A 226882-nucleotide genomic window follows, 5' to 3' on the forward strand; every position below is an offset into this window, starting at 1 on the left:
GTGGTGTTTGCCTGGGCCCTGGATGACCTGGGGGCGCTGGGTTCGATGTGGGACAAGCTGGGCTGGGTCGGGGCGTTCATCTACACCGCCTGCGCCGGGCTGCGGCTGGCGCGCTTCAACACCCAGGTGGGCGTCGCCGACAAGCGCTACTTCCAGGGACTGCCCAGTCCTGCCGCCGCCGCCGCGCTGGCCGGCATGGTCTGGTCCGGCGATCGGCTCGAGTTCGGCGGCTGGCCGGCCGGGATCCCGGCGCTGGTGCTGACCGTGGTGGCGGGCGTGCTCATGGTCAGCAACGTGCGTTACGACAGCTTCAAGGAAATCGACTTCCGCTACCGCGTGCCCTTCGTCGCCATTGTGCTGGGCGTGATGGGCGTGGCGTTGATGTCGGTCCACCCGCCGCTGGTGCTGTTCGGGCTTGCATTGACGTATCTCAGCTCGGGGCCGATTCTGACAGTCATCCGGCGACGCCGGCGGCGCAGACGCCGGCACGCGGGTTAGACTGGCAGGACGATCACACGTGAGGAAAGAATGATGAGTGAAGCCGACCGGCTGATCATCTTTGATACGACGCTGCGCGACGGCGAGCAATCGCCGGGCGCTTCCATGACCCGCGAAGAGAAGGTGCGCATCGCCCGGGCGCTGCAGCGACTGCGTGTGGACGTGATCGAGGCGGGTTTCCCCGCCGCCAGCCAGGGCGATTTCGAGTCGGTGCGGGCAGTGGCCGAGACCATCACCGAGGCGCGCGTCTGTGGGCTGGCCCGGGCCAACGAGCAGGACATTGACCGCGCCGGTGCGGCGGTGGCGCCGGCGCCGGCGGGGCGTATTCACACGTTCATCGCCACCTCGCCGGTGCACATGGAAAAAAAGCTCCAGCTCCAGCCCGACGAGGTCATTGAGCGGGCGGTGACGGCGGTCGGCCGTGCCCGCAACCTGTGTGATGACGTCGAGTTTTCGCCCGAGGACGCCGGCCGCTCCGACCCGGAGTTCCTGTGCCGCATCATCGAGCGCGCCATTGCCGCCGGCGCCACGACCATCAATATCCCCGATACCGTGGGTTACAACCTGCCGACGCAGTTCGCCGGGCTGATCCGTGACCTCCGCGAGCGCGTCCCCAATTCCGACCGCGCGGTCTGGTCGGTGCACTGCCACAACGATCTGGGTGTGGCGGTGGCCAACTCGCTGGCGGCGGTCCGTGAGGGCGCCCGGCAGATCGAGTGCACCATCAACGGGCTGGGTGAGCGGGCCGGCAACGCCGCGCTCGAGGAGATCGTCATGGCGGTGCGCACACGCCAGGACGATCTGCCCTGCGATACCCGCATCGAGACTCGCGAGATCGTGCCCACCTCCAAGCTGGTGGCCAATATCACCGGCTTTCAGGTCCAGCCCAACAAGGCGATCGTGGGCATCAACGCCTTCGCCCACGAGTCGGGGATCCATCAGGACGGCGTGCTCAAGCACCGCGAGACCTATGAGATCATGCGGGCCGAGGACGTTGGCTGGGGCACCAACCGGATGGTGCTTGGCAAGCATTCGGGGCGTAACGCATTCCGCAGCCGCTGCGATGAGCTGGGCATCCGCTTTGAGACCGCGGCGCAGCTCAACGAGGCCTTCCAGCGCTTCAAGGACCTGGCGGACAAGAAACACGAGATCTTCGATGAAGACCTTCAGGCCGTGGCCACCGAGGCGGTGGCGGCCATGGAAGAAGACCAGAGCGTGACGCTGGTGGCGTTCCGCTGCTGCTCGGAGACCGGCGAGACACCGGTGGCGGATGTCACCCTCGAGATCGACGGCGAGGAGCGGCATAACCAGGCCGCCGGCGACGGGCCGGTGGATGCGGCGTTCAAGGCCATCGATGGGCTGCTCGACGTGCGGGCCGAGCTGCTGCTCTACTCGGTGAACAACATCACCTCGGGCACGGATGCCCAGGGCGAAGTGACGGTGCGCCTTGAGTGGGGCGGCCGGGTGGTCAATGGCCAGGGCTCGGACACCGACATTGTCATCGCCTCGGCGAATGCGTATCTGAACGCCCTCAATCGCCTGCGCACCACCGGCGGGCGGACCCACCCCCAGACCGACGGCGTCTGAGCGCGGCGGAGCGCGGGGCGGCATGATCGACCAGCGGCGCCGGCGGATGCTCGACGAGATGGGCCTGACGGTGTGGCGGTCACGCGCCCGGCCGGGTCAACCGGTCAGTGAGACGGCGCCGGCCGAGCCGGGCGGTGACTGGTCCAGCCTGATCGCCTCGATCGAGGCGTGCCAGCGCTGCCCGCTGCATGCCACCCGCCAGCGCGCGGTGCCGGGGGTGGGTGACCCCGCTGCGCGGCTGATGATCATCGGCGAGGCCCCGGGGGCCGAGGAGGACCGCCGTGGCGAGCCGTTCGTCGGCCGTGCCGGTCAGCTGCTCGACGCCATGCTGGCCGCCATGGGTCTCGATCGGCAGCAGGACGTGTTCATCACCAACGTGGTCAAGTCCCGGCCGCCGGAAAACCGCGATCCCACCGCCGAGGAAATCGCCGCCTGCCGCCCCTGGCTGGACGCCCAGCTGGCGCTGATCCAGCCCGGGGTGATTCTGGCCGTGGGCAAGATCGCGGCGCAGTCGCTCACCGGCAGTCGGCAGGCCATGGGCCGGCTGCGGGATCAGTGGCACCGGTTTGGTGACACCGGGATTCCGCTGCGGGCGACCTATCATCCGGCCTATCTGCTGCGCCGGCCCGATGCCAAGGCCCGGGCCTGGGCCGATCTGGTGGCGGTGCGCCGCGCGCTTCGCGGGGCGTCGGCATGACCGCCGCGCCGGTGGACTTCCTGCCGGTGATCCGGCCCATGCGGCGCCGCGATGTGCCCAGCGTGCACGGCGTCGAGGCCAATGCTTATGGCTTTCCCTGGGCGCAGAACATCTTCCGCGACTGCCTGCGCATGGGCTATGAATGCTGGGTGCAGTTAGCCACCGATCGCATCGTCGGCCATGTAGTGCTGGCGATGGGCCCCGGCGAGGCGCATGTCCTCAACCTGGCGGTGCATCCCGACTGGCACGGGCAGGGGTTTGGCCGGGCACTGCTCGAACAGGCCCTCGAGCGCGCCGAGCAGCTGGGGGCGGAGTCGGTGTTCCTGGAGGTGCGACCGAGCAATGCCCCGGCCGTGCGCCTTTACAAAAGCGCCGGCTTTCGCCGGGTCGGCCGGCGCCCGGGCTACTACCGGACTGACGACGGCCGGGAGGACGCCCTGGTCATGCGCTATGACCTGCGGGAGGTCGCACCGGTCGGGCGGCGATGAGGCCGGGCGGTGAACGCCGCCGGGTGGTGGTGGCCTGGGCGCTTTACGACTGGGCCAATTCGGCCTTCGCGACGGTGGTGATGGCGGGGATCTTCCCCATCCTGTTCCAGGACTACTGGAGTGCCGATGCGAGCCCCGCCCAGGCCAACCTGCGCCTGGGCTGGGCGAATGGCCTGGCGAGCGCGGTGATCGTGCTGATCGCGCCGCTCGCCGGGGCCATGGCCGACCGCGCGGGGCGCCGCAAACAGGCACTGCTGGGGTTCGCCCTGCCCGCCGCGGCACTGACTGCGGCGCTCGCCTGGGTGCCCGCCGGCGCCAGCCTGCCGGCGGCCACGCTGTTCACCCTGGCAGTGATCGGCTTCATGGCCGCCAACCTGTTCTACGATGCACTGCTGGTGGGCATCGCCCCGCCGGCACGCTGGCACGCCATCTCGGGACTCGGGTTCGGTGTCGGCTACCTGGGCGGCGGACTGGTCTATCTGCTGTGCATTGTCGCCATCATGCAGCCCGCCATGCTGGGGTTCGGCTCGGCGACGGACGCCGCGCTGGCGGCATTCATCGTCACCGGCGTCTGGTGGGCGCTGTTCTCGCTGCCACTGGCCTTTCTGGTGCCCGAGCCGGCCCGCGAACGCGCCGGGGCCGCCGGTCTGGCGGGCGGACTGCGTCAGCTGCGCGCCACCTTCGCCCACCTGCGGGCCTATCGTCCGGTGTGGCTGTTCCTGCTGGCCTACTTCCTCTACATCGACGGGGTGGGTACGACCATCCGCATGGCGGTGGCCTATGGCCGCTCGCTCGGCTTTGCCCAGACCGACCTGATGCTGGCGCTGCTCATTACCCAGTTCGTCGGCTTTCCCGCCGCCCTGCTGATGGGTGTCGTGGGGGCGCGGCTGGGGCCGCGCCGCGGCATCCTCATGGGCCTCACCCTGTATATCGGGATTGCCCTGTGGGGCGCATTCATCGAGGCGGCGTGGGAGTTCTATGCCATTGCCGCCCTGGTGGGTGTGGCCCAGGGCGGGGTGCAGTCGCTCAGCCGGTCGTTCTATGCCGGGCTGATTCCCGCGGCGCGTGCGGGCGAGTTCTTCGGCTTCTACAATGTGCTGGGTAAATCCGCTGCGCTCATCGGCCCACCGCTTTTTGGTGCGCTGGGCGTATGGCTGGGCGACGTCCGCTACTCGATGCTTGCGCTCATTGCGCTGTTTCTGGCGGGCGCGCTTATACTCACGCGCATCGACCCCAAGGAGGATCCGACCCGATGACTGACCCGCAACCCTCCGGCGACCGGCCCGCCCGCGTCTCGCTGTGGCAGGCCCTTAAGAGCACAGCCGCCGCGGCCTTCGGCGTGCAGACCGAAGCCGCCCGGCAGCGCGACTTCAGGCACGGCAACCCGGCGCACTTCATCATCGCCGGGCTGATCTTTACCGTGGTGTTCGTTGTTGTGCTGCTGGTGATCGTCAACCTGGTGCTGAGTCAGGCCGGTTAGCCCGCCCGCCGCGCAGCGCCAGCGCGGCGACCACCAGGCCCGAGGCGCTCAGGGCGCCCATGAACGGCCCCAGCGTGGGGATGCTGTCGGGAAAGCTCGCCACCTGCAGTCCGCCCATCAGACTGCCAGTGGCAAGGGCACCGGGCAGCACCGCGCCGACCAGCCCGGCCCCCGCGCCCAGGATCGCGGCACGCGGGGAGACCCGGTCCGACAGGCCGCTCAAAAGCGGAATCACGGCGGTGGCGCAGAGCAGATCGGCGATCAGGAACAATCGCAGGACCGAGATCTGCTGCCAGGCGATCAGCACCACCGGGATCATTAAAAGCGCCGACAGCCAGCGGGCGCCGCGGCGCTGCAGCCAACCGGTCTCCGTCACCCCCAGCGACACCAGGGCGTTCTGCAGGGTATCGACGGATGAGGCCACCAGGGTGATGCCCAGCACCAGCGCCGGCAGCGTCAGCCAGGCCGGGGCATCGGTGATGAGCGCGAACAGCGGGATCGGCGGTGTGCCGAGAGGCAGTCCGCGGCTGGCTGCCAGCAGTCCCGCCGCCCCCAGCATGGCCACCACGACAATGGTGGACAGCCCGCCGATCACCGCGCCGCGCCGCAGCGCGTGGTCATCCCGGGCCGCCCATACCCGCTGCCAGTAGCCTTGATGAAAGAGGTTCGCGGCGGTGACCGCCATGATCAGTGTCAGCGCCACCCCCAGCGCATCGCCGAGGGCGGGCGTGGGCAGGCTGCCGCCGGTGCCGGCCGGGCGCTCGGGCGCGAGGCCCAGCACTGCGGCCGCCACGATCATGATCAGCGCCGCCAGCAGCCCGGCCTGCCAGCGGTCGGTGACAAGGCTTGCGCGCAGGCCGCCGGCCGCGGTGTAGATCACCGTCGCGACGGCCACCGCGGTGATCGCATAGCGGCCGTCGGCATTCGAGAGCAGGGCGGTGATGGCCCCCACGGCGGTCAGCTCGGCGGCGAGAAAGCAGAGCATATAAAGCACCGAGAGGATCGCCACCCAGGCGCGGAAGCCGTTGCCGAAACGCCCGGCGCTGAACTCCGTCAGGCTGCGCCCGCTGGGCAGCCGCCGGCGGATGGCCGGGCCGATCAGCCCCAGGATGATGAACGGCAGCGCCGAGCCGATGGCATAACCGGCCACCGCCACCGGTCCGACGAACGCGCCGATTTCGGGGGGCGCGAACAGAATCCAGGCCCCCATGCCCGAGGCCAGAAACGACAGCCCCAGGGTCGTGCCGGTCTGGCTGCGTCGGGCGGTGAGGTAATCGTCGAGGTTGCGGCTGTGCCGGGCCCGAAGCCCGAGCAGGACGAATACGATCAGGGCGGCACTGACCGCTGCGAGCGGGATGATGGGCATGTCGCGCTTCCTCCGCCGGTGTGATCCGGTTCAGGTTCCAGGGTCTGCGCGATGGCGCACTCTCAGTCCGGAGACTCCCCTGGCGACGTGGGTTCAGATTGTTGGAAGGCCTGAGTATGCCGACCGGCCGGTGGCCGTGCAAATGCAAATGGGGCAGGCTGAACGACCATCAAGGCAGCAGCGGGATGATCCATGGGCAGGCATTGGCGATGGTGGGTCGGGATACCGGCCGTGGCGCTGGCCGCCGTGATGGCGGGCCTGCCGGTGTTCAATGGCTGGCAGGCCGAGCAGACCTGGCAGCACCGGGTCGAGCAGTGGCAGCGCGCGCTCAGCGAGACGGTCGGTGCCGGTGCGACGGCGCGGGTCGTCGACTACCAGCGCGGTCTCTACCGCGCGTCCGTGCGGACCGAGCTGGTGTTGCCGGCGTCGACGATGCCGCCGGCATGGCGCGCCGCCCTTGGGCTGAGTGCCCCGCAGCCGGTGCACTGGGTGCTGGAGCAGACCCTGCGGCACGGCTGGCGGGGTGTGGCCTTTGACGGTCATCTGCAGCCCACCGGCGCGCTGGCGCCGGCGTTTGAGCGGCTTGGCGGCGACGCGGAGAGCATTTCGGTACGCGGGCATCTGGGCTTTGATACCCAGTCAATCGCAGTCCGTGTCCAGCAGCTGGCGGGGGCGCCGGACCTGTTCGAACTGGGTGGGCTTCGGGCAAGCACCGATCTGCGCCCGGTGGCGGGTCGGCCCGGGGCGGCGGGCGTCTGGAGTGGTGACGCACGGCTCGTCATCGACGCGCTCGAGCTGCCCGACGTGGCGCCGCTGCAGGGCCGGGCCGTGGTGGAGTTCGAGCGGATCGACGCCGCGGCGCTGCTGACGCTCAGCGCGGATCAGTGGCGGCCGTCCCTGGCCGCACTGGCCAGCGCGTCACCCCGTCTGTCGCTCGCCGCGTTACGGCTCGAGACCCCGCAGGGGCAGGGACTGAGCGGCGAGGCCAGTCTGCGGATCCGCCCGGCGATGGCCGAACGATTGCACGCCGGTGCCAGCGGAATGGTCCTGTGGGAGGCGCTGCGCCTTGACACCGAGCTGGTCATCGACCAGGCGCTGGTCGCCGTGCTGCCCGGCGAGGTACGGGCGTGGCTGGACCTGGGCCGGGCTTTCGGCTTCCTGCGCCGCCGCGATGGCGACTGGCGCCTGGCACTGGCCGTGGATGAAGGCAGTCTGCGTATCCACGGCCAGACACCGGCCTGGGCCCCGGGCGACTAGGGCTCTGGCCGTCAGCCCGCCGCCGGCCCGCGGCTAGAGGCGCTCGACGCGACGGATCTGCTCGTCAATGCGGGCCAGTGCCGACTCGGTTTCGGCCTGCTTGTCGCGCTCGCGCTGCACAACCTCGGCCGGTGCCTTTTCCACAAACGCGGCATTGTCGAGCTTGCCGCGGGTGCGGGCCAGATCGTCGGCGAGACGGGCGCGGGCCTTTTCCAGTCGGGCCCGCTCGGCGTCGCGATCGATCAGACCGGCCATCGGCACGCGGATCTCCAGGGTGTCCACCAGCGCCAGGGCCGATTCCGGGGCCGCTTCATCAGGGCCCAGCCAATCGATCGAGGCCAGCCGACCGAGAAAGTCCAGTGCGGCGCGATGGTGCTCGACGCGTTGGCGATCGGCGTCGCTGCCGTTCTGCAGGATGACCGGCAGGCGCTTGCCGGGGGCGATGTCCATCTCCCCGCGGATGCGCCGTATCCCCAGGATGAAACGCTGCAGCCAGTCGATTTCGGCCTCGGCGGCGGTGTCGATGCGCTCCGGATCGGCGATCGGGAACGCCTGGGTCATGATGGTCTCGCCGCTCAGGCCCGCCACCGGGGCCACGCGCTGCCAGATCGCCTCGGTGATGAACGGCATGATCGGGTGGAGCAGGCGCAGCAGTCCCTCGAGCACCCGCACCAGGGTGTAGCGCGTGCCGCGGGCCTGTGGCGTGTCGGCATCGCCCTGCAGGGCCGGCTTGCTGAGCTCCAGGTACCAGTCGCAGTACTCGTCCCAGGTGAACTCGTAGATGGCCTGCGCGGCCAGATCCAGCCGATAGCTCTGGATGGCCTCGTTGACGGTTTGCTCGGTGCGCTGCAGCCGGGTGACGATCCAGCGCTCGGCGGTGCCGTAGCTCATCTCGCCCGCGTCGATGCCCTCGAGCCGGTCTTCGGTGTTCATCAGCACGTAGCGTGCGGCGTTCCAGAGCTTGTTGCAGAAGTTGCGATAGCCATCCACGCGGCCCATGTCGAAGACCACATCGCGACCGGTGGTGGCAAGGCTCGCGAAGGTGAAGCGCAGCGCATCCGTGCCATGCTCGGCAATGCCCTCGGGGAAGGCCTCCCGGGTCTGTGCCTCGATGGCCGGCGCGCGCTGGGGCTGCATGAGCCCGGTGGTGCGCTTTTTGACCAGCGACTCCAGGTCGATGCCGTCGATGATGTCGAGGGGGTCCAGCACATTGCCCTTGGACTTGGACATTTTCGCGCCACTGCTGTCGCGCACCAGTCCGTGGATGTATATCTCGCGGAACGGTACCTCGCCGCGGAACTTGAGGCCCATCATGATCATCCGGGCCACCCAGAAAAAGATGATGTCGAAGCCGGTGACCAGCACGCTGGTGGGGTAGAAGCGATTGAGCTCGACGGTCTCCTCGGGCCAGCCCAGTGTCGAGAAAGGCCACAGCGCCGAGGAAAACCAGGTGTCGAGCACATCCTCGTCCTGGCGCAGCGACACCTCGGGGCCCAGGTCGTGACGGGCGCGGATTTCCGCCTCGTCGCGGCCGACATAGACCGCGCCCTCGGCGTCGTACCAGGCCGGGATGCGATGGCCCCACCACAGCTGGCGGCTGATGCACCAGTCCTGGATGTCCTCAAGCCAGTTGTAGTAGGTCTTGGTCCAGTTCTCGGGCACGAAGCGGATGTCGCCGTTGCGCACGGCGTCGAGCGCCGGTCGGGTGATCTCGCGCCAGCCGCCCGGCCGCCCGTTCGACTGGGTCTCGCGGGTCAGATCGACAAACCACTGCCGGGTCAGGAATGGCTCGACCACCACGCCGGTGCGATCACAGCGCGGCACCATCAGGCGGTGCGGGTCGATGCCGTCGAGCAGCCCGGCGGCCTCGAAGTCGGCGACGATGCGCTCGCGGGCCGCGTAGCGGTCGAGCCCCTGGTAGGCCGCCGGCGCATTGGCGTTGATGCGGGCATCCTCGGTGAGGATGTTGATCGGCGTGCAGCCATGGCGCAGACCGACCTCGTAGTCGTTGAAGTCGTGCGCGGGGGTGATCTTGAGACAGCCGGTGCCAAACGCCGGGTCGACGTAGTCGTCCCCGACGATGGGGATCTCGCGGTCCACCAGCGGCAGGCGCACCCGGCGCCCGATCAGTGACTGATAGCGTTCGTCGTCCGGGTTCACCGCGACCGCGGTGTCGCCCAGCATGGTCTCGGGCCGGGTGGTGGCCACCACCAGCCACTCGTCGCTGTCGACGATCGGATAGCGCAGCCGCCAGATCGAGCTCTGCTCCTCGGCCGACTCGACTTCCAGATCGGAGACCGCGGTCTGCAGCACCGGGTCCCAGTTCACGAGCCGCTCGCCGCGATAGATCAGGCCTTCGCGGTAGAGCTGCACGAACACCGCTTCGACCGCCTCGGACAGGCCCTCGTCCATGGTGAAGCGCTCGCGGGACCAGTCCACCGAGGCACCCAGGCGCCGCATCTGGTTCTGGATGGTGCCGCCGGACTGCGCCTTCCACTCCCAGATCTTCTCGACGAATGCCGCGCGTCCCAGGGCGTGCCGATCATGGCCCTCGGCATTGAGCTGGCGCTCGACCACCATCTGCGTGGCAATGCCGGCGTGGTCGGTGCCGGGCTGCCAGAGCGTGTTGTAGCCCGCCATGCGGTGATAGCGCACCAGCACATCCATCAGCGTGTCCTGAAACGCGTGGCCCATGTGCAGCGTTCCGGTGACGTTGGGCGGCGGGATCATGATGCAGTAGGGATCCCCCGACTCGCCGGGCCGGAAATAGCCCGCCTGCTCCCATTGCGCATACCAGTGGGACTCGATGCGGGCGGGGGTGTAGGTCTTTTCCATGGGCGGTGAGCGCTCCTAGTGGTCGATGCGGTGGGTCTGCAGGGCGGCGCCGGCCTGCTGGTAGTCGCGGTATCGTGCGCGGCCGGCCTGGCGGGTCGCCTCGTCAGCGGTGATGATTTCGGCAATGCGGTCGCGCTGCTGCCAGTCGGCGGCCAGCGAGTCGCCCAGGTTGATCAGCAGGGCGCCGGGGCTGTCGGCCTCATTGATCACGATCGGGTTGTCGCCGTCGAGCGCCGTGGTGCCATGGGGGATGAAGCTTGCCTCATCAAAGGTCCACAATGCCGTGTCGAGTCGCTCGGTCATGGCCGCATCGGCGGTGCGGATCCAGACCCGCAGCCCCTCGCGCCAGGCGCGCGCGGCCAGCCGGCAGCAGAAGTGCGTGCGCTGGGCCGGGTCGGCCTGATCCAGGATGTAGAAATCGACGCGCGGCATCATTCGCTCCGGCGCTGTACCATGAGCCGGTCACGGCGATCTGGCATGGATACAACCACATTGCATAAACCGTTACAGATTACCGCAGGCACAGGGTCACTGTCGTGGTCGTGAGGCGCCTGACCCGCTATGTAGGCCGCGAAGTGCTGCTGGCCTGGCTGGGCGTCACCGTGGTGCTGGTGGTGGTGCTGCTGACCAACCGGCTGATCCAGTTCATGGCCGATGCGGCCAGTGGCGACATCCCGCCCGAGGTGATCTTCACCCTGCTGGGGCTCAAGGCCGTCGCCAACCTCGGGGTGGTGCTGCCGGGCAGCTTCTTTCTGGGCTGTGTCATGGCGCTGGGACGGCTCTACCGCGACTCTGAGATGACCGCCATGGCGGGCTGCGGCATCGGCCCCGGCCGGGTCTATACCGGGATTTTCGCCTTTGCGGTACCGCTCGCCGTGCTGGTGGGCGGACTGTCGCTGTCGCTGGGGCCGGCCGCCGAACGTCAAGCCGATCAGGTGCTGGCCAACGCCCAGCAGCAGGCCCGCTTTGGCGGGGTCCAGCCGGGCCGGTTTCTGAGCCCCGGCGACAACGTCACGGTCTATGTCGAGCGCATCGATGATGACGGCACCCTGCGCGGCGTGTTCGCCGAGCGCCGCGTCGAGGGTACCCGCCAGATCTGGGTGGCCGAGCGCGGGCAGCGTCAGATCAACGGCGTGGCACCGGGCGAGTTTCTGGTCCTGGAGGACGGCTGGCGTTACGACGGGCGGGCCGGTCAGGCCGCCTGGCGGGTCATGGAATACGCCGAGCATGGCGTGCGCATCGCCGAGCCGGATCCTGTGGACCCCGGCGTTGGCCGCGATGCCGAGCCCCTCGCCGCGCTCTGGGCAAGCGAGGCGCCGGGCGCGCGGGCCGAACTCCAGCGCCGCCTGTCATTCCCGGTCATGGTGCTGGTGCTGGCGCTGGGCAGTCTGCCCCTGGCGCGTAGCGACCCGCGCAGCGGCCGGTACGGCCGGGTCGTGACCGCCGTGCTGCTGTTCATGATCTATTTCAACCTGCTCTACACCGCCAGCGACTGGCTGGCGAGCGGAGTGATGCCGCGCTGGCTGGGCGTGGCCTGGGTGCATGGTTTGGCGCTGCTGATCGTACTGGCCGCACTGCGGGGGATGCTGGGATGGCAGTGGCGACGGCGGCGGGCGGCATGAACCGGCTCGACCGTTACATCGCCGCCACCGTGCTTGTGGGCGCGTTGATGGGCCTGGTGGTCATCGTCAGCCTCAGCTTTGTGTTCGAGTTCATCGACGAGGCCGATGACATCGGCCGCGGCGACTATGACCTGGCGGCCGCTATGGCGGTGGTGGCCCTCTCGATGGTGCAGCGCGCCTACGAGGCCTTTCCCATGGCCACACTCATTGGTGCGCTGGTCAGCCTGGGAGCGCTCGCCGCCCGCAGCGAACTGATCGTGATGCGGGCGGTGGGCCGCTCCGTGGGCCAGATCGCCCGCGCCGTGGTGGTGGCCGGCATCGGCCTCGCCGTGCTGGCCGGGCTGTTGGGGGAGTTTGTCGCGCCGCCGGCCAATCAGCTGGCCCAGACCATTCGCGCGGAGGCCGCGGGCGGTCGCATCGGCACCGTCGGCGGCGGTCTGTGGGCACGGGATGGCGACTATCGCCTGCGCGCCGACCGCGTGGTGCGCGCCGACCTGCTCGCCGGGGTGCGCGCCTATGAAATCGACGGCAATCAACTCATGCGCATCGTGACGGCGCCGCGGGCGCGGTTCGTCAACGGGCAGTGGCAGCTGCGCGACGCCCGGGTGACCGCGCTGGGCGACTTCCCGATCCGCGTCGAGACCCGCGAGCGCATCACCCTTGGCGGGCAGCTGCGCCCGGCCACCCTCGAGGTGGTGGTGCAGGATGCCCAGGCGCTGCCGGCCCGCGAGCTGTTTCGCTATATCAAGTATCTGCAGGCCAACGAACTGCGCAGTGATCAATATCAGCTCGCCCTGTGGGTCAAGCTTGCGACACCGCTGGCCACGGTGGTGATGCTGCTGCTGGCGGTGCCGCTGGTGTTTGGTTCACAGCGCAGCACCGGGGTGGGGCAGCAGGTGTTTCTGGGGGTGCTGATCGGTCTGGCGTTTTTCCTGCTCAATCGGTTTCTCGGCAACGCCGGGCTGGTCTACGGTCTGCCGCCGGCGGCAAGCGCCCTGGCGCCCACCGGACTGTTCCTGCTGATTGCGCTGGTGGCGCTGCGGCGCGTGCGGTGATCGCCGGCCGGGGCGGATTCAGCGCTTTTTGGGCTCGAGCATCAGATAGGTCTGCGAGAGCCGGTCGTGCCAGGTCAGGCCCTGTCGGTCGATCATCGCCCACAAAAAACCGAGCCCGGCCGGCAGCCACGAGAGCATTGCCGTAAAGAATCGGTGCGTGGCGGCGCGGGTCGTCACCCTCGCGCCGTCGGCATCCACCAGTCGCAGCCGCCAGGCCTTCATCCCCAGCGTGTTGCCGCCCCAGACCCAGAAGCCGATGAAAAACGCGTACGCCACCGCCAGCAGATACACGCGGAACAGCGCGTCGCCGGCGGGTGCCGCTTCACCCCCTTGAAACGCGATCCACAGGGCGCCTGCACCCATCCACAGCGCGATCAGCAGCATGCCGTCGTAGAGAACGGCGGCCAGGCGGCGCAGGAGGCTGGGACGGTTTTCCGGGGAGATCATGCTCGAGAGGATACGGGTTTTGCGGGGTGTGGGCGACACTGGTGGGGCTATGAAGGACCGTCGTCATTCCGCCACTTTCAGTCAATTTCCATGCAGCGCGTCCGTAAGCGATAACGCAGCGCCGTTCCCCCCGAAACATGGCGGTAGCGCACCACCGCACCAATGCGAAATTCCGATACGGCAAGGCCCTGCGGGCTCTTCTCATCCGGTAGCGTCAACGTGATGGTTGCGTGATCGGCGGGAAAACGGGTTTGCTCCTCCCGTGTTCTGATAATGAGCTCAACGAGCCGCAGATAATGCTTATCATGATCGGTCCGGGCGGCCACATCGATGGCGAGCGTCACCCGGCTGCCGGGGACGCCTGCAACACGGACAACCGCTACGCCACTGGGCCCCTGGTGCACCAGACCACTCCCGGTTGCCGCAACGCCATTGCGGGGATGCAGCTCCAGGAACCCATGCGCGCCGGGCCGTGTGCGCAGCGTGCCGAGGGATAGGTCGGTTTTCTTTTCTACCTCAACGCCCTCGCATCCCGTCGTGTGCCCGGGCGGGCTTGTGACTGATAGCAAAAGCCCAAGCGCGATGCCCCACAGGAGAGTCCATGGATGAAGACCGCCCCGGATGATCATCCGTCATGACTCCGGCGGCGTGGCTGTCACGGCGACATCAAAGCGTTGTTGCCCCGCGTCAAGCGCCAGATTGACCGGTGGATTCTGCCAGTCGTCAGGAAGTGCGTCCGCACTGATGCGCACCCGCCAGCGCCCCGGGCTGAGGACATCAAACGAAAAATAGCCATCCGAGAGCGAGCGGGTCGCGGTCTGGTCCTGCCCGTCGACCCGCTCGGCGATCACCTCGACGCCCTGGATCGCTGAGCCATCGGCACGTCGCGCATAGCCGGTGACGCTGGCCGCATCGGCGAACGGCATGGTGATCTGGTGGGTGTAGCCGCGGCGTGGCACCAGTTCCAGTCGTGGACTGGCCGTGGTGAGGAACGGGTCGACCATCGTGTCGCGATCAAGCGTGATACGCGCCTTGCGATGGGCCGGGAGACCGGTGATGACGGCACGGCCCGTATCGTCCGTGCGCACCGGGTGGGGTCGGCCATTGACGCGAAAGCCGATCCCCTTCATCGGCCGGTCGCCGGCGCGCGCGGATACCGCTACCGCCCCGGTATCGGCCGCTGACGGTGGCATGAGCACCGGCCCCGTCGCCGGCTCCATGCCGAGCCCAATGGTCATACGAAGGCCCACCGACCAGTCACCCGACTGATCGACGCCTCCTGAGGCTGTGAGGCGTGCCGGGCCAAGTTCATGGCTAAAGTTAAGCCCAGCAGAGGCGTCGCGATCGCCGGTGCCGTGGCTGATCTTTGCGGAAAGACGTGGGGCTTCCATGAACGCATAATCCAGCGATCCACTGACGTTGGTATTGGAGAGATCGCCTACCGATCCGCCATTAGCCGTCAATCGGGTTCTCGCCGAGAGCTTGCCATGCCGATAGGCGGCGAGAAGTCGATAGCGGGTACGACGCCGATCCGATGCCCTTGTTTGTGAGAGTGTATGGGAGAGCCGCAGGGCGGCGATCGAGTGGCGCCAGTCGAGCTCGTACTCTTTCAAATCGCCACCGGAGTCGAATCGGCTGAGGGTGAGTTCAAGGCGCAGCGACCCAAAATCGAGGTCGCCGATCCCACCCAGATTGCCGCCTAGTCGCAGCCGCAGCCGATCGTCAATGAGGCGGCTGCGCGACTCACGCCCGGTGGTCAGGAACCCATCGGTGTAGTGACGGTAGCCCGCGGACACGCCAAAGCCGGCTAACAGCGGAAACCTTAAGTCGAGTTGTTGGGCACTGGCACCGTCGCGCTGATGGAGACTCACCAGTTCCGTGCGCACCACCCCGAGGTCAGGTTGCAGGGCAAAACCGCCGGTAGCCCGCTCGACATCGCCGGTTGGTTCACCGTCCAGCGTCACGGGCGCATCGTCGTAGCGTGGGCTGAACCGCGACCATGGATCCTTGTCGAGGCTCATCAGTGCGCTTGCGGTCAGTCCATTGGTGATACCGAAGTCGCCGCGCAGGCGGACATGATCACCGGGTGCACTGTTCCCATCATTAAGTTCGATGGTCGAGCGTCCGGTCTGCGTGACGCTGCCTCGAAAATGACGCTCGCTGGCCCTGAGCTGACTGGCAGGGATCGTGCGCTCAACCTGGCGCTCCTCAACTTCACCGGAGGGTCCGTAGAGCACAACACGTAGACGGTTGGCGCCATACCCGAGCGGCACATCCTCGAATTCATAGCGCCCATCGGCGTCGATTGTCTGGAAGTCGATCAGCGCCGAGCCGCGATAGAGCTCGGCGTCCCAACCCGGCAGGGCATCCCCTTCAATGCGGATGACATCGAACAGTTCAGGCCGTGAGCGCGGTGCCGTACTAAAGCGCAGGCCGCGGCCCTGCGCTCCACCCCCCGCGAGCGGCATTCGCAGGCCACTGACATCGCCAAAGTGCAGACGATAAAGCCCGTGGATGCCGAATGCCCTGCCAGACGGCGATTCACGACCAGCCCGCCAGCGCAGTGTTTGCAGCCCCCCGCGGTCATTACCGCTGTAGAAGATTTGGTTGGAGACGTAGCCTGCCTCGACATTGAATGACCCGCTCGCACGCAGAGGCAGGCTCGAGGCCGATTCATCGGCCGTCGTGCTCATCTGCAGCGTGCCTCGGGGTGTGCCCCAGGCGCTATAGGGGGCATCAAAGCGGTGGTAGCGGCTCTCCGTCGCGACACCAGGACGATCGAAATCGCGCCAGCGTTGCTCACGTAGCACCCGCAGATCCACAGGCAGCGGGCGCTCGCTTTGCAGACGAACGGAGAGGCCGTTTTCACCAAGGCTTGCGGCAATACCAAACCATCGCTCGACACGCTGTGACTGAACGTACAGGCGGCCATCGCGCTGGAAGATTGCCTCGGCCGGCCAGGGCTTTTGTGCGTTCCCAACACTCAATCGGCGGGTGTTGATGTCGATCTCGACCGACGGCCGCTCCGCGCCGAGCGACAGTGCATAGCGCCCATCGCGAGCGGAACCGGCCTGCCCCTCACCCGCGCGAACAATGGCCTCAATGGGTAACCAAAGCTGTCCCGAGGAGGACTCGTAGACATCATGGAAGTCGGGGATCGAGCGACCGTTGAGCGTCATTTCGACCAACAGGGGCGTCAACTGCGGACTCGTGGACGCCGCCTCCTCGCTCGCCCTTGCCGCCATGGCAGTCACCATTCCCAGCAATAGGACTATTCCGGCGGCACCCCGGCCCATGGCGCGGAGAACCCCCCTCTTGAACCGACGTGATCAGGGCGACACACGCCGGGCAGGCATGCGCTCACTGACACACCGTCTGTTCCGGCTCGCCACGGGCCGGGAATTCGGGCCAGATCTGCAAACAGATCGACTCCTCGAGACCCGTGTCACCGTCACTTCTCGGCACCCGGACACGCTGTTCATCGACCGTGTTGCCCATGCGCAGCCGGCCGCTTGTGTAGCGCTCGCCGCTCGACGCGCCGACAAGGGCCACCGTCCCGATAAAGCTGATCGCTTCAGGCGGTTTGCTGACCGTGAAATACCCGTGAGTGTCCCCATCATCCGGCGATGGCGTGAATTCGCCGACGCTCAACGAGGGCGAATCGACGTTGTGACGGATGTAGACCGTGACCGGCAGCACAGGCTGCAGGGCAACACCGACCGACAGCCCCTGCTCGCCTTCCTCTGACTCGCTGTCACCAAAATCCGGTTCGTAGTCCACCTCGCGGGACTGGACGGCGAGCCGCACGATGTACTCACCGGCCGGCAGATCCGCCGGTGGACGAAAGACCATCCGCAACGGCCGTGAGCGGTTTGCGGGCACCACGGTGCGCTCGGGCGCCCACCGCAGGTAGTCCTGCCCGTCATTGACCTCGTCCGGGAGGTCATCCGGACGCACCTCGAACTCCACCGGCGACGGTGTCATGCTGAGCAAATCGATTTGCCCTGATCGAGACCTTTCATCGAGGACCAAAACGCTATCGGTGACAGAGACCGAGATGCCATAAGAGGCAACCGGCACCATCAAAGCTGCCCCTAAAAGACAACGCACGGTAATCGCGCCGATGCGAGGAACCAAATCCCTAACTGATTGATGATTACACAACTCTACTACAACTCCTTGCTACATCGACCCGCTCCTCTACGGCTTGGAACAGGGGACTCATCGGCAGGTGCGATTTAATGGGCCTGATTTGCCCACCACCACAATCCGGGCGGTACCGCCCCAAAAACCATAATTGACGCCAGTACTTTACCGTCTACACGGCTCATGGCGACCGTCCCAACGCTCTGTCTGCCGGTACCGACAAACTACTGGCACTATGCGACCTTTGAAGCATTAACATCACGTCTTTTGTTGGGGTGAGTTCTTCGCAGAAGAACAGGTGGCAGTTCCCGTCATCCACCGGCTCATCCACCACTCGCATAACCTCAACCTGGGTGGTGGGAGCTACGCGCTGAAGGAGAAAACTGCCGGCTCACCGCCGGGCTCCGGATCAAAGTTGATGTCCGTACAGGCGGTTGAAACTAATGGCCGTTGACAACAGGAACCAAACGCATAGAAGCGTAGCCAGACGCCGTGATAAAACCGCAGAATAGCGCCAGCGAGGGGTTGCATGGAATGTGGTATCAATCGATCCAATTTGCCGTCCATAGCCGTCCCCTGCATACACACAAGACACGTTGTCCATACATGCGGTACACGCCATCCACAAACCGATGTGAACCACCTACATCTCTTGCCCTCGCTCAGCGCCTACCATAACGATTCTTCAACAGACGTATATCGGTAGATTGCCCGTCAAGTATTGTCAGTGACTATCACCGTGATAGTGGCCGAATGCTCGCCGTAGTTCTGCTCAGCAAGACTGTCTGGAATAGAGATCTCCCCACCTATATTAAAAGATCCACCCCCGTTCGCATCTGTGGTGACAACCGTCGATGTTACCTTTGGCGCTATAGTCAGCGACCCTGGAGTCGTGACTGAAGCATCACCTTCGCTCCCAAGATTAACCGCTTCGGTGCCGTCAGTGGCCAAGTTCGATCCATCAGATTTCTGAAAGGTTATGTCGAGCCCAGTGCTGTCCGGGCCATCAGAGACGGTGCACGTTCCCGGCTGTGACCCCTCGCCAAAAGTCACCTCATCCTGTGTGCCGCCTGTATTGAGGCCACCATCTGCAGGGGCAAAACTAATTACAGTGCTGCCGCCGGTTCGGCTTCCGGTCGGCAGGAACAGTTCTCCGAACTTGAGCGGTGTGCACGTAATAGTCATTACTGGCGATAACGTCACTTCTAAGTTCGTCGTCGTATCAGCGTTATTCGCCAAAACATTTGATGAAACCAGCATGAGTGCGGCGACGCCTCCGGCTACGATGGTGCGCTGCGGGCTAATTGCGTTGCGTTTCATGATTGACTCCTCTCTATCACGACTTTTCAGTCATAACCGTCATCCGGTAATAACTGAACTCAGAAGTGACGTTAGAGCACCATCAACAGAGAACCTTACAACCCCTTACTGTGGCAGAGGATGTAGGCTGGGATGCCGTGTAGGTAGGGAATGGGCCCCTTCGGGCATGGCCGGGGCGACGGGAGGGCGGATAGCGTGAAACGGCATGACAGCCGAAAGCCGAAGCAACGACGTTAGCGCGGGGGTGATCGCGCCATTCCGTCGCCTCGATGACGGCGTTATCGGGGTCATGGTTGTGCTCGCGATCATGCTGATGCCGGTGGCGGCCCTGGCGGATGATCCAGCCATCGACCCGACCGAATACCTCATCACCAAAGCGCCAGCGATACCCGGCGAACGGGCGGATTGGCAGCCGTACCAGATTGGACAGACACTCGGATTTGTCGAGGGATCTGTCTGGATGAGGCTCGGGTTTGCAGCGCCCGGTGCAATGCCCGATAACCCCTGGCTGCTTATCCGGCCAGTCCATCTCGACCACATCACGATCTATCGCGATACAGCGACGCCGACGCCCCGGCTCATCGCCGGCGACCGGCAACCAACGGCCGGAGGGATCGTCCCGAGCACCTACGCATTGGCCCTGACGGACGCGGACATCGCCGAAGGCCTGCTGATCCGCTTCAACTCACACAATCTCATGCAGCCTCACCTGAAAGTGCGATCACAGACCGCGTTACAGGGCGAAGGGACAGCATTCTATCTGCTGATCAGCATCGCGATCGCAGCCACGCTGTTCTATCTGCTCTGGGCAGCGACGGCAATGATTGCCTCGCCCACACCGCTGGTGGCGGCGTTCATCGCCCGGCTGTCGCTCTATCTGCTGACCCTGCTCATTCACACCGGACTCACGCGGCCATTCTTCGGCGAAGGGGCTATCCTTACGCAGGACCTCGCACACAACGCCACCGCGCTTACATATATCACGGTGGCACAGGTCTTTGATTTGATGCTGCTGCGCGAGATTGGCGGGCGCTGGGCGACACGGCTTTTTGCTGGTGTGATCGCAGTGAGTGCGCTCTCGAAACTGTTAGCCTTTGGCCTTGGTGCTGTCCCGCTGGCGCTGCAGATCAATAACGCCTCAGCACTGGCGACGTTGGTGCTTGCGCTGGTGCTTACTCCCTTTTGTCGGCCGTCGGGCAGAGCGGTCTATGTCATTAACCGCGGCACGCTGGCGATCTATTTCCTGCTCCAGGCATTCCCCCTCGCGTTGCTGTTCGCCGGCACGCTCATCGAGAGTGCCTGGTTTGCCCGACTCCTGGAGTTCTCTTTCATCAACTACGCCGTTCTGCCCGGCGCCTACATCGCCTGGATCCTCTTTCGCCGCCAGCAGGTGATCATCCGGCAGCGGAATACGCTTGCGGAACGTTCCCGGCTGCTGCAGGCCCGCTCAAAAGAACAGAGCCTGCGGCGAAAGGAAATGGGGGAGCTCCTCGAGATGCTCTCCCACGAGGTGCGCACTCCCTTGGCAACGCTGCGTCTCGCCCACCACATGGACGCCCTCGATGGCGCAACCGTGGGACGCGCCACGCAGGCAATCGATCATGCGCTGCGTCAGGCCGACCGGGTCGAAGAACTCGAGCGGGGGCGGTTGCAGGTACGCCCGCAACCGCTTGAGTTGGGTGCGCTTGTCGATGCGCTCGGTGAGGAGCGCGGCGTACACCTGGAGCGCGAGGGTCAGCCCACGATCGTTCAGGCGGATCCTGAGCTGCTCCGCGTCGTGCTCTCAAACCTCATCAGCAATGCTGGTAAGTACGGACTACCGCCCCATCCCGTCATGGTGTCCATCGAGCAGAGTGCCGAGGTGGTGACCCTGCGGCTCTCCAATCGCGTTGAACGCGGAACGGAACCGGATTCGAGCAGGGCGTTTGAAAAGTACTACCGGGCGGAGCGTGCAAGCGGGCAATCCGGCACGGGGCTCGGCCTTTATATCGTCCGACAGCTCAGCGAGCGGATGGGTATTGATGTCGAGCTGGTCGCAGGGGACGGGTGCGTTTCCGTCATCCTTACCCTGCCGTCACCGGCAAGCGAGAATCGCAGGCAACCCGAGGAAGATCATGACCGTCATCGCACTGGTTGAAGATAATATCGAACTGCAGGAACTGACCGCCCGCTTCCTGCGCGGTCAGGGGTATCAGGTTGTGGGGGTGGCCGCAGCCGAGGAACTCGCCGAACTCACTGAGACCCCGGATTTCTACTTGATCGATCTCAACCTGCCGACCGTCAGTGGCTATGAGCTCATCGCGCGAATCCGCCAGACAGCGCCCAACGTCGGGATCATCGTGACCTCCGCGCGTGAGCGTACTGAGGACATCACTCGAGGCTATGAAATCGGCGCAGACGTCTATCTGACCAAACCAATCGACCCCGACCTTCTGCTGGCTGCCGTGAAACGACTCGAAAAACGGACACTGCACTCACCGGATCGTCCTGATACCGCTATTGTCCATCAATCCTGGCGAGCGCTCAGGCGGGGCAGTGAGGAGATTCGCCTGTCCGAAGCCGAATGCCGTCTCCTGTACCAGCTCAGCCTGGCCGGCACCGATGGACTCGAGCGCTGGGAGGTCATGGAACTGCTCGGCATGGATCTGGACCAGGATGCCCAGAATACCCTCGAAGTCCGCATTACCCGGCTTCGCGGCAAGCTCCGTGCGGTCGGCCTGCGCGGCGAGGTCCTCGGGGCTGTCCGCAATCGCGGTTATCGATTAACTGCGAATCTTGAGTTCTTGTAAACAGATTCTGGCGGCGGGGCTTTAAGTGGTTGATTGAATGGTGCTCCCACGGGGATTTGAACCCCGGTTTCCGCCTTGAGAGGGCGGCGTCCTTACCGCTAGACGATGGGAGCAATGTCGTTTCAAGCCCATGCTGTGGCCGTGATCGGCGTCCTCAGCACAGCCTGTTATTATACGGCCTCGTTGTTCACGCACAAGAGGCTGAGTTCAGACCGTGACCGTCACGCAAGCCCAGGGGGTCGACCCCACCATCATCACCCGCGATCAGCATGTGATCTCGCGGGCACAGATCAGTGACAAGGCGCTGAGCGTGCTCTATCGGCTTAAGAATGCCGGTTATGGCGCCTACCTGGTGGGCGGCGGCGTGCGCGATCTGTCGCTGGGCCGCGAGCCCAAGGACTTTGATGTGGCCACTGACGCCACGCCTGACGAGGTGAAGGCGCTGTTCCGCAACTGCCGACTGATCGGCCGACGGTTTCGTCTGGCCCACGTGCACTGGGGGCCCGAGATCATCGAGGTGGCGACCTTCCGGGCGATGACCCCGGACGCCGACTCGGGGGACAAGGACCATGTGGTCGAAGACGGCCTCGTCCTCCGCGACAACGTCTACGGGACCATTGAAGAGGACGCCCTGCGGCGCGACTTCACCATCAATGCCCTTTACTACAATATCGCTGACTTTTCGGTGGTGGACTACGCCGGCGGTATGGCCGATCTGCAGGCCGGCCGCCTGCGACTGATCGGCGATCCGGCGGTGCGTTATCGTGAAGATCCGGTACGCATGCTGCGCGCGGTGCGGTTCGCCGCCAAGCTGGGCTTTACCATCGATTCGGCCACCGCCGCGCCGATCCCGCGCATGGCCGATCTGCTCGACGACATTCCGCCGGCGCGGCTGTTCGACGAAGTGCTCAAGCTGTTCATGGCCGGCCAGGGGGTGGAAACCTTCGAGGCGCTGCGCCACCACGGCCTGTTCCGGTATCTGTTCCCGGCCAGCGATACCGCCCTGGATGATGACGATCACGGCCAGCTCATCACCTTTGTGGCCCGGGCGCTGGAGAGCACCGACGCGCGCGTCAACAATGACCGCCCGGTGACGCCCGCGTTCCTGTTTGCCGCGCTGCTGTGGCCGGCCATCCTCGGGCAGCTGCCGGCCGCTCGGCTCGAGCCGGGCATCGACCCGGAGCTGTTCGAGCAGTCGGTCACCGAGGCGCTGGAGCGACAGCTTCGGCAGGTGGCCATCCCCAAGCGGTTTGCCCTGCCGATGCGCGAAATCTGGGCCCTGCAGCCACGCTTTCACTCGGCATCCGATAAAAAGGCCCGTCGACTGTTCTCGCACCCGCGCTATCGGGCGGCCTACGACTTTCTGCTGCTGCGCCGTGATGCGGGGCTGGTGGACCCGGAGCTGGCGGATGCCTGGCAGCGTTATACCGAAAGCAGCGAAGACGCGCCGCCACCCACACCGGCCCGCCGGCGTCGGCGCGGTGGCCGCCGGCGGGGTCCTGCGCCGGACGCGGGGGACGGATGAGCCGGGCGTTTGTCGGTATCGGCAGCAACCTCGATGGTCCCGGGGCGCAGGTGCGGGCCGCCATTGAGGCCCTCGACGGCATTGCCGGGACGCGCTGTGTGGCGGCGTCACGGCGTCACCGCAACCCCCCCATGGGGCCCGCCGATCAACCCGATTACGTCAATGCGGTGGCAGCGCTGGAGACCGGGCTCGATCCGCAGGCGCTGCTGACCCGGCTGCAGGCGCTGGAGGCGGCCGCCGGGCGGGACCGCTCGGGGCGGCGCTGGGGGCCGCGGCCGCTCGACCTGGATCTGTTGGTCTATGATGACCGCCAGATCAGTGCCCCGGCGCTGACGGTGCCGCACCCGGGGATTGCGCAGCGCGCGTTCGTACTGGTGCCCTGGGCGGAGATCGCGCCGGACTGGCGGATTCCGGGGCTGGGCCGGGTGAGCGAGCTGGCCGCCGCGCTGGATGGCGCCGAACTGACGGTGGAGGAGGACTGACAGCATGAGCCGGACCGTCACGCTTGCAACCCTGCGTCGGATGAAAGCCGAGCAGGCGCCCATCGTCGCCCTCACGGCCTATGACTACAGCTTTGCCCGCCAGGTGGACGCCGCCGGCGTCGATGTGGTCCTGGTGGGCGATTCGCTGGGAATGGTCATGCAGGGCCACGCCAGCACCGTGCCGGTCACCCTGGCCGACATGGTGTATCACACGCGCTGCGTGGCCCGGGGGCTCGAGCGCGCCTATCTGATGGTGGACCTGCCGTTTCTCAGCGACACCGATGATCGCGCCGCCCTCGGAAGCGCCGCCCGGCTGATGAAAGAAGGGGGCGCGGACATGGTCAAGGTCGAGGCGCATGCCGCCCAGGCGCCGGTGGTCGAGGCGCTGTCCCGGGCGGGTGTGCCGGTCTGCGCCCATTTCGGCCTGCGACCGCAGCGGGTCGGTCAGCTCGGGGGTTACCGGGTGCAGGGCCGCGACGAGGCCGGCGCGCAGCAGGTGCTTGACGATGCGCGGGCGCTGGAAGCCGCCGGCGCGGATGTGCTGCTGGTTGAATGCCTGTCGGCGGCGGTGGCGGCCCGGGTGCGTGAGCAGACCCACCGACCGCTGATCGGCATTGGCGCCGGCGCCGATTGCGACGGCCAGATCCTGGTGCTCCAGGACATGCTGGGGATCACCCCCGGGCAGCCGCCGCGCTTCAGTCACGATTTTCTGGCCGATACCGGCCGCATCCAGACGGCGCTCGAGGCCTATGTCGAGGCGGTGCGGACGCGGCAGTTTCCCCAGCTCCAGCACACGTTCGAGTAGCCCATGCAGATCGGATCCGATGCGGCCGCTTTGCGCGCGCAGGTGGCGGAGTGGCGCCGCAACGGCGAGCGAATCGGTTTTGTGCCCACCATGGGCAATCTCCATGGCGGCCATCTGGCCCTGATCGATGAAGCGCGCCGGCGCAGCGATCGGGTGGTGGCGAGCATTTTCGTCAACCCGACGCAGTTCGCGCCCGGTGAGGATTACCAGAGCTATCCGCGGACCTGGACGGCGGACTGTGAGGCGCTGCGGGCGCACGAGACCGACTGGCTGTTCGCGCCCGACGTCGGGACGATCTACCCGGACGGGCCGGGCCTTCGCACGCGGGTGGAGGTCCCGGAGCTCAACGACATCCTCTGCGGGGCATCGCGGCCGGGGCACTTCACTGGCGTGGCCACGGTGGTGACGAAACTGCTCAACATCGTCCAGCCCGATCTGGCCGTGTTCGGCCTCAAGGATTATCAGCAGTATCGGGTCATCTGCCGGCTGGTGGATGACCTCAGCCTGCCGGTGGAGATCGTCGGCGGTGCGGTGGCGCGTGAGTCGGACGGCCTCGCGATGAGCAGCCGCAATGCCTATCTGCAACCCGCCGAGCGGCAGCGGGCGCCGGTGCTCTACCGCACCCTCTGCGCCCTGGCTGACCGGCTGCAGGCCGGCGAGACCGACTTCGAGCGACTCCTGGCCGACGGCCGCGCACGGATTCATGAGGCGGGCCTGACGGTGGATTATCTCGAGATCCGGCGGGCGGAAGACCTGGCGCCGGCCGGGCCGCACGATCGCGAGTGGGTGATTCCAGTGGCGGCTTACCTCGGTCGTGCGCGGTTGATCGACAATGTGCGGGTGACTCGCCCGTCTTCCGGATAAGGGGGCAAAGGATGCAGACACTGGAGGCGATCGATGCCTGGCAGGCCCTGTGGGCATCGCGCGACCGGCTTGCCGAGCAGTCCATCAATGGCCTTTTTGCCGCGGATGCCGGGCGATTCGAGCATTTTTCGCTGACCGCCGCCGGCATCCTGCTTGACTACAGCAAGCAGCCGATCGACCGGCAGACCCGTGAGCGTCTGCTCGAGGTTGCGCGGGCGCGGGATGTGGCCGGCCAGCGCGACGCCATGCTCGCCGGCGAGCCGATCAACGAGAGCGAGGGACGGGCGGTGTTGCATACCGCGCTGCGGGTCCCGGACGTCGGGACTGGCTGGGCGGCGCCGGCGATCACCCGCGAGGTGGCCACTACGCGCTCGCGCATGGCCGAACTGGCGGCGGCCATCCGTGACGGCCGCCGGACCGGGGCAACGGGCCAGCCCATCGAGCATGTCATCAATATCGGCATCGGCGGCTCGGATCTGGGGCCGCGGCTGGTGCTGGAGGCGCTGGCGCCGCTGGCGGATGGCCCGACGGTGCATTTCGTCGCCAACGTCGATGGCGTCGAGTGGCAGCAGGCCATGGGCCAGTGTGATCCCGAGCGCACCCTGGTGCTGGTGGTCTCGAAGAGTTTCGGCACCGTCGAGACCATGGCCAACGCCCACGAGGCGATGGCCTGGCTGCGGCGCAGCGTGCCGTCTGACACGGTCCTTGAGCGCCAGGTCCTGGCGATCACGGCCAACCTGGATCGGGTGCGCGAACTGGGTCTGGATCCCGAGCTGGCGCTGCCCATGTGGGACTGGGTCGGCGGGCGTTACTCGCTGTGGTCGGCGGTGGGCTTTGCGATCATGCTGGCGATTGGTCCCACGGCGTTTGACGAGCTGTTGGCCGGGGCGCATGCCATGGACCGGCATTTCGCTGAAGCGCCGCTTGAGTCGAACATGCCGGTGCTGCTCGGCCTGGTTTCGATATTCAATGGCACGCTGCTGGGTCGGCGCAGCCAGGCGGTGGTGCCCTATACCGAGCGCCTCGGTCGATTGTCCGCCTATCTCCAGCAGCTTGTCATGGAGAGCAACGGCAAGTCGGTGGACCGCGCGGGCCATCCGGTCAGTATCCCCACGGCGGGGGCCATCTGGGGGCAGACCGGGACCCCGGGGCAGCATGCTTTCTTCCAGGCGCTGCATCAGGGGACCGACGTCGTGCCGGTGGATTTTGTGGGTGTGGCCCGTCCGGTGGCCGGCGAGCGGGGTGATCCCCTTGCCCTCACCGCGAACCTGTTCGCGCAGAGCCAGGCGCTGATGCAGGGCCGCGGCGACGCCGACATGCCCCCGGCGCGGCGGTGCCCCGGCAACCGGCCGAGCAACACCATCCTGCTCAAGGCACTGACGCCGGCCACCCTCGGCGCGCTCATCGCGCTCTATGAGCATCGTACCTTCGTCGAGGCGGCCGTCTGGGGGATCAACGCGTTCGATCAGTTCGGTGTTGAGCTGGGGAAGGTGCTGGCCGACGAGCTCAAGCCCCTGATCGCCGGCGGTCAGGCCGCTGAGGGGGTGGATGGCTCCACCGCGGGGCTCATCGCCCGCTACCGCGACTGGCGGGGTTAGGTTAGGCGCTGGGCCTGGCGCGCCGTCGGCAGGGTCAGGCGTGCGCGCAGCCCCGGGTGGGCATTCTCCAGCCTGATACGGCCTCCCGCGCCTTCGACGATCTCGCGGCAGATGGCGAGGCCGAGGCCCGTGTCCCCGCTGCGCTCGTCAAGCCGCGCCCCTCGATCGAGTAGCTCGGTGAGGGCCGACTCGGGCAGGCCGGGACCATCATCCCGCACGCTGACCTCGATCGACCGGGTATCCCTGATCCGGGTGCGGACCACCACACGTCGGCTCGCATGGCGGGCGGCGTTCTCCAGCAGTGCGCCCAGCGCTTCGGCAAGATCCGCCGGATCCAGTGCCACCGGCATCGGCGTGGCGGTCGTCGCCGATGTGTCCCAGTCCAGGCGGGCACCCGCCGGCGTGCGCATAATGACATCGGCCACCGAGGCAATGACCGCGGGGACATCGCTGCTGGCGCGGCCGGCGCGGGCCGCGACCCGGGTGCGCGTGAGCTCGCGATCGACATGCTCATGCATCCGGCCGACGATCTGCTCGATGCTCCCGGCGGTGTGTTTCTGACCTGCCTGGCGTAGCCGCTGGCTTTCTCCGAGCAACGCCTGGAGCGGCGTTTTCAGTCCGTGGGCGAGATCACCGGCCCGCTGCCGGGCGGCCTGCATTTCCGCCTCACGGGCGGCGAGCAGTGCGTCGAAATCCGAGGCGAGCGGGCTCACCTCGTTCGGGAAATCCTCGCCCAGGCGCTCGGCATCGCCTGTGCGGATCGCCGAGAGGCGCCGGCCAAGCTCGCCGAGCGGGCGCAGGCCGATGCGAAGCTGCAGCCAGCCGGCGGCGATCAGTGCGAGTGCAAGCAGCGCGAGATAGGGCAGCAGATCCCCGGCAAAGTCGCGGGTCGCCGCGCTCAGCGCCTTCCGGTCCATCGCCAGCAGGAGGGTCACGATGTCACCACCCAGTGAGGGAGAGAGCACGACGCTGCGCTCCACGCCAAGGAGGCGTCGGCCGTCGGGTGCCCGCAGGTCGCGTAATACCGCGAGTCCGTCCGTGGGCGAGATGGCGGGGAGTGTGAGCTGCCAGTCCCAGAGTGACCGCGAGCGGAGCGTCCCCTCGGCGGAATCGAGCTGCCAGTAAAGCCCACCATAGGGCTGCCGAAAGCGTGGGTCGGCGGGTTGGCTGCTGAGGGTCAGCGCGCCGTTTGGGGTCTGCTCCAGTGCGCCAAGCACCTGGTTCAGGTGGGTTTCCAGCTCGCCGACAGCGCGCCGCTCGACATGGGCGGCGAACAGCAGGGTCAGACCCCATCCGGCGAGTGCAAGGCTGAGGCAGATGGCAACCGCACCCGCCAGCGCCAGGCGCAGGCGCAGCGAGCCGCGGGTCACCCGGCGCTCCCGCGCAGGTAGTAGCCAAAGCCGCGACGGTTGCCGATGACCCCCGCGCCCATCTTCCGACGGAGGCGGGTGATGACCGCCTCGATGGCATTGGCGTCGCGGGATTCATCATCGCCATAGAGATGTTCGAGCAACTCTGTCACAGGGACGGTTCGATTCCGGTGGTGGAAAAGGTAGGCCACCAGCCGGTATTCGAGGGCGGTCAGACTCACTGGCGTGCCCCGTTGTGTGACGCGCATCTGATTGGTGTCGAGGCGCAGGTCGCCGAGCGTCTGGATCGCGCTGCCATGGCCGGCGGCCCGACGCACCAGGGCGCGCGCCCGGGCCACAAGCTCCTCCATGTGGAAGGGTTTGGGCAGATAGTCATCGGCGCCGGCCTCGATACCCGCCACCCGCTCGCTCCAGGTGCCGCGCGCGGTCAGTACGAGCACGGGCATGCCACGGCCGTTGTCGCGCCACTGGCGCAGGATGCTGAGGCCATCCAGTGATGGCAGGCCGAGATCAAGCACGATCAGGTCATAGCCTTCCGTATCGCCGAGGAATAGCGCCTCGTTCCCATCGCCGCAGGATTCGGCGAGAAAGCCGGCGGCGGTCAGGGCGTCGCCGAGATCAGTGCGGATGAGCGGATCGTCTTCGACCACCAGTACGCGCATCAGTCGTCCTCGCGCTCGACTTCGAGGATCTCCCCGGTGGCGGCATCCAGCTCGATCTCCAGCAGATAGCCATCCTCGTCGAGTAGCTCCAGTTCGTAGCGATACCCGTCGTCCTCCATCTCAAACTCCGTCTCGAGGACATTGCCTGGGTACTGCTCGCGGACGCGCGCCAGGATGGCGGTCAGCGGCAGCACTTCGCCGCGCTCAAGCGCTTTGCGGGCGCGTGTGTGGTCGTCATCGGCATAGACCGCAGTGGCGGCGAGCAGCGCGACCACGAGCAGGGCCGGTATCGCATTTCTCATGCCGCCAGTGTAGCGCGCCGCCGCCTGACAGATCCCTGACAGCCCCCGTCAGGCTGCGGTCAGTCGCCGGGTGGCAGATTGGGTCCCGCAGCAAGGGGCTGCACTCGCAAAATTCGTAAGGAGTATCAATGATGAATCGCAATCGAATGATCCCGGGCCTCGCAGGTGGTCTCGCCGTTGCCGTGCTCGTCAGTGCCGGCATTGCCATGGCCGATGGCGATGATCGCCATGATCGGGACGACGACATGCCGCGTGATGGCTGGATGAGCCTCCTCGAGGTGGCCGAGCAGCTCGAATCCCAGGGTTATACCCCCTATGAGATCGAGATCGATGACGGGGCTTACGAGGTCATGATGATCGATGGCCAGGGCATGGTGATCGAGACCGATATCGACCCGACTACGGGTGAGCCGCTGCAGCGGCGCCGGGACGACTGAGCCGCTCCAGCGCCCAGGTGACGTGCTCGCGCACCATGGCCGAGGGATGTTCGAGGCGCTCGCGCAGCGCCTCGATGGCGTCGGCGTCTGCGGGCCCGTTGCCAAGCGCCACCGCGAGGTTGCGCAGCCAGCGCTCGTGACCCAGTCGGCGGATGGCCGAGCCCTCGGTGCGCTTCAGGAATGTCGCCTCGTCCCAGCGAAACAGCGCCACCAGCGAGGCATCCTCCAGCCCGTGGCGGGGATGGAAATCCGCCTCATCCGTTGGCTGGGCGTAACGATTCCAGGGGCAGACCGCCTGGCAGTCGTCGCAGCCGAACACGCGATTGCCGATGGCAGGGCGCAGGTCTTCGGGGATGCTGCCCTCATGCTCAATGGTCAGGTACGAAATACAGCGCCGGGCGTCGAGCTGCTGCGGGCCGGTGATGGCGCCGGTGGGGCAGACATCGATGCAGGCCCGGCAACTGCCGCACAGATCATCCACCGGTTCGCTCTCGGGCAGGGGCAGATCCGTGAATATCTCGCCGAGAAAAAAGTACGACCCGGCGTGGCGGTTGAGGACCAGCGTGTTCTTGCCGATCCAGCCCAGCCCGGCGTTGCGCGCCAGGGCCTTCTCCAGCACGGGGGCGCTGTCGACGAATACCCGATAGCCGAATCCCCCCACCGCGGTATCGATCCGGTTGGCCAGTGCCTGCAGGCGCTTGCGCATGAGCTTGTGGTAATCCCGGCCCAGCGCATAGCGGGCGATGAACGCCCGGCGATTGTCGGCAAGGAGCGCGTCGTCGGCCTCGAGATCCGGCGGTCGGTAATCCATGCGCACGCTCAGGATGCGCACCGTGCCCGGCACAAGCCGTTCGGGGCGGGCCCGCTTGACGCCGTGGCGGGCCATCCAGGTCATGGTGCCGTGGCGGCCATCCTGCAGCCAGCGCAGCAGATGGCGCTCGTCTTCAGCAAGCGCCGGTCGCGCCACGCCCACGTCGTCGAAGCCGAGTTCGCTCGCCCATTGGCGGATCGTCGGCAGGAGTCGGGAGCTGTCAAGCGGCTGCGCCATCCACGCAGTTTAACGCCTCGGACGAGGCGGGTGTGAGCACGTTATAATCCCTGTCATGCAAACACTGCCCTATGCCCTCTACACCCCGGCACAGGTCCGCGAGCTCGACCGTCGTGCCATCGAGCACGAAGGCATTCCCGGTCGCGTGCTGATGGCGCGCGCCGGCCGCTCGGCCTGGCAGGCGCTGCAACAGCGCTGGCCGCAACCGGGCCGTCTGCTGGTGCTGTGTGGCGGCGGCAACAACGGCGGCGACGGCTATGTGATCGCCCGGCGGGCGGCCGAGGCCGGCTGGTCGGTTGATCTGTGGGCGCTGACCGATCCATCCCGGCTGGAGGGCGATGCCCGGCGGGCCGCGGAGGCGGCGCTGGCGATTCTCACGCCGATTGACGACCCGCAGCAGGCGCTGGCGGCGGCGGATGGGGTGGTCGATGCCCTGCTGGGCACGGGTCTCGACCGGCCGGTGACCGGCCGCCTGGCGGCGTTGATCGATGCCGTCAATGCAGCGGAGTGTCCGGTGCTGAGTGTGGATGTGCCGTCGGGGCTGCATGCGGCGAGCGGCCGGGTGCTGGGAACGGCGGTGCGGGCGGCGGTCACGGCGACATTCATCGGGCTCAAGCAGGGCCTTTTCACCGGCGATGCCGCCGACCATGTCGGTGAGATCATGTTCGACGATCTGGGCGTCCCGGATGCGGTCCATGCGGGGATGACGCCGGCCGCCTGGCGTTTGCCGGCCGCGGCGCTGGCAGACGCCCTGGGACGGCGGCCGCGGACGGCCCACAAGGGGGCGTTCGGCCATGTGCGGGTGCTGGGTGGCGATCATGGCATGGGCGGTGCGGTACGCATGGCCGGCGAAGCCGCCGCGCGCAGCGGGGCAGGGCGCGTGTCGGTGCTGACGCGGTCGGCCCATGTCGGCGCCGTGCTCGCGGCACGGCCGGAGCTGATGGTCGCGGGCATGGCCGCCGCCGGGTTCGCCGAGGCCGTCATCGCCGGGTCTGACACCGTTGCCCTCGGCCCCGGCCTGGGCCAGGCGGAATGGGGGCGATGCGCCTTTGACCGCGGCATGCAACACGCCGGGGCGCTGGTGGTCGACGCCGATGCCCTCAATCTGCTGGCGGGACAGCCCCGTCACCGCGAGGACTGGATACTGACGCCGCATCCCGGCGAGGCGGCGCGGTTGCTGGGCGTCGACATCCAGGCGGTGCTCGACGATCGCTGGGCAGCGGCGGACGCACTGGTCGAGCGCTATGGCGGTGTGGTGGTGCTCAAGGGCGCCGGCACGCTGATTGCCGACCGGCACCGCCGGCGCGTGGCGGGCGAGGGCAATCCGGGGATGGCCAGCGGGGGCATGGGCGATGTGCTGACCGGCGTGATCGCGGGTCTGCGGGCCCAGGGCTGGCCGCCCTTCGAGGCCGCCTGCCTGGGCGTGCAGGCGCATGCCCGGGCCGCTGACCGGGCGGCCGATGGCGGCGAGCGGGGGCTGTTGGCCGGTGACGTGCTCGCGCAATTGCGTGGCGTCATCAACCCATGACCCGCGCCCGGGGGCACCTTGTCGACGAGGCGGCCACCGAGGCCCTGGGGGCGGCCCTGCACCGCCATCAGCCGGCCAGCGGTTGTGTGCACCTGATCGGCGACCTTGGCGCCGGCAAGACCACGCTGGTGCGGGGTTGGCTGCGGGCGGCGGGTCATGCCGGGGCGGTACGCAGTCCCACCTACACCCTGGTCGAGCCCTATGCCCTGATCGATCCACCGATCTTCCACCTCGATCTCTACCGGCTGGCGGATGCCGAGGAGCTCGAGTTCATCGGCCTGCGTGATTGGGTGGACGCGGGTCTGCTGCTGGTGGAGTGGCCGGCGCGGGGCGCCGGCGTGCTGCCCCCGCCCGGTCTGAGTGTGTCACTGGCCGCCGCGGGCCCGGGTCGGGACGTCACCGTCGAGAGTCACTCCCGCGACTGGCCGACGGCGATGCAGCTGATTCAGGCGATGCAATAGGACATGGCGCTATCCTGTTATGAATGCAGGCATTTCTTGAAATCGTCATCGGCCTGTGGCGTACTCTCAGGCATCATGCGCTTACCTGTCTGGATCATTTCGATCGCCATCGCCCTGGCGATGCTGCCGCTGGCCGGCGCCGCGCTGGGCGCGACGCTGGTCGAGGACGTCCGCACCTGGGACGGGCCCAGTCATACGCGGGTGGTCTTTGACCTGAGTCGGGCACCGGATCACCGCCTTTTTACGCTGACCGATCCGCACCGAGCCGTCATTGACCTGCACGGCGGGCGCATCAGCGCCGACCAGATCGAGGGCATCCGCGACGAGGGGCCGATCCGGCGGGTTCGCAGCGGCCGCCGCGATCAGGGCGTGCGCATCGTCCTTGATCTGAACCGGGCCGTCGCCGCGGAGTCGTTTGCGATGACGCCCAACGACACCGGCGGGCATCGGCTGGTGGTGGACCTCAGCGATCCGCAGCCCAACACGGCCGTCCGCCGGGCCCCGGACCAGGCCGCTGAGCCCTTCGTGGTCGCCATTGATGCCGGGCATGGCGGCAAGGACCCGGGCGCGATCGGGGCCGCCGGCACCTACGAGAAAGGCATTGTCCTTTCGGTGGCGCGCAAGCTTGCCGACCGGATCGACGCCATCCAGGGGCTCGAGTCGGTATTGATCCGCGACGGTGACTACTACATCGGCCTGCGCGAGCGGACCCGCAAGGCGCAGGCGGCGGGGGCGGATCTGTTTGTCTCGCTGCATGCCGATGCCTTCCACGACCGGCGGGTGCGCGGCTCGTCGGTGTTCGTGCTCTCGCGCAACGGCGCGACCAGTGAAATGGCGCGCATGCTCGCCCGGCGCGAAAACCGCGCTGATCGCATCGGCGGCGTGTCGCTGGCCGACAAGGACGAACAGGTGGCCTCGGTGCTGGTGGATCTGTCCCGCGCGCACACGGTTGAAGAAAGCCTGGATGTGGCCGATGTGCTGTTCAATAAGCTCGATACGCTGGGCGATGTTCACGGCACCGGTGTCGAGCAGGCGGGCTTCGCGGTGCTGAAGTCGCTCGATATGCCTTCCGTGCTGGTGGAGCTGGCGTTCATCTCCAATCCCGAGGAGGAGCGCCGGTTGAAGTCGTCGAGCTATCAGCATCAGCTGGCCGCCGGCCTGACCGAGGGGGTCCGCGCCTATGTTGAGCAGACGCGTCCGGCGCTGGCGCTGTCGGGCGGCGACGAGGAATATCGGGTGCGGCCGGGCGACACGCTATCCGACATCGCCCAGCGCCATGCGGTGAGTGTGAGCGAGCTGCGCCGCGCCAACGAGCTGGCGGGCAGCACCATCGTCGCCGGTCATACGCTGCGGATCCCCTGAGCGGCATGGCGATCCAGCGTCTCGCCGCCGAGCTTGTCAATCAGATCGCCGCCGGCGAGATCATCGAGCGACCGGCCTCGGTGCTCAAGGAACTGCTCGAGAATGCCCTCGATGCCGGGGCGCAGAGCATTCAGGTCGATCTCGAGGGCGGCGGGCTGACCCTGATCCGCGTCCGCGACGACGGCCGCGGCATGACCGCGGCCGATCTGCCCCTCGCGGTGGAGTCCCACGCCACCAGCAAGATCGGTGCGCTGGATGACCTCGAGCATATCGCCACCCTCGGCTTTCGCGGTGAGGCACTGCCCAGCATCGCCTCGGTGGCGGAGCTGGAGATCACCTCGCGGGCGGCCACCGAGGCGCATGGCTACTGCCTGACCCCGAATCATTCGGATACGCCCGCACCGGCGCCGCATCCGCCGGGCACCACGGTGACGGTGCGGGACCTTTTTCATGCCGTCCCGGCCCGGCGCAAGTTTCTGCGCACCGAGCGCACGGAGCTGCGCCACATCCAGGAGCTGGTCCGTCGGATCGCGCTGGGGCGCCCCGAGGTGGGGTTAGCGCTGACGCACAACGGCCGGCGGCTGCTGGATCTGCCGGCGCTGGGGCCTGAGGCGGCCGAGCGCCGTGTGGGCGAACTGATGGGCGGCAGCTTCGTCGATGCAGCGCTGCGCATCGATGCCGAGGCCGCGGGGCTGCGCCTACAGGGCTGGCTCGGCCTGCCAACGGCCTCACGGGGTCAGCCGGATCTGCAGTATGTCTACCTCAACGGGCGCATGATCCGCGACCGACTGGTCATGCAGGCCCTGCGGCGGGCCTACAGCGATGTCCTGTTCAAGGATCGCTATCCGGCGTATCTGCTGCACCTGCAGATGGATCCCGCCCGGGTCGATGTCAATGTCCATCCGACCAAGCATGAGGTGCGGTTCCGCGACAGCCGGCTGATCTTCGATTTCCTCCACCGCCAGGTGGAACGCGCCCTCGCCCAGGGCGGTGCGAGTGCCGCGACCGCGCCGTCCGAGTCCGGTGGAGCGTCGCCCGGTCCGCCACCCGCGGCCGCGGCGCCGCAGACCGGTGTCCTGGCACTGCCCGTGGCCGAGGCCCGAGCGGTCTACGGCGATACCCTCGACGCTGGCACGCCCGCGCCCGAAGCGCCGGCGTCCACCGACCCGGTGCCGCGGCTCGGGCATGCGGTGGCGCAGATTCATGGTGTCTATGTGCTTGCCGAATCGGCCAGCGGTCTGGTCCTTGTGGACATGCATGCGGCCCATGAGCGCATCGTCTACGAGCGCCTCAAGCGCCAGTACCGGGACGAGGGTGTGGCGCGCCAGCCGCTGCTGATGCCAGTGGCGGTCAATGTGACGCCGGCCGAGGCCGACCTGGTGGAGGACAGTCAGCCGCTGCTCGAGGCGGTGGGCCTGGATGTGGACCGGGTCGGTCCCGAGCAGCTCCGCCTCCGCGGTCTGCCAGCGCTGCTGGCGCGGGCGGATGGTGAGGCGCTGCTGCGCGATGTGCTGGCGGATCTGCGCGTTGATCGGGGAGCGGTCGCGATCGAGGCCCGCCAGCAGCATCTGCTGGCGACCATGGGCTGTCACGGATCGGTGCGCGCCAACCGGCGGTTGACGCCGGCCGAGCAGGAGAATCTGCTGCGCGAAATGGAGCGCACCCCCAACATCGATCAGTGCAATCATGGCCGTCCCACCTGGGTGTCCCTGGGCATGGCGGACCTTGATCGGCTTTTTCTGCGCGGCCGCTAGTCCCCATGGCAGCGGATACGCTCCCGGTGGTCTGTCTGATGGGGCCGACGGCGGCCGGCAAGACCGATCTGGCCCTCGCCCTGCATGCGCGTGGTGGCGTGGATCTGATCAGTGTCGATTCGGCGATGGTCTATCGAGGCATGGACATTGGCACCGCCAAGCCCTCACCGACGGTCCAGGCACGGGCCCCGCATGCCCTGATCGACATCCGCGACCCGGCCGAGGCGTATTCCGCGGCCGAGTTCGTCGCCGATGCCCGGGCGCATATCGCGGCGGCGCGGCAGGCCGGGCGTCTGCCGGTGCTCGTGGGGGGGACCATGCTCTATTTCCGTTCGCTGCTGCACGGGCTATCGCGCCTGCCGGCGGCGGACGCCGGGGTGCGGGCCCGTCTCGAGGCGGAGGCCCGGGTGCGGGGCTGGGCGGCCCTGCACGCACGGCTGGCGGGCGTCGATCCGAGCACCGCGCAGCGGCTGCATCGCAATGACGCACAGCGCATCCAGCGGGCGCTCGAGGTCTACGAGCTGACCGGTCAGTCATTGAGTCACCTGCAATCAACGGCGGCACCGGAACCGTTGCCCGGTCCTGTCGTCAAAGTGGGTGTAATGCCCGCATCACGTTCGATGCTGCATACGCGCATCGAGCAGCGCTTTCACGCGATGCTGGCCGAAGGGGTGATCGGCGAAGTGGCCGGGCTCTGGGCGCGTCCCGATATCCACGCCGATCTGCCTGCCATGCGGGCGGTGGGGTATCGCCAGATCGTCGAGTATCTCGACGGGCGCATCCCCCGTGATGACCTGGCGTTTCGGGGCACGGTGGCGACGCGTCAGTTCGCCCGGCGCCAGGTGACCTGGCTGCGGCGTGAGGATCGTCTGGAATGGCTCGATCCGCTGGCGCACAGGCCCTGTGACAGGCTTAGTGATCTCATCAATCGCGTGGTAGCGTAGGGATCGAAACGGACAATAATAATCGCCGCGGACAAGCAAGGAGTCACGGCACCATGTCGAAAGGACAATCACTGCAGGAACCCTTCCTCAACGCGCTTCGCAAGGAAAAGGTCCCGGTGTCGATCTATCTGGTCAATGGCATCAAGCTCCAGGGCCAGGTTGACTCGTTCGACCAGTTCGTGATCCTGCTTCGCAACTCGATCAGTCAGCTGGTCTACAAACACGCCATTTCCACGATCGTGCCATCGCGCAACGTCCGCGAGCTTCTGCAGGAGGAGCGAGATCCCGAAACCGACCCGGAGTGAAGCCTCGCCCACGCTGGAGACCGCCCCGGCGCAGCTGTTCGATCGCCCCGGCGGCGGTGAGAACGCCATCCTCGTGCAGGTGGACGACGGCGTGGTCGACGCCGACGAGGCGCTGCGCGAGTTCGAGGCCCTGGCCGGTTCCGCCGGTGCCGTTGTGGTGGCCCGACAGACCGGGCGGCGCCGCAGGCCCGACCCGCGCACCTACCTGGGCGGCGGCAAGGTTGATGAACTGCGCGAGGCCATGCAGGCGCATGGCGCCGATCTGGTATTGATCAATCACGACCTGTCACCGGTGCAGGAGCGCAACCTTGAGCATGCCCTGCAGTGCCGGGTGCTGGACCGGACGGGGTTGATCCTGGACATCTTCGCGCAGCGCGCCCGCTCGCATGAGGGCAAGCTGCAGGTCGAGCTCGCCCAGTTGCGGCACCTGGCCAGCCGACTGGTGCGCGGCTGGTCGCATCTCGAGCGCCAGAAGGGCGGCATCGGCCTGCGGGGCCCGGGTGAGACGCAGCTCGAGCTCGACCGGCGGATGCTGGGGACCCGCATCCGACAGCTTGAAAAGCGCCTGGCGCGGGTTCGTCAGCAGCGCGACCAGGGTCGCAAGGCGCGCCGCCAGCAGGATCTGCCCGCGGTTTCGCTGGTGGGCTATACCAACGCCGGCAAGTCGACGCTGTTCAACCGCGTCGCCGCGTCCGGCGTCTACGCCGCGGATCAGTTGTTCGCGACGCTGGATACCACCCTCCGGCGCATTGAGCTGCCTGGTGGCGAGGCGGCGGTCATCGCCGATACCGTGGGGTTCATCCGCGATCTGCCGCCGCAGCTCGTCGCGGCGTTCCGGTCCACGCTCGAGGAGGTGGTCGAGGCCGAGCTGCTGGTGCACATCATTGACGCCGCTGATCCCATCCGCGAGGAAAACGCCCGCGAAGTCGAAGCGGTGCTCGAGGCGCTGGGCGCCGATGAAGTGCCCCAGCTGCGGGTCTACAACAAGATCGATGCGCGGGGCGTGGCGCCACGTATTGATCGTGATGATGACGGTCGGCCGGTGGCGGTCTGGCTGTCGGCGGCCACCGGCGCCGGGCTGGACCTTTTCCACGCCGCCATCGCCGAGCGGGTCAGCGCCGAGCAGGCCCGCGGCCTGATCCGGCTCAGCCCCGCGGAAGGTCGCCTGCGGGCGCGCTTCTATGCGCTCGGTGACGTGCTCGATGAGCGCATCACCGAGCAGGGGGCCATCGAACTAGTGGTGGAACTGCCGGCGCGGGCGCTGGCACGGCTCCATCGACATGAGGGCCTGACGGCGGAACTCATCCCGCTCACCGATGCCAACTTGCCCGCGGGCGCAGTGGCTCATTAGAATCCCCGGTCTGGTGCGACGCACAGCGCCGGCCGATCATTACTGGAGAACATTCATGGCCTGGAACGAACCCGGCGGTAACAACCGCGATCCCTGGAGCAGTGGCGGGGGCAATCGCGGCGGCAATCAGGGACCGCCCGACCTCGACGAGGCAATCCGCAAAGCCAAGCAGCGCCTCGAGGGACTGTTCGGTAAAAAGACCGGCGGGGGCCGTGGTTCCGGCGGCAGTGATGGCGGCCGCGGTAGCGGTGGCCCCGGTCTGCCAAGTGCCAAGGGCATCGGCATCATCGTGGCCGTCCTCGTGGGTGTCTGGCTCCTGTCCGGAATCTACATCGTCGATCAGGGAACCCGCGGCGTCGTGACCCGTTTCGGGGCCTATCAGGAAACGGCGGGTCCGGGGCCGCACTGGCATTGGCCGTACCCGATCAGCGCGGTGCAGACCGTGGATGTCTCGCAGCGCCGGCGGGTGACCATCGGCTATCAGGCTGTGGCGGCGCAGCAGACGCGGCCCGTGCTCTCTGAAGCCCTGATGCTCACCGAAGACGAGAATATCGTGAACGTGCAGCTGGCGGTTCAGTACACCATCTCGGATGCGGCGGACTTCATCTTCAATTTCGTGCAGCCCGAGGCGACGCTCAAGAGCGTGACCGAGAGCGCCCTGCGCGAGATCGTCGGCAAGCGCAACATGGACTTCGTCATCACTGAAGGACGGACCGAGGTGGCCCAGCAGACCCGTGAGCTGGTGGTCGAGACCATGGAGGGCTATAACACCGGCATCAACGTGGTCGAGGTGGTGATTCAGGATGCGCAGCCGCCGGAGCAGGTCCAGCCCGCCTTCGAGGATGCCATCAAGGCGCGTGAGGACCGCGAGCGGCTGATCAATCAGGCCGAGGCCTACCGCAACGAGGTGATTCCCCGGGCGCAGGGGCAGGCCGCCCGCCTGACGGAGGAAGCCCAGGGTTACACGGCCCGGATCGTTCAGAACGCCCGCGGTGACGCGAGCCGCTTCAGCCAGCAGCAGCAGGCCTATGCCCAGGCACCGCGGGTCACCCGTGATCGCCTGTACATCGACACCATGGAGCGGGTGCTGGGTAACACCGGCAAGGTGCTGATCGACAATGAGTCGAGCCAGCAGCTGATGTATCTGCCGCTCGACCGGATGATGCGCTCGGGTGGAGCCTCATCGAGCAATTCAGGCGACACCGCCGGTTCGTCCATGAACAACACCGTCTCGAGCAATAGCAGCTCGAGCGGCTCACAGAGCAGCAGCGCATCGAGCGGTTCGCTGCGGATGCGGGAGACACGCTAATGAATCGCCTGAGTGCAATCGTGGCGGCGGTAGTCCTGCTGCTGGTCATTGGAATCACCTTCGGGACGTTCACCGTCAAGGAAACCGAGCGGGCACTGAAGTTTCGACTGGGTGAGGTCGTTCGGACCGACTTCGAGCCTGGCCTGTACTTCCAGATTCCGTTCGTGAACAACGTCCGCAAGGTGGATGCCCGCGTCCAGACGCTGGACGAAAGCCCGCAGCGCTTTCTGACCAGCGAGCAGAAGAACCTGATCGTGGATACGTTCGTGAAATGGCGGGTGGAAGACGTCGAGCAGTACTACATCACGGTGCGGGCCAGCCCGCGTGAGGCTAACCTGCGGCTGTCGGAAATCGTCCGTGACGGGCTGCGGGCCGAATTCGGCAAGCGCACGGTCCAGGAGGTCATCTCCGGGGACCGGGCCGAGATCATGAATCTGCTGACCGACGCGGCCAGTCAGGCCGGTAATTCACTGGGCGTGAGCGTTCTTGACGTCCGGCTGCAGCGTGTGGACCTGCCCGAGGGCGTGAGCGAGTCGGTGTTCAACCGCATGGTCGCCGCCCGTGAACAGGTCGCGCGCCAGTTCCGGGCCGAGGGCCAGGAAGAGGCCGAGCGGATCCGTTCGGCGGCCGACCGTCGCCGCGAGGAAATCCTCGCCGAGGCGCGGCGTGAGGCCGAGGAGGTGCGCGGTGCCGCGGACGCCGATGCGACGCGGATCTACGCTGACGCCTATGAGGCCGACGAGGAGTTCTACCGCTTCTACCGCAGCCTCCGCGCCTACGAGAACACCTTCAACGACGACACCGACATGCTGGTGCTGTCGCCTGATTCGGAGTTCTTCCGGTACTTTGATCAGCTCGACTCGTTAACGACCTCGCCCTGATCGACGCGCCCGACCATGCAGGATCTTCTCACCGCAGTGGCGCTGCTTCTGATTTTCGAGGGGATCCTGCCCTTTCTCAGCCCCCGCAATCTGCGGCGGGCGCTCTTCTCTATCGTCCAGCAAAATGATAAAAGCCTTCGGCTGACCGGCGTGGCATCAATGCTGGCCGGTATCCTGCTGCTTTATCTGGTTCGCTGAAGGACGATTTCATGACTGACAGATCGCCGGGCCCGCACAGCCCCTGGTTGCTGCCCGACTCGGTTGAAGAACTGCTCCCGCCGGCGGCGGCGGCGCTGGAGCACCTGCGCCAGTCGAGCCTGGAGCGCTGCGCGCGCTGGGGCTATGAACTGGTGATGCCGCCGGTCATCGAGTACCTCGAGGCGCTGCTCTCGGGTGTCGCCCACGATCTTGACCTGCAGACCTTCAAGCTCACCGATCAGATGAGCGGGCGGATGATGGGGGTGCGTGCCGATATTACGCCGCAGGCGGCGCGCATCGATGCCCACCAGCTGCGCCGCGAGGGGCCGGTGCGTCTTTGCTATAGCGGTACGGTGCTGCGCACCCGCGCCGAGGGGGCCGAAGGGTCACGCAACCCGTTGCAGATGGGCGCCGAGCTGTACGGCCACGGCGGTATCGAGAGTGATGTCGAGGTCATCGGTCTGATGGCCGAGATCCTCAGTGCCGCCGGCATTGAGCCATTGCATGTCGACCTCGGTCACGTGGGTATCTTTCGTGGACTCTGCAGTGCCGCCGGCCTCGAGGGCGACGCCGAAGCGCGTCTGTGGGATGCCCTGCAGCGCAAATCCACCGCTGATATCGAGGCACTGCTGGGGGAATTCGACGTCGCTCCGGCCGATCATCGCCGGCTCTCGGCACTGGCGGGCCTGAGTGGCGGCGCGGAGGTCCTCACGGCGGCGGCGGAGGCTCTGGCCGGGGCCGGCGAACCCGTGGACGCCGCGCTCGAGGCGTTGACCCGAACCGCCGAGGCCCTTGCCGCGGCACGACCGGATATGACGCTGCACTTCGATCTGGGCGAACTGCGCGGCTATCGCTACCACACCGGAATCGTCTTCGCGGCCTACACGCCCGGGGTGTCCGGCGAGCTGGCCCGTGGCGGGCGCTATGACGACATCGGGGCGGTCTTCGGGCGTGGGCGGCCGGCCACCGGATTCAGCGCCGATCTCAAGGCGTTGCGGCGGGCGGCCGCGACGACCACCGACAATCCACCGGGCGGCGGCGCCATTGCCGCGCCGTGGTCAGCGGACGAGGCGCTGCGCCGGCGCGTGGCGGCACTGCGCGAGGCCGGCGAAACGGTGATCTGGGCGCTGCCCGGGCATCCCGGGGCAGCGGCCGGTCAAGGCTGCAATCGCCAGCTCGTACAGGCCGCCGGCGGCGACTGGCAGATCGAGACCATCGAACCAGCGGAGAACGAATGACAAAAAGTGTGGTGGTGATCGGCTCCCAGTGGGGGGACGAGGGAAAGGGCAAGATCGTGGATCTGCTCACCGATCGGGTATCGGCGGTGGCGCGCTTCCAGGGCGGGCATAACGCGGGCCATACCCTGGTGATCGACGGCCACAAGACCGTCCTGCATCTGATCCCCTCCGGCATCCTGCGCGACGGCGTGGAGTGTCTGATCGGCAATGGCGTCGTGATCTCGCCGGCGGCGCTCATGGACGAGCTCACCGCCCTCGAGGCCTCGGGTGTCCCGGCGCGCGAGCGCCTGCGCATCAGCCCGGCCTGCCCGGTGATCCTCCCCTCGCACATCGCCCTCGATCAGGCCCGCGAGCGGGCCCGCGGCAAGGCCGCCATCGGCACCACGGGGCGGGGCATCGGTCCCGCCTACGAGGACAAGGTGGCGCGGCGCGGCATCCGCATCGGCGATCTGTTCCAGCGCGAGTGCCTGGCCGCCAAGCTGGGCGAGCTGCTGGATTATCATAATTTCGTGCTCAAGCACTATTACGGCGAGGCCGGGCAGGACTTCCAGGCGATTCAGGAGGAGTGCCTGGCGATGGCCGCGGAGCTCGAGCCGATGGTGGCCGATATCTCCCATCGTCTGCACCGCTACCGGGCGGCGGGTGACAGCCTGCTGTTTGAAGGCGCGCAGGGCACACTGCTGGACATCGATCAGGGGACTTATCCCTACGTCACCTCATCCAACACCACCGCCGGCGCGGCCTCGACCGGCACCGGCGTGGGACCGCTCGAGCTCGATTATGTGCTGGGGATCACCAAGGCCTATACCACCCGGGTGGGGGCAGGGCCATTTCCCACCGAGCTCTCGGATCAGCTGGGACGCCACCTGGCGGAGCGCGGTCACGAGTTCGGTTCCACCACCGGGCGCCCACGCCGCTGCGGCTGGTTTGATGCCGTGGCGATGCGCCGGGCGGCGCAGATCTCCAGCCTGTCGGGGCTGTGCATGACCAAGCTCGATGTGCTCGACGAGCTGGACACACTGCGTATCTGTACCGGCTACCGCTGTGGCGCCCAGCGCAGCGATGTCCTGCCCGCCGGTGCCGAGGCGCTGGCGGAATGCGAGCCCGAGTATGTGGAAATGCCGGGCTGGAAGACCTCCACGCTGGGGATCCAGCGCTACGCGGATCTGCCCGCGGCGGCGCGGGATTATCTCGAGACCATCGAGCGGCTGTGTGGCGTGCCCGTGGACATCATCTCCACCGGGGCCGACCGGCGCGATACGATCATCCGGCGCCACCCCTTCGATCACTGAGACTGCCCACGATCGTCAGTAACGCGGCGATCAGAAAACAGGCGCCACCCAGCCAGAGATGGATATTGGCCACGGCCGCGATCCAGGCCGGTGCCCGCTCGGGCGGTACGAAGGCGGTGACCGCGGCGGTCATGAAAAAAATGCAGCCGAGCAGGTTGACCGCCACGCTCCACCAGTCCCGCGACGCCGGCCGCCATGACCAGGCGCCGTGGCTTGTCGCCACAAAGGCGGTATAACCCGAGATCAGGAACAGCACCGATCCGATCATCCCCGGCACCCAGATCGTGACGTCCCGGTCGTACCAGCCGATGCCGGGGTAGATGGCATCAAACGTATTGACGTTGAAGGCGACGGTGCCCGCGAACTGGGTCACCGAGCTGAGCCAGGTCAGGCTACCGGGGCGCCAGCCGACGAGCCGCACCCGTCTGGCCGGGCGGTGCTCGCCGGCGGGCGAGGGATCCGTTGCATTCGCGGCCTGGAAATTCTGCAGAAAGCCGCCGATCGTGAAGGGGATCGAGCCGAGGAAAAACACGATGGCGATCTGCGTGCCGGTGAGCGGATTGGTGACCAGCGACAGGGCCGCCCCCAGCATGAACAGCAGCGAGCCGACGGCAAAAAAGCCGGCGGTCCCGGCGTCGTAGCCGGGCGATTGCCAGAACCGCAGCGCCAACGGGAACCCCCTAGTGGTGAAACCCCGAGGCCTCGGCCTCGCCGAGCGGCACCTGAGCCGGATGCGCCTCCAGATGGGCGAGGGCGGACTGCATGTCGGCAACCAGCAGCTCGCAGAGATCGCGACTCACGCCGTTACGCACCAGAATGCGCTGGATCGGCTGATCATCGCAGGCCGGCGGCAGCGTGTAGGCCGGCACCTGCCAGCCGCGTGCCCGCAGCCGGTCGGCCAGATCGAACAGCGTGAACCCCGGATCCGTCCCGTCCCTGAGTTTCCAGGAAACGGCCGGGATGCCGCGCGATCGATCGCCGTCGTAGATGATCTCGAAGGGGCCCATTGCCGCAATCTCGCCGGCGAGATAGGCCGCGGTGTCGTAACAGGCGCCATGCACCCGCGCGTAGCCCTCGCGGCCCAGGCGCACGAAGTTGTAGTACTGACACACGATCTGACCGCCGGGGCGGGAGAAGTTGAGTGCGATGTCCTTCATGTCGCCGCCCAGGTAGTTCACCCAGAAGATCATGTTCTCCGGCAGGTCGCTCTGCTCGCGCCACAGTACCCAGCCGACGCCGAGGGGGGCGAGACCGAATTTATGGCCCGAGGCATTGATCGAGCGCACCCGCGGGAGGGAAAAGTCCCAGACCAGATCCGGCGCGCAGAAGGGGGCGAGGAAGCCGCCACTGGCGCCATCGACATGAATCGGAATATCCAGCCCGGTGTCGCGCTCGAGCGCGTCGAGCGCATCGCTGATCGCCTTCACCGGTTCGAACTCGCCGGTGAAGGTGACCCCCAGCGTCGGGACCACGCCGATGGTGTTTTCGTCGCAGTGCCGGCGCACCTCCTCGGCGGTGAGGAGCCGGCGGCCGGGCGCCATGGGGACTTCGCGAAGCTCGATGTCCCAGTAGCGGGCGAACTTGTGCCAGCACACCTGCACCGGACCGGTGACGAGGTTGGGCCGCTCGGTACTCAGTCCCTCCGCCTTCCGCCCGGCTTCCCAGCGGCGTTTCATCGCCAGGCCACCGAGCATGGCGGCCTCACTCGAGCCGGTCGTTGAACAGCCGGTGGCCGGCCCGTCCGGGGCATGCCAGAGCTCGGCGAGCATCCGCACGCAGCGGGCCTCGATCTCCGCGGTCTGGGGATATTCGTCCTTGTCGACCATGTTCTTGTCGATGCACACGTCCATGAGGGCGTGGACCTCGGGTTCTTCCCAGGTCTGGCAGAAGGTGGCGAGGTTCTGTCTCGAGTTGCCGTCCAGCAGCAGCTCGTCGCGGATCGCGGAGCTGACGGCGCGGGGATCGGCGGTGGCCTCAGGGAATCGCGATTTCTCGAGCCCCATGGCGAGTGTGTGCGAGGCATAGAGCTCGTCATCGGAGCGGTCGGCACGGTCTGACATGGAATCAATTCCTTTCCATTGAATCGTCAAGCGTTCAATGGACAAGTATTGATCAGGCAGGGGAGGGATTCAAATGCGAATCGAAGTCAGATGTGGTGCCGAGGAGAGGACTTGAACCTCCACGGGGTCTCCCCCACTAGCACCTGAAGCTAGCGCGTCTACCAATTCCGCCACCTCGGCATTGATGAGGCCGTCCTCAACAACGCAGCGAAGAGTACCGACGGGCCCCGGATCTGTCAACGAAATCGAGCATTCGCGTAGGCACCGTGACGCGCATGCCGTATCCTGTCGGCCATGACAGAAAAAGACACCGAAAGCGCGGATCCCTCCCGCGATCCGTATCTCGATCGCGAGAAAGGCAAGTACGAATCCCCGGTTCCCAGCCGGGAATACATCACCCAGCAACTCGAGGCCCAGGCCCGCCCCCTGTCCCGCAAGGACCTGGCCGAACTGTTCGGGCTGACCGACGAGGATGCGCTCGAGGGCCTGCGGCGGCGCCTCAAGGCCATGGAGCGTGACGGCCAGTTGGTGCGTAACCGGCGCAACGGCTATGTGGTGGTCGATAACCAGGAGCTGGTGCGCGGGCGCATCCGCTCGTCGCCGGACGGCTCGGGGGTCGTCCATCCCGACCGTCCGGGGCCGAATGTCTATCTCGCCCCCCGCGAGATGCACCGGCTGCTCAACCGCGACCGGGTGGTGGTGCGACTGACCGGCGACGATGACGATGGCCGACCCACCGGCGAACTGGTCGAGATCATCGAGCATGCCAATCAGGAAATCGCCGGGCGTTACTACGAGGAAAGCGGGATCGGCTTTGTGGTCCCCAACAACAAGCGCCTGCATCAGGATCTGATCATCCCCGGCGCGGACGCCAATGGCGCTGCCAACGGCGAGCTGGTGACCGCCGAAGTGGTCAGTCAGCCCTCGCAGCGCCGTCAGCCCATCGGCCGCATCATCGAGGTGTTCGGCACCCGCATCGCCCCGGGCGACGAGGTGGCGGTTGCGGCGCGCACCCACGGCATACCAGTGGAATGGCCCGACGAGGTGCTGGCCGAAGCCGCCGGCTTTGGCGACGAGGTGCCCGAGTCGAGCAAGGCGGGGCGCAAGGATCTGCGCCAGCTCCCGCTGGTGACCATCGACGGTGCCGATGCGCGTGACTTTGACGACGCGGTCTACTGCGAGCCCACCGCCAGCGGCTGGAAACTGATCGTGGCGATCGCCGATGTGGGCGCCTACGTCACGCCCGGCTCAGCGCTGGACACGGAGGCGGCAGAACGCGGCAATTCCTGCTATTTCCCGCGCAATGTCGTGCCCATGCTGCCGGAGAATCTCTCCAACGGACTGTGTTCGCTCAATCCCGGCGTCGACCGGCTATGCATGGTCTGCGAAATGCAGATCGACCGTGAGGGTCAGCTCAAGCGCTCGCGGTTCTATGAGGGGCTGATGAAGTCGGCGGCGCGCCTGACTTACGAGGACGTGGACGCGATCCATAACGAGCGCGACCCTTCGCTGCTGCGTGAGCACGAGCCGCTGCTCAAGCACATCGGCGATCTCTACGCGGTGTTCGATGCGCTGCGGATCGATCGCCAGAAGCGCGGCGCCATCGATTTCAATACCAGCGAGTCGGTGATCGAGTTTGATCATCAGGGCCAGGTGGCCGACGTTCATCCCGCCGAGCGGACCAATGCCCATCGCCTGATCGAGGAGTGCATGGTCAAGGCGAATGTCGCCACCGCACGCTTCCTGCGCCGGCATCGCATCCCGTCGCTGTACCGGGTGCATGAGCCGCCGGCGGAGCAGCGCCTGAAGAATCTGCGCGAGTTCCTGGCCCAGACCGGTCTCACCCTGGGGGGTGGCGACGAGCCCACCGCCCAGGACTTCTCGGCGTTGATGGAAACCGTCAAGCAGCGCCCCGACCGCCACTTCATCGAGTCGATCATGCTGCGCTCGATGATGGCGGCGGAGTATCGCCCGGACAACGCCGGCCATTTCGGACTGGCGCTGGATGCCTACGCGCATTTCACTTCGCCGATCCGTCGCTATCCCGACCTGATCGTTCATCGCGGCATCAAGCATGTGCTGTCCAAGCAGCCGATCGAGGCGTTCGAGTACACCGAAGACCAGCTGGTGACCGTGGGCGAGCACTGCTCAATGACCGACCGCCGCGCCGAGGAAGCCACCCGCGAGGCGTTGATGACCCTCAAGTGCCGGTTCATGGCGAGCCGCATTGGCGAGGAGTTCACCGGTGTGATCAGCGGCGTGACCTCGTTCGGGCTGTTCGTCGAACTGGATGGCCTGTACGTCGACGGGCTCATTCATATCACCAACCTCGAGCAGGACTTCTTCCACTTCGACGCCATCGGCCATCGCCTTGTGGGCGAGCGCACCGGCAAGGAATACCGGCTCACCGACCGCATCCGGGTCCGGCTGGCCCAGGTGAACGTCGACGACGGCAAGATCGACTTCGACCCCATTGCCCATCCCCTGGGACCTGATGGCGAGCCGCTGGGTGACAGCGCCGGCAGCCGGTCGAAAGGCAACGGCAAGGGCAGGGACCAGGGCAAGCATCGGAATAAGTCGGGGGGCAAGTCCCGCAACGGCCGTCGCTCGGAGTCGCGCAACCGCCGCCGGCGCGGATGAGCCAGACAACGCTGATCGGTGGCCTCCACTCAGTGCAGGCGGCCCTGCGCTACGACCCGTCACGGGTGCGCGAGGTATGGCTGGACAGCCGCCGTCGTGACGGCCGCCACCAGAAGCTGCGCCGGCAGCTCGAGGCGCTGAAGTGCCCGGTGCATGTCAGCCACCCGCGCGCCCTTGATGAGAAGCTGCCGGATTTCAATCACCAGGGTGTCATCGTCGCCTGGCAGGGCCGGCCGCCGCTGGATGAGGGCGATCTGGCGCAGCATCTGGACGGGCTCGCGCACGAGCCGCTGATCCTGGTCCTCGATCAGGTGCAGGATCCCCATAATCTGGGCGCCTGTCTGCGCAGCGCCGATGCGGCGGGTGTGGATGCGGTGATTACGCCCCGCGACCGCGCCGCCGGCCTGACGCCGGTGGTCCACCGCGTGGCCGCCGGGGCCGCGGAGGCGGTGCCGCTGTATCAGGTCACCAACCTGGTGCGCTGCCTGCGGGATCTGCGTGATCGGGGGATCTGGCTGTTCGGTCTGGCCGATACGGGGGCCATCGGCCTGCATGACAGTGACCTGAGCGGGGCGGTCGCGGTGGTCATGGGCGCCGAGGGTACCGGGCTGCGGCGGCTCACCCGCGAGCATTGTGATGCCCTCGTGGCCATTCCGATGGCCGGCCGCGTGGAGAGCCTGAATGTCTCCGTCGCCACGGGCGTCGTGCTGTTCGAGGCGGTCCGGCAGCGCAGCGCTTTATCCTGACACCCCGCTCGACTATACTGATGGATTAATCAGCCGACGCTGATTTCTCCTTGCTGCCCGTTATGGCGGGCGGCTTTCCCGGCACAGGCCGGATCAACCGAAAGGAGCCACAATGCGGCACTATGAAATCGTCTTTCTGGTCCATCCCGACCAGAGTGACCAGGTCCCTGCCATGATCGAGCGCTATCGCGGGCTCATCGAGGGCAACGGCGGCAGTATCCACCGGCTTGAAGACTGGGGGCGGCGCCAGCTTGCCTACCCGATCAACAAGCTCATCAAGGCGCACTACGTCCTGATGAACATCGAGTGCGAGCCCTCGGATATCGAAGAGCTGGAATCGATGTTCCGCTTCAACGACGCCGTCATCCGGAACATGGTTCTGGCGCGCAGCGAGGCGGTGACCGACCCGTCGCCCCTTGCCAAGGGACAGGAGGAAGAGCGTGAGCGGCCCCCGCGGCGCGAGCGTGATGACGCCGACGCCGACACCGATGGCGGCGAGCGTGATACCGCCGACGAGGCGGACACCGACACCGGCGCGTGAGCAATCACGTCGAGCTGACCGGTTGGCTGGTCGAGGCCGCGGGACTTCGTCATTCGCCGGCCGGCGTCCCGATCGCCCGCGGGCTGATCGAGCATGAATCGCAGCAGACCGAGGCCGGCGCCTCGCGCCCCATCCGATTCCGGGTGGGGGTCAGCGCCGCCGGCACGCCGCTGGCGGAGCAGCTCAATGAGCTGCCCGCCGGCAGCCCGGTCCGCGTCAGTGGTTACATGCGCCGCTCCCGTCAGCGCACGCCCGATACCGACCCGATCATCATCAGCGTCAGCCGCCTCGAGCGGATGACCCCGACCGAATAGAGGATTCAGACATGGCCCGTTTTTTCCGTCGCCGTAAGTATTGCCGCTTCACCGCTGAAGGGGTGAAGGAAATTGACTACAAGGACCTGAACACGCTGCGCCAGTACATCACCGAGACTGGCAAGATCGTGCCCAGCCGGATCACCGGCACCCGCGCCAAGTATCAGCGCCAGCTGTCCACCGCGGTCAAGCGTGCCCGCTATCTGGCGCTGCTGCCGTACACGGACAGCCACTGAGCGCGTGACCGCGCCCGGCCCCCGCTGATGCGTGCCCTGCTCGAGTTCGCCATGCGCAGCCGCCTTGCCGCGGTGGGCGTGGTCGCGCTCGGCGCGCTGATGCCGCTGCTGTTCTGGCTGAGTGCCGGGCTGCTCGCATTGATTACGCTGCGCCGGGGGCTGGCCGAGGGCGGTCTCATCCTGGCGGGTGCCACCGCGGCGCTGGTGCCCATCTACGCGGTGATGCTGGGGACACCGCTGGCGGTGCTCCAGCCGCTGGCGCTGATCTGGCTGCCGGTCATGGGCATGGCCCAGGTCCTGCGGGTCCGGGTATCGCTGGCGACCGCCATCCAGGCCGGTGCGCTGGTGGCGGCGGGTGCCGTCGTGGCGTTTTACGGGCTCTACGGGGATCCGTCGGTGTTCTGGCGCCAGGTCCTCGAGGTGCTTTCGCAACAGCTGCTCGCCGCGCCGCCCGGCGAGGGCTGGGATCGGACGGTGGAGCAGCTCGCACCGCGACTGACCGGTCTGTGGGTGACGAACGTCCTCGGCGTGGCGCTGCTGTGTCTGCTGCTGGGTCGTTGGTGGCAGGCGATGCTGTACAATCCCGGAGGATTCCGCAGCGAGTTTCATGACCTGCACCTGAGTCGCTGGTTTGCCGCGCTGGCCGCGGCGGCGGTACTGGCCGGGGCGTTCAACGCGCCGGGGCTACTGGCGGACCTGGGCACCATTCTGGGCGCGGTGTTCATCCTGCAGGCGGTGGCGGTGGCGCATGCGATCGTCGCCCGCCGCGGTTGGCACACCGGTTGGCTGGTCGGGTTCTACCTGGTCCTGCCGCTGCTGCTGCGACCGGCGGTACTGATCGGCCTGGCCGATCCAATCATGAATTTTCGGGCGCGGCTTGCGCCCGAGAGCTGACAAACGAACAGACTTGAAGTCGGGGTACGAAAAATGGAAGTCATTCTGATGGAAAAAGTGGCCAACCTGGGGGGGCTGGGTGACACGGTCCGCGTCCGCGCCGGGTATGGTCGGAACTATCTCATCCCGCAGGGCAAGGCCCGGCCTGCGACGGCCGAGAACGTGGCCTATTTCGAGGCCCAGCGCGCCGAGCTTGAGCGCAAGGCCGCCGAAGAGCTGGCCGCGGCACGCCAGCGTGCCGAGCAGGTCAACGCCCAGCCCGTCACCATCGCCGCCAATGTCGGCGAAGAGGGCAAGCTGTTCGGCTCGATCGGCCCGCAGGACATCGCCGAGGCCCTGACCGCCGCCGGCGTCGAAGTCGGCCGCCACGAAGTGCGCATGCCCGATGGCCCGATCCGCGCCGTGGGTGAGTACAGCGTCGAGGTTCATCTGCATGCCGACGTCAATGCCACGGCCTATGTGAACGTCAGCGGCGACGCCTGAAGGGCCCGCACCCGGGATGGTTGAGTCCGGCAATGCCGTCAGCGCCGAGGCACTCAAGGTGCCACCGCACTCCATCGAGGCGGAGCAGGCGGTGCTTGGCGGACTCATGCTCGATAACAATGCCTGGGATCAGATCGCCGATCGCGTCAGCGAGGCGGACTTCTACCGTCGCGATCATCGCCTGATCTTCCGCGCCCTGGACGGTCTGGCGGAATCCGGCCAGCCCATGGACGCCGTCACGCTCTCGGAGTGGCTCAAGTCCAACGACCTCCTCGAGAGCGCGGGCGGGCTTGGTTATCTGGGCCTGCTGGCGCGGGACACGCCCAGTGCCGCCAACATCCGCGCCTATGCCGACATCGTGCGCGAGCAGTCGGTGCTGCGCCAGCTCATCGAAGCGGGCACCGAAGTGGCCAATGCCGGGTTCAACCCCGAGGGCCAGAACTCCGCTGATCTGCTCGACAACGCCGAGCGGCAGATCTTTCAGATCGCCGAACAGTCCGGGCGCAACCGGCGCGGTTTTGTCGGCGTCCGCGATGTGCTGCCGGATGTGGTCGACCGCATCGACACGCTCTATCACCAGGACAGTGACGTCACCGGCCTGCCGACCGGGTTCACCGACCTCGACCGCATGACCTCGGGCCTGCAGGACGGCGATCTGGTGATCGTCGCCGGGCGGCCCTCCATGGGCAAGACCACTTTTGCCATGAACATCGCCGAGGCGGCGGCGCTGCAGAGCGGCCCGCCCACGGCGGTGTTCAGCATGGAGATGCCCGCCGACGCGCTGGCCATGCGCATGCTCTCGTCCCTGGGGCGGGTCGAGCTGCAGAAGATCCGATCCGGCCGGCTCAATGACGATGACTGGCCGCGACTGACCAGCACCATGAACCTGCTCTCGCAGGCGAACCTGTTCATTGACGACACGCCGGGCCTGACCCCCACCGAAATGCGGGCCCGTTGTCGGCGCCTGAAGCGCGAACACGGCCTGGGCCTGGTGCTGGTGGACTATCTGCAGCTCATGCAGCTGCCGGGATTCAAGGAAAACCGCGCCGCCGAAATCTCCCAGATCTCCCGGGCCCTCAAGGGCATGGCCAAGGAGCTGGGCGTTCCGGTCATGGTGCTCTCGCAGCTCAACCGTAGTCTCGAGCAGCGTCCCAACAAGCGCCCGATCATGTCGGATCTACGCGAATCGGGAGCGATCGAGCAGGATGCCGACGTCATCGTGTTCATCTACCGCGATGAGGTCTACAACGAGGAAAGCCCCGACGCGGGGACGGCCGAGATCATCATCGGCAAGCAGCGCAACGGGCCCATCGGCAACGTCCGGCTGACGTTTCTGGGACAGTACACGCGCTTTGAGAACTTCATCGCCGATGCCGGCTACGGAGGCGGTGGCTGGCAGTGAGTCGCACGGCCCGGGCAACGATTCGGCTCGACGCCCTGCGACACAATCTGGGTGTGGCCCGTGCACAGATACCCACCGCCAATGTCATGGCGGTACTCAAGGCCGATGCCTACGGCCATGGTCTGCTGCCGGTGGCCCACGAGCTGGCGGCACTCACTGATGGCTACGCGGTAAGCTGCCTCGAGGAGGCGCTGCCGCTGCGCACGGCCGGGCTGATGCACCGCATCATCCTGCTGGAAGGATTTTTCGATGCCGGCGAGATCCCGGTGCTCTCAGCGCGCCGGCTGGACGCCGTCATCCATCAGCCCTGGCAGATCCAGGCGCTGGCCGAGGCGGATATTACGACGCCCATCGACTGCTGGCTCAAAGTGGACACCGGCATGGGGCGGCTTGGATTTCTGCCGGAAGACGCCGCGTCGGCGCTGGAGCAACTCCTGGCACTGGACACCGTGGGATCAGTGCGCTGGATGACGCATCTGGCCCACGCGGACACCCCCGACCATGCGGGCACGGCCACGCAGATGCAGCGTTTCGGCGAGGTGGTGAATGATGCCCGTCCGGTGACATTGCCCAATTCCGCGGCGACCCTGCGCGGGCTCGAGCCGTTCGCCGACTGGATCCGTCCCGGCATCATGCTCTATGGCGCATCGCCGCTGATCGACGCCGATGCGCATCCGCCACTGCAGCCGGTCATGCGCCTCGAGGCCGCGCTGATCTCGGTCAAATGGCTGCCGGCGGGGCATGGCGTGGGTTATGGGAGTCGTTTTGTCTGCCCCGAGTCGATGCCGGTGGGGGTGGTCTCCATCGGCTATGGTGACGGCTACCCGCGGCATGCGCCGGATGGTACCCCGGTACAGGTGGCCGGGCGCCCCTGCCCGCTGATCGGCAAGGTCTCCATGGACATGATCGCGGTGGATCTGCGCAATGCGCCGATGGCGGCGGTGGGCGACCGCGTGGTTCTGTGGGGGGAGGCGCCGCTGGCCACCACGGTGGCGACGGCCTGCGGGACCATCAGTTACGAGCTGTTCTGCCGGCTGACGCCGCGTGTTGAACGGGTGTACCGGCGTGGAGACGAGCATGGCCAAGGGTAGTACCAAGACCCGCTACATCTGCACCGCCTGCGCGGCGGTATCCCCCCAGTGGGCCGGCCAGTGCCCGGAGTGCGGTGAGTGGAACACCCTCGAAGAGCAGCGCGCGCCGACGCCGGCCGCCGGTACCCGCGGATCCATCCAGGGGCGGGCGCAGTATGCGGGCGACAGTGGCATCCGCACACTGGCCGAAGTCCCGCGCGATCGCGAGACACGGTTTTCGGCCGGGGTCGGGGAGTTTGATCGGGTGCTGGGCGGCGGTCTGGTGGCCGGCGGCGTCATCCTGCTGGGCGGTGATCCGGGCATTGGCAAGTCGACCCTTCTGCTCGAGGTGGTGGCCCGAGTTGCCAGCCGCCATGGGGCGCTGTATGTCACCGGCGAGGAGTCGCTCCAGCAGGTCGGCCTGCGCGCCGAGCGGCTGGGCGTGGGGGATGCCGGGCTCAAGCTGCTGGCCGAGACCCGGGTAGAAACTATAATCGAGCTGGCTGCCCGCGAGCGCCCCGAGGTGCTCGTCGTCGATTCCATTCAGACCATTCACAGCGATGCCCTGGGCTCGGCCCCGGGGGGCGTTGCGCAGGTGCGCGAGGCGGCCGCTCAGCTGGTGCAGTTTGCCAAGCAGACCGGGACGGTGCTGTTCCTGGTCGGCCATGTCACCAAGGAAGGCCAGCTCGCCGGGCCACGGGTGCTGGAGCACATGGTCGACACGGTGCTCTACTTCGAGAGCGACTCCGGCAGTCGCTATCGACTGCTGCGTGCGGTCAAGAACCGCTTCGGCGCGGCCAACGAGCTGGGGGTGTTCGCCATGCTCGAGACCGGCCTCAAGGAGGTGAAAAACCCCTCCGCGATCTTCCTGTCACGCCACGAACAGCCGGTGCCCGGCAGTGCCATTCTGGTCACCCGTGAGGGCACCCGGCCGCTGCTGCTTGAACTCCAGGCACTGGTGGCGGAAAGCCCGCTGTCCAATCCGCGGCGGCTGGCTGTGGGCATGGACGGCAATCGCATGGGCATGCTGCTGGCGGTGCTGCAGCGTCACGCCGGGGTGAGCACCGCCGGCGAGGACGTCTTCGTCAATGTCGTCGGCGGGGTGCGCATCGCCGAAACGGCCAGCGACCTGCCGGCGCTGCTGGCCGTGATCTCAAGCCTGCGTGATCGCCCGATCCCCCAGGACTGGGTGATATTTGGTGAGGTGGGTCTGGCCGGCGAGATCCGGCCGGTGCCGAACGGTCCGGACCGGCTCGCGGAAGCGGCCCGGCACGGTTTCCGGCGCGCCCTTGTGCCGGCCAAGAACGCGCCGGCGCGGGGCGAGGCCCCGGATGGGCTTGAGGTCATCGGCGTTGAGCGGCTCGATGCCGCCCTCGACTGGATCCGCGAGGCGGATTAGCCGTCGAGCTGGCGGGTGGCCGCCAGGGTATTCTCCAGCAGCGTCGCGCGGGTCAGTGGTCCCACGCCGCCCGGTACCGGTGTCATCCATGCCGCGCGGGCCATGGCCGTCTCCGGCGCCACATCCCCCAAAAGACGCCCGTCTGGCTGGCGGTTGATGCCCACGTCGATCACCGTGGCACCGGGCTTGATCCACTCGCCGGGGATAAAGCCCGTCCGCCCCACCGCGGCGACCAGGATGTCGGCCTGGGCCACCTGATCGCGTAGATCCCGTGTGCGGCTATGGCAGATCGTGACGGTGCAGCGGGCGTTCAGCAGCTCGAGCGCCATGGGCCGTCCGACGATATTCGACTGTCCGACCACCACCGCGTGGGCCCCGACCGGGTCGACGTCGGTGTGCTGCAGCAGGGTCATGACGCCGTGTGGCGTGCACGAGCGAAGCCCCGGGAGGCGCAGGACCAGCCGGCCGACGTTCTGCGGGTGAAAGCCATCCACATCCTTGGCGGGATCGATGCGCTCGATGACCGCCTGGGCATCAATGGATTCGGGCAGCGGCAGCTGTACGAGGATGCCATGGGTGGCGGGATTGGCATTGAGCTCATCGATCAGCGCCATGAGCTCGGCCTGGGTCGTGGTGGCGGGCAGATCGTAATCCTGCGAGACGAAGCCCACCTGCTCGCAGTCGCGGCGCTTCATGCGCACATAGACCGATGAGGCGGCATTGTCACCCACCAGCACAACGGCCAGGCCGGGTGTGGATTGACCGTGTTCGCGACGCTCGCTGACCGCGGTCTGGATCTGATCACGGATGTCGGCGGCAATCGCCTTGCCGTCGATGATTCGGGCGGCCATGGGCGGGCTCCTAACCGGTGTGGATTCGACGCTGCGCGGACTTTACCGCCCGAGCCCGGGCGGATCCAGCCATTGACATGATCTGGGGCGGGAATGGTTGTACAATCCCGCCCCATGCGCCCGTAGCTCAATCGGATAGAGCATCGGCCTTCTAAGCCGAGGGTTGCAGGTTCAAGCCCTGCCGGGCGCGCCAGTCTCTATCAGGCGGCGGCGTCGGCGCGCCGCAGGGAGCGCTTGAGCAGGCGCTCGATGCCTTTCAGCAGTTTGCCCTCATCCGGCGCCACCAGCGAAATCGCCTCACCGGAATTGCCGGCACGACCGGTGCGACCAATGCGATGGACGTAGTCCTCGGCCACATGCGGCAGGTCAAAATTGACCACATGGGGCAGCTGGTCGATGTCGAGCCCGCGGGCGGCGATGTCGGTGGCCACCAGAACCCGCACGTGACCCTTTTTAAAACCATCCAGCGCCTTGGTGCGCGCCGTCTGGCTCTTGTTGCCATGAATCGCGGCGGTGCTCAGTCCATCCTTGTCGAGCTGTTTGCTCAGGTTGTTGGCGCCGTGCTTGGTGCGGGTGAACACCAGCACCTGCTGCCAGTCGCCCTCGCGGATCAGGCGGCTGAGCAGCGGCCGCTTCTCAGCCTTGTCCAGGCGATAGACCGACTGCTCCACCGTGTCGGCGGCACTGTGCTTGGGGGCGACGTCGATTTCGACAGGGTTTTTCAGCATGCCCCCGGCAAGCTGGCGGATCTCGCGGGAGAAAGTGGCCGAGAACATCAGCGTCTGCCGCTCGGTGGGCAGCTTTTTCATGACCTTGCGGATGTCGTGGATGAAGCCCATGTCGAGCATGCGGTCGGCTTCATCCAGTACCACGCTCTCGACGCGGTCGAGGCGCAGGTTGTCGCGCTGGAGGTGATCGAGCAGGCGTCCCGGGGTGGCGATGACAATATCGACCCCCTTGCGCAGACGATCGATCTGGGGCTGCATGCCAACGCCGCCGAATATGACAGCCGAGCGCAGCGGCAGATTGCGGCCGTACTGCTTGACACTGTCATGGATCTGGGCCGCCAGCTCGCGGGTGGGGGCAATGATGAGCAGCCGCACGGGGCGGCGCTTGCCCTGGGGTTCGACCGCGGCAAGCCGCTGGAGCAGCGGCAGAGTGAAGGCGGCGGTCTTGCCGGTGCCGGTCTGGGCGGCGCCGAGGAGGTCTTTGCCGTCAAGGACCTGGGGGATGGCCTGCTCTTGAATGGACGTCGGGGTGGTGTAGCCCGATGCCTTCACGGCGTCGAGCAGTTCGGTCTGGAGACCGAAATCATCAAATGTCATCGAATGGTTACTCCTTGTGATCGAGACCACTATACGCGCATTGACCGCCAGTAGGGGGCTCAGTATTATTTCGGGATTCCTGACGAATGCGGCGGGAATCCTGCGGACGAAGCGGGGTGTAGCGCAGCCTGGTAGCGCGCCTGCTTTGGGAGCAGGATGTCGGGGGTTCAAATCCCTCCACCCCGACCAGCCATACCGCAGGAAAACAATCGGTGGTGGGCGTAGCTCAGTTAGGTAGAGCTCCGGATTGTGGCTCCGGTGGTCGTGGGTTCAAGTCCCATCGCTCACCCCACCTTTTTCGATGGGCCGTTAGCTCAATTGGTAGAGCAGCTGACTCTTAATCAGTTGGTTGAAGGTTCGAGTCCTTCACGGCCCACCATCCGATCCCGACCACCCGGCAACCTCATTCACGGAGCAATGCCTTGTCCGGCGATCCGCTGAGCCGCCTCAGCCGCTATCACCCGGTCGTGATTGAAGGCGCCGGCGGGCGCGACGATCGTGACCCGGCCGCCGTGGCCGAGCGGCTTGGCGAGCGCCTGCGGCTGCACTGGCAGTCCCGACCCGATTCCCGGACCCCCTTGTTGATCACCCAGGGCGATCCGCGCGAGGCGCGGGGCATCGCGGCGATCACGCCACGGGTCGCAGAGCGGCTGTCACTGGATCGTGGACTGGTCTGCCTGGATGAGGCGATTGCCCCCTACCACGCCCGCGATGCCGATCGGCAGGGGGTGATCACCGAGTTCCGCTATTCGCAGCTTGAAGCCTGTCTGGAAGCCGCCAGCCCCGGGGCCATCACCCGCCTGGAAGCGGCGGTGGACGAGGCCATTGCCACCAAGAACGCCCGGCGCAGGGCGCAGGGGCAGCCGCCCCTGAAGGCCTATTTCCGCGATTTCGCGCTGCTCCAGGAGGTCACCAAGGCCGCCTGTCGGCAGGTCTGCGGGGCGATCACCGTCGCCCATACCGACTCCACGGTCCATGAGTTTTCGGTGACCAGCTTCTACACCGTCGGCCTGTCGCTGGGGTGGATCGACCCCGGCGACATGCTGATGACCTACTGACGGATGCCCTCGACCTCGAGCTGGATGTACACGGTCTCGCTGGCCGGGCCCAGATTGTAGTCGATGCCATAGTCGGCGAGCTGGAACGAGGCCTCGCCGGTGAAGCCCGCGCGATAGCCGCCCCATGGATCCTCGCCTTCGCCGATCTTCTCCACATCAATACTGATCGGTCGGGTCACACCGCGCAGCGTGAACTCGCCCTCGAGCGTGGCCGTGCCGTCGCCGTGGGGGATGTAGTCGGTGCTGACGAAACCGGCCTCCGGATGGGACTCGACCGCCAGAAAGTCGTCGCTGCGCAGATGCTCATCGCGTTCGGCGTGATTGGAATCAACGCTGGCCGGATCAATATCCACCGAGATGCTCGCCGCCTCGGGGTTGTCGGCGTCGTAGCTGAACTGGCCACTGAAGTCGTTGAACCGTCCCGTCAGCCAGCTGTAGCCGAGGTGGCTGATGCGGAAGTTGATGGAGGCATGGGCGCCTTCGGTGTCAATGACATAGTCCGCCGCCATGGCCGGGGCGCTCAGCCATGCCCCGGCAAGGATCAGACTGCCCAGCACGGGGCGGGTGATGCGATGGTCGACCATCGGGGTGTCTCCTGATAAATGAATGAACAATGACCCACGGTACGCGAAGCCCCTGTCTGCATCGAGCCCTTCAGGATCCGCGTCACGCCCGCGGCGACTGGCACAATCTTCGGTCCCGTGTTGCAATGCACCAAACGCGATTTGGACGAGGAGGGCGCCATGACGGATCCCGCGGATATCAGCGCGCGCCGCGAGGCCTGGCGCTACAAAGGGGGTGATCGGCCGGATTTTGCGGTTGAGCCCGGGCCCGGGCAGGAGTCGGTCTGGGACTATCCCCGCCCGCCGGCCTACGAACCGGACCCGCGTGGGGTCAGCGTCAGCCTGGACGGTCACTTGGTGGCCCGCAGCGATCACGCCATCCGCGTCAAGGAGACCGGTAGTCCGCCGGCCTTCTACCTGCCGCCCGAGGCGATGGAGTCCCGCTGGCTGCGGCCGTCATCACAGCGCACCTTCTGCGAATGGAAGGGCGAGGCGGAGTACTTTGACGTGGTCACGCCCACGGCGGTGGCCGAGGCGGCCGTCTGGCGCTATCCGGCCCCCCTGCCGGGGGCGGAGTCCATCGCCGGCTGGTACTCGCTGTATCCGGAGCAACTCACCTGTTACGTCGGCGACGAGCCGGTCAAGGCCCAGTCGGGCCGCTACTACGGCGGCTGGGTGACCGATGAGCTGGTCGGCCCGTGGAAGGGTGAGGCCGGCACCGGTCACTGGTAGCGCCAATGGACTGGCACGCACGCAGCGTCGAGACCACCGTCGACCAGCTCGACACCAACCGCGGCGGGCTCGATGAATCCGAGGTGGCCCAGCGGCTCGAGCGCTACGGCGCCAACCGCCAACGTCCCCCGGCGCGCCGCAGCGCGTTCCAGCGCCTGATCAGCCAGTTCCGCAACCTGCTGATCTATCTGTTGCTGGTGGCCGCGGTCATCACCGCGGCGCTGGGGCATTGGATCGACTCCGGGGTCATCGTGGCGGTGGTACTGATCAACGCGGTGATCGGCTACATCCAGGAGGGCAAGGCCGAAAGCGCCATGGCCGCGATCCGCGGAATGCTCGCCCCGGAAGCCACGGTGCGGCGCGATGGTCGGCGCCAGACGGTGGATGCCGCCCGGGTGGTGCCGGGGGATGTGCTGATCCTTGAACCCGGCGCCAAGGTCAGCGCCGATGTGCGCCTGATCCGCACGAGCGGCCTCGCCGTCGACGAGTCGGCACTGACCGGCGAGTCGGTGCCCGTGGACAAGACCCACGAGCCGGTCGAAGCCGGGGCCAGTCTGGGTGACCGGCGCTCGATGGCGTTCGCCGGCACGCTGGTGACCGCCGGCGAGGGCGAAGGTCTCGTGGTGGAGACCGGGGACCGGACCGAGCTCGGTCAGGTCACCGAAATGCTCTCGCGGGTCGAGACACTGACCACGCCGCTGCTGCGTCATCTTGATCAGCTGGGACGCCAGCTGGCGGTGATCATCGTCGCGGCCGGGGCGGCGACCGCCGTGGCCGGGGTGCTGTTGCACGGGTTCTCGCCGGTGGCGATGTTCATGGCGGCGGTCGGCCTGGCGGTGGCCGCGATCCCGGAGGGCCTGCCCGCGATCGTCACCATCACCCTCGCTCTCGGGGTGCGCCGGCTGGCGAGCCGCAATGCCATTGTGCGACGTCTGCCGGCGGTGGAAACGCTGGGCGCGGTCACGGTGATCTGCTCGGATAAGACCGGCACGCTCACGCGCAACGAAATGACCGTCCAGGCGTTGCTGCTGGCCGATGGGCTGCAGACCGTCGATCCGCAGCACGACCCGCCACACGGGGACACCGCCCGGGTGCTGGCCGAGGCGGTCGCGCTCTGCAGCGATGCGACCATTACGCCGGACAGCACCGGCGAGACGCAGGTCAGTGGCGATCCCATGGAGGTTGCGCTGCTGCATCTGGCGGCGGCCAGTGATGTCGATGTCGAGGCCTGGCGGTCGCAGCACCCGCGGGTCGACAGCATTCCGTTTGATGCCGGGCATCGCTACATGGCCACGCAACATGGTGAGGGCGAGGCCCGGCGGCTGGTGGTCAAGGGCGCGCCGGAAGCCATCGTGCCGCGCTGCGACCGGGTGCTCACCGGCGCCGGTACCGCAGCACTGGATGAAGCGGCGTGGCATGGTCGCGCCGAGGAGCTGGCCGGCCGCGGGCTGCGCCTGCTGGCGGTGGCGGAGCAGCGCGGAGATGACGCGGCGGTGGACCTGCACCAGGAGGCGGGCCCCGGTTCGCTTGTACTGATCGGCCTGGTCGGCATCATCGACCCGCCCCGGCGCGAGGCGATCGATGCGGTGGCGGCGGCCCAGCGGGCGGGCATCCGCATTAAGATGATCACCGGCGACCACGCGGTGACCGCCGCGGCGATCGGCCGTCAGCTGGGGCTGGGAGACGAAACCCGCGGGGTGACCGGCGACGCCCTCGAGGCCATGGACGACGATGAGTTCCAGCGCACCGCCGCCGGGCGTTCGGTGTTCGCGCGGGTGTCACCGGCTCACAAACTGCGCCTGGTGGAGGCCCTGCAGGCCGATGGGCAGGTGGTGGCGATGACCGGCGACGGCGTCAATGATGCCCCGGCGCTGAAGCGCGCGGATGTCGGCGTGTCCATGGGGCGGGGGGGCACCGATGCCGCCCGCGAGTCCTCGGAGATCGTTCTCGCCGACGACAACTTCGCGACCATCGAGGCGGCCGTCCACGAAGGGCGCGTCGTCTACGACAATATCGTCAAGTCGATCCTGTTCATCCTGCCCACCAATGCCGCCCAGGCGCTGCTGCTGGTGGTGGCCGTGATGGCGGGCCTTGTCCTGCCGGTGACGCCGGTCCAGATCCTCTGGGTGAACATGATCACCGCGGTGACACTGGCGCTGGCGCTGGCCTTCGAGCCCGCTGAGGAGGCCGTCATGGAGCGACCGCCACGCCCCGTCGATGCGGCGCTGATCCCCCCGGGCATGGGCATGCGGCTGGGCCTGGTGGCCTTGGTGATGCTGGGCGGAACGCTGGCGGTGTTCCTCAGTGAGCAGGCCGCGGGGCGCGATCTGGCCGAGGTGCGCACGCTGACCATCAATACCCTGGTGCTGTTCGAGGTCTGGTACCTGTTCTCGGCCCGCCGCCTGCATGCCGGCACCCTCAATCGCGGCGGGCTGCTGGGAAACCGCTACGTGCTGGGCGCCATCGCCGTGATCGTGCTCGCCCAGCTGCTGTTCACCTATGCGCCGCCCCTGCAGCTGCTGTTCGACACCCGCGCGCTGGGTCTGCGGGACTGGCTGGTCGCGGTGCTTGTCAGTCTGCCGGTGGTGGCGGTGGTCGAGGGCCATAAGGCCTGGCAGCGGCGCCGCCCGGCGCAGGACGGGCGCGTCCATCGGGGTTAGCTTTTGCCGGATGCGGCATGCCGGTATACTGCGTGATGACGTTTTACTGCGCGAAAGTGGCGGAACTGGTAGACGCGCTGGGTTTAGGTCCCAGTGGGGCATCCCCCCGTGCGAGTTCGAGTCTCGCCTTTCGCACCAAAAATCCAGAGGTAGGTAATGCAAGTATCGGTGGAGTCGGGCGACGGCCTGCAGCGTACGTTGAAGGTCCAGGTGCCCTCCGAACAGGTGGACGGCAAGGTCGATGAAAAGCTGCGCGAGATGCGTGGCCAGGTCCGCCTGCAGGGGTTCCGGCCCGGCAAGGTGCCCATGAAAGTCGTGGAAAAGCGCTATGGGCCGCAGGTGCGCAGCGAGGTGCTCGATGAAGTGGTGCGGACCACTTATTCCGAAGCGCTCGAGCAGGAGTCGCTCCGGCCCGCCGGCACGCCCGATATTCAGCCGCTGACGGTGGAGCCCGGTAAGGATCTGGAGTACGAAGCGCGCTTCGAGGTGATCCCCGATATCGAGGTCGAGGGTATCGAGTCCATTGAGCTTGAGCGCCCGGCGGTGGATATCGAAGCCGCCGACGTGGATCGCATCCTCGACCGGCTGCGGCGTCAGCACGCCGAGTACACCGAGGTCGAGCGCGCGGCCGCGGAGGGTGATCGCGTGACCATCGATTTCGACGGCCGGGTCGATGGCGAGGAGTTCGAGGGCAATCAGGGCGAGGACGTTGAAGTCACCCTGGGCGACGGGCAGATGCCCGGCCCCTTCGAAGAGGCGCTGACCGGCATGCAGGCCGGTGAGCAGAAGACCATCCGCTATACCTTCCCCGATGGCTTTCCGGATACCACGATCGCCGGGCGTGAGGCCGAGTTCGCCGTGACCATGAAAAAGGTCGAAGCCCCGGAGCTGCCGGAAGCGGACGAGGCCTTTGCCGAGACCCTGGGCATTGAAGGCGGCGTCGAGGCATTGCGCACGCGCATCGCCGACAGCCTCGAGCGGGAACGCGACCAGGCGGTTCGTAGTCGGATCAAGAACCAGGTGATGAATGCGCTGGTCGAACGCCACGAGGTGACGCTGCCACGCACGCTGGTGGATCAGGAGATCGAGCAGGTCCGTGAGCAGACGCTCGAGCAGATGCGTCAGGCCGGCGCCGCGGGAGACGATCCCGATCTGCCGGCGGATCGTTTCGAGGAAGAGGCCCAGCGGCGGGTCAAGCTGGGGCTGCTGGTCAACGAGGTGGTCCGGGCGAACAGCATCGAGATCGATCCCGAGCGCATGCAGTCGGCGCTGCAGCGGATCGCCGCCGGCTACGAACAGCCGCAGCAGGTCATGCAGCACTACCTGCAGAACCAGGAGGCCATGCAGAGCCTGCAGCTCCAGGTGATGGAGGATCAGGTGGTCGACTGGGTGCTCGAGCGGGCCAGTGTCGTGGAAAAACCGATGAGTCTCGACGCGCTTACCAGTGGCGTCGAGGATGAAGACAGCACCGAGACCAAAAACGGTCAGGAGTCAGAGTGAACATGAGCGAAGAGCGCCCCGATAACGGCCCGATGGCCACCGGCCTCGTGCCGATGGTGGTCGAGCAGACGGCACGTGGCGAGCGTGCATTTGATATCTATTCGCGGCTGCTCAAGGAGCGGGTGATATTCCTGGTGGGGCCGGTGGAGGATCATCAGGCCAATCTGCTGATCGCCCAGCTGCTGTTCCTGGAGTCGGAAAACCCCGATAAGGATATCCACTTCTACATCAACAGCCCCGGTGGCATGGTCACCGCGGGGCTCGCGATCTACGACACCATGCAGTTCATCAAGCCCGACATCAGCACCGTGTGCATTGGCCAGGCGGCCAGCATGGGCTCGCTGCTGCTGGCGGCGGGTGCGGCGGGCAAGCGCTTCGCGCTGCCCAACTCGCGGGTCATGATCCATCAGCCGCTGGGCGGCTTCCAGGGTCAGGCGACGGATATCGACATCCATGCCCGTGAGATCCTCAACACCCGCGAGCGTCTCAACGGCATTCTGGCCCATCACACCGGTCAGCCCATCGAGACGATCGCCCAGGATACCGAGCGTGACAACTTCATGGATCCCGAGGCGGCGCGCGACTATGGCCTGGTGGACCAGGTCCTGACCGATCGCAGCAAGCTGCCGCTCGAGTAGCGGCGCCTTGCGTGCCCGTGGAAAAGCGGGCATCGTCGAAATTGACTGTTTCTGGCATGCACAAAGGTAGCCCATGACTGACAAAAATGATGGCGGTCGCGGCGACGACAACGGCAAGCCGCTCCACTGCTCATTCTGCGGCAAGAGCCAGCACGAGGTACGCAAGCTCATTGCGGGGCCCTCTGTGTTTGTCTGCGATGAGTGTGTCGAGCTCTGCAACGACATCATCCGCGAGGAAATGGAGGAGGCGAGCGCCGAGAAGAGCGCGAGCCTGCCCAAGCCCCATGAGATCAACGCCGAGCTTGACGGACACGTCATCGGGCAGGACCACGCCAAAAAGGTCCTGTCAGTGGCGGTCTACAATCACTACAAGCGCATGCAGGCCCCCCAGGGCCGCGATGACGTCGAGCTCAACAAGAGCAACATCCTGCTCATCGGCCCCACCGGTTCGGGCAAGACACTGCTCGCCGAGACGCTGGCCCGTCTGCTGGACGTGCCCTTCACCATTGCCGATGCCACCACGCTGACCGAGGCGGGGTACGTCGGCGAGGACGTCGAGAACATCATTCAGAAGCTCCTGCAGCGGTGTGATTACGACGTTGAGAAGGCGCAGCGCGGCATTGTCTACATCGACGAGATCGACAAGGTCTCGCGCAAGGCGGACAACCCCTCGATCACCCGTGATGTCTCGGGCGAAGGTGTCCAGCAGGCGCTGCTCAAGCTCATCGAGGGCACCACCGCGTCGGTGCCGCCCCAGGGCGGGCGCAAGCACCCGCAGCAGGAGTTCCTGCAGGTCGACACCAGCAATATCCTGTTCATCTGTGGTGGTGCGTTCGCCGGGCTGGAGAAGGTCATCGAGCAGCGCTCCGAGAAGGGCGGCATCGGCTTTTCCGCCGAAATCAAGGACGCCTCGCAGCAGAAGGCCGTGGGCGAGACGCTTCGGGATGTCGAGCCCGAGGATCTGATGCGCTACGGGCTGATCCCCGAGTTTGTGGGACGGCTGCCCGTGGTGGCCACGCTCAACGAGCTCGATGAGGATGCGCTGGTGCAGATCCTCCGTGAGCCCAAGAACGCGCTGGTCAAGCAGTTCCATCGCCTCTTCGAGATGGAAAACGTCGAACTCGAGTTCCGCGACGAGGCGCTCTACGAAGTCGCACGCAAGGCCATCGCCCGCAACACCGGGGCGCGGGGACTGCGGACCCTGGTCGAGCATGTCCTGCTGGATACCATGTACGAGCTCCCCTCGCTCGACAATGTCAGCAAGGTCGTGGTGGATGACGCGGTCATCCGCGGCGAGACGGCCCCCTATCTGATCTATGATGGCTCGGAGCAGCAGCCTGCCGCGGCGTCGGACTGACCCGCGGCCGGGCAGCCCGGCCCCAAGAGGATTCCTATGACTCAGGAACTGACGCCGGCGAGCGGCACCGCCATGGCGGTGCTGCCGCTGCGCGATGTCGTCGTCTACCCGCACATGGTCATTCCGCTGTTCGTCGGTCGGGAGAAGTCCATCGAGGCCCTCGAGCGGGCGATGACCGAGGACAAGCGGATACTGCTGGTCGCCCAGCACAGCGCCGAGGTGGACGACCCGGCGGCGGGTCATCTCTACACCGTGGGCACCATCGCCAATATCCTGCAGATGCTCAAGCTCCCCGATGGCACCGTCAAAGTGCTGGTGGAGGGGGTCGAGCGTGCCCAGGTCGCCGATCTTGACGACGCGCACGGCCATTTCGCCGCCAGCGCCGTATCGCTGCCGGATGAGTCGGTGGAGGGCAACGACGAAGTCGAGGTCATGATCCGCTCGCTGATGTCGCTGTTCGAGCAGTACGTCAAGCTCAACAAGAAGGTCCCGCCCGAGGTGCTGTCCTCGCTGCAGGGTATTGAAGCCCCGGGACGGCTTGCCGACACCATCGCCGCGCACATGAGCCTGAAGATCGACGAAAAGCAGGCCATCCTCGAAATGGAGAACCCGGCCCGACGGCTTGAGCACCTGATGGGGCTGATCGAGGGCGAGCTGGACGTGCTGCAGGTCGAAAAGCGCATCCGTGGCCGCGTCAAGCAGCAGATGGAGAAGTCGCAGCGCGAGTACTACCTGAATGAGCAGATGAAGGCCATTCAGAAAGAGCTCGGCGAGATGGACGACGCCCCCAACGAGGTGGAGGATCTCGAGCAGAAGATCGAGGCCGCGGGCATGTCCAGCGAGGCGCGCGAGAAAGCGGATCAGGAGCTCAACAAGCTCAGGATGATGTCGCCCATGTCCGCCGAGGCGACGGTGGTGCGCAGCTACCTCGAGTGGATGGTGGCGCTGCCCTGGAAAAAGCGCACCCGCGTGCGCCACGACCTGGGCCGGGCCGAAGCGATTCTCGATGCGGACCACTATGGGCTTGAGAAGGTCAAGGAACGGATTCTCGAGTATCTGGCCGTCCAGCAGCGGGTGCGCAAACTCAAAGGCCCCATCCTGTGCCTGGTGGGGCCACCGGGTGTCGGCAAGACCTCGCTGGGCGAGTCCATCGCGCGTTCGATCAACCGCCGCTTTGTGCGTATGTCGCTGGGCGGTGTCCGTGACGAGGCCGAAATCCGCGGTCATCGGCGGACCTACATCGGCTCGCTGCCGGGTAAGATCGTCCAGAAGCTCACCAAGGTGGGCAAGCGCAATCCGCTGTTCCTGCTCGACGAAGTCGACAAGATGGCGATGGATTTCCGGGGCGATCCGGCCTCGGCACTGCTCGAGGTGCTCGACCCCGAGCAGAACGCCACCTTCAACGATCACTATCTGGAAGTGGACTTCGACCTCTCCGACGTCATGTTCGTGTGCACGGCCAACACCCTGGATATTCCCGGGCCGTTGCTCGATCGCATGGAGGTCATCCGCCTGTCCGGTTATACCGAGGAGGAGAAGGTCAACATCGCCCGGCACTACCTGCTGCCCAAGCAGATCAAGGCCAACGGCCTCAAGCCCGGCGAGCTGGAAGTCAGCGACAACGCGCTGCGCGACATCGCCCGCTACTACACGCGCGAGGCCGGTGTGCGCAACTTCGAGCGCGAGGTGGCCAAGATCGCCCGGCGGGTGGTCAAGGAGGTGCTGATCAAGCCGCGCGACAAGGCGGTCCAGGTCAACACGCAGAACCTCGATAAGTATTTGGGCGTGCGGCGTCATCGCTATGGCGTCGCCGAGACCAGCGATCAGGTGGGTCGGGTCACCGGGCTGGCCTGGACCGAGGTCGGCGGCGAGCTGCTCACCATCGAGAGTGCCGTGGTGCCGGGCAAGGGCCGGTTACAGAATACCGGTCAGCTGGGCGATGTCATGAAGGAGTCGATTCACGCGGCGCAGACCGTGATGCGCAGCCGCTCGGCGTCACTCGGCATTCCCGCCGACTTCCACGCCGGTCACGACATCCATATCCACGTCCCCGAGGGCGCCATCCCCAAGGATGGACCCAGTGCGGGCATCGGCATGTGTACGGCGCTGATCTCCGCGGCCACCGGGATACCGGTGTCCGCGGCAGTGGCGATGACCGGCGAGATCACCCTGCGGGGCGAGGTGCTGCCCATCGGCGGGCTCAAGGAAAAGCTCCTGGCGGCGCTGCGCGGGGGGATCCGCACGGTGTTGATCCCGGCGGACAACCGCAAGGATCTGGCCGATATCCCACGCGACATCCAGTCGAAGCTGGATATCCGCACCGTGCGCTGGATGGATGAAGTGCTGGCCGCCGCGCTGGTCTCGCAACCGGTCGCGCTTGCCGGGGCGGGTGAGCCGGTGGCCGAGACCGGCAGTGGCCAGGAGGCCCCCACGACCAGCCAACGCCCGCACTGAAAGGCTTTGTCGTTTGACAGCGACCAACCTCACAATGCTTAATGATCTGGCGCTATGCGATTGTCGTTGGGAGGGCGTAGCGATAGCATGCGAGTCAGCCGACCAACGGGCGATCATTGATAGAATAATTTCGAAGGGGATTCATCCATGAACAAGTCTGAACTCATCGACGCCGTCGCCGAATCGGCCGACCTGTCCAAGGCCGACGCCACCAAGGCGGTTGATGCCTTTGCCTCCACCGTGACGGATGCGCTCAATCAGGGTGACCAGGTCACGCTGGTCGGCTTCGGGACCTTCACCGTGCGCGAGCGCGCGGCGCGGACCGGTCGCAACCCGCGGACCGGCGAGTCCATCAACATCGCGGCCTCGAAAGTGCCCGGCTTCAAGGCTGGCAAGGCACTCAAGGATGCGGTAAACTAAGCGCCGCTTTATCGGGGTGGTTAGCTCAGTTGGGAGAGCGTCGCCCTTACAAGGCGAATGTCGGGGGTTCGAACCCCTCACCACCCACCAAGGTGAAAAACGGAGCGGTAGTTCAGCAGGTTAGAATGCCGGCCTGTCACGCCGGAGGTCGCGGGTTCGAATCCCGTCCGCTCCGCCATACAATCCCACCCTCAGGAAGGCGCCCCAAGGCGCCTTTTTGTTATACGGAATCCAACCATGCTGCTCTCCATCAGAGATCGAACCAGCGGCTGGATCGCCTACGTCATCGTGGGCCTGCTGGTGATCCCCTTCGCCCTGTTCGGGCTGTATAACTATGTCGGCAATGGCGGCCCCCAGGTGGTGGCGACCGTCGGGGATGCCGAGATTACCCGCACCCAGCTTGATCAGGCCTATCAGCAGCGCCAGTCGGAACTGCGCCGCATGCTGGGCGATCAGTACGATCCCGCCGTGTTCAGCACGGACAATCTGCGCCGGCAGGTCCTCGAGCAGCTCATCGATCGCCAGGCGCTGATCAACTACGCCCGTGACAAGCGGTTGCGGGCCAGCGACGCCGATGTCTCGCAGGCGGTGCGCAGCCAGTCCATGTTCCAGGTGGATGGAAGCTTTTCCACCGAGCGCTATCAGAGCCTTCTGCAGCAGAACAACCTGACCGCGGAGGCCTACGAGTCCCAGATCCGCCGCGACCTGTCGATTTCACTGCTCCAGCGCGCGGTACAGTCCACGACCTTTACCCCGGAGCAGACGGTGGACCGCCTGATCGCCCTCCAGGCGCAGCAGCGCCGGCTCAGCTGGGCCACCCTCGAGACCGCGGACTACCGCGACACCATCGAGGTGACCGATGCCGATCTGCAGGAATGGTATGAGGCGAACCGTGAACGGTTCCGCGAACCCGAACAGGTCCAGCTGCGTTATCTGAGCCTGTCGGCGGAGGCCATTGCCCCGAGCATCGAGGTCTCGGCGTCGGCGGTGCGCGAGCGCTATGACGAGCGGGCCAGCGGCAGTGGCGAGGACGCGGCGCGTACGGTTCGGCATATCCTCGCGGCGGTCCCCGAGGACGCCGATGAGGCGGCGGTGAGTTCGGCGCGTCAGACCGTCGAGGCGGCCCGCGAGCGGATTCGCGGCGGCGAGTCCTTCGCCGCGGTGGCCGAGGCGGTCTCGGATGATTCAGGGTCGGCGGCGCAGGGCGGTTCGCTGGGCGTGATCGAGCAGGCGGATGTGGCCGATGCGTTTGCCGAGGCCGCCTGGTCGCTGCAGCCCGGTGAGCTGAGCGAGCCGGTCCGCACGCCGTTTGGCTGGCACCTGATCGAGGTGACCGATGTGCAGGTGGCGGAGTTGCCGCCTTTCGAGCAGATACGCGACTCAATCCGCGAGGACATCGCCATGGAGCGTGCCGAGCGGCGCGTGACCGAGCAGATCAACACCGTTGAGACGCTTGCCTTCGAGAACCCGACCACGCTGGAGCCGGCGGCCGACGCGGTGGGCATCCCCGTCGAATCCACGGAGTGGATCGATGCCGCCGCCGATGGCAGTGGCGTTGCCGGCGATCCGGCGGTGCTTGAGACCGCCTTCAGCGACGCCATGCTGGATAATCGTGAGAACAGCGATCTGATCGAACGCGAAGACGGCGGTTACGCTGTGGTCCGGGTGACCGATTACCGATCCGCACGGGTCCGGCCGCTGGACGAGGTCCGCGAGCAGGCCCGCACCGCCTATCTGGACGAGAAGGCCGCCGCCGCCGCGCGGGCGGACGCCCAGCGGATCGCCGACGCGGTCAACGCCGGTGACTCGTTACAGAGTGTGGCCGATGGCATCGAATCGGCGCAGTACACCGCCCCCACCCTTGGTGGGCGCAATGACCGGTCACTGCCGGCCGGCGTTCGCGAGCGGGGCTTTCGGCTGAGCGGCCCGGAGGGCGGCGGTGACCGGGCCGGCGTCGGTCGCCTGGCCAACGGCTGGGCCGCCGTGGCGGTGGAGGCGGTGGAGCCCGGCGACCCGTCCGAGGTCGGTGCGGAACGTCGCGGTCAGCTCAGGCAGACGCTGAGTGAGCTGGACGGCGAGGCGAGTGTGCAGGCCGTGGTCGCGGCACTCCGCGACCGGGCGGATGTGGAGATTCGCGAAAGCAATCTCTGATCGCCGCTGCGGGGCGAGGGCGGGTCAGCCCTCGCCATCCATCGCGGTGCCGGCCAGTGCCACCGAATGGAAGCCCCCATCGACGTGCACGATCTCGCCGGTGATGCCCGAGGCAAGGTCTGAGCACAGAAAGGCGCTGGTGTTGCCCACTTCCTCGATGCTGACGTTGCGCCGCATGGGCGCGGCGGCGGCATTGAAGTCGAGCATGCGGCGGAAGTCGCCGATGCCGGAGGCGGCCAGCGTCCGGATCGGACCGGCTGAGACGGCATTCACGCGGATACCCTCGGCGCCCAGATCACTCGCCATGTAGCGCACCGATGATTCCAGGCTCGCCTTGGCGGCGCCCATGACATTGTAATTGGGCAGCGCCCGCTCGCCCCCCAGGTAGGTGAGGGTCAGCAGGCTGCCGTTGCGTCCCTGCATCAGCGGCCGGGCACCTCGGGCCAGGGCGATGAAGCTGTAGGCGCTGATGTCGTGGGCCATGCCGAAACCGGCGCGGGTCGTGTTCTCGACAAACGAGCCCTCGAGCTCATCGCGCGGCGCGAAACCCACGGCATGGACGACAATGTCGAGATGGCCCCAGGTGTCAGCCAGCGACTCAAAGACGGCATCGATCTGGGCATCATCGGCCACGTCGAGGGGCAGCACGGGCCCGCCGCCACAGGCCTCGGAGCACTGCTCCACGCGGCGCTTGAGCTTTTCGTTCTGGTAGGTGAGCGCGACCTCGGCGCCCTCGCGGTGCATGGCCTCGGCGATGCCCCAGGCGATGGAGCGGTTGCTGGCGACACCCGTGATCAGTGCCTTGCGATTGTCAAGAAAACCCATGGGAACCCCTTTGCCCCTGTCATAATCCTCGGTACGTTACTCAAAAGCGCTGGCGCGGCCAAGCGGCGCCGGGGATGAATGCCATAAGGAGCCTTTCAATGCTGTCATTCGATGCCGTCCGACTGACCCTGCGGGCCATCGCGCTGGGATCGCTGATCGGGATGGGCCAGGCGCTGGCGGCCGAGGCCGAGCATGCCCTGGCGCTGCATGGCGAGCCCCGCTACGGGCCCGGGTTCGAGCATTTCGATTACGTCAACCCGCAGGCGCCCAAGGGCGGTACGCTCAAGCTCGCCAATGTGGCGGCATCGACCTTCGACAGCCTGCACCCGTTCATTCTGCGCGGCACCGCCGCCGAGGGCATGGGCCGGGTCTTCGATACACTCACCGTGCAGTCGCTGGACGAGCCGTTTACGCAGTACGGACTGATCGCCCGCTCCATCGAGGTGGCCGACGATCACTCCAGCGTCCGCTTCAACCTGCGCGATACGGCGCGCTTTCATGATGGCGAACCGATCACCGCCGACGACGTCGCCTGGACGTTCCGCCGGCTGCGTGAGGACGGCCACCCCCGTTACCGGGCCTACTATGCGGACGTCGATCGTGTCGAGGTGATCGACCCGCTGACCGTGGAGTTTCATTTTGCCACCACGGACAATGCCGAGCTGCCGCTGATACTCGGTCAGTTGCCGGTGCTGCCCGCCCACGACTGGGCGGAGCGCGACTTCACCGCCACCACACTGACGCCGCCGCTCGGTAGCGGGCCGTATCGCGTGGCCTCGGTGGAGCAGGGACGGCGCATCGTCTACGAGCGCGTCGATGACTACTGGGCGGCGGATCTGCCGGTCAATCGCGGGCGCTACAACTTCGATCGCATCAGCTACGACTACTACCGTGATGGCACCGTCGCGCTGCAGGCGCTGAAGGCCGGGGAGTATCACCTGCGCCGCGAGAACGTGGCGCGCAACTGGGCCACCGCCTACGACACGCCCGCCGTGGAAGCGGGCCTGCTCAAACGCGTCGAGATCCCCCACGATCGCCCGGCGGGGATGCAGGGATTTTTCTTCAACACGCGCCGGGCGGTGTTCGCCGACCCGGCCGTGCGCGAGGCCCTGGCGTACGCCTTCGACTTTGAGTGGACCAACGAGAATCTCTTCTACGGCGCCTATGACCGCACCCGCAGCTATTTCCAGAACTCCGAGCTGGCGGCCACGGGGCTGCCTTCCGAGGCGGAACTCGAGCTCCTCGAGCCCTACCGCGACCAGCTCCCCGAGCGGGTGTTCACCGAGGCCTACGCACCGCCGGATACCACCGACGGGTCACGCCGGGCCAACCTGCGCCGGGCGCTTGCGCTGCTGCGCGACGCCGGCTGGGCGGTCCGCGATGGCACGCTGACGCACACCGAGTCGGGTCAGCCGATGGCCTTCGAGATCCTGCTGGTCTCGCCGTCGTTCGAACGGGTGGTGCTGCCGTTCAAGCGCAATCTCGAGCGGCTCGGGGCCGAGGTGAGTGTGCGCACCGTGGATCCCACCCAGTATCAGAACCGCATGGAGGCGTTCGACTTTGACATGACCGTGCACGTGGCGCCGCAGTCGCTGTCGCCGGGCAACGAGCAGCGCGACTTCTGGAGCTGTGAGGCCGCGGAGATCAGTGGCAGCCGCAATGTGGCCGGCGTCTGCGATCCGGTGATCGACGAGCTGGTGACCGCGGTGATCGACGCGCCCGATCGTGAGGCACTGGTGACCCGCACCCGGGCCCTGGACCGCGTGCTGCAGTGGCATTTCTACGCCATCCCCAACTGGTATATCGATCGCTTTCGCCTGGCGTACTGGGATCGCTTCGGGCGGCCGGCGGACAACCCGCCCTATGGCCTGGCGCTGGACAGCTGGTGGGTGGACCCCGAACGGGCGGCCCGGGTGGATGACCGCTAGTCGCGGACCGCGGAGTCGCTGAGCGTGTACGCCTATATCGCGCGCCGGTTGCTGTTGATGATCCCGACGTTGATCGGCGTGCTGCTGATCAACTTCGTCATCGTCCAGTTTGCCCCGGGTGGGCCCATCGAGCAGGTGATGGCCCAGGTCCAGGGCACGGCGGACCTGTCCACCAGCCGTTTCTCGGGGGTCGCCGCGGATGAGGTCTCCGGCGAGAGTCGCGGCGGTCGCGGGCTGGATCCGGCCTATATCGCCGAGCTCGAGGCGCAGTTCGGCTTTGACCGGCCGGCCCACGAGCGGTTTGCGAAAATGCTGGTGGACTACGCGCAGTTCGATCTGGGCGAGAGTTTCTATCGTGACCAGACGGTGCTCTCGCTGATCGTCGATAAGTTGCCGGTGTCGGTGTCGCTGGGGGTGTGGACGCTGCTGCTCACCTATCTCATCTCGATCCCGCTGGGCATCCGCAAGGCGGTCCGCGACGGCTCGGGGTTTGACGTCTGGACCAGCGCCGTGGTCATCGTCGGCTATGCGATCCCGGGGTTCCTGTTCGCCATTCTGCTGATCGTGGTCTTTGCCGGTGGCAGCTATCTGGACTGGTTTCCGCTGCGCGGGCTGGTCTCCGATAACTGGGAGCAGCTCGCCTGGCCGGCCCGCATTCTCGATTACCTGTGGCATCTGGTGCTGCCGGTGCTGGCAATGGTGATCGGCGGTTTCGCCGGTCTGACCATGCTCACCAAGAACTCGTTTCTCGAGGAAATCAACAAGCAGTACGTCATGACCGCCCGGGCGAAGGGCGTCAGCGAGCGCCGCGTCCTCTACGGGCATGTCTTCCGCAACGCCATGCTCATCGTGATCGCCGGTTTCCCGGCCGCGTTCGTGGGGGTGCTGTTCACCGGCGCGCTGCTGATCGAGGTGATCTTTTCGCTGGATGGGCTCGGGCTGCTGGGCTTCGAGTCGGTGGTCAACCGGGATTATCCGGTGGTCTTCGGCAGTCTTTTCGTCTTCACGCTGATCGGCCTGGTGCTCAATCTGCTGGGCGATCTGATGTATGTGCTGGTGGACCCCCGCATCGATTTCGAGGCTCGGGACGGGTGATGGACCGACTGCGCCTGAACCCCATCAATCAGCGCCGCTGGGCCCAGTTCCGGGCCAATCGCCGGGGCTGGTGGTCGCTGTGGCTGTTCCTGGTGCTGTTCGGTCTGTCGCTGGGTGCGGAGTTCATCGCCAATGACCGTCCGCTGCTCGTGCACTACGACGGCGACTGGTATTTCCCGGTGCTGGTGAGCTATCCCGAGACCACCTTCGGTGGGGATTTTCCTACCGAGGCGGCCTATCGCGATCCCTACGTCGCCGAGCTGATCAACGCCCGGGGCTGGATGCTCTGGCCACCGATTCCCTATCACTACGACACCATCAACTACGCCAGCGAATCGGCGGCCCCGGCGCCGCCGTCCGCCGCCAACTGGCTGGGCACCGACGATCAGGCGCGCGACGTGCTGGCGCGGCTGATCTACGGCTTTCGCCTGTCGGTCCTGTTTGGGCTGGCCCTGACGCTGGCCAGCTCGGTGATCGGTGTGGCGGTGGGCGCGGTCCAGGGCTATTTCGGCGGTCGGGTGGACCTGCTGGGGCAGCGCTTCATCGAGATCTGGGCCGGCCTGCCGGTGCTCTATCTACTGATCATCATGGCCGGGTTCGTGCAGCCCAACTTCTGGTGGCTGCTGGGGATCATGCTGCTGTTCAGCTGGACACAGCTGGTGGGCGTGGTGCGCGCGGAGTTCCTGCGGGTGCGCAATTTCGACTACGTCAAGGCGGCCCGGGCGCTGGGCGTCGCCGATCGGGTGATCATCGTCCGCCATGCGCTGCCCAACGCCATGGTGGCCACGGTGACCTTCATGCCGTTCATTCTCACCGGCTCGATCACCACTCTGACCTCGCTGGATTTTCTGGGCTTCGGCCTGCCGCCGGGGTCGCCGTCGCTGGGCGAGCTGCTGGCGCAGGGCAAGAATAATCTCCAGGCCCCTTGGCTGGGGCTGACGGCGTTTTTCACGCTGGCCATCATGCTCTCGCTGCTGGTGTTCATCGGCGAGGCCGCACGGGATGCGTTCGACCCGCGCAAGACCTTTGGCGGCGGAGACCCGGGATGAGCGCCCTGCTGCAGATTGAGGATCTGTCCATCGCCTTCGGCCAGGGCGGGCGCCAGACCCCGGTCGTGCAGGGCGTCAATCTGACCCTGAATGCACGGGAAACGCTGGCGCTGGTGGGCGAGAGTGGCTCGGGCAAGTCCATTACGGCGCTGTCGGTGCCCCAGCTGCTGCCCTATCCGTTGGCCAGTCACCCCACCGGCCGCATCCTGGTGGAGGGCGAATCACTGATCGGTGCCAGCACGGCGACCCTGCGGCGGTTCCGGGGGGGTGCGTTGGGCATGGTCTTCCAGGAGCCCATGACCTCGCTCAACCCCGTCCATACGCTGGAAAAGCAGATCGGTGAGACCCTGCGCATCCACCAGGGCCTGAGCGCCGCCGCGGCCCGGGATCGCATCGTCGAACTGCTTGAGATGGTCCGGCTGCCCGAGGCCTCGGCCCGTCTGGGGGCATTCCCGCATCAGCTCTCCGGTGGGCAGCGCCAGCGTGTGATGATCGCGATGGCGATCGCCAACAGCCCCCGGCTGCTGATCGCCGATGAGCCCACCACGGCGCTGGATGTGACCATTCAGGCCGAGATCCTCGAGCTGCTGGCTGATCTCAAGCAACGACTCGACATGGCCATGCTGCTGATCAGCCATGACCTGAATGTGGTCCGCCGGGTGGCGGATCGCGTAGCGGTCATGCAGCAGGGACGCGTAGTTGAGCAGGGTGAGGCCGCCAGCGTGTTCGAACAGCCCCGCAGTGACTATACCCGGGCGCTGATCGCCGCCGAGCCCAGTGGCCGACCGCGGCCCGTCGCCAATCCGCAGACGGTGCTCGAGGCCCGGGATCTGCGGGTGTGGTTTCCGCGCCGCGGTGGTCTGCTGAAACGCGTGGTGGGCCACCTCAAGGCGGTGGACGGAATTGATCTGGCGGTGGGCGCCGGGGAAACCCTGGGGGTCGTGGGCGAGAGCGGATCCGGCAAGACCACGCTGGGCATGGCGCTGCTGCGGCTGCAGGCCGCCACCGGTCAGATCCGCTTCGAGGGCCGTGATATTAGTCGCCTGGGCAAGGGGGCGCTTCGCCCGCTGCGACGGCGACTGCAGGTGGTCTTCCAGGACCCCTATGGCAGTCTCAGCCCGCGGCTCTCCATCGAGCAGATCATCGGCGAGGGGCTGGCGGTGCACCGCATCGGTGCCGATGCGGCCGAGCGCGGCGTCCTGGCCCGCGAGGCGCTCGCCGAGGTCGGCCTCGACCCGGCGCTGGCTGAGCGGTTTCCCCACGAACTCTCGGGCGGCCAGCGTCAGCGCGTGGCGGTGGCGCGCGCCATCGTGCTCAAGCCCGCGGTGGTGGTGCTGGATGAACCCACCTCGGCCCTCGACCGAAGCGTTCAGACCCAGCTCGTCGAGTTGCTGCGATCACTCCAGGCGCGGCACGGGCTGGCGTACGTGTTCATCAGCCACGACCTGAAGATCGTGCGGGCCATGAGCCACCGCATGCTCGTCATGCAGTCCGGTCAGGTGGTGGAATCAGGGCCGGCGGAGCGGATTTTCACGGACCCGCAGGCGGCGTACACCCAACGGTTGCTGGCGGCGGCATTGTGAGCGCGGATTGCCACCCCGACCGGGGCTGCCGGCTGCTATCATGGTCGGATGGAACAACCGGTAATCGCCCTGGTGGGGCGGCCCAATGTAGGCAAGTCCACCCTGTTCAACCGACTCACGCGGACGCGGGATGCCCTGGTGGCGGACTTCCCGGGGCTGACCCGCGACCGTCAGTATGGCGTTGGCCGCCTGGGGCCGGCGCCCTATGTGGTGGTGGACACCGGCGGGCTCGGCGAGCCCGATGACGTCACTTATCATCACATGCAGCGTCAGGCCCTGCGTGCGCTGGACGAGGCCGATGTCATCCTGTTTCTGGTCGACGCGCGGGTCGGCGTCACTCCCGGCGACGAGGCCCTTACCCGCGATCTGCGCCGCCGCGGTAAACGCGTCTGGCTGGTCATGAACAAGATCGACGGGGTCGATGCGGACGTCGCCGCCGCCGAATTCCACTCGCTGGGCATGGATTCGCCCTGGCCGATCGCGGCGGTGCAGGGGCGCGGCGTCACTCAGCTCATCGGTGCGGTACTGGAGGATTGCTTGGGAGCCGCCTGGGCCGCCCCGGCATCCGCCGATCCAGCCGACGCCGATCCCGATGCCGATGCCGAAGCGCCCGACGAGCCGGATGCGCCCATTGATGTGGCCATCATCGGCCGGCCCAACGTGGGCAAGTCCACGCTGGTGAACCGGCTCATCGGCGAGGAGCGGGTGCTGGTGTATGACATGCCCGGGACCACGCGGGATTCCATCCGAGTGCCGTTCGAGCGGGACGGGCGGGCCTTCACGCTGATCGATACCGCGGGCGTGCGACGCCGGAGCCGGGTCAGCGATGGGGTCGAGAAATTCAGTGTCATCAAGACCCTGCAGGCGATCGAGGCGGCGCAGGTGGTGATCATGGTGCTCGATGCGCAGCAGGAGATCTCCGAACAGGATGCCCACCTCATCGGTCATGCCATCAACGCGGGGCGCGGGCTGGTCCTGGCGGTCAACAAATGGGACGGGTTGATCGCTGAAAACCGCGAGCGCATCCGTCGTGAACTCGACGTCAAGCTGGGATTCCTCGACTTTACCCGGCCACGATTCATCTCCGCGCTGCACGGTACCGGAGTCGGCCGGCTGCTCGAGGAGGTGGCGCATGTGCATGCAGCGGCGCGCCGCGAATTGCCCACACCGGCGCTCAACCGGGTGCTTGAAGACGCCATCAGCGCCCACCAGCCGCCGCTCGTCCGCGGCCGGCGCATCAAGTTGCGCTACGCGCATCAGGGCGGCCGCAACCCGCCCACCATCGTGGTCCATGGCAACCAGACCCGCGACCTGCCGGATGCCTACCGGCGGTTTCTGATCAACCGGTTCCGCAAGGCGTTCCAGCTCCATGGCACGCCCATTCGGCTGGAGCTGCGCACCGGCGAAAACCCTTATGCCGGCCGCCGCAACAAGCTCACGCCGCGACAGCAGAAAAAACGCGACCGGGTGGTGCGTCGGAACCGACGCTAGGGCGGCACAATGACGAATATATCGCTGCCGCGGGCCAACCGCATCCGAATCGTCTACTCGCCCCTGGAGGATCGTCTTGCGCTGAGGCTGACGATGGCCTCCGGGGAAGGGCGCATCGCCTGGCTGTCCCGCCGGGCCCTGCATCGGCTCATGCAGCCCATCAATGACACGCTCAAGCAATCGCATCCGGCCGCCGAGGGCGAAGCCGCCCACGATGCGGTGATGGCGCTGGAGCATATCGGTGCCCGCTCGCAGGTGGCCGCGCAGCGCCACCAGGATGAGGCCGGCGAGACCACGACACCACCCGGCCCCGAGGCATGGACCCACTGGCTGGTGACCGAGGCGCGGGTTGAAAGCCAGCATGAGGAGATCGTCATCGCCCTGATGGGCCAACCGCTGCCGGGAACCCCCGACGAGCGACTCGACCCGATGCCCATCGCCGGACTGTCGCTGATCCGCGCGCATGCCCACGAGGTGCTGCGACTGATGCATGCGCATGCCGAGAAGGCGGGCTGGTCGCTTGACGCATCGATCGGCTGGATAACGGCGGACCGGTAGGCGTTGGGGTGGCGCCCCGAGCAGGATTCGAACCTGCGACCTATCGCTTAGGAGGCGATTGCTCTATCCAGCTGAGCTATCGGGGCGTATAGATAGAGTCTACAGGCAGTCGAGGCGCCCTGCCGAGACGCATTAAAAGGCGATCATGCGAATGGATTCCGCAACCGCGCGTCCTCGTTTATGGCTGGTGGGTGAATCGGCCCGCCCGATCTGGCTCAGCGACGCCTACACCGTGGCCGACGGGCCGGAGCACGCGGACGTTGCCGTGCTCATGCCCGGCACGCCGGTCGAGGCCCTCGATGACCGCCGCGCCTCCGCGCACGCCGCGTTGATGCCCGTGATCAACGCCTCGGGTCAGTCGATGCCCGGGGCACTGTGTGATGTCGCCAGCCTGCAGCCGGCGCTACTGGATGAGGCGCTTGGCGTCGCGCGGCCGGTGGTTGAGCGACTCGCGCAGCTGCCCGAGATTGATGCGCTGGCCGATACAGACGCATTGATGGTGCTCGCCATGGCCCATTCGCGGCAGACACCGATTCAGGCCACCTGGGACTTTACCCGGCCGGCCGCCGTCCGCTACGCAGCTCTGCGGGGCATCGAAAATCCCAGGGAGCTGCTCGAAGAGCTGGCCGCGGCCGAATTGCTGGTCCGGGAGCGATTCGACTGCATCCACTACTGCCCGGCCTGCGACGGCTCGCGTTTGAACGTCCGCGAGGAGTGCACCGAATGCCGCAGCAGTGACCTGGGGTCCGAGCCTCTGGTCCACCACTATCGCTGTGCCTATCAGGCCCGGGAGTCCGAATTCCTGCGGGGGCGTTCGCTGGAGTGCCCCAAGTGTCGGCGGGCGCTTCGCCATTATGGGGTGGATTACGATAAACCCGGCGTGGTCTTCGTCTGTGGTCATTGTGGTGCCGAAAGCAGTGATCCGGCGGTAGGTTTTCTCTGCGCGGACTGCGGTCGGCACACCGACAGCGAGCGGATGGACACCCGTACCTGGTGGCATTACGCCATTACGTCGGGTGGGGTCACGGCGCTGCATCGCGGTGTTCTGCCGCATCTGAGCCTCGAGGCGAGCATGGCCCGTGGTCCGATGGGCTACTGGGTCAGGGACTTCATGACGCTGCTGCGGTTCGAGCAGGCTCAGGCCCGTCGTTACCAGCGCCCCCTGTCAGTCCTCATTCTGCGTGTTCACAACATCGAGGCGGTGAGCGACGCGTGGGGTGGCCGCGGTCTCTCGCAGGTCTTTGCGCATCTGGTGGATGTGCTCTCGGAGTGCCTGCGCGAGACCGATGCCGTGACCGCCCGCGACCACGTCGTCTACGTCCTCCTGCCCGAAACCCCAATGGCCGAAACCGAGGTCATTGCGCAGCGCCTGCGCGAGACCGTTGAGACAGTGGTTGCAGGGCCGATGCAGATCACGGTTGAGCGCAGTGGGGGAGTGGATGGCCTCTCCACAGTGCTCGAGGCGCTGACGGACTGATGGAAAGCTCCATCGCGCTGCTCGCCCAACTGGATCTGCAGGGCTTTGTCTACCTGTTCTGGCACTACGTCATCTTTGATCTGTCGCGCTACGGTCTGAGCGTTCTCGCCATTCTGCTGGCGGCGCCATGGGAGCGGTCATCACCGGATCCCTCCCATCACCCCGCGATAAGCGTGCTGCTCGTCGGTTTCAACGAGGGTAAGGCGCTACGGCGTACGGTGCGATCGCTCGGCGAGCAGACCCATCAGAATCTGGAACTGATTCTCGTGGATGACGGATCGATTGATCGCATGCGTGAGATCGGCTGGGCGCTGCGGCGTCGCGGCGAGCTTGATCGGGTGGTATCCACCGGCATCCGCGGTGGCAAGTCCAGTGCCATCAATATGGGCCTGGAATACGCCCGCCATGACCTGGTGAGCATCGTCGATATTGATACCACCTTCGATCGCGACGCCTTCGAGCAGCTGGTGGCGGGGATGGCCGATCCGCAGGTCGGGGCGGTGGCGGGTAATCTGGCGGTGCGCAATGCCGATACCACCCTGATGGCCCGCTTCCAGGCCATTGAATACATCACCAGTATCGCCCTGGGCCGCCGGTTCACCGCGGCGCTGGGGATTCTGTCGATCGTCTCAGGGGCGTTTGGGGTGTTCCGCAGACAGGCACTCAGGCAGATCGGCGGCTGGGACGTGGGGCCCGGCGAGGATGCTGACATTACCGACAAACTGCGCCGGGCCGGCTGGGCGATCGAGTTCGCGCCGCATGCCTGGTCGATGACCGATGTACCCGAGACCCTGAGCGGCTTCACTCACCAGCGGCTGCGCTGGAACCGCAGCGTCATCCGCTTTCGGCTGCGCAAGTACGGCGCCGCCTTTAACCCGTTCTGGCGGGGTTTTCGCGCGGAGAATGCCCTCGCGATGGCGAATATCCTCTTCTATCAGGTCGTCCTGTCGATCAGTTTCTATGTCTATATTGTGTGGCTTTTCTCGACGCTGGGCCCGCACGGCGCCCTGACCGTGCTGGGTGCGACGATGCTCATCTATATCCTCCAGGGCCTGCTGGTCTACTGCGTGGCGTGGATCATGAGCGGTCCCCGTGCGCCGCTCGCCTATGCACTGTACGTCCCCGGCCAGATCCTGTTCTCGACTTTCGTGCAGCGAGGGATTCGCATGATCGCCTATCTGGATGAGTGGATCTTCCGCCGCTCGTATGCGGATCCGTATGTGCCGTCAAAAGTCCGCGACGCGACGGAGCGTTTCTGATGCAGCGCCTGCGTCGACCGCCGCGCGTGGATCGTCTGCAGACCGAGCAGCGCCGCCATCGAGCGCGCATCGGGCGGTGGGTCTACCTGCTGCTTTTGTTGGGTCTGGTGGTGTGGCTACTGAATATCTTTTTCGGGGATCGGGTCTATCTATCCGCGCCCGGGATGGTGACCCGCGATCAGGTCGCGGTCAGCGTCAGTTACTCGGGGCGGGTGACAGCGCTGCATGTCCGCGAAGGTGATCGCGTGGAGGCCGGTCAGCGGCTCGCCACGCTTGAATCGCTGCCGGTGCAGCGCGATATCGCCAATCTCTCGGCACAATGGGCGGAATGGCGACGTCGACGCGCGGCGCTGGCTGCCGAGCGCTACACGATCCGCCGCATGCTGCCGGTCGCCCGCGAGCAGGCGAGCACCATCGCCGAGTTGCTCGGCCTGCGTGAAAAGGCCTACGAAGAAGGACTCAGTACGCATCTGACCCTGCACGAACTGGTGACGGCGGATTACCGGAGCACCCTGCAGGCGACCGAACTCGAGGCCCGGGAGCAGGGGATAGCGCGCGAGATCGACACCCTTGATGACATCGTCACCCGGTTCGAGCGCAGTCTTGACGGTGTACGCGCGCGCTTTGACGGCGGCGAGGTCTATGCCCGACACGACGGCATCATCACCGATGTACACGTCAAAGCGGGTGGCCATACGGGCCAGCCAGGCGACCTCATGACAATGGTCGTCGGCGAACCCTATGTGCTGGCCTATATCCCGCCCGGGGCGCTCTACTCAGTGAGCGAAGGGGACAGAGTCCGGGTCAGTTATGGTTTTGAGCGCCTCGACGGCATTGTCGAGTCCATTCGACCCGTTTCGGTGCGACTGCCCGAGGAGTTCCAGCGGGCTTTTCAACCCCGACAGCGCTCGCAGATCGTTCGGGTGAACCTGACCAACGGGGAGATTCCGCCGGCATTCACGGCCGTTCAGGTGAGTGCATCGGGAGGATGGTGGAGCCGAGGGGGATCGAACCCCTGACCTTCGCGTTGCGAACGCGACGCTCTCCCGGCTGAGCTACGGCCCCATTGATAGCCAAAAGCTTATCATTGCTGACGCAAAGGATGCCACAGGCGTCAGACGCCTTGTTATGATGACGCGAGGGTTGTTGCGACAACGAATACCCGCCATCAGCTTTCTGGTGCCGGGGGCGGGGCTCGAACCCGCACTCTCTTGCGAGAACCGGATTTTGAGTCCGGCGCGTCTACCAGTTCCGCCACCCCGGCATAACGACAAGTATAACAGCACTGCATGCAAGTCAGCGATTTCAATTACGAGCTACCGACGCATCTGATCGCCTCGGAACCGCTTCCCAACCGCACCGACAGCCGCCTGTTGGTCCTCGATCCCGCCACCGGTGGGGTCACCGATCGGCAGTTCCCGGCGATCCGTGACTATCTGCAGCCGGGGGATCTGCTGGTGGTCAATGACACCCGCGTGCTGCCGGCGCGGCTCTATGGGCATAAGGCCTCGGGCGGGCAGGTCGAGATCCTCCTCGAGCGGCTGACCGGCGAGGGCGAGGCGCTGGCCCAGCTGCGTGCCAATAAAACGCCGGCGATTCCTTCGACATTGACCCTTGAGGGTGATCTGTCAGTGGAGGTGATGGCGCGCGAGGGCGATTTCTTCCGCCTGCGCTTCGCCGGTGATGAGCCGCTGCCGGTGCTGCTCGAGCGCCACGGGCATATGCCGCTGCCGCCGTACATCAAGCGTGCCGACCGCCCGGATGATCGCCAGCGCTACCAGACCGTGTTTGCCGAGCGCCCCGGTGCCGTCGCCGCACCCACGGCGGGCCTGCACTTTGATGAGCCATTGCTCGAGGCGCTGCGCTCGGATGGAATCGAGACGGCCACGCTGACATTGCATGTCGGCGCCGGGACCTTTCAGCCCATCCGCACCGACAGCCTTGAAGAGCATCGCATGCATGCCGAATGGCTCTCGGTGCCCGCCAGTGTCTGCGAGGCGGTGGCGCGCACCCGCGCCCGCGGCGGGCGCGTGGTGGCGGTCGGTACCACGGTGGTGCGCGCACTCGAATCGGCGGCGCAGACCGGTGAGCTGCAGCCCTTCGAGGGCGAGACCGAGATCTTCATCTACCCGGGTTTCCCGTTTCAGGTCATCGATGGGCTGATCACCAATTTCCATCTCCCCGGCTCGACACTGGTGATGCTGGTCAGTGCGCTGGCGGGGCGCGAGTCGATCCTGGCCGCCTATCGGCATGCGGTGGAGGCGGAGTACCGGTTCTTCAGTTATGGCGATGCCATGTTGATCCTGTCCGGTGCCGGCGGGGTGCGGTCATGAGCCTGCGATTGACGCTGTCGGCGACCGACGGCTGGGCCCGCCGCGGGCGGCTTGAGTTTGCTCGGGGCACCATCGACACGCCCGCCTTCATGCCCGTGGGCACCTATGGGACGGTCAAGGGGATGACGCCCGAGGAGGTGGCCGGCACCGGCGCTCAGATCCTGCTGGGCAACACCTTCCATCTGATGCTGCGGCCCGGCACTTCGATCATCGCCGAGCACGGTGATCTGCACGATTTCATGCACTGGCCGTCTCCTATTCTCACCGATTCGGGCGGCTTCCAGGTGTTCAGTCTTGCCGAAGGCCGGCGGCTGACCGAGGCCGGTGTCGAATTCCGCTCGCCAGTGGACGGATCCCGCGTATTCCTTGATGCCGAGCGGTCCATGGCCGTCCAGCGGGCCCTTGGCAGCGACATCGTCATGATCTTTGATGAGTGTACGGCCTGGCCGGCGGAATGGTCCGAGGCGAAGCGCTCCATGGAGCGCTCCCTGCGCTGGGCCGAGCGTAGCCGTGAGGCCCATGGCGACAGTGAGGCCGCGCTGTTCGGGATCGTCCAGGGCGGGATGTACGATGACCTGCGAGCCGCCTCGCTGGCAGGGCTTGAGTCCATCGGCTTTGATGGCATGGCCGTGGGCGGTCTATCGGTGGGGGAGCCGCCGGCTGAGCGTCTGCGGGTGCTCGATGCGCTGGCCCCGCAGCTGCCCACGGACAAGCCCCGTTATCTGATGGGTGTCGGTCGGCCGGAGGATCTGGTGGACTGTGTGGCGCGCGGCATCGACATGTTCGACTGCGTGCTGCCCACCCGCAATGCGCGCAACGGGTATCTGTTCACCGATACCGGGACCCTGCGACTGCGCAACGCTCGGTTCGCCCATGACATCCGGCCGATCGAGGCGGACTGTGACTGCTATACCTGCCGGCATTACAGTCGCGCCTATCTGCGCCATCTCGACCGCTGTGGTGAGATGCTCGGTGGCCGACTCAACACCATTCACAACCTGCGCTACTTCCAGCGCCTGATGCAGGCCATCCGTGAGGCCATCGAGGCGCAGGCTTTCAACGAATTCGCCCGGGCATTCCATGCCCGACGAGCGGATATGACATAATCCCGACCTTTCATTCGAGGGAGACTTCCATGGATTTCTTTATCAACGATGCCCTGGCCCAGTCCGGTGGCCAGCCCGGTGCCGGTCTGACCGGTCTGATCTTTCCCATTGCACTGATCGTGATCTTCTACTTTCTGCTCATCCGCCCGCAGCAGAAGCGCGCCAAAGAGCACAAGAAGCTCGTCCAGAACCTGTCCAAGGGCGATGAAGTCCTGACCAATGGCGGGCTCGTTGGTCGCATCAGCGACGTCGGTGATACCTATGCCAACGTGAGCCTCGCCGAAGGCGTCGAGGTGCGGCTGCAGAAAAGCGCGGTGGCCCAGGTGCTGCCCAAGGGTGCCATGAAGGCGGGCCTCGATAAGGCCGACGCGGGTGGCAAGGACGACACCGGCAAGGGCGACGCGTCGAAGTAGGCATGATGAATCGCTATCCGCTCTGGAAGTATGTGCTGGTGGTGGCCGTTATTGCGGCCGGCTGCCTCTACGCCTTGCCCAATCTCTTCGGCCAGGACCCGGCCCTGCAGATCAGCAGCGCGTCGGGGGGTGCCCCGACGGCAGACGTACGGGAGCGGATCAGCGAACAGCTGAGCGCGGATGGTATCCGGGTACAGGGGCAGGAGCTGACCGACGATCACCTGCTGCTGCGCCTCGGCAGCGCCGAGGCACAGGTGCGGGCGGCGGACGAGCTGGCACTCGCGCTGGGCGGTGACTACACCGTTGCCCTCAACCTGGCGCCGGCCACCCCCGACTGGCTTCAGGGCGTGGGCGGTCAGCCCATGTATCTGGGCCTTGATCTGCGCGGCGGCGTCCACTTTCTTATGGACGTCGACGTTGAAGCGGTGCTCGATCAGACCATGACCGGCTACCGCGACGAGTTTCGCCGTCAGCTGCGCGAAGCCGACATCCGCTACCGGGATGCCAGTGTTGAAGGCACCACGGTACGACTCGCCTTTGCCGACGAACAGGCCCGCGATGCGGCGCGCTCGACGCTGAGCCCCGACTATCTCGATCTCGGCTTTGATGCCGGGTCGAGCGACGACGACCGGCCGCTGCTGACCGCGACGCTGAGCGAGGAAAAGCAGCGTGAGGTGCGCAATGCGGCGGTCGAGCAGAACATGACCACGCTGCGCAATCGGGTCAACGAGCTGGGCGTGGCCGAGCCGGTGATCCAGCGCCAGGGCCTGAGCCGCATCGTCGTGCAGCTGCCCGGCGTTCAGGACACGGCCCGGGCCAAGGAGATCATCGGTGCCACCGCCACCCTCGAGTTTCGGATGGTGGACTCGGCGAACTTCCCCTACCGCGGTGATGAGGATGATCCGGTCCCGCCCGGCAGTGAGCGCTATCCCGAGCGTGGCGGCGGCTATGTCCTGCTCGAGCGCGAGGTCATCATCACCGGCGAGGCGATCACCGACGCCTCCTCCGGTATCGACACCCAGAACGGGCAGCCTCAGGTCAACATCCGCCTGAGCGGCAGCGGCGGCAGCGTCATGAACCGGACAACCGCCGACCGGGTCGGCGATCACATGGCGGTGCTGTTCAAGGAGACCCAGATCGAACCGCGTCGTGTCGACGGCGAAGTGGTGCGCCGGCAGGTCGAAACCGAAGAGGTCATCAACATCGCGCGCATCCAGGAGCAGCTCGGCAGCCGCTTCCGCATTTCCGGGCTGGAGAGCTCGCGCGAGGCGCGCAATCTGGCCCTGCTGCTGCGCGCCGGCTCGCTGGCCGCGCCCATGCAGATCGTCGAGGAGCGGACCATCGGGCCCAGCCTTGGGCAGGAGAACATCAATCAGGGCCTCGCTGCGGTTGTGGCCGGTTTTCTGCTCGTGGTGGTCTTCATGGCCGTCTACTACAAGGTGTTCGGCATCATCGCCAACGCCGCGCTGCTGGCCAACCTGATCCTCATCGTGGCGGTGCTATCGCTGCTGCAGGCGACGCTCACCCTGCCTGGCATCGCCGGGATCGTGCTGACCGTGGGCATGGCGGTGGACGCCAACGTGCTCATCTACGAACGCATCCGCGAGGAACTGCGTGGCGGCAGCAGCACCCAGCAGGCCATTGAGGCCGGTTATGGCAAGGCCTTTTCGACCATTGCCGACGCCAACGTGACGACCCTGATCGCGGCGGTGGTGCTGTTCGCATTCGGCAGTGGACCGGTGAAAGGGTTCGCGGTGACCCTGTCGATCGGCATCGTCAGCTCGATGTTCACGGCGATCCTCGGCACGCGCGCGGTCGTCAATCTGATTTACGGCGGGCGTCGCGGCGCCCGCCTGGCTATCTGAGGAGACGCTTGTGGATTTTTTCAAGCGCGAGCCCGACATTGCGTTCATGGCCTATCGCCGTCCGCTGGCGCTTTTGACGGCAGTGCTGATCGTGGCCGCCATCGGCTTTCTGGGCGTGCGCGGCCTCAATCTGGGGCTCGACTTCACCGGCGGCACGCTGGTGGAAGTGGGTTATCCCGAGGCCGTGGAGCTCACCGAGGTGCGCGAGGTGCTGGCCGAGGACGGCTATGATGACGCCGTGGTCCAGACCTTCGGCACCGCCCGTGACATCCTCATCCGGCTGGCACCGGATGCGGGGCAGGGGGATGCGCTGAGCAATGCGGTCCTCGAGACCCTGCGCACCGACAATCCGGCGGCCGAGCTGCGGCGGGTCGAGTTCGTCGGCCCGCAGGTGGGCGACGAACTGGCCGAAAAGGGCGGACTGGCCCTGCTCTACGCCCTGGGCGGGATCCTGCTGTATGTGGCGTTCCGCTTCGAATACCGCTTCGCCATCGGGGCGGTGGCCGCCGTGGTGCATGACGTGGTGGTTACCCTGGGCATCTTCGCCGCCATTGGCATGACCTTTGACCTGACCGTGCTGGCGGCGCTGCTGGCGGTGATCGGCTACTCCCTCAACGACACCATCGTGGTGTTCGACCGCATCCGCGAGAACTTCCTGCGGATCCGCAAGGGCACGGCCGAGTCCATCGCCAACCGCTCCATCAATCAGATGCTGCCGCGCACCCTGGTGACCAGTCTGACCACGCTGCTGGTGCTGTTCGCGCTGGCGCTGTTCGGCGGCGAGCTGATCCGCGGCTTTGCCGTCACGCTGATCGTCGGCGTGCTGGTGGGAACCTATTCATCCATTTATGTCGCGAGTGCGGCGGCGCTGGCGCTGGGCGTCAGTAAAGAGGATCTGGTCCCGCCGCCGAAGGAAGGCGAGGATGCCGATGACGAGCAGCCCTGAGCCCGAACCGCAGCAACGTCACGAGACGGTCACAAACCCCGGCTACGATGCGCCTCAGATGGGCAACGGGGACACGATCATGCCGGACGTCGAAATGCTCAGGCCGCTGCGCTACCGGAGTGTTTTCATCTCCGACACGCATCTCGGATTCAGCGGGGCGCAGGCCGAATTCCTGCTGGATTTTCTCCAGTCCATCGAATGCGACACCCTCTACCTGGTCGGCGATATCCTCGATATCTGGGAAATGCGCCGGCGACGCTTCAACTGGCCGGACAGCCACAACGCGGTCGTCCAGACCATCCTCGAGCGCGCCCGCCAGGGGACCCGCGTGGTCTACATCCCCGGTAACCATGACGAGATGATGCGCGATTATGCCGGGATGTCCATCGAGGGCATCAGCATCAAACTGCGCGACACCCATGAGTGTGCGGACGGCCGGCGCCTTCTCGTGCTCCATGGCGATGAATTCGACACGGTGGTGCAGTACAGCCGCCTGGTCGCGGTACTCGGCAGCCGGATGTACGCCTGGCTGATTCGGGCGAATCACTGGGTCAACCGCGTCCGCCAGGCGCTCAACCGGCCCTACTGGTCGCTGGCCGCGCATCTCAAGCAGCGCACCAAGAATGTCATGCGCTACATCGCCAGCTACGAGGAGGCGCTCCTGCACGAGGCGCGCGAGGCGGGGGTTGACGGTCTGGTCTGCGGGCACATCCACCACGCCGAGATTCTCGACCAGCAGGGGGTGCTGTACTGCAATGACGGCGACTGGGTGGAGAGCTGCACCGCGCTGGTGGAATCCCACGCCGGCGAGCTGTCACTGCTGCGCTGGAGTGAAGTGCGCGAAACCCTCAAGTCCACCGGTCAGGCACCGGCCCGGCAGCAGCACGTGGCCTGATCCGCGATCAGGCGCGGATCCCTTCGATGCGGTGCGGGGCGATGGTGCGCACCAGGTCGGCGAACAGCTTGGGGCTGCCGGCGATGATGTTGCCGGTGTCCAGATAGCCGTCGCCACCGGCAAAGTCGCCGACGATGCCGCCCGCCTCCCGGATCATCAGTGCCCCGGCCGCCATGTCCCAGGGTTTGAGCCCGATCTCCCAGAACCCGTCAAGCCGCCCGCAGGCCACATAGGCCAGGTCCAGCGCGGCCGAGCCGCCGCGGCGCAGATCGCCGGCGCGGCGGAAGACGTCGCCAAACATCCCCAGATAGGCATCGTGGTAGGCGTGCAGGCGTAGCGGGAAGCCCGTCCCCAGCAAGGCGTTGTCGATGGAGGGGCGTGGCTGGATTCGCATCCGCCGCCCCTCAAAGGTACAGCCGCCGCCGCGCTTCGCCGTCCACAGCTCTTGGCGGACCGGGTCGTAGATCACACCGGCTTCCAGAGCGCCGCGGTGTTTCAGGGCGATGGAGACGGCAAAATGCGGAACGCCGCGCAGGTAGTTGAGGGTGCCATCGAGGGGGTCCACCACCCAGCAATAGTCGGCGTCCTCGGCCCCGCCGCGCTCTTCCCCCACAACGGCATGATCGGGATACGCCTGCTTGAGGCTGGCACGGATCTCGTCCTCGGCCATGCGATCGACGTCGCTGACGAAATCGTTTTCGCCCTTGGCCTCGACATTGATGCGGTCAAGCCGGTTGATATGGTGGACAATGATGTTGCCGGCGCTGCGTGCGGCGCGCACCGCAACGTTGATCATCGGTTGCATGAATCGGTCCTGAAATCGGGCTGGTGACGACGTGCGACGCCGTGAAACGCTGCGTAATCGACAATGATAACAGCAAACCGGGGAGTCCGTGTCTTGAACAATCCGAATACCCCAGACTGCCGCTTCGTGCTGGTGGGGACCTCGCATTCCGGCAACCTTGGCGCCACGGCGCGGGCGATGCTGACCATGGCGCTGGACCGGCTGGTGCTGGTGGATGCGCAGTGCGCGGTCGACGAGCAGGCCATCGCGATGGCCGCCCACGCGGCACCGGTGCTCACGGGGGCGGATCAGCACGCGACCCTCGCCCCGGCGGTGGCCGATACCGGGCTGTGTCTGGGGCTGACGGCACGGCCGCGGCGCGATGGAGTCCCGGCCCTCACACCGCGGGAGGCGGCCGCCACCATCGCCGCCGAACCCGGACCGGTGGCGGTGCTGTTCGGGCGCGAGCGCACCGGGCTGACCAACGAAGAGCTCGCCTGCTGCCATCGGCTGGTTCATATCCCCGCCAACCCCGACTACCCGGCGCTCAATCTGGCCGCGGCGGTGCAGTTGATGGCGTACGAGATCTTTGTCGCCCGCGACGCGGTTGCCGGTGGATCGGTGCCCAGTCCCGAGCCGGCGACGCCGTACGCCACCGGCGCCCATCTGGAGGGCCTGCACGGCCAGCTCGAGGCCCTTGCCGATGCCACGGGTTATACCCGCCGCGGCCCGCGCGCCGTCATGCTTCGGCGGCTGCGCCATTTCATCAACCGCGCGCGGCCGAGCGTCGACGAAGTGGATCTGCTCCGGGGCCTGCTCAAGCGGCTGCGGCCATGACAATCCGGCTGGCTGGCGGTGACGCCACCCGAGTATACTGACGCCATGTTTAAACGGCTTCGTGAAGACATCAACTGCGTCTTCGACCGCGACCCCGCGGCCCGCAATCACTTCGAGGTCCTGATCAGCTATCCGGGTGTCCATGCCCTGATCCTGCATCGGATGAACCACTGGCTGTGGCGACACCGCCTGGGCGGCGTGGCGCGTTTTCTGGCGCTGATCGCGCGGCTTCTGACCGGGATTGAGATCCACCCCGGGGCGCGGATCGGGCGGCGCTTTTTCATCGACCACGGCCTGGGCGTCGTGATCGGCGAAACGGCCGAGGTGGGCGATGACTGCACGCTCTATCAGGGGGTGACCCTGGGCGGGACTTCGTGGCGGGCCGGCAAGCGTCATCCGACCCTGGGTAACGACGTGGTGGTGGGCGCGGGCGCCAAGGTGCTCGGGCCGCTGGATGTCGGCGAGGGCGCGCGGATCGGCTCCAACGCGGTGGTGGTCAAGGACGTGCCGGCGCAGGCGACGATGGTTGGCATCCCCGCGCGGGTCGCGCGGATCGGTAGCGAGGCACCGCCACGCTCCGAGGCGGAGCAGCGGCGTGAGGAGACCGCCCGCCGGATCGGGTTTGATGCCTACGGCGCCACCCAGGACATGCCCGATCCGGTCGCCAATGCGATCAATGCCATCCTTGATCATGTCCATCACACTGACGAGCGTCTGCAGGAGATGTGCCATGCGCTGCGGGCGCTGGGTGGCGAGGTCAACGACAGCGACATCCCCGATATCGAAGACTGTGGCATGCAGGATCGCTCGAAAAACGAGGGCTCATGACCCACGCGTATCTGGACTACGCGGCCACCACGCCGCTTGACCCGCGGGTGGCGGCCGGAATGGCGGCGCTCGAGGGGCCCGACGGGATCTTTGCCAACCCCGCGAGCCTTCATCCCCACGGCCGCCGGGCGGCGGCGGTGGTCGAGTCCGCGCAGGAAAAGGTGCTGGAAACCCTCGGCGACCGCGACTTTCAGGTCATCTGGACCAGTGGGGCGACGGAGGCGGACAATCTGGCGATCCTCGGCCTGGCGCGGGCGGTTGCCCAGCGCGGTGGCGGACGGCGCCGGATCCTGGTCACCGCCACTGAGCATTCCGCCGTTCTCGCCGCCGCCGACGCAGCCGCCCGCGAGGCGGGAATGCAGGTCGAGCGGCTGCCCGTGGCGGCGGACGGCCAATTGACACCGGCCACCCTCGAAGCGGCACTTGCTCCCGACGTGGCGCTGGTCTCGCTGGCACCGGTCAATAATGAAACCGGCGTCATTCAGCCCATCGAACGCCTGGCCCCGCTGGTCAGTGCGGTGGGGGCACGGCTGCATCTGGATGCGGCCCAGGCGGTGGGTCGGGTGCCTGAGCCGGGTCCCTACCGGCATGCCGATCTGGTCTCGCTGTCGGCCCACAAGTGCTGCGGGCCCAAGGGCATCGGGGCACTCTGCGTGCGCCCCGACGTGCGCCTGGCGCCCCTGATGCACGGTGGTGGCCAGCAGTCGGGGCGGCGCTCGGGGACGCTACCGGTGGGTCTGATCGCGGGCATGGGCGATGCCCTGGGTTACCGCGACGATGCCGCCGAGCAGGCGCGTCAGCGCGCACTGCGCGGGCGCCTCGTCGATGCCCTGCAGGCCGCGGGCGGCGTCGTGATCAACGGTCGGGGCGACGGGGCGCCGGCGATTCTCAACGTCTCGTTTCCGGGGGTGCATGGCGGCGCGCTGCGGGACGCCCTCGGTGACCTGGCGGTGGGGTTCGGCTCGGCGTGCAGCGGGCGCGATGGTCCCTCGCATGTACTGCGCGCCATGGGGCGACCGGACGCGCTGGCCCATGCCTCGGTGCGCATCAGCATCGGCCGGTTCACCGAAATGGCCGACATCGACGCGGCGGGCGCCCAGGTGGTGGCCGCTGTGGCGGCGCTGCGCGGGATATCGCCCCTCTGGCGCGAGATCGAGGAAGGCCGTCGGACGGTGGATTCTGCCTACGGCGTCACAACCGCGCTGGAAATGGCTTGAATCCATGCCGGCGGATCGGGGATCGTGGGATCGTCGGCATCTGGGTGCACCGGCTGAGCGCCGCGGCTGGCAGCACGGCAGCGCGGGCCGGATCGACGAGGGCTGCCGGGTGGACTGCTGGCTCTGTGGTGATGCGACGGTCATCCGTGGGGCCCGGTTCGAGGTGTTCGGCGAGGTCGAGATCATTCGCGCGGCGGGCTGGCTCGCCGCCTGGCTCGAGGGCCGGACACCGGCGGTGGCGCGGACGGTGACCGGGCGCTGGCTGGCGGAGGCCGCCGGCCTGCCGGATGAAGCGCGCACCGGGGCGCTGTGTATTGAAGACGCCATGCGGTCGGCATTGACCGGGTGGCCGCAGGAAAATGGAGCGAGCGATGAGCATTGAACTGACCGAACGGGCGGCGGACCACATCCGCGATTCGCTGGTTCGCCACCAGAAGGGCATGGGACTGCGGCTGGGTGTGCGCACTTCGGGCTGCTCGGGTTTCATGTACACCGTGGATTACGCCGAGGCGCCGGGCGACAACGATCTGGTGGTCGAGCAGCACGGCGTTGCGGTGGTCATTGATCGGAAGAGCCTCCCGTTCCTGGAGGGCATGGAGGTCGACTTCGTGCGCGAAGGCCTCAATGAGCGGTTCAGCTTTCGCAACCCCAATGTCTCCGCTGCCTGCGGCTGTGGCGAGAGCTTTGCCGTCGAGTGATTGTCGCTGGGCGAGCCGCTGGGTAGACTGACCGGCTTGTCTTGATCAACACACACAGGAGCTCATTGCATGGCCGTTGAACGCACCCTTTCCATCGTCAAACCCGACGCCGTCGCCCAGAACAACATCGGCGAGATCTATCGCCGCTTCGAGATGGCGGGCCTGCAGATCATCGCCGCGCGCATGACCCACCTGACCCAGGCGCAGGCCGAGTCGTTCTACGCCGTGCATCGCGATCGCCCGTTCTTCACCGCGCTGGTCAATTTCATGATGTCGGGGCCGGTGATGGTCCAGGTGCTCGAGGGCCATGACGCCATCCGCAAGAACCGCGAAGTGATGGGCGCCACCAACCCGGCCGAGGCCGCTGCCGGCACGATCCGTCACGACCTGGCGGAAACGGTTGATGCGAACGCCGCCCATGGTTCGGACTCGCCCGAGACGGCTCGCGAAGAGATCGCCTTTTTCTTTGGTGAAGATGACCTCCACAGCCGCGGCTGACGGTCAGCCCCGCACCGAGTCCGGACGGCTCAACCTGCTCGGCCTGGATGCGGCCGGGCTGGACGGGTTGCTGCGTGAACTCGATGAAAAGCCATTCCGCGGCAAGCAGCTGCGGCAATGGCTGCACCAGCGCCGGGTGTTCGACTTTGACGCAATGACGGACCTGGCCAAGGGGTTTCGGCGCAAACTCGTCGACGTGGCTGAGCTGCAGGTCCCGCGCGCCATTTTCGACCGCGAGTCCGAGGACGGCACGCGCAAGTGGCTGCTGGCCCTGGAAAGCGGGCAGGCGGTGGAAACGGTCTATATCCCCGAGCGCGGGCGCGGCACGCTGTGCGTTTCATCGCAGGTGGGCTGTGCGCTTGACTGCGGGTTCTGCTCCACCGGCAAGCAGGGCTTCAACCGCAACCTGTCCGCCGCGGAAATCATCGGCCAGCTGCATTATGCCACCCAGGCCCTTGAGGACGAGGGGCGCGGGCGCCGGGTCACCAATGTGGTGATGATGGGCATGGGCGAGCCGCTCGCCAACTTCCGCAACGTCATCGCCGCCACCAACCTGATGGTCGACCCCTACGCCTGGGGGTTGTCGCGGCGCCGCGTCACGCTGTCCACCGTGGGGCTGGTGCCAGCGCTCTACCGGCTGGCGGATGTCAGCAACATCAGCCTGGCGGTCTCGCTGCATGCGCCCAACGATGCGCTGCGCGACGAGATCGTGCCGATCAACCGCAAGTATCCGCTGCGCGAGCTACTGCCCGCCTGTGAGCACTATCTGGGCAACACCCCGCATCACTGCATCTACTGGGAATACGTCATGCTCGATGGCGTCAACGACAGCGACGCCCAGGCGCGGGAGCTGGCCCGGCTGCTCCGGCATATCCCCTCCAAGATCAACCTGATCCCGTTCAACCCCTTTCCCGGTACGCGTTACGAGGCCTCGCCGCGGTCGCGTATCCAGCGTTTCTCGGAGATTCTCCAGAACGCGGGCTTCATCACCACCACCCGGCGCACCCGGGGGCAGGACATTGACGGGGCCTGCGGGCAGCTGGTGGGGCAGGTGATCAACCGCCGCAACCAGGGCAAGCGCGGATCCCCCTCGGCCAACGCCTGATGCGTAGCCTGATGTCGGTCCTGCTGCTGCTGGGGATCGTCGGGTGCACGATCCAGCAGACCGGGCCGGCCAGCGGTGAGCAGGCATCCATGGCCGCCCGCGCCAACACTGAAATCGCCAGTTATCATCTGCGCAACGGGGCGCTTGAGACCGCGCTGGCCAAGGTCAGTCAGGCCCTGGCCCAGGACGATGATCGGGTGGATGCCCATCTGGTGGCCGCCGAGATCCGCGACCGGCTGGCGGAGCCCGTCCGGGCCGAGCGCCACTATCGCCGCGCGCTGTCGCTCAGTGGCCGCAGCGGGGCGGCGCTGAATAACTACGCGGGTTTCCTGTGCCGTGCCGGGCAGACGGTCGCCGCCGTGGAGCACTGGCGCCAGGCCGCCGCGCTGCGCCGCTACGACGGTCGCGCCATGGCACTCAGCAATGCCGCGCAATGCCTCGTTCAGGCCAACGCCTCCGGCCCGGTGCCGCGCGCGGACCGCTATTGGCGCCGCGCCCTGCGGATCGAGCCGGATTATGCGCCAGCCCTGCGCGGTCTGGCCGAGTGGAGCCTGGCGCGGGGCGAGCTGAATGCCGCAGGCGCCTGGTATTCACGCTACACTGCGTCCGTCGAGGAGAATCCTGCAGGGCTCTGGCTGGGGATCAGGATTGCCGGAGCCGGTGATGAGGCGGCGCGTCAGCGGGCGCTGACGGCGAGGCTCAGGGAACGGTTTCCCGCGTCCGAGCAGGCCGCACGACTGACGGAGTAACGGGTTGATGACGCAAAACGACGAATCGGGTGAGACAACCCGAACCGAGCGGCCCCGGTCCGGTCCGGGCCGCACACTGCGCGATGAGCGCCTGCGCCAGGACAAGGACACCGCAATGGTGGCCGACGCGCTGCACCTCAATCGGCGCACCATCGAGGCCCTCGAGGCGGATGATCTCGACAGGCTGCCACCGCTGGCCTATGTGCGCGGCTATGTGCGCAGTTACTCGCAGCTGCTCGATCTGGACCCTGAGCCGCTGATCCGGCAGCTGGCGGAGGCCGGTGGCACCGGTGAGCCGCAGACGCTGAACCCGCATGTCGGCGAAGAGACGCGCAAGCGTCGGGCCCGACCGGTGAGGGGCCGTGGTACCGGGGTTGTGGGCGTCGCGCTGGGTCTGGCGGTGATTATCGGTGCCCTGGTCGCCGGCGGCTGGTGGCTGTCGCGCTCGGAACTGAGTCTGCCCTTTCTGGCCACGCTGACGGCGGAGGATGAACCGGCCGGCGAGACGCGTGTCGCGGAGGCGGACGAGTCATCCGTCACTCCAACGGAGCCGGAACCCGAGCCGGCACCGGAACCGGCACCGGAACCAGAACCGGAACCGGCACCTGAGCCGACGCCCGCGCCGACACCGGAGCCCGAGACCGAGCCCGAGCCCGGGGCGCAGCCCGCTGACCCCGATACCGCCGCCCCGACGCCCGAGCTCGACCGCGAGGCGATCGCCGATGCGGTCATCGGCGGGGCGGACAACGGCGAAGAAACCGCGGCGGGCGATGAATCCGGGGATGCCGATTCAGAGACGCTGGTGCTGCGCTTCAGTGGCGAGTCGTGGATGGAGGTGACCGATGCCGGCGGTGAGCGGCTTCTGTTCGGGATCGCCGAGTCCGGCGAAGAGCGGCTCGACGGCGAGGCGCCGTACGACATCGTCGTGGGTGATACCAGTAATGTCGAGATTGAATACGAGGGCGAGCCGGTGAATCTGGCCGACTATGCGCGGGGGAGCGTGGCCCGCCTGACCCTGGGGGACAATGGTGAGTAAGGCCATCCAGAACGTCCGTGGTTTTGGTGATGTGCTGCCGGCGGAAGGGCCGGCCTGGCAGTTTGTCGAGGCCACGTTCCGCCGCGAGCTCGAGCGCTATGGGTACGCCGGGATTCGTCTGCCCATCGTCGAGAAGACCGAGCTTTTCTCGCGCACCATCGGTGAGGTGACGGACATCGTCGAGAAAGAGATGTACACCTTCACCGACCGCAATGGCGATAGTCTGACCCTGCGGCCCGAGGGCACCGCCGGCTGCGTCCGCGCCGCGCTGCAGCGTGGGCTGCTTCACAATGCCCAGCCGCGGCTCTGGTACAGCGGGCCGATGTTCCGCCATGAGCGCCCGCAGAAAGGGCGCTATCGACAGTTCCATCAGGTGGGCGCCGAGGCGTTCGGCGTGTCGGGGCCGGACATCGATGCCGAGCTGATCCTGCTCTCGGGGCGCATCCTGCGCGCATTGGGCATCAGTGATCTTCGTCTCGAGCTCAACAGTCTGGGCTCACCCGCCGACCGTGGCCGCTACCGGGCGGCGCTGATCGAACACTTCGAGGCGCATGCCGAGGCCCTCGATGACGATGCGCGCCGGCGGCTTTACAGCAATCCGCTGCGGGTACTCGACAGTAAGAACCCGGCCATGGCCCCGGTCATTGCCGCGGCGCCGGTACTCTCTGATTACCTGGACGACGAGTCACGGGCGCATTTCGATTCCCTGTGCCGCATGCTCGATCAGGCCGGACAGCCCTATCAGATCAACCCGCGGCTGGTGCGCGGGCTCGATTACTACGGCGGGACCGTGTTCGAGTGGATCAGTGCCGATCTGGGCGCCCAGGGTACGGTGCTGGCCGGCGGACGCTACGACGTGCTGGTGGAGATGATCGGTGGCCGGCCGACGCCCGCCATCGGTTTCGCGGCCGGTCTCGAGCGGCTGGTCTCGCTGGTGGAGGCGGCCGGTACGGCGCCGCCCGCGCCGACGCCGCACGCCGCGCTGGTGGTGGGCGATCCCGAGCTGCAGGGCGACACCCTGGCGCTGGCCGAGCGCCTGCGTGACGCGCTCCCGTGGCTGCATCTGCAGATGCCGCTGGGCGGGGGTTCCATGAAAAGCCAGCTGCGCCGTGCCGATCGCAGCGGCGCAGCGGTGGCGCTGATCCGCGGCGCCGAGGAGGCGGCCGCCGACACCCTCACCGTGAAGTATCTGCGCGATGACCTCGACCAGATCACGGTGGCCATCGGGCAGCTCCCGGAGATACTCTCCGCGCTGCAGACTCAGTGAAAGGACATTAAAAAGCCGTGGCATACGACGACGAAGAACAACTCGAGGCAATCCGCGACTGGTGGCACCGCTATGGACGCCTGGTGATCATTGCCGCCATCGCCGTACTGGCGGCCGTACTGGGCTGGCAGCAGTGGACGGCCTGGCAGGAACGTCAGGCGGCGAATGCCTCGGCGGACTATGCCGCCATCCTGCAGGCGCTCAACAGCGATGATCGCGAGGCGGCGGGCAATCGCCTGCGCACACTGCGTGAAGCGCACGCCGACAGCCCCTATGTGGCGATGGCCACCTTTGCGGTGGCGACCGCGGCGATGGACGCCGGCAATCCCGGTCGCGCGGCCGATGCCCTGGGTTGGGTGACCGACCAGCAGGCCGACAGCCCGCTGGCGGTGGTGGCGCGCCTGCGTCAGGCCGAGGCGCTGCGGGTCGAAGGTGACCGGAGCGCCGCGCTGGCGGTGCTCGAGCCGCTGCCCGATGGCCCGCTGCGCGGCCGGTTCCTCGAGCTGCAGGGTGACCTCGAGGTGGCGCAGGGCAACACCGATGCCGCCATCGAGGCCTATCAGCAGGCACTGCAGGCGATCTCCGGGCAGCGCCGCTCGCTGGTGGAGATCAAGCTCTTTGATCTGGGTGGAGCCCCCGCATCATGAAGGCCGGCAACCTCAGGATCATGTTCGCGCTGATGGTCGCCGGCATGCTGGCCGGCTGCGGCGGGCCGTCACTGATCAAGGCGGAGGATCCGCCAGCGCTCGAGACGCCGCCGGGCGAGCCCGCCGTTACCGAACACTGGTCGGTCTCACTGGGCGCTGCCACGCCGCCGGGTTATCGGCTTGAGCCGGCACTGATGGATGAACGGGTCTTTGCCGCGGGCGCCGACGGCACGGTGGCGGCCTACGACGCGGCGAGTGGTGAACGGCGCTGGCGGCAGGACCTGGACGTCGCCATCACCGGCGCCGTCGGCGTGGGCGAGGCCGGTGTCGCGTTGGGCACGGCCAATGCCGAGGTGGTCCTGCTGGATCCCGACAGTGGCGCTGTCAAGTGGCGTCAGCGGGTCAGCAGCGAAGTGCTCGCACCCCCGGCGGTGGGGCAGGGCAGTGTGGTCGTTCGCACCGGCGATGGAGGGGTGTTCGCGCTCGAGGCCGATACGGGTGAGCAGCGATGGCTCTATCGCAGCGGCGTCCCGGCGCTCAGCCTGCGCGGTCATGGCTCGCCGGTACTGGTGAACGGCGGAGTTGTGGTCGGTTTCGATAACGGCCGCCTCGCAGCGCTGGAGCTGGGCAACGGCGACGTCGCCTGGGAGGCCAGTGTCGCGGTGCCGGAGGGGCGCAGCGATCTCGAGCGCATGGTCGATCTGGACGCCGATCCGGCGGTGGCCGGCGGTGACGTGTTCGCGGGCGCTTACCAGGGGCGTGTGGCCGGGATCGCGCTCGCCAACGGACAGATTGCCTGGACCCGGGAGGTCTCGGTGCTCGGTGGCATCAGTGTTGATGACAGCAATGTCTATGTGACCGACGAGCGCGGTCGGCTGTGGGCATTCGACCGCCGCAATGGCGCTTCGGTGTGGCGCCTTGACGCCCTCGAGGGGCTCTCCCTCACCGCGCCGCGTCGGTATCGCGATGGCCTGATCGTGGCCGGCAGTGACGGTTACCTGAACTGGATCGGGCTCCGGGATGGGGCCCTTGAAGCGCGTTATGCCTTCGATAATTCGCGGCTTTCCGTGGCGCCCCGGGTGGATGGCGAGCGGATTGTCGTGCTGGATCGCCGGGGTCAGCTCCGCTCGATCAGCGTCAATCAACAATAAGGCGAGGAGAGCACCATGAGGATGATTCTGCTCGGCCCCCCCGGGGCCGGTAAGGGCACGCAGGCGGCGGGGCTGTGCGAAGCCTACGGGATTCCGCAGATTTCCACCGGCGATATGCTGCGGGCCGCCGTCAAGGCGGGCACCGAGCTGGGTGTACAGGCCAAGGCGGTCATGGATGCCGGCGAGCTGGTTTCCGACGACATCATCATCGGGCTGGTCCGCGAGCGGATCGCCGAGCCGGACTGTGCCAACGGATTTCTGTTTGACGGCTTCCCCCGCACCATTGCCCAGGCCGATGCCCTGAGCGATGCCGGCATCGCCATCGATGCGGTGGTCGAAATCCGGGTCGATGACGAGTCCATCGTCTCGCGCATGGTCGGCCGTCGGTGTCATCCCGGATCAGGCCGCGTCTATCACGTCGACAATGCGCCCCCGGCCACGGTAGGCCAGGATGATGTGACCGGTGAACCGCTGGTGCAGCGCGAGGATGATCAGCCCGCGACCGTGCGTCAGCGCCTGGCGGTCTATCACGAGCAGACCCGCCCGCTGGTGGACTACTACCAGTCCTGGGCGCAGTCCGGCGATGCGGCCGCGCCGCGCTACGTCTGCGTTGAGGGCGAGGGCGAAATCGATGCCGTGCGCCAGCGGATCATCGACGCCCTCGCGGACTGAGCCGGGAACCGGTGCGCGCATCATGCGTTCTGACCATGCATGATGCGTGCGCTGCTCCTTGTCCTGCTATTGACCCTCGCCAATTCGGCGGCGGGGGAGTCCGTCCACCGTCTCAGCATTGAGGGCAGCATCGGGCCCGCCACGGCGCAGTATGTGGCCGATGGCATCGAGGACGCCCGCGAGGATTCCGCCGTCGCCGTACTGCTGAGCATCGACACTCCGGGCGGCCTTGACTCCGCGATGCGCGACATTGTCCAGGCCATTCTCGACTCGCCGGTCCCGGTCCTCGGCTATGTCGCCCCCTCGGGGGCCCGCGCCGCGAGTGCCGGCACGTATATCCTCTACGCAACGCATTGGGCGGCCATGGCCCCGGGCACCAACCTTGGCGCCGCGACCCCCGTGCAGGTGGGCCCCGGCGGTGGATCCGGGGACAGTGCCGAAGACGATGCCTCAACCATGGAGCGCAAACGCATCAACGATGCGGTGGCGTACATCCGCTCGCTGGCGGAGCTGCGGGGGCGCAACGCCGACTGGGCGGAACGGGCGGTGCGCGAATCCGTCAGCCTGTCGGCACGCCGCGCATTGGCGGACAACGTCATCAACCAGGTCGCCGCCGAGCCACGCGCCGTCCTGGCCGCCGTGGATGGGCGGCGCTTGATGGACAGCGCCGACGCCACGCCCCTCGAGGTCGCCGAGCGCCGCATCGAGGAACGCCCGCCGGAGTGGTCGGATGAGTTCCTCGCCGTGATCACGCACCCTAATGTGGCCTACATCCTGTTGCTGGTCGGGCTCTACGGGCTGATCTTCGAACTCGCCAACCCCGGGGCCATTGTGCCCGGGGTGATTGGCGGGACCTCGCTGCTGCTGGGGCTGTTCGCGATTCAGCTGCTGCCGGTGAACTACGCCGGTCTCGCCCTGATCGTGCTGGGCGTCGCCTTCATGGTGGGCGAGGCGCTTGTGCCGTCGTTCGGCGCCCTGGGTGTGGGTGGTGTGCTGGCCTTCGGGCTGGGGTCGGTGCTGTTGTTCGACATGCAGGGCCCCGGCTATGAGCTCTCGCTGCTGCTGGTCGCCGGTGTCACCGCCGCCAGTCTGGTCATCTTCATGGGCACCGGCTGGCTGGCGCTGCGGGCGTTCCGGCGGCGTGGCGTGGCGGGTCGGGCGCATATGCAGGGCCTGACGGGCACGGTGACCGCCACTCAGCCGCAGCTGCGGGTCTGGGTTGAGGGTGAGCGCTGGCGGGCCGTCTGCGACCAACCGCTCGCAGTCGGTGATAGGGTCCGCGTGACAGCGGTGAACGGGCTTACCGTCACGGTCGAGCCCACGGAACAGACACCCGGGAGGGGGATGCAATGACACTCTATGAGACCGCCATCGAGCGCTTCGGCGAATGGCTGGAAACCGCCCGTGAGGCCGAGGGCGTGATCGAGCCTACGGCGATGACGCTGGCGACGGCCCGCGCCGATGGCCAGCCCGGTGTGCGCACGGTGCTGCTCAAGCATTTCGATGGCGATGGGTTCGTTTTCTACACCAACACCCTCAGCAAAAAGGGCACTCAGCTGGCGGAGAACCCGCAGGTGGCGCTGAATTTCTTCTGGGCGCCCCTCGCGCGGCAGGTCATCGTTGAGGGCCATGTGGAGTTTGTGAGCGACGCTGAGGCCGATGCCTATTTCGCCAGCCGTCCGCGGCTGAGCCAGCTGGGGGCCTGGGCCTCGCATCAGTCACAGGTGCTCACCGACCGTGACGAGTTCGAGGCCCGCCTCGCGGAGGTCGAGGCGCGGTTTGCCGACGCGCCGGTGACGCGCCCCCCGCACTGGACCGGCTACCGCGTCCGTCCCGCCATGCTCGAGTTCTGGCAGGGCCGCGACGGCCGGCTCCATGACCGCGAGCGCTACACCCGCGGTGACGACGGGGAGTGGACCTGGACCCTGCTCAACCCCTAGGCATTGCCCCGGGTCTCGAGCCACGGCTGGAGCGCGGCTGGATGCCCGGCGGCGACGATATGCCCGGGCCGCTCCAGCCGCCATTGGGCTCCCAGCGCCTCGGCACGGGCCTGCCAGTGACCGATCACCGCCTGCATCCCCGCGGGCATGACCGGGTAGTCATGGACCAGGCTGAGCAGCTCGCCGTCGGCCGCCTGGATGAGCGCGGTATAGGCGATGGGCCCCAGCTGTGGGTCGGCCTGCTCGGTGAGGGTCACGATCGCCGCCCGTTCCGCCGTCGGGTCCTCGGTGATGATCTCGCGATACCAGGGTTGCTGTGGGTCGATGACATGCGCCTGGGCCACCGACAGGGCGACCTCGGGGTCCGCCGAGGCCACCCCTTTGCTGGGGGCCACGGCATGCACGGCGATTCCGTGGCTTTCAAGGCCGGATAGATACTGGCGTTGCTGGCGCACCCAATCACCGTAGCCGCGGATCGCCTCCTCAGCGCTCGCTTCGTGATGCGCCGCCCAGGCATCAAGGCTCTGCCACGGTGTCCAGACATCGCCGCCCGTGCCCAGAAATCGATTGCCACTTTCCAATTGGCAGTCTTCGATGCTGTCCGGGCGATACAGGGCGGCCTCGATCAATCGCCATAGATCACCGAATTGAGCATGCTCGAGCTGCACTTTCATGAGCGCCGAAAGATCGTGAAAGGTGGCATAACTCAGATTGACGGGGTCAACGCCCATCAGCTGACGAACGGCCCGATCCGTGGCCAGTCCCGCGCGGCCTTTTTCCAGTAGCACGTTTTCGAGTTTACGGCGTAACGGATCGAGCTGTTCACCCGGTGCAACCAGGGCAAAGGGAATCGCCAGCAACGGCCCCGAGCCCGGGCGGCGTAGCGGTGCGATCGCCGATTCGGGAAAACGTCCGGCATTGCTCCCCAGCGCCAGCAATTGCGGAATGAATGGCCCGCCGCGCAGACTGCCGCGGTAGACGTCGAGCAGCGCCTCGACCATGGGGAGGCCCGGGCGCAGCAGCTCGGTGAGGTCGTAAAGCGCGGCCGGCATGACAAAACCGGACTCGGCAATGTCCTCGCCGACAATGCGCCGCAGATCATCGGCGATCGGGGCGGCCAGCACTTCGGCGTTATCGCGGCTCAGCGCTTCGGGCGGACGCCGGCGCATGATCTGTTGGGGATCGAGTTCAACGGTGAGAACAGCGGGGGTCGCGGAAAGGGCGGACGGCATTCCTGCCTCCCTTTAATGTGAAAACTGCAAGTCTATCATTCGCCGGGCAGAATCGATGCATTGACGGGGCTGTTTTCAAATCCGGAATGGATTATATTGTGCGGTGCTATCAACATCCAACCAATCCAGATGGGGAATACATGGATCTTTCAAACTACACCACCGAGCAGTTGAACCAGCTGAAAAAGGATATCGACGTCGAAATCCAGAGCCGGCGCAAGGAAGACGCGAAAAAGGCCCAGCAGGAAATGAAGCAGGTCGCCGAGCGCTACGGCTTTACGCTCAATGATCTGGTCAGTGGGCAGCCGGCCAAGACCCGTGCCAAGGGCAAGGTGCGGTTCCAGCATCCCTCCGACGCCGGCAAGACCTGGTCGGGTCGCGGCCGCAAGCCGGTCTGGATCAAGGAGTGGGAGGCCGAAGGCCGCTCGCTCGACGAACTGCGCGTCGACTGACCGGCGAGCGCCCTCGAGCCCTAGCGCTCGGGGGCGGTCTGCGTGAGCAGCTGCTCCAGCTCCGCTGACAGCGTCACGGGATACTCAGCGGGCTCGCGCAGCGCCCGGACGCCCTCAGGCAGGGCATGGAGCTGGGTCTGACAGCGTTCGCGGGCATCGGCCAGCGAACCATCGCCGGCCGGCAGCCGCCGGCCGTCTTCCATCACCGTCTCGAGCAGGCCCGTGGCGGCGTCGGTGCTTTCCATCAGACCGAGGGTATCGCCCTGCATCATGCCGGCGCCGTCATAGTGCCGGTGGATCTGTTTGCGCCCGGGTAGATCGGTCTTGCCCGAGGAGTGCTTGCTGCGCGGCTTGCCCCGAAAGTAGTGGAGCTTGTACGCCGAATCCAGGAAGGGCTGATCGGCCGAGGTGTTGACGTTGGAGCCCACGCCCACCCCGTCAATCGGCGCACCGTCCGCGAGCAGGGTTTCGAGGCGGTATTCGTCGAGCCCGCCGCTCACCAGGATCCGGGTGTCCTGCAGGCCGCCTTCATCGAGGATCTGCCGGGTCATGCGGGCGTTGGCGGTCAGGTCACCACTGTCGATGCGCACGCCCTTGACCGGGATCGAGTCCTGCGCCAGGCGGTGGGCCACTTCCACCACCCGCTCGGCGCCGCGGCGGACATCATGGGTGTCGATCAGCAACACGACGTTGTCCGGGTGATTGCGCGCAAAGCGCTCGAACGCCTCGACCTCGCTGTCGTGGGCAAGGACGAAGGCGTGCGCCATGGTGCCGGTGGGCGGGATGCCGTAGCGCGCACTGCCGAGGCAGGTGGCCGTTGCCTCGAATCCCGCCATATAGCAGGCCCGCGACGCCCAGGTACCGGCCTCGCCGCCATGGGCGCGACGCATGCCGAAGTCGATCACCGGCGTGTCCCCCGCCACCAGCCGACAGCGCGCCGCCTTGGAGGCGATCAGTGTCTGGTAGTGGAGAATATTCATCAGCCGCGACTCGATCAGCTGGGCCTCCGGCAGGGGGGCGACGATCTGCAGCAGCGGCTCTTCGGCAAAGAACACGGTCCCCTCGGGCAGGGCGTTGACCCGGCCGCTGAACCGGAACCCCGCCATGGTCTCGATGAAGGCGTCGGAGAAAAGCCCCGAGCTGCGCATCCATTCGAGCTCCGCGTCGCCGAAGGCCAGGGTCTCGAGCCACTCCAGTCCCTGGTCAAGCCCGGCCGCCACGAAAAAGCCGCGGTGGCTCGACCGCCGCATGAACAGCTCGAACACCGCTTCCTCGGTCATTCCATGCGCATAGTAGGTCTGCAGCATGGTCAGTTCGTAGAGATCGGTGAGAAGCGGCGTGCGCTCCAGATCCAGGGTCGGGCCCGCCATCAGGTGCGCAGGCCCGTGCCGCGATTGAGCAGCCAGAGGCTGAGTGCCGTCCCCGCGGTGATGAATCCGAGGATGAGGGCGTAGGCGATGGCGATGGGTACGTCGGAGCTGCCCAGGACGCCGTAGCGGAACGCATTGACCATGAAGAAGATCGGGTTGATCAGCGATACATGCTGCCAGAACTCCGGCAGCAGCGAGATCGAATAGAACACGCCACCCAGGTAGGTCAACGGCGTGAGGACGAACGTCGGCACGATCGAGATATCGTCGAATTTCTTCGCGAAGACGCCATTGATGAACCCGCCCAGCGAGAAGAGCACGGCGGTGAGGAAAACCACCGAGATCGTCACCGGGAGGTTATGGATATTCAGATCGGCAAAGAAGCTCGCGATGATCGTGACGATCAGCCCCGTGCATAACCCACGTCCGACGCCGCCGGCGACATAGCCGGCCAGGATGACGTAATTGGGGGTGGGCGAGACCAGCAGCTCTTCGATATGCCGCTGGAACTTGGCGCCGAAAAACGACGTGGCCACATTGCTGTAGGAGTTGGTGATCACCGCCATCATGATGATCCCGGGGGCGATGAACTCCATGAAGCTGTATCCCTCCATGGGGCCGACCCGCGAGCCGATCAGGCCGCCAAAGATCACGAAATACAGCGTCATGGTGATGGCCGGCGGCACCAGGGTCTGCACCCAGATCCGCATGTAGCGTTGGGTTTCCTTGCCGGCCAGGGTCTGCAGCGCCGTCAGTGTCTGGCGGGGATACGCGGGATAGAGTCCGGCCATGATCAAGCAGTCTCCGACTGGGGTTCAGCGTTGCCGGTGCCGAGCATGCGAACGAACAGCTCTTCGAGCCGGTTGGACTTGTTTTTCATGCTGGTCACTTCAACCCCGGCGGCGTTGAGCGCGCTGAACAGTTCCGTGAGCGTCTGCTCGCCACGCACTTCGACTTCGATGGTGCGCTCATCGAGCGGCAGCACGCCGAAATCCGGAAGTGCGGGAAGCGAGTTGACGGGTGTCGTCACATCAAGGACAAAACTCTGGGATTTGAGTTTCGTCAGCAGCGATCGCACGTCGGTGTCCTCGACGATCCGCCCGCCATCAATGATCCCGATGCCCCGGCAGAGGGATTCCGCTTCCTCGAGGTAATGCGTGGTCAGGATGATGGTGGTGCCGCGCTCGTTCATACGCCGCAGGAAGTCCCACATCGAGCGTCGCAGCTCGATGTCCACGCCGGCCGTGGGTTCGTCGAGAATCAGCAGCCGCGGTTCATGCACCAGGGCGCGGGCAATCATCAGGCGGCGTTTCATGCCCCCGGACAGCTGCCGCGACGCGGCGTCACGCTTGCCCCACAGGTCGAGCTCGCGCAGATACTTCTCCGCCCGCTCCCGGGCGGTCGTCCGGTCGATGCCGTAGAAGCCCGCCTGGTTGGTGACGATCTGGGCGACGGTCTCGAACTGATTGAAGTTGAATTCCTGGGGCACCAGGCCGATGTTGGATTTGGCCTGCCACGGATCCTTGAGGATGTCGTGCCCGAACACCTCGACGCTGCCCGAGGTGGGGCGCACCAGTGAGGCCACGGTGCCGATGATCGTGGTCTTGCCGGCGCCGTTCGGCCCGAGCAGGCCATAGAAGTCGCCGGGACGGACCTCGAGGTTTATGTCGCGAAGGGCCGTGACGCCGCCAGGATACGTCTTGTTCAACTGACGAAGAGAGAGCGCGTTCATGCTGAATTGGACCGGATTGGTGGACCGCGGAATCGCGGTGGAAAGACGCCAAGGCTAGCCCCTTTCGCGCCGCCGGTGCAAGCAATGGGGACGGTGCCGTGATTGGACAGTCAAGCCGCCGACGGCGTAAACTCCGGCGCTGAAACAGTGGACGGGAGGGCTTCCGCGGAACCCTCCCGTTTTTGCGAGCAGACGGGGTACAGGCGTGACTCAATTGGCGATTCTGGGGCTGGAAGACGGCTCGATTTTCAGGGGGACGGCACTGGGTGCCAGCGGCCAGACGGCCGGCGAGGTCTGCTTCAACACGGCAATGACCGGTTACCAGGAAATCTGCACCGATCCGTCCTACTACGGGCAGATGGTGACGCTGACCTATCCCCACATCGGCAACACCGGCGCCACGCCGCTGGATGAAGAGTCCGTGGGCCCGCAGCTCGCGGGGCTGATCATCCGTGACGCGCCGGTGCGCCTGAGCAACTGGCGCTCGCGCATGCCACTGCCGGACTACCTCGCCGAACACGGCGTTGTCGGGATCTGTGACATCGACACCCGGCGGTTGACCCGGCTGCTGCGCGAAAAGGGCGCCCAGAACGGCTGCATCATTGCCGGTGACGCCGCTGATCCAGCCGCCGCCGTCGCCGCGGCCCGGGCCCACCCGCCACTGACCGGCCGCGATCTGGTGCGCTCGGTGACCACGACCGAAGCCTATTCGTGGCGGCTGGGCAGCTGGTCGCTGGCGCGGGGCGAGCGCGAGGGCGATGCGGTGGCCGACGCCGATCTGCCCTGGCACGTCGTGGCCTATGATTTCGGCATCAAGCGCAACATCCTGCGGCGTCTGGTGGACAGCGGCTGCCGGGTCACGGTGGTGCCCGCCGATACGCCGGCCGAGACGGTACTGGCCGATGCCCCGGACGGCGTTTTCCTGTCCAACGGGCCGGGGGATCCCGAGCCGCTCGATTACGCCATCGAGGCAACCCGCCAGTTCCTTGCCGCCGGCATGCCGGTGTTCGGTATCTGTCTGGGTCATCAGCTGCTGGGCCTGGCCGCCGGCGCCGGCAGCGTGAAGATGAAGTTCGGCCATCACGGCGCCAACCATCCGGTGGTGGATGCCGACACGCAGCGCGTCATGATCTCCAGCCAGAACCACGGGTTTGCCGTGGACGCTGACTCGCTGCCGGACAACGTGCGGGTGATCAACCGCTCGCTGTTCGACGGCACGCTGCAGGGCATTGAGCTGACCGATACGCCCGCCTTCAGCTTCCAGGGCCATCCCGAAGCCAGCCCCGGCCCCCATGACGTGTCCCCGCTCTTTGCCCGCTTCGTCGATTTGATGGCCGCCCGGCAGGCGGCCCGTACCACCAGGTAGACATCCCCCTATGCCCAAGCGTACCGACCTCCAAAGCATCCTGATCATCGGGGCCGGGCCGATCGTCATCGGCCAAGCCTGCGAATTCGATTACTCCGGCGCCCAGGCCTGCAAGGCCCTGCGCGAGGAGGGCTATCGCGTCATTCTGGTCAACTCGAATCCGGCGACCATCATGACCGACCCGGAAATGGCCGATGCCGTGTACATCGAGCCCATTCAGCCCGAGGTGGTGGCCAGCATCATCCGGCGGGAACGCCCGGATGCGGTGCTGCCCACCATGGGCGGGCAGACGGCATTGAACTGCGCGCTCGAGCTGGACCGCCGCGGTGTGCTTGAGGAATACGGCGTCGAGATGATCGGCGCCACCAAGTCCGCGATCGACAAGGCCGAGGACCGCGAGGCGTTCCGTCAGGCCATGGCGCGGATCAATCTCGAGACACCGACCGCGCGCATCGCCCAGTCCATGGACGAAGCCCACGAGGCGCAGCGTGCCATCGGGTTTCCCACCATCATCCGGCCGTCCTTCACCCTCGGCGGCAGTGGCGGCGGCATCGCCTACAACGCTCAGGAATTCGCCGAGATCTGCGAGCGCGGGCTGGATCTGTCGCCCACCAATGAACTGCTCATCGAGGAGTCGGTGCTGGGCTGGAAAGAATTTGAAATGGAGGTTGTTCGCGATCACAGCGACAACGCCATCATCATCTGTGCCATCGAAAACCTCGACCCGATGGGCGTGCACACCGGTGACTCGATCACCGTGGCGCCGGCGCAGACGCTGACCGACAAGGAATACCAGATCATGCGCGACGCCTCGCTGGCGGTGCTGCGCGAGATCGGTGTCGAGACCGGCGGCTCCAACGTGCAGTTCGCGGTCAACCCCGACGACGGGCGTCTCGTGGTCATCGAAATGAACCCCCGGGTATCACGCTCCTCGGCACTCGCCTCCAAGGCGACGGGCTTTCCCATCGCCAAGGTGGCGGCCAAGCTTGCGGTGGGCTACTCGCTGGATGAGCTGCGCAACGAGATCACCGGCGGGCGGACGCCGGCATCGTTCGAGCCCAGCATCGACTATGTCGTGACCAAGATCCCGCGCTTTACCTTCGAGAAGTTCATGCGCACCAAGCCCGTGCTCACCACGCAGATGAAGTCGGTGGGCGAGGTCATGGCCATGGGGCGGAATTTCCAGGAATCGCTGCAGAAAGCCCTGCGCGGGCTCGAAAACGGTCTGGAGGGCCTCGACCCACGGGTGGTACCCAGTGACACGGCGCTCGACCGGGTGGTCCAGGAAGTGCGCCAGCCGGGCCCGGAGCGCTTGCTGTGGGTGGCGGATGGTTTCCGGGCCGGCCTGAGTCTCGAGCAGCTGTTCGAGCACACCTGGATCGATCCGTGGTTCCTGGCCCAGGTGGGTGATCTGATCGAACGCGAGACAGCGCTTGCCGCCACCGATCTGCAGCGGCTCGACGCCGACGCCCTGCGGCGGCTCAAGCGCAGCGGCTTCTCGGATGCCCGCCTCGCCCGTGTGCTGGGTGTCACCGAGGCCGAGGTCCGCGCCCGCCGCCACGCAATGGGTGTGCGGCCGGTGTACAAGCGCGTCGACTCCTGCGCCGCGGAGTTCGCCACCGCGACCGCTTATCTCTACTCAAGCTACGATGAAGAGGACGAGGCCGAGCCGAGCGATCGCGAGAAGATCATGATCCTGGGCGGCGGGCCCAACCGCATCGGTCAGGGCATCGAGTTCGACTACTGCTGCGTTCACGCGGCACTGGCCCTGCGCGAGGACGGCTACGAGACCATCATGGTCAACTGCAACCCGGAGACCGTCTCCACCGACTACGACACCTCGGACCGGCTGTACTTCGAGCCGCTGACCCTCGAGGACGTGCTCGAGGTCGTCGAGGTCGAGAAACCCGCCGGTATCGTCATCCAGTACGGTGGCCAGACGCCCCTCAAGCTGGCCCGCGATCTCGAGGCCTGTGGCGCGCCCATCATCGGGACCACGCCCAACTGCATCGATCTGGCCGAGGATCGCGAGCGCTTCCAGGGCCTGATCAACGAGGCCGGGCTGCAGCAGCCGCCCAACCGCACCGCGAGCAGTGCCGACGAGGCCTTCCGGCTGGCCGAAGAGATCGGCTATCCGCTGGTCGTGCGGCCGTCCTATGTGCTGGGCGGTCGGGCGATGGAGATCGTCTACCAGGAATCCGAGCTCGCCCAGTACATGAACGAGGCGGTCCGGGTCTCCAATGAATCCCCCGTGCTCCTCGACCGCTTCCTCGATGACGCCGTGGAGGTGGACGTTGATGCCATCTGCGACGGCGAGGATGTCCTGATCGGCGGGGTGATGGAGCATATCGAGCAGGCCGGCGTGCATTCCGGCGACTCGGCCTGCTCGCTGCCGCCCTACAGCCTGGCCCCCCAGGTGGTGGACCGGCTCCGCGAGCAGATGCGGGCCATGGCGCTGCGGCTGAACGTGGTCGGCCTGATGAACGCCCAGTTCGCCATCAAGGGCGACGAGGTGTTCGTGCTCGAGGTCAACCCGCGGGCGTCCCGCACGGTGCCGTTCGTCTCCAAGGCCACCGGCCTGCCCCTGGCGAAGATCGCCGCGCGCTGCATGGTGGGCCAGAGCCTGGCCGATCAGGGCTGCACCCGCGAGCGGATCCCGCCGATCTACTCGGTCAAGGAGGCGGTCTTCCCGTTCATCAAGTTCCCCGGTGTCGACCCCATCCTGGGCCCGGAGATGAAGTCCACCGGCGAGGTCATGGGAATCGGCCCGGTCTTTGGCGAGGCCTATGCCAAGTCCCAGCATGCCGCCGGGGTGGAGCTGCCGCGCAGCGGCCGGGTGTTCATCAGTGTCCGGGACGCCGACAAGCCGGTGATCGCGCCGATCGCCCGGGACCTGGTGCGCAAGGGCTTCGAGCTGGTCGCCACCCGCGGGACCGGTGATGTCCTCGAGCAGGCCGGCATTGCCTGTGAGCGCATCAACAAGGTCGCCGAAGGACGCCCGCATATCGTCGATGCGATCAAGAACGGCGGGATTCAGCTGATCATCAACACCACCGAAGGCCGGCAGGCGATCGCCGATTCGTTCTCGATCCGTCGGGAGGCGCTGCAGCACAAGGTGTGCTACACCACCACCATTGCCGGTGCCCGGGCGACCGGCCAGGCCTTGGGGTATCTTGAATCCGATGACGTGCGTTCACTCCAGGATCTGCACAGGGAGGCCAGAGCATGAGTAAGACACCGCTCACCGTGCGCGGTGCCGAGCAGCTTCGTGACGAGCTCAACCGGCTCAAGACCGAGGACCGTCCGCGGGTGATCAACGCCATCGCCGAGGCGCGGGCCCATGGCGATCTCAAGGAAAACGCCGAGTATCATGCCGCCCGCGAGCAGCAGGGCTTCATTGAGGGGCGGATCGCTGAGATCGAGTCCAAGCTCGCCAATGCACAGGTCATCGACGTGACCACGCTGCCGGCCAACGGCAAGGTCGTGTTCGGCGTCACCGTGGTGCTGGCCGACGAGGAGGATGGCACGGAGAAGACCTATCAGATCGTTGGCGAGGACGAGGCGGATATCAAGAACGGCCGCATTTCGGTGCAGTCACCCATCGCCCGCGCGCTGATCGGCAAGGAAGAGGGCGATGTCGTCGACGTCCAGACACCCGGAGGCCACCGAGGCTATGAAATCGTCGAGGTCCGATACGAGTAACCGCCTGTCGCGGCTCGACGCCATCAAGCTCGAGCTCGCCGTGGTGGTGGGTCTGCTGGTGGGGGTGCTGATCGTGATCTGGCGGGTCGACATGAGTCACTGGGCCGATCTGGCACTGCTGGCACTGAGTGGTTTCGGCGCCGGCGGCTGGATCGCCTGGCGCACCCGGGGCGTACTGCGGGACCACCAGCGTGGCGCGTAGCAGCGGCAGTCGGCGCTGGCTCGACGAGCACTTCAACGACCCCTACGTCCGCGAGGCCCAGCGCCGGGGCCTGCGCTCCCGGGCCGCTTTCAAGCTCGAGGAGATCGACCAGCGGGATCAGCTCCTCAAGCCACGCCAGTGCGTGGTCGACCTGGGAGCGGCGCCGGGGGGATGGAGCGAATACGCCGCCCACCGCGTGGGGGCGAGCGGCTGCGTGATCGCCGTTGACCGGCTCGAGATGACGCCGCCACCGGGGGTGACCTTCGTCCATGACGACTTCGACACCGATGCCGGACTCGCCGCGGTGGATACGGCACTCGCCGGTCGGTCGGTCGACCTTGTACTCTCGGACATGGCCCCCAATTTCGCCGGTCAGAAGGCGATTGATCAGCCGGCGGCCATGCGGCTCGCCGAGCTGGCCCTCGACTTCTGTGACGATCGGCTGAAACCTGAGGGTGGGCTGCTGGTCAAAACATTTCAGGGACAGGGCTTTGATGAACTGCTCCAGGCGATGCGCCAAGCATTCCGCCGGGTTCAGAGCCGCAAACCCCCGGCCTCACGCGGCCGGAGCCGAGAAGTCTATCTGCTGGCCCGTGGCTTTCGGGCAGTGTAGGCTGCCGAATTATTCGATTTGTAGAGGTGAGCCGTCTTGAACGACATGGCCAAGAATTTGCTCCTCTGGGTGGTCATCGCCGTGGTGCTGATGTCCGTTTTCAGCAATTTCCAGGGGCAGGGGACAACCGCCCAGGAAATCCCGTATTCGCAGTTCCTGACTGAGGTCGAGAACAGCCGGGTGGATTCGGTCACCATGAAGGGGCCGGTCATTCGTGGTACCCGCGGCGACGGGTCGAACTTCACGACCTACAGCCCCGAGACCGATAACAGTGCCCTGGTGGGCCAGCTGATGGACAGCGGCGTCAATATCAGCGCTGAAGAGCCCGAGGGGCGCAGCATGCTGCTGCAGATCCTGATCTCGTGGTTCCCCTTCCTGCTGCTCATTGGCGTGTGGATCTACTTCATGCGTCAGATGCAGGGCGGCGGTGGCGGCCGTGGCGCCATGTCGTTCGGCAAGAGCCGCGCCAAGATGATGTCCGAAGAGCAGGTCAAGGTGACCTTCAAGGATGTTGCCGGCGTGGAAGAGGCCAAGCAGGACGTGGTCGAGCTGGTGGAGTTCCTCAGCGACCCGTCCAAGTTCCAGCGCCTCGGGGGCAACATCCCGCGTGGCGTCATGATGGTCGGGCCGCCCGGCACGGGTAAGACCCTGCTGGCGAAGGCCATTGCCGGTGAGGCGAAGGTCCCGTTCTTCAGCATCTCGGGCTCGGACTTTGTCGAGATGTTCGTGGGTGTCGGCGCCTCCCGGGTGCGTGACATGTTCGAGCAGGCCAAAAAGCAGGCGCCCTGCATCATCTTCATTGACGAGCTCGATGCCGTCGGCCGCCAGCGCGGCGCCGGGATGGGCGGCGGCAATGACGAGCGCGAGCAGACCCTCAACCAGATGCTGGTCGAAATGGACGGCTTCGAGGGCAACGAGGGGATCATCGTCATCGCGGCGACGAACCGGCCCGATGTGCTCGACCCGGCGCTGCTGCGGCCGGGACGGTTCGACCGGCAGGTGGTGGTGCCGCTGCCGGACGTGCGGGGGCGTGAGCAGATCCTCAACGTCCACATGAATAAGACCCCTCTGGCCGACGACGTCAACGCGCGGACCATCGCCCGTGGATGCCCGGGATTCTCGGGGGCGGATCTCGCCAACCTGGTCAATGAGGCGGCCCTGTTCGCGGCACGCCGCAACAAGCGGGTCGTGGATCAGAACGACTTCGAGGATGCCAAGGACAAGATCATCATGGGCGCCGAGCGCAAGTCCATGGTCATGGGCGAGGACGAAAAGCGCCTCACCGCCTACCACGAGGCGGGCCATGCCATCGTCGGGCTCAACGTGCCGGATCACGATCCCGTGCACAAAGTGACCATCATCCCCCGCGGCCGCGCGCTGGGTGTGACCATGTTCCTGCCCGAGGAAGACCGCTACAGCTATACCAAGCAGCGGCTGAACAGCTCCATCTGCGGGCTTTTCGGCGGCCGTATCGCCGAGGAGCTGATCTTCGGGGCCGAGCGGGTCACCACCGGTGCCCAGAACGACATCGAGCGGGTCACCGAAATCGCCCGCAACATGGTCACCAAGTGGGGGCTGTCCAGCAAGATGGGGCCGCTCGCCTATGGCGAGGACGAAAGCAATAACGCCATGGGGCTGCCGATGGGGCAGAAGAACATCTCCGATGAGACCGCGCACTCCATTGACGAGGAGGTCCGGCGGATCGTCGAGGAGAACTATGCCGAAGCGACCCGGGTGCTCAAGGCCCACGACGACAAGCTCCATGCCATGGCCGATGCGCTCATGAAGTACGAGACCATCGATCGCGATCAGATCGATGACATCATGAACGGACGGCCACCGCGTCCGCCCAAGGAAAGCGAGGGCCCCTCGGGCAAGGCACCGGGCGGTGGCACCGCCGACGAGGGCGACGGTGAGGTCGCCGATGACGGAGTCGGCGTCGGCAAGCCCGCCAGCGAGCATTAGTCCCGCCGTGACGGAGACGCTGGACTGCGGGGGGCGTGAGCTGTCGCTGCGTCACCCCCGCGTGATGGGTATTCTCAACGTGACCCCCGATTCCTTCTCGGACGGGGGTCGTTTCGTCGGCGCCCAGGCCGCCGTCGATCATGCCCGGGCCATGCAGGAAGCCGGCGCGGCGATCATCGATGTCGGCGGCGAGTCCTCCCGCCCCGGGGCCACCGGGGTCCCGGAGCAGGAAGAACTGGATCGGGTGATCCCGGTGCTCGAGGCGCTCCATGGGGCCGTCGAAGTGCCGCTGTCCGTGGATACCACCAAGCCCGGGGTCATGAAGGCGGCGGCGGCGGCCGGCGCAGGCCTGATCAATGACATTACCGCCCTGCGCAGTCCCGGCGCGCTGGAGGCCGCGCGCGAGACCGGACTGCCGGTGTGCCTGATGCACATGCAGGGCGCGCCGGCGACCATGCAGGACAATCCCACCTACAGCGACGTCCTCGGCGAAGTCACCGCCTTCCTGCGTCAGCGGCTGGACGCCGCCGGGGCGGCAGGCATCCCGCGATCCCGGTTGCTGATCGACCCGGGTTTCGGGTTTGGTAAGCGGGACCCGCATAATGCCCGACTACTGGCCGGACTGCCGGCCCTGACTGAGCTGGGCGTGCCAGTGCTGACGGGCCTGTCGCGCAAGTCGCTGGTGGGCCGCGTGCTGGGGCGCGAGCTGCCCGACCGCCTGGCCGGCAGCGTGGCGGCTGCGGCGCTGGCGGCGTGGCATGGGGCATCCATCATTCGGGCGCATGACGTGGCCGAGACCCTGGATGCGGTGAATCTGATGGCGTATGTCCGTCAACATGGAGGAGGGGACGCATGACGCGCAGGTATTTCGGGACGGATGGCATCCGCGGTCGGGTCGGTGAGCCGCCCATCACCGCCGATTTCGTCCTCAAGCTGGGATGGGCCGTGGGGCGCGTCATCGGGGCGCGCCATGGCGCCGGGGAAGTGCTGATCGGCAAGGACACGCGGCTGTCCAACTATATGTTCGAGTCGGCCCTCGAGTCGGGGCTCTCGGCGGCCGGGATCGATATCCGTCTGCTGGGCCCCATGCCGACCCCGGGGATCGCCTATCTCACCCGCACGCTGGGGGCCAGCGCGGGCATCGTGATCAGCGCCTCGCACAACGGCCATCAGGATAACGGCATCAAGTTCTTCTCCGCCGACGGTTTCAAGCTTGACGACGCCGCCGAGCTGGCCATTGAGGCGCAGCTCGACGAGCCCCTCGCCACCGTTGAATCGGCCCAGCTCGGCAAGGCCACGCGCTTGATGGACGCGCCGGGGCGATACATAGAATTCTGCAAGGCCGCGCGTCCGGCCGGCCTTGATCTGCGCGGGCTCAGACTGGTGGTGGACTGCGCCAACGGCGCGGGCTATCAGGTCGGCCCGGCGGTGTTCGAGGAGCTGGGGGCCACCGTGATCCGTCGCGGTACCCATCCCGATGGCCTCAACATCAACGTCGACTGCGGCTCGACGCATCCCGCGGGGCTGCAGGCGGCGGTCATCGAGCAGGGGGCTGATGCCGGCATCGCCCTCGATGGCGATGGCGATCGGGTGATCATGGTCGATCATCGCGGCGAGGTTCTCGATGGCGACCAGCTGCTGTGGATCATCGCCGCCGAGCGCGCCCGTCAGGGCACGCTGCGCGGGCCGGTGGTGGGCACGCAGATGAGCAATCTGGGGCTTGAGCGGGCGCTGCGCAGCCTTGATGTCGACTTCCACCGTGCCCGGGTCGGGGACCGTTATGTCCTGGAAATGCTCCGCGAGCACGCGGGCACACTGGGTGGCGAATCCTCGGGGCACATCGTCTGCCTGGACTGCACCACCACCGGTGACGGCACCGTATCGGCGCTGCAGGTGCTGGGCGCGATGGTCCGGGCCGGGCGGCCGCTGGCGGATCTGCTCGACGGCATGACGGCCATGCCGCAGCACCGCGTGGATGTGCCCATTGAGCGGGGCAGCCGGCCCATGAGCGACGCGCGGATCACCCGTGCCGTGGAAGCCCTCGAGGCCGAGCTCGGCGAGCGCGGTCGGGTGCTGCTGCGCGCCTCGGGCACCGAGCCGCTGCTGCGGGTGATGGTCGAGGGCGAAGAGGCCGCGCAGGTCGAGGCGAAGGCCCGTGCGCTCGCCGCCGAAGTGCGGGCCCTGTGTGGTGTGACCGAGCCGGCCGGGGCCAATGTGAATTGATTCGGCGCGGTCCGATCAGTAACCTTCCCGATTTTTAGCAGGGGACTGCCATGCGCACGCCGCTGATTGCCGGTAACTGGAAAATGAATGGCCTGGGCGACGACGCCCGCCACCTCGCCACTGCGGTGGCGCAGGGCGTCGCTGGCCTGGGCGGCGTTGAGATCGCGGTTTGCCCGCCGTTCGTCCACCTCGACACGGTCCGTGACCGGGTGGGCGATGCGCTGTCGGTGGGCGCGCAGAACTGCGCCGATGCCGCCGAGGGCGCCCGCACCGGCGAGGTCTCGGCGGCAATGCTGGCGGATCTGGGCGTGCGTTACGTCATCCTCGGCCACTCTGAACGGCGCCAGTATTATGGCGAGGACGACGCGCTGATCGCCGCGCGCTACGCCCAGGCCCTCAAGCAGGGGCTCCGGCCCATCCTCTGTGTCGGTGAAACCCTTGAAGAGCGTGAGGCCGATCGGACCGAATCGGTGGTGGCCAGACAGCTGAATGGCGTGATCGACCGGCTTGATGCCAACATCGGGCTCGGCGACGGCGTGATCGCCTACGAGCCGGTCTGGGCGATCGGCACGGGCCGTACCGCCACCGCACAGCAGGCGCAGGCAATGCATGCCTTCATCCGCCAGACGCTGGCGGCACGTGATGCCGGCCTGGCCGAGCGGATGCGGCTGCTCTACGGCGGCAGCATGAAGGCGGCCAACGCGGGCGAGCTGCTTGCCGAGCCGGATATCGACGGTGGCCTGATTGGCGGCGCGTCGCTCAAGGCCGATGATTTTGTGGCCATCTGCGCCACGGCAGCGCGGGGCTGACCCCCGTCAACAAACGGAATCGACTGACTGATGTACACGATTGTTCTGGCCATCCATCTCGGGCTCGCACTGGTGCTGATCGGCGTGGTGCTGCTCCAGCACGGCAAGGGCGCCGACGCCGGCGCCGCCTTTGGCAGCGGCGCTTCCAACACGGTCTTCGGCGCCCGCGGATCGGCGTCCTTTCTCGGGCGCCTGACCGGCATTCTCGGCGTGGGCTTTTTCGCCACCAGCCTCACGCTGGCGATCATGGCCGGGACTTTCAGTTCCGGCGGCAGTGTCGTTGACGGGTCGGTCACCGATACCCCTGCCACCGAAAGCGCACCGGCGCCAGCGGCCGATGACGCGGGCAATGGTGAGGGCAGCCCGGCCCCGGCGCCCGCCCCCGACTGAGCCGGCTGCGCGGCCCCTGCGGATTGCCCGCCGGGGGCTGCGCTGGTAATATCTCGATTGTTCAAGGCCACCGTGCCGCGGATGTGGTGGAACAGGTAGACACGCTGTCTTGAGGGGGCAGTGGCGCAAGCCGTGCCGGTTCGAGTCCGGCCATCCGCACCATCTTGGTCCTACCAAAACGTTTCGACTGAAAGGTGGCATTCGCCTATGATCGAGAGCTATCTGCCCGTCCTCGTGTTCATCGCCATCGCAATGGGGATTGGCATCGCGCCTCTCGCCGCGGGCTTCATCCTTGCACCCCGACGACCGGACCACGAAAAACTGTCGCCGTACGAGTGCGGGTTTGAGGCGTTCGAGGACTCGCGCATGCAGTTCGACGTGCGTTACTACCTCGTCGCCATCCTGTTTATCATTTTTGATCTGGAGATCGCTTTCCTGTTTCCGTGGGCCATCGTGCTCGATGAGATCGGGCTGTTCGGTTACGGCGCCATGGCGATATTCATTGGCGTTCTCCTGGTCGGTTTCCTCTATGAGTGGAAGAAGGGGGCTCTGGAATGGGAATAGAAGGCGCTCTCGACAAGGGCTTCGTGACAACCTCGGCGGACAAGCTCATCAATTGGGCGCGCACCGGCTCGCTATGGCCGATGACCTTTGGTCTGGCCTGCTGCGCGGTCGAGATGATGCATGCCGGCGCGGCCCGCTATGACATGGATCGGCTCGGGCTGATCTTCCGGCCGTCGCCACGGCAGTCCGACGTGATGATCGTCGCCGGCACGCTGGTCAATAAGATGGCGCCGGCGCTGCGTCGGGTCTACGACCAGATGCCCGATCCCAAGTGGGTGATCTCGATGGGCTCGTGTGCCAACGGCGGTGGCTATTACCACTACTCGTATTCGGTGACGCGGGGCTGTGACCGGATCGTGCCCGTGGACATCTACGTGCCCGGCTGCCCGCCCACCGCCGAGGCGCTGCTCTATGGCGTGGTCCAGCTGCAGAACAAGATCCACCGCACGAACACCATCGCACGCTAGGGAGAATCGCCATGGCCCTGACGGCTGACAAGGTGCTCGAACAGGTCCGTTCATCGCTGGGTGACCAGGTCGTCGCCAGCCGCTGCGAATACCGCGAGGCGGAAATCGAAGTCGCCCCCGGCGATCTCTATGCGGCCATGCAGACCCTGCGCGACGAGCCCGGGTTGGCTTTCAGCCAGCTGCTGGACATCGCCGGCGTCGACTACGCGGCCTACGGGCAGGATGAGTGGATCACCGAAGAGGCTACCAACACCGGCTTCAGCCGGGGCGTCGATGGCTTCAGCACCGGGCGGTTGGGGCTGACCGGCATCTACGGCGTCCAGCCGGTCCGCGAGAGCACCGGGCGCCGCTTTGCGGCGGTCTATCATCTGCTGTCGGTCAGCCATAACCATCGCCTGCGGGTACGCTGTTTTGCCGCCGATGATGATCTGCCCATGCTCGATTCCATCGTGCCGCTCTATGCATCGGCCAACTGGCAGGAGCGCGAGGCGTTCGATCTGTTCGGGGTCATCTTCAACGGGCATCCCGACCTGCGCCGGATCCTGACTGACTACGGTTTTGTCGGCCATCCGTTCCGCAAGGACTTTCCGCTGATCGGCAATGTCGAAGTGCGGTACGACGAAAACCGGGGTCGAGTGGTCTATGAGCCGGTCTCCATCCAGCCGCGTGTGCTGGTGCCGCGGGTGATCCGCGACGACAACCGCTACGCCGACCCCTCCAAGCAGGAGGCCCCCGATGCCTGAGATCAGTAGTTACACCGTCAACTTCGGCCCCCAGCATCCGGCCGCCCACGGCGTGCTGCGTCTGGTGCTCGAAATGGACGGCGAGGTGGTCCGCCATGCCGACCCGCACATTGGTCTGCTGCACCGCGCCACCGAAAAACTCGCCGAGACCAAGCCGTTCAATCAGAGCATCGGCTACATGGACCGGCTCGATTACGTGTCGATGATGTGCAACGAGCATGCCTATGTGCTCGCCATCGAGAAGCTGCTGGGGATCAAACCGCCGGAACGGGCCCAGTACATCCGCACGATGTTCGATGAGATCACCCGAATCCTCAATCACCTGCTGTGGATCGGCGCGCACGGGCTGGATGTGGGCGCCATGACCGTCTTCCTCTATGCGTTCAAGGAGCGCGAGGAGCTGATGGACTGCTACGAGGCGGTCAGCGGGACGCGGATGCACGCCACCTACTACCGGCCCGGCGGTGTCTACCGCGATCTGCCGGCGCGTATGCCCAAATACCGCGACTCGGAGTATCGCAGCGACAAGGACCTCAAGCGCATGAATGCCGATCGCGAAGGCAGCATGCTCGACTTCATCGAGGCGTTCTGCGACCGGTTCTCGGGCACCATTGACGAGATCGATACCCTGCTGACCGACAACCGCATCTGGAAGCAGCGCCTGGTGGACGTGGCCGTGGTCCCGCCCGAGCGGGCCCTGCAGCTCGGCTTTACCGGGCCCATGCTGCGTGGCTCGGGGGTCGAGTGGGATCTGCGCCGTAAGCAGCCCTACGAGGTCTACGACCGCATGGACTTCGATATCCCCGTGGGCACCAACGGCGACTGCTATGACCGGTATCTGGTGCGCATGGAAGAGCTGCGTCAGTCGGTGCGGATCATCCGCCAGTGTGCCGATTGGCTGCGGCGCAACGACGGCCCGGTCATCCTGGGCGATCACAAGGTGGTCCCGCCGAGCCGCGAAGAGATGAAAGACGACATGGAGTCGCTCATCCATCACTTCAAACTGTTCACTGAGGGCTACTGCACACCGCCCGGCGAGGTCTATGCCTCGGTCGAGGCGCCCAAGGGCGAGTTTGGCGCGTACATCGTCTCCGACGGGGCCAACAAGCCCTATCGGCTCAAGCTGCGCGCCCCGGGTTTCGCCCACATGTCGGCCATGGACGAAATGGTCCGCGGCCACATGCTTGCAGACGTCGTCACGGTGATGGGAACCATGGATATCGTTTTTGGAGAGGTGGACCGGTGAGCACAGCCGAGAGCCCGGATCAGCATGAACTGACTGCGCCCGAGCGCGAGGAAATCGACCGCTGGCTGGCACAGTTTCCTGACACCCCCGAGGGGCGCCGGTCGGCCGTGATTCCGGCGCTGCATGTGGTGCAGCACAACACCGGCTGGCTGCCCCGCGGGCGGATGGACGCGGTGGCGGAGTACCTCGGCATGGCGCCGGCCCGGGTCTACGAAGTGGCCACCTTCTACGGCATGTTCGAGGTCGAACCCGGTGGCCGTCACCGGGTCAATATATGTACCAACATTTCCTGCATGCTCCGGGGGTCGGATGAGATCGTCGAGCATGTCGAGAAAAAGCTGGGAATCAGCCTTGGCGAAACCACCAGTGACGGCCGCATCACCCTCAAACGCGAGGAAGAATGCCTGGCAGCCTGCCGCAGCGCGCCCATGATGCTGGTGGATGAGGTGTTTTACACGGATTTGACGCCTGAGAAGGTCGATCGGATCCTCGACGATCTGGAGTAGCCATGACCAACGTCTGCTACACGACACTGCAATTCGACGAGCCGTGGACCCTCGAGAACTACCGGGCCATCGGCGGCTACGAAGCGCTGGAGCGGGTGCTCCGCGACGGCATCAGCCAGGAAGACATCATCGAGACGGTTAAGTCCGCCAACCTGCGCGGCCGTGGCGGTGCGGGGTTCCCGGCCGGCATCAAGTGGAGCTTCATGCCGCGCAACGCCCCCGGCACCAAATACCTTCTGGTCAACTCCGATGAGTCCGAGCCGGGGACCTGCAAGGATCGCGACATCCTTCGCTACAACCCGCACGCCCTGATCGAGGGCATGATCATCGCGGGCTATGCCATGGGCGTGGAAGTGGCCTACAACTACATGCGTGGCGAGTTCATCCGTGAGCCCAATGAGCGGATGGAGCAGGCCGTGCGGGAAGCCCGCGAGGCCGGCTATCTGGGCCGCGATATCCTCGGCTCGGGGGTCAATTTCGAGGTCTACAACTACGTCGGCGCCGGTGCCTACATCTGCGGCGAGGAGTCGGCGCTGATGGAGTCCATCGAGGGCAAGAAGGGCATGCCGCGCAATAAGCCGCCATTCCCGGCCCAGTCAGGTATCTATGGCCGTCCGACCACGATCAACAACACCGAGACCATCGCCTCGGTACCGTCGATCATGCGCAACGGTGCGGACTGGTTCCTCGAGCTGGGCAAGCCCAACAATGGCGGGATGAAGATCTTCTCGGTGTCGGGCCACGTCGAGAACCCCGGCAATTTCGAGGTGCCGCTGGGGACGCCGTTCAGTGATCTGCTGGCCATGGCCGGCGGCGTCTGGAAGGGCCGGCGGTTGAAGGCCGTCATCCCCGGCGGGTCATCGATGCCGATGATCCCCGGTGATCAGATGATGGAGCTGACCATGGACTACGATGCCCTCATGGAGGCCGGCTCGGCACTGGGCTCGGGCGGTGTGGTGGTCATGGACGAGACCACCGACATGGTGCGGGCGCTGATGTGCATCAGCCGCTTCTACTACGCCGAATCCTGCGGTCAGTGCACGCCGTGCCGCGAGGGCACCGGCTGGATGTACCGGGTGATCAAGCGCATCTACGAAGGGCACGGTCGCCCCGAGGACCTGGAGCTCCTGGACTCGGCGGCCGGGCAGATCGCTGGCCACACCATCTGCGCCTTCGGCGAGGCGTCGGCCTGGCCGGTGCAGGGCGTGCTCAAGCACTGGCGTCACGAGTTTGAACACTACATCGAACACAAGCGTTCCATTGTCGAGGCGGCCGCATGAGCGCAGAAGTCAAGACCCAGAACCCCGAGACGGTCAACGTCACCATCGACGGCCAGTCCATCGAGGCGCCCAAGGGGGCCTCGCTGATCTCCGTCGCCGACGAGCATGGCATCGACATCCCGCGCTTCTGCTACCACAGCAAACTCTCAGCACCGGCCAACTGCCGGATGTGCCTGGTGGATGTGGAGATGAACGGCCGCAAGGCGCCCAAGCCGCTGCCGGCCTGCATTACGGCCGTGGCGGACGGCATGGTCGTGCAGACCACCTCCGAGCGGGCACTCAAGGCGCAGCGCGGCGTGATGGAGTTTCTGCTCATCAACCATCCTCTCGACTGCCCGATCTGTGATCAGGGCGGCGAGTGCGAGCTGCAGGATCTGGCGCTGGGCTATGGCCGCAGCGTTTCGCGTTTCTCCGAGCGTAAACGCGTGGTCAAGGATGAAAACCTGGGGCCGCTGGTCGCCACCGAGATGACCCGCTGCATCCACTGCACGCGCTGCGTGCGGTTTCTCGATGAAGTCGCCGGCACCTCTGAGCTGGGGGCGATGTACCGTGGTGAGCACACCGAGATCAGCACCCTGGTGGGCAGCGGTGTGCACTCGGAACTGTCCGGTAACATCATCGATCTGTGCCCGGTGGGAGCCCTGACATCGCGCCCGTATCGCTACACCGCCCGGGCCTGGGAAATGCTCAGTCACTCGAGCATCGCACCGCACGACTGCCAGGGTTCCAACATCGATCTCCACCAGGTCCGCGGCACGGTCAAACGCGTGGTCCCGCGCGACAACGAGGCGATCAACGAGTGCTGGATCAGCGACCGCGACCGGTTCTCGTATGAGGGCATCTACAGCGATGCCCGGCTTGCCACCCCGCAGATCCGCGAGAACGGCGAATGGCAGAGCGTCGACTGGCAGACCGCCATCGAGGCGGCGGCCAATCACCTGCGGGACAGCGTTGAGCGTCATGGCCCCGAGGCGCTCGGGGCGCTGGTATCGCCGTCGTCGACGCTCGAGGAGATGTATCTGCTGGGCCGGATCGTCCGGGCCATGGGCAGCCACAACATCGACGCGCGGCTGCGCCGCGGCGACTTCCGTGACGGGATCGAGACCGCCGGGTTCGCCGGGCTCGAAACGCCCGTCGCCGACCTCGAGAATCTGGACGCGGCATTCGTCATCGGCGGCTATCCGCGCCATGAACAGCCGCTGATCAACCACCGCCTGCGTAAGGCCGCCCGCAATGGCGCCGAGGTCATGGTGCTCAACCCGCGGGCCTTCGACTGGAATCTGCCGCTCGGCGTGGAGCAGGTGGTCCCGGCGGACGCCATGCCCCGGGCATTGGCGGGTGTCGCACGGGCCGCGGCGGCGCTCCGCGGGGTGGATGAACCCGCCGGACTCGAGCAGTGGCTGGGCACGGCCGAGGCCGACGAACCCACCCGACAGATCGCGGCGGCGCTGGTCGGCGATGGCCGGCGCGCCCTGCTTCTGGGCGGTCTGGCTGACAGCCATCCGGCCGGCGCCGAGCTGCGCTATCTGGCGGCGGAAATCGCGCGCCACACTGGTGCCGATTACGGCGAGCTGACGCCGGGCGCCAACACGGCGGGTGCCTGGCTGGCGGGGGCCGTGCCGGGTCGCACGGCCAACGGCGAAGCCACTGACGGCCTGGATGCCGCGGCAATGCTCGCGACGCCCCGTCAGGGCTATATCCTGATGAATGCCGAGCCTGAGCACGACTTCTTTGACGGTGAAACGGCCACTCGGGCGCTCGCCGCGGCCGAGGCCGTGGTGGCCCTGTCGGCCTATGACAGCCCCGCGCTGCGCGAGCATGCCGATGTGCTGCTGCCAATCGCGACGCTGGGCGAGACCGCTGGCACGTTGGTCAACGCCGAGGGCCGCTGGCAGACCTTCGCCGGCGTCGGCTATCCGCAGGGCGATGCCCGGCCGGCCTGGCGGCTCCTGCGGGTGTTGGGCAACGTGCTGGACCTTGAGGGCTTCAACTACCAGGCCCCGGATGAGATCCATCACGAGCTCCAGCGCCTGTCCGAAGGTACGGGGGTCGCCCGGCCGTCAGCACCCATCGCGGCGCAGACGCCGGCCCCGAGTGAGCTCACCCGCATCGGCTATCCGGCGATGTTCGGCGTGGATCCGCTGACCCGGCATGCCGCCTCGCTGCAGCAGACCGATCATGCGGCCCCGGCGCGGGCAGTAATGAATCCGGTGGACGCCGGGCGTCTCGGTGTCTCTGAGGACGATGCCGTCCATGTCCGCCAGTCGGGTGCGGCCCGGCGGCTGCCGGTGGCGGTCAGCGACGCCGTGCCGGCGGGCAGTGTCTGGATTCCGGCGGGCGTCGAAGGCAGCGCCGGTCTGGGTGCGCTGATGGGAGCCATCGAGGTGGTGGCGGACGGAGCCGCGGCATGAACGCATTGATCGAGTTGAGCTGGATTACCGCCAAGATCGTGGCGCTGATCGTGCCGCTGTTCCTGGCGGTGGCGTACATGACCTATGCCGAGCGCAAGGTCATCAGCTCGATGCAGCTGCGGCGGGGCCCCAACCGGGTCGGTTGGCATGGCCTGCTGCAGCCGTTTGCCGATGCCCTCAAGCTGCTGATGAAAGAGGTGGTGCTGCCGCAGAACGCCAACCGCTTTCTGTTCGTGCTCGCACCCATGCTCTCGATCATGCCGGCGCTGGCGGCCTGGGCGGTACTGCCGCTCGCCGACGGACTGGTCATCGCCGATGTGAATGCCGGTCTGCTCTACGTGCTGGCCATGACCTCCATGGGGGTCTACGGCATCATCCTGGCCGGCTGGGCCTCCAACTCCAAATACGCCCTGCTCGGTGCCCTTCGGGCCGGCGCACAGGTGGTGTCCTACGAGATCGCCATGGGCTTTGCGCTGGTCGGCGTGCTGATGGCGGCGGGCAGCCTCAATATGGGCGAGATTATCCAGGCGCAGCAGGGGCCATTCTGGAACTGGTTCTGGCTGCCCCTGCTGCCGCTGTTCGTCGTTTACTGGATTTCAGGGGTGGCGGAGACCAACCGTCTGCCCTTCGACGTGGCCGAGGGCGAGTCGGAGATCGTCGCCGGCTTCCACGTGGAGTACTCCGGGATGGCCTTCGCCATCTTTTTCCTGGCCGAATATGCGAACATGATCCTGATATCGGGACTTGCGGCCATTCTGTTCCTGGGCGGGTGGTATTCGCCGTTCGAGGGACTGCCGCTGCTGGGGCCGCTGTTCGGCTGGGTGCCGGGACTGGTCTGGTTCCTGCTCAAGGTGTGCCTGTTCCTGTTCCTGTACATCTGGTTCCGGGGTACGTTCCCGCGGTATCGCTACGACCAGATCATGCGGCTGGGCTGGAAAGTGCTCATTCCGGTCACCGTGGTCTGGCTGATTGTTGTTGCGGGCCTCAGCCTGGGAGAGGTCGGTCCGTGGTTTTCATAGGTAGGTAGGCAACCATGCAGTCAGTGAAGGAATTTTTCGGCACGTTCATGCTGACCGAACTGCTCAAGGGCATGCGGTTGACCGGTCGGCACCTGTTCGAGGCCAAGTACACGCTCGAATACCCCGAGGAGAAGGCGCCGCAGTCGCCGCGGTTCCGCGGTCTGCACGCGCTGCGCCGGTATCCCAATGGCGAGGAGCGCTGCATCGCCTGCAAGCTCTGCGAGGCGGTCTGCCCGGCGCTGGCGATCACCATTGATTCCGAGCAGCGCGAGGACGGCACCCGTCGGACCACGCGCTACGACATCGATCTTTTCAAGTGCATCTACTGCGGCTTCTGCGAAGAGTCCTGCCCGGTGGATTCCATCGTCGAGACGCGCATTCACGAGTACCACTTCGAGGAGCGCGGCGAGCAGATCATGACCAAGCAGGATCTTCTCGCGGTCGGCGACAAGTACGAAGGCCAGCTGTTCAAGGACCGCGCCGCCGACGCACCATATCGATAAGCCTCAGGGGGGGTAGGGGCACGACGTGATTGAGAAAGCGATATTCTATTTTTTCGCGGCGATCCTGCTGCTGGCGGCGACGCTGGTGGTGACCGCCCGCAACCCGGTGCACTCCGCGCTGTCTCTGGTGCTGGCGTTTTTCAGCAGCGCCGCGCTGTGGCTGCTCATCGAGGCGGAGTTTCTGGGCATCGCACTCGTGCTCGTGTACGTCGGGGCGGTCATGGTGCTGTTCCTGTTCGTGGTCATGATGCTCGACATCAACCTGTCGGTGATGCGCGAGGGGTTCGCGCGCTACCTGCCGCTGGGGGTCCTGGTGGGGCTGGTGATGGTCCTGCAGATGCTGCTGGTGATCGGCGCCGGCGTGATCGATCTGGAGCCCGCGCAGCAGGCGGCGGTCGGCGGGGCGCTGGATGGCAACAACATCCGCCTGCTCGGCAGCGTGCTCTATACCGTCTACGTGTATCCGTTCGAGCTGGCGGCGATCGTGCTGCTGCTGGCGATCATCGCGGCCATCATGCTCACCCACCGGCGGCGGGGTGATACCAAGCATCAGGACATTGCCGCGCAGGTCCGCACCCGGAAGGCCGATCGGCTGCGGATGGTGCGGATGCCAAGCGAACGCGATTCCGACTCATAACAACAACCGGGGCTTACATGTTAGCGCTCTCCGACTATCTGGTCCTCAGCGCATTGCTGTTTTCCATTGGCATGGCGGGCATCTTTCTCAACCGGAAGAACGCCATCGTCCTGCTCATGTCCATCGAGCTCATTCTGCTCGCCGTGAACTTCAACTTCATCGCCTTCTCGCATTTCCTCGGTGATATCCACGGCCAGGTGTTCGTGTTCTTCATCCTCACCGTCGCGGCGGCGGAGTCGGCCATCGGCCTGGCGATTCTCGTGGTGCTGTTCCGCAACCGGAGCACCATCAATGTCGCCGACCTGGATACCATGCGGGGTTAGGGAATGAAGTCGATCTATCTGCTTATCGTGCTGGCGCCGCTGTTCGGCGCCGCAGTGGCCGGGCTTGCCGGCAGGCGCATCGGCTGGAAGAACGCGCACCGCCTGACTGTGGGGGCGGTGGCGGTGTCGGCGCTGCTGTCGCTGGTGGTCCTCTACCAGCATGTCTGGGGCGGTGTCGGCGTTTTCAATGAATCGCTCTATCAATGGGCGCTGGTCGGCGGTCTCAACCTCGAGGTCGGGTTTCTGGTCGATCGCCTGACCGCGCTGATGATGGTGGTGGTGACCACGGTGTCGCTGGCGGTCCACGTCTACACCATCGGCTACATGTACGACGACGCCGGTTACGCGCGGTTTTTCAGCTTCATCAACCTGTTCACCTTCTCGATGCTCATGCTGGTGATGGCCAACAACTTCCTGCAGCTTTTCTTTGGCTGGGAAGCGGTCGGTCTGGTGTCCTACCTGCTCATCGGCTTCTGGTACCAGAAGGAAACGGCGATCTTCGCCAACCTCAAGGCGTTCCTGGTCAACCGGGTGGGTGACTTCGGGTTTCTGCTGGGGATTGCCGCGGTGCTGACCTACTACGGCAGCCTGGATTACGCCCAGGTCTTCACGGCCGCGGCCGCCGCGCCGGATCAGACCATGACGCTGTTCGGTACCGAAGCACTGGTGGCCACCGTCGCGGCGATCCTGCTGTTCATCGGGGCCATGGGCAAATCCGCGCAGGTGCCGCTGCATGTCTGGCTGCCCGATTCCATGGAGGGCCCCACGCCCATCTCGGCCCTGATCCACGCCGCCACCATGGTGACCGCCGGCATCTTCCTGGTGGCGCGGCTCTCGCCGCTGTTCGAACTCTCGGACGTGGCGCTGTCGGTGGTGCTCATCCTGGGCGCGGTCACCGCCCTGTTCATGGGGCTGGTCGGGCTGGTGCAGACCGACATCAAACGGGTGATCGCCTACTCCACGCTCTCGCAGCTGGGCTATATGTTCGTCGGCCTGGGCGCGTCGGCCTACGCCGCCGGCGTGTTCCACGTCATGACCCACGCGTTTTTCAAGGCGCTGCTGTTCCTGGGGGCGGGCGCGGTCATCGTCGCCCTGCACCATGAGCAGGACATGCGCCGCATGGGCAACCTGCGCCGTTATCTGCCGGTCACCCACATCACCATGCTGCTGGGGACGCTGGCGCTGGTCGGGACGCCGTTCTTCTCGGGGTACTACTCCAAGGACGCCATTATCGAGGCGGTGCATCTCGCCGACCGCTTCGGGGCCGGCTTCGCCTACTGGGCGGTGCTACTGGGCGTGTTCATTACCGCGCTCTACAGCTTCCGCCTGTACTTTCTGGTGTTCTGGGGCGAGGAGCGGATTGATCCCCATGCCAAGGAGCACATCAAGCAGCTGCCCCGGTACGTGCTGCCGGTGATGGAATGGCCGCTGGTGGCGCTGGCGATCCCGTCGGTGGTGCTGGGGTACTTCACCATCGAGCCGCTGCTGTTCGGGGACTTCTTCGGCTCGGCGATCCAGGTGGCGCCCGCCAACGACGTGCTGGCCGAAAAGGCGAAGAGCTTCCACGGGCCATTCGCCTTCGGCCTGCATGCGGCCGTCAATCCGGCGTTCTGGCTGGCCGTTGCCGGCGCGGTACTGGCGTGGTTCCTGTATCTCAAGCGGCCCGATCTGCTGCCTGCCATCAACGCGCGGCTGTCCCTGGCGGTGCGGGTGCTCAAGCGCAAATACGGCTTCGATGACGTCTACAACACCGTATTCGCCGGCGGCGGGCGCCTGCTCGGCCGGGCCCTGTGGCGCGGTGGCGATCAGGGGCTGATTGACGGTGTCATCGTCAATGGCACCGCGCGCACCGTCGGGCGGCTTGCCACGGCGCTGCGGGGCGGGCAGACGGGTTTTCTTTATCACTATGCCTTCGTGATGATTGTCGGCCTGCTGGTTCTGCTGACGGTGTTCGTGGGTAGCTGGCGGGGGTGGTTCTGAACATGTTGGGAGGTTGGCCTTTGCTGAGCCTGTTGATCTGGCTGCCGATCCTGGGCGGCGCGGTCGTCCTGTGGACGGGGCGCGATAACGCGGATCGGGCCCGTTGGTCGGCGCTGGCGGTCGCCGGGCTCACCCTCATCCTGGGGCTGGTGCTGTGGTTTGGCTTCGAGACCGGCGTCGCCGGCATGCAGTTTGTTGAACGGGCGCCGTGGATCGAGTCCTTCGGCATCGAGTATTATCTGGGCGTCGACGGCATCTCGATGCCGCTGGTGGTGCTGACCGCCTTCTCGACGCTTCTGGTGGTGATAGCGGCCTGGGAGGTGGTGCGCTACAAACCCGCCCAGTACCTGGCCGCCTTTCTGATCATGGAAGGCATCATGATCGGCGTGTTCAGTGCCCTCGATGCGCTGCTGTTCTACGTCTTTTTCGAGGCCATGCTCATTCCGATGTTCCTGATCATCGGCATCTGGGGTGGGCCGAACCGCATCTACGCGACCCTCAAGTTCTTTCTCTACACCTTCCTCGGATCGGTGATGATGCTGGTCGCGCTGATCTACCTGCGCGGCCAGGCGGGCAGCTTTGCCATCGAGGATTTCTATGGGTTGGGGCTGCCGTTCGCGGCCCAGGTGCTGATCTTTCTGGCGTTTCTGGCCGCCTTCGCGGTCAAGGTGCCGATGTTCCCGGTTCACACCTGGCTGCCCGACGCGCACGTCGAGGCCCCCACCGGCGGCTCGGTGATCCTCGCGGCGATCACGCTCAAGATCGGTGGTTACGGCTTCCTCCGCTTCAGTCTGCCGATCGCGCCCGAGGCCAGCATGGCGCTGGACTGGCTGCTGATCGGGCTGTCGCTGATCGCGGTGGTCTACATCGGCCTGGTGGCGATGGTGCAGGAGGATCTGAAAAAACTCATCGCCTACTCATCCATCGCCCACATGGGCTTCGTCACTCTGGCGTTCTTCCTGATCTTCCGCATCGTGGCCGGCGAGGGCACCCGCGATGGCGCGCTGCTGGCGCTTGAGGGCGGGCTGGTGCAGATGATTTCGCACGGCTTCGTGTCGGCGGCGATGTTCCTGTGTGTCGGTGTGCTCTATGACCGCATGCACACCCGGCGTATCGCCGACTATGGCGGGGTGGCCAACCGCATGCCGGTGTTTGCCGGGTTGTTCGTGTTCTTTGCCATGGCCAATGCCGGGCTGCCGGGCACCTCGGGGTTCGTCGGTGAATTCATGGTGATCCTCGCAAGCTTCCAGGCGGGTTTCTGGTATGCGGCCATCGCCGGGCTGACCCTCATTCTGGGCGCCGCCTACAGCCTGTGGATGATCAAGCGCGTGGTCTATGGCCAGGTCAGGAACACGCAGGTGGATGAGCTGCGCGACATCAATGCGCGTGAGCGCCTGCTGCTCGGCAGCCTGGTGGGTGTGGTGCTGTTCTTCGGCGTGTATCCGGCCCCCCTGATCAATGTCATGGCGCCTTCGCTGGAAGCGCTTCTGGGCATCGTGATGCCCGCTCTCTAGTATGCAGGCCAGAGGACGATAATGAATTTCGAAATGCCGCAATTCGCGATGGCCGCCCCGGAGATCTGGCTGGGGGTGATGGTCTGTGTCGTGCTGATCGCCGATCTGTTCGACCGCAGCCAGCAGAGCCGGCTTGCGTTCTTTCTGACCCAGCTGACGCTGCTGGGGGCCATCGGTCTCGCGCTCTACACCCACTGGGGTATGGAGCGGGCGATCACCTTCAATGGCATGTACGTCAGTGACAGCCTCGCCGCGGTGCTCAAGGTGACGGTGGCCGGTCTGTCCATGGTCACTCTTGGCTACAGTCGTGATTACCTGCGCCAGCGCGATCTGCTCAAGGGCGAGTTCTACCTGCTGGCGCTGATCGCCAATCTGGGCATGTTCGTCATGGCATCGGCCAGCAGCCTGCTGGTCCTGTACGTCGGACTCGAGATGCTCTCGCTCAGTCTCTATGCCATGGTCGCCTTCGACCGTGACAGCCGCATCGGTGCCGAGGCGGCGATGAAATACTTCGTCCTGGGCGCGCTGTCGTCGGGGATGATGCTCTATGGCATGTCGATGATCTACGGCGCTTCCGGCAGTCTGCTGATCGACACCATCGCGAGTCACGCGGCGGCCGGCGATAATCTGCTGCTCATGGCCTTCGGCATGACCTTCGCGCTGGTGGGGGTCGCCTTCAAGTTTGGTGCCGCGCCTTTTCACATGTGGCTGCCGGACGTCTATCAGGGCGCGCCGACCTCGGCCACGGCATTCCTGGGCACCGCGCCCAAGATCGCGGCGCTGGCGCTGTTTCTCCGTCTGCTGGTGGACGGGCTGGGCGATCTGCATGATCAGTGGCAGGCAATGGCCGTGCTGCTGGCGGTCGGGTCGCTGGCGGTCGGCAACCTGTTCGCGCTGGTGCAGACCAACTTCAAGCGCATGCTGGCCTACTCCACGATCTCGCATATCGGCTTTCTGTTCCTCGGCCTGATCGCCGGGACGCCCGAGGGCTATTCGGCGGCGCTGTTCTATGCGATCAGCTACGGGATCATGGCCAGTGGCGCTTTCGGGATGATCATCCTGCTCTCCCGGCGCGGGTTCGAGGCGGAGATGATTGACGACATGCGGGGGCTCAACGACCGCCATAGCGGCTTCGCGCTGGTCATGCTGCTGCTCATGTTCTCAATGACCGGCATCCCCGGCACGGTGGGATTCTATGCCAAGTGGCTGGTGCTGCAGTCGCTCATCGACACCGGCATGATATGGCTGGCGGTGGTAGCGGTCGTGTTCGCCGTCATCGGGGCGTTCTATTACCTGCGGGTGCTCAAGGCGGTGTACTTTGACCGGCTCGAGTCGCCAGTGCCGATCGAAGCGCCCGCCGGCCAGCGGGTCATCGTCGCGCTGAACGGCGGCGCGATCCTGCTGCTTGGGCTGTTCCCGGACCGGCTGATTGAAATCTGCCGGATCGCGTTGGGGCTCTGACCCGACGATGGCGACGCAGACAGCGATCATCGCGTTGTTGGTGGTGGCCATTATCGCCGCCAACCTGCCCTGGATGAGCGAGCGGGTGGCGTTCGTCGGGACGCCGCCCGCACGCGGTAAGTCGGAATGGATCCGGCTGGTGGAATGGCTGCTGCTGTTCTGTCTGGTCGGACTCATCGCCGCGGGGCTTGAATACCGCACCCAGGGACAGCTGCAGGCGCAGGGCTGGGAGTTCTGGGTCATGAACCTGTCGCTGTTCGCGGTCTTCGCGCTGCCGGGATTCATCTACCATCACGATCTTCGCCGCCGGCTTCAGCGTCGCGGGCGGCGTCGCGAGTCTTGAAAAATGCGATCGGAGCGTCTAACATTCGTCGAGTCGGTTGCGGGGTGGAGCAGTCCGGTAGCTCGTCGGGCTCATAACCCGAAGGTCGCAGGTTCAAATCCTGCCCCCGCTACCAATTAGGCATCTTCGAGAAGGCCGCTTGCGGCCTTTTTTTTTGCCGGTGTTGCAGTCGCGACAGCCGGCGTTGAAATGGGCCTCGGGCCCATTTTTTGTTCCGGCAGGGACCGGATACGAACAGACATGAAAGCGCCCGAACACGTTACTGAACTGCTTGAGCCGGTCATCGAAGGACTGGGCTACGAATGTGTCGGCCTGGAGTTTCAGCCCGGCCGGCGCGATGCCTGTCTGCGCGTATTCATCGACGCTCCGGCGGGCATCACCGTCGATGACTGCGCCCGGGTCAGCCATCAGGTCAGTGGGGTGCTCGACGTTGAAGACCCCATTGCCGGGGACTATCACCTCGAGGTCTCTTCTCCCGGGCTCGATCGCCCGGTCTTCAAGTCCTCCGATTACCAGCGGTTCGCCGGCGAGACAGTGCGTCTGCGGCTTCGCGAGCGGATCGACGGGCAGCGCCGGATCAGCGGTCGACTTGAGGGGCTGACCGACGGGGGCGTGGCGGTGGCGTCCGAGGACGGCCGCCGGGTCGTGCCGCTGGAGGCCATCGACAATGCACATATTGAGCTGGAGCCGTAAGCCGCGGCGTAATCCAATCGGAGAACGGTAGACGATGAGCAAGGAAATTCTGCTGGTGGTCGACGCGATCGCAAACGAGAAGGGTGTCGAGCAGGAAGTGATCTTCCAGGCCATCGAGGCCGCTCTTGCCTCGGCGACGCAGAAGCGCCATGAGGGCGAGATCGGTGCCCGGGTCTCGGTCAATCGGCGCACGGGCGATTACGAGACATTCCGTGTCTGGGAGGTGGTCGAGGATGACGCCGAGCAGGAGTATCCCGATCAGCAGCTGACGCTCAGCGAGGCCCGTGTCATCGACCCCGAGGTCGAGGTGGGCGGCACCATCGAGGAGCCGCTGGAGTCCGTGGAGTTCGGCCGTATCGCCGCGCAGACCGCCAAGCAGGTGATCGTCCAGCGGGTCCGCGACGCGGAACGCGCGAAGGTGGTGGAGGCCTACCGCGATCGCACGGGTGAGCTGATCTCGGGCGTGGTCAAGCGCGTCGAGCGGGGCAACGTGTTTCTGGATCTGGGCAGTAATGCCGAGGCGTTCATCCCCCGCGAGGAGATGATCCCGCGGGAGGCGGTGCGCCCCGGCGACCGACTGCGGGCCTGGCTGCGCGAGGTGCGTGAAGAGGCCCGTGGGCCGCAGCTGTTCGCCAGCCGCTCGGCACCGGAGTTTCTCGTCGAACTGTTCAAGCTCGAGGTGCCCGAGGTGGGCCAGGAGCTGCTCGACATATTGGGCGCCGCCCGCGACCCGGGCCTGCGCGCCAAGATCTCGGTGAATGCGCTGGACAGCCGCATCGACCCGGTGGGGGCGTGTGTGGGGATGCGTGGCTCGCGAGTGCAGGCCGTGTCCAACGAGCTCTCCGGTGAGCGCATCGACATCATCCTGTGGAACGAGAATCCCGCCCAGTTCGTCATCAACGCGATGGCACCGGCCGAGGTGGAGTCCATCGTCGTCGATGAGGATCGCCATAGCATGGATATCGCCGTGGGCGAGGATCAGCTCTCCCAGGCCATCGGTCGTGGTGGGCAGAACGTCCGCCTCGCCAGTGAGCTGACCGGTTGGGAGCTCAACGTCATGACCGCTTCCGAGGCGGAGGCCAAGAGCGAGTCCGAGGCGGCGGAGCTAGTCGATCGATTCGCCCAGTCGCTGGATGTGGACGAGGATCTGGCCGGGCTGCTGGTCGAGGAGGGCTTCTCGAGTCTCGAGGAAATCGCCTATGTACCGGTGGTCGAGCTGCTCGAGATCGAGGGCTTTGACGAAGACCTCGTCAACGCACTGCGGCAGCGCGCCCGCGACGTGCTGGCCGAGCGTGAAGCCGAAGCCGCAGCGGCGGAGGCGCCGGCTGAGGACCTGCTCGGGCTTGAGGGTATGGACACGGCCGTCGCCGAGCAGCTCGCCGCGCGGGGAATCCAGACCATGGAGGACCTGGCCGAGCAGTCGGTGGATGATGTAAGTGATATTGAAGGTCTTGATGCGGAGCGCGCAGGAGCGCTGATCATGAAGGCCCGAGAGCCCTGGTTCGCCGACGCCGGCGAGGGTCAGGACTAATCTCGGTAAAGCCGGGACGGAGGTATTGAATATGGCGCAGAGCACAGTCCGGGATTTTGCAGACAGGACGGGCGTGCCGCTGGATCGGGTGCTGATCCAGCTCCGCGAGGCGGGGCTGGCCAGCGATGATCCCGACGCGACGCTCTCCGATGCGGACAAGTCCGCGTTGCTCGAGCATATCCGCAAGACCCACGGTCGGCGCGATGACAGCGAAGACGGTGGACCGTCGCAGATCACCCTCAAGCGGCGCAGTCACAGTCAGCTCAAGATGCCCTCGGGCGGCGGTGAGCGGCGCAGTCCGCGGGGCAGCCGCGGCGCCGGCGCCGGGCGGACCGTGAACGTGGAGGTGCGCAAGAAGCGGACCTACGTCAAGCGCAGCGTGGTCGAGGCCGAGGCCGCCGAGCAGGATGTCCAGGTGCTCGAGCGTGTCCTCCAGCAGGACGTGACGGCCGCCGAGGAAGCGCGTCAGGCCGAGGCCCAGCGCCAGGCCGACGCGGCGGCCCAGGCCGAGGCCGATCGGCAGGCCCGCGAGGCGGCGGAAGCCGCAGAGGCCGAGGCGCGCGCCGCCGAGGGTGGCACCGCGGCCGACGCCGAGTCCGCGACCGCCGGCAGCGAAACCGCCGCTGAGCCGGCCCAGTCGCCGGCCGATCTCGAGGCGCAGACGCAGAAGACCGAGTCGGAAGCGGCGCGCAACAAGGAAATCGAGGACGACAAGGAGCGCAAGCGCCTCGAGGCCGAGGCCAAGCGCGAGCGGGAGGCCGAGGAGCGGGCCGCCCGCAAGGCGTCGCGCGGCAAGGGCAAGGCACGCAAGAAGGCCGAGTCCGGTGGCCGGCGGGCGCGCAAGGGCGGCGCCGCCGGTGCAGCGAGCTCGGCACTCCAGCAGGGGTTTGAAAAGCCCACCGCGCCGGTGGTGCGCGATGTTCAGGTGCCCGAGAACATTACCGTGGGCGATCTCGCCCAGCGCATGAGCGTCAAGGCGGCGGACCTGATCAAGGAAATGATGAAGCAGGGTGTGATGGCCACCATCAACCAGGCGATCGATCAGGACACGGCCGTCCTGCTGGTCGAAGAGCTGGGGCATCGCCCGCACATCGTGCGCGAGGACGACCTCGAGGATGAGGTGCTCAGTCAGACCACCGAGCCCGAGGGCACAGAAGAGCCGCGGTCGGCGGTGGTGACCATCATGGGCCATGTCGACCACGGCAAGACGACCCTGCTCGACTACATCCGACGTGCCAAAGTGGCGTCCGGCGAGGCGGGCGGCATCACCCAGCACATCGGTGCCTATCGGGTGCACTCCGAGCGGGGCGATCTGACCTTCCTCGATACGCCCGGTCACGAGGCGTTCACCGCCATGCGGGCCCGCGGGGCGCAGGTCACCGACGTGGTCATCCTGGTGGTGGCGGCCGATGACGGCGTCATGCCGCAGACCGAAGAGGCGGTGAAGCATGCCCGTGCGGCCGGTGTGCCGCTGGTGGTGGCGGTCAACAAGATCGACCGCGAGGAGGCCGATCCCGATCGCGTCAAAAACGAGCTGGTGGCCCGCGAAGTCGTCCCCGAGGAATGGGGCGGCGATACGCAGTTCATTCCCTGCTCGGCGATCAACGGCCAGGGCGTCGAGGAACTGCTCGAGGCGGTGGCGCTGCAGGCGGAGCTCCTCGAGCTCAAGGCCGTCCGCGACTGCCCGGCCTCGGGCGTGGTGGTGGAATCCAGCCTCGATCGTGGCCGCGGTCCGGTGGCGACCATTCTGGTGCAGAACGGCATCCTCGAGCAGGGCGATACGATCATCTCGGGCACCGAGTTCGGTCGTGTCCGCGCCATGCTCGACGAGCGGGGCGAGCGCGTGAAATCGGCGGGGCCATCGACACCGGTGGTCATCCTGGGGCTTTCGGGGCTGCCCGAAGCCGGTGACGAGGTCCTGGCCGTCGAGGACGAGCGCAAGGCCCGCGAGCTGGTGGACCGGCGCCGCGAGAAGAGCCGCGACAAGCGCCTGCAGGCGCAGAAGGCGGCCAAGATGGACGAGCTGTTCAACTCGATGCAGGACGAGGCGGTGAAGACCGTCAATCTGGTCATCAAGGGCGACGTGCAGGGCTCGGTCGAGGCGCTGACCCAGTCGCTGGCCAACCTGTCCACCGACGAGGTGCGCATCGTACCCGTGGCCACCGGCGTCGGCGCGATCAACGAGTCCGACGTCAACCTGGCGATCGCCTCCGAAGCCCTGCTGATCGGCTTCAACGTCCGTGCCGATGCCAAGGCCCGGCGCCTGGCGCAGGAAAACGACGTCAAGCCGCATTACTACAGCATCATCTACGACGCTATCGATCAGCTGCGCAATGCCATCAGCGGCATGCTTGAGCCGGAGACCCGCGAGAACATCATCGGCACCGCCGAGGTGCGCGAGGTGTTCCGCTCGTCACAGCTCGGCCAGATCGCCGGCTGCCTCGTGGTGGACGGCGTCGTGCGGCGTCGCAACCCGATCCGGGTGCTGCGCGAGAGCGTGGTGGTGTTCGAAGGCGAGCTCGAATCGCTGCGCCGCTTCAAGGACGACGTCCGCGAAGTGCAGTCGGGCACCGAGTGCGGCATCGGCGTGAAGCACTACAACGACGTGCGCGCCGGTGACCAGATCGAGTGCTACGAGCGCATCACCGTCGAGCGGACCCTCTAGGGATGCCACGGGACTTCTCACGGGCCCGCCGCGTCGGCGACCAGATCCAGCGCGAGCTGGCCGGGCTCATCCGGGACGAGGTCCGCGATCCCCGCGTGGGGTCGGTCACCGTCTCGGAGGTCCAGGTCAGCCGCGACTTTTCCTACGCCGATGTGTTCGTCACCGGTCTGGGGATGGACGCCGATGAATCCCGAGACATGGTCCGGGTGTTGACCGGCGCCGGCGCCTTTCTGCGCCATCAGCTCGCACAACGACTGACCCTGCGCAAGGTGCCCACACTGCGCTTTCAGTACGATCCCACCTTCGAGCGGGGTGCGCGGCTCAACCGCCTGATCGACGATGTCCAGCCGGATGACGGGCCGGGCTCGCGGGATTCGGACTGACCCGGGGCGATGGGGCGTCGCAGGGGCCGCGCGGTGGACGGGATCCTGACGGTGGACAAGCCCGCCGGGCAGACCTCCAATCAGACCCTGAGACGGGTCAGCGGCTGGCTGGACGCCCGCAAAGCGGGGCATACCGGCAATCTCGATCCGCTGGCCACGGGACTGCTGGTGATGTGTTTCGGTGAGGCCACCAAGATCAGTGGCTGGCTGCTGGATGCCGACAAGGCCTACGTGGCGACCGTGCGCCTGGGGGTGGTCACGGATAGCGCCGATGCCGATGGAACGCCGCTGGATGAACGGCCGGTGCCCGCCGTTGATGCGGGCGACCTCGAATCGGTGCTAGCGCGGTTCCGCGGGCCCATCGAGCAGGTCCCGCCCATGGTCTCCGCACTCAAGCATCAGGGGCGTCGCCTGCACGAGCTGGCCCGCGAGGGCCGGACGGTGGAGCGGGCGCCCCGGCCCGTGACCATTCACTCGCTGACCGGCGAGTGGATCGAGGCCGACCGGCTGCGGCTGACGGTCAGCTGCTCCAAGGGCACCTACATCCGCAGCCTCGCCGCCGATATCGGCGAGGCACTGGGCTGCGGCGCCCACATTGAAACGCTGCGGCGCACCGCATTGGGGCCCTTCGACGGTGATGGCATGTGGACCCTCGACGCCCTTGAGCAGCGTTACCAGAGCGGTTCCGGGGCGCTGGATGCCTGCCTCCTGCCGGCCGACCGCGGACTGCGCGGTTATCCGGCGGTGACGCTCCCCAGCGGCGAATCGGCGCGTTTCTGCCAGGGGCAGGCGGTAGCCCTGGCGGCCGACGAAACGGCGCCGACCGGGCTCTGCCGGGTCTATGCCGAGGCGGAGGGTTTTCTTGGCATGGGTGAGCGCGCCGGCGACCGCGGCGTCGCGCCCCGGCGTTTGCTTGTTCAGCGACGCCCCCACGGATAGAATATCGAGTTGTTGTTAATCAGTTTTTCATTCAGGAGTCATTGATGTCGCTCAGCGCGCAGCAGAAGCAGGAGATCGTCCGTGATTACGGGCGGGCGGAAGGCGATACCGGATCCCCGGAAGTGCAGATCGCGCTTCTCACCGCCCGGATCCAGTACCTCACCGATCATTTCGCCACCCATAAACAGGACCATCACTCCCGCCGCGGGCTGCTCAAGCTCGTCAATCAGCGTCGGCAGCTGCTGGATTATCTCCACCGCAAGAGCCTCGAGCGCTATCAGACGGTGATCAAGCGACTCGGCCTGCGTAAGTAAGCCGCTCCACAGAAGACCAGGGGATAAAACTCAGTGACTCCAACTGCCGTCAAAAAATCTTTCCAATACGGGGAACACAACGTCACGCTCGAGACCGGCAGGATTGCCCGGCAGGCGAGCGGGGCGGTCATGGTCAACATGGCCGATACCGTTGTCCTTGTCACGGTCGTCGGCAAGCGCGAAGTCGTGCCCGGACGAAGCTTTCTGCCGCTCACGGTCAACTACCAGGAGCGGACCTACGCGGCGGGCAAGATCCCCGGCGGATTCTTCAAGCGCGAGGGCCGGCCGTCCGAGAAGGAAACCCTGGTCTGTCGTCTGATCGACCGGCCGATCCGGCCGCTCTTCCCCAACGGCTTCACCAACGAGGTGCAGGTCGTCGCCACGGTGATTTCCATGAATCCCGAGGTCGATCCCGACATCCCGGCACTGATCGGCACCTCGGCGGCGCTCGCGGTCAGCGGCATTCCGTTCGATGGGCCTATCGGCGCCGCGCGCGTCGGCTATCGGGATGGCGAATTCGTCCTCAACCCGGCGATCTCGCAGCTCGAGGACTCCGCACTGGACCTGGTGGTGGCGGGCACCGAGCAGGGTGTTCTCATGGTCGAGTCCGAGGCCGACCGGCTGCCCGAGCAGACCATGCTCGACGCGGTGCTGTTCGGTCACGAGCAGATGCAGTCGGCCATCACGGCCATTAACGAGCTGGCGGCCGAGGCCGGTAAGCCGCGCTGGGACTGGTCACCGGAGACGGCCGACCAGACGCTGGCCGAGCGGGTGCGCGAGCACGCCGAGAAGCCGCTGACCGACGCCTATGCCGTGGCCGACAAGCAGGCCCGGCAGGAGGCCGTCGCCAGTGTGCGCGAGACCGTCAACGCGGCGCTGGTCGCCGCCGACGACAGCGAGCAGGGCTGGTCCGGAGAAGCCGTGAGTGATGCCTTCAAGGCCCTCGAGAAGACCATCGTGCGCGGTCGGATCCTCGCCGGCGAGCGGCGCATCGACGGGCGGGACAACCAGAGCGTGCGGCCCATCGACATCGAGGTCGGGTCGCTGCCGCGTACCCATGGCTCCGCGATCTTCACCCGCGGTGAGACCCAAGCGATCGTGGTCACGACCCTCGGCACCGGCCGCGATGCGCAGATCATCGACGGCATTGAGGGCGAGCGCCGCGAGCCGTTCATGCTGCATTACAACTTCCCGCCCTACAGCGTCGGCGAGGCCGGCTTCATGGGCACGCCCAAGCGCCGCGAGATCGGCCACGGCAAGCTCGCCAAGCGCGGCGTCCAGGCAGTGATGCCAGAGCCCGAGGACTGCCCCTACGTGGTGCGCGTGGTCTCCGAGATCACCGAGTCCAACGGTTCGAGTTCCATGGCGTCGGTCTGCGGGACCAGTCTGTCGCTGATGGACGCCGGCGTACCGATCAAGGCGCCGGTGGCCGGTATCGCCATGGGGCTGATCAAGGAAGGCGATGACTTTGCCGTGCTCACCGACATCCTCGGTGACGAGGATCACCTCGGCGACATGGACTTCAAGGTGGCCGGCACCGATAGTGGTGTGACGGCGCTGCAGATGGACATCAAGATCGATGGCATCACCCGCGAGGTCATGGAACAGGCCCTGAGCCAAGCCCGCGACGGGCGCTTGCATATCCTCGGCGAGATGAACGGCGTCATCGCCGAGCATCGCGAGGAGATGTCCGCCTACGCGCCGCGACTGATCACCCTGCGGATTGATCCGGACAAGATCCGGGACGTCATCGGCAAGGGCGGCGCCACCATCCGCCAGCTCACCGAGGAGACCGGCACCACCATCGACATCACCGATGAGGGCGTGGTCACCATCGGATCGGTGGACAAGGCGGCCGGCGAGGAGGCTCGGCGCCGGATCGAGCTGCTGACCGCCGACGTCGAGGTCGGACAGGTCTATGAGGGTAAGGTCATCAAGTTGATGGACTTCGGCGCCTTCGTGAACATCCTCCCCGGTCGCGATGGGCTGGTGCACATCTCGCAGATCTCGGACCGGCGGGTGGAGAGCGTCTCCGACGAGCTCGCCGAGGGTCAGAACCTGCGGGTGAAAGTCCTCGAGGTGGATCGCCAGGGCCGTATCCGCCTGAGCATCAAGGCGCTTGGCGAGGAAGAGGCCGAGAGCTGATTACCGCTATCGTCCCGCCCGGACGGTCGGTCAGAACCCCCGCGGTCCCTCGGGCCCCGGGGGTTTTTCATGTCTAGAAGGCGCGCTGCTGGCGGCGGAACTCGACCATTTTTTCCTGGGCGTCAATCGCCTCCTCAAGCCGGTTGATGCCCGCCTCGGGGAGCAGTCCGAAGAGCTGGATCATGATCTCAGCGGTGGTCAGCGAATCCCCCAGCGCGGTGTGACGCCCACCGACGCCCACCCCCAGCCGCCGGGCGACGCCTTCAAGGGTGTGCTCGCCGGTGTGGTCGTGCAGCAGGATGGACAGCAGCAGGGCGTCGAGCGTGGGATGATCAAAGCGCACCCCGCAGCGGCGCTGCCTGAGGCGCAGGAAGCGCATGTCGAAGGCGATGTTGAAGCCCACCAACACGGCGTCGCCGGCGAATGCATGAAAGCGCCGGATCACCTCGTCCACCGGCGGGGCATCGGCCACGTCTTCGTCATGAATCCCATGAATGCTTGATGCCAGCGCCGGGATCGGACGCTCCGGGTTGGCGAGTAGCTCGAAGGTCTCGCCGTGCATGACCCGCCCCTGGTGGATGCGCACGGCACCGATGGCGACGATTTCATCGCCATGACCGGGCTCGAGGCCCGTGGTCTCGCAGTCAAAGACGACATAGTCGAGATCGCCGAGCCGGGTGTCGGCCGCCTCGCCCAGCGCCCGCACCGGCTCGGCCTCGTCGGCGGCGAAGTCGTAGTACTCGGGCCGCGCGGCGACCGGGGTGGGCGCCTCGGTCTTCGCCGGCGCACCGGGCAGTGGCAGTCGAAGCAGCGCCCGATGGGGCCGTGACAGGTCCGGCTGACTCCACACGGTGGTGTCATGACGCTGCAGCACCTCGCGCAGGGTCACCGTCCCGCCGACATCATCGAGGCCCGCATCCAGCCACTCGTCGAGCTGATCGGGGCTGACGACGTCGCCCGACCAGTTCATATCCAGATAGACCAGGCTGCCCTGGCCGCGTCCGGATACGGCGACGGCGCTGACCGCCAGGGTATCGGCCAGACGCATCAGCAGCGCCTCGATCACCTGGCTGAGCAGATAGGGTTCCGCGGACACCCACACATCGGCGCTGCACTGCACCCGGGGCAGCCGGCCTCCCGCGGCGTTTTTCTTGATGCCGGCGATCAGGCTGCCGAGGTGCAGGTCCTCCAGCCGCCAGTTATCGGTGACCATCGAGGCGGTCTCATCGGACAGGTGCGCGAAGGCATCGGTCAGGCGTCGGGTCTCTTCATGCAGCATGCGCCCGAAGCGCTCGGCGTCCTCACCCATCTGCGCCTGCTGGGCCAGTCGCAGGCTTTCGCTGACGGTGCACAGGCTGGTCAGCGGATCGCGCAGCGACTCCACCGCCTCGCGCAGGCTCTGCTCGCGCCGCAGCACCGCCCGGGTCTGGCGCGAGACGTCGGTGAGGGTGATGACAAAGCCGTCGGTCCCCGGATCGTCGGTGATCAGCCGCGCCACCCGACAGCGCAGCAGTCGCTCGCCACTGGCGGTCGCGCAGACCAGTTCGGTATCGGCGTTGCTCGCGGCATCGGCGGAGGGATCGATCAGGCTCAGCGCATGCCGCAGCGGCCCGTCGTTGAGGACTTCATGCAGATAGCGCCCCAGACCCAGCGCCGGTTCGGCGTCCAGCAGCACGCGCGCGGTGCGGTTGTAGAGGGTGATGCGACCATCATCCCGGCAGACCACGACGCCTTCACGGATCTCGCGCAGGATGGTCTCGAGCCGGGCCTTGCGGGCTTCGATGCGGGTGGTCCAGGCCGAGGCGGCTTCTTCCATCTCGCGGCGACTGCGCGCCAGGGTGCCACCGAGCTGCTCGATGGTCTCGGGCAGGCGACCCAGCCAGTGCCGCGACGGCAGCTCCAGTCGATGGCCGGGGTTGGAGCCGGCGATTATCCCGGCCCCGCGCTCGGTGGCACTCAGCGGACGGGTCACGCGCCGATCCAGCAGCAGGCCGCCGATAAGCGGTGCCAGCCCCGCCACCGCACCGGCCAGCAGCGGATGCAGCCCACTCAGCAGGAATGCCGCGGGGCCAGCGAGCAGGGCGATGGCCGCTGTCGATCCCCATAGCCGCTTGCGCAGCCGCGGGAGCCGAAAGGCTCTCACCCTCAGGCGGCTCCGCTCGCCAGCGACCGGATCCGGCCGAGGATGGCCGCGGGATCGAACGGCTTGACGATGAAGTCCGTGGCACCCAGCGAAAACGCCTTCTCGCGCTCCACCTCGAGGCTGTGCGAGGTGAGCATCAGGATCGGCAGGCCCATCGGGCCTGACCCCTGTAGCAGGCGCTGGCAGAGGTCGTACCCGTTGCGGTCGGGCAACGTGGTGTTGACCAGGGCGACATCCGGGGCGGCCTCGGCCATTGCGGCCTCGGCCTGGTTGCCGCTGTTGGCCAGTGCCACGCGAAAGCCCGACTGCTCGAGTAGAAAGCGCAGGGCACTGGTCAGGTTGGATTCATGGTCGACAATCAGAATTGTTTTAACCATCAGCCACTCAGCATCCGTGGATGCTGCCTCCTCCTCTTTTCCGCCAGTATAGGCTACTCCCATGCCCGTTTGTCGAGGTACGCTGCCGGTAGACGCCGATGAACCACGCGGGAGATAGCGATGAGCGACGACACGGCCGATACCGACGCGTCGGTGGTGCGCGGATTTCTGGACGCGCATGCGCCCTTTGACCGCCTGCCGCGGGCCCTGCAGCAGCATTTCCGCGAGCATTGCGAGGTCTGCCGCTACACCGCCGGCACCGTCATCCTCGAGCCGTCGGTGGAGCCCGCCGGTTACTTCTACCTGATCGTCGACGGGCAGGTGCGCGCGGAACGCCCCGGCGGTGAGCGCTTTGACATGGGCCCCGGGGATAACTTTCCCATGGCCGCAATGATCGGTCAGCGGGCCACGCGCACGGTCTATCGCGCCAGCACGCCCACCCAGTGTCTGCGCGTTCCCCGGACCACCTTCGAGCACCTCGTCAGCGAAAGCCCGCTGTTCCGCGACTATTGTCTGCGCGGGGTGAGCGGGCTGCTCGACCAGGTCCAGCAGGATATCCAGCACCGTGCCGCCGGCAATCTGGGCAGCGATACCACCATGGATACGCCGCTGGGAGAGCTGATGAACCGGCACCCGCTGACCTGCGAGGCGCATACCTCGGTGCGGGAGGCCGTAGCCACCATGCATGCGCGCAAGGTGGGCAGCGTGCTGGTCACCGACCCGGACGAGCGTCCCCAGGGCATCTTCACCCTGCATGACCTGCGGGGCGTCGTCGCCGAGGGCAGTCACCTGGACGAGTCGCTGGCGGCGGTGATGACCCGCGAGCCAGTCACCCTCGACACCCAGACCTATGCGTTTGAGGCGGTGGTGGAAATGGCGCGTCACCACATCCGGCACATGATCGTCACCGATCCGCAGGGCCGGCTCGCCGGTGTCATCTCCGAGCGCGATATCTTTGCCCTTCAGCGGATCAACCTGGTCCATCTGACCCGCTCGATCACCGGCGCCGAGGACGTGGACGCGCTGGTGCTGGCCCGCGGCCAGGTGGGGGCGCTGATCGACAGCATGATGGCCCACGGCGCCGGCGTTGAGCAGATCACCCGCATCATCACGCTGCTCAACGACCGCACGGTGACCCGCGCCATTGAACTGGTCCTGGCCGAGCGCGGCGACCCCGGCGTGGCGTTTACCTGGATTGCCTTTGGCAGCGAAGGTCGACGCGAGCAGACGCGGGTGACCGATCAGGACAACGGGATTCTGTTTGACCCCGGCGATGAGACGCCGGAGGCGGTACGCGAGCGTCTGCTGCCGCTGGCACGGCGCATCAACGAGGTGCTCGACGCCTGCGGTTTTCCGCTGTGCACGGGCAATGTCATGGCGAGCAATCCGGGGCTCTGCCTGAGCTTTGCGGAGTGGGAGGCCACCTTTGGCCGGCTGGTGGCCAGTGCCACGCCGGAGAACGTGCTCAGCTCGACCATTTACTTCGATTTTCGGCCCGTGTGGGGGGATCTGGTCACCGGCGAGGCCCTGCAGCGCCGGGTGGTGGAGCTGGCGGCCGGCAACTCGGTCTTCCTGCACACCCTTGCGGCCAACGCCCTGGCCATCAAGCCGCCGCTCGGCGTGTTCCGGGACTTCGTCACCGATCGCGATGCCGATGGTGTGCATCGACTGGATCTCAAGGTGCGTGGCCTGACCCCGTTCGTGGATGCCGCCCGGGTGCTGGCCCTGCAGGCGGGGATCGCCGATGGACACACCCAGACGCGTCTGCGCGAGCTGGCCCGCGCGGGGGTGCTGAGCGCCGAGGATGCCGGGGCGTTCGAGCGCTCGTTCGCCTTTGTGCAGCTGCTGAGGATGCGCGAGCACCAGCAGCAGTCGGTGACCGGCGACACCATGGGGAATCGGCTGGATCCGGAGAACGTCAATCCGATGGATCGGCGGATCCTCAAGGAGGCTTTCCGCGAGGCGCGGCGGCTTCACAAAAAGCTCGAAGTGCGGTTCCAGCTATAAAAAAACCCCGGTGGCAGGGCCACCGGGGTTTTTCTAACGGGTCAGGGCGCTCAGGAAGCGCGCGGGACCCGGATGCTCTCCACCAGTTCCTGGATGTTCTCCGGCGGCGGCGCCGTTGCTCGTGACACGAGCGATGCAACGATGACGTTGATCAACGCGCCGATGGCACCGATGGACTGCGGTCCGATCCCGAACAGCCAGTGCTCCGGCGTGTCCGGCAGCATGTTGGTGCCGGGGATGAAGAACCAGCCCTTGAAGATGAACACATACACCAGGGTGAAGCTGAGACCCGAGAGCATGCCTGCGATGGCGCCGGCACTATTCATGCGCCGGTTGAAGATGCCGAGCATGAGAACCGGGAACAGCGACGAAGCCGCCAGCCCGAAGGCCAGTGCAACGACCTGTGCCGCGAACCCTGGTGGGTTCAGGCCCAGGTAGCCTGCTACAAGGACCGCCACACCCATTGCGATTCGAGCCGCTAGCAATTCGCTCTTCTCGCCGATCTTCGGGTTGATGACGCCCTTGATCAGGTCATGGGAGACCGATGAGGAGATCGCCATGAGCAGTCCCGCCGCCGTGGACAGGGCCGCCGCGAGGCCACCCGCGACGGTCAGGGCGATCACCCAGTTGGGCAACTGCGCGATCTCCGGGTTGGCCATGACCATGATGTCACGGTCAACGGTCAGCTCATTGCCTTGCCAGCCATAGGACTCGGCCGTGGACTCGAAGGCCGGGTTGTCGCTGTTGTAGTACTGGATACGGCCGTCATCATTCTTGTCGTCCCAGGCGAGAAGACCGGTCTCTTCCCAGCGCGAGAACCAGCCCGGCACGTTCTCGTAGGCCAGGTTGCCGTCTTCGGCCCCGATCTCGCCCGGCTGGACGGTGTTGATCAGGTTGTAGAACGACATCGCGCCCACGGCCGGTGCCGTGGTGTAGAGGATGGCGATGAAAATCAACGTCCATCCGGCCGACAGTCGGGCATCCCGGACCCGCGGCACCGTGAAGAAGCGCACGATGACGTGGGGCAGACCGGCTGTACCGATCATCAGCGACATGGTCAGGAAGAACATGTTGAGCGTGGTGCCCTTCATCGCCGTGTACTGCGAGAAGCCAAGATCAACAAGGATGTTGTCGAGCTTGTTCAGCAGATAAGTGCCATCGGCGACGGTCCCGCCCAGACCCAGCTGAGGTGCCGGATTGCCGGTGATGGCCAGCGATATGAAGATGGCCGGAATGGTGTACGCGAAGATCATCACGCAGTACTGGGCGATCTGGGTATAGGTGATGCCTTTCATGCCACCGATCACGGCATAGAAAAAGACGATCGCCATCCCGATGAAAAGCCCAAATTCGTAGCTCGTCTCCAGAAAACGCGAAAACGCGACACCAATGCCCTTCATCTGACCGATGACGTAGGTGATCGAGGCAACGATCAGGGCAATGACCGCAATGACGCGGGCCGTCTTGGAGTAGAACCGGTCGCCGATGAATTCGGGAACCGTGAACTTGCCGAATTTGCGCAGATACGGCGCAAGTAGAAGTGCCAGGAGCACATAGCCGCCGGTCCAGCCCATCAGGTAGACGGAGGCGTCATAGCCCAGAAAGGCGATCAGACCGGCCATTGAGATGAACGATGCCGCGGACATCCAGTCCGCTGCGGTGGCCATGCCGTTGGCAATGGGGTGAACCCCCTTGCCTGCGACGTAGAATTCGCCGGTGCTTCCGGCCTTGGCCCAGATCGCGATACCGATGTACAGGACGAAGGTGGCGCCGACAATCAGATAGGTAGTGAGTGCGAGATCCATGTCGAATTCCCCTCGTTACTTTTCGTACACGTCGTATTTTCGATCCAGCGCGTTCATGCGGAACACGTAGACGAAAATCAGGACGATGAACGTGTAAATCGCGCCCTGCTGGGCGAACCAGAAGCCGAGGGGATAGCCCGCAATCATGATGTTGTTGAGCAACGGGGCGAGAATGATGCCCAGTCCATAAGAGACGACAAACCAGATGATCAGCAGTGTGATCAGCAGTCTGACGTTCTCCTTCCAGTAGGCCATGGCGGCCTGTTCCTGATTAGAAGCCATGCTTCCGCTCCTCCTGCGGTGATGTCGTATGACAGTGTCGTCCAGCGACCTGTCGCTTTTTGTGATTATGGATGCGTCGAAATCTCGTCCGGTTGGTCAGATCCTCCCTGGCTCGATTCATTGTTGTGAGATCGCCCGGCGACCCCCTTGAGGGCGTCGCCGGGCCGTGGTTGCTACTGGTTGGCCCGCTGGCTGATCAGGTCATCCACCACACCGGGGTCGGCCAGCGTGCTGGTGTCTCCCAGACTGTCCAGCTCGTTGGTGGCCACCTTGCGCAGGATGCGCCGCATGATCTTGCCCGAGCGGGTCTTGGGCAGGCCCGGCGCCCACTGGATGACATCGGGCTTGGCGATGGGGCCGATTTCGCTGCGCACGAGACTGGCCAGTTCCTTTTCCAGATGGTCACTGGGCTCTGTGCCCTGCACCAGCGTGACGTAGCAGTAGATCCCCTGACCTTTCAGGTCGTGGGGGTATCCCACCACCGCCGCCTCCGCGACGGCATCATGCAGCACCAGCGCGCTCTCGATTTCGGCGGTGCCCATGCGATGGCCGGAGACATTGAGGACGTCGTCCACCCGCCCGGTGATCCAGTAATAGCCTTCCTCGTCGCGGCGCGCGCCGTCGCCGGTGAAGTACTTGCCCGGATAGGTCGTGAGGTAGGTGTTCATGAAGCGTTCATGGTCACCGTGGATGGTGCGCATCATGCTGGGCCACGCCCGGGTGAGGCACAGGTTGCCCTCGGTGGCGCCCTCGAGCACGTTGCCCTCGTTGTCCACCAGCTGCGGCTCGACACCAAAGAACGGCAGCGTGGCGGAGCCGGGCTTGAGGTCGATGGCGCCGGGCAGTGCCGAGATCATGATCGCGCCGGTCTCGGTCTGCCACCAGGTGTCGACGATGCGGCAGCGCTCGTCGCCCACCACGCGGTAGTACCACTCCCAGGCCTCCGGGTTGATGGGCTCGCCAACCGTGCCCAGCACCCGCAGCGACTGGCGGGAGTGCTTTTTGACCAGCGCCTCGCCCTGACCCATCAGTGAGCGGATCGCGGTGGGAGCGGTGTAGAAGATGTTGACCTGATGGTCGTCGATGATCTGCCAGAAACGCCCGGCATCGGGATAGGTCGGAACACCCTCGAACACCAGACTGGTGGCGCCGTTGGCCAGCGGCCCGTAGACGATGTAGCTGTGACCGGTGATCCAGCCGACGTCGGCGGTGCACCAGTAGACCTCGCCGTCGTGGTAGTCGAAGACGTACTTGAAGGTCATCGCGGCCTGCAGCAGATAGCCCCCGGTGGTGTGCAGCACCCCCTTGGGCTTGCCGGTGGACCCCGAGGTATAGAGGATGAACAGCGGATCCTCGGCGTCCATCGCCTCGGGGGCACACTCATCGGACGCGGCGGCCAGCGCCTTGCCATAGTCGATGTCGCGCGCGTCGTTCCACGACACCGGGTTGCCGGTGTGGCGGACCGTGATCACCGAGTGCACGGCGTCGAGGCCATCAATGGCCTTGTCGACGTTTTCCTTGAGCGGGACCGGCTTGCCACTGCGCAGCCCCTGATCGGCGGTGATCACGGTGCGGCAGTCGGCATCGACGATGCGATCGCGCAGGGCATGCGGCGAGAACCCGCCGAAGACGATGGAATGCACCGCCCCGATCCGCGTGCAGGCCAGCATGGCGACCACGGCTTCCGGGATCATCGGCATGTAGATCGAGACCCGGTCACCCCGCGAAACGCCGCGGGACTTGAGCACGTTGGCCAGCCGACAGACATCGGCATGCAGTTCGCGGTAGGTGATGTGCCGGGTGACGCCCGGCTCGTCGCCTTCCCAGATGATGGCGTTGCGATCACCGTGGGTGTCGAGGTGCCGGTCCAGGCAGTTGTAACTGACGTTGAGCTTGCCGCCTTCGAACCAGCGAATCTGCCCCTTGGTGAGGTCGTTATCACTTACGCGGTCCCAGGTCTCGAACCAGGTGAGGAAGGCCTCCGCCTGTTCGGCCCAGAATGCGTCCGGCGCTTCCAGTGACCGGCGGTACATGCGCTCGTACGCTTCGCGGCTGAGCAATGCGTGATCGGCGGTTTCCGGCGGCACCGGATAGCGTTTTTCTGCGGCCATGCCGTTTTCTCCTCCTGAATGACAGCGTTCGACGTCTGTTCTATACCTTATGGACCCTATACTGCGGGTGTTGGAGGCCTGATGCCAAGCCATCGCGCGCAATTGCCCCGGATTGCCAGTGGCCAACCGCCCATTCCAGAAGCATCGCGGGTGGGGCATCCGCCAGGTCGGCCGGCGGAGGATGCCCGAGAAAGGCCAGCGCGTCGGCCACGGCGGCCCCCGCCCGACGGGTATCCACGGGCGGCGCCGCGTTGGTTTTGCTGAGCTTGCGGCCCTGGGGGTCGGTGGCGACGGGCACATGCAGGTGGCGCGGCTGCGGCAGGCTCAGGGCGCTGCGCAGCAGCATCTGCGGGGGCGTCGCGGGCAGCAGGTCGGCACCCCGGACCACATCGGTGACGCCCAGCGCGGCGTCATCCACCACCATGGCCAGGTGATAGGCGTGCAGGCCATCGCCGCGGCGGATCACGAAGTCGCCGATCACGGCCGCGGGGACCAGGGACTGTGGGCCCAGGCGCCGATCCTCGAAGCCAAGGGGGCCATCGGGGACGCGGAACCGCCAGCTGCGCGCTTCACGGCCGGCGGGCAGGCCGTCGCGGCAGGTCCCGGGATAGATGATACCGGCCGGGCCCGCCTCGCCGCCCGCGGCCACCTCGCGCCGGGTGCAGGCGCAGGGGTAGGCGGCGCCACTTGCCTGGAGCCTTTCGAGGGCCGCCTGATAATGATCGCGGCGCGCGTCCTGGACCTGCACCGGGCCGTCCCATTCGAGGCCCAGGGCCTCCAGTGCCGCGCGGATGTCACGCGCGGCCGAGACCCGGGCGCGGCCGCGGTCGACGTCATCGATGCGCAGTCGCCACTCGCCACCGGCCGCCCGTGCATCCAGCCAGCTCGCCAGCGCCGCGATCAGCGAGCCGCGGTGGAGCGGCCCGGTCGGGCTGGGGGCGAAGCGGCCGATGTAGCGCGTGTCGGTCATAGCACCATCCATGCGTTGTTGCCTCAGCTTGCCATGCGGGTTGCTACACTGCGAGTCCAGTCATTCGCTGAGGTCGCCGTGCCACGTCCTGATCTGTCCGCGCGCAGTCACCGCATCCAACCGTTTCACGTCATGACCCTGCTGGCCCGGGCGCGCGAGCTTGAGGCGGGCGGCGCCGACATTGTCCATATGGAGATCGGTGAGCCCGACTTCCCCACGGCGGCGCCGGTGCGTGAGGCGGGCCGCCAGGCGCTCGCCGACGGGCGGACCGGGTATCAGCCGGCGGCGGGGCTGCCGGCCCTGCGCGAGGCCATCGCCGGGCACTACCAGCGTGACCATGGCGTGGAGGTCGATCCCGGTCGCATTCTGATTACCCCGGGGGCGAGCGGGGCGTTGCTGGTGGCCCTGGCCATGCTGGCGGATCCGGGCCGCAACGTCCTGCTGCCCGACCCGGGCTATCCTTGTAACCGCAACTTCGTCGAAGCCGTGGACGCCACGCTGCGGGCGGTGCGTGTGGACGCCGGCAGCGATTATCAGCTGACGCCCGGGCTGGCGGCCGCGGCCTGTGACGAGCGTACGGCGGCGATGCTCGTGGGCTCGCCGGGCAACCCCACCGGCACGCTGGCGAGCGCCGCGGATCTGGCCGGACTCGCGGCCCTCGGCCAGCGCCGGGGCATTGGGCTGATCGTCGATGAGATCTATCACGGACTGCATTACGACGGCGCGCCCGCCCAGGCGTTGGCGCATGCGCCGGACGCGATTGTGGTGAACAGTTTCTCGAAGTACTTCGGTATGACCGGCTGGCGGCTTGGCTGGATGGTGGTTCCCGCCGACTGGGTGCCGGTTGCCGAAAAGCTGCTGCAGAATCTGTTCATCAGCGCCTCGACGCCCGCCCAGTATGCGGCGCTGGCCTGCTTTACCGAGGCGTCCCGCGAGATCTTCGAGGCGAGACGAGAGGCGTTCCGCCAGCGTCGGGATTTTCTGCTGCCGGCGCTGCGCGACCTCGGCTTCCACATCCCGGGCAATCCTGCCGGGGCGTTCTATCTGTATGCCGATATCACCGCGCTCGGCGATGACAGCGCCGATCTGGCAAGCGGACTGCTTGAACAGGCCGGTGTGGCGGTGACCCCCGGGCTGGATTTTGAACGCACGGCACCCGAGCGGCATCTGCGCTTCGCCTACACCACCGACACCGACCGACTGGCAACGGCGGTGAGTCGCATCCAGCGCTATCTGGCCGCCGGTGGCTGATCCCGCGGCGGTACGCTGCATAGTTCAGACCGGGTCAGGAAGCGTTTGCCCTCGGGCGCTTCCAGTGAGAATCCGGAGCCACGCCCCTCGATCACGTCGATGATCAATCGCGTGTGCGCCCAGAGCGCATACTGGTCGCCGCCGATATAAAAGGGCTGTCCGCCGATGTCGCCAAGATGGACGTCGCGCGCGCCCACCCTGAATTCGTCGCGGGGATAGCACATGGGTGCACTCCCGTCACAGCAACCACCGGATTGGTGAAACAGCAATGGCCCGTGGCGCCGCTGCAGCTCGGCGATCAGTGCCTCTGCCGCAGGTGTCGCCACAACGCCCATTTCATTCGTGCTCATGATCGTCTCCTCGTGCGCAGCACCGGGCGGGCGTGACCCGCCCGCCCGGCGTTATCCGCCCGCCTAGAACAGTCCCATGGGGGACTCGCTGTAACTCACCAGCAGGTTTTTGGTCTGCTGGTAGTGCGCGAGCATCATGAGGTGGTTTTCACGACCGAAGCCTGACTGCTTGTAGCCACCAAACGCCGCGTGCGCGGGGTAGAGGTGATAGCAGTTGGTCCAGACACGGCCGGCCTGAATGCCGCGGCCCATGCGATAGGCCGTGTTGACGTTGCGCGTCCACAGGCCCGCGCCGAGCCCGTACAGCGTGTCATTGGCGATACTCAGGGCGTCATCCCGATCGTCAAAGCCGGTGACTGAGACCACCGGGCCAAAAATCTCTTCCTGGAAGACGCGCATGCGATTGTCGCCTTCGAAGACGGTGGGCTGAACGTAGTAGCCACCGCTCAGTTCGCCGCCCAGGTCCAGACTCTCACCGCCGGCGAGGACTCTGGCACCCTCCTGCCGGCCGATATCCAGATAGGCCATGATTTTTTCCAGCTGATCGCGCGATGCCTGCGCGCCCACCATCGTCTCGGTATCAAGCGGATTGCCCGTTTTAATGCGGGCCACCCGGTCAAGCGCAGCATCCATGAAGTCGCCATAGAACGAGCGCTGCACCAGTGCCCGTGACGGGCAGGTGCAGACCTCACCCTGATTGAGGGCGAACATCGCGAATCCCTCGAGGGTTTTCTCCCGGAAGCCGTCATCGGCGGCAAAGCAGTCAGCAAAAAACACGTTGGGTGACTTACCGCCCAGCTCCAGCGTGACCGGAATCAGGTTTTCCGATGCGTACTGCATGATCAGTCGCCCGGTGGTGGTCTCTCCGGTGAAGGCTACCTTGCTGATCCGCGGGTTCGAGGCAAGCGCCTTGCCCGCCTCGGCGCCGAAGCCGTTGACGATATTGAGCACACCGGCGGGCAGCAGGTCGGCGATCAGCTCGGTGAGCATCAGAATGCTGGCCGGTGTCTGTTCGGCGGGTTTGAGTACCACACAGTTGCCGGCCGCCAGCGCCGGCGCCAGCTTCCACGTGGCCATCAGGATCGGGAAATTCCAGGGAATGATCTGACCCACCACACCGAGGGGTTCATGGATCTGATAGGACACCGTGTCGTCATCGAGCTCGCCGAGTGAACCCTCCTGGGCACGGATGACGCCGGCGAAATAACGGAAGTGATCGATCGCGAGCGGCAGATCGGCCGCCAGCGTTTCCCGGACCGGCTTGCCATTCTCCCAGGTCTCCGCCACGGCAAGCGCCTCGAGGTTGGCCTCCATGCGATCGGCGATGGTGTTCAGAATGACGGCGCGCGCGGCCACCGGCGTCCTGCCCCAGGCCGCCTTTGCCGCGTGGGCTGCATCCAGCGCCTTTTCGACGTCGGCTGCCTTGGAGCGCGGAATGCGGCAGAAGGTCTGCCCGGTGACCGGTGTGGGATTATCGAAGTACTCGCCGTCGAGCGGGGCCTGCCAGTCCCCGCCAATGAAGTTCTGATATTCGCTTTTGAAATGGACGATGGCGTTCGTGCTGCCGGGATTGGCGTAGATCATGGTCTCTCCTCCGTTTTTATGGGTCGGGACGCAAAGCGTGCCCGCACTGATTCACCAGCAAGATCTGCGCCAATTGATGGCTGCAAGCTTGGTGCTTGCGTCGCGCCCGGGACTGGGCGATCGTGCTCTTCAACCTGTCCGCTAGAGACGGGTGGCCGGTGTGCCGTTTTAGAACAATCTGTCGCGGACTGCGACAGAGGAGGAGGGCGATGGACGAGCGGCCGTTTAACGATCGCGCCCGGCTTGCCGGCGCGCGGCGTCAGCTGTTGGCGGGCGAGCGGACGCCGGCCGGTGTGGCGGATGGGGTGGCGGCCTCCTGGCAGCGGGTGGCGGCGGCCGGGCTCTCACCGCGGCAACAGGCGGCTGATGCCGTTTTTGATGCGGCGGCGTTGCGGGCGGCCCGGGCCGACAACGAGTCGCTGATCGCGCTGGCGCTGCCGGAAATCGAAAACCTGTATCACCAGATCAGCGGCAGCAACAGTGCCGTATTGCTCTGTGATGCGCACGGCACGATCCTCGAGCGCCACGGTGACCCGCATTTCCATGCCCGCAGTCAGCGCGTTGCACTGGCACCGGGTGCATGCTGGGGCGAGCCTGTGCGCGGGACCAACGCCATCGGCCTCGCGCTGGCACAGGGCGGTCCAGCGTCGGTCCACGGCCCCGAGCATTATCTGCAGTGCAATACGTTCCTGACCTGTGCGGCGGCGCCGATCCGTGACACGGCGGGGACCGTGATCGGCCTGCTGGATGTCTCCGGGGATCAGTCGGCCCGCCAGATCCATGCCCTGGGGCTGGTGCGGATGGGCGCACGAATGATCGAAAACCGCTGGCTCACGGCGGAGTTCGCCGACAGCTTCCATCTTCATCTCCATGCGCGGCCGGAGCTGCTGGGCACCCTCAGCGAGGGGATTCTCGCGCTCGATGGTTATGGACGGGTATTGGCCCTGAACGAGGTGGCGCGCAGCTACTTCGGTGACGACTGCGTGGGCGAGCGCTTCGAAGGGCTCTTTGAGGAGACGTTCGAGGGCTTGCTGCGCAGTGACGAATCGATGCCGCTTCGGCGGACCCTCAGCGGGATCATGACCTGCCTGCGCCTGGTCGCGCCGCCGTCGCGCATCCACGGTTCGACGCCGGCGGCTGCGCTGTCCGATGACACGACGTTCGAGCGCTTGCACGCGGGGGATGATGCAGTGGCGGACACACTGCGTCGGGCTCACCGTGTCTTCGCCCGAAACATCCCCCTTCTGATCGAGGGCGAGACCGGCACCGGTAAGGAATGGGTGGTGCGCGCCCTGCACGCGAAGGGGCCGCGGGCGAACGGGCCGATCGTCGCCGTCAACTGCGCGGCAATCCCCGAGAGCCTTGCCGAGGCCGAACTGTTTGGTTATGCCCCGGGGGCGTTTACCGGCGCAAACCCGCGCGGTGCCGAGGGTCGCATCGCCGAAGCCAATGGCGGAACACTTTTCCTCGACGAGATCGGCGACATGCCGATCGCGCTTCAGACCCGACTGCTGCGGGTCCTCCAGGAGCGCACCGTCCTGCCGGTGGGTGGCGGTCAGCCCCGGGCGGTGGACTTTGCGCTGGTCAGCGCCACTCATTGCGATCTGGCAGCCCGGGTCAAGGCCGGTGCGTTTCGCGCCGACCTTTACTACCGGCTGTGCGGATTGCGGATCGAATTGCCGCCGCTGCGCCGGCGCAGCGATCGTGAGGCGCTGATCGATCGGCTTCTGGCCGAGGAGGATCCCATGGCGACGCTTTCGCCGGATGCCCGCGCGCGGCTTCTCGCCTATTCATGGCCCGGCAATCTGCGTCAGTTGCACAGCGTCATGCAGACGGCGCTGGCGTTACGCCGACCGGGCGCGCCGGTGACACGGGCGGATCTGCCTGATGTCCTCCTGGAGGCGGACGTCGGAAACATGTCGGCTGAGGACTGGCCGGATACCGACCTTCGGGCCATGGAACAACGCCATATTCAGGCGGCACTGGCGGAGCACGGCGGTAACGTCAGTCGCGCCGCGCAGTCGCTGGGCATCAGTCGCAGCACGCTCTACCGGCGCATTGGTTCCTCCTCCCGGGGAAAATGAGTATCTTGAATGCTGCACGGCAACAGGGACGCCCGCGTGGATGCGGCTCAGTAAAATCCGCCTGAGCGGTTTCAAATCCTTCGTCGACACGACGCCGGTCCCGCTGGGCTCGGGCATCACCGCCATCGTCGGCCCCAACGGCTGTGGCAAGTCCAACATCATCGATGCCGTGCGCTGGGTCATGGGCGAGCGGTCGGCCAAGCATCTGCGTGGCGGCTCGATGGCCGATGTCATCTTCAGTGGATCCGGTAGCCGCAAACCCGTGGGGCAGGCCAGCATCGAGCTGGTGTTCGACAATGCCGACGGTTCACTGGGCGGGCAGTACGCCGGGTTCAGCGAAATCGCCATCCGCCGTCAGGTCAACCGCGACGGGCAATCGGCCTATTTTCTCAACGGCAGCCGCTGTCGGCGTCGCGATATCACCGATGTCTTCCTGGGGACCGGGCTCGGGCCCCGCAGCTACTCGATCATCGAGCAGGGCACCATCTCGCGACTGATCGAGGCGCGCCCCGAGGCACTCCGCGGCTACCTCGAAGAGGCCGCCGGGATCAGCCTGTACAAGGAACGGCGCCGCGAGACCGAGCGACGGATCCGCGACACCCGCGAGAACCTCGAGCGGCTCGATGACATGCGCGCCGAGGTCGCCCGCCAGCTCGACCGGCTCAATGATCAGGCCCGGACGGCCGAGCGCTACCGCCAGTTGAAAGCCGATGAGCGTCAGTGTCATGCCGAGCTGACCCTGCTGCGTATCCGCCAGCTCGAGGCTGAACAGGCCGATCTGCAGACCCAGCGAGCCGATGCCGAGACCGCCCTCGAGGCACGCCTGGCGGAACAGCGGCGCTGCGAGCGCGGGATGGAATCGGTGCGCGCCGAACAGACCGCGGCGAGTGATCACCTGAATGCCGTGCAGGCCGAGTACTACGAACTCGGATCGACGCTGGCCGCCCTCGAGCAGCGTATCCGCCACGACCAGGAGACGCTCAGCCAGAGCCGCCAGGCCCTTGAGCAGACACGGGCCGCCATTGCTGAGAACGACCGTGCCCTCAGTGACGACCGCGATGAACGTCAGACGCTGACGGCGACCATCGACACCGAAACGCCGGCGCTCGCCGCCGCTGACCAGGCCCTCGCGGAGGCCGAGCAGACCGTTGCGACAGCGGGCGCCCGCCTCGATGAAGCCCGCGAGCAACGCGATGCGGTGGGGCAGGAACACGCCGAGGCCGAGCGCCGGATGCAGCTCGAGCAGACCCGGATCGATCAGCTCGGGGCCCGCGTCGCCGATCAGGACCGGCGTCTGGCGCGCATTGCCGAGGAACTCGATCTGCAGGCGGGCGAGGACGCTTCCGCCGACGCCACCGACCGTGCCGATATCGAGGCGCTGGTGGCCGATCGTGAACCGCTGGACGCCCGCATTGCGGCGGCCGATACGCAGCTGGCCGCGGCGGCCGAGGAGCGCCAGTCGCTGGATGCCCGGATCGATGAGCAGCGCTCGCGGCTGAACGCCCGCGAAGCCCGGCGCGAATCGCTGCAGACCCTCCAGGACGAGGCCCTGGGCCGGCATGACGAAATGGCCCGCTGGCTGCAGGCCCAGGGGCTTGAAGGACATCGGCGCCTGGGGGATCAGCTTGCCGTGGCGCCTGGCTGGGAAATGGCGGTGGAGTGGGCCCTGGAGCGCGCGCTGGAGGCCGTGGAGGCCGGCGACGCCGACCCGGACACGCCCCAGGCCGGCGAGGTGATGCTCTTCAGTGCCGTACCCGGGGCCGACGCCCCGCCCGATTCGCTGGCCGCGAAGGTGGCGGGTCCGGCCGCGGTGACCGATCTGCTGGCCCGTATCCGGACGGCGGATAGCCGGGCCGAGGCGCGCGGCTGGCTGAGCCGCCTTGCGCCGGGCGAGTCGGTGATGACCGCGGATGGGGCCTGGTATGGCCATGGCTGGCGGCGTCTGCGCGCCACCGCGACCGATTCGGAAGCCGGCGTGGTGGCGCGGGGCCGGGCCATCGAGGCCGTCACCGCCGAGATTGCCGGGGCGCGGCATGCCCTGGATGATCTCATGAGCCGGCGGGAGGCCACCGATGCGCGCAGCGCCGACGCAAAGGCCGACCGGCAGCGGGCGGTGGAGGCTCGTCAGAGCCTGGACCAGGCACTCGCCGCGGCACGCGCCCGACAACAGGCGGCCATCGATCAGCAGCGGGCACAGGCTGAGCAGCGCCAACGGCTGATGCGCGAGCGCACGGAGCTCACCGAGTCGCGGGATGAGGCCCGCGCGGCCATCGACCGAGCCGTGGCCGAGCGCGATGCCGCCCGGATTCAGGTGCAGTCCGCCCGTGATCGACGGGTCCCCCTGGATGAAGCGCTGGACACCGCCCGGGCGGGCCTGGAGCGCGCCCGGGCGGCGGCCGCGGCGGCCCGCGATCAGCGCCAGGCGGTCGCCCTGCGTCTGGAGCGGGCCGAGACCGCGCGGCAGTCACGGGATCAGGCCATCGCCCGGTTGGCCGCCCAGGCCAGCGAGTTGCAGCAACGCGCCGATGAACTGCAGGCCACCATCGACGCCCTGGGTGACCCGGACGCCACCCGGGCGAATGAGCGGCAGTCGCTACTGAGCCGTCGGGCCGAGCGTGAGAGCGCCCTCGAGGCGGCCCGTCGGCGTCTTGATGATCAGGCCGCCATGCTGCGCCAGCTCGACACCGAGCGATCGCTGGCGGAGCAGGCGGTGCGCGAGCGACGTGAGACCCGCGATGGCCTGCGCCACCGCGAGGTTGAGGTGGAGGCACGGCTTGCCGACCGGTGTGAGCAGTTTGCCGCGCTGCCGGTGGACGGCGAGGCCATCGCCGGGGCGTTGCCGGAGGACGCCGATGAATCGGCCTACATCGCCGAGCTCGAGCGCCTTGCCGCGGCCATTGATGCACTGGGGGCGATCAATCTCGCGGCCATTGACGAGCAGGCCACGCTGGCCGAGCGCAAGACCTATCTGGACGACCAGCAGGCCGACCTGAGCGCCGCCCTCGAGACGCTGGAGAACGCCATTCAGCGCATTGACCGCGAGACGCGGAGCCGTTTCCGGGCCACGTTTGACGAGGTCAACGCCGGGCTGCAGCGGCTTTTCCCGACGCTGTTCGGCGGCGGCGAGGCCTATCTCGAGATGACTGAAGCGGATCTGCTCGAGACCGGCGTCACCCTGATGGCTCGACCGCCCGGCAAGCGCATCAGCAACATCCATCTGCTCTCCGGGGGCGAAAAGGCGCTGGCGGCGGTGGCGCTGGTGTTCGCCATCTTCGAGCTCAACCCCGCCCCGTTCTGCATGCTCGATGAGGTCGATGCCCCATTGGACGAGGCGAATGTGGGGCGTTTCTGCGATCTGCTGCGCAGCCTGTCGGATCGCGTCCAATTCATCGTGATCACGCACAATAAGGCCACCATGGAGGCAGCCAGCCACCTGGCCGGGGTGACAATGGCGGAACCGGGGGTCTCGCGGCTGGTGGCCGTGGACGTCGAGGCGGCCGTGGAAATGACCGCCGGCGAGACTTGAGTTGAGACAGGTGGCGTTGCAACCTGACAGGGATATGGGGGAACGGAACTGGGAATGAACGAACTGCGCTGGATTCTTCTGGGCCTTGGCGTTGTGATCATCGCCGGCGTCTATGGCTACACCCGCCTCCAGGACTGGCGCCGCGACGGCCCACCGTGGCGGCGTCGCGCGCGCCCGCAGCGCGAGCCCTTCGCCGACTATCAGGAGCCGGCGCTGGACGCCGGCGACCCGCTGGCCGGGGAACCCGTCGCCGACGATCCCATCGCTGACGATGACCTGCCAGCGGCTGACCCCGCGGAGACACCCGGCGGCGAGGGCATTGTCGGCCCCGCCCGGGTCGTCCACTCGGAGGACGAGCTGGAGGATGTGCGGGGTCGAGCGGTCGGCGAGGAGTGGATTATCGCGCTGTCGGTCATGGCCCCCGAGGGGCGACCCTATGATGGCGGGTCCATCGCCGAGGTGCTCGAGGCGGCGGGACTCGGCCTGACCGATCAGGGCGTTTTCGAGCGGCCGCTTAGCGTGAACGGCGAGACCGTCGCGCTCTATACCGTGGCCAGCATTGTCGAGCCGGGTACCTTTGACCGGACCGACCCGGCGGCCACCACCACGCCGGGGATCGTTTTCATCATGCAGGTGCCCGCGCCGTTCGACGGGCTGGCGGTATTCGAGCGCATGCTGGCGACGGCCCGGCGCGTGGCCCAGAGCCTGGGGGGCCAGTTGCTGGACGGCCGGCGCTGCGATCTGACACCCCAGGCCATCGAGCACTGGCGTGAGGCGCTGCTCGAGTACCGACGCCGGGCACGGGTCGCCGATCGGCGACCGGGCGGCCGCCCATGAGCGCAGCGGACGCCCCGGCGGAGCGTGCCGCCCGCCTTCGCGACCAGCTCGAGACCCACAATTACCGCTACTACGTCCTCGACGATCCGACCATCGCCGATGCCGAATACGATCGGCTGATGGACGAGCTCATGACCCTCGAGCGCGATCATCCCGAGCTGCAGCGGGATGATTCGCCGACCCGGCGGGTGGGCTCGGCGCCGCTGTCGAGCTTTGCGGAGCGGGCCCACGGCGAGCCCATGCTGTCGCTGGCGAATGCCTTCAGCGAAGCGGATGTGGCCGACTTCGACCGGCGTCTGCGCGAGGCGCTGGGCGTCAGCGACATCGACTACATGGCCGAGCCCAAGCTCGACGGTCTGTCGGTCAACCTGCGTTATGAATCGGGACAGCTCGTGACGGCGGCGACCCGCGGTGATGGCCGCGTCGGCGAGGACATCACCGCCAATGCCCGTACCATCCGCAGCATCCCGCTGCGACTGCAGGGTGATCAGGCGCCGGCGGTGATCGAGGTCCGCGGCGAGGTGGTGATCCAGCGCGCCGACTTTGAGGCCCTCAATGAGCGCCGTCTGGCGCGCGGTGAACGCCCCTTCGCCAATCCGCGCAATGCCGCGGCGGGCAGCCTGCGCCAGCTCGATTCGCGGATCACCGCGCATCGCCCGCTGACGCTGTTTGTCTTTGGCACGGGCGAGGCCAGCGAGGCGTTGCCCGCCACCCACGAGGCGGTCCTCGAAACCCTCCGGCAATGGGGGTTTCGGGTCAATGATCAGGTCCAGCGCGTGACCGGTGTCAGCGGCTGCCTCGCCTACCAACAGCATCTTGTCGAGGTCCGTGACCGCCTCGACTATGAAATCGATGGTGTGGTCTACAAGGTCAATGATCGTCAGGTCTGGCAGCGGCTGGGGGCCACGGCGCGGGCACCGCGCTGGGCGCTCGCCCACAAGCTGCCGGCCCGCGAGGCGTCCACCCGGGTCAGGGCCATTCTGCCCTCGGTGGGCCGGACCGGCGTCATCACTCCGGTGGCCGACCTGGAGGCGGTGGAAGTCGGCGGTGTGACCGTGACCCGCGCGACGCTGCACAACCTCGACGAGGTCCATCGCAAGGATGTCCGCGAGGGCGATGCGGTGATGGTCCGCCGGGCCGGCGATGTCATCCCCGAGGTGGTCAGTGTCATCGAATCACGCCGGCCCGCCGACGCCCGGGCCTGGCAGATGCCGGCGGCCTGTCCGGTCTGCGGATCCGATGTCGTGCGGATCGATGACCAGGCGGCGCATCGCTGCATGGGTGGGCTCTACTGCCCGGCGCAGCGCATGGGGGCGCTGATGCACTTTGTCTCACGGCGGGCGATGGACATCGATGGGCTGGGTGAAAAGCTCATCGAGCAGCTGGTCTCCCACGAGCGGGTGCGCACCGCCGCCGATCTGTATGCCCTGACCCGCAGCGATCTACTGGGCCTGGAGCGCATGGGCGAGCGCTCCACCACCAATCTGCTGAGCGCGATTGAGGCCTCGCGGGAGACCACGCTGGCGCGGTTCCTCTACGCCCTGGGCATTGATCAGGTGGGTGAGGTGACCGCCCGTGCCCTGGCAACGCACTTCGGCAGCCTGGAGGCGCTCATGGCCGCTGACGAGGAGGATCTCACGGCGGTGCCCGATGTCGGGCCGGTGGTGGCGGAATCGGTCCGCCAGTTCTTTGCCCAGCCGCATAATCGCGAGGTGATCGAGGCCCTGCGCGAGGCGGGCGTGCACTGGCCCGATCCCGGATCAGCGGCCGAAGCGCCACCCGCCCAGCCGCTGGCCGGGCAGACTTTTGTGCTGACCGGCACCCTCGAGGGCCAGACCCGCGATCAGGCCCGTGCCCGCATCGAGGCCCTGGGGGGCAAGGTCACGAGCAGCGTGTCCAGTCGCACCGATTATGTCGTCGCGGGCGCCGAGCCGGGCTCGAAACGCGACCGCGCCGACAGTCTGGGGGTGACGGTCCTCGATGAGGCGGGCTTCAACGCCCTGATCAACTAGACGTCAGCCGTTGTCGGGCTGGGCCCAGGCCGCCTCGTAGTCGATGTCGGCCTCCTCGCGCAGGCTCCCGAGCTCGGCCTGGATGCGCTCGTTGACGATGCTCATGCGCAGCTGACCCGCCACGTCGGAAAACGCGGGCGCGTCGGTCTCACGGGTGTCATCAAGCCGGATGACATGAAAGCCGAAGCGCGTTTCCACGGGCTCGTCGGTCACCTCACCGGGCTCGAGTTCGGCGACGGCCGCCGAAAACGGCTCGACCATGTCACCCGGGGCAAACCAGCCCAGATCGCCGCCATCCCGCGAGGTGCCATCCTCGGAGTACTGCCCCGCGAGCTCGACGAACGCCTCGCCGCTGTCGAGCCGGTCGATCAGGGCGGCCGCCTGCTCGCCATCCGAGACAAGGATATGCCGGGCCTTGTACTCGCGCGGGGCTTCCCCGCCATAGATCTCATCGTAGCGGTCGCGCAGCACCGACTCGGCCACCGGCTCGGTCTCGGTGAGCTGACGCACAAAGCCCTGGGCCAGGGTGCGGCGGCGATCGTTGTTGAGCTGCGCGGCGACGTCCGGGTTTTCATCGATGCCCGCGGCGTCACCGGCCTGGGCGAGCAGCATCAGGTTGATGATCTCCTCGAGGAACTGACGGCGCTGCGGCGGCGGGATCTCGGACTGGCCCTGAGTCTGCTGTGAGACCAGCTGATCGAGCTCGCGGGCGGTGATGGTCTCGCCATTGATCTCGGCAAGCACCTCGACCTCGGCGCTGTCCGCGCCATCGGCCGATTCCTGGGCCTGGGCCATGCCCATTCCGGCGCCAAGGGCGAGGGCGGGCAGGGTCAGGCGAAGGGCGGTAAGGGGACTGAATGACATTGTAGTACTCATTGGCTTTCGGGGGATTGGGAGCGGGCCTCGGCGGGCGTCAGCGCCTCGATGCTGAGGGCGTGGATGCAGTCATTGCGCATCGCATCCCCCATCGCGTCGTAGACCAGACGATGCCGCTGGAGGCGACGCCGGCCGGCAAAGTCGTCGCTGACGATCCGCAGGCTGTAGTGGCCGCCACCGGCCTGGGCGCCGGCGTGGCCGGCATGCTGATGGCTGTCATCCTGGACCTCGAGCGAGTCGATGGACAGGCTGTGTTCCAGTCGCGACCGGATCATGGCCGGCCGCTCGCTGCGCGGGACATCACTCATGGCAGCACCTTCTTGAACGGCTTGACGGTGACGGCGCGGTAGACCCCTGCGTCGACATAGGGGTCGGCGTCGGCCCAGGCTCGGGCGCTCGCCAGCGAGTCGAACTCGGCGATCACGACGCTCCCGCTGAAGCCCGCCTCGCCCGGGTCGTCGGCATCGATGGCCGGGTTGGGGCCGGCCACGAGCAGACGGCCGTCATCGCGAAGCTGCCGGAGCCGCTCGAGATGCGCGTCGCGGGCACCGGCCCGACGCTCGCGGCTGTCGCTCACGTCTTCACTGATAATCGCGTAGTACATAGGCTTCCGTTCGTTAAACTGTCGGGACGCTATCATAACTGGGTGCGGTGGACACCCGAGGAGTTGCCCCATGAGTCAGTATTTCGAGATTCATCCGCGAACCCCGCAGCCCCGGCTCATCCGGCGCGCCGTCGAGATACTCCGCGATGGCGGGGTGATCGTCTATCCCACCGGCACCACCTATGCGCTCGGCTGTGCGATGGGCGAGAAGGCCGCCGTCGACCGCATCCGCCAGCTGCGTGGGCTTGAGGAGCGGCATCACTTCACCCTGGCCTGTCGCGATCTCTCGGATATCGGCAGCTATACCCGCCTGGACAACACGGCGTTCCGCCTGCTCAAGGCCCATGTCCCGGGTCCCTACACCTTTGTGCTGCGGGCCACTGCCGAGGTCCCCCGTCGGGTGCAGCACACCCGCCGTAAAACCATCGGTATCCGCGTGCCGGATCACCCGGTGGCCCAGGCGCTGCTCGAGGCGCTGGGCGAACCGCTGACCACCAGCACGCTGCTGCTGCCCGGCGAGACCGATCCCATGACCGATCCGGTGGACATGCGTGAGCGCCTCGGCCGCCAGGTGGATGCCATCATCGATGCCGGTCCCGGCGGGCTCGAACCGAGCACGGTGGTGGATCTCAGTGGCGAGCGGCCCGAAGTAATCCGGCGTGGCGCCGGTGATGCACACGTTTTCGAGGGCTGATCGGCTATGATGGGGGCCAGTCAACGGTCTATGCGGAGGTCACCTTGAGCCAATCGCCAGCGAGTCGCGATCGCATCCTCTCGGGCATGCGCCCCACCGGGCGCCTGCATCTGGGGCACTACCACGGGGTCCTGCGCAACTGGACCTCGCTGCAGGCCTCCCACGAGTGCTTTTTCTTTGTCGCCGACTGGCATGCGCTGACCACGGCCTACGAAAACCGCGAAGTGATCTCGCAGAGTGTCTGGGACATGGTGGTGGACTGGCTCGCCGCCGGCGTCAATCCCAATCTCTCGACGCTGTTCATCCAGTCACGGGTCATGGAGCATGCCGAGCTGCATCTGCTGCTCTCGATGATCGCCCCCCTGGGCTGGCTGGAGCGGGTGCCGACCTACAAGGATCAGATCGCCGAGCTGCGGGACCGGGACCTGGCGACCTACGGGTTCCTCGGCTACCCGGTGCTGCAGAGTGCCGACATCCTGATCTATGGGGCGAGTGGCGTGCCGGTGGGCGAGGATCAGGTCTCGCACGTCGAGCTGACCCGTGAGCTGGCGCGACGGTTCAACCATCTGTTTGGTCGCGAGCCCGGGTTTGCCGAAAAAGCCGAGGCGGCCATCGCCAAGATGGGCAAGAAACACGCCCGGCTCTATCGATCGCTGCGGCGGCGCTATCAGGAGGCCGGCGATGGCGAGGCGCTCAGCGAAGGTCAGGCGCTGCTCGAGAATCAGCAGAACCTGACCATCGCCGACCGCGCCCGTCTGGCCGGTTACCTCGACGGTGGCGGGCGCAGCGTACTCACCGAGCCCGAGGCGCTGCTCACCCGGGCGCCGCGCATGCCGGGCCTGGATGGCCGGAAGATGTCCAAGTCCTACGGCAACACCCTGTCCCTGCGCGAATCGGACGCCGACATTGATCGCAAGATCCGCACCATGCCCACCGACCCGGCGCGGGTGCGGCGGAACGATCCCGGCGAGCCCGAAAAATGTCCGGTGTTTGATCTGCACAAGGTCTACGCCGATGACGCCACGCGGCGCTGGGTCGAGGAGGGCTGCCGGTCGGCGGGCATTGGCTGTCTCGACTGCAAGAAACCCCTCATCGACGCGGTCCAGGCCGAGGTGGCGCCGATCCGCGAGCGGGCCGCCGAGCTTGAGGCCGATCCCGATCATGTCCAGCAGATCATCAACGATGGCTGTGACCGGGCCCGCCACGTGGCCCGCGACACGATGAAGGAAGTCCGCTCGGCCATTGGACTGGACTACCGCCAGCGATGAGCATTGCGACGGTGCGGGGCGAGCCCTACGAGGCGCTGCCCCACGACCTCTACATCCCGCCGGATGCCCTCGAGGTGTTCCTCGAGACCTTCGAGGGGCCGCTCGATCTGTTGCTGTACCTCATCCGGCGGCAGAATCTGGACATTCTCGATATCCCCATCGCCCGCATCACCGATCAGTACATGCACTACGTTGAGCTGATGAGCGACCGGCGCCTGGCGCTGGCGGCGGAATACCTGGTGATGGCCGCCATGCTCGCCGAGATCAAGGCGCGCATGCTCATGCCGCGGGCACCCCGTGAGGATGATGACGGGGACGACCCCGATCCGCGCGCTGAACTGGTGCGGCGGCTGCGCGAGTACGAGCAGTTCCGGGCGGCCGGCGAGCGGATCGATCAGCTGCCGCGGGTGGCGCGGGATGTGTTCCCGGCCCAGGCCGGTCACCCCCCGGCAGCGGCGACCCGACCCGCGCCGCCGCTGGCGCTTGATGAACTGTTTGACGCCTTTGCCGCGGTCATGGCGCGGGCCGATCTGAATACCCATCACGCGGTCCGCCGCGAAGCCCTGTCGGTGCGCGAGCGCATGACCGGGACGCTGGCCCGGCTCCAGAGCGAGCGGTTCGTGCCACTGACTGAACTGCTCGATGCGCGCGAGGGGCGCGCCGGTGTGGTGGTGACCTTTCTGGCCGTTCTCGAGCTGCTCAAGGATGCGCTGCTCGAGATCGTCCAGTCCGAGGCGTTCGCCCCGCTGTACCTGCGCGCCCGGGGCACGCAGGCGTCAGGCGCTGAGACGGCATGAGCGCGGCGAGCGAACCCGCGCCGGAGGTGATCCTCGAGGCCGCTCTGCTCGCCGCCGGGACGCCGCTGGATCTCGCGCAGCTGCAGGCCGTGTTCGGCGATGATCCGCCGGATCGTGCCAGCCTCGAGGCGGCCCTGGCACGGCTTGAGGCGCAGCTCGCCGACCGCGGTGTGGAGCTCTGCCGGGTCGCCGGCGGCTGGCGGCTGCAGGTGCCCGAGCGCTGCGCGCCATGGGTGGCCCGATTGTGGGAGGAAAAGCCCGCGCGCTATTCCCGGGCAGTGCTCGAGACGCTGGCCATCATTGCCTATCGACAGCCTGTGACGCGGGCCGAGATCGAGGCGATCCGTGGTGTCCCGCCGAGTACCACAATCATGCAGACACTCCAGGAGCGCGGCTGGATCCGGGTGGCCGGCCATCGGGACAGCCCCGGCCGGCCGGCGGTGTTCGCCACCACCCGCGATTTTCTGGACCATTTCAATCTTGCCAGCCTCGATGAATTGCCCACATTGACCGAACACCCGGAACAGGGGAGCGAATGACCTCGGAGAAACTGCAGAAAGTCCTGGCCCGCGCGGGCATCGGCTCGCGCCGCGAGATGGAGCGCGTCATCGACGAGGGGCGCGTCGAAGTCGACGGCCGGCGGGCGAGCCTTGGCGACCGTGTCGACGAGCGGGCGCGGATCCGCGTCGATGGCCGGGTGGTGGGCGCTGTCGCGCGCAGTGCCGGCGAGCGCCAGGTCATCGCCTACCACAAGCCCACCGGCGAGGTGGTCACGCGTCATGATCCCGAGGGCCGGCCCACCGTCTTTCGGCGCCTGCCGCGGTTGCGCAGCGGGCGCTGGTTGTCGGTCGGCCGCCTCGATATCAACACCTCGGGGTTGCTGCTGTTCACCAACGACGGCGAGCTGGCCAACCGGCTGGCCCATCCCTCGTACGAAATGGTGCGCGACTACGCGGTGCGCATCTTCGGGTCGGTGGACGACTCGATCTGCCGGCGGTTGCTGGCCGGCGTCGAGCTGGATGACGGTCGGGCGGCCTTCGAGTCGCTGCAGCCACTGGATCATGGCGAGCAGGCGAATTCCTGGTACCGCGTGCGGCTGCGTGAGGGCAAGAATCGGCTGGTGCGGCGGCTATGGGAATCCCAGGGTGTGCAGATCAGCCGGCTGATCCGCGTCCAGTACGGCCCCTATGAAATGCCGCCGCGGCTGCGCGAGGGCCAGATTCAGGCCTTCACCGCCGGCGAGGTCCGCGATCTGGCCCATCGCGTCGGCCTGGCCGAGGCCAACGCCGGTGACGGCGACCGTCGCCCCCGCGGCCACCGTCGTAACCGCTCATGAGCGCGCAGCCACGCGGCCTGCCGGCCCTGCTGGATCGGCTTGCCCGGGCGTTCGGCCCCCAGCAGTGGTGGCCGGCCGAGAGCGCCTTCGAGGTGCTGGTCGGCGCCGTGCTCACCCAGAACACCGCCTGGCGCAATGTCGAGACCGCCATCGCCCGACTCCGGGCCCGGGACTGGCTGTCGCCATCGGCCATCGTCAACGCACCCGTCGATGAGCTGCGGGAGTGCCTGCGCCCGAGTGGCTATTACAACGTCAAGACTCAGCGCCTGCGCGCCGCCTGCGAGACCTGGCTGGCACTGGGCGGTGAGGCGGGGATCGACGCGATGCCCACTACGACGGCTCGGGCCGAGCTGCTGGCGGTCAGGGGACTGGGGCCGGAGAGCGTCGATGACGTCCTGCTCTACGGTTTTCACCGCCCGGTGTTCGTGGTGGATGCCTACACCCGGCGGATCTTCTCACGGGTTGGCGTGGTGCCGGCGAGCATCGGCTATGACGATCTTCAGGCGGCCTTCGAGGCCGAACTGCCGCGCGATGCGACGCGCTTTAACGAGGCCCACGCACTGATCGTGAGCGTGGGCAAGGACTACTGCCGGCCGCGGCTGCCGCGCTGCAGCGCCTGTCCGCTGCAGCCGGCCTGCGATCACGGCCGCAGCCAGCTGGACGGGACCTAGCGCTCGTAGGTGCCGATCAGGCGGCTCATGCCGATCACATGCGGCTCGACCTGTTCGAGGAACTGGCGCATGGTCAGCCCGGGCTCGAGCTGCAGGGCCTGATCAAGCGCCAGCACCCAGAAGTAGTAGTGATGCACGCCGTGCCCTTCGGGGGGCATGGGCCCGCCATAGGTCTGACGCCCGAAGTCGGTCACCCCGTGGGTGTAGGCCTCGCTGCCTTCCTCGAGCGAGGTCACATCGTGGGGGATGTTGTAGTAGACCCAGTGGACGAAGCCGTAGCTGCCGGGATTGACCAGCGGCGCATCGGGATCGTGGCAGATGACCGCAAAACCCTGCGTGCCTTCGGGCGCGCCGGTCCAGTGAAGCGCCGGTGCAATGTCTTCACCCTCGCCGGTATAGCGCACCGGAATGGGCTGATGGGGGCCGAACGCGTTGCTGCGCGCCTGCATGGCCGATAGGGCAAATCCCATGGGGTTATTCTCCAGTCCCGTTCAAATGTTGCGCATGCTTGCACTTCCACCGGCCTTGTCACAAGCCTGCAATCTCTGTCAGCGCGAGACCCGGTACATGGCGCCATTGGCCGGCGTCGCCGTCGGATCGACAAGCGTCGCCACGGCCCGGGCAGCGGTTTCGGCCGTGGGTACTTCATCGACCGTCTCACCGGTAAAAAGTTGTCGCCGCAGCGTGGACTGGATGGCCCCGGGGTCGACGCTGCAGCTGATCACCGGATGCGCCGCCGAATACTCGGCCGCCAGCGTGGCCGCCAGCCCCTCCACCGCCCATTTACTCACCCCATACGCCCCCATCGCCGCCTGACCGCTGCGCCCGGCCGCATCGGAGATGAAGATCACCCGGCCCTGACTGTCGCGCAACAGACCGAGGAGCGCCCGGGTCAGCAGGAAAGCGGCGTTGATGTTGACATGCAGGCATTTGAGCCACGCCTGCGGGTCGTAGAGGCCCAATGGCGCGGGCGACCCGAAATCCGCCGCCGCATGCACCACCGCATCGACTCCGCCCAGGGATTCGGCCAGCCGGTCGGCCAGCTCGGCATAGTCATCCGGTCCGGCGCCCATCAGATCCAGCGGATAAAGCGCCGGCTGACCATGGCCGGCCGCCTCGATGCGGTCGTGAAGCGCTTCCAGCCCGTTCAGTGATTTGTCGAGCAGAACGGTATCGGCGCCCTGCGCGGCCAACTGCTCGGCCAGCGCACTGCCCAGCGCCCCCGCGGCGCCGGTGATGAGGATGCGCTGCCCGGACAGGCGGGTGGGGTCGAGGGTGGCATCGGCGGGGGCAGACAGGGGCTGGTTCATGTTGTGGAGGACTCCGGAAGCGGGTGGACTTTGTGCGGACGCCGCGCGGTCCGCCAGGCGAGCCAGAGCTTGCGCAGGGGCGTCAGATGGACCTGGCGCTCGGCCACGGCATAGCCGTCGGCGGCCATGTCGTCCAGCAGGCGCCGGTGCAGCACCGCCAGCACCAGCCCGTAGGCCTGTGCCGGCCGCGCCGAATAGGGCAGTCGGGTGATGGCGCTGTCCAGAAACTGCCGCGCGCGATTGCCCTGACGGGACAGCAGGCTGCGCACGGCATCCGCCTGATCGGCCGCCAGCAGATCCTCGCTGCCGAGCCCGCTCAGGGTGAGTTCGTCTTCGGGAATGTACAGCCGGCCGGCGCGGACGTCCCGGCGTAGGTGGCGCAGCATGCGCGTGAGCTCAAGCCCCATGGCGAGGTCGTGGGCGAACGGCGCGGCCTCGAGGCCACTCGAGCCTGTCATCCGCCAGGCCAGATCCGCCACCGCACCCCCGGCACGATGGCAGTACAGCGTGAGCTCGCGCAGCGTCGGGTAGCGCCCGTACTCGAGGTCCATGCGGCTCGCCTCGATCACCTCGCCGAGCCCGTCCATCTCCAGCTGATGGGCCTCGAGGGCGGGGAGCAGGGCCTGACTGACGGGATGCCGGGGCGCCCCCGCGGCGAGCCGTTCGAGCTCTTCCTGCCACCAGTTGAGCTTGACCGCCCCCACCCCCGGGTCGCTGACCTCGCGGGGGATCTCGAGCACCTCGGCGCGATAGGCGGCCAGGGCGGCCAGACCGTCGCGCGCCGCCGGCGGTGCGAACAGCAGGGCGTAATAGGTGCTTGAGCCGTCCGGCGCGACCTTGCGCCGGCAGTATTCGACCGGTTCCATAATCTAGACCGCGATGGCTTGACGGTGGGGCGCTGCCGGATCCGCCACCCAGCGCAGCAGCTCGGCGGGCTGGCCGATCAGGCCATCGGCACCCCAGTGCTCGACATGATCGTCGCCACTCAGGTAGCCGTAAAGCGCCACCACGGTCAGCGTGCCGGCCTGATGACCGGCGCGGATGTCGCGCTCGGTGTCGCCCACCACCAGACAGGCCGAGGCGGGCAGATCAAGCTGCCGGGCCGCCTCGGTGATCTGGTAGGGATGGGGCTTGCGCCGCGCCAGGTCGTCGCCGGTGACCACGCAGGCCGGCCGGCCGGCATAGCCCAGATCCGCAAGCAGCGGAGTGGTCAGCCAGCCCGGCTTATTGGTGACGATGCCCCAGGGAATGGCCGCCGCCTCGAGGGCTTGCAGGGTTGCCTCCATGCCTGCATAGGGGCGTGTCCGGCGACTGACCGATTCGGCATAGATTGCCAGAAACCGGTCGCGGAGGGCATCGAACCCGGCATCGCCGGGATGGCGGTTGAAGCCGCGGGCAATCATCGGGATGCTGCCGTGCCCGACCGCATGCAGGAATTCCACATCGGCCATCGGCGCCAGTCCCTGCTCGGCGCGCAGCCGGTTGAGGCTGTCGATCAGATCCGGTGCCGTGTCGAGCAGTGTTCCGTCCAGGTCCAGCAGCACGCCATGGGCGCGCTCCCCGGTGGCGGCGGTCATGGCGCCTCCGGGCGGTGGCAGTGGGCGAGGTAGTTGACCGTGGTGTCGCCGCCCAGCGTGTACTCGCGGCTGATCGGGTGGTAATGCAGGCCGGTCAGATCGCGCAGCTGCAACCCGGCCTGGCGCGCCCAGCGGCCGAGCTCGGCCGGGCGGATGAACGCGCCGGCATCATGGGTGCCCCGCGGCAGCAGGCCGAGGACCCGTTCCGCCGCCACCACCGCCAGCAGCCAGGCCCGGGTGTTGCGGTTGATCGTCGAGAAGAACACCGACCCGCCGGGGCGCACCAGCCGGGCGCAGGCCCGGACGATGGCGGCCGGGTCGGGGACGTGCTCGAGCAGCTCGAGACAGGTCACCCGGTCGAATTCGCCGGGCTGGGCCTCGGCGAGGGACTCGGCCGCCATGCAGCGATACTCGATGTTCGGGAACTGCCCGCGGGCGTGACGCGTTGCCACCTCGAGGCTGTCGGCGGCCAGGTCGGTACCCACCACGGACTGCGCGCCGCGTGCCGCCAGCCCCTCGCTCAGCAGTCCCCCGCCGCAGCCCACATCCGCAACCCGCTGGCCGCGGATCGGCCCGCTGTGACGCTCGATATAGTCGAGCCGCAGCGGGTTGATGGCATGCAGCGGGGCGAAGGGGCCTTCCGGGTCCCACCAGGCGTCCGCGGCGTCGTCGAATTTGGCGATTTCATCCGCGTCCGCGTTGTGCTCGCGCATGGGGCCTGTCCGTTCGTCGTCCGCTTCAATCGTGCTGTCATGGTAGCACGGCAGCGCCTGTCGGCGCCGGATATGGGATACTGCCGGCTTTACCCGCAATGCAGGAGTCATCGCCATGAAAGCCCTTCCCCTGAGTCTCGCCCTGGCCGCCGCGATCGGCACCGGCGCGGCGGGCGCCGCCAACCCGCAGGTGGTCTTCGAGACCACCGCCGGCGACATTCGCATCGAGCTGTTCCAGGACGACGCACCGGTGACCGTCGAGAACTTTCTCGGCTATGTCGATGATGGCTTCTATCGCGGGACCATCTTCCACCGGGTGATCCCCGACTTTGTCATTCAGGGCGGCGGCTTCACCGCCGGGCTTGAGCGCAAGCCCACCCGTGAGCCGATCGTCAACGAGGCCGACAACGGCCGCCTGAACGAGCGGGGCACCCTGTCGATGGCGCGCACCCGCGACCCCGACAGTGCGACGTCGCAGTTCTTCGTCAATCTGTCCGACAACGCTTTCCTCGATCATGGCGAGCGCGATTTCGGCTATGCCGTCTTTGCCCGGGTCATCGATGGCATGGCGGTGGTGGATCGCATCGCGGCGGGCGAGACCGGGCGCCGTAACGGCATGGCCGATGTGCCGGTGGAACCCGTGGTGGTGGAGGCGGCACGGCGGGTGGATGGCGACTGAGCGTCGCCGCGCCGCCGCCGTGCCGCGGCCGCCCGCGCGTGTTAGACTAGTGGCTTAGTCATAGCGAATTCTACGACGGTCGAGACCCCCCGCCATGTCCAGCGTTGCCAAGGAAATCCTCCCGGTCAATCTCGAAGACGAGATGCGTCAGTCCTACCTGGACTACGCCATGAGCGTCATCGTGGGCCGAGCCCTGCCGGATGTCCGCGACGGGCTCAAGCCGGTGCACCGGCGCGTGCTCTATGCGATGCGCGAGCTCGGCAACGACTGGAACCGGCCGTACAAGAAATCCGCCCGGGTGGTGGGTGATGTCATCGGTAAGTACCACCCGCATGGCGACACGGCGGTCTACGACACCATCGTGCGCATGGCGCAGGACTTCTCCATGCGCTATCTGCTGGTGGACGGGCAGGGCAACTTCGGCTCCATCGACGGCGACAATGCCGCGGCGATGCGATACACCGAGGTGCGCATGGCGCGCATGGCCCATGAGCTGCTCGCCGATATCGACAAGGAAACGGTGGACTTCGGCGACAACTACGACGGCTCCGAGCAGGAGCCCGAGGTCCTGCCCACCCGCGTGCCCAACTTTCTGGTCAACGGTGGCTCGGGCATCGCCGTGGGGATGGCCACCAACGTCCCGCCGCACAATCTGAGCGAAGTGGTCGACGCCTGTCTGGCGCTGATCGATGACGACAGTCTCGACGTCGAGGCGTTGATGGCGTACATCCCCGGTCCCGATCTGCCCACCCGCGGCATCATCAACGGAGTCGAGGGCATCCGCGAGGCCTACCGCACCGGGCGCGGACGCATGGTGATGCGGGCGCGCTGCCGCTTCGAGCACGATCCCGCCAATGGCAAGGCGTCGATCATCGTCGAAGAGCTCCCTTACCAGGTCAACAAGGCCCGACTGCTCGAGAAAATCGCCGAGCTGGTCAAGGAAAAACGCATCGAGGGCATCACCGAGCTGCGTGACGAGTCCGATAAGGACGGCATCCGCATGGTCATCGAGCTGCGCCGCGGCGAGGTGCCGGAGGTGGTGCTGAACAACCTCTACCAGCACACCCAGCTGGAAACGGTTTTCGGCATCAACATGGTCGCCCTCCACGAGGGGCAGCCGCGCCAGCACAACCTGCGCGACGTGCTGGATGCGTTCATCAGCCACCGCCGCGAGGTGGTCACCCGGCGCACCGTGTTCGAGCTGCGCAAAGCCCGTGACCGGGCCCATGTCCTCGAAGGCCTGGCCGTTGCGCTGGCCAACATCGACGAGGTGATTGCGCTGATCAAGGCGTCGCCGTCATCCGCGGATGCGCGGGCCGCGTTGGTCAGCCGCGACTGGGCCCCCGGTATCGTCAGCGAGATGCTCTCCCGGGCCGGGGCCGAGGCGTCACGCCCGGAATCACTCGGGGCGGGTGTCGGCTGGCTCGACAGTGGCTATCGCCTGACCGAGGCGCAGGCCCAGGCCATCCTCGATCTGCGCCTGCACCGGCTGACCGGCCTCGAGCAGGACAAGATCGTCGACGAGTACCGGCAGATCCTCGAGACCATCGCCGATCTGCTGGACATCCTCGCCAGCAGTGACCGGCTCATGCAGGTGATCCGCGACGAGCTGACCGCCATCCGCGAGCGCTACGGCGACGAGCGCCGCAGCGAGATCCTCGAGACCCGACTCGATTTGTCCATTGAGGACCTGATCCCGCCGCAGGACGTGGTGGTCACGCTCTCGCACAGTGGCTACGCGAAGTCGCAGCCGCTCGACGGCTATCAGGCCCAGCGCCGCGGCGGCAAGGGCAAGGCCGCCACCCAGATGCGCGGCGAGGACTTTGTCGACAAGCTCTGGGTGGCCAACACCCACGACACACTGCTGTGCTTCTCCAGTCGCGGCAAATGCTACTGGCTCAAGGTCTATGAACTGCCCCACGGCAGCCGCGGGGCGCGGGGTAAGCCGATCGTCAATCTCCTGCCGCTGGAATCCGACGAGCGCATCAATGCCGTGCTGCCGGTGAGCGAATTCGACGCCGATCATTTCGTGTTCATGGCGACGCGTCAGGGCACCGTCAAGAAGACCCCGCTGGTGGACTTCTCCCGGCCCCGCGCCAACGGCATCATCGCCCTCAATCTCGGCGACGACGACAGCCTGGTGAACGTGGGCGTCACCGATGGCCAGCGCGATGTCATGCTGCTGACCAACGCCGGCAAGGCGATCCGCTTCAATGAATCCGAAGTGCGGGCCATGGGGCGCACCGCCACCGGCGTGCGCGGTGTGCGGCTGGGAACTGATCAGACCGTCATCCAGTCCCTGATACTCGATGAGGGCGATGTCCTCACGGTGACGGAGAACGGCTTCGGCAAGCTGACTCCGGTGGCGGACTACCCACTGCGTGGGCGCGGCGGCATGGGCGTGATCAGCATCCAGACCACGACGCGCAATGGTGGCGTGGTGGGAGCGCTGCAGGTCACCCAGGACAACGAAATCATGCTCATCACCAACGGCGGGACGCTGGTGCGCACCCGGGCCGCCGAAATCTCGGTGCTGAGCCGTAACACCCAGGGGGTCAAGCTGATCGCCCTGTCCGAGGAGGAGGCGCTGGTCGGCCTGGCCCGGGTCGAGGCGCTGGGTGAAGAGGCCGGTGCCGACGACGGGGCCGGCGACGACTGAGCCCCTCCGATACGCAGTCAATCAATCAGCGGGAGCGCATTATGTCGCGTGTATACAACTTCAGCGCGGGGCCCGGGACGTTACCGGAACCGGTCCTGCGCCAGGCCGCCGAGGAAATGCTCGACTGGCACGGCACCGGGATGTCGGTGATGGAAATGAGCCATCGCGGCAAGTCCTTCGTGTCCATCGCCGAGCGGGCCGAGGCCGATCTTCGTGAACTTCTCCAGGTGCCGGACAACTACCGGGTGCTGTTCCTGCAGGGCGGTGCCACGGCACAGTTCTCCGCAGTGCCCCTGAACCTGATCGGCGATGCCTCGAGCGTCGACTATGTCAACACCGGCAGCTGGTCGAAAAAGGCGATCGCCGAGGCGCGCAAGTACACGGCGGTCAACGTGGCGGCCGAGGGGGGCAATGGTGATCCCATGGCCATTCCGCCGCAGGCCGAGTGGCAGTGCGATCCCAACGCCGCCTATCTGCACTACTGTGCCAACGAGACCATCACCGGCGTCGAGTTCCCCGAGATCCCGGATGCCGGTGACGTGCCGCTGGTCAGCGACATGTCGTCGACGTTCCTGTCCCGGCCGCTGGATGTCTCGCGGTTCGGCGTGATCTACGCCGGCGCCCAGAAGAACTTCGGTCCCGCGGGACTGACCGTGGTGATCGTCCGCGATGACCTGCTGGATCGTGCCAGCGCCCAGGTGCCGGCGATCTGGGACTACCGGCGCCAGGCCGAAGCCGACTCCATGCTCAATACGCCGGCCACCTACAGCCTCTATATCGCCGGCCTGGTCTTCCAGTGGCTCAAGGACGAGGGCGGGCTGGCCGCGATGGGCGAGATCAATCGCCGCAAGGCCGCCAGGCTCTACGAGGCCATCGATGCCTCGGCGTTTTACCGCAACCCGGTGGCCCCGGATGCACGCTCGTGGATGAACGTGCCGTTCGTGCTGGCCGATGATTCGCTGGACGCGACTTTCCTCAAGGAAGCGAGTGCGGCCGGGCTGGAGACCCTCAAGGGGCACCGCTCGGTAGGCGGCATGCGTGCCAGCATCTACAATGCGATGCCCGAAGCCGGAGTGGATGCCCTCATCGACTTCATGGCCGATTTCGAGCGACGCCACGGATAATCGAGAAAAATGTATAAGATCCTGACATTCAACAATATTTCCACCCGCGGACTCGAGCGCCTGCCGCGCGAGCGGTTCGAGGTCTCCTCCGAGATCCAGCACCCCGATGCGGTGCTGCTGCGCTCCGCCAAGCTCCACGACTGGGCGGTGCCTGACACGCTCAAGGCCGTGGGTCGGGCCGGTGCCGGCGTCAACAACATCCCCATGGCGGCGATGAACGAGCGCGGCATCCCGGTGTTCAACGCCCCGGGCGCCAACGCCAACGCGGTCAAGGAGCTGGTGCTGGCCGGCATGTTCCTCGCCGCGCGCAACATCTGCCCCGCCTGGGCCTTTGCCCAGACGCTTGAAGGCGATGATGCCGCGATGAACAAGGCGGCCGAGGCCGGTAAGAAGCAGTTCACCGGCTTCGAACTGCCCGGGCGCACGCTGGGCGTCATCGGCCTTGGGGCGATTGGCGTCAGCGTCGCCAACGCCGCCGCCGCGCTGGGCATGAAGGTGGTGGGCTACGATCCCAAGATCACCGTGCGCAGCGCCTGGAATCTCGAGTCGGGGGTATACCGGGCGCAGAGCGTCGACGAGGTGATGACCGCCTCTGACATCGTCACCCTCCATGTGCCCGAGGTGGATGAAACCCGCGGTATGATCAACGCAGCGCGGCTGGCGGCCTCGCGCGAAGGCCAGGTCCTGCTCAACTTTGCCCGCGCCGGCATCGTCGATGACGACGCCATCATCAAGGCACTGGACGAGGGTCGGCTGAGCCGCTACGTCTGCGACTTCCCGGCCGCGGCGCTCAAGGGCCACGATGGCGTGGTGGCACTGCCGCACATCGGCGCCTCGACGGATGAGGCCCAGGAAAACTGCGCGATCATGGCGGCCGACGAGGTCCGTGACTTCCTCGAGACGGGCAACGTCACCAACGCCGTCAACTTTCCCGAGCTCATTCTGCCGCGCAATGCCGGGGGCGACCGCCTGACCGTGGTCAACGCCAACGTCCCCAATATGCTCGGGCAGATCTCCTCGGCGCTGGCCGAGGCGGGCCTCAACATCGACGACATGTACAACAAGTCGCAGGGCGAACTGGCCTACAGCGTCGCCGATGTCGACGGCACAATCCCGCCAGCGGTCATCGAGCGCCTGCAGGGCATTGATGGCGTGCTCATGGTTCGGGTCATCTAGCGACTGACAACGGGGGGCGAGCGTGAACGACGAAACGCTGAAGCGCATCCGGGCGCGCATTGACGGCATTGATGACCAGATCCTGGCGCTGATCAATGAGCGGGCGGCGGCGGCGGCCGAGGTGGCCGGTGCCAAGCAGGCCGCCGGCGAGTCGGCGGATTTCTACCGCCCGGCGCGCGAGGCGGAAGTCCTGCGGCGGCTCCGCGATGCCAACCCCGGGCCCCTCAACGATGGCGACGTCACGCGTCTGTTCCGCGAGATCATGTCCTCGTGCCTGGCCCTGCAGCGTCCCCTGACCGTGGCCTTTCTGGGGCCTGAGGGCACCTTCACCCAGGAAGCGGCGCTCAAGCACTTCGGCCACTCCGTCGACAGCCGGCCCATGGACAACATCGATGCGGTGTTCCGCGAGGTGGAGTCGGGGGAAGCCGCCTATGGCGTCGTGCCGGTGGAAAACTCCACCGAGGGCATGGTCACCCACACCCTCGACCGACTGCCGTCCTCGCCGCTGCAGATCGTCGGTGAGGTGGAGATGCCGGTGGTGCACAGCCTTGCCACCCGTGCCGCCGATGTCGCCTCCATCCAGCGTGTCTACTCCCACAGCCAGGGGCTTGCCCAGTGCCGGTCATGGCTCGACCGCCACCTGCCGGCGGTGGACCGTATCCCGGTGGCAAGCACCGCCGAGGCGGCGCGGCTGGCCAGCCTCGATGACAGCGCGGCGGCCATCGCCTCCGAGGCGGCCGCCGAGCGCTACGAGCTGCCGATCCTGCAGGCGGCCATGCAGGACGGATCGCGTAACGCGACGCGGTTTCTGGTGCTGGGCCGCGAGAGCCCGGAGCCCACCGGCGAGGACAAGACCTCACTGGTCATCGCCCGGGAAAACCGCCCCGGCGGACTGGCGGGGCTGCTCGCGCCGCTGGCGCGGTACGGGCTGAACATGACCCGGCTCGAATCCCGGCCATCGCCGGAGGGCATGTGGGAGTACGTGTTCTTCGTCGATCTGCTGGGGCATGCCGAGGATCCCGATCTCAAGCGCGCGCTGGGCGAGATGCAGAAACTCGCCAGTCTGCTCAAGGTGCTGGGTTCGTATCCGCGCTCGGTGGTCTAGGGCGCGCGCTTGAATACCGAGCCAAAACGGATCTGTCTGGTCGGCGTCGGCCTGATCGCCGGGTCGCTCGGGCTGGCGCTCAAGCGCGCCGGCGTCACCGAGCGCATCACCGGCCTTGGGCGCGATCCGCAGCGTCTGGCCCGGGCCCGGGCCGTCGGCGCCATCGACCACGCCACCACCGACCCGGCCGAGGCCCTGGCCGACGCCGAACTGCTGGTGCTGGGGGTGCCCCTGGGTGCCACCGAGACGGTGATGCGCGACCTCAAACCCCATCTACGCGATGACCTGGTGATCACCGACGTGGGCAGCGCCAAGGGCTGCGTCGTCGACGACCTGCGCACCGTCCTCGGCGGGCTGCCTGCGGGGTTCGTGCCGGGTCATCCCATCGCCGGCACTGAGCATAGCGGCGTCGAGGCGGCGTTCGCCGAGCTGTTCGATGGCCGCCGGGTCATCATTACGCCGTTGGATTCCAGTGCCGGGGCGGCGGTCAGCGCCGTCGAGTGGCTCTGGCGCCAGGCCGGCGCCGAGGTGACGACCATGTCGGTCGCCCACCACGACCGGATGCTGGCGATCACCTCGCACCTGCCGCACCTGCTCGCCTTCGGCCTGGTGGATATGCTGGCCCAGGACCCGGACCATGAGGAGATCCTCGGCTACGCCGCCGGTGGATTCCGTGACTTCACGCGCATCGCGTCCAGCGACCCGGTGATGTGGCGGGACATCTGTCTGGGTAACCGCGACGCGGTGCTCGAGGCGCTGGGCCATTTCCGCCGCGACCTCGAACAGCTGACCGAAAAAGTCGAGGCGGCCGATGCCGCCGGGCTCGAAGGGGTGTTCCGCCGCGCCAAGGCGACCCGCGACGCCCACAAACATGGATTTGAGCGCTGATGCAGTCACGGACACGATCATGACGGAAAAGGCCGAACGCCGGTTCGTCGTGGAGCCGGGCGGGGCCCTGAGCGGCACGCTGCAGGTTCCCGGCGACAAGTCGATCTCGCACCGCGCGGTCATGCTCGGCGCCATCGCCGAGGGCGAGACCGCGGTCAGCGGCTTTCTGGACGGGGATGACGCCATGGCCACCCTCGCCGCGATGCGCGCCCTGGGGGTCGCCATCGACGGGCCCGAACAGGGGCGGCTGCGCATTCAGGGGGTTGGATTGCGGGGGCTGCAGGCCGCCGCCGGGGCGCTGGATCTGGGCAACTCGGGCACCTCCATGCGGCTGCTCGCCGGGCTGTTGGCCGGCCAGCGGTTTGCCAGTCGACTGGTGGGGGATCGCTCGCTGATGAAACGGCCCATGCGCCGGGTGACCGAACCGCTGGCGCGGATGGGGGCGAACATCCACACCGAGCCCAGCGGGACTGCCCCGTTGGTGATCGAGCCGGTGGCCGCCCTCGAGGGCATCGACTACCCACTGCCGGTGGCAACCGCCCAGGTCAAATCCGCGCTGCTGCTGGCCGGGCTGTACGCGAGCGGCGAGACCCGCGTTACCGAGCCCGCCGTCACCCGCGACCACACCGAGCGGATGCTCGAGGCCTTCGGCGCGGATGTCCGCGTGGCCGGGTCGCAGGTCAGCGTGCGCGGGGGCGGCAGCCTGCAGGGCGGCGCGGTCGTGGTCCCCGGCGATATCTCCTCGGCGGCCTTCTTCCTGGTCGGCGCATCGATTGCCGGGACGGGGCCGCTGACACTGACCAACGTCGGGCTCAATCCCACCCGTACCGGCGTCATCGACATCCTCCAGCGCATGGGGGCGCGGATCCACGTCGAGCGCGAGCGCAGCGGTGCCGGCGAACCGGTGGCCACGGTGACCGTTGAGCCGTCGCGGCTGCAGGGCATCGCGATTCCGCCCGACCGCGTGCCGCTGGCGATCGACGAGTTCCCGGCCCTGTTCATCGCGGCGGCCTGCGCCGAGGGTGAGACCACACTGACCGGGGCCGAGGAGCTGCGGGTCAAGGAAAGTGACCGCATCGCGGTCATGGCCGATGGGCTCGGTGCGCTCGGCATCCAGGCCGAGCCGACGCCCGACGGGATCCGCATTGTCGGCGGACCGGTGCGTGGCGGTCACATCCAGGCCCGGGGCGATCATCGCATCGCCATGGCCTTTGCCATGGCCGGACTGGTGGCGGATGCGCCGATCACCATCGATGGCTGCAGCGAGGTGGATACGTCGTTTCCCGGGTTCGTTGACCGCGCCCGCGAGGCGGGCCTGCGGATCCGCAGCGAGGAGGGAGGGGCATGACGGAGCATCCCGCGGTCATCACCATCGACGGCCCCGGCGGTGCCGGCAAGGGCACGATCGCCCGGGCGCTCGCGCAACGGCTGGGTTTTCATCTCCTCGACAGCGGGGCCATCTATCGGCTGCTGGCACTGGCGTCGCTGCGGGACGGGATCGCACCGGACGATCTGGCGGGCCTGACCCGGCGCGCCGAACAGCTGGACATCGATTTCCGGACCGACGGCGAGCACGCGGGGGAGGCCGTACTTGACGGCCAGCCCGTGGCCAACGCCATCCGCGATGAGGCCTGCGGCGAGCGCGCCTCGGTGCTGGCCGCGCTGCCACCGGTGCGCGAGGCACTCAAGGCACGCCAGCGGGCGTTCCGCCAGCCCCCCGGACTGGTCGCCGACGGGCGCGATATGGGGACCGTCATCTTCCCTGATGCACCGGTCAAGATCTTCCTGACTGCGAGTGCCGAGGAGCGGGCGCGCCGGCGGCATAAGCAGTTGATGGAACAGGGTGTTACTGCTAGTCTCGACGATCTTCTGACAGAGCTGAAGGCTCGTGACGCCCGCGATTCGCAGCGTCAGACCGCGCCGCTCAGACCGGCAGAAGACGCGGTCACCGTGGATACGACCGGGGCGTCGATCGACACGGTGGTCCAGACAGTGATGGAGCAGGCCAGGGCCTGTCTCCAGTAGGGGGTGCCGCCGGAGCGGCGCCGTTTTTTTCAGCAACCAAATGGATCGGCCTGTCGATCCTGGATCAAATCATCCCATGAGCGAAAGCTTTGCAGAACTTTTCGAAGAGAGCCTTGTACAGACCGATATGCGGCCGGGCTCCATTGTCACCGCCCAGGTGGTCGCCATCGACGGCGAGGACGTTGTTGTCAATGCCGGACTGAAGTCCGAGGCGGTCATCCCGCTTCGTCAGTTCACCAATGAAAACGGCGAAGTCGAAGTCAGCGTCGGTGACGAGGTGGAAGTCGCCCTCGATGCGGTCGAAGACGGGAGTGGCGAAACGCGCCTGTCCCGCGAAAAGGCCAAGCGCGCGCGCGCCTGGCGGGTGCTCGAGGCGGCCTACGAGAACAGCGAGACCGTCAACGGTCAGATCAGCGGCAAGGTCAAGGGCGGGTTCACCGTCGATCTCGGGCACATCCGCGCCTTCCTGCCGGGCTCGCTCGTGGACATCCGGCCGGTGCGCGACACCACGTATCTCGAGGGCAAGGATCTCGAGTTCAAGGTGATCAAGCTCGACGCCCGCCGCAACAACGTGGTCGTGTCGCGCCGCGCGGTGGTCGAGGAAGAGTACAGCGCCGAGCGTGAAGCGCTGCTCGAAAAGCTCCAGGAAGGCCAGTCCATCAAGGGCATCGTCAAGAACCTCACGGACTACGGCGCATTCGTCGATCTGGGGGGCATCGATGGCCTGCTGCATATCACCGATATGGCCTGGCGCCGCGTCAAGCACCCGTCCGAGGTGGTGGATGTCGGCCAGGAGATCGAGGTCAAGGTCCTCAAGTTCGATCGCGAGCGCAACCGCGTCTCGCTGGGCCTCAAGCAGCTGGGCGAGGATCCGTGGGAGGCCATCGCGCGCCGCTACCCGGAAAGCAGCCGGGTGGTGGGCAAGGTCACCAACATCACCGATTACGGTGCGTTCGTCGAGATCGAAGAGGGCGTCGAGGGCCTGGTCCACGTCTCCGAGATGGACTGGACCAACAAGAACGTCAACCCGGCCAAGATGGTGTCGGTGGGCGACGAGGTCGAGGTGATGATCCTCGACATCGACGAGGAGCGCCGCCGTATCTCGCTGGGCATGAAGCAGTGCCAGCCCAACCCGTGGGATGAGTTCGCCGCCACCCGCAACAAGGGTGACCGTGTGACCGGTACCATCAAGTCGATCACCGACTTCGGTATCTTTGTGGGGCTCGAGGGTGGCATCGATGGTCTGGTGCACCTCTCGGACCTGTCCTGGAGCGACGCCGGCGAGGAGGCGATCCGCGACTTCCAGAAGGGCGAAGAGGTCGAGGCCGTCGTGCTGTCGGTGGACCCGGAGCGCGAGCGCATCAGCCTCGGCGTCAAGCAGCTGGCGCAGGACCCGGTGTCGCAGTGGGTGGCCAACCATCCCAAGGGCACCGTGGTCACCGGGACGGCCAGCGAAGTCGACGCCAAGGGCGTGGTCGTGGATCTCGACGAAGAGGTTCAGGGCTATGTCCGCGCCGCCGATCTGGCACAGGAGCGCACCGATGACGCGCGCTCGCTGGTCAGCCAGGGCGACGAGGTCGAGGCGAAGGTGATGGCGGTCGACCGGCGCAATCGCATGATCAGCCTGTCGGTCCGGGCCAAGGACCAGCAGGATGAGCGTGAGGCGCTTGAAGGCTTTGGCAGCACCGGCGCGGCCGGGACGACGACGCTGGGCGATCTGCTCAAGGAGCAGATGGGTGACCGCGGCAACGACAGCTGAAGCCGTCGGCAGTGTGGGTGGCGCGCCGCAGCGACGGCGTGCCACCGGCACCGTAACGGGGGTTGAGTCGCCATGACCAAGTCCGAACTGATTGACCGGATTGCTGGCCAGCAACAGCAACTCGCGCAGCGGGATGTCGAGCTGGCCGTCAAGACGCTGCTCGAGCAGATGAGTGAATCCCTCGCCGGCGGCGAGCGTATCGAGATCCGCGGGTTCGGGAGTTTCGCTCTCCACCATCGCCCGCCACGCATCGGCCGTAATCCCCGCACGGGAGAGCCGGTTTCCCTGCCCGGCAAGTACGTCCCGCACTTCAAGCCCGGCAAGGCGATGCGCCAGCGTGTCGATGAAAGCGGGCGGCGGTCCGCGGGGGAGGACGCATGAAACGCCTGATCGTCCTGCTGCTGGCGCTCATCGTGGTGGCGCTGGGCCTGAGCTTTGCCATGCTCAACTCTGAGCCGATCACCCTTGATTTCTACCTCGGGGCGCTCTCGCTCCCGGTCTCACTCTGGCTGGTGCTGGCCCTCGCGGTCGGTGTTCTGCTGGGCCTGGGCTCGGCATTGGGGATCCTCACCCGCCAGCGCTGGCAACTGAAACGGCTTCGGCGCGAGGCTGCCTCGTCGCGCGAAGAGGTCTCGGAACTACGCAAGTTGCCGCTCCGGACTCACAACTGACCATGTGGCAGGCGCTCTGGCTGCTGCTCCCGCTGGCAGCCCTGTCCGGTTGGTGGATCGGCCGCCGGTCGACGCGGCCGGGATCACCCACTCCCCGCCTGCCGGCGGATTACTTCCAGGGCCTCAATTACCTGCTCAACGAACAGCCCGATCGGGCCATTGAAGTGTTCACCCGCATGGTCGAGGTGGATTCCGAGACCGTTGAGACGCACCTGACCCTCGGTAACCTGTTTCGCCGGCGGGGCGAGGCCGACCGGGCGGTGCGCATCCACCAGAACCTGATCGCGCGCCCCTCGCTGGCTCCCGAGCAGCGTGCGGCGGCGTTGCTGGAGCTGGGTCGTGACTATCTGGCTGCGGGCCTGCTGGATCGGGCCGAGACCCTTTTCATTGAGGCGAAGGAGTTCCCCGGGTTCCGGGTCCAGTCACTCCAGTCGCTGCTCGAGATCTATCAGCAGGAAGGCGAGTGGGAGGCGGCGATCGCGACCGCCCAACGGCTGCAGCGCGCCGACGGACGCAGCCTGCAGACGGAAATGGCGCAGTTTGCCTGCGAACAGGCCGAGCGCCTGCGCCGCCAGCATGGCGACCCGTCAGCCATTCGCCAGATCCTGCGCCGGGCCACCCATCTGGATCGCAACTGTGTGCGGGCGTCGCTGCTAAAGGCCGACCTGGAGCGGGATGAGGGGCGCTGGCGGGCGGCGATCAAGGCCTGCCAGGCCGTCAAACGTCAGGATCCCGACTACATCCCGGAGGCGCTGCCGCGACTCGAGGCCGCCTGCCTGGCCATCAACGACCGCCGCGGCTATCGCGATGAGTTGAAGCGCCTGCTCGACCGCCAGCCCACGGTCTCAGTGATCCTCAAGCTGAGCGAGCTGATCGAGGCCGACGAGGGGCGTGAGGCGGCCGTCGAGTTTCTCGCGACGCAGCTCCGCGAGCGCCCCTCGGTGCGCGGCCTCAACCGGCTGATCGAGCTCAACATCCAGGACGATGACATGGACCCGCGCCGCCAGCGTGATCTGACGGTCCTGCGGGAGCTCTTCCAGGCCCTGCTCGCCGACCGGTTGCCGTACCGCTGCGTGAGCTGCGGGTTCGAGGGCCGTCAATTGCACTGGCAGTGCCCCAGCTGCCGCGCCTGGTCCACCATCAAGCCGCGTCGCGGACTGGAGGGAGAATGAACCCTGCGCCAAGCCTGATCGTTGCGCTCGATTACGACGATCCCGCCGCCGCCCGCCGCCTGGTGGATACGCTGCCGGTCGGACGGTGTCGGCTGAAAGTGGGCAAGACGCTGTTCACCCGGGCCGGTCCGGCGCTGATCGAGGAATGGACCCGCGCCGGTTGGGAGGTCTTCCTGGATCTGAAATTCCACGACATCCCCAACACGGTTGCCGGGGCCTGCCGGGCCGCGGCCGATCTGGGTGTCTGGATGGTCAACGTTCATGCCCTCGGAGGGCCGGCGATGCTGGCCGCGGCGCGGGCGGCGCTTGACGCGCGCTCGGGGCCGACGCCACTGCTGACGGCGGTCACCGTGCTCACCAGCCACGACCAGGCCACCCTGGATGCCATTGGCCTGCGCGGGACACCCGCCGATGCGGTGGCCCGGCTCACGGGACTGGCCACCGCCGCCGGTCTGGATGGTGTGGTCTGCTCCGGCGAAGAAGCCGCCGCGGTGCGGGACCAGGCCGGGGCGGGCTTTCGGCGGGTAACGCCCGGGGTGCGCCCGGCGGACGCGGCCCGGGGTGATCAGCGCCGGGTGCTGACGCCCGCCGGCGCGATCCAGGCCGGGGCGACGGATCTGGTGGTGGGCCGGCCCATCACCGGGGCCGCCGATCCGGCGCGGGCCGTTGAAACCCTGGTCTCTGAGATACAGCTCACAGCAGGGGCCATGGACGGGCCCTAGGCTTCGGGTGTCATTAGCCCAACCAAGGAGCCTGCTATGACTGTTTCGCGTTCCCTCGGCCTGCTGGCCGCTTCCAGCCTGTTCGCCGGCGCCGCCGTCGCCAGCACTGATCCCGTCAACGTCAATGAGGCGGGCATCGACCGTCTTCAGCAGCTCAACGGGGTGGGCCCCGCGACTGCCGAAGCCATCATCCAGGACCGGGAGGAGAACGGGCCTTTCGAGCGCATTGACGCCATGACCCGGGTCAACGGCATCGGCGCGGCCACCCTCGAGAGTCTGCGCGAGTCGGTGACCCTCGACTGAGCCTCGACCCGCAATCACTCATGCCCAGCCACCGCCGGCAGGCCTGACAGGTCTGCCGGCTTGGTTTATGCTCAGCACCAGAACAACAAGTGTCCAACAGGGAGAGTAGTGGCAATGACTCAGCGAGTGCGCAAAGCGGTTTTCCCGGTTGCCGGTCTGGGAACGCGTTTCCTGCCGGCGACCAAGGCCAATCCCAAGGAAATGCTGCCGGTCGTTGATAAGCCACTCATCCAGTACGCCGCCGAAGAGGCGGTGCGGGCCGGTATCGAAACCCTGATTTTCGTGAACGGGCGCAATAAGCGCAGCATTCCGGATCATTTCGACAAGGCCTACGAGCTTGAGACCGAGCTCGAGGAGTCGGGCAAGCTCGAGCGCCTTGAAGCGGTCCGCAACATCGTACCGCCCGAGGTGGCCTGCATCTATATCCGCCAGTCCGAGGCGCTGGGTCTCGGCCATGCGGTGCTCTGCGCCGAGCCGGTGGTCGGCGACGAGCCGTTCGCCGTCATTCTTGCAGACGACCTGATCGATGACGAGCGCAACGGCGGCTGCCTCGCCCAGATGGTGGAGCGCTACGACGAACAGGTCGCGAGTATTCTCGGTGTCGAGCGTGTGCCGCCGGAGCGCACGGACCGCTATGGCGTCGTGGATACCGAGGCGGTATCGCCGCGTCTGGGCCGGTTGAAAGGCATTGTCGAGAAGCCTGACCCGGCGCGGGCGCCTTCCAATCTGGGCGTTGTCGGCCGTTATGTGCTCGATGGGCGTATTTTCGAGAAACTCCGTGCCACCTCGCCCGGTGCGGGTGGCGAGATACAGCTCACCGATGCCATCGCCGCGCTCATGCAGGATGCCCCCGTTTTCACCTATGAGTTCGAGGGCACCCGCTATGACTGCGGGGACAAACTCGGCTATCTGCAGGCCACCGTCGAATTCGGGGTCAAACACCCCGAATTCGGCGAGGCGTTCGCCCGCTATCTGACCGAGCGTGACGCCTGACGGACCTGTCGCCGCCTAGAAGCTGTATCGAAGTCGCAGGTAAAGGTTGCTGTTGTCTTCGAGCTGCGTGTGAAAGGTCCAGTCATCCTCGCCGCCGAACAGGTTGGCGCCGGCGGTGCCGGTCAGTGAATCACTGAAGCGGTACTGCGCCCGGGGCCGGAGGTAGTAATCGGCGTCCGAGGGTGAGTAGAACGTGAACATCGACAGGGTCAGATCCTGTCGTGGGCTCTGCCAGGTGATGCGGTTGGTCAGCAGATGCCGGTATTCGTCAGGCGCATAGCGCCGCTGTTGCCGCGGCAGGGCGGCGAGCAGGGCGTCGTGGTCCTGGATCCACTCCAGCGAGTACTGCCAGCCCAGGGTCAGATCCGAGAGCGGCTCGCTCTCGTATCCCGCCAGCCAGCGCCACTGGTCGTTGGGCCGGTCCGGGTCCCGGCCGCTATCGTCCTCACCGTGGTAATAGGCGGTCTCCAGGTTGCCGATCCCGCCGAGGACCGGCGCACGGACGCTTGCCCCCAGGGATGACAGACGCGGGAAGTAGGCCCGGCCGTCGGCATCCCGGGCGCTCGGCTGATTGTCGAACCCGTGGTAGGCGTAACCCGCCACTTCCACGCCGTTCAGCGTCTGGTACAACCGCAGGGCCAGTTCGCTGTCGCCACCGAAGTCATCGCGATCGCGTGGATCGAGCTTGGGCGGCGCCGCCACCCGTCGACCCGCCAGTGGACTGAAATAGGACAGGCGCTCGCCGGTGATGAACCGGTTGGGGACCGCCCGGGGCATCCAGACAAAGTCGACGTTCAGGGGGCCGAACCAGGAGAGCTTCAGCGCGTCCGTGGGGGCTTTCAGATACTCGTCGCTGCGGCCGCTGAAAAACGCCACATAGTCCTTGGGGAACAGGTCGTTGAGGAAGACCAGATCACCGGTGCCCCAGGTGATGATCTGGCGACCCACGACGACGTCGGTCTGCGCGGTCAGCCGGCCGGCCAGATTGGCTTCGCGCAGGTCGCCGCGGCCGCCGTCCTCGACCCCGTCGAGCCAGACATCGCCCTTCAGGTTGGCGGTGTAGTCGCCCAGCCGACGCTCGCCTTCCAGCTGCAGGCGCGTCTCGGCCAGGGTGAAGTCGTCATTGACGGCCGGATCGGACTGCAGGCGGGGCGCCACCGCCCCCTCGATGAATCCATACCACTGCCAGCCGGTCTGCTCCTCGGCCCAGGGGTCGCTTCCCCAGCCCTCGTCGTCCCAGCCCTCATCGGTGTCCTGGGCGCCGGCGAGTGCCGGTGCCAGTCCGCCCAGGGCGATGAGCAGGACCAGCCTTGCGGCGATGGGTCGTGCTGTGTGGAGCATGAGCGATGGCCTCCTGCACTCAGTTCCGGCGCAGCCATTGCCGTGGCGGGTTACGCAGCGAGCGCTCGCTGAAGATGTCCGCCGGCAGGCCAATGTCGTATTCCGAATAGCGGAACTGGGTGACGGTATAGCCGCCGCTGTCCAGATCCGTCATGCGCGTCTCGGTCCCGGTGGGGTAGCCGTCGATGGTCTCCACCTCGGTGATCTCCATGCGCCGGTACACCTCGCCGTCCTCGCGCTCGTATTCGGTGCGCATGGGCAGCAGGGTGTCGCGGTCGATGCGTGTGCGGTAGCGCGCGAACGCCACCGCCGCAGGATCGCGCGGCGTGCTCTCGATGATATAGGCGTCGTCGGTGGTCTCGAGCAGGGCATGGCGGTCCTCGCCAACACCGCGCCCGGAAATGTCCTCGTAGTAGAAATGCGAGCCGACAAAGCTGGTCCGCTTGTCGCCCGCGGCGATGCGCTTGACCAGATCCAGGGCCGGCAGATACAGCCAGCGATCATCACTCTCGCCGACGTGCTTTTCCACACGAAAGACCGTGCCGCGGATATCCGCCGGGCGACTGAACACCACCAGATAGCGCTGATCGCCGCCATCCGCGACGTCCTGACGCAGCAGCGTGAACTGCCGGCGCTGCCGATTGCCGTCGCCATCGACGATCATCATGCGGGCCGCGGAACGACCGTCGTCGCCGGCGTAGTAGGACGCCTTATTGGCGGCCTCGACGATCGCGGTGGCATCGGTCATCTGGGCCTGAGCCGCGCCGGTCAGCAGGCCGGCGGTCAGTACCAGGGCAAGTCTGAGTGCAGGCGTCATGAGTGCACCTCCGTCGAGTCATCGGTGTGGGGGGTGGTATCCGGCATGAACTTCGACCGCCCGAGGGACAGGATCGCCGGCAGCAGGACGATCGAGGCCAGGGCCGAGGCGGCCATGATACTCGCCAGAAAGATGCCGACCGTGTTGTAGGGCACGAGTGGCGCCGCCAGCAGGGGCGTGAAACCCAGCGCGATCACGATGGCGTTGCGGCTGATCGCGCGGGCGGGTTCGCCCAGCACCGATCGCATGCTCTCCATGAACCGGCCGGTGCGCCGATAGGCCTCGCGGCTGCGCTCGATGAAGTGGATGGCGAAGTCCACCGACAGACCCAGCGTCAGCGACGAAAGCACCGCGATGGGCATGTCATAGGCCTTGCCGATCAGCCCGATGACGCCATAGATCAGCGCGATGCTGACGGTCATCGGGATCATGGCAAGCAGGCCAAAGCGCAGTGACCGGAACAGCGCCAGCATCATGATCGCCACCATCACCCAGGCAATCGCCAGACTCTGCGCCATGCCTTTGACCATGGCGTCCTGCCAGACCACGTTGATGTAGTTCAGACCGCCCCAGCTCATGCTCACGCCCTCGGGCAGGGGGTTCTCGGCCACATAGGCCTGAGCGCGGTCCACCACGGCCTGCATGTCCTGATTGTCACCGCTCGAGAGCTGCAGCCAGAGATTGGCCGCCTGGTAGTCCTGCGTCACCATCCGCCACAGATCGTGCGGGCGGTGTGAGCCCTGAAAGCTCAGCAGCGTCTGGGCGACGCCCCGGCGCGAATCCGGGATGCGATAGTCCGCTGACTCGCCACTGCGCAGTTCGCGATAGACGGTCCGCACCAGGTCGGTGAGGCTGTTGACCTTGCCCACCTCGGGGGATTCCACCAGCGCCTGCTCAAAGTCGGCCATGTAGCGCAGCACTTCGGGGCGCTGGAAGTAATTCAACGCGCCGCGGGTCTCATCCACGGCCGTGAGCAGTGACTCCCAATAGGGAACGGCGGCCTCGTCGGCGGTGAACACCCGATCCGAGAGATCCGAACCGAGCGCCTCGAGCTCGGCCTCGAAGGTCTCGCTATCCGCCCGTGCCGATGCCCGCATCCGCTCCCACGGGGCCTGCAGCGAGACGCCTTCCTGCGCGGCGTCATCGATGATTGAACCGGCGGTCTCGCGCAGGCGCTCGGGGGCGTCTTCGGCGACATCCGATTCAAGCCGCAGATAGGCGCTGTAGGTGCCGGCAAAATGCTCGTTGAGCACGCGGTCGGCCACCCGGATACGGTGATCCGACTGAAACCAGCGGACCGGGTTGTCGTTGACGGTGATCTGGCTGATGCCATAACCGGCGATGACGAGCGCGATCACCGATCCGCTCACGACCCATTTGGCATGCCGCAGCGCCAGTCCACCCAGCCCCTGCAGACCCCGGGCAAGGGGTGTGTGCTCCGGGTCGCGGCGCTGGCTCGCGGCCTGCATGGCGGCCAGCCGCTCGGGCCGGAGGCTGACCACATAGGCGGGGATGAACACGATGGTGAGGATGAACGCCAGGATGATGCCCGCCCCGACGAACAGCCCGAACACCTGCACCGGCGGAATCGGGGTGAACGCCAGGGAGGCGAAGCCGATGCCCGAGGTGATCGAGGTGTAGAGCATCGGCGTGAACAGGTGACCCATGACATCTTTCATGGTCTCGCGCGCACCCCGCTCGGGCCGATAGCGGTCCGCGAACTCGCTGATGATATGGACCGAGTCGACCACCGCGATGGGCATGAGAAAGATCGGGATCATCGAGCTCATGATATGCACGGTATAGCCCATGCCGATCAGTGCCCCCATGGTGGTGAGCACCACGGCGAAGGCCATCAGCATGGGCGCCGCGACCAGCGTGACCGAGCGGAAGAATCCCCACATCAGGGCAAAGATCACCAGCGCCGCCAGCGGGGCGGAGATGGCCATCTGGATGAACATCTCGACGCCGAAGGTATCCTCGGCCACTGGCAGGCCGGTGATGTGGTATTCATCGCTGCTGTCGAGTCCCGCGATCAGTTCTTCGATCTCGCCGGCAATGCGATGGCTCTGATCCTTGGACTCGATGGGCACGTAGAGCGCGGTGGCCTCGCCGTCGCCCGAGATCAGGGTGTCGCGGAACAGCGGCAGATCGAGCGTGGCCTCGCGGATGCGGTCGGCGCCGGCCTGGGTGGTCGGCGGGGTGTTCATCATCCACTCGAAGCGGATGGTGCCAGGGCCGGCCTGAGCGATATTGTCGACGGTGGCCAGCGAGAGCAGGTCGCGGCGGATGACGCCGTCGATGGCCGCCACCGAATCGCTGAGCGAATGGACGGCCGCCAGCGAGCGCGGGTTGAACACGCCTTCTTCGCGCTGTTCATTGACCACACCGACGACAATCATGTCATGGAGGTTGAACTGGTCCTTGATCGCGTTGTGGCGCACCCGATCGGGCTGGTCGGCGGGCAGCATGTTCTCGGGGTCGGTGTCGATCTGGATGAGCGGGATCAGGGCCGTGCCGACAAGGGTGAGCAGCAACGTGGCCACAAAGACCATTCGCGGGTGGTGCATGGCAAGACTGGCAATCCGGCGACCCATGAGTGCTCCTGATCCTTGAAAGAAATCTCACTATATGCGTACATGCTCACATAGTAAAGGAGTCAGCCATGCCGGATATTGATCCCCAGCGCCCCGAGACCATGGAGCTCATCGCCCAGTACTTCCGGGTGCTGGGTGACGCCCAGCGTCTGGGCATCCTCCACTGTCTGCAGGATGGCGAACGCACGGTGGGCGAGATCGCGACGCACACCGGCGCAAGCCCTTCCAATGTCTCCAAGCACCTCGCCACGCTGCGGGCCGCAGGGCTTGTCGGGCGTCGCCAGGCCGGCAATCGCGCGTATTTCGAGATTACCGCGCCGTTCATTTTCGACCTCTGCGACATCGTCTGCAGTGGCGCCCGCGAGCGGCTCGCCCGCGAACAGGCCAACCTCCCCGCGCCCTGATCCGCCATCGGCGGCCGAGTTTCGGTATACTGGCCGATCCATCGAAACAAAGCCGTCGAGGGATGCTGCCCATGGCCGATCCAGCCGTCGGTTCCCCGCGAACCGAATCCGCGATCCGCGTGGACGCCGCGAGCAAATCGTTCGAAAAGGGCGTCCGGGCCGTCGATGCCGTCGATCTTGAAGTCGGCGCGGGGGAGTTCTTCACGCTGTTGGGACCCTCGGGCTGCGGCAAGACCACGTTGCTGCGACTGCTGGCCGGGCTCGAACAGCCCGACAGCGGACGCATCACCATCGGCGGACAGGTGATGGACGGCGTCCCGCCGCACCGGCGCAGTGTGAACACCGTGTTCCAGTCGTATGCGCTGTTCCCGCATCGCAATGTCCGGCGCAATATCGGCTTTGGCCTCGAAATGCGGGGGACGGACGCCGGCGAGATCGACGCGCGCACCCGGCGCATGGCCGAACTCATTGGCATCGACGGGCTGCTCGACCGCGAAGTCGCGCAGCTGTCCGGAGGGCAGCGCCAGCGCGTCGCCCTGGCCCGGGCGCTGATCAATGAGCCCGATGTGCTGTTACTCGACGAGCCGCTGTCCGCCCTGGACGCCGATCTGCGCGGGCGGCTGCAGCTCGAGCTGAAGCGTCTCCAGCGGCGGTTGGGCATGACCTTCGTGTTTGTCACCCACGACCAGCAGGAGGCCATGGTGATGAGCGACCGCATGGCGGTGCTCGATGCCGGGCGGATCGTTCAGGTGGGCCCGCCCGATGCCATCTATGAGGCACCGGCGGCGCTGTTCGTGGCGCGCTTCATGGGTCATCAGAATTTCGTCCCCATTCATGGCCGCGACGCGGCGGGCGTCGATACCCCGCTGGGGCGCCTTGAGGGCGCATTCGGCACGGGCGATCATCTGCTGCTGCGCCCCGAGACCATTCGCCTGGGCGACGAGGCGCAGACGGTCCCCAACCGTTTCGAGGCAACCGTCGAGGAGCGGCTCTACCGGGGCGAGACCACCGAGTATCGCCTGGCCTGCGGGGGACTGCGACTGCTGGCGAGCCGCGCCAACCGCGGCCAGCCCGAGCACCAGGTGGGCGAGACCATCCGCGTCGGCGTCTCACCGCGTGGCACCGCCACCGTTTCAGATTAGGAGGCCGCATCGATTGTCCGGACTGCGTCGCGATACCCGCTATCTGCTGGCGACCACCGCCCCCGGGGTGTTTTTCATTGTTGTCTTTCTGGTCCTGCCCAGCGCCTATCTGGTCGCCATGGCATTCCTCAGTAATGGACCGTACGGTCTGCCCACCGCGCCGCTCACGCTGGATGCGTTCCGCGAGCTGGCCGGCTTCGGGTTCCTCGGCTGGTCGCCCGGCAACCTCTACACACTGATCCGCTCGGTCTGGCAGAGCCTGCTCGCCACCGCCATCGTGATCGTCATCGCCTATCCGGCCGCGTACTTCATCAGCCGCCAGCCGGTACGCTGGCGGGCCGTCATGCTGCTGGCGGTGGTGGTGCCGTCGTGGACCAATCAGGTGATCCGCTCGGTGGGCTGGATGAATATTTTCGCGCCGGACACCGTGGTCTCGGACCTGGCGGTGCGCGTGGGACTGACCGAGCCGCAGATGGGGCTCTTCCCCTCGCAGTTCGCGGTGATCGTGGGCCTGGTCTACAACTTCCTGCCGTTCATGGTGCTGCCGCTCTACGCGGCGTTCGAGCGCCTCGACACCGAGCAGGTCGAGGCCGCCCGTGATCTGTTCGCCTCGCCGGTGGCCGTGTTCCGGCATGCGGTCTTTCCGCAGACCCTGCCCGGACTGATGGCCGGCACGGTGCTCGTGGCGATACCGGCGTTCGGTATGTACGTGGTCACCGAGCTGCTCGGGGGTGGCAAGGCCACCATGATCGGCAACCTCGTGGCCCGGCAGTTCGTCCAGGCCAGCAACTGGCCACTGGGCGCCGCTGGCGCGATCATCATGATCGTGGTGACGCTGGTGGGGCTCAAGGTGCTGCGCGACCTGGGCCGGCGCGTCGGCGGTGACCGTGAGGTGCTGCTATGACCGCTCGGGCAATGGACCGCGGCCTGCGGGTGTTCTGGTATCTGCTGCTCGCGTTTCTCTACGCGCCGCTCGCGGTGGTGGTGTTCTACTCGTTCAACGCCATCAACTCATCGGCGCGTTTCGCCGGGTTTTCGCTGACCTGGTACCAACAGCTGTTCAGCAACGATGCCATCATCGGGGCGCTGCTCAACACCGTGGCGCTTGCGCTCACCTCGTCGCTGATCGCCATCGTGATCGGTGGGATGCTGGGCTACGGGTTCTACCGCTACCGGCTGCGACGGCTCAGCTGGCTGATCTGGCTGATCTACCTGCCCATGGTGATGCCCGACATCATCTTCGGCATCGCCGAGATGATCTTTTTCATCGCCATCGACGAGCGCCTTGGCATTCTGGCGCCGGGGCTGGGAACCATGATCATCGCCCATGTCACGTTTCAGGTGCCGTTCATCGCCCTGCTGGTCAATGCCCGGTTGCTGGCGCTCGACCCGCAGCTGTTCGAGGCGGCGCAGGATCTCTACGCCGCGCCCTGGCAGCGTGCCCGCTTCTTTCTGCTGCCGGTGCTCTCGCCGGCGATCGTCTCGAGTTTTCTGCTGGCGTTGACATTGTCCATCGATGACTTTGTCATCAGCTTTTTCACCGCCGGCCCGGAGAGCACCACACTGCCAATCTATATCTGGAGTGCCATCAAAAAAGGGGTGACGCCCGAGGTCAACGCCATCGCCACGCTCATGATTGGCAGCGTCTTTCTCATGGCCCTGATCAGCCTGGTCGTCCAGCGACGGCCATCGGCCTCATCCACCACCAACAGGAGCGCCTCATCATGACGCATCCAACGCTCAGGGCGGGTCTGCTCGCCACCACCCTCGCCACCGCTGCGGGTTCCGCCAGCGCCCAGTTCGAGGGTGAGACCCTTTATCTATTCAACTGGTCGCAGTACATGGATCCGGCGATCATCCAGCAGTTCGAAGATCGCCATGGCGTCGAGGTCGTCCGCAATTACTTCAACTCCAACGGCGAGCTGTTCGCCAAACTGCAGGCCGGCGGCGACAGCCAGTACGACGTCATCGTGCCGTCGAACTATTATGTCCCGCGGCTGATCAACAGCGACCTGGTGCAGCCGCTCGATCACGATCGGCTGCCCAATCTGGATAACCTGATGGACGCCTTCCTGGACCCGGCCTTTGACCCGGGCAACGAATACAGCGTTGCCTACCAGTGGGGCACCACGGGCCTGGTCTACGACGAGTCCGCCCTTGGCGATGTCCCCAACAGCTGGTCGGTCCTGTTCGACCCGACGGTCAACCCGGATGCCCCGTTCGCGGTGCCCGAGGACGCCCAGGTGAGTCTTGGGGCGGCGTGCGCCTATCAGGGCGAGGGCTATGACTGCACAGGTCGGGATGCCCTTGAGGCGGCGGCCCGTGAGGTGCTCGACGCCAAGCAGCGCGACAACTTCGCCGGATTTGTCCAGGGCACCCCCATTCTCCAGCAGCTTGTGCGCGGCTCGGTGGCCGCCGGGATGACCTTCAACGGCGATTACCTGTTCTACAAAAGCGAGGACCCGGAAGGCTTCGAGGATATCCGCTTCGTCATCCCCGAAGAGGGGGCCGAGCGCTGGGTGGATAACATGATGATCCCCGCCAACGCGCCCAATCCCGAACTCGCCCACGCCTTCATCAACTATATCCTCGAGGCCCGGATCGGCGCCCAGCTGTCCAACTGGAACTACTACTCAAGCCCCAACGCAGCGGCGCTGCCCATGCTTGATGCGGTGTTGCAGGAGCCGCCGATCCTGCCCACCGACGAGCAGATGGAACGGCTGACCTTCATCCCCAGCCTGCAGGGTGAGTCGCTCGAGTTCCTCCAGCAGATCTGGCGCGAGGTTGAATCGCGCTAGTCCCGGTCAGTCAGCATCATCAACCGGCCGCCGGGCAGTGCCCATGTAGAGGATCGCGGTCAGTGGCAGACGGCCAAAGGTCAGGTCCCCGCGGCGGTTGATGCCGCGGGGACCAAGGCCGGTGAACGATCCCGCCTCAAGCCCGGCGACGGCGAGTGCCGTGCGCAGTTCGGTCGGCTTGATGAACAGCGCCGGGTCGTGGGTGCCCCGGGGCAACAGCCGCAGGATATCTTCGGCGACCGTAATGGTGGCGAGCCGCGCCAGTGGGTTGCGGTTGATGGTATCGAACAGAAACAAGCCGCCGGGTCGGAGCACGCGGTAGACCTCCGCGAGCACCTGATCGAGGTCCTGCACATGCTCGAGGACATCAACGCAGACCACGGCGTCAAAGCCCTGATCGGGGTAGGGCAGGGCCTCACCAACGCCGGTGGTGTAATCAATGGCCCGCCCCTCGGCCCGGGCATGCTGCTCCGCCGCGTCGATGGCTCGTGCGGCCGGGTCGATGCCGCTTACACGGGCGCCGCGGTCGTCCAGTGCCTCGGCCATGAATCCGCCAGCGCAGCCCAGATCGAGTACGGCGCGGTCGCGCCAGTCGATCTGCCGGTCCATCCACGCCAGTCGTCCCGGGACCAGGTTTTTCAGGGTTCGCACCCAGCGGATGTCGTCTGACCACCACTGATCGGCGACGTCGTCATAAAGGGCCAGATTATTGCGCATTGTGATCCTCGCCTCGGCGGTGCAATCGGGGTAGGGCGTAGGGTACGGCGTTTTTGTAGCGCGCGAAGCGCTCGCCGTAGCGCGCCGCAAAGCGACGCTCCTTCAGTCGCGGTGCCAGCAGGCAGTATGCCGTGTAGCTGATGGCCAGGAACAGCTGATCCGGCGTCCACACCGGCACCGTCCAGAGTGTCAGGGCGAAGGCCACATAGATCGGCTGGCGGATCACCCGAAAAAGCCCTTGCGTCGGCATATCGGGAAAGCGGGGTTTGATCCGGGCCAGCAAAGACATCCATCCCAGCGCGCCCGACTGGACTTCGACGCCGGCATCAAAACTCGCCTTGGTGAGCATCAGCCAGGCCAGTCCGTAGGTCGCGACGATTAGCCAGAAAACCATGCCCTCAGCGCGCCACCAGACGATGCCGCTCGGCGTCCAGAGCGTGAAAAGCGCCAGCAGCTGCAAAGCCGCGATCAGGGCATAAGTGGTGGTCGCCAGGGTGCCGCCGTGGGGGCCGGGGATCAGCCGTGTGAGCCATCGCCCGCCCCGGCGGGTCAGCAGCAGGGAGTGAGCCAGTGGGAACTGCAGGATCAGCAACGCGTTGACGCCCCAGGCCCAGGGTTGGGGGACCCGCCCGAAGGTCGCGCTCATGCCGTTGAACATGGCGATCATCATGGCAAGCACACCGCCGGCAAACGCGAGATGTGTCACGATACCCATTCCGAGTGCCAGGGCGACGCGGCCCTTGCCGGGCGGCGGGCGTAGCGCTGCACCCATCAGCTGCAACATTCCGGCGAGACGCGGGTCCCAGCGCATGCACTCACTCCATTAGAAACATGAGAGAAGGCGAAGGATGACACAGCAGCGGCATGACTGGGCCGAATCGTTGGATGGACTGCTCGAGCAGGCCTGGAAGCGACTTGGCCGCGGAGTGGCTGACCGGCGGGCGGCGGCGCGGCATCCCACACTGGCCACGGTTGATGCCAACGGCTGGCCTCAGGTGCGGACGGTGGTGCTGCGGGGCGCGGACCGGGCGGCCTCACAGCTGTGCGTATATACCGATCGAAAAGCAGGCAAGGTTGCCGACCTCGCGGCGGCGCCCCGGGCGGCGGTGCATGTGTGGGACCAGACGGCGCACCTGCAGATCCGGGTGATGGCTGAGGCCGTGATCCACACCGGGACGGCTGTTGAGTCGATATGGAGTGGGCTTTCGGCGCACGCGCAGCGCTGCTACGGCTTTCAGCCGGCGTCTGGCCTGGCCATTACCGATGCGCTGGATTATGCCGTCTGGCCCCAGCCTGAAGATTTCGCGGTCATCGAGCTGAACGTCGTTTACCTCGAGGCGCTGCACCTCGGCCATCGCCATCGGCGCGCGGGGTTTGATCGCCGTCGGGATTGGGCTGGGCAGTGGCTGGTGCCCTAGGGCGGCGGCGCAGTGCGCTGGATTATGGGTGCCCTCAGTGTCGATATCATCGCGGGCAACCTCAGACGTCCGACCCGTCAATCACCTCGACACCTGCTTTTCCGTCATTGTTGTAGCGGATACGCGCCAGTCGTTCGCCATCCGGTCGGGAATAGTCCCAGCAATAGGTGTACGAGGTCGAACCGCAGTCTGTCGCTGACGAAGCCACCCATCCAGTTTCTTCTAGACCGCCAATGGAATCCGCGATGGGAATATCGAGGAATAGGTTCCAGAGCTTCTCGCTGCGACGATCCCCAAAGCCGTCAATCCCGCTTGTAGCCACGGGAGCACTGCCTGGTTCGCCCTCGATGCATACCCGGCCGTCCTGCGGTGGGTAGTAATAGGCAACGAGGCCACATCCGGTGGTCCGCGCTGTATGTGAGCGGGCGACATGACTGTCAACGGCGCTGCTCAATGCGCGTGCCGTACTCGTGACCTCAGCATCAACACTGAGCCCTTGAACACGCGGAACAGCAATCGCGACCAGGATACCCAGCACGGCGAGGACGACGACCAGCTCGACAAGGGTGAATCCACGGCTTGGTTCACTGCCACAATGCAATTTCATGGCCCGGTGAGTAACTGTCACCCTCATGCCTTGTCAATAGACATCTAGGAAATACAGTTTCTTGGAGAGGGAGTGAGCGCTTGGCCGGAATGGCTCCCCGGGACGGATTCGAACCGCCGACCAAGTGATTAACAGTCACTCGCTCTACCACTGAGCTACCGGGGAATCGCTCTCTAGCTCGCTGCGTAGTCTAGCGTTTTACGCCGCGCCGTCAACCGGCGCGGCGCATCAAAACGGGGCCTACCCGCGCCCGAAGGCGCCCTCGAGGCGATCCATCGCCTTTTCCAGATTCTCCATGCTGGTGGCGAAGGAGATCCGGGCATGGCCGGGCGCACCAAACGCCGTCCCGGGCACCAGGGCCACGTTGGCTTCGGCGATCAGGTGCTCGGCGAGCGCCGTGTCGGTATCCACGCCGTCGATGGCAGCAATGGCACCGCTGACGTCGGGGAACGCGTAGAAGGTGCCGTCTCCGGCGATGCAGCTCACGCCTTTCATGGCATTAAGCCGCTTGACGACAAAGTCATGGCGCTCGCGGAATGCCTTGACCATGGGCCCGATCACGCCCTGATCTCCATTGAGTGCTGCAACGGAAGCGGCCTGCGAGATCGAGCTGGCGTTGGAGGTGCTCTGGGACTGGATCTTTTTCATGGCACCGATGACGTTCGCGGGGCCGGCGGCGTAGCCGATCCGCCAGCCGGTCATGGCATAGGCCTTGGAGACGCCGTTGACGACGACCGTGCGCTCAGCCAGATCCGGGCAGACCATGGCGATGTTGCTGAACGGCTCGTCGGTCCAGAGGATCGGCTCATAAATGTCGTCACTGGCAATGAGCAGGTCGGGGTGGCGGCGCAGGACCTCGCCCAGTGCTTCGAACTCGGCCCGGCTGTAGGCGGTCCCAGTGGGGTTGGAAGGACTGTTGAGGACCACGATCCGGGTGCGGTCGGTGATGGCGGCCTCTAGCTGTGCCGGCGTGATCTTGAAGCGCTGCGACTGATCAGCCTCGATGATCCGGGGGACACCATCGGCGAGCAGCGCCATGTCCGGGTAGGACACCCAGTAGGGGGCCGGGATAACCACTTCGTCGCCACTGCCAAGCACCGCCATGAACAGGTTATAGAGGCTCTGCTTGGCGCCTGAGGACACCAGGATCTGGTTGGCGTCGTACTCGAGGCCGTTGTCGCGCTCGAACTTGGCCTGAATGGCCTGCTTGAGGGCCGGCGTGCCGTCGACCGGGGTATAGCGGGTCTGACCGGCCTGGATCGCCTGCACCGCGGCGGCGCTGATATGATCAGGGGTATCAAAATCCGGTTCGCCGGCACCCAGACCGATGATGTCGTGACCGGCCGCGCGCATTTCCGCGGCGCGGGCCGTGACCGCCATGGTCGGGGAAGGCTTCACGCGCCCGACGCGCTCAGAGAGTTCAATAGCCAAGGATGGTCTCCGTTTTTTTACCGTTTGCCGCGATGATACGCCAAACATGACAGGGCCTGCATTGCCATGACTGACGAGACACTGCGTTTTCAGCTGCAGAGTGACTTCGAGCCCGCCGGTGATCAGCCGGCGGCCATCGAGACCCTCGCCAACAGCCTGCACGCCGGCCACCCGCATCAGACCCTGCTGGGGGTAACCGGGTCGGGCAAGACCTTCACCATGGCCAGCCTGATCGCCAAAGAGCAGCGCCCGGCGGTGGTGCTCGCGCCCAACAAGACCCTGGCCGCGCAGCTCTACGGCGAAATGAAGGCGTTTTTCCCCAACAACGCCGTCGAGTATTTCGTCTCGTACTACGACTACTACCAGCCCGAGGCCTATGTGCCGTCCTCGGACACTTTCATCGAGAAGGATGCCTCGGTGAACGAGCACATCGAGCAGATGCGCCTGTCGGCCACCAAGGCGATCATCGAGCGCCGCGACACCATCATCGTCGCGTCGGTGTCCTCGATCTACGGGCTGGGTGACCCCACCGCCTATCTCGAAATGGTGCTGCATCTCGAGGTGGGGGAGTCCGTCGATCAGCGCCGGATCCTGCGCCGGCTGGCGCAGTTGCAGTACGCGCGCAATGACTATGACTTCGCCCGCGGCAACTATCGGGCCCGGGGCGATGTCATCGATATCTTCCCGGCCGAGTCCGAGGACGAAGCGGTGCGCGTCGAGCTGTTTGATGACGAGATCGAAAGCCTCGCCTGGTTCGACCCGCTGACCGGCGAGGTCCTGCGTCGGGTCCAGCGGCTGACCGTCTATCCCAAATCCCACTATGTCACGCCCCGCGACACGGTGCTGAGCGCGGTGGAGAAGATCAAGGTCGAGTTGAAGGAGCGCCTCGAGCAGCTCCAGGGCGCCGGCAAACTGCTCGAGGCCCAGCGCCTTGAGCAACGCACCCGCTTTGACCTGGAAATGATGCAGGAGCTTGGCTACTGCAACGGCATCGAGAACTACTCGCGCTATCTGTCGGGACGCGGGCCGGGCGAGGCGCCGCCGTGCCTGTTCGACTATGTGCCGGATGACGCCATGCTGTTCATCGATGAATCGCATGTCACGGTTTCGCAGGTGGGCGGCATGTACCGCGGCGACCGGGCCCGTAAGGAGACGCTGGTGGAGTATGGCTTCCGGCTGCCTTCGGCACTCGACAACCGGCCCCTGAAGTTCGAGGAGTTCGATACCATCGCGCCGCAGCGCATCTATATCTCGGCGACGCCCGGGCCCTATGAAAAGCAGCATTCCTCGGCGGTTGCCGAACAGGTGGTGCGGCCCACCGGCCTGGTGGATCCGGCCATCGACGTGCGCCCGGCCAGCACGCAGGTCGATGATGTGCTCGGCGAGATCAATGAGCGCAGCCGGGCTGGCGAGCGCGTGCTGGTGACCACGCTCACCAAGCGCATGGCCGAAGATCTCACCGAATACCTGGCGGAAAACGGCGTCCGGGTTCGCTACCTGCACTCGGATATCGACACCGTCGAGCGCACCGAAATCATCCGCGACCTGCGGTTGGGGGCCTTTGACGTGCTGGTGGGCATCAACCTGCTGCGCGAGGGACTGGATATCCCGGAGGTTTCACTGGTGGCCATCCTCGATGCCGACAAGGAGGGCTTCCTGCGCGCGGAGCGCTCCCTGATCCAGACCATCGGCCGGGCGGCGCGGAACGTCAACGGTCAGGCCATCCTGTATGGCGATCAGATGACCGATTCGATGAAAAAGGCCATCGACGAGACCGAACGACGGCGCGAGAAACAGATCGCCCACAACGAGGAACATGGCATCACGCCCCAGGGCATCCAGAAGGCCATCGCCGATGTCATGGAGCGGGGCGGGGCGAGCGCGCCGGACAGTGCCGAGCACTACGCGCAGGTTGCCGACGAGGCCAAGGCCTATGCCGATCTGAGCACCGCCCAGGCGGTCAAGCGCATCAAGGAGCTGGAGCAGAAGATGCACCAGCACGCCCGCAACCTCGAGTTCGAGGAAGCCGGCAAGCTGCGTGACGAGGTCAAGCGGCTGCAGCGTCATGCGCTGGGTGAACCCGACCGGGACAGTGCGTGATCGAGCTCGACCAGCGCGCCAGTCCCGCCACGGTCGATCTGACGGCGGTCATCGTCGCCATGATTGACGGCGAGCCCTGCATCCTGACCGTCCAGTCCGGGCCGGGTGAGCCCGATACGTTGCCCTGCGGGCCCCTGCAGCCCGATCACCGGACACTCCAGGCGGGCCTGCGCAGCTGGGTGGAGTACCAGACCGGGCTGCGGCTCGGTTACATGGAGCAGCTCTATACCTTTGCCGACCGCAACCGGGCCGGCGGCGATGACGGCCCGCCGGAACAGGACGTTCGCCCCGTCTCGGTGGCCTATCTGGCCCTGGTTCACGACGCTGATCCGCAGACCGGTCGCGCGACGGCCTGGCAGCCCTGGTATGACTATCTGCCCTGGGAGGACTGGCGCACCCAGCGCCCGCCGGTGGTCGATCGACTGCTCGCGGCGCTGGCCGACTGGCGGGATCAGGCGCCCAGCGCGCCCAAACGCCGGCGGCGGGCCGAACGGCTGCGCCTGACCTTTGCCAATGGCTCGACGCCCTGGGACGAGGAGCGCTCGCTGGAGCGTTATGAGCTGCTCTATGGCGCGCGGCTGGTGGCGGAGGCGTGGCACGACGAGGGCGCCGAGCCACCGGAATCCGTGGCGACGCGCGTTGATCAATCCATGGCGACGGATCACCGCCGCATTCTGGCAACGGCCATGGGCCGGCTGCGGGGCAAGATCAAATACCGCCCGTTGCTCTTTGAGCTGATGCCGCCCACTTTCACCCTGCTGCAGTTGCAGCGCACCGCCGAGGCACTGTCCGGGACGCGGCTGCACAAGCAGAACTTCCGCCGCCTGGTGGAGCGCCAGCAGCTGGTCGAGGCCACGGGCCAGCATGAAACCCGCACCGGCGGGCGGCCCGCAAGGCTGATGCGGTTTCGACCAGCCGTCACCCTCGAGCGCCCGGCCCCGGGGGTGGGCATCAAGACGGGCAGTCGCAGCACCCACCGCTATTGATTGAACTCTGCCCGCGGGCTTATGCTCCAACTCAGCATAAGCGGGATTTTGTTGACGCCAATAATGCTCAGATCGAGCATAAGGAGCGGTTCATGGCAGAGGTAATGGAGCAGACGGCGGCGGCCGAGCAGCGTTTGAAGGACGTGATTCCGCCCATCGAATGGCCCGCGCTGGAGCCCGACATCGATGCCATTCACCGCCTCAAGGCTGAACGCAACGCCGTCATTCTGGCCCACAACTATCAGACCCCCGAGATCTTCCACGGCGTCGCGGATATTGTCGGCGATTCACTGGCGCTGGCGCGCCGGGCGGCCGAGACCGATGCCGATGTCATCGTCCAGGCCGGGGTGCACTTCATGGCGGAGACCTCGAAGCTGCTCTGCCCCGAGAAGACCGTGCTGATTCCGGATCTGGCGGCGGGCTGTTCGCTGGCCGAATCGATCACCGCCGCCGATGTGCGGGCACTGCGCGAACGCCATCCCGGGGTGCCGGTGGTCACCTACGTGAACACCTCCGCGGCGGTGAAGGCGGAATCGGATATCTGCGTGACCTCGGGCAACGCCGTGGCCGTGGTGGAGTCACTCGGTGTCGACCGGGTGATCTTTCTGCCGGATGAGTACCTTGCCCACTATGTCGCGCTGCAGACCGATGTCCAGATCATTGCCTGGCAGGGCCACTGCGAGGTGCACGAGCGGTTCACCGGCGACGAGATCCGCGCCTACCGCCAGGCCCACGATGACCTGATGGTCATCGCCCATCCCGAGTGCCCGCCGGATGTGCTCGACGCCGCCGACCAGGTGGGCTCGACCGCGCAGATGATCCACGCGGTCAAGACCCGCCAGCCGCGACGGGTGTTGATGGTCACCGAGTGCTCGATGAGCGATAACGTGGCGGCTGAAGTGCCCGAGGTGGAATTCGTGCGGCCCTGTAACCTGTGTCCGCACATGAAGCGCATTACCCTGCCAAAGATCCGCCAGGCGCTGGAGCAGCTTGCCCCGCGCGTCGAGATTGACTCCGGCGTGGCGGATCGCGCCCGTCAGGCGGTCACACGGATGCTGGCGGTCTAGTGAGTCGGGTCGCAGCCACGTCACCCCCAGTGATTGTCGTGGGGGCGGGGATCGCCGGGCTGGCGACGGCGCTACGGCTTGCACCGCTGCCGGTGCGGGTCCTGACCGCCGGTGCCCTGCGCGAGAACACCGCCACGGCCTGGGCGCAGGGCGGCATTGCCGCCGCGCTGGGCCATGACGATGCCCCGGCCCTGCATCAGGCGGATACCGAGGCCGCCGGCGCCGGACTGGTGGATCCGGCGGTTGCCCGGGCGGTCACGGCGGCCGCACCCGAGTGTCTCGCGCAGCTCGAGCGGTGGGGCGCGCGCTTTGATCGCACCCCCCAGGGCGACTGGGCGCTGGGCCTGGAGGGCGCGCATCGCCGGCGCCGGGTCGTGCATGTCGGCGGCGACGGCAGTGGTGTGGCGATCCTCAACGCGCTGATCCAGCAGGTCCGTTCCACGCCGTCCATTACCGTGTCCGAGAATACGCCGGTCAACGGCCTGCTGGCCGACGCCGGCGGCGTCCATGGCGTACGACTGGCGGAGGGGGCATTGCCGGGCCGCGCCGTGGTGCTGGCCACCGGCGGGCTGAGTGGGCTTTACGCCGAGACCACCAACCCCCTGGGCGCCGTGGGCGCGGGCATTGCGATGGCGGCCCGCGCCGGCGCGGGCATCACGGATGCCGAGTTCGTTCAGTTTCATCCCACCGCCATGGCCGTGGGGCGCGATCCCATGCCGCTTGCCACCGAAGCGCTGCGCGGCGAGGGCGCGACCCTGGTCAATGGCGCTGGCGAGCGGTTGATGGCCGATACGCCGGGCGGTGATCTGGCGGCGCGCGATGTGATCGCCCGGCGGATCCATGCGGCGTTGGCGGCGGGCGACCGGGTCTATCTGGACGGGCGCCGCGCGATTGGCAGCGCCTTCGCCGAGCGCTATCCATCGGTGCATGCCGCCTGCCGCGCGGCCGGCATCGATCCGGCCACCGAGTTGATTCCGATCCGGCCGGCGGCCCACTACCACATGGGCGGCATCGCGGTTGATGACCGGGGACGGACTGACCTGCCTGGCCTCTGGGCCTGCGGCGAAGTGGCCTGCACCGGGCTCCACGGCGCCAATCGCCTGGCCAGCAATTCCCTGCTCGAGGGGCTGGTGTTCGCGCGTTGGATTGCCGAAGACGTTGCCGCATCGCCCGTCCGGTCAGTGCCGGATGCCGGCGATGGACCGACGCCGCGCACCGCAACGGTCCCCACCGCGCCACGGGTCGCACCGTGGATCCGGGCGTTGATGAGCCGCTCGGTCGGTGTGGTCCGGGACAACGACAGGCTGGCGCAGGCAATCGATGCCCTCTCGGCCGTGGCGTTTGATCGCGACGATCCGCAGCGCGACCATGCGCTGACCGCGCTTTTCGTTGCAACGGCGGCGCAGCGGCGCTGCGAGAGCCGGGGCGGGCATCTGCGCCGGGACTTTGCCGACACGCAGTCACCGCCGCCGGCCAGGCAGGCGCTGACGCTCGCCGCGCTGTGCCCGCAGCCGCCGGTGACCCACGAGCCGCTGGTAGCGGCAGGCGGGCCGGTCCGATGAGTCGTATGGCACTGACACAACCCGGCCTTGAACCGTTGATCCGGGCCGCACTTGCCGAGGATCTGGGCCGGGCGGGGGACATCACCAGCAATGCGGTCATCCCCGCCGATACCCCCATGGAGGGGGTCGTGCGCAGTCGCGAGGCCGGGCGAATCGCCGGAGCCGAGGCGGCGGCACTGGCCTTCAACCTAGTGGACGGGGCGGTGAACGTCGCCGTGGCACAGCCCGACGGGGCACGGGTCGAAGCCGGCACGACCGTGCTGTCGGTGGATGGTCCGGCCCACGCGATCCTCGCGGCGGAGCGTGTCGCCCTCAACCTGCTCTGTCATCTCAGTGGGATCGCCACCGCCACCGCAGCGCTGGTCGATGCGGTGGCGGACCGGCCCGCCCGCATCGCCTGCACCCGCAAGACCACGCCGGGCCTGCGGTCACTGGAAAAGCAGGCCGTGCGCGCCGGCGGTGGGGTCAATCACCGCTTTGGGCTCGATGATGCAATGCTCATCAAGGACAACCACATCGCCGTGGCCGGGGGGATTGCACCGGCACTGGCGCGGGCCCGCGCGGCGGCGGGGCATCTGGTGAAAATCGAGATCGAAGTCGACACCCTGGATCAGCTTGATGAGGCGCTCGCCGGCGGGGCGGATGCGGTCCTGCTGGATAATATGGACCCCGCCACGCTGGCGGCGGCCGTGCGGCGGGTTGATGGCCGCGCCGTCACCGAGGCCTCGGGCCGTGTCAGCCGCGACACCGTGGCCGCGGTGGCGGCCAGTGGTGTCGATATCATCTCGGTGGGTGCGCTGACCCACAGTGCGCCGATCCTCGACCTTGGCCTTGATGCCGAGCCCGCCGGGGCGTGATCAGCCCTCGGCGGGGCGGCCGTAGTAAGGATCGCGCGGCAGCTTGCCGACCCCGGGGTTGAAGGTGTTGGTCGGGTCGAGACGGCGGTAGAACGCGGCCAGCGGTGGCTTGGCCGGATACAGATGCCCGACATTATGCTCCGCCGGGTATTCCGCGCCCCGCGCATCGAGGATCTCGAGCATTTTCGCCTTGTGGGCCGCCACATCGGCGCCCTTGCGGAATACATAGTCCTGGTGGAACACGTTGCAGAAGAAATGCCCGTAGTAGAGCCGGTGCACCAGGTCGCGGCTGATCGATTCGGGCAGTTCCTCAAACCAGTCCCGATCGTTGCGCGCGAGGGCGATGTCCAGCGCCAGGATGTCCTCGACCTCGTCATGATGGATGGTCTGATAGCGCACACCCGCCCCGGCCGCCGCAAAGCGATGCAGCATCGCCCGCTCGGCCTCGTCCGCGGTGCAGCGGAACCACGCCTCGGGGAAGCACTCGTCAAGAAACTCCTCGGTCTCCTCGACCATGTCACCGTTCACCCGCAGGATCAGGTGATGCTCGAAGCGGTCGCGCCACTCCACCACCCGCGCCGGTAGCGGATCCGGCAGCAGCCGTGAGAGGCGCTGGAGGACGTGATCAGTGATCGGGTCGGGGAGCAGCGGCAGCGGGCGGAACAGCCGGTCGATGCGGTTTTTGAGGGCGAACGCCCTGGGTAGCCGCGCCGTGCCGAGTTTCTTGATGATCAGAAAGCTGTCCTTGCCGTAGCGCCGCGCCACGTCGAACAGCTCGCGGTGCAGGTACTCGGCGGTGATCGGCAGTCTGCTCGCCTCGCGCAGGAACCGCGCGCGGAACTGTGCGAGCTGCGCGGTATCGTTGCTGCCGATGTAGTAGGTGCGCACGTCCGACTCCTGCTCGAAGGTGTCCATGCGCACGGCGAACACCATGACCTTGCCGGCGCTGCCGGATACCCCGTAGAGCAGGCGCGGGTCGTTGTTGAATCGCGCCGCGCCGGGTTCATCGGCCCCGCGGATGATCTCGGGATAACCATCGTCGCTGGCCTTGCCGGCGTGCCAGTCCACGTCCTCGGGCCGGTAATCGCCGCGCTCGAGGCGATCGAGGATGGTCTCGGGGGTGTCACCGAGTGCCACTCCCAGCTCGTTGATCAGCTCAAGCTCACCGTGCGCGTTGACCCGGGCATAGACGGCGAGCTCGGTGTAGGCGGGCCCACGCCGGCAGAGTGCGCCCCCGGAGTTGTTGCAGACACCGCCCACCACGGTGGCGCCCAGCGACGTCGAGCCGATCACCGAATGCGGCTCACGCCCGTACGGCGCGAGGGTCTGGGTGAGCTCGAACAGCGTGGCCCCGGGCAGGGCGATGGCTTGCTCGGCGTCGCCGAGCAGCTGCAGACCTTTGATGCGCATCGCGTTGATGGCAACGGCCGGGCGGTCGTAGTGGTCCTTGGGGGTCGAGCCCTCGGTCAGGCCGGTGTTGGCCGCCTGAGGCACGATCACCGCGCCGGCCTCGACCGCCGCCTGAGTGCAGTGCCAGAGCTCGACCAGCGAGCCCGGATGTACCACCGCCACCACCTCGCCGCTGCCCGAGCGGTAGCCCGTGCGGTAAGGCCGCGTCGCCGCCTCGTCGGTCAGTACGTGTTCGGCGCCGGCGATCGCCGTCAGGCGCTCGATCATTGCCTGGGTCTGGCTCATGGATCTGTCCTCCCGGCCGCGTTCAGTCGGCCCAGCGTCCGGCAAAGTCCTCGGGCACATGCAGGATGTTGCGGTCGACGGCATTGATGTCGCGATGGCCACACAGCGCCATGGTCGTATCAAGCTCCTTATGCAGCACCTCGAGGGATCGGGTGACTCCCTCCTGGCCCATGGCGCCCAGGCCGTACACCCAGGCCCGGCCGATCATGACCCCGTCCGCCCCCAGCGCCAGGGCCTTGAGAATGTCCTGGCCCGAGCGGATGCCTGAGTCGAAGTACACCTCCATGCGATCACCCACCGCGGCGATGATATCCGGCAGCACCCGAATACTGCTGAGTGTCCCATCGAGCTGGCGTCCGCCGTGGTTGGATACGACGATGGCATCGGCCCCCAGTTCGGCGGCGCGTTCGGCATCCTCGCGGTTCATGATGCCCTTGAGCACCACCTTGCCACCCCACATGTCCATGAGTTGTTTGACCCGATCCCAGTCGAGGGAGTGATCGAACGCCTCGGCGGTCCAGGAGGACAGCGAGCTGGAATCGGTGACGCCCTGGGCATGACCGACCACATTGCCGAAGGTGCGCCGCCGGGCGCCCAGCATCTCCAGCCCCCACGACACCTTGGTGGCGAGATTGGCGATGGACTTGATGGTGAGCTTGGGCGGAGCGCTCAGCCCGTTTTTCAGGTCCTTATGGCGCTGGCCTTGCACCTGCAGGTCCAGCGTGATGACGATGGCCGAGCAGTTCGCCGCCCGGGCCCGCTCCATGAGCCGGCGCATGAAGTCATCATCGGACAGTGTGTAGACCTGGAACCAGAAAGGCCGGGTAGTTTCCGCCGCCACATCCTCGATCGAGCAGATGGACAGCGTCGAGAGCGTGAAGGGCACGCCGAAGTCCTCGGCCGCCTTGGCGGCGAGGATTTCGCCGTCCGCGTGCTGCATGCCGGTCAGGCCCACCGGGGCCAGTGCCACCGGCATGCTCATGGTCTCGCCAAGCATCTGGCTTTCGGTGGTGCGCCGGGTCATGTCGATGGCCACCCGCTGACGGAAATAGATCGACCGGAAGTCGCTGGTGTTCTCCTCGAACGTCTGCTCCGACCAGCTGCCGGTCTCGCAGTAGTCGTAGAACATCTTCGGCACCCGGCGCCGGTAGATGCGCTTCAGATCGTCAATGCAGGTGATAACCGCCACGTCATCGGCCTCCACGATTGGTGAGCATGAATGCCAGCACAACCCCCAGAAAACCGAGCCATCCGGCGTACCAGAAGTTCGTGCCACCGGTGATGATCGCCATTCCCAGCAGACCCGCGGCGATCATGTAATAGGCCATGGGGATCAGGGTCTTGCGGATGACATCGCCTTCCCGACCCAGCAGGCCCACGGTGGCGGACGCCGCGACCACGTTGTGCACGGTCACCATGTTGCCACCCGCGCCGCCGACCGCCTGGAGCGAGACGACCATCGAGGCGCCGAACGAACCCAGACCGATCTGCTCGGCCGTGGAGATCTGGAAGAACGAGAACATCATGTTGCTGATGGTGTTACTGCCCGCCAGGAAAGCACCCAGTCCGCCCACCGTGGGAGCGAACAGCGGCCACAGCTGGCCGGTCAGCGCAGCGACGCCCTGGGCAAGCATCTCGGGCATGCTCGCCACCTGATCGAGGGTGCCCATGGGGATGCCGCTGGCCAGTGCCGACTGAATGGCACCCACCGTGTCGTGGCCGTCCGGCGCGGAGTTGATGAACACCTGCACCATGGGCACCGCAAAGATCAGTGCCGAGCCGGCCGACACGATGGTCCGGCCGGCGGTCTTCCAGGCGCGGCCATAATCGCCATGGGTCCACATCTTGTGGAGAAAATAGGTGATCAGCGAGGTGACCAGCAGCACGAAGCCCGGCAGATACAACGGCTGCGAGGCGGCGGTAATGCCCGAGCCGAAGACGTTGGGGATCGCCAGGGTCACGGCATCGGCGCGCAGCGCATCGGTGACCGGCGGAATCACGCGGGTGATGACCAGCAGACCGGCAACGATGATGTAGGGCATCCACGCCTGCAGCTGCGAGAGCGGCTGGTTTTCGTCACGCGTGGGCTGCGTCGCATCCTGCAGCGAGCTGATCCACTCGGGCTGCCAGTGTTCGCGGGGCTCGAACTCGAAGGTGTCCTTGGGCAGAAACCAGCCGCGACGCGCCGCCGGGATGACGATGCCAAGCCCGATCAACCCGCCGATCAGTGCCGGGAACTCCGGACCCAGCAGGGCGGCGACGGCGTAGTAGGGCACCACAAACACGACGCCCGCGAACAAGGCGAATTTCCAGGCGCGCAGGCCTTCGACGAACGAGCGATTGGCGCCGAAAAAGCGCGTGAGCATGCCCACCATGATCAGCGGGATGAAAACCCCCACCAGCGCGTGGAGCAGCGCGACCTGCATGCCGATCTGGTCAAGGTACTGTGCATAGGGGATGCCGGCCGCCTCGACCATGCGATCGGTCACCGACTGGTCGGACAGCCCGGCGTTGACCCCGACGATGATCGGCGTGCCGATGGCGCCGAAGGAGACCGGCGTCGACTGGATGATCATCGCCGAGACCACCGCCGCCATGGCGGGAAACCCGAGGGCGACAAGCAGCGGCGCGGCGATGGCGGCGGGCGTGCCGAACCCCGAGGCGCCTTCGATCAGCGCGCCGAACAGCCAGGCAACGATGATGGCCTGGACGCGCCGGTCGGGCGAGATGTCCTCGAAACCCTTCTGTATCACGCTGATCGCGCCGCTCTCGCGGAGCGTGTAGAGCAACAGAATGGCGCCAAAGACGATGAAAAGGATGTTGAGGGCGGTAACGACCCCGTTGACCGATGCACCGGCCACGATATTCAGATCGGTCCCCCAGAAGCCAAGGGCCACGGCCACCGCGACGGCATAGGCCAGTGGCATGGCGTACTTCGCCGGCCAGCGCAGCATCACCAGGAAAACGGCGACGGTCACCAGCGGCAACAGCGCCATGAGAACGATCAGCGCCAGATTCATGGCCAATCTCCTCCAGTCAGACGTTCGTTTTTATGTCTTGTCAGTGCCCGCTGGGCACCTTACTCGGTCTCAGCGGGCATAGTCTGCAGATCCTGCGCACGGGCTGCAATCAATGCGGGATGAGCGTCTGGAAGGCGAACATCCCCATGAAGGCCAGCACGATGACGATACCGACGCCCGAGGCGGTCAGTCCCTTGTTGGCATCCGGGATCATCTCGGCAAAGACCATCCAGATCATCGCCCCGGCCGCCAGTCCCAGGCCAATGGGCAGGAACGGCTCGAACACCGACACGAACAGATAGGCGGGAATGGCCATCAGTGGCTGCGGCAGGCTTGAGAACACCGACCAGCCGGCCGCCTTCCACACCGATACGCCCCGCGGCACCAGGACCAGGGCGATGGCAAGCCCCTCGGGGATGTTGTGAATGGCGATGGCTGTGGTGATGAACACGCCCAGCTCCTCACCGCCACCATAGGCCACGCCCACGCCGATTCCCTCGGCGAAGGAATGGATGGTCATGATGCCGACGATCATCAGCGCCTTCCGGGCGTTGGCGCCCTGCAGGTCGCCAATGTCCGGGGTGTCATGCTGATCCACCCAGCGATCGGCCAACACCACCAGCACCAGGCCACTGCCGATGCCGATCAGGGTGCGCCAGGCGTCCAGGGTGTTGCCCTCGGAGACCAGGCTGTGACTGGCCGCCAGCATCAGCCCCCCGGCCATGGCCGCACCAATGGCCAGCCAGCGATCGCCGACCCGGTGCGCGAAGGCGAGGGGAAAGGCGCCGATCCCGGTGGTGATCGCGGTGATCAGCGCGGCGATGAACACGGTGAGTAGCGAGACTTCCATAGCCATGGGCGTCATCCTGAGGATTGCGTTATCAGTTTGGAACTATTGCAAATATGATAACGGACAGCTCAGGTGATCCGAGTGACGAAGTCACAGAGAAGGCAATCTCCGCTCACCCATCCAGGCGGATGAAAAACCCCGGGCCGGTCTGGTCAAAGCCCTCGCCGGCCTGGCGGAAGCTCACCGACCCATCGAGCCGGTCTTCGTAGACCAGATGCGCCTCGTCGGCCACGGCCGCCGACGGCGCGATGAGCCGGGATGAGCGTCCGGTGACCGTCATGACGGTGGGGTGGTATTGCGCCATATCCAGCTCGAAATTCACCGCGGCGAGCGCCTCACGCATCGCCTCAAACTGCTCCCCGGCCTGCAGGTTGACCCGATGGAGCCCGTTGAACGTGCGTGACTCGGTCAGCGAAAGGTAATAGGCATCACGCGCAGTGCGCGAGGTCCGCACCGGGATCTCGCCCTCAATCGTCACTTTCAGTCCCCCATCGACGTTCTCGCGTGAGAAATCCGAGATGTCCATGTACTGATCCAGTACGCTCCAGACATCGTCGACCTGCGCGCTCTGGCGGGTATTCAACGGGCGGTCATGGGTGAAAACGGCCTGGAGCTCGGCCACGACCTCGTTGCCCGCGAGCGCCGAGCGCAGCTGAGTGCTGTTGACGGTCAGTTCAACCTCATCCGCCCGGCAGCCGGCCAGCGCGATCGCCACGGCGCTCAGCATGAGAATGCGTCGGGTGCTGCGATGGATCATTGCGAGCAATGGACACCTCCAGTGGTGACTGCGTTTATCATGGTGACCCGTCATCCGGCACAGGGAGCCTTCGTGAAGCACGATACACGCCCAGGTCGTCTGGCGGCGATGATGGGCCTCGCGCTCACCACGGCCGTTACGGCGTCCGAGCCGGGGCTGCGCCTCGCCCCCGACGCGCTGCGCCAATCCCTCGAGCCGCCCACTGAGTCATTCAGCGTGCACAAGGCCACGCCGCATCGTCTGGTCACGCCGGATGATACCGCGCTGCCGCTGAGACGCTGGGGCCCGGCGCCCGAGGCCGGGGAATCACCCGAGGCGGTGGTGCTCGGGCTGCATGGATTCAACGATCATGCGGGTGCTTTTGTGGCCACCGCCGCAGCGCTCGTGCCAGAGGGCATTGCCGTGTACGCCTATGACCAGCGCGGCTTTGGCGCGACCGGGTCACGCGGTGACTGGCCCGGCACCGGCGCGTTGGTCAGCGACGCACGCTGGGCGTTGGGATCACTCCAGCGCCGCTACCCCGACACCCCCATCGTCGTGATGGGGTTGAGCATGGGCGCGGCCGTAGCGACACTCGCGCTGGACGATACGCCGATGCTCCAGCCGGAAGCGGCCGTGCTGGTCGGGCCGGCCTTCTGGGGCCGTTCGGCCATGCCCGGCTATCAGCGGTTCGCCCTGTGGGCCGCCGAAAGGATGGCGCCGGGGCTGCGGGTCAGCAACGAGTGGATCGGGATTGAGCCGAGCGATGAGCCAGCCGTGCTGCAGGCACTTGAGGCCGATCCGCGGTGGATTGGCGCCCCAACGCTTGAGGCGATTGCCGGCGTCAGTGATCTCATGGATCAGGCGCTCCGCGGCGCCTCCGGGTTCAATGGCCCCGCCACACTCATTCAGTACGGCACTGCGGATGAGGTCATTCCCCCGGCGGCGGTCTGCGCGCTGCTCCGGGCCCTGCCCGACGACGCGCCCTGGCGCACCGCCCTCTACCCCGAGGGTTATCACATGCTCACCCGCTATACCGGCGCTGCGGCCGTGCTTGCGGACATCCGCCGGTTCATCGCCGATCCGGATGCCGTGCTGCCGTCCGGCGAGGGGCTTGAGCCGGCCGCCGCCCGGCGGACTGTCTGTCAGTCAGCAGGCGGCTGAGGCGGCGGCGTTCAGAAGCGCTCGGCGCGCAGGACCTCGCAGTCGGCGACACTGACCACGCCAATATGGCGATCCACCACCTCAAAGGCGGCATCAAGCAGCGAGTCGACGCGCTCGGGGCGGACGATGCAGACCACGTTGACCATGCCCCCCGCCCGGCTGACCTGTCCCTCGCCGCTCCAGTGCCCGGACCGGCCCGAGCCACCAAGGACGGGCAGCACACTGAATCCGGTGACGCCCGCCTTGATGAGCGCCGCGCTCAGGCGGTCCTCCATGATCGACTCGATGATGATTTCGACGCGTTTTGCCTTGTGAGTCTGCATGGCATCAGCCTCCGGTCAGGGTCTGTGACAGGGCCAGATAGATCGGTATCCCCAGCGTCAGGTTGAACGGAAAGGTTACACCCAACGACAGGGTCAGGTAGATCGAGGGATTGGCCTCGGGCAGCGCCACGCGCATCGCGGCCGGCACGGCGATGTAGGAGGCCGACGCGGCGAGGGTCATGAACAGCAGGACGCCGCCGGTGCTCAGCCCCAGCGCCAGGCCGGCCGCCAGACCGAACAGCGAGCCGATCAGCGGCATGACCACCCCGAAGGCGAACAGCCCCGCCGTCAGGACCGACTTCGCCTCGCGCAGGCCGCGTCCGGCCACCAGTCCCATGTCGAGCAGGAACAGGCAGAGCACGCCCTGGAAGGGTTCCTCGATGAACGGGGCGATCATCGCCATGCCCTCGTCGCCGGTGATCCCGCCGATCAGAAACGATCCCACCAGCAGAACAATGGAGCCATTGAGCAGGATCTCACGGACCAGCCCCTGCTCCATTTCTCCGGACTGCTGGCCGGAGCGGGCGATGATCCACAGCGCCGATAGAATGGCCGGCGCCTCCATCACCGCGGCCACCGCGACCATGTAGCCCTCGGGCGAGAGCCCCGCCGACTCCGCCACCGAGGTGGCCGCGACGAAGGTCACGATCGAGATCGAGCCGTAATGCCCGGCGACGGCCGCGGCGTCGGTGACCGAGAGTCGCGACATCACCCGCAACAGGCCGAACGCCACCAGCGGGAGGACGAACGAGAGGATGATCCCGGCGACCAGCGAGAGCACCAGCGTGGCATCGACACCGTGATTGGCGACGCTCGCGCCGCCCTTGAAGCCGATCGCGAACAGCAGATAGATCGACAGGCCCTTGGCGATGGCTTCGGGGATGGACAGGTCCGATCGCGCGAAAGCCGCTGCGACGCCGAGCACAAAGAAAAGAATGATCGGCGAGGTGAGGTTGTCCGCCGCCAGCGCCAGGGTGCCTTCCATATCTGCCTCGTGGTTGTCTCAGGATCGGGCATCGTCTGAACCGTTGCGAAGCCTACCTGATTATGGGGTAACCGCCTATGCACAGGCACAGGGGCACAAGTAATCCCCTGGTACGATAGGATTAACGCTATGTGGATACAGCGCGACACCGGACTGGCCCGCGGGCGCGGGGGCCGACACTAATGGGGGAGTGATGATCGCCGATCGCAGTCTTTGGCTGGGGGTACTGCTGGGTCTGCTTGGCGGGGTGCGGGTCTGGAGCATGGCGGCGAGCGGTGCCGCGTCGCTGCCCCATATTCTGGCTGCGCTGACGGTGCTGGTGCCGCTGACCCTCTTCGGGGTGTTTCTACGCCGGGCATGGCCGGCTGGGCTGGCGCTCGCGATCGTGGTGGCGATTGAGCTGTCCCTGGCCTGAGCGACAGGAGACGATGATGAGTGAAAAACGCTACAGCGCCGCGGTCCAGACTGCGCATGATTACTACGATAGCGAGGACGCCGACAATTTCTATGCGCTTGTATGGGGCGGCGAGGACATCCATGTCGGTCTCTACGACCATCCGCAGGAGGCCATTGACACCGCAAGCCGTCGCAGTAATCAGGTCATGGCCGAGCTGACCCCCGGACTCAATGCCGATACACGGGTCATCGATCTGGGGTCAGGCTATGGGGGTGCGCTGCGCTACCTCGCCCGCCACTATGGCTGCTCAGGCGTCGGCCTGAATCTCAGCGCGCGGGAAAATGCGCGTGCACGGCGCCAGAATGCCGAGCAGGGCCTCGCCGAGCGCATCGAGATTGTCGGTGGCAATTTCGAAGACGTCCCTTACGCCGATGACAGTTTTGATGTCGTACGCTCGCAGGAGGCCTTTCTGCATAGTGGCGACCGGCGCCGCGTGATGGAGGAGGCGGTGCGTGTGCTGCGTCCGGGCGGAATCCTCATCTTCACCGACCCGATGCAGGCGGATGGCCGCAGCAATGAGGGGCTGCAGCCCATTCTTGATCGCCTGCACCTTGAATCGCTCGGTTCACCGGCTTTCTATCGAGACACGCTCGAAGCCCTCGGCCTTGAAGAACTCAACTTTGATCAGCGAGGCGACATGATCGCCGCGCATTACGGGCGGGTGCTTGAGGTCCTGACAGACGAAGAACCGCAGATCGCCCAGGCCGTGAGCACGGCGTACATCGAGCGCATGAAGCGCGGCCTGCAGCATTGGGTGGATGGGGGCCATCGCGGCGACCTGACCTGGGGCATTTTCGTTTTTCGTAAGCCCTGATCAGGGGTTGACCACAGCAGACTGCCGCTTTTGGCGCGGTATGTGAACTGCTCCGACACAAAATGCCGCGCCTTTCGGGTCCACTGGAAGTGGAGATCGCCGATCTCCGCTGATAAAGGAGTGACCCTTATGAAAACCCAACAGCGCCTTCTGCTGATTCCGGTATCATTTTTTCTGGCACTTGGTGGCGTTGATGCAGCCGCTGAGCCCCCCAATTTCAAATACTCATCTTTAGCTCTGGCTGCCAACGTGGTCAGTTATGACGATGATGTCGTCGTCAGGCGCGGTGGTGGGACTGGCGAAGTGGTCCGCTTTTCCGGAGTCGCCGGCGCATCGGTGGGCGGTATCCTGCAATTCAGCGATAACCTCATTGTGAGCGTGGCGGGAAGTGCCCTGTCGGACGAGGGCTACGGCGTCGAAATCGAAGATTCGTCAGGATCACTGGGACTTGGTTATGTAACGCCCATTGGGACGCGGACGGACTTTTTGTTCGCGCTCGAGTTTGTCGATGCAGAGGTCCAAATCTGTAATCTGACTAGTTGTTCGACCGTCGAAGATTCGGGCTATGGGGCAACGGCTGGAATGCGGCGGTGGGTTTCCGAAAGTATTGAGATTAATGCCAATGTCTCATACGCGGACCTCGGCGACCTTGGCGACACGACATCGGTTGGAGCCGGTGGGGCCTACTGGTTAGATGGCCATTCGTCGATCACCACGTCACTCAGTCGCAGTTCTGACGCCACGGGATTGTCGCTCGGCTATCGCTACGCCTTTTAAGCGGCAGCGATCGTCTGACTGGGGAGCAGGGCGCTCCCCAGTGCTGATGTGCGGGAATGCGCCCTACAGCTGTCCGATATACTCCATTTCGGAGCGCATGGATGCGGGAACGTCCTTGACCAGCGCCACCTTCATGGTCCGCTTGCCCGAGTTGTCGAGGCTGACGTTGTCGCCCAGCGAGGTATCAATCGAGCCGGGGCTGAGGTTGTACATCGCGCCCGTCAACGGGTCGACGACCAGCCATCCGATCAAGCCACCAAAGACCAGATTACCGGCGATATACCAGCCATTGGGCCGGGATTCGATACGAACCTCTCGCGACTCGAACCCTGCTTTGCTTACATCGACGGTGTAGGTTTTGCCCCCAAAATAGCTACCATCAGCCTTGGCCAGCTGTACCGTGATCGGTGTCCTGCCAGAGTGAATTTCTTTGTTTGTCTCGTCGGTAATGGTGATCTCCGCGTCGTCCGGGGAGCTGTTGATGGTGACGGCCTGCTCTCGCTCGCCGACAATAGACGCGCAGCCGGTAAGACCAATCGCGAGGGCGACAGTCACGAATGGGATAACTCGCATTGCCTTTTCCTTGGTTTGCAGATGGAATGCCAACCTTGCAGGCGACCTCCGACCATGAGTGTCGGAGTTGGCAGGAAATTGACCACCGCCATCATCAGGGTCGCCATTCACTAGCCTGACGGAATCATCGCGTGTCCACCTACGAACGCCTCAGTGCCGAAGCATTGATCCTTCGCAAGCAACAGATCCTTGTGCTGACCCTTGTGACGATACCGGTCGTGGTCGTGGCTTATGGCCTGGCGGACCGCGCCGCACAGGGGCTGATCCAGGGCGCGGTCGCGATGGTGATCACTCCGGCAATGGCTCATGGCGCCCTGCTGCTGGTGTCCCGGCGGTATCGCGCGGCCTGTCAGCGCGCCTCGGCGATCCGCGCCGAAGTCAGAACGCTTGAGCAGGCCCTGGCCGCGCGCTTTGGCGCATTCCGCCGCCGGCGGCAGGGAGAGTCGTTTAAAAAGGCGTACGGGCTTGCGGGGCGGGATGTCCCGAGCCTGGAGGAGGCGCTTGCCGTGGGGATGTATCGCGAGGGCCGTGAGGTCTTCGTGACCGCCTTCGTGCGCCGGGGCGTGGTGGTTCGGGCGACGGCGTCAATCGGGTCCCGGTATCGGTGCCGGCCGGCCGACGACCCGGCGAAGTGGCGCGATCACCTGGATCGGCTGGGTTGCGACGAGATCCGTCAGTATCACAACCATCCCGTCCACGAGGGTGGGACAGCGCCCTCGGCCGGCGATACGCGAAGCAGCCGGCAGCTGAAGAAGTTGCTGGGGCCCCATTCGCACAAGCTGCGCTCGTTCATTGTCTTCTGGAATCGACCGGGCGAGTGGCGGGTCATTGAATACGATGATCGGGGCGGTCATTGGGATCACTTCGAGTTCGATATCGCGCATTAAAAAACCGCCGGTGGGTGGCCCGCGGATCAGAGCGGGTAAAGCCAGCCAATCAGCAGGCTGAGCGTGATGATGCCGAGGGCGGTTGAGAAGAAGATCCCGGTAGAGGCCTGCGCGGGGCGGAGTTGATAGCGCTGGGCCAGGACGTAGACGTTAGCGGCGACTGGCAGCGCGGCTTGGAGAATACCGACGGCGACCCAGACCGGAGGCAGGTCGAATATGCCGATCAGCGCAACAGCCACCAGCGCCGGATGTAGGATCAGCTTGAGAAGGCAGATCCAGGCGGTTTCTCCCGCGCCCTGACTGATCGGACGGCCAGCGAGTGTCGCGCCCAGCGCGAAAAGGGCACACGGACCAGCGGCATCAGCCAGTAAACCGCCATAGCGGATCAGCGGGTCAGCGACGGGCACATCGGTGAGATTCAGCGTTAGTCCGACCACCCCAGCCATGACGATCGGGTTTTTCACCACGCCCGCGGCGATCCGCCAGGCCAGTGCGGAGAGCGCACGCGGGTCGCCAAGATCCGCCTCGATCAGCGCCGTCGCGAGACCGAGCATCACAATGGTATCGCCCATCACAATCGCAACGGCCGGTAGCGCTGCCTCGCTCCCGAACAGCAGGATGACAAGCGGCAGTCCGATGAAGCCGACATTCGAGAACACGGCAGCGAGCGCCTGTATCGATGCATCGGCGAGCCGGAGTCCAATGAACCGTCGGGCGATTAATAGCGCTGTGAAGAACAGCGCGATCCCCGGTAGATAATAACCGGCGATGAGTGCGCCGAGATCACCTGACGCAGCCGGTGCCTGATAGGTTTCGATGAGCAGCAGGGCGGGGAGCGCGAAATAGAACACAAAGGTGTTCAGACCGCCGACTGTGTGTTCACTGAGCATCCGTGCCGAGGCAGCGAGGTAGCCGGTGAAGATCAGCGCGAAGAAGGGGAGCGCGAGGTTGATGACGGCCTGCACGATTCCGGCCTCAGCCTCGCGGTCCGCTGTCGGCAGGTTCGATCAGCACGTAATGACACCTCAGGGTATGCCGGCTCATGAACGCTGGATCTTCAAGATTGCGCATTAAAAAACCGCCGGTGGTTGGCCGGCGGTTCGAGGCGTCCCGGATTGTGGTCCGGAGGGGCGTTTTAGTTGCCCTTGGTCGCCTTCTGGGCGGCCGAGACGGTCTCTTTGGCGGTCTCCGAGGCGCTCTGGGCGCTGGACTCGACCAGCTTGCGGGCCTCGTTGGCAAAGTCCTGATTCAGGGCCACGACCTTTTCACCGTCCGCCTTGACGCGCTCGCCCAGGTTCTTGGCAGCTTCCTGCTGCTTCTCGGCGTACTGCTGAAGCGCGCTCGGGTCCTTGATATCCAGCGCGGCGCGGGCCTGCTGCATACCAAGATCAGTGTAGGTGCGTGCCGCCTCAATCTGGGCATCCATCACCTTCTGGGTGTAGTCCATCGCCAGCTTGGCGTAGCTGCGGGTCGGGCCCATGAAAAGCTTCTCAGCCTGCTCGGTGTACTTGGTAAACATATCGGTATTCATCATGTCGTCCTCATCGCTCGTTTGGGGCATTTAACGGCTTTCGCCGTCTTGTTGCAGCGCAATATATCAAGCCGCCTGGTGCAGTGCAACATCTCAGGTGCCAATCGCGATGATTCGACTACGGAGGGCCGGGACGACCGACCGTTCCTTCCCGGCGCGGATCGGCTGCGCCGCGGATGACCTCATCCGGTAGGCGCTCGATGCCGTGGAGCCCGCTGGTCATGGTCTCGACTTCGACCTCATGGCCCAGTGCCTCAAGGTCGGGCGCCAGGGCCTGCGCCTCGGTGCCGGCCTCCACCTGCGTCGCGCCGTTACGGTTGACGAGATTCCCGGCCTCGATCGCCGGTTTGATCTCTCTGCCGCGCATCAGCACGTCGGCCACGCGCTGCGCTACATAGCCAATGATCCGTGTCCCGCCCGGTGAGCCGATGATCAACCGCGGTTGGTCGTCCCGGTCGAGGGCGATCATCGGTGACATGGAGGACAGGGGGCGCTTGCCGGGCTGGACCCGGTTGGGATGCGGGCGTCCATCGGCCGCCGCGGGATCAAAGCGGAAGTCCGTGAGCTGATTGTTGAGCACGAAGCCGCCCACCATCAGGCGCGAGCCGAAGGGCATCTCGACTGAGCTGGTCATTGAGACGGCATTGCCGGCGGCGTCGAGTACGCTGAAATGACTGGTGGAGTGATTGATGGGTTTCGCGCCGCTCATGGCGGTGTCGGGATCACTCAGGCCCGGGCGCGCCTTGCCCATGGACTGCGTCGGCGAGATCAGCCCGGCACGCCCGGTCAGATAGCGCTCACTCAGCAGAGTCTCCACGGGGACTTCGACGAAGTCGGTGTCACCGAGGTATTCGTTTCGATCCGCAAAGCCAAGGCGCGACGCCTCGAGCAGTAAATGCGTCCAGGCGAGCCGGGTACTGTCATTGTTCTCAGCGCCTGCGATCTCGAGCAGGCGGAGGATCTGCAGGACGGTCATGCCGCCGCTGCTGGGGAGTGGCATGCCGCAGACTGAGTGCCCCGCGACGGAACGGCAGACGGGTGGGCGCTCAACCGCCCGATAGTCCGCCATGTCCTGACGCGTGAGCTTGCCCCCGTGGGCCTGCACGGTGGTCACGATGGCATCCGCAATCGCGCCCTCATAAAAGACGTCCGCGCCGCGGTCCGCGATTGCCGCAAGGGTTTCGGCAAGGGCCGGGTTGGTCAGTGTCATCCCGACGCTGACCGGCGCGCCATCGGGGAAAAAATACCCGGCCATGGGCTCGAACGCCGCCAGTGGCAGATCGATGCGCAGCATCCCGGCCAGCCGGGGTGTCACCTCGAAGCCGGCCTCGGCAAGGCGGATGGCTGGCTGAAAGAGTGACCCCCAGGGCAGTTCGCCATGTTCCGCATGGGCAAGCTCGAGCATGCGCAGGGTGCCGGGTACACCCACCGACTGGCCCCCGGGGACGGCGTCGAGGAAGTCCATCGGTGCGCCGGCCTCGGTGAGAAAGTGGTCGGACTCAATCGCTGCGGGAGCGGTCTCGCGCCCGTCATAGGCCTGCACATCGGTGGTTGCGCCGTCGTAGTGCAGCATGAACGCGCCGCCGCCGATCCCGCTGGACTGCGGTTCAACCAGGGTCAGGACGGCCTGTACCGCGATCGCCGCATCAATGGCGGTGCCGCCGGCCTCGAGCATCTCGACCCCCGCGTCGGTCGCCAGCGGATGGGCCGCCACAACCATGCCTGACTGTGATCGGTCATCGGCCCCGGCCGTCGCGAAGACAAGCAGCAGGGCAGCGCAGAGCAGCAGGGGGCGTGGGCGGATCAAAGGCTTTACGGACATGGGGTTCACCACTGATTTTCGTCATCATAACGTACAATCTGGTCACCCCAGTGGTGCTGGGTTTACACGAGCAAGCCTAGAACGGTGTTGTTAGAGTCTTGAGCCTGTGGAGCCATTACGAATGACCCGCTGGGGAGGCAGTGATGTCCTTGAACAAGATCGGTCGGAATGACCCATCCCTCGGTGGGCCGGCCACAGCGGCGATCGAAGAGCTCGAACAGGCGATTGGCGATCGGGAGTTCGGCTCCACGGAAGCGCTCCAGGCGTTCCTGGATTCGTTTCAGTTCCAGCGCAACCATCGCCGTTTCGAGGATTTTCGCGGCTTATCCCCTGACCAGATGCGGCAGCTACTGCATTTTCCGCTGGAATCCCCCGACGTACTGCAGGTCAGTACCGTCCTTGAGAGCGAGCCCGATGCCCCCCTGGCGCAGCTGTTCGGCCTGCTCGCCGAAGCCATTGGCGGGAAGGGGCTGAAATCCACCGCCAAGGGCAACTTCCCGCGCAATCCCTGCCGCGAGATCATGCAGGCGTGGCGCAGACTCATCAACTTCCCGCCTGCCCAGTCGCCTGAGTGAGGACTTCGATTTGAATCAATCAACCATCGCCGAGGCGCTTTCCGCCGCAGAACGCGAGGCGGTTCTTGAATACACCAGCGGCTGTTTCGTGCTGCCCGACCACAGCCCGCATGGGCCGGATCACTGGCATCGTGTGCGCCACAACGGGCTGCTGCTTGCCGGCGCTACCGGTGCCAATCGCCGGGTCATCGAGCTGTTTGCCTTCTTTCATGACAGCTGCCGCGAAACCGATGGCTGGGATATAGAACACGGCCCGAAGGGCGCTGAACTGGCGCTTGCCTACCACGCCGAGGGACTGTTGCCGGCCAGTGACGCGGAGCTCGATCTGCTTGTCATCGCCTGCCGGGGCCATACCGTCGAGCGCACGCATGCCGATGCCACGATCGCGACCTGCTGGGATGCCGACCGCCTGGACCTGCCGCGGGTGGGGATCAAGGTGGATCCGCAGTATCTATGCACCGATGCGGCGAGGGATCCCGTTGTCATCCGCGAGGCAGAGGGCAGGGCAGTGGTGCGTTGAAACGCCCTTTACAGCCACCGCCGGACCCGGCGGCAGTAGTCGCGATAGGCCTCGCCGAATTTATGGGCGAGCGCCTGCTCCTCAGGTTCGATCTGCAGGCGGGTCAGGGTGCGTATGAACACCGGCACCATGAGCAGCCCGGCCGCATTGCCGAGCCATAGTGCCCAGGCAAGGAGCAGCGCGGTGTCCGCGAGGTAGATGGGGTTGCGGCTGATCGCGTAAGGCCCGGTGGTCAGCAGATGGCGGGCCCGCTCCGGGTGCATGGGGTTGAGCGTCGTCTTCTGCCGGGCAAACCACAGTGCCGCGGCCAGCATGATGCCAGCGGCGGCCGCGGCGAGCGTCACCGCCATCGGGGTCAGCCAGGGCGCCTCAAACCGCGTCGCGGGTGCCAACCAGTCGATTCCCCAGACGGCGGCGACGGCGAACAGCAGGATAACGGGCGGTGGCAGCCGGGTGTTCACAGTCACGTCCATTATTGCCCGGTTAATCTTGTATCCTAAGCGATATGTGGATTCAGCGGGAAATTGAACTCGCCCGGCCGCGGGGCTTTCATCTGGTGACTGAGGCGGTGTGCGAGGCGATGCCCGAGATCGCTCAGCTCCGTGTCGGTCTATTGCACGTGTTCATGCGGCACACCTCGGCATCGCTGACGATCAACGAGAATGCCGACCCTTCGGTTCGCGTGGATTACGAGACCAGCATGAACCGACTCGTCCCCGAGGGGCCGACCGGGTACACCCATACCATCGAGGGCCCGGATGACATGCCCGCCCACATCAAGGCGAGCCTGATGGGCGCGAGCGTGCAGATCCCGATCACCGAGGGGCGGCTTAACCTCGGCACCTGGCAGGGCATCTACTTCTGCGAGCACCGCGACCGGGGCGGGCCGCGGACGCTGGTGATGACGTTGCAGGGTGAGTGAAAGGTTTTGCAAGCCCGCCAGGCGATCAAATCCGCTTCAGCGGCAAGAATAATCGGGTGCTGGAGTGGCCTAGGGGCATGAAACCGTATTGCTCGTAAAAGTTGTGGGCGCTTTCGTTGATCGCGTCGACTATCATTGCGTAAATGCCGATCTC

Annotated in this window: 216 protein-coding genes, 15 tRNA genes, 1 pseudogene and 1 riboswitch (2 of these 233 cut by a window edge); of the genes and pseudogenes, 167 read left to right on the forward strand and 65 right to left on the reverse strand. The window is 66.4% G+C overall.

The window, feature by feature from the left end:
• The 6 genes in view from pssA to BA899_RS02400 are tightly spaced (at most 33 nt apart) and all read left to right on the forward strand, a layout consistent with a single transcriptional unit that may run on beyond the window.
• On the forward strand, positions 1-498 hold the 3' portion of the coding sequence (pssA, locus tag BA899_RS02375; protein WP_144347779.1) for a CDP-diacylglycerol--serine O-phosphatidyltransferase. 273 nt of this gene lie to the left of the window's left edge; the window shows 498 of its 771 coding nt (coding positions 274-771); its start codon lies off the left edge, out of view; the stop codon is at positions 496-498.
• A gap of 33 nt (positions 499-531) precedes the next feature.
• Entirely contained in the window at positions 532-2085 is a 1554-nt protein-coding gene (locus tag BA899_RS02380; RefSeq protein WP_110883253.1) for a 2-isopropylmalate synthase, read from the forward strand.
• A gap of 22 nt (positions 2086-2107) precedes the next feature.
• On the forward strand, positions 2108-2782 hold the full coding sequence (locus BA899_RS02385; protein WP_159299608.1) for a uracil-DNA glycosylase family protein: 675 nt from the start codon (positions 2108-2110) through the stop codon (positions 2780-2782).
• A complete protein-coding gene (gene rimI / locus BA899_RS02390) occupies positions 2779-3270 on the forward strand; it encodes a ribosomal protein S18-alanine N-acetyltransferase (RefSeq protein ID WP_144347776.1) in 492 nt (163 codons plus the stop codon). The genes BA899_RS02385 and rimI overlap by 4 nt, the downstream gene beginning before the upstream one ends.
• The gene (locus tag BA899_RS02395) at positions 3267-4526 is read left to right on the forward strand and encodes an MFS transporter (RefSeq protein WP_159299609.1); all 1260 of its coding nucleotides are present in this window, start codon (positions 3267-3269) and stop codon (positions 4524-4526) included. Before rimI ends, BA899_RS02395 begins: the two co-directional genes overlap by 4 nt.
• Positions 4523-4750, forward strand: coding sequence for a DUF2970 domain-containing protein (locus BA899_RS02400; RefSeq protein ID WP_159299610.1), 228 nt, complete (start codon positions 4523-4525; stop codon positions 4748-4750). Before BA899_RS02395 ends, BA899_RS02400 begins: the two co-directional genes overlap by 4 nt.
• Here the strand turns inward: BA899_RS02400 and BA899_RS02405 are convergent.
• Positions 4722-6116 carry a sodium:solute symporter gene (locus BA899_RS02405; protein ID WP_159299611.1) on the reverse strand — a complete coding sequence of 465 codons (1395 nt, stop codon included), beginning with the start codon at positions 6114-6116 and terminating at the stop codon, positions 4722-4724. The genes BA899_RS02400 and BA899_RS02405 overlap by 29 nt on opposite strands.
• A riboswitch (TPP riboswitch) is annotated at positions 6106-6207 on the reverse strand. (Overlaps the previous gene by 11 nt.)
• Before the next feature lie 140 nt (positions 6208-6347).
• On the opposite strand from BA899_RS02405, the gene BA899_RS02410 reads away from it, so the two are divergent.
• Complete coding sequence (locus BA899_RS02410) at positions 6348-7373, forward strand: DUF945 family protein (RefSeq protein WP_159299612.1); 1026 nt, start codon at positions 6348-6350, stop codon at positions 7371-7373.
• 33 nt (positions 7374-7406) lie between these two features.
• Here the strand turns inward: BA899_RS02410 and BA899_RS02415 are convergent, their stop codons facing one another.
• Complete coding sequence (locus BA899_RS02415; RefSeq protein WP_159299613.1) at positions 7407-10208, reverse strand: valine--tRNA ligase; 2802 nt, start codon at positions 10206-10208, stop codon at positions 7407-7409.
• 15 nt (positions 10209-10223) lie between these two features.
• A complete protein-coding gene (locus BA899_RS02420; protein WP_159299614.1) occupies positions 10224-10640 on the reverse strand; it encodes a DNA polymerase III subunit chi in 417 nt (138 codons plus the stop codon).
• Between the two features lie 110 nt (positions 10641-10750).
• Between BA899_RS02420 and lptF the strand changes: the two genes are divergently transcribed.
• Both lptF and lptG read left to right on the forward strand, forming a co-directional pair.
• Positions 10751-11830, forward strand: coding sequence for an LPS export ABC transporter permease LptF (gene lptF, locus BA899_RS02425; RefSeq protein ID WP_159299615.1), 1080 nt, complete (start codon positions 10751-10753; stop codon positions 11828-11830).
• Positions 11800-12885: an LPS export ABC transporter permease LptG gene (gene lptG, locus BA899_RS02430; protein WP_235013281.1), complete on the forward strand. Its 1086-nt coding sequence runs from the start codon at positions 11800-11802 to the stop codon at positions 12883-12885. Before lptF ends, lptG begins: the two co-directional genes overlap by 31 nt.
• Before the next feature lie 18 nt (positions 12886-12903).
• On the opposite strand, the gene BA899_RS02435 is transcribed toward lptG, so the two are convergent.
• From BA899_RS02435 to BA899_RS02450, 4 genes are all read right to left on the reverse strand, one after another.
• Positions 12904-13332 carry an RDD family protein gene (locus tag BA899_RS02435; protein ID WP_144347769.1) on the reverse strand — a complete coding sequence of 143 codons (429 nt, stop codon included), beginning with the start codon at positions 13330-13332 and terminating at the stop codon, positions 12904-12906.
• A 77-nt stretch (positions 13333-13409) separates the two neighbouring features.
• On the reverse strand, positions 13410-13961 hold the full coding sequence (locus BA899_RS02440) for a hypothetical protein (protein WP_159299616.1): 552 nt from the start codon (positions 13959-13961) through the stop codon (positions 13410-13412).
• A 3-nt stretch (positions 13962-13964) separates the two neighbouring features.
• Positions 13965-16577 (reverse strand): carboxypeptidase regulatory-like domain-containing protein, encoded by a 2613-nt coding sequence (locus tag BA899_RS02445; protein WP_159299617.1) that lies wholly within the window; start codon positions 16575-16577, stop codon positions 13965-13967.
• Between the two features lie 115 nt (positions 16578-16692).
• Positions 16693-17316 (reverse strand): hypothetical protein, encoded by a 624-nt coding sequence (locus BA899_RS02450; RefSeq protein ID WP_159299618.1) that lies wholly within the window; start codon positions 17314-17316, stop codon positions 16693-16695.
• A gap of 445 nt (positions 17317-17761) precedes the next feature.
• On the opposite strand from BA899_RS02450, the pseudogene BA899_RS10060 reads away from it, so the two are divergent.
• A pseudogene (locus BA899_RS10060) lies at positions 17762-17932 on the forward strand (hypothetical protein); the annotation flags it as partial.
• A 260-nt stretch (positions 17933-18192) separates the two neighbouring features.
• On the opposite strand, the gene BA899_RS02455 reads toward BA899_RS10060, so the two are convergent.
• Positions 18193-18798, reverse strand: coding sequence for a hypothetical protein (locus BA899_RS02455; protein ID WP_159299619.1), 606 nt, complete (start codon positions 18796-18798; stop codon positions 18193-18195).
• Between the two features lie 205 nt (positions 18799-19003).
• Between BA899_RS02455 and BA899_RS02460 the strand changes: the two genes are divergently transcribed.
• Together BA899_RS02460 and BA899_RS02465 are read left to right on the forward strand one after the other, a co-directional pair.
• Positions 19004-20935, forward strand: coding sequence for an ATP-binding protein (locus BA899_RS02460; protein ID WP_159299620.1), 1932 nt, complete (start codon positions 19004-19006; stop codon positions 20933-20935).
• Entirely contained in the window at positions 20913-21587 is a 675-nt protein-coding gene (locus BA899_RS02465) for a response regulator transcription factor (RefSeq protein WP_159299621.1), read from the forward strand. The genes BA899_RS02460 and BA899_RS02465 overlap by 23 nt, the downstream gene beginning before the upstream one ends.
• A 38-nt stretch (positions 21588-21625) precedes the next feature.
• On the opposite strand, the gene BA899_RS02470 is transcribed toward BA899_RS02465, so the two are convergent.
• Positions 21626-21700, reverse strand: a tRNA-Glu gene (locus BA899_RS02470).
• Between the two features lie 101 nt (positions 21701-21801).
• Here BA899_RS02470 and pcnB point away from each other — a divergent pair.
• Genes pcnB through pgi form a run of 5 tightly spaced genes read left to right on the forward strand, consistent with a single transcriptional unit; the run spans position 21802 to position 26861 of the window.
• On the forward strand, positions 21802-23112 hold the full coding sequence (gene pcnB, locus BA899_RS02475; RefSeq protein ID WP_159299622.1) for a polynucleotide adenylyltransferase PcnB: 1311 nt from the start codon (positions 21802-21804) through the stop codon (positions 23110-23112).
• Positions 23109-23594, forward strand: a complete 486-nt coding sequence (gene folK / locus BA899_RS02480; protein ID WP_110883178.1) for a 2-amino-4-hydroxy-6-hydroxymethyldihydropteridine diphosphokinase — start codon at positions 23109-23111, stop codon at positions 23592-23594. Before pcnB ends, folK begins: the two co-directional genes overlap by 4 nt.
• Before the next feature lie 4 nt (positions 23595-23598).
• Positions 23599-24399, forward strand: coding sequence for a 3-methyl-2-oxobutanoate hydroxymethyltransferase (gene panB / locus BA899_RS02485; RefSeq protein ID WP_159299623.1), 801 nt, complete (start codon positions 23599-23601; stop codon positions 24397-24399).
• A 3-nt stretch (positions 24400-24402) separates the two neighbouring features.
• Positions 24403-25263: a pantoate--beta-alanine ligase gene (gene panC, locus BA899_RS02490; protein WP_159299624.1), complete on the forward strand. Its 861-nt coding sequence runs from the start codon at positions 24403-24405 to the stop codon at positions 25261-25263.
• An 11-nt stretch (positions 25264-25274) separates the two neighbouring features.
• Positions 25275-26861 (forward strand): glucose-6-phosphate isomerase, encoded by a 1587-nt coding sequence (gene pgi / locus BA899_RS02495; protein ID WP_159299625.1) that lies wholly within the window; start codon positions 25275-25277, stop codon positions 26859-26861.
• Here pgi and BA899_RS02500 read toward each other — a convergent pair.
• Genes BA899_RS02500 through BA899_RS02510 form a run of 3 tightly spaced genes read right to left on the reverse strand, consistent with a single transcriptional unit; the run spans position 26858 to position 29195 of the window.
• Complete coding sequence (locus BA899_RS02500) at positions 26858-28231, reverse strand: HAMP domain-containing sensor histidine kinase (RefSeq protein WP_159299626.1); 1374 nt, start codon at positions 28229-28231, stop codon at positions 26858-26860. The genes pgi and BA899_RS02500 overlap by 4 nt on opposite strands.
• Positions 28228-28893, reverse strand: coding sequence for a response regulator transcription factor (locus tag BA899_RS02505; protein ID WP_159299627.1), 666 nt, complete (start codon positions 28891-28893; stop codon positions 28228-28230). The genes BA899_RS02500 and BA899_RS02505 overlap by 4 nt, the downstream gene beginning before the upstream one ends.
• Positions 28893-29195 carry a PepSY domain-containing protein gene (locus tag BA899_RS02510; RefSeq protein WP_144347746.1) on the reverse strand — a complete coding sequence of 101 codons (303 nt, stop codon included), beginning with the start codon at positions 29193-29195 and terminating at the stop codon, positions 28893-28895. The genes BA899_RS02505 and BA899_RS02510 overlap by 1 nt, the downstream gene beginning before the upstream one ends.
• Positions 29196-29326: 131 nt before the next feature.
• Here BA899_RS02510 and BA899_RS02515 point away from each other — a divergent pair, with 131 nt between their 5' ends.
• Complete coding sequence (locus tag BA899_RS02515) at positions 29327-29632, forward strand: PepSY domain-containing protein (protein ID WP_159299628.1); 306 nt, start codon at positions 29327-29329, stop codon at positions 29630-29632.
• Here BA899_RS02515 and queG read toward each other — a convergent pair.
• The gene (queG, locus tag BA899_RS02520) at positions 29595-30680 is read right to left on the reverse strand and encodes a tRNA epoxyqueuosine(34) reductase QueG (protein WP_159299629.1); all 1086 of its coding nucleotides are present in this window, start codon (positions 30678-30680) and stop codon (positions 29595-29597) included. The genes BA899_RS02515 and queG overlap by 38 nt on opposite strands.
• 55 nt (positions 30681-30735) lie before the next feature.
• Between queG and BA899_RS02525 the strand changes: the two genes are divergently transcribed.
• From BA899_RS02525 to BA899_RS02580, 12 genes are all read left to right on the forward strand, one after another.
• Entirely contained in the window at positions 30736-32208 is a 1473-nt protein-coding gene (locus BA899_RS02525) for an NAD(P)H-hydrate dehydratase (protein ID WP_159299630.1), read from the forward strand.
• Positions 32205-32669, forward strand: coding sequence for a tRNA (adenosine(37)-N6)-threonylcarbamoyltransferase complex ATPase subunit type 1 TsaE (gene tsaE / locus BA899_RS02530; RefSeq protein ID WP_159299631.1), 465 nt, complete (start codon positions 32205-32207; stop codon positions 32667-32669). Before BA899_RS02525 ends, tsaE begins: the two co-directional genes overlap by 4 nt.
• A gap of 75 nt (positions 32670-32744) precedes the next feature.
• The gene (locus BA899_RS02535) at positions 32745-34031 is read left to right on the forward strand and encodes an N-acetylmuramoyl-L-alanine amidase (RefSeq protein WP_235013282.1); all 1287 of its coding nucleotides are present in this window, start codon (positions 32745-32747) and stop codon (positions 34029-34031) included.
• 5 nt (positions 34032-34036) lie between these two features.
• Entirely contained in the window at positions 34037-35785 is a 1749-nt protein-coding gene (mutL, locus tag BA899_RS02540) for a DNA mismatch repair endonuclease MutL (RefSeq protein ID WP_159299632.1), read from the forward strand.
• Positions 35786-35790: 5 nt separating this feature from the next.
• A complete protein-coding gene (miaA, locus tag BA899_RS02545; RefSeq protein WP_159299633.1) occupies positions 35791-36729 on the forward strand; it encodes a tRNA (adenosine(37)-N6)-dimethylallyltransferase MiaA in 939 nt (312 codons plus the stop codon).
• A 53-nt stretch (positions 36730-36782) separates the two neighbouring features.
• The gene (gene hfq / locus BA899_RS02550) at positions 36783-37034 is read left to right on the forward strand and encodes an RNA chaperone Hfq (RefSeq protein WP_110883165.1); all 252 of its coding nucleotides are present in this window, start codon (positions 36783-36785) and stop codon (positions 37032-37034) included.
• A gap of 34 nt (positions 37035-37068) precedes the next feature.
• On the forward strand, positions 37069-38385 hold the full coding sequence (gene hflX / locus BA899_RS02555; protein ID WP_159299750.1) for a ribosome rescue GTPase HflX: 1317 nt from the start codon (positions 37069-37071) through the stop codon (positions 38383-38385).
• A 55-nt stretch (positions 38386-38440) separates the two neighbouring features.
• On the forward strand, positions 38441-39694 hold the full coding sequence (gene hflK, locus BA899_RS02560) for an FtsH protease activity modulator HflK (RefSeq protein WP_159299634.1): 1254 nt from the start codon (positions 38441-38443) through the stop codon (positions 39692-39694).
• On the forward strand, positions 39694-40575 hold the full coding sequence (gene hflC, locus BA899_RS02565; protein ID WP_148121759.1) for a protease modulator HflC: 882 nt from the start codon (positions 39694-39696) through the stop codon (positions 40573-40575). The genes hflK and hflC overlap by 1 nt, the downstream gene beginning before the upstream one ends.
• 15 nt (positions 40576-40590) lie before the next feature.
• Positions 40591-40773 (forward strand): DUF2065 domain-containing protein, encoded by a 183-nt coding sequence (locus BA899_RS02570; RefSeq protein ID WP_110883161.1) that lies wholly within the window; start codon positions 40591-40593, stop codon positions 40771-40773.
• 11 nt (positions 40774-40784) lie between these two features.
• Entirely contained in the window at positions 40785-42011 is a 1227-nt protein-coding gene (locus BA899_RS02575; protein ID WP_159299635.1) for an ATP phosphoribosyltransferase regulatory subunit, read from the forward strand.
• On the forward strand, positions 42008-43303 hold the full coding sequence (locus tag BA899_RS02580; RefSeq protein ID WP_148121761.1) for an adenylosuccinate synthase: 1296 nt from the start codon (positions 42008-42010) through the stop codon (positions 43301-43303). Before BA899_RS02575 ends, BA899_RS02580 begins: the two co-directional genes overlap by 4 nt.
• Here BA899_RS02580 and BA899_RS02585 read toward each other — a convergent pair.
• From BA899_RS02585 to BA899_RS02595, 3 genes are all read right to left on the reverse strand, one after another.
• The gene (locus BA899_RS02585) at positions 43275-43973 is read right to left on the reverse strand and encodes a hypothetical protein (RefSeq protein ID WP_159299636.1); all 699 of its coding nucleotides are present in this window, start codon (positions 43971-43973) and stop codon (positions 43275-43277) included. The genes BA899_RS02580 and BA899_RS02585 overlap by 29 nt on opposite strands.
• Before the next feature lie 10 nt (positions 43974-43983).
• A complete protein-coding gene (locus tag BA899_RS02590; RefSeq protein ID WP_159299637.1) occupies positions 43984-45363 on the reverse strand; it encodes a glutamate decarboxylase in 1380 nt (459 codons plus the stop codon).
• Between the two features lie 93 nt (positions 45364-45456).
• A tRNA-Leu gene (locus BA899_RS02595) sits at positions 45457-45543 on the reverse strand.
• A gap of 114 nt (positions 45544-45657) precedes the next feature.
• Between BA899_RS02595 and rnr the strand changes: the two genes are divergently transcribed.
• The 10 genes from rnr to radA all read left to right on the forward strand — a co-directional run bounded on the left by rnr (position 45658) and on the right by radA (position 55088).
• On the forward strand, positions 45658-48003 hold the full coding sequence (gene rnr / locus BA899_RS02600) for a ribonuclease R (RefSeq protein WP_159299638.1): 2346 nt from the start codon (positions 45658-45660) through the stop codon (positions 48001-48003).
• Positions 48000-48749 (forward strand): 23S rRNA (guanosine(2251)-2'-O)-methyltransferase RlmB, encoded by a 750-nt coding sequence (gene rlmB / locus BA899_RS02605; RefSeq protein ID WP_159299639.1) that lies wholly within the window; start codon positions 48000-48002, stop codon positions 48747-48749. The genes rnr and rlmB overlap by 4 nt, the downstream gene beginning before the upstream one ends.
• Before the next feature lie 112 nt (positions 48750-48861).
• Positions 48862-49290 carry a 30S ribosomal protein S6 gene (rpsF, locus tag BA899_RS02610; protein WP_144347730.1) on the forward strand — a complete coding sequence of 143 codons (429 nt, stop codon included), beginning with the start codon at positions 48862-48864 and terminating at the stop codon, positions 49288-49290.
• Positions 49287-49604 (forward strand): primosomal replication protein N, encoded by a 318-nt coding sequence (gene priB / locus BA899_RS02615; RefSeq protein WP_110883153.1) that lies wholly within the window; start codon positions 49287-49289, stop codon positions 49602-49604. Before rpsF ends, priB begins: the two co-directional genes overlap by 4 nt.
• 11 nt (positions 49605-49615) lie before the next feature.
• Positions 49616-49840 (forward strand): 30S ribosomal protein S18, encoded by a 225-nt coding sequence (rpsR, locus tag BA899_RS02620; protein ID WP_110883152.1) that lies wholly within the window; start codon positions 49616-49618, stop codon positions 49838-49840.
• A gap of 27 nt (positions 49841-49867) precedes the next feature.
• Positions 49868-50734: a hypothetical protein gene (locus BA899_RS02625; RefSeq protein WP_159299640.1), complete on the forward strand. Its 867-nt coding sequence runs from the start codon at positions 49868-49870 to the stop codon at positions 50732-50734.
• A 33-nt stretch (positions 50735-50767) separates the two neighbouring features.
• A complete protein-coding gene (gene rplI / locus BA899_RS02630; RefSeq protein ID WP_110883150.1) occupies positions 50768-51217 on the forward strand; it encodes a 50S ribosomal protein L9 in 450 nt (149 codons plus the stop codon).
• 16 nt (positions 51218-51233) lie between these two features.
• Positions 51234-52619: a replicative DNA helicase gene (dnaB, locus tag BA899_RS02635; protein WP_144347729.1), complete on the forward strand. Its 1386-nt coding sequence runs from the start codon at positions 51234-51236 to the stop codon at positions 52617-52619.
• On the forward strand, positions 52616-53710 hold the full coding sequence (alr, locus tag BA899_RS02640; RefSeq protein WP_159299641.1) for an alanine racemase: 1095 nt from the start codon (positions 52616-52618) through the stop codon (positions 53708-53710). Before dnaB ends, alr begins: the two co-directional genes overlap by 4 nt.
• Positions 53697-55088 (forward strand): DNA repair protein RadA, encoded by a 1392-nt coding sequence (radA, locus tag BA899_RS02645; RefSeq protein ID WP_159299642.1) that lies wholly within the window; start codon positions 53697-53699, stop codon positions 55086-55088. Before alr ends, radA begins: the two co-directional genes overlap by 14 nt.
• On the opposite strand, the gene folD is transcribed toward radA, so the two are convergent.
• On the reverse strand, positions 55085-55939 hold the full coding sequence (folD, locus tag BA899_RS02650; RefSeq protein ID WP_110883146.1) for a bifunctional methylenetetrahydrofolate dehydrogenase/methenyltetrahydrofolate cyclohydrolase FolD: 855 nt from the start codon (positions 55937-55939) through the stop codon (positions 55085-55087). The genes radA and folD overlap by 4 nt on opposite strands.
• A 116-nt stretch (positions 55940-56055) precedes the next feature.
• Here folD and BA899_RS02655 point away from each other — a divergent pair.
• Positions 56056-56132 (forward strand) — tRNA-Arg (locus BA899_RS02655).
• A 7-nt stretch (positions 56133-56139) separates the two neighbouring features.
• Here the strand turns inward: BA899_RS02655 and BA899_RS02660 are convergent.
• Positions 56140-57264: a DEAD/DEAH box helicase gene (locus BA899_RS02660; protein WP_144347725.1), complete on the reverse strand. Its 1125-nt coding sequence runs from the start codon at positions 57262-57264 to the stop codon at positions 56140-56142.
• A gap of 112 nt (positions 57265-57376) precedes the next feature.
• Between BA899_RS02660 and BA899_RS02665 the strand changes: the two genes are divergently transcribed.
• The 4 genes from BA899_RS02665 (at position 57377) to BA899_RS02680 (ending at position 58322) form a co-directional block, all read left to right on the forward strand.
• A tRNA-Pro gene (locus BA899_RS02665) sits at positions 57377-57453 on the forward strand.
• Between the two features lie 26 nt (positions 57454-57479).
• Positions 57480-57556 (forward strand) — tRNA-His (locus tag BA899_RS02670).
• A gap of 11 nt (positions 57557-57567) precedes the next feature.
• Positions 57568-57643, forward strand: a tRNA-Lys gene (locus tag BA899_RS02675).
• A gap of 43 nt (positions 57644-57686) precedes the next feature.
• Positions 57687-58322, forward strand: a complete 636-nt coding sequence (locus tag BA899_RS02680) for a shikimate kinase (protein ID WP_159299643.1) — start codon at positions 57687-57689, stop codon at positions 58320-58322.
• Here BA899_RS02680 and BA899_RS02685 read toward each other — a convergent pair.
• Positions 58316-58906 (reverse strand): YceI family protein, encoded by a 591-nt coding sequence (locus BA899_RS02685; RefSeq protein ID WP_200833031.1) that lies wholly within the window; start codon positions 58904-58906, stop codon positions 58316-58318. The two genes, BA899_RS02680 and BA899_RS02685, sit on opposite strands and share 7 nt — an antisense overlap.
• A 159-nt stretch (positions 58907-59065) precedes the next feature.
• Between BA899_RS02685 and BA899_RS02690 the strand changes: the two genes are divergently transcribed.
• The 11 genes from BA899_RS02690 (at position 59066) to BA899_RS02740 (ending at position 70797) form a co-directional block, all read left to right on the forward strand.
• Entirely contained in the window at positions 59066-59617 is a 552-nt protein-coding gene (locus BA899_RS02690) for a DUF427 domain-containing protein (protein ID WP_159299644.1), read from the forward strand.
• A gap of 5 nt (positions 59618-59622) precedes the next feature.
• Complete coding sequence (locus tag BA899_RS02695) at positions 59623-62277, forward strand: HAD-IC family P-type ATPase (RefSeq protein ID WP_159299645.1); 2655 nt, start codon at positions 59623-59625, stop codon at positions 62275-62277.
• Positions 62278-62327: 50 nt separating this feature from the next.
• A tRNA-Leu gene (locus tag BA899_RS02700) sits at positions 62328-62415 on the forward strand.
• An 18-nt stretch (positions 62416-62433) separates the two neighbouring features.
• Entirely contained in the window at positions 62434-63777 is a 1344-nt protein-coding gene (gene tig / locus BA899_RS02705) for a trigger factor (protein ID WP_159299646.1), read from the forward strand.
• A 2-nt stretch (positions 63778-63779) separates the two neighbouring features.
• Positions 63780-64415, forward strand: a complete 636-nt coding sequence (clpP, locus tag BA899_RS02710; protein ID WP_110883140.1) for an ATP-dependent Clp endopeptidase proteolytic subunit ClpP — start codon at positions 63780-63782, stop codon at positions 64413-64415.
• Positions 64416-64488: 73 nt separating this feature from the next.
• Positions 64489-65772, forward strand: coding sequence for an ATP-dependent Clp protease ATP-binding subunit ClpX (gene clpX, locus BA899_RS02715; RefSeq protein ID WP_110883139.1), 1284 nt, complete (start codon positions 64489-64491; stop codon positions 65770-65772).
• Between the two features lie 36 nt (positions 65773-65808).
• Complete coding sequence (lon, locus tag BA899_RS02720) at positions 65809-68226, forward strand: endopeptidase La (RefSeq protein ID WP_148121770.1); 2418 nt, start codon at positions 65809-65811, stop codon at positions 68224-68226.
• A 147-nt stretch (positions 68227-68373) separates the two neighbouring features.
• The gene (locus BA899_RS02725) at positions 68374-68646 is read left to right on the forward strand and encodes an HU family DNA-binding protein (protein ID WP_110883137.1); all 273 of its coding nucleotides are present in this window, start codon (positions 68374-68376) and stop codon (positions 68644-68646) included.
• A 14-nt stretch (positions 68647-68660) separates the two neighbouring features.
• A tRNA-Val gene (locus tag BA899_RS02730) sits at positions 68661-68736 on the forward strand.
• Positions 68737-68747: 11 nt separating this feature from the next.
• Positions 68748-68824 (forward strand) — tRNA-Asp (locus BA899_RS02735).
• A 59-nt stretch (positions 68825-68883) separates the two neighbouring features.
• Positions 68884-70797 (forward strand): SurA N-terminal domain-containing protein, encoded by a 1914-nt coding sequence (locus tag BA899_RS02740; protein WP_159299647.1) that lies wholly within the window; start codon positions 68884-68886, stop codon positions 70795-70797.
• A 24-nt stretch (positions 70798-70821) separates the two neighbouring features.
• Here the strand turns inward: BA899_RS02740 and BA899_RS02745 are convergent, their stop codons facing one another.
• A complete protein-coding gene (locus tag BA899_RS02745) occupies positions 70822-71622 on the reverse strand; it encodes an enoyl-ACP reductase (RefSeq protein ID WP_148121772.1) in 801 nt (266 codons plus the stop codon).
• 98 nt (positions 71623-71720) lie between these two features.
• Here BA899_RS02745 and BA899_RS02750 point away from each other — a divergent pair, with 98 nt between their 5' ends.
• From BA899_RS02750 to BA899_RS02775, 6 genes are read left to right on the forward strand one after another with little or no spacing between them, the layout of a single operon-like run.
• Positions 71721-73550, forward strand: a complete 1830-nt coding sequence (locus tag BA899_RS02750; protein ID WP_159299648.1) for an extracellular solute-binding protein — start codon at positions 71721-71723, stop codon at positions 73548-73550.
• A gap of 24 nt (positions 73551-73574) precedes the next feature.
• Positions 73575-74645: a microcin C ABC transporter permease YejB gene (locus BA899_RS02755; RefSeq protein WP_144347716.1), complete on the forward strand. Its 1071-nt coding sequence runs from the start codon at positions 73575-73577 to the stop codon at positions 74643-74645.
• Positions 74646-74653: 8 nt separating this feature from the next.
• A complete protein-coding gene (locus tag BA899_RS02760; protein WP_144347911.1) occupies positions 74654-75694 on the forward strand; it encodes an ABC transporter permease in 1041 nt (346 codons plus the stop codon).
• The gene (locus tag BA899_RS02765; RefSeq protein ID WP_159299649.1) at positions 75691-77277 is read left to right on the forward strand and encodes an ABC transporter ATP-binding protein; all 1587 of its coding nucleotides are present in this window, start codon (positions 75691-75693) and stop codon (positions 77275-77277) included. Before BA899_RS02760 ends, BA899_RS02765 begins: the two co-directional genes overlap by 4 nt.
• 48 nt (positions 77278-77325) lie before the next feature.
• Complete coding sequence (gene der / locus BA899_RS02770; protein ID WP_159299650.1) at positions 77326-78768, forward strand: ribosome biogenesis GTPase Der; 1443 nt, start codon at positions 77326-77328, stop codon at positions 78766-78768.
• A gap of 9 nt (positions 78769-78777) precedes the next feature.
• The gene (locus BA899_RS02775) at positions 78778-79326 is read left to right on the forward strand and encodes a hypothetical protein (RefSeq protein ID WP_159299651.1); all 549 of its coding nucleotides are present in this window, start codon (positions 78778-78780) and stop codon (positions 79324-79326) included.
• A gap of 9 nt (positions 79327-79335) precedes the next feature.
• On the opposite strand, the gene BA899_RS02780 is transcribed toward BA899_RS02775, so the two are convergent.
• Positions 79336-79412, reverse strand: a tRNA-Arg gene (locus BA899_RS02780).
• Between the two features lie 65 nt (positions 79413-79477).
• On the opposite strand from BA899_RS02780, the gene BA899_RS02785 reads away from it, so the two are divergent.
• From BA899_RS02785 to BA899_RS02795, 3 genes are read left to right on the forward strand one after another with little or no spacing between them, the layout of a single operon-like run.
• Positions 79478-80803, forward strand: a complete 1326-nt coding sequence (locus tag BA899_RS02785) for a diguanylate cyclase domain-containing protein (RefSeq protein ID WP_159299652.1) — start codon at positions 79478-79480, stop codon at positions 80801-80803.
• Positions 80803-82062 carry a glycosyltransferase gene (locus tag BA899_RS02790; protein ID WP_159299653.1) on the forward strand — a complete coding sequence of 420 codons (1260 nt, stop codon included), beginning with the start codon at positions 80803-80805 and terminating at the stop codon, positions 82060-82062. Before BA899_RS02785 ends, BA899_RS02790 begins: the two co-directional genes overlap by 1 nt.
• The gene (locus BA899_RS02795) at positions 82062-83081 is read left to right on the forward strand and encodes an HlyD family secretion protein (RefSeq protein WP_159299654.1); all 1020 of its coding nucleotides are present in this window, start codon (positions 82062-82064) and stop codon (positions 83079-83081) included. The genes BA899_RS02790 and BA899_RS02795 overlap by 1 nt, the downstream gene beginning before the upstream one ends.
• On the opposite strand, the gene BA899_RS02800 is transcribed toward BA899_RS02795, so the two are convergent.
• Together BA899_RS02800 and BA899_RS02805 are read right to left on the reverse strand one after the other, a co-directional pair.
• Positions 83052-83127, reverse strand: a tRNA-Ala gene (locus tag BA899_RS02800). The two genes, BA899_RS02795 and BA899_RS02800, sit on opposite strands and share 30 nt — an antisense overlap.
• 112 nt (positions 83128-83239) lie before the next feature.
• A tRNA-Leu gene (locus BA899_RS02805) sits at positions 83240-83326 on the reverse strand.
• A gap of 25 nt (positions 83327-83351) precedes the next feature.
• Between BA899_RS02805 and queA the strand changes: the two genes are divergently transcribed.
• The 6 genes from queA to BA899_RS02835 are packed head-to-tail and all read left to right on the forward strand — an operon-like array spanning position 83352 to position 89620.
• A complete protein-coding gene (queA, locus tag BA899_RS02810; RefSeq protein ID WP_159299655.1) occupies positions 83352-84395 on the forward strand; it encodes a tRNA preQ1(34) S-adenosylmethionine ribosyltransferase-isomerase QueA in 1044 nt (347 codons plus the stop codon).
• Entirely contained in the window at positions 84392-85501 is a 1110-nt protein-coding gene (tgt, locus tag BA899_RS02815; protein ID WP_159299656.1) for a tRNA guanosine(34) transglycosylase Tgt, read from the forward strand. Before queA ends, tgt begins: the two co-directional genes overlap by 4 nt.
• A 29-nt stretch (positions 85502-85530) precedes the next feature.
• On the forward strand, positions 85531-85914 hold the full coding sequence (gene yajC / locus BA899_RS02820) for a preprotein translocase subunit YajC (RefSeq protein ID WP_110883126.1): 384 nt from the start codon (positions 85531-85533) through the stop codon (positions 85912-85914).
• 2 nt (positions 85915-85916) lie between these two features.
• Positions 85917-87779: a protein translocase subunit SecD gene (secD, locus tag BA899_RS02825; RefSeq protein WP_186295099.1), complete on the forward strand. Its 1863-nt coding sequence runs from the start codon at positions 85917-85919 to the stop codon at positions 87777-87779.
• A 10-nt stretch (positions 87780-87789) separates the two neighbouring features.
• On the forward strand, positions 87790-88725 hold the full coding sequence (gene secF / locus BA899_RS02830; RefSeq protein WP_159299657.1) for a protein translocase subunit SecF: 936 nt from the start codon (positions 87790-87792) through the stop codon (positions 88723-88725).
• Positions 88703-89620, forward strand: a complete 918-nt coding sequence (locus BA899_RS02835) for a UDP-2,3-diacylglucosamine diphosphatase (RefSeq protein WP_367951693.1) — start codon at positions 88703-88705, stop codon at positions 89618-89620. The genes secF and BA899_RS02835 overlap by 23 nt, the downstream gene beginning before the upstream one ends.
• 7 nt (positions 89621-89627) lie before the next feature.
• On the opposite strand, the gene BA899_RS02840 is transcribed toward BA899_RS02835, so the two are convergent.
• Complete coding sequence (locus BA899_RS02840) at positions 89628-90425, reverse strand: inositol monophosphatase family protein (protein WP_144347705.1); 798 nt, start codon at positions 90423-90425, stop codon at positions 89628-89630.
• A 93-nt stretch (positions 90426-90518) separates the two neighbouring features.
• On the opposite strand from BA899_RS02840, the gene BA899_RS02845 reads away from it, so the two are divergent.
• From BA899_RS02845 to pdxH, 15 genes are all read left to right on the forward strand, one after another.
• Positions 90519-91241, forward strand: coding sequence for an RNA methyltransferase (locus BA899_RS02845; protein ID WP_198515237.1), 723 nt, complete (start codon positions 90519-90521; stop codon positions 91239-91241).
• Positions 91242-91286: 45 nt separating this feature from the next.
• Positions 91287-92069: a serine O-acetyltransferase gene (gene cysE / locus BA899_RS02850; RefSeq protein ID WP_110883246.1), complete on the forward strand. Its 783-nt coding sequence runs from the start codon at positions 91287-91289 to the stop codon at positions 92067-92069.
• Entirely contained in the window at positions 92066-93286 is a 1221-nt protein-coding gene (locus tag BA899_RS02855) for a cysteine desulfurase family protein (RefSeq protein WP_159299658.1), read from the forward strand. Before cysE ends, BA899_RS02855 begins: the two co-directional genes overlap by 4 nt.
• A 4-nt stretch (positions 93287-93290) precedes the next feature.
• On the forward strand, positions 93291-93668 hold the full coding sequence (locus BA899_RS02860) for a hypothetical protein (protein ID WP_159299659.1): 378 nt from the start codon (positions 93291-93293) through the stop codon (positions 93666-93668).
• Complete coding sequence (locus BA899_RS02865) at positions 93658-93984, forward strand: iron-sulfur cluster assembly accessory protein (RefSeq protein ID WP_110883120.1); 327 nt, start codon at positions 93658-93660, stop codon at positions 93982-93984. Before BA899_RS02860 ends, BA899_RS02865 begins: the two co-directional genes overlap by 11 nt.
• 69 nt (positions 93985-94053) lie before the next feature.
• Positions 94054-94482: a nucleoside-diphosphate kinase gene (gene ndk, locus BA899_RS02870; RefSeq protein WP_144347700.1), complete on the forward strand. Its 429-nt coding sequence runs from the start codon at positions 94054-94056 to the stop codon at positions 94480-94482.
• Entirely contained in the window at positions 94460-95587 is a 1128-nt protein-coding gene (gene rlmN, locus BA899_RS02875) for a 23S rRNA (adenine(2503)-C(2))-methyltransferase RlmN (RefSeq protein WP_110883118.1), read from the forward strand. The genes ndk and rlmN overlap by 23 nt, the downstream gene beginning before the upstream one ends.
• Positions 95588-95598: 11 nt before the next feature.
• Complete coding sequence (pilW, locus tag BA899_RS02880) at positions 95599-96336, forward strand: type IV pilus biogenesis/stability protein PilW (protein WP_159299660.1); 738 nt, start codon at positions 95599-95601, stop codon at positions 96334-96336.
• Between the two features lie 7 nt (positions 96337-96343).
• Entirely contained in the window at positions 96344-97372 is a 1029-nt protein-coding gene (locus tag BA899_RS02885) for a RodZ domain-containing protein (RefSeq protein WP_159299661.1), read from the forward strand.
• Positions 97365-98639: a histidine--tRNA ligase gene (gene hisS / locus BA899_RS02890; protein ID WP_200833032.1), complete on the forward strand. Its 1275-nt coding sequence runs from the start codon at positions 97365-97367 to the stop codon at positions 98637-98639. Before BA899_RS02885 ends, hisS begins: the two co-directional genes overlap by 8 nt.
• A gap of 17 nt (positions 98640-98656) precedes the next feature.
• The gene (locus tag BA899_RS02895) at positions 98657-99286 is read left to right on the forward strand and encodes a tetratricopeptide repeat protein (RefSeq protein ID WP_159299663.1); all 630 of its coding nucleotides are present in this window, start codon (positions 98657-98659) and stop codon (positions 99284-99286) included.
• A complete protein-coding gene (gene bamB / locus BA899_RS02900) occupies positions 99283-100437 on the forward strand; it encodes an outer membrane protein assembly factor BamB (RefSeq protein ID WP_200833033.1) in 1155 nt (384 codons plus the stop codon). The genes BA899_RS02895 and bamB overlap by 4 nt, the downstream gene beginning before the upstream one ends.
• A gap of 15 nt (positions 100438-100452) precedes the next feature.
• Positions 100453-101109: an adenylate kinase gene (gene adk / locus BA899_RS02905; protein ID WP_159299664.1), complete on the forward strand. Its 657-nt coding sequence runs from the start codon at positions 100453-100455 to the stop codon at positions 101107-101109.
• A gap of 39 nt (positions 101110-101148) precedes the next feature.
• Positions 101149-102462, forward strand: a complete 1314-nt coding sequence (locus BA899_RS02910; RefSeq protein ID WP_235013284.1) for a nodulation protein NfeD — start codon at positions 101149-101151, stop codon at positions 102460-102462.
• Entirely contained in the window at positions 102459-103049 is a 591-nt protein-coding gene (pdxH, locus tag BA899_RS02915; protein WP_159299665.1) for a pyridoxamine 5'-phosphate oxidase, read from the forward strand. Before BA899_RS02910 ends, pdxH begins: the two co-directional genes overlap by 4 nt.
• Here the strand turns inward: pdxH and BA899_RS02920 are convergent.
• The gene (locus tag BA899_RS02920; RefSeq protein ID WP_159299666.1) at positions 103046-104281 is read right to left on the reverse strand and encodes a hypothetical protein; all 1236 of its coding nucleotides are present in this window, start codon (positions 104279-104281) and stop codon (positions 103046-103048) included. The two genes, pdxH and BA899_RS02920, sit on opposite strands and share 4 nt — an antisense overlap.
• 140 nt (positions 104282-104421) lie before the next feature.
• On the opposite strand from BA899_RS02920, the gene BA899_RS02925 reads away from it, so the two are divergent.
• A complete protein-coding gene (locus BA899_RS02925) occupies positions 104422-104733 on the forward strand; it encodes an H-NS family nucleoid-associated regulatory protein (protein ID WP_110883111.1) in 312 nt (103 codons plus the stop codon).
• Between the two features lie 20 nt (positions 104734-104753).
• Here BA899_RS02925 and BA899_RS02930 read toward each other — a convergent pair whose 3' ends face one another.
• The 3 genes from BA899_RS02930 to BA899_RS02940 are packed head-to-tail and all read right to left on the reverse strand — an operon-like array spanning position 104754 to position 107835.
• Entirely contained in the window at positions 104754-106103 is a 1350-nt protein-coding gene (locus tag BA899_RS02930) for a nicotinate phosphoribosyltransferase (protein WP_235013285.1), read from the reverse strand.
• A complete protein-coding gene (locus BA899_RS02935) occupies positions 106103-106894 on the reverse strand; it encodes an ABC transporter permease (RefSeq protein WP_159299667.1) in 792 nt (263 codons plus the stop codon). Before BA899_RS02935 ends, BA899_RS02930 begins: the two co-directional genes overlap by 1 nt.
• A gap of 2 nt (positions 106895-106896) precedes the next feature.
• A complete protein-coding gene (locus BA899_RS02940; protein WP_159299668.1) occupies positions 106897-107835 on the reverse strand; it encodes an ABC transporter ATP-binding protein in 939 nt (312 codons plus the stop codon).
• A gap of 205 nt (positions 107836-108040) precedes the next feature.
• Between BA899_RS02940 and carA the strand changes: the two genes are divergently transcribed.
• The 34 genes from carA (at position 108041) to pnp (ending at position 142772) form a co-directional block, all read left to right on the forward strand.
• On the forward strand, positions 108041-109201 hold the full coding sequence (gene carA / locus BA899_RS02945) for a glutamine-hydrolyzing carbamoyl-phosphate synthase small subunit (RefSeq protein ID WP_159299669.1): 1161 nt from the start codon (positions 108041-108043) through the stop codon (positions 109199-109201).
• Between the two features lie 10 nt (positions 109202-109211).
• Complete coding sequence (carB, locus tag BA899_RS02950) at positions 109212-112430, forward strand: carbamoyl-phosphate synthase large subunit (RefSeq protein ID WP_159299670.1); 3219 nt, start codon at positions 109212-109214, stop codon at positions 112428-112430.
• Positions 112427-112903, forward strand: coding sequence for a transcription elongation factor GreA (gene greA, locus BA899_RS02955; RefSeq protein WP_144347688.1), 477 nt, complete (start codon positions 112427-112429; stop codon positions 112901-112903). Before carB ends, greA begins: the two co-directional genes overlap by 4 nt.
• A complete protein-coding gene (locus tag BA899_RS02960) occupies positions 112875-113105 on the forward strand; it encodes a hypothetical protein (RefSeq protein WP_144347687.1) in 231 nt (76 codons plus the stop codon). The genes greA and BA899_RS02960 overlap by 29 nt, the downstream gene beginning before the upstream one ends.
• On the forward strand, positions 113095-113718 hold the full coding sequence (locus BA899_RS02965; protein ID WP_110883105.1) for an RlmE family RNA methyltransferase: 624 nt from the start codon (positions 113095-113097) through the stop codon (positions 113716-113718). Before BA899_RS02960 ends, BA899_RS02965 begins: the two co-directional genes overlap by 11 nt.
• A gap of 45 nt (positions 113719-113763) precedes the next feature.
• Positions 113764-115683 (forward strand): ATP-dependent zinc metalloprotease FtsH, encoded by a 1920-nt coding sequence (ftsH, locus tag BA899_RS02970; RefSeq protein ID WP_159299671.1) that lies wholly within the window; start codon positions 113764-113766, stop codon positions 115681-115683.
• Positions 115643-116539: a dihydropteroate synthase gene (folP, locus tag BA899_RS02975; RefSeq protein WP_370456298.1), complete on the forward strand. Its 897-nt coding sequence runs from the start codon at positions 115643-115645 to the stop codon at positions 116537-116539. Before ftsH ends, folP begins: the two co-directional genes overlap by 41 nt.
• The gene (gene glmM / locus BA899_RS02980) at positions 116536-117906 is read left to right on the forward strand and encodes a phosphoglucosamine mutase (RefSeq protein WP_159299672.1); all 1371 of its coding nucleotides are present in this window, start codon (positions 116536-116538) and stop codon (positions 117904-117906) included. The genes folP and glmM overlap by 4 nt, the downstream gene beginning before the upstream one ends.
• Positions 117907-117956: 50 nt before the next feature.
• Entirely contained in the window at positions 117957-118715 is a 759-nt protein-coding gene (gene tpiA / locus BA899_RS02985; protein ID WP_159299673.1) for a triose-phosphate isomerase, read from the forward strand.
• 30 nt (positions 118716-118745) lie between these two features.
• The gene (gene secG, locus BA899_RS02990; protein WP_370456299.1) at positions 118746-119105 is read left to right on the forward strand and encodes a preprotein translocase subunit SecG; all 360 of its coding nucleotides are present in this window, start codon (positions 118746-118748) and stop codon (positions 119103-119105) included.
• Between the two features lie 77 nt (positions 119106-119182).
• Positions 119183-119267 (forward strand) — tRNA-Leu (locus BA899_RS02995).
• A 45-nt stretch (positions 119268-119312) separates the two neighbouring features.
• Positions 119313-119669: an NADH-quinone oxidoreductase subunit A gene (locus tag BA899_RS03000; protein WP_110883100.1), complete on the forward strand. Its 357-nt coding sequence runs from the start codon at positions 119313-119315 to the stop codon at positions 119667-119669.
• Complete coding sequence (locus BA899_RS03005) at positions 119660-120136, forward strand: NADH-quinone oxidoreductase subunit B family protein (RefSeq protein WP_023365985.1); 477 nt, start codon at positions 119660-119662, stop codon at positions 120134-120136. Before BA899_RS03000 ends, BA899_RS03005 begins: the two co-directional genes overlap by 10 nt.
• An 11-nt stretch (positions 120137-120147) precedes the next feature.
• Entirely contained in the window at positions 120148-120879 is a 732-nt protein-coding gene (locus BA899_RS03010) for an NADH-quinone oxidoreductase subunit C (RefSeq protein ID WP_148121795.1), read from the forward strand.
• The gene (locus BA899_RS03015) at positions 120872-122125 is read left to right on the forward strand and encodes an NADH-quinone oxidoreductase subunit D (protein WP_110883098.1); all 1254 of its coding nucleotides are present in this window, start codon (positions 120872-120874) and stop codon (positions 122123-122125) included. Before BA899_RS03010 ends, BA899_RS03015 begins: the two co-directional genes overlap by 8 nt.
• A complete protein-coding gene (nuoE, locus tag BA899_RS03020; RefSeq protein ID WP_159299674.1) occupies positions 122122-122631 on the forward strand; it encodes an NADH-quinone oxidoreductase subunit NuoE in 510 nt (169 codons plus the stop codon). Before BA899_RS03015 ends, nuoE begins: the two co-directional genes overlap by 4 nt.
• A 2-nt stretch (positions 122632-122633) precedes the next feature.
• Positions 122634-123911: an NADH-quinone oxidoreductase subunit NuoF gene (gene nuoF / locus BA899_RS03025; protein WP_110883096.1), complete on the forward strand. Its 1278-nt coding sequence runs from the start codon at positions 122634-122636 to the stop codon at positions 123909-123911.
• A complete protein-coding gene (nuoG, locus tag BA899_RS03030; protein WP_159299675.1) occupies positions 123908-126322 on the forward strand; it encodes an NADH-quinone oxidoreductase subunit NuoG in 2415 nt (804 codons plus the stop codon). The genes nuoF and nuoG overlap by 4 nt, the downstream gene beginning before the upstream one ends.
• The gene (gene nuoH / locus BA899_RS03035; protein ID WP_110883094.1) at positions 126319-127341 is read left to right on the forward strand and encodes an NADH-quinone oxidoreductase subunit NuoH; all 1023 of its coding nucleotides are present in this window, start codon (positions 126319-126321) and stop codon (positions 127339-127341) included. The genes nuoG and nuoH overlap by 4 nt, the downstream gene beginning before the upstream one ends.
• Before the next feature lie 14 nt (positions 127342-127355).
• Entirely contained in the window at positions 127356-127844 is a 489-nt protein-coding gene (nuoI, locus tag BA899_RS03040) for an NADH-quinone oxidoreductase subunit NuoI (RefSeq protein WP_144347679.1), read from the forward strand.
• 28 nt (positions 127845-127872) lie between these two features.
• Positions 127873-128481, forward strand: coding sequence for an NADH-quinone oxidoreductase subunit J (locus BA899_RS03045; protein WP_159299757.1), 609 nt, complete (start codon positions 127873-127875; stop codon positions 128479-128481).
• A gap of 17 nt (positions 128482-128498) precedes the next feature.
• A complete protein-coding gene (gene nuoK / locus BA899_RS03050) occupies positions 128499-128804 on the forward strand; it encodes an NADH-quinone oxidoreductase subunit NuoK (RefSeq protein ID WP_144347678.1) in 306 nt (101 codons plus the stop codon).
• Between the two features lie 3 nt (positions 128805-128807).
• A complete protein-coding gene (nuoL, locus tag BA899_RS03055) occupies positions 128808-130784 on the forward strand; it encodes an NADH-quinone oxidoreductase subunit L (RefSeq protein ID WP_144347677.1) in 1977 nt (658 codons plus the stop codon).
• Between the two features lie 2 nt (positions 130785-130786).
• Positions 130787-132298 (forward strand): NADH-quinone oxidoreductase subunit M, encoded by a 1512-nt coding sequence (locus BA899_RS03060; protein WP_144347676.1) that lies wholly within the window; start codon positions 130787-130789, stop codon positions 132296-132298.
• Between the two features lie 21 nt (positions 132299-132319).
• Positions 132320-133759 carry an NADH-quinone oxidoreductase subunit NuoN gene (nuoN, locus tag BA899_RS03065; protein WP_159299676.1) on the forward strand — a complete coding sequence of 480 codons (1440 nt, stop codon included), beginning with the start codon at positions 132320-132322 and terminating at the stop codon, positions 133757-133759.
• Between the two features lie 7 nt (positions 133760-133766).
• Positions 133767-134102 carry a DUF2818 family protein gene (locus BA899_RS03070; RefSeq protein ID WP_144347675.1) on the forward strand — a complete coding sequence of 112 codons (336 nt, stop codon included), beginning with the start codon at positions 133767-133769 and terminating at the stop codon, positions 134100-134102.
• Positions 134103-134140: 38 nt separating this feature from the next.
• Positions 134141-134217: transfer RNA gene (locus BA899_RS03075), tRNA-Met, on the forward strand.
• 125 nt (positions 134218-134342) lie between these two features.
• The gene (rimP, locus tag BA899_RS03080) at positions 134343-134795 is read left to right on the forward strand and encodes a ribosome maturation factor RimP (protein ID WP_110883087.1); all 453 of its coding nucleotides are present in this window, start codon (positions 134343-134345) and stop codon (positions 134793-134795) included.
• Between the two features lie 34 nt (positions 134796-134829).
• Positions 134830-136326 carry a transcription termination factor NusA gene (gene nusA / locus BA899_RS03085; protein WP_159299677.1) on the forward strand — a complete coding sequence of 499 codons (1497 nt, stop codon included), beginning with the start codon at positions 134830-134832 and terminating at the stop codon, positions 136324-136326.
• 31 nt (positions 136327-136357) lie between these two features.
• Positions 136358-138991: a translation initiation factor IF-2 gene (gene infB, locus BA899_RS03090; protein WP_110883085.1), complete on the forward strand. Its 2634-nt coding sequence runs from the start codon at positions 136358-136360 to the stop codon at positions 138989-138991.
• Between the two features lie 2 nt (positions 138992-138993).
• Positions 138994-139374 carry a 30S ribosome-binding factor RbfA gene (gene rbfA, locus BA899_RS03095; protein WP_148121799.1) on the forward strand — a complete coding sequence of 127 codons (381 nt, stop codon included), beginning with the start codon at positions 138994-138996 and terminating at the stop codon, positions 139372-139374.
• Positions 139375-139383: 9 nt separating this feature from the next.
• Positions 139384-140313, forward strand: a complete 930-nt coding sequence (truB, locus tag BA899_RS03100; RefSeq protein ID WP_159299678.1) for a tRNA pseudouridine(55) synthase TruB — start codon at positions 139384-139386, stop codon at positions 140311-140313.
• A gap of 44 nt (positions 140314-140357) precedes the next feature.
• Positions 140358-140627 carry a 30S ribosomal protein S15 gene (gene rpsO / locus BA899_RS03105; RefSeq protein WP_110883082.1) on the forward strand — a complete coding sequence of 90 codons (270 nt, stop codon included), beginning with the start codon at positions 140358-140360 and terminating at the stop codon, positions 140625-140627.
• Between the two features lie 33 nt (positions 140628-140660).
• Positions 140661-142772, forward strand: a complete 2112-nt coding sequence (gene pnp / locus BA899_RS03110) for a polyribonucleotide nucleotidyltransferase (protein WP_159299679.1) — start codon at positions 140661-140663, stop codon at positions 142770-142772.
• Positions 142773-142845: 73 nt separating this feature from the next.
• Here pnp and BA899_RS03115 read toward each other — a convergent pair whose 3' ends face one another.
• Both BA899_RS03115 and BA899_RS03120 read right to left on the reverse strand, forming a co-directional pair.
• Positions 142846-144915, reverse strand: coding sequence for an exonuclease domain-containing protein (locus BA899_RS03115; protein WP_159299680.1), 2070 nt, complete (start codon positions 144913-144915; stop codon positions 142846-142848).
• A 2-nt stretch (positions 144916-144917) separates the two neighbouring features.
• Positions 144918-145292 (reverse strand): response regulator transcription factor, encoded by a 375-nt coding sequence (locus tag BA899_RS03120; protein ID WP_157809056.1) that lies wholly within the window; start codon positions 145290-145292, stop codon positions 144918-144920.
• 120 nt (positions 145293-145412) lie between these two features.
• On the opposite strand from BA899_RS03120, the gene BA899_RS03125 reads away from it, so the two are divergent.
• On the forward strand, positions 145413-147299 hold the full coding sequence (locus BA899_RS03125) for a DUF294 nucleotidyltransferase-like domain-containing protein (RefSeq protein WP_159299681.1): 1887 nt from the start codon (positions 145413-145415) through the stop codon (positions 147297-147299).
• Between the two features lie 50 nt (positions 147300-147349).
• On the opposite strand, the gene BA899_RS03130 is transcribed toward BA899_RS03125, so the two are convergent.
• From BA899_RS03130 to gluQRS, 4 genes are all read right to left on the reverse strand, one after another.
• Complete coding sequence (locus tag BA899_RS03130; protein ID WP_110883078.1) at positions 147350-149104, reverse strand: sodium:solute symporter family protein; 1755 nt, start codon at positions 149102-149104, stop codon at positions 147350-147352.
• Positions 149105-149119: 15 nt separating this feature from the next.
• The gene (locus BA899_RS03135; protein ID WP_110883077.1) at positions 149120-149386 is read right to left on the reverse strand and encodes a DUF4212 domain-containing protein; all 267 of its coding nucleotides are present in this window, start codon (positions 149384-149386) and stop codon (positions 149120-149122) included.
• A 173-nt stretch (positions 149387-149559) separates the two neighbouring features.
• Positions 149560-151497, reverse strand: a complete 1938-nt coding sequence (gene acs / locus BA899_RS03140) for an acetate--CoA ligase (RefSeq protein WP_148121806.1) — start codon at positions 151495-151497, stop codon at positions 149560-149562.
• Between the two features lie 40 nt (positions 151498-151537).
• A complete protein-coding gene (gene gluQRS / locus BA899_RS03145; RefSeq protein ID WP_159299682.1) occupies positions 151538-152467 on the reverse strand; it encodes a tRNA glutamyl-Q(34) synthetase GluQRS in 930 nt (309 codons plus the stop codon).
• Between the two features lie 78 nt (positions 152468-152545).
• Between gluQRS and BA899_RS03150 the strand changes: the two genes are divergently transcribed.
• Positions 152546-153718 (forward strand): pyridoxal phosphate-dependent aminotransferase, encoded by a 1173-nt coding sequence (locus BA899_RS03150; RefSeq protein WP_370456300.1) that lies wholly within the window; start codon positions 152546-152548, stop codon positions 153716-153718.
• Here BA899_RS03150 and BA899_RS03155 read toward each other — a convergent pair.
• Complete coding sequence (locus tag BA899_RS03155; RefSeq protein WP_110883073.1) at positions 153697-154068, reverse strand: DUF779 domain-containing protein; 372 nt, start codon at positions 154066-154068, stop codon at positions 153697-153699. The genes BA899_RS03150 and BA899_RS03155 overlap by 22 nt on opposite strands.
• A 63-nt stretch (positions 154069-154131) precedes the next feature.
• The gene (locus tag BA899_RS03160; RefSeq protein ID WP_159299684.1) at positions 154132-155652 is read right to left on the reverse strand and encodes an aldehyde dehydrogenase family protein; all 1521 of its coding nucleotides are present in this window, start codon (positions 155650-155652) and stop codon (positions 154132-154134) included.
• 209 nt (positions 155653-155861) lie between these two features.
• Between BA899_RS03160 and BA899_RS03165 the strand changes: the two genes are divergently transcribed.
• From BA899_RS03165 to ligA, 4 genes are read left to right on the forward strand one after another with little or no spacing between them, the layout of a single operon-like run.
• Complete coding sequence (locus BA899_RS03165) at positions 155862-157736, forward strand: sigma-54-dependent Fis family transcriptional regulator (protein WP_159299685.1); 1875 nt, start codon at positions 155862-155864, stop codon at positions 157734-157736.
• A gap of 40 nt (positions 157737-157776) precedes the next feature.
• On the forward strand, positions 157777-161262 hold the full coding sequence (smc, locus tag BA899_RS03170; protein WP_159299686.1) for a chromosome segregation protein SMC: 3486 nt from the start codon (positions 157777-157779) through the stop codon (positions 161260-161262).
• Positions 161263-161316: 54 nt separating this feature from the next.
• On the forward strand, positions 161317-162099 hold the full coding sequence (locus BA899_RS03175) for a cell division protein ZipA C-terminal FtsZ-binding domain-containing protein (RefSeq protein ID WP_148121812.1): 783 nt from the start codon (positions 161317-161319) through the stop codon (positions 162097-162099).
• Positions 162096-164111: an NAD-dependent DNA ligase LigA gene (ligA, locus tag BA899_RS03180; RefSeq protein WP_159299687.1), complete on the forward strand. Its 2016-nt coding sequence runs from the start codon at positions 162096-162098 to the stop codon at positions 164109-164111. Before BA899_RS03175 ends, ligA begins: the two co-directional genes overlap by 4 nt.
• Before the next feature lie 3 nt (positions 164112-164114).
• Here ligA and BA899_RS03185 read toward each other — a convergent pair whose 3' ends face one another.
• Genes BA899_RS03185 through BA899_RS03195 form a run of 3 tightly spaced genes read right to left on the reverse strand, consistent with a single transcriptional unit; the run spans position 164115 to position 165591 of the window.
• Positions 164115-164975: a peptidylprolyl isomerase gene (locus tag BA899_RS03185; RefSeq protein WP_157809057.1), complete on the reverse strand. Its 861-nt coding sequence runs from the start codon at positions 164973-164975 to the stop codon at positions 164115-164117.
• A gap of 8 nt (positions 164976-164983) precedes the next feature.
• Positions 164984-165295 (reverse strand): BolA family transcriptional regulator, encoded by a 312-nt coding sequence (locus BA899_RS03190; protein WP_159299688.1) that lies wholly within the window; start codon positions 165293-165295, stop codon positions 164984-164986.
• Positions 165292-165591 carry a YciI family protein gene (locus BA899_RS03195; protein WP_159299689.1) on the reverse strand — a complete coding sequence of 100 codons (300 nt, stop codon included), beginning with the start codon at positions 165589-165591 and terminating at the stop codon, positions 165292-165294. The genes BA899_RS03190 and BA899_RS03195 overlap by 4 nt, the downstream gene beginning before the upstream one ends.
• Before the next feature lie 70 nt (positions 165592-165661).
• On the opposite strand from BA899_RS03195, the gene BA899_RS03200 reads away from it, so the two are divergent.
• Genes BA899_RS03200 through BA899_RS03225 form a run of 6 tightly spaced genes read left to right on the forward strand, consistent with a single transcriptional unit; the run spans position 165662 to position 170357 of the window.
• Positions 165662-166285, forward strand: coding sequence for an L-threonylcarbamoyladenylate synthase (locus BA899_RS03200; RefSeq protein ID WP_110883064.1), 624 nt, complete (start codon positions 165662-165664; stop codon positions 166283-166285).
• A 44-nt stretch (positions 166286-166329) separates the two neighbouring features.
• Complete coding sequence (locus BA899_RS03205) at positions 166330-167553, forward strand: tryptophan--tRNA ligase (protein ID WP_255425098.1); 1224 nt, start codon at positions 166330-166332, stop codon at positions 167551-167553.
• Positions 167550-168350 (forward strand): ScpA family protein, encoded by an 801-nt coding sequence (locus BA899_RS03210; protein ID WP_144347658.1) that lies wholly within the window; start codon positions 167550-167552, stop codon positions 168348-168350. The genes BA899_RS03205 and BA899_RS03210 overlap by 4 nt, the downstream gene beginning before the upstream one ends.
• Positions 168347-168889 (forward strand): SMC-Scp complex subunit ScpB, encoded by a 543-nt coding sequence (scpB, locus tag BA899_RS03215; protein WP_110883062.1) that lies wholly within the window; start codon positions 168347-168349, stop codon positions 168887-168889. Before BA899_RS03210 ends, scpB begins: the two co-directional genes overlap by 4 nt.
• Positions 168886-169686: a 23S rRNA pseudouridine(2605) synthase RluB gene (gene rluB, locus BA899_RS03220; protein WP_159299690.1), complete on the forward strand. Its 801-nt coding sequence runs from the start codon at positions 168886-168888 to the stop codon at positions 169684-169686. Before scpB ends, rluB begins: the two co-directional genes overlap by 4 nt.
• Positions 169683-170357, forward strand: a complete 675-nt coding sequence (locus tag BA899_RS03225; protein ID WP_159299691.1) for an endonuclease III domain-containing protein — start codon at positions 169683-169685, stop codon at positions 170355-170357. The genes rluB and BA899_RS03225 overlap by 4 nt, the downstream gene beginning before the upstream one ends.
• Here the strand turns inward: BA899_RS03225 and BA899_RS03230 are convergent.
• From BA899_RS03230 to ubiG (BA899_RS03250), 5 genes are all read right to left on the reverse strand, one after another.
• Entirely contained in the window at positions 170354-170827 is a 474-nt protein-coding gene (locus BA899_RS03230) for a YbhB/YbcL family Raf kinase inhibitor-like protein (protein WP_110883059.1), read from the reverse strand. The genes BA899_RS03225 and BA899_RS03230 overlap by 4 nt on opposite strands.
• 78 nt (positions 170828-170905) lie before the next feature.
• Complete coding sequence (locus BA899_RS03235; protein ID WP_159299692.1) at positions 170906-171667, reverse strand: SDR family NAD(P)-dependent oxidoreductase; 762 nt, start codon at positions 171665-171667, stop codon at positions 170906-170908.
• On the reverse strand, positions 171664-172533 hold the full coding sequence (locus BA899_RS03240; protein WP_159299693.1) for a squalene/phytoene synthase family protein: 870 nt from the start codon (positions 172531-172533) through the stop codon (positions 171664-171666). Before BA899_RS03240 ends, BA899_RS03235 begins: the two co-directional genes overlap by 4 nt.
• 3 nt (positions 172534-172536) lie before the next feature.
• Positions 172537-173244: an HAD family hydrolase gene (locus BA899_RS03245; RefSeq protein WP_159299694.1), complete on the reverse strand. Its 708-nt coding sequence runs from the start codon at positions 173242-173244 to the stop codon at positions 172537-172539.
• A complete protein-coding gene (gene ubiG, locus BA899_RS03250) occupies positions 173241-173957 on the reverse strand; it encodes a bifunctional 2-polyprenyl-6-hydroxyphenol methylase/3-demethylubiquinol 3-O-methyltransferase UbiG (RefSeq protein ID WP_159299695.1) in 717 nt (238 codons plus the stop codon). The genes BA899_RS03245 and ubiG (BA899_RS03250) overlap by 4 nt, the downstream gene beginning before the upstream one ends.
• Positions 173958-174072: 115 nt before the next feature.
• Here ubiG (BA899_RS03250) and BA899_RS03255 point away from each other — a divergent pair, with 115 nt between their 5' ends.
• The 15 genes from BA899_RS03255 (at position 174073) to galU (ending at position 189233) form a co-directional block, all read left to right on the forward strand.
• Positions 174073-174636, forward strand: coding sequence for a peptidylprolyl isomerase (locus tag BA899_RS03255; RefSeq protein WP_148121824.1), 564 nt, complete (start codon positions 174073-174075; stop codon positions 174634-174636).
• A 94-nt stretch (positions 174637-174730) separates the two neighbouring features.
• The gene (gyrA, locus tag BA899_RS03260; protein WP_159299696.1) at positions 174731-177295 is read left to right on the forward strand and encodes a DNA gyrase subunit A; all 2565 of its coding nucleotides are present in this window, start codon (positions 174731-174733) and stop codon (positions 177293-177295) included.
• Positions 177296-177336: 41 nt separating this feature from the next.
• Positions 177337-178419: a 3-phosphoserine/phosphohydroxythreonine transaminase gene (gene serC, locus BA899_RS03265; RefSeq protein ID WP_148121825.1), complete on the forward strand. Its 1083-nt coding sequence runs from the start codon at positions 177337-177339 to the stop codon at positions 178417-178419.
• A 9-nt stretch (positions 178420-178428) separates the two neighbouring features.
• Positions 178429-179595 carry a phosphoglycerate dehydrogenase gene (locus BA899_RS03270; RefSeq protein WP_144347648.1) on the forward strand — a complete coding sequence of 389 codons (1167 nt, stop codon included), beginning with the start codon at positions 178429-178431 and terminating at the stop codon, positions 179593-179595.
• Positions 179596-179617: 22 nt separating this feature from the next.
• Positions 179618-180700, forward strand: coding sequence for a prephenate dehydratase (pheA, locus tag BA899_RS03275; protein WP_144347647.1), 1083 nt, complete (start codon positions 179618-179620; stop codon positions 180698-180700).
• Positions 180701-180709: 9 nt separating this feature from the next.
• The gene (locus BA899_RS03280) at positions 180710-181588 is read left to right on the forward strand and encodes a prephenate dehydrogenase/arogenate dehydrogenase family protein (RefSeq protein WP_159299697.1); all 879 of its coding nucleotides are present in this window, start codon (positions 180710-180712) and stop codon (positions 181586-181588) included.
• 19 nt (positions 181589-181607) lie between these two features.
• Positions 181608-182936 (forward strand): 3-phosphoshikimate 1-carboxyvinyltransferase, encoded by a 1329-nt coding sequence (aroA, locus tag BA899_RS03285; RefSeq protein WP_159299698.1) that lies wholly within the window; start codon positions 181608-181610, stop codon positions 182934-182936.
• Complete coding sequence (cmk, locus tag BA899_RS03290; protein WP_159299699.1) at positions 182933-183613, forward strand: (d)CMP kinase; 681 nt, start codon at positions 182933-182935, stop codon at positions 183611-183613. The genes aroA and cmk overlap by 4 nt, the downstream gene beginning before the upstream one ends.
• 76 nt (positions 183614-183689) lie before the next feature.
• On the forward strand, positions 183690-185372 hold the full coding sequence (gene rpsA / locus BA899_RS03295) for a 30S ribosomal protein S1 (protein ID WP_110883046.1): 1683 nt from the start codon (positions 183690-183692) through the stop codon (positions 185370-185372).
• A gap of 72 nt (positions 185373-185444) precedes the next feature.
• A complete protein-coding gene (locus BA899_RS03300) occupies positions 185445-185753 on the forward strand; it encodes an integration host factor subunit beta (protein WP_144347643.1) in 309 nt (102 codons plus the stop codon).
• Positions 185750-186043: a lipopolysaccharide assembly LapA domain-containing protein gene (locus BA899_RS03305; protein ID WP_144347642.1), complete on the forward strand. Its 294-nt coding sequence runs from the start codon at positions 185750-185752 to the stop codon at positions 186041-186043. The genes BA899_RS03300 and BA899_RS03305 overlap by 4 nt, the downstream gene beginning before the upstream one ends.
• Positions 186044-186045: 2 nt before the next feature.
• On the forward strand, positions 186046-187215 hold the full coding sequence (gene lapB, locus BA899_RS03310) for a lipopolysaccharide assembly protein LapB (protein ID WP_159299700.1): 1170 nt from the start codon (positions 186046-186048) through the stop codon (positions 187213-187215).
• Complete coding sequence (gene pyrF / locus BA899_RS03315; protein ID WP_159299701.1) at positions 187212-187937, forward strand: orotidine-5'-phosphate decarboxylase; 726 nt, start codon at positions 187212-187214, stop codon at positions 187935-187937. Before lapB ends, pyrF begins: the two co-directional genes overlap by 4 nt.
• 36 nt (positions 187938-187973) lie before the next feature.
• Positions 187974-188240 carry a helix-hairpin-helix domain-containing protein gene (locus BA899_RS03320; RefSeq protein WP_159299702.1) on the forward strand — a complete coding sequence of 89 codons (267 nt, stop codon included), beginning with the start codon at positions 187974-187976 and terminating at the stop codon, positions 188238-188240.
• Positions 188241-188354: 114 nt separating this feature from the next.
• Positions 188355-189233 carry a UTP--glucose-1-phosphate uridylyltransferase GalU gene (gene galU / locus BA899_RS03325; protein WP_159299703.1) on the forward strand — a complete coding sequence of 293 codons (879 nt, stop codon included), beginning with the start codon at positions 188355-188357 and terminating at the stop codon, positions 189231-189233.
• Between the two features lie 15 nt (positions 189234-189248).
• On the opposite strand, the gene BA899_RS03330 is transcribed toward galU, so the two are convergent.
• The 3 genes from BA899_RS03330 to BA899_RS03340 are packed head-to-tail and all read right to left on the reverse strand — an operon-like array spanning position 189249 to position 193988.
• Positions 189249-190574 carry a DUF1302 family protein gene (locus BA899_RS03330; protein ID WP_159299704.1) on the reverse strand — a complete coding sequence of 442 codons (1326 nt, stop codon included), beginning with the start codon at positions 190572-190574 and terminating at the stop codon, positions 189249-189251.
• A gap of 19 nt (positions 190575-190593) precedes the next feature.
• Complete coding sequence (locus BA899_RS03335) at positions 190594-191391, reverse strand: outer membrane lipoprotein-sorting protein (RefSeq protein ID WP_159299705.1); 798 nt, start codon at positions 191389-191391, stop codon at positions 190594-190596.
• Positions 191388-193988, reverse strand: coding sequence for an RND family transporter (locus BA899_RS03340; protein ID WP_159299706.1), 2601 nt, complete (start codon positions 193986-193988; stop codon positions 191388-191390). Before BA899_RS03340 ends, BA899_RS03335 begins: the two co-directional genes overlap by 4 nt.
• 68 nt (positions 193989-194056) lie before the next feature.
• Between BA899_RS03340 and BA899_RS03345 the strand changes: the two genes are divergently transcribed.
• The 5 genes from BA899_RS03345 to BA899_RS03365 all read left to right on the forward strand — a co-directional run bounded on the left by BA899_RS03345 (position 194057) and on the right by BA899_RS03365 (position 198332).
• Positions 194057-194392 (forward strand): helix-turn-helix transcriptional regulator, encoded by a 336-nt coding sequence (locus tag BA899_RS03345; RefSeq protein ID WP_110883036.1) that lies wholly within the window; start codon positions 194057-194059, stop codon positions 194390-194392.
• A gap of 71 nt (positions 194393-194463) precedes the next feature.
• Positions 194464-195534: an ABC transporter ATP-binding protein gene (locus BA899_RS03350; protein ID WP_235012797.1), complete on the forward strand. Its 1071-nt coding sequence runs from the start codon at positions 194464-194466 to the stop codon at positions 195532-195534.
• 13 nt (positions 195535-195547) lie between these two features.
• A complete protein-coding gene (locus BA899_RS03355; RefSeq protein WP_144347633.1) occupies positions 195548-196438 on the forward strand; it encodes an ABC transporter permease in 891 nt (296 codons plus the stop codon).
• Complete coding sequence (locus tag BA899_RS03360; RefSeq protein ID WP_144347632.1) at positions 196435-197262, forward strand: ABC transporter permease; 828 nt, start codon at positions 196435-196437, stop codon at positions 197260-197262. Before BA899_RS03355 ends, BA899_RS03360 begins: the two co-directional genes overlap by 4 nt.
• Positions 197259-198332 carry a PotD/PotF family extracellular solute-binding protein gene (locus tag BA899_RS03365; protein ID WP_110883032.1) on the forward strand — a complete coding sequence of 358 codons (1074 nt, stop codon included), beginning with the start codon at positions 197259-197261 and terminating at the stop codon, positions 198330-198332. Before BA899_RS03360 ends, BA899_RS03365 begins: the two co-directional genes overlap by 4 nt.
• Positions 198333-198338: 6 nt before the next feature.
• Here BA899_RS03365 and ubiG (BA899_RS03370) read toward each other — a convergent pair whose 3' ends face one another.
• The gene (gene ubiG / locus BA899_RS03370) at positions 198339-199049 is read right to left on the reverse strand and encodes a bifunctional 2-polyprenyl-6-hydroxyphenol methylase/3-demethylubiquinol 3-O-methyltransferase UbiG (RefSeq protein ID WP_159299707.1); all 711 of its coding nucleotides are present in this window, start codon (positions 199047-199049) and stop codon (positions 198339-198341) included.
• The gene (locus BA899_RS03375) at positions 199039-199860 is read right to left on the reverse strand and encodes an isoprenylcysteine carboxylmethyltransferase family protein (RefSeq protein ID WP_159299708.1); all 822 of its coding nucleotides are present in this window, start codon (positions 199858-199860) and stop codon (positions 199039-199041) included. Before BA899_RS03375 ends, ubiG (BA899_RS03370) begins: the two co-directional genes overlap by 11 nt.
• Positions 199861-199897: 37 nt before the next feature.
• Here BA899_RS03375 and BA899_RS03380 point away from each other — a divergent pair, with 37 nt between their 5' ends.
• Positions 199898-200467 (forward strand): pyridoxamine 5'-phosphate oxidase family protein, encoded by a 570-nt coding sequence (locus BA899_RS03380; protein WP_159299709.1) that lies wholly within the window; start codon positions 199898-199900, stop codon positions 200465-200467.
• 61 nt (positions 200468-200528) lie between these two features.
• Here BA899_RS03380 and BA899_RS03385 read toward each other — a convergent pair whose 3' ends face one another.
• The 3 genes from BA899_RS03385 to BA899_RS03395 form a co-directional block, all read right to left on the reverse strand.
• On the reverse strand, positions 200529-201074 hold the full coding sequence (locus BA899_RS03385) for a prepilin-type N-terminal cleavage/methylation domain-containing protein (RefSeq protein WP_159299710.1): 546 nt from the start codon (positions 201072-201074) through the stop codon (positions 200529-200531).
• A gap of 90 nt (positions 201075-201164) precedes the next feature.
• Positions 201165-201239, reverse strand: a tRNA-Asn gene (locus BA899_RS03390).
• 75 nt (positions 201240-201314) lie between these two features.
• A complete protein-coding gene (locus BA899_RS03395; RefSeq protein ID WP_069134315.1) occupies positions 201315-202505 on the reverse strand; it encodes a pyridoxal phosphate-dependent aminotransferase in 1191 nt (396 codons plus the stop codon).
• 66 nt (positions 202506-202571) lie between these two features.
• Here BA899_RS03395 and uvrB point away from each other — a divergent pair, with 66 nt between their 5' ends.
• From uvrB to nadC, 5 genes are all read left to right on the forward strand, one after another.
• Complete coding sequence (uvrB, locus tag BA899_RS03400) at positions 202572-204605, forward strand: excinuclease ABC subunit UvrB (protein ID WP_148121842.1); 2034 nt, start codon at positions 202572-202574, stop codon at positions 204603-204605.
• Entirely contained in the window at positions 204602-205591 is a 990-nt protein-coding gene (locus tag BA899_RS03405) for a hypothetical protein (protein WP_144347625.1), read from the forward strand. Before uvrB ends, BA899_RS03405 begins: the two co-directional genes overlap by 4 nt.
• A gap of 92 nt (positions 205592-205683) precedes the next feature.
• The gene (nadA, locus tag BA899_RS03410; RefSeq protein WP_159299711.1) at positions 205684-206658 is read left to right on the forward strand and encodes a quinolinate synthase NadA; all 975 of its coding nucleotides are present in this window, start codon (positions 205684-205686) and stop codon (positions 206656-206658) included.
• A complete protein-coding gene (locus BA899_RS03415) occupies positions 206658-208220 on the forward strand; it encodes an L-aspartate oxidase (protein ID WP_200833035.1) in 1563 nt (520 codons plus the stop codon). Before nadA ends, BA899_RS03415 begins: the two co-directional genes overlap by 1 nt.
• A 5-nt stretch (positions 208221-208225) precedes the next feature.
• Positions 208226-209077, forward strand: coding sequence for a carboxylating nicotinate-nucleotide diphosphorylase (nadC, locus tag BA899_RS03420; protein WP_200833036.1), 852 nt, complete (start codon positions 208226-208228; stop codon positions 209075-209077).
• Here the strand turns inward: nadC and dld are convergent, their stop codons facing one another.
• From dld to BA899_RS03445, 5 genes are all read right to left on the reverse strand, one after another.
• The gene (gene dld / locus BA899_RS03425) at positions 209078-210772 is read right to left on the reverse strand and encodes a D-lactate dehydrogenase (protein WP_159299713.1); all 1695 of its coding nucleotides are present in this window, start codon (positions 210770-210772) and stop codon (positions 209078-209080) included.
• A gap of 22 nt (positions 210773-210794) precedes the next feature.
• The gene (locus BA899_RS03430) at positions 210795-211961 is read right to left on the reverse strand and encodes an alpha-hydroxy acid oxidase (protein ID WP_159299714.1); all 1167 of its coding nucleotides are present in this window, start codon (positions 211959-211961) and stop codon (positions 210795-210797) included.
• Between the two features lies 1 nt (position 211962).
• Positions 211963-213792 (reverse strand): L-lactate permease, encoded by a 1830-nt coding sequence (locus BA899_RS03435; protein ID WP_159299715.1) that lies wholly within the window; start codon positions 213790-213792, stop codon positions 211963-211965.
• A 109-nt stretch (positions 213793-213901) separates the two neighbouring features.
• Entirely contained in the window at positions 213902-214648 is a 747-nt protein-coding gene (locus BA899_RS03440) for a ZIP family metal transporter (protein WP_110883023.1), read from the reverse strand.
• A 106-nt stretch (positions 214649-214754) separates the two neighbouring features.
• Entirely contained in the window at positions 214755-215408 is a 654-nt protein-coding gene (locus tag BA899_RS03445) for a hypothetical protein (protein ID WP_159299716.1), read from the reverse strand.
• Between the two features lie 63 nt (positions 215409-215471).
• Between BA899_RS03445 and BA899_RS03450 the strand changes: the two genes are divergently transcribed.
• A complete protein-coding gene (locus BA899_RS03450; RefSeq protein ID WP_235013286.1) occupies positions 215472-216542 on the forward strand; it encodes an alpha/beta fold hydrolase in 1071 nt (356 codons plus the stop codon).
• An 11-nt stretch (positions 216543-216553) separates the two neighbouring features.
• On the opposite strand, the gene BA899_RS03455 is transcribed toward BA899_RS03450, so the two are convergent.
• Together BA899_RS03455 and BA899_RS03460 are read right to left on the reverse strand one after the other, a co-directional pair.
• Positions 216554-216865, reverse strand: a complete 312-nt coding sequence (locus BA899_RS03455; protein WP_069134304.1) for a transcriptional regulator — start codon at positions 216863-216865, stop codon at positions 216554-216556.
• Between the two features lie 4 nt (positions 216866-216869).
• Positions 216870-217850, reverse strand: a complete 981-nt coding sequence (locus BA899_RS03460; protein WP_069134303.1) for a sodium-dependent bicarbonate transport family permease — start codon at positions 217848-217850, stop codon at positions 216870-216872.
• A gap of 190 nt (positions 217851-218040) precedes the next feature.
• On the opposite strand from BA899_RS03460, the gene BA899_RS03465 reads away from it, so the two are divergent.
• The 3 genes from BA899_RS03465 to BA899_RS03475 all read left to right on the forward strand — a co-directional run bounded on the left by BA899_RS03465 (position 218041) and on the right by BA899_RS03475 (position 219898).
• On the forward strand, positions 218041-218265 hold the full coding sequence (locus BA899_RS03465) for a hypothetical protein (RefSeq protein ID WP_200833037.1): 225 nt from the start codon (positions 218041-218043) through the stop codon (positions 218263-218265).
• Positions 218266-218281: 16 nt separating this feature from the next.
• Complete coding sequence (locus tag BA899_RS03470) at positions 218282-219121, forward strand: methyltransferase domain-containing protein (RefSeq protein ID WP_159299717.1); 840 nt, start codon at positions 218282-218284, stop codon at positions 219119-219121.
• A 129-nt stretch (positions 219122-219250) separates the two neighbouring features.
• Complete coding sequence (locus tag BA899_RS03475; protein WP_159299718.1) at positions 219251-219898, forward strand: hypothetical protein; 648 nt, start codon at positions 219251-219253, stop codon at positions 219896-219898.
• Between the two features lie 63 nt (positions 219899-219961).
• Here the strand turns inward: BA899_RS03475 and BA899_RS03480 are convergent, their stop codons facing one another.
• Positions 219962-220504 carry a hypothetical protein gene (locus BA899_RS03480; RefSeq protein ID WP_200833038.1) on the reverse strand — a complete coding sequence of 181 codons (543 nt, stop codon included), beginning with the start codon at positions 220502-220504 and terminating at the stop codon, positions 219962-219964.
• Positions 220505-220602: 98 nt separating this feature from the next.
• On the opposite strand from BA899_RS03480, the gene BA899_RS03485 reads away from it, so the two are divergent.
• Positions 220603-221358 (forward strand): hypothetical protein, encoded by a 756-nt coding sequence (locus BA899_RS03485; RefSeq protein ID WP_159299719.1) that lies wholly within the window; start codon positions 220603-220605, stop codon positions 221356-221358.
• A 26-nt stretch (positions 221359-221384) separates the two neighbouring features.
• Here the strand turns inward: BA899_RS03485 and BA899_RS03490 are convergent, their stop codons facing one another.
• The 3 genes from BA899_RS03490 to ggt form a co-directional block, all read right to left on the reverse strand.
• Positions 221385-222323 carry an AEC family transporter gene (locus BA899_RS03490; protein WP_159299720.1) on the reverse strand — a complete coding sequence of 313 codons (939 nt, stop codon included), beginning with the start codon at positions 222321-222323 and terminating at the stop codon, positions 221385-221387.
• A 170-nt stretch (positions 222324-222493) separates the two neighbouring features.
• The gene (locus BA899_RS03495; RefSeq protein WP_235013287.1) at positions 222494-222892 is read right to left on the reverse strand and encodes a phasin family protein; all 399 of its coding nucleotides are present in this window, start codon (positions 222890-222892) and stop codon (positions 222494-222496) included.
• A gap of 115 nt (positions 222893-223007) precedes the next feature.
• The gene (gene ggt, locus BA899_RS03500; RefSeq protein ID WP_159299721.1) at positions 223008-224711 is read right to left on the reverse strand and encodes a gamma-glutamyltransferase; all 1704 of its coding nucleotides are present in this window, start codon (positions 224709-224711) and stop codon (positions 223008-223010) included.
• Between the two features lie 143 nt (positions 224712-224854).
• Here ggt and BA899_RS03505 point away from each other — a divergent pair, with 143 nt between their 5' ends.
• Positions 224855-225286, forward strand: coding sequence for a hypothetical protein (locus BA899_RS03505; protein ID WP_148121855.1), 432 nt, complete (start codon positions 224855-224857; stop codon positions 225284-225286).
• A gap of 10 nt (positions 225287-225296) precedes the next feature.
• Entirely contained in the window at positions 225297-225806 is a 510-nt protein-coding gene (locus BA899_RS03510; protein ID WP_148121856.1) for a hypothetical protein, read from the forward strand.
• 8 nt (positions 225807-225814) lie between these two features.
• On the opposite strand, the gene BA899_RS03515 is transcribed toward BA899_RS03510, so the two are convergent.
• The gene (locus tag BA899_RS03515; RefSeq protein ID WP_159299722.1) at positions 225815-226279 is read right to left on the reverse strand and encodes an isoprenylcysteine carboxylmethyltransferase family protein; all 465 of its coding nucleotides are present in this window, start codon (positions 226277-226279) and stop codon (positions 225815-225817) included.
• Positions 226280-226311: 32 nt separating this feature from the next.
• Between BA899_RS03515 and BA899_RS03520 the strand changes: the two genes are divergently transcribed.
• Positions 226312-226728, forward strand: coding sequence for a secondary thiamine-phosphate synthase enzyme YjbQ (locus BA899_RS03520; protein ID WP_144347609.1), 417 nt, complete (start codon positions 226312-226314; stop codon positions 226726-226728).
• Positions 226729-226753: 25 nt separating this feature from the next.
• Here the strand turns inward: BA899_RS03520 and BA899_RS03525 are convergent, their stop codons facing one another.
• A protein-coding gene (locus BA899_RS03525; RefSeq protein WP_144347608.1) for a GNAT family N-acetyltransferase crosses the window boundary here: on the reverse strand, positions 226754-226882 show its final stretch. 363 nt of this gene lie beyond the right edge of the window; 129 of the gene's 492 nt are visible here — the last part of the coding sequence; its start codon lies off the right edge, out of view; it ends in the stop codon at positions 226754-226756.

The sequence above is a fragment of the Spiribacter sp. SSL99 genome (assembly GCF_009805925.1).
In the GTDB taxonomy this organism is placed as follows: domain Bacteria; phylum Pseudomonadota; class Gammaproteobacteria; order Nitrococcales; family Nitrococcaceae; genus Spiribacter; species Spiribacter roseus.

Coding starts and splice junctions, on each gene's coding strand:
- BA899_RS02380 (WP_110883253.1), top strand. CDS start 532: ATGAGTGAAGCCGACCGGCTGATCATCTTTGATACGACGCTGCGCGAC.
- BA899_RS02385 (WP_159299608.1), top strand. CDS start 2,108: ATGATCGACCAGCGGCGCCGGCGGATGCTCGACGAGATGGGCCTGACG.
- rimI (WP_144347776.1), top strand. CDS start 2,779: ATGACCGCCGCGCCGGTGGACTTCCTGCCGGTGATCCGGCCCATGCGG.
- BA899_RS02395 (WP_159299609.1), top strand. CDS start 3,267: ATGAGGCCGGGCGGTGAACGCCGCCGGGTGGTGGTGGCCTGGGCGCTT.
- BA899_RS02400 (WP_159299610.1), top strand. CDS start 4,523: ATGACTGACCCGCAACCCTCCGGCGACCGGCCCGCCCGCGTCTCGCTG.
- BA899_RS02405 (WP_159299611.1), bottom strand. CDS start 6,116: ATGCCCATCATCCCGCTCGCAGCGGTCAGTGCCGCCCTGATCGTATTC.
- BA899_RS02415 (WP_159299613.1), bottom strand. CDS start 10,208: ATGGAAAAGACCTACACCCCCGCCCGCATCGAGTCCCACTGGTATGCG.
- BA899_RS02420 (WP_159299614.1), bottom strand. CDS start 10,640: ATGCCGCGCGTCGATTTCTACATCCTGGATCAGGCCGACCCGGCCCAG.
- lptG (WP_235013281.1), top strand. CDS start 11,800: ATGGCAGTGGCGACGGCGGCGGGCGGCATGAACCGGCTCGACCGTTAC.
- BA899_RS02435 (WP_144347769.1), bottom strand. CDS start 13,332: ATGATCTCCCCGGAAAACCGTCCCAGCCTCCTGCGCCGCCTGGCCGCC.
- BA899_RS02440 (WP_159299616.1), bottom strand. CDS start 13,961: ATGATCATCCGGGGCGGTCTTCATCCATGGACTCTCCTGTGGGGCATC.
- BA899_RS02445 (WP_159299617.1), bottom strand. CDS start 16,577: ATGGCGGCAAGGGCGAGCGAGGAGGCGGCGTCCACGAGTCCGCAGTTG.
- BA899_RS02450 (WP_159299618.1), bottom strand. CDS start 17,316: ATGACACCGTCGCCGGTGGAGTTCGAGGTGCGTCCGGATGACCTCCCG.
- BA899_RS02455 (WP_159299619.1), bottom strand. CDS start 18,798: ATGAAACGCAACGCAATTAGCCCGCAGCGCACCATCGTAGCCGGAGGC.
- BA899_RS02460 (WP_159299620.1), top strand. CDS start 19,004: ATGACAGCCGAAAGCCGAAGCAACGACGTTAGCGCGGGGGTGATCGCG.
- BA899_RS02465 (WP_159299621.1), top strand. CDS start 20,913: ATGACCGTCATCGCACTGGTTGAAGATAATATCGAACTGCAGGAACTG.
- folK (WP_110883178.1), top strand. CDS start 23,109: ATGAGCCGGGCGTTTGTCGGTATCGGCAGCAACCTCGATGGTCCCGGG.
- panB (WP_159299623.1), top strand. CDS start 23,599: ATGAGCCGGACCGTCACGCTTGCAACCCTGCGTCGGATGAAAGCCGAG.
- panC (WP_159299624.1), top strand. CDS start 24,403: ATGCAGATCGGATCCGATGCGGCCGCTTTGCGCGCGCAGGTGGCGGAG.
- pgi (WP_159299625.1), top strand. CDS start 25,275: ATGCAGACACTGGAGGCGATCGATGCCTGGCAGGCCCTGTGGGCATCG.
- BA899_RS02505 (WP_159299627.1), bottom strand. CDS start 28,893: ATGCGCGTACTGGTGGTCGAAGACGATCCGCTCATCCGCACTGATCTC.
- BA899_RS02510 (WP_144347746.1), bottom strand. CDS start 29,195: ATGAGAAATGCGATACCGGCCCTGCTCGTGGTCGCGCTGCTCGCCGCC.
- BA899_RS02515 (WP_159299628.1), top strand. CDS start 29,327: ATGAATCGCAATCGAATGATCCCGGGCCTCGCAGGTGGTCTCGCCGTT.
- queG (WP_159299629.1), bottom strand. CDS start 30,680: ATGGCGCAGCCGCTTGACAGCTCCCGACTCCTGCCGACGATCCGCCAA.
- BA899_RS02525 (WP_159299630.1), top strand. CDS start 30,736: ATGCAAACACTGCCCTATGCCCTCTACACCCCGGCACAGGTCCGCGAG.
- tsaE (WP_159299631.1), top strand. CDS start 32,205: ATGACCCGCGCCCGGGGGCACCTTGTCGACGAGGCGGCCACCGAGGCC.
- BA899_RS02535 (WP_235013282.1), top strand. CDS start 32,745: ATGCGCTTACCTGTCTGGATCATTTCGATCGCCATCGCCCTGGCGATG.
- mutL (WP_159299632.1), top strand. CDS start 34,037: ATGGCGATCCAGCGTCTCGCCGCCGAGCTTGTCAATCAGATCGCCGCC.
- miaA (WP_159299633.1), top strand. CDS start 35,791: ATGGCAGCGGATACGCTCCCGGTGGTCTGTCTGATGGGGCCGACGGCG.
- hfq (WP_110883165.1), top strand. CDS start 36,783: ATGTCGAAAGGACAATCACTGCAGGAACCCTTCCTCAACGCGCTTCGC.
- hflK (WP_159299634.1), top strand. CDS start 38,441: ATGGCCTGGAACGAACCCGGCGGTAACAACCGCGATCCCTGGAGCAGT.
- hflC (WP_148121759.1), top strand. CDS start 39,694: ATGAATCGCCTGAGTGCAATCGTGGCGGCGGTAGTCCTGCTGCTGGTC.
- BA899_RS02570 (WP_110883161.1), top strand. CDS start 40,591: ATGCAGGATCTTCTCACCGCAGTGGCGCTGCTTCTGATTTTCGAGGGG.
- BA899_RS02575 (WP_159299635.1), top strand. CDS start 40,785: ATGACTGACAGATCGCCGGGCCCGCACAGCCCCTGGTTGCTGCCCGAC.
- BA899_RS02580 (WP_148121761.1), top strand. CDS start 42,008: ATGACAAAAAGTGTGGTGGTGATCGGCTCCCAGTGGGGGGACGAGGGA.
- BA899_RS02590 (WP_159299637.1), bottom strand. CDS start 45,363: ATGTCAGACCGTGCCGACCGCTCCGATGACGAGCTCTATGCCTCGCAC.
- rnr (WP_159299638.1), top strand. CDS start 45,658: ATGACAGAAAAAGACACCGAAAGCGCGGATCCCTCCCGCGATCCGTAT.
- rlmB (WP_159299639.1), top strand. CDS start 48,000: ATGAGCCAGACAACGCTGATCGGTGGCCTCCACTCAGTGCAGGCGGCC.
- rpsF (WP_144347730.1), top strand. CDS start 48,862: ATGCGGCACTATGAAATCGTCTTTCTGGTCCATCCCGACCAGAGTGAC.
- rpsR (WP_110883152.1), top strand. CDS start 49,616: ATGGCCCGTTTTTTCCGTCGCCGTAAGTATTGCCGCTTCACCGCTGAA.
- BA899_RS02625 (WP_159299640.1), top strand. CDS start 49,868: ATGCGTGCCCTGCTCGAGTTCGCCATGCGCAGCCGCCTTGCCGCGGTG.
- rplI (WP_110883150.1), top strand. CDS start 50,768: ATGGAAGTCATTCTGATGGAAAAAGTGGCCAACCTGGGGGGGCTGGGT.
- dnaB (WP_144347729.1), top strand. CDS start 51,234: ATGGTTGAGTCCGGCAATGCCGTCAGCGCCGAGGCACTCAAGGTGCCA.
- radA (WP_159299642.1), top strand. CDS start 53,697: ATGGCCAAGGGTAGTACCAAGACCCGCTACATCTGCACCGCCTGCGCG.
- folD (WP_110883146.1), bottom strand. CDS start 55,939: ATGGCCGCCCGAATCATCGACGGCAAGGCGATTGCCGCCGACATCCGT.
- BA899_RS02660 (WP_144347725.1), bottom strand. CDS start 57,264: ATGACATTTGATGATTTCGGTCTCCAGACCGAACTGCTCGACGCCGTG.
- BA899_RS02685 (WP_200833031.1), bottom strand. CDS start 58,906: ATGGTCGACCATCGCATCACCCGCCCCGTGCTGGGCAGTCTGATCCTT.
- BA899_RS02690 (WP_159299644.1), top strand. CDS start 59,066: ATGACGGATCCCGCGGATATCAGCGCGCGCCGCGAGGCCTGGCGCTAC.
- BA899_RS02695 (WP_159299645.1), top strand. CDS start 59,623: ATGGACTGGCACGCACGCAGCGTCGAGACCACCGTCGACCAGCTCGAC.
- tig (WP_159299646.1), top strand. CDS start 62,434: ATGCAAGTATCGGTGGAGTCGGGCGACGGCCTGCAGCGTACGTTGAAG.
- clpP (WP_110883140.1), top strand. CDS start 63,780: ATGAGCGAAGAGCGCCCCGATAACGGCCCGATGGCCACCGGCCTCGTG.
- clpX (WP_110883139.1), top strand. CDS start 64,489: ATGACTGACAAAAATGATGGCGGTCGCGGCGACGACAACGGCAAGCCG.
- lon (WP_148121770.1), top strand. CDS start 65,809: ATGACTCAGGAACTGACGCCGGCGAGCGGCACCGCCATGGCGGTGCTG.
- BA899_RS02725 (WP_110883137.1), top strand. CDS start 68,374: ATGAACAAGTCTGAACTCATCGACGCCGTCGCCGAATCGGCCGACCTG.
- BA899_RS02740 (WP_159299647.1), top strand. CDS start 68,884: ATGCTGCTCTCCATCAGAGATCGAACCAGCGGCTGGATCGCCTACGTC.
- BA899_RS02745 (WP_148121772.1), bottom strand. CDS start 71,622: ATGGGTTTTCTTGACAATCGCAAGGCACTGATCACGGGTGTCGCCAGC.
- BA899_RS02750 (WP_159299648.1), top strand. CDS start 71,721: ATGCTGTCATTCGATGCCGTCCGACTGACCCTGCGGGCCATCGCGCTG.
- BA899_RS02765 (WP_159299649.1), top strand. CDS start 75,691: ATGAGCGCCCTGCTGCAGATTGAGGATCTGTCCATCGCCTTCGGCCAG.
- der (WP_159299650.1), top strand. CDS start 77,326: ATGGAACAACCGGTAATCGCCCTGGTGGGGCGGCCCAATGTAGGCAAG.
- BA899_RS02775 (WP_159299651.1), top strand. CDS start 78,778: ATGACGAATATATCGCTGCCGCGGGCCAACCGCATCCGAATCGTCTAC.
- BA899_RS02785 (WP_159299652.1), top strand. CDS start 79,478: ATGGATTCCGCAACCGCGCGTCCTCGTTTATGGCTGGTGGGTGAATCG.
- BA899_RS02790 (WP_159299653.1), top strand. CDS start 80,803: ATGGAAAGCTCCATCGCGCTGCTCGCCCAACTGGATCTGCAGGGCTTT.
- BA899_RS02795 (WP_159299654.1), top strand. CDS start 82,062: ATGCAGCGCCTGCGTCGACCGCCGCGCGTGGATCGTCTGCAGACCGAG.
- queA (WP_159299655.1), top strand. CDS start 83,352: ATGCAAGTCAGCGATTTCAATTACGAGCTACCGACGCATCTGATCGCC.
- tgt (WP_159299656.1), top strand. CDS start 84,392: ATGAGCCTGCGATTGACGCTGTCGGCGACCGACGGCTGGGCCCGCCGC.
- yajC (WP_110883126.1), top strand. CDS start 85,531: ATGGATTTCTTTATCAACGATGCCCTGGCCCAGTCCGGTGGCCAGCCC.
- secD (WP_186295099.1), top strand. CDS start 85,917: ATGATGAATCGCTATCCGCTCTGGAAGTATGTGCTGGTGGTGGCCGTT.
- BA899_RS02835 (WP_367951693.1), top strand. CDS start 88,703: ATGCCGATGACGAGCAGCCCTGAGCCCGAACCGCAGCAACGTCACGAG.
- BA899_RS02840 (WP_144347705.1), bottom strand. CDS start 90,425: ATGCAACCGATGATCAACGTTGCGGTGCGCGCCGCACGCAGCGCCGGC.
- cysE (WP_110883246.1), top strand. CDS start 91,287: ATGTTTAAACGGCTTCGTGAAGACATCAACTGCGTCTTCGACCGCGAC.
- BA899_RS02855 (WP_159299658.1), top strand. CDS start 92,066: ATGACCCACGCGTATCTGGACTACGCGGCCACCACGCCGCTTGACCCG.
- BA899_RS02860 (WP_159299659.1), top strand. CDS start 93,291: ATGCCGGCGGATCGGGGATCGTGGGATCGTCGGCATCTGGGTGCACCG.
- BA899_RS02865 (WP_110883120.1), top strand. CDS start 93,658: ATGAGCATTGAACTGACCGAACGGGCGGCGGACCACATCCGCGATTCG.
- ndk (WP_144347700.1), top strand. CDS start 94,054: ATGGCCGTTGAACGCACCCTTTCCATCGTCAAACCCGACGCCGTCGCC.
- rlmN (WP_110883118.1), top strand. CDS start 94,460: ATGACCTCCACAGCCGCGGCTGACGGTCAGCCCCGCACCGAGTCCGGA.
- pilW (WP_159299660.1), top strand. CDS start 95,599: ATGTCGGTCCTGCTGCTGCTGGGGATCGTCGGGTGCACGATCCAGCAG.
- BA899_RS02885 (WP_159299661.1), top strand. CDS start 96,344: ATGACGCAAAACGACGAATCGGGTGAGACAACCCGAACCGAGCGGCCC.
- bamB (WP_200833033.1), top strand. CDS start 99,283: ATGAAGGCCGGCAACCTCAGGATCATGTTCGCGCTGATGGTCGCCGGC.
- adk (WP_159299664.1), top strand. CDS start 100,453: ATGAGGATGATTCTGCTCGGCCCCCCCGGGGCCGGTAAGGGCACGCAG.
- BA899_RS02910 (WP_235013284.1), top strand. CDS start 101,149: ATGATGCGTGCGCTGCTCCTTGTCCTGCTATTGACCCTCGCCAATTCG.
- pdxH (WP_159299665.1), top strand. CDS start 102,459: ATGACACTCTATGAGACCGCCATCGAGCGCTTCGGCGAATGGCTGGAA.
- BA899_RS02920 (WP_159299666.1), bottom strand. CDS start 104,281: ATGCCGTCCGCCCTTTCCGCGACCCCCGCTGTTCTCACCGTTGAACTC.
- BA899_RS02925 (WP_110883111.1), top strand. CDS start 104,422: ATGGATCTTTCAAACTACACCACCGAGCAGTTGAACCAGCTGAAAAAG.
- BA899_RS02930 (WP_235013285.1), bottom strand. CDS start 106,103: ATGGCGGGCCCGACCCTGGATCTGGAGCGCACGCCGCTTCTCACCGAT.
- BA899_RS02935 (WP_159299667.1), bottom strand. CDS start 106,894: ATGGCCGGACTCTATCCCGCGTATCCCCGCCAGACACTGACGGCGCTG.
- BA899_RS02940 (WP_159299668.1), bottom strand. CDS start 107,835: ATGAACGCGCTCTCTCTTCGTCAGTTGAACAAGACGTATCCTGGCGGC.
- carB (WP_159299670.1), top strand. CDS start 109,212: ATGCCCAAGCGTACCGACCTCCAAAGCATCCTGATCATCGGGGCCGGG.
- greA (WP_144347688.1), top strand. CDS start 112,427: ATGAGTAAGACACCGCTCACCGTGCGCGGTGCCGAGCAGCTTCGTGAC.
- BA899_RS02960 (WP_144347687.1), top strand. CDS start 112,875: ATGAAATCGTCGAGGTCCGATACGAGTAACCGCCTGTCGCGGCTCGAC.
- ftsH (WP_159299671.1), top strand. CDS start 113,764: ATGGCCAAGAATTTGCTCCTCTGGGTGGTCATCGCCGTGGTGCTGATG.
- folP (WP_370456298.1), top strand. CDS start 115,643: ATGACGGAGTCGGCGTCGGCAAGCCCGCCAGCGAGCATTAGTCCCGCC.
- glmM (WP_159299672.1), top strand. CDS start 116,536: ATGACGCGCAGGTATTTCGGGACGGATGGCATCCGCGGTCGGGTCGGT.
- tpiA (WP_159299673.1), top strand. CDS start 117,957: ATGCGCACGCCGCTGATTGCCGGTAACTGGAAAATGAATGGCCTGGGC.
- secG (WP_370456299.1), top strand. CDS start 118,746: ATGTACACGATTGTTCTGGCCATCCATCTCGGGCTCGCACTGGTGCTG.
- BA899_RS03000 (WP_110883100.1), top strand. CDS start 119,313: ATGATCGAGAGCTATCTGCCCGTCCTCGTGTTCATCGCCATCGCAATG.
- BA899_RS03005 (WP_023365985.1), top strand. CDS start 119,660: ATGGGAATAGAAGGCGCTCTCGACAAGGGCTTCGTGACAACCTCGGCG.
- BA899_RS03010 (WP_148121795.1), top strand. CDS start 120,148: ATGGCCCTGACGGCTGACAAGGTGCTCGAACAGGTCCGTTCATCGCTG.
- BA899_RS03015 (WP_110883098.1), top strand. CDS start 120,872: ATGCCTGAGATCAGTAGTTACACCGTCAACTTCGGCCCCCAGCATCCG.
- nuoF (WP_110883096.1), top strand. CDS start 122,634: ATGACCAACGTCTGCTACACGACACTGCAATTCGACGAGCCGTGGACC.
- nuoG (WP_159299675.1), top strand. CDS start 123,908: ATGAGCGCAGAAGTCAAGACCCAGAACCCCGAGACGGTCAACGTCACC.
- nuoH (WP_110883094.1), top strand. CDS start 126,319: ATGAACGCATTGATCGAGTTGAGCTGGATTACCGCCAAGATCGTGGCG.
- nuoI (WP_144347679.1), top strand. CDS start 127,356: ATGCAGTCAGTGAAGGAATTTTTCGGCACGTTCATGCTGACCGAACTG.
- nuoK (WP_144347678.1), top strand. CDS start 128,499: ATGTTAGCGCTCTCCGACTATCTGGTCCTCAGCGCATTGCTGTTTTCC.
- nuoL (WP_144347677.1), top strand. CDS start 128,808: ATGAAGTCGATCTATCTGCTTATCGTGCTGGCGCCGCTGTTCGGCGCC.
- BA899_RS03060 (WP_144347676.1), top strand. CDS start 130,787: ATGTTGGGAGGTTGGCCTTTGCTGAGCCTGTTGATCTGGCTGCCGATC.
- nuoN (WP_159299676.1), top strand. CDS start 132,320: ATGAATTTCGAAATGCCGCAATTCGCGATGGCCGCCCCGGAGATCTGG.
- BA899_RS03070 (WP_144347675.1), top strand. CDS start 133,767: ATGGCGACGCAGACAGCGATCATCGCGTTGTTGGTGGTGGCCATTATC.
- rimP (WP_110883087.1), top strand. CDS start 134,343: ATGAAAGCGCCCGAACACGTTACTGAACTGCTTGAGCCGGTCATCGAA.
- nusA (WP_159299677.1), top strand. CDS start 134,830: ATGAGCAAGGAAATTCTGCTGGTGGTCGACGCGATCGCAAACGAGAAG.
- infB (WP_110883085.1), top strand. CDS start 136,358: ATGGCGCAGAGCACAGTCCGGGATTTTGCAGACAGGACGGGCGTGCCG.
- rbfA (WP_148121799.1), top strand. CDS start 138,994: ATGCCACGGGACTTCTCACGGGCCCGCCGCGTCGGCGACCAGATCCAG.
- truB (WP_159299678.1), top strand. CDS start 139,384: ATGGGGCGTCGCAGGGGCCGCGCGGTGGACGGGATCCTGACGGTGGAC.
- rpsO (WP_110883082.1), top strand. CDS start 140,358: ATGTCGCTCAGCGCGCAGCAGAAGCAGGAGATCGTCCGTGATTACGGG.
- BA899_RS03120 (WP_157809056.1), bottom strand. CDS start 145,292: ATGGTTAAAACAATTCTGATTGTCGACCATGAATCCAACCTGACCAGT.
- BA899_RS03125 (WP_159299681.1), top strand. CDS start 145,413: ATGAGCGACGACACGGCCGATACCGACGCGTCGGTGGTGCGCGGATTT.
- BA899_RS03130 (WP_110883078.1), bottom strand. CDS start 149,104: ATGGATCTCGCACTCACTACCTATCTGATTGTCGGCGCCACCTTCGTC.
- BA899_RS03135 (WP_110883077.1), bottom strand. CDS start 149,386: ATGGCTTCTAATCAGGAACAGGCCGCCATGGCCTACTGGAAGGAGAAC.
- acs (WP_148121806.1), bottom strand. CDS start 151,497: ATGGCCGCAGAAAAACGCTATCCGGTGCCGCCGGAAACCGCCGATCAC.
- gluQRS (WP_159299682.1), bottom strand. CDS start 152,467: ATGACCGACACGCGCTACATCGGCCGCTTCGCCCCCAGCCCGACCGGG.
- BA899_RS03155 (WP_110883073.1), bottom strand. CDS start 154,068: ATGAGCACGAATGAAATGGGCGTTGTGGCGACACCTGCGGCAGAGGCA.
- BA899_RS03160 (WP_159299684.1), bottom strand. CDS start 155,652: ATGATCTACGCCAATCCCGGCAGCACGAACGCCATCGTCCATTTCAAA.
- BA899_RS03165 (WP_159299685.1), top strand. CDS start 155,862: ATGGACGAGCGGCCGTTTAACGATCGCGCCCGGCTTGCCGGCGCGCGG.
- smc (WP_159299686.1), top strand. CDS start 157,777: ATGCGGCTCAGTAAAATCCGCCTGAGCGGTTTCAAATCCTTCGTCGAC.
- BA899_RS03175 (WP_148121812.1), top strand. CDS start 161,317: ATGAACGAACTGCGCTGGATTCTTCTGGGCCTTGGCGTTGTGATCATC.
- ligA (WP_159299687.1), top strand. CDS start 162,096: ATGAGCGCAGCGGACGCCCCGGCGGAGCGTGCCGCCCGCCTTCGCGAC.
- BA899_RS03185 (WP_157809057.1), bottom strand. CDS start 164,975: ATGTCATTCAGTCCCCTTACCGCCCTTCGCCTGACCCTGCCCGCCCTC.
- BA899_RS03190 (WP_159299688.1), bottom strand. CDS start 165,295: ATGAGTGATGTCCCGCGCAGCGAGCGGCCGGCCATGATCCGGTCGCGA.
- BA899_RS03195 (WP_159299689.1), bottom strand. CDS start 165,591: ATGTACTACGCGATTATCAGTGAAGACGTGAGCGACAGCCGCGAGCGT.
- BA899_RS03200 (WP_110883064.1), top strand. CDS start 165,662: ATGAGTCAGTATTTCGAGATTCATCCGCGAACCCCGCAGCCCCGGCTC.
- BA899_RS03210 (WP_144347658.1), top strand. CDS start 167,550: ATGAGCATTGCGACGGTGCGGGGCGAGCCCTACGAGGCGCTGCCCCAC.
- scpB (WP_110883062.1), top strand. CDS start 168,347: ATGAGCGCGGCGAGCGAACCCGCGCCGGAGGTGATCCTCGAGGCCGCT.
- rluB (WP_159299690.1), top strand. CDS start 168,886: ATGACCTCGGAGAAACTGCAGAAAGTCCTGGCCCGCGCGGGCATCGGC.
- BA899_RS03225 (WP_159299691.1), top strand. CDS start 169,683: ATGAGCGCGCAGCCACGCGGCCTGCCGGCCCTGCTGGATCGGCTTGCC.
- BA899_RS03230 (WP_110883059.1), bottom strand. CDS start 170,827: ATGGGATTTGCCCTATCGGCCATGCAGGCGCGCAGCAACGCGTTCGGC.
- BA899_RS03235 (WP_159299692.1), bottom strand. CDS start 171,667: ATGAACCAGCCCCTGTCTGCCCCCGCCGATGCCACCCTCGACCCCACC.
- BA899_RS03240 (WP_159299693.1), bottom strand. CDS start 172,533: ATGGAACCGGTCGAATACTGCCGGCGCAAGGTCGCGCCGGACGGCTCA.
- BA899_RS03245 (WP_159299694.1), bottom strand. CDS start 173,244: ATGACCGCCGCCACCGGGGAGCGCGCCCATGGCGTGCTGCTGGACCTG.
- ubiG (WP_159299695.1), bottom strand. CDS start 173,957: ATGCGCGAGCACAACGCGGACGCGGATGAAATCGCCAAATTCGACGAC.
- BA899_RS03255 (WP_148121824.1), top strand. CDS start 174,073: ATGAAAGCCCTTCCCCTGAGTCTCGCCCTGGCCGCCGCGATCGGCACC.
- gyrA (WP_159299696.1), top strand. CDS start 174,731: ATGTCCAGCGTTGCCAAGGAAATCCTCCCGGTCAATCTCGAAGACGAG.
- serC (WP_148121825.1), top strand. CDS start 177,337: ATGTCGCGTGTATACAACTTCAGCGCGGGGCCCGGGACGTTACCGGAA.
- BA899_RS03270 (WP_144347648.1), top strand. CDS start 178,429: ATGTATAAGATCCTGACATTCAACAATATTTCCACCCGCGGACTCGAG.
- aroA (WP_159299698.1), top strand. CDS start 181,608: ATGACGGAAAAGGCCGAACGCCGGTTCGTCGTGGAGCCGGGCGGGGCC.
- cmk (WP_159299699.1), top strand. CDS start 182,933: ATGACGGAGCATCCCGCGGTCATCACCATCGACGGCCCCGGCGGTGCC.
- rpsA (WP_110883046.1), top strand. CDS start 183,690: ATGAGCGAAAGCTTTGCAGAACTTTTCGAAGAGAGCCTTGTACAGACC.
- BA899_RS03300 (WP_144347643.1), top strand. CDS start 185,445: ATGACCAAGTCCGAACTGATTGACCGGATTGCTGGCCAGCAACAGCAA.
- BA899_RS03305 (WP_144347642.1), top strand. CDS start 185,750: ATGAAACGCCTGATCGTCCTGCTGCTGGCGCTCATCGTGGTGGCGCTG.
- lapB (WP_159299700.1), top strand. CDS start 186,046: ATGTGGCAGGCGCTCTGGCTGCTGCTCCCGCTGGCAGCCCTGTCCGGT.
- pyrF (WP_159299701.1), top strand. CDS start 187,212: ATGAACCCTGCGCCAAGCCTGATCGTTGCGCTCGATTACGACGATCCC.
- BA899_RS03320 (WP_159299702.1), top strand. CDS start 187,974: ATGACTGTTTCGCGTTCCCTCGGCCTGCTGGCCGCTTCCAGCCTGTTC.
- galU (WP_159299703.1), top strand. CDS start 188,355: ATGACTCAGCGAGTGCGCAAAGCGGTTTTCCCGGTTGCCGGTCTGGGA.
- BA899_RS03330 (WP_159299704.1), bottom strand. CDS start 190,574: ATGCTCCACACAGCACGACCCATCGCCGCAAGGCTGGTCCTGCTCATC.
- BA899_RS03335 (WP_159299705.1), bottom strand. CDS start 191,391: ATGACGCCTGCACTCAGACTTGCCCTGGTACTGACCGCCGGCCTGCTG.
- BA899_RS03340 (WP_159299706.1), bottom strand. CDS start 193,988: ATGGGTCGCCGGATTGCCAGTCTTGCCATGCACCACCCGCGAATGGTC.
- BA899_RS03345 (WP_110883036.1), top strand. CDS start 194,057: ATGCCGGATATTGATCCCCAGCGCCCCGAGACCATGGAGCTCATCGCC.
- BA899_RS03350 (WP_235012797.1), top strand. CDS start 194,464: ATGGCCGATCCAGCCGTCGGTTCCCCGCGAACCGAATCCGCGATCCGC.
- BA899_RS03360 (WP_144347632.1), top strand. CDS start 196,435: ATGACCGCTCGGGCAATGGACCGCGGCCTGCGGGTGTTCTGGTATCTG.
- BA899_RS03365 (WP_110883032.1), top strand. CDS start 197,259: ATGACGCATCCAACGCTCAGGGCGGGTCTGCTCGCCACCACCCTCGCC.
- ubiG (WP_159299707.1), bottom strand. CDS start 199,049: ATGCGCAATAATCTGGCCCTTTATGACGACGTCGCCGATCAGTGGTGG.
- BA899_RS03375 (WP_159299708.1), bottom strand. CDS start 199,860: ATGCGCTGGGACCCGCGTCTCGCCGGAATGTTGCAGCTGATGGGTGCA.
- BA899_RS03380 (WP_159299709.1), top strand. CDS start 199,898: ATGACACAGCAGCGGCATGACTGGGCCGAATCGTTGGATGGACTGCTC.
- BA899_RS03385 (WP_159299710.1), bottom strand. CDS start 201,074: ATGAAATTGCATTGTGGCAGTGAACCAAGCCGTGGATTCACCCTTGTC.
- uvrB (WP_148121842.1), top strand. CDS start 202,572: ATGACTGACGAGACACTGCGTTTTCAGCTGCAGAGTGACTTCGAGCCC.
- nadA (WP_159299711.1), top strand. CDS start 205,684: ATGGCAGAGGTAATGGAGCAGACGGCGGCGGCCGAGCAGCGTTTGAAG.
- nadC (WP_200833036.1), top strand. CDS start 208,226: ATGGCACTGACACAACCCGGCCTTGAACCGTTGATCCGGGCCGCACTT.
- dld (WP_159299713.1), bottom strand. CDS start 210,772: ATGAGCCAGACCCAGGCAATGATCGAGCGCCTGACGGCGATCGCCGGC.
- BA899_RS03435 (WP_159299715.1), bottom strand. CDS start 213,792: ATGAATCTGGCGCTGATCGTTCTCATGGCGCTGTTGCCGCTGGTGACC.
- BA899_RS03440 (WP_110883023.1), bottom strand. CDS start 214,648: ATGGCTATGGAAGTCTCGCTACTCACCGTGTTCATCGCCGCGCTGATC.
- BA899_RS03455 (WP_069134304.1), bottom strand. CDS start 216,865: ATGCAGACTCACAAGGCAAAACGCGTCGAAATCATCATCGAGTCGATC.
- BA899_RS03460 (WP_069134303.1), bottom strand. CDS start 217,850: ATGGAAGGCACCCTGGCGCTGGCGGCGGACAACCTCACCTCGCCGATC.
- BA899_RS03470 (WP_159299717.1), top strand. CDS start 218,282: ATGAGTGAAAAACGCTACAGCGCCGCGGTCCAGACTGCGCATGATTAC.
- BA899_RS03475 (WP_159299718.1), top strand. CDS start 219,251: ATGAAAACCCAACAGCGCCTTCTGCTGATTCCGGTATCATTTTTTCTG.
- BA899_RS03495 (WP_235013287.1), bottom strand. CDS start 222,892: ATGATGAATACCGATATGTTTACCAAGTACACCGAGCAGGCTGAGAAG.
- ggt (WP_159299721.1), bottom strand. CDS start 224,711: ATGTCCGTAAAGCCTTTGATCCGCCCACGCCCCCTGCTGCTCTGCGCT.
- BA899_RS03505 (WP_148121855.1), top strand. CDS start 224,855: ATGTCCTTGAACAAGATCGGTCGGAATGACCCATCCCTCGGTGGGCCG.
- BA899_RS03515 (WP_159299722.1), bottom strand. CDS start 226,279: ATGGACGTGACTGTGAACACCCGGCTGCCACCGCCCGTTATCCTGCTG.
- BA899_RS03520 (WP_144347609.1), top strand. CDS start 226,312: ATGTGGATTCAGCGGGAAATTGAACTCGCCCGGCCGCGGGGCTTTCAT.